Here is a 193,649-nt window from a genome sequence, read left to right on the forward strand (position 1 = left end):
TTAATACTACCCGGGTAACCGGGCCGGTTAATTTTTTGTAATTTCCGGCCGGGCCCCCCCCCCCCCGCGGGCGCCCCCCCGCCCCCCCCCCCGCGGGGGGGGGGGGGGGGCGCAATGTGCCGCGTTACGCGGCGAGTCGGAAGGTGCGAACCGTCCGGTCGATCTGCCGATCAGGTCCGGAAGAAAACGAACCAGATGACCGCGAGGATCAGGATCGCGAGCCCGGTGGATATGGCGAGCAGCGCCGCCACCGACGGCCCGGGCTCGCCCTGGCGCGCCTCGGTCGGAGTTTCCACGATCTGACGTTGGTCTCGCGTGGTTGCCATGGTGACCTCAATTTCTGGCCGTCGCGTCGGATGGCTGCGACTCCTCGCGGCGGAATGTCCCGTGGCAACGCATGATCGGATATGATGTTCCGGCCTTTGCAGCCGGATCAGGCTGCAACCGCGCGCCGGGCGGCCGGTTAACGCAGATGCAAGATTCAGCGATCCGCCTTGCTATGATTCGGTGTTCCCCGATGGTATCTTCGTCTTCTGTCCCCGTTGCGTTTGGAGTAGCCCATGGCCCCCCGCGCCAATTGGAAGGGTTTTCTGCGTTTGTCGCTCGTGACCTGCCCGGTCGCTCTCTATCCGGCCACTTCGGATACCGAGAAGGTCTCGTTCAACCAGATCAACCGCAAGACCGGCCACCGGATCAAGTACCTCAAAGTCGACGCCGAGACCGGTGACGAGGTGACTTCGGAGGACATCGTCAAGGGCTACAAGGTCGACACCGACACCTATATCGAGGTCACCAAGGACGAGCTCGACGACATCGCGCTGGACTCCACCCACACGATCGAGATCGACGAGTTCGTACCGAAGACCGACATCGACAGCCGCTATCTGATCCGTCCCTATTATCTCGTGCCCGATGGCAAGGTCGGTCACGACGCCTTTGCGGTGATCCGCGAGACGATCCGGAGCATGGACAAGGTCGCGATCGGCCGCGTGGTGCTGACCAACCGCGAGCACATCATCGCGCTGGAGCCGCTCGGGAGCGGCCTGATGGGGACGCTGCTGCGCTACCCCTACGAGGTGCGCGGCGAGAACGACTATTTCGACGACATCCAGGACGTTAAGCTGACCAAAGACATGCTCGACCTTGCAAAGCACATCGTCGAGAAGAAGTCCGGCGCGTTCGAGCCCGAGCTGTTCGAGGACCACTACGAGACCGCGCTGATCGACCTCATCAACAAGAAGCGCAGCGGCGCGCCCATCGCAGCAAAGACCGCGCCCAAGACCGGTGGCAACGTCATCAACCTCATGGACGCGCTGAAGAAGAGCATCGCGAACGAGAAGGACGCAGGCCCCGCGGCGAAAGTGGCCAAGGATGTGACCAAGGACGCCCTCAAGGGCAAGAAGCCGAAAAAGCGCGTCGAAGGCCAGCGCGAGATGCTGCTGCCAATCGCCGGCAAGGGCGGCAAGGACGCTGCTGCGAAAGCCGCTCCCAAAAAAGGCGACAAGCCGGTGCGCGCGCCGGCTCGGGCGAAGAAGGCCGGCTAGCAGCATCGCACAGCGACGACGCCGTGATGCCTCCCCTCGTCGATCGGCCGACCTGACATGCCCTGGTCGACCGCATTCGACGATCCCATTTCGTTACGTGGCGGGCGCAAGCTGCGGACGCTGCAAGAAGCTGCCGATCACATCATGCGACTGCCCGAGGACACGCAGCATGCGAGCCACTGGCAGACCGCGATCGAAACCCTGATCAACGCGGCCGAGACCGGCGGCGGCTGGATGATGTTCGCCCGCATCGCGGTATTGCGGGCGATGAATGCGGACGGTCGGCGCGACTGAGCCGGCGCCCCGCTCAAGAACAGGCTCAACAATCCGTTAAGCCAAGCCCGCGCTTTCAGCGTCTGCCCGCGGTCGCGGGGACGACACGTAATCCTACGGAAGGCAAAATTAACCGACGCTTCCCGCTCCGCGCAGCATTGTTGCGCCTCGATTGAACCCGGGATTTGCAGGCTCGTGCAGCAGCAGGACGCCAGAAAGAACTACATCGGCATCGTCAACGACGCGGCCGAGGAAGAAAGCCTCGCCGGCAGCTCCGCGCGGGCGCAGCCATGCGCGGTGAGCTATCTGGTCGGACGCCTGGCAACGGTGCTGAAACGCCCCGGCAAGGCCGCGCCGGAACGCCAGATCTCGTCCTGAGACGGGATGACGATATCGCCAAATGCGTCCGAATTGGGTGACGAAACCTTAAGTCGATCGGTGACACCATACCAAACGGCAGGTGAGGACCATCCACCTGGGTTTTGACGCGCCCGCGAAAAATTGCTGAATCAATTTACCATTCCGAAAACGGCACCAGCCTAGGTTGGACGGATGAACAGGAGTTGACGATGACTTTGCTCAAGTCATTTCTTGCCGATGAAAATGGTGCCACTGCCATCGAGTATTGTCTGATCGCCACCGGCATCGCGTTTGCGATCATCGCGGCCGTGAACAACACCGGCAGCGCACTCCTGAGCGGCAAATTCAACTCGGTCGGCGCGGCGGTCAAGTAGCCGGCATTGCCGGCGCGCCGCAATCTCATCAGCACAAGTCCGCGTGCAGCGCGTCGGATGACGGGCTCCTCCTTCCGATGCGGCGACGACCCAGCTTGATTTTCGCGAATTCGCAATATGGCGTTGTGTCGGGCGGTTGCGCCATCGTAGAGCGTAAGCTCAAACTGCAGCGGCCCGATGACATGATTTCTTCTGACAAGCCGACCTCGACAATCCGGGCTGGTCTTGGCTCGGACCGATCGGTGGCGATCACCGTTCTTGCTGTCCTGGCGGCTGTGTCGTTTCTTCCGGTGCTGCTGACCCCTATCCCCGCGATGGTCGACTATCCCAATCACCTCGCCCGGATGTATATTCTGAGCCAGAACGGCACCCCCAACGCCAATCCGCATTACGAAGTGGCTTGGGCATTCTATCCCAACCTTGGCATGGATCTGCTGGTCCCGCAGATAGCGCGGCTGATCAGCGTCGAGAACGCCACGCGGCTGTTTCTGCTCCTGAGTCAATTGCTGATCGTTGGGGGCGCGCTCTTGCTCGAATGGGCGCGGAAGGGACGGGTCCATCTCGCCGGCTTTGCGGCGCTCGCGTTCCTTTACTGCCTACCGTTCAGCTGGGGCTTCGTGAATTTCGAGTTCGGACTGGGCCTCGCTCTCTGCGGCATCGCCGTCTATCTGATGCTCGCGGAACGCCCATGGCCATTGCGTTTCGTCGTCAACATGGTCTTCGTCGCTGCGCTATTTGCGGCGCATTTCTTCTCCCTCGGCATCTACGGCGCGACGCTCGGCCTTTACGAGCTCTCGCGCATCCGCCATGGGCGAATATCGTACGGTGTCGCCGCCGCGCGGCTCGCCGCGCTGGCCGTACCGGCGCTTGCCCTGTTTGGGATCATGCGCATGACCGCGGGATCGATCGGAAGCGAAGGAACGAACTGGTTCTTCGGATTCAAGCCGATCTGGCCGTTGCGCATCATGAACGGTTACAATTTGACGATCGCGGCTGCGACCGGGCTTGCGCTGATGATCTCGCTGTTTTTCGCCGCAAGACGCGGCGTCCTCAAGCTCGAAGCAGCCGGGATCTGGCTCGCGACCGGCTTCGCGCTGCTCTACGTCGTCATTCCCTCGAAGCTGTTCGGAACTTCGTTCGTCGACCTTCGCGTGATTCCCGCTGCGGCTCTGATCCTGCCGGCCTTCTGCTCTATTACGCTGCCCAGCCGGACATGGAGAATGGCAGCGCTCGCCGCGATCAGTGGCATCATCCTGGTCAATCTCGCCGTCGTGCTCGCGGTGTGGTTGCCTTACCGCACCGACTATGCGGCCATCGTCGAGTCGTTCCACAAGATCGATCGCGGCTCGCGCATCCTGGTCGCCAGCACGGACGACAATGGAGACCCGCCCTTCGCCGACCTCACCTCATATCCGATGTATTATGCGCCTACGCTCGCCGTGCACTATGCCAACGCGTTCGTGCCCAATCTATTTACGGAAGCGGGCAAGCAGCCCGTGCGGCCACGCGAGGACGTGCGCCGCCTTGCCATTCCCTACGGGGGGCCGATGCCGCTGGGCGTGCTGACCGCGATTGCGGCAAGCCGGCCGCCAGCTGGCGTTCCGCCGTTCGTCAGCACCTGGCCCCAGGACTACGACTATCTCTACGTCCTCGGACCGCGGGCCGTAAACCCACTGCCGGATCTGCTGGAAGCGCTGGATACCTCGGAGCGATTTGTTCTCTACAAGATCCGCCGCAAGCCCTAAGTCGCAAGTCCTGGGCCAAAGCCGCGGCTGCTCGGCGTGGTTAATCGGGCATCACCATTCGCACCGCTTTTTGGAAGCCACCCCGGCTCCCCATATCCTTTAACGGTTGTGGCAAGGCGACCTTAACCACCCCCGGCATAGACTTCCGCTCCTGCAACGAGTTGGACTCTCTCGCATGGCGGCCAATTTCCAGTCGATCCGCTACAGCCTCGTCATCCCCGTGTTCAACGAGGAAGCCGTGTTGCCGGTGCTGCTGCGCAGGCTCGACCTGGTCTTGTCCCGGCTCGACGGGCCGGCTGAGGCGATCTTCGTCGACGACGGCAGCAGCGATTCCAGTTCGATCGTGCTACAGGCGCTCGCCACGCGCGACCCGCGCTTTCGCTATATCGGCCTGTCGCGAAATTTCGGGCATCAGATCGCCATCACCGCCGGCATGGACGCCGCGCAAGGTGAAGCAATCATCGTCATGGATGCCGATTTGCAGGATCCGCCTGAAGTGATCGAGCAATTGATCGCAAAATGGCAGGAAGGCAACGACATCGTCCACGCCCGCCGCCTGTCGCGCGACGGCGAAAGCCGATTCAAACGCGCGACCGCGCATCTGTTCTATCGGCTTCTCGGCAGGATGTCCTCGGTCGGCATCCCCGCCGATGTCGGCGACTTCCGCCTGATCGATCGCAAGGTGCTCGACGCGCTTCGGCAGATGCCGGAGCAGGACCGCTTCGTACGCGGCATGATCGCCTGGCTCGGCTTCCGGCAGGCCGAGATCGCCTTCCACCGCCTCGAACGTGCAGCGGGCGAGACCAAATATCCGCTGTTCAAGATGGTGCGGCTCGCGATGAACGCCGCGCTCGGCTTTTCCGATCTGCCCTTGCGGCTCGCAATCTGGTGCGGATTGACGGTCTCGGGTCTGGCACTGCTCTACGGCGGCTGGGTGATCCTGTTGTGGCTCAGCAACGACAGTCACCTCGTCACCGGCTGGTCCTCGACGATGGTCGTCGTGTCCCTGCTGTGTGGAATGAACATGCTGATGACGGGTATCGTGGGGCTCTACGTCGGCCGCATCCATGCCGAGGTGAAACGTCGCCCGCTCTATGTGGTGCAGACACGCGCTGGCTTCGACCGCAACGAGACGGCGGCCGCACCCGCGATCCACGCCGTCAACGAGTGAGCCGGCGCATGACCGAACTCTTTGACGGTTATCACGACAACTACCGTGACGTGGTCCAATCCTCGATCGACTTCTCCGGCTTGCCGCATCACTTCTTCATGCGCGCCAAGGCCGATCTCCTGGGCAATCTGATCGCGCAGCGGCTCGACAAGGAGAGGCCCGACATGCTGGACGTCGGCTGCGGCGTGGGCAGCCTTCATCCCCTGCTGCACGGCATGGTCGGCCGCTTGAGCGGGATCGACGTTTCTTCGGCCAGCCTGGCGCAGGCACGCGCTGACAACGGCAAGGTCGACTACCGTGAGTTTGACGGCCGCACCTTTCCTTTCGACGATGCCAGCTTCGATCTGGTCACCGCCGTCTGCGTGATGCACCACGTCGTGCCGGCCGAATGGGCGCAATTCATCGCCGAGATGCGGCGCGTGACGCGACCCGGGGGACTCGTCTGCGTCATCGAGCACAATCCATACAACCCGCTGACCCGCCTTGCCGTCGCGCGTTGTGAGTTCGACCGGGACGCCGTCCTGCTCGGGGCGGGTAAAACCCGAAAATTGATGGCTGCCGGCGGCTTGCGCGAGATCGGTGCGCGCCATTTCCTGCTGCTGCCCTGGGACACCAAGCCGGCACGGCGCCTCGAAGCGACCCTGAGCGGCGTGCCGCTCGGCGGCCAATACGTCGCCTTCGGGACCGCTTGATCTATTTTTGCGGCATATCTCGCCGCTTGTGCACGACCGCCACGTCGTCGCTGTAGACGCGCTGCCATTGGGGCAGCCGGTCCAGCATCGCTATCGCCGGCGTTCCCGGCGCGAGCAGCGTTGCGCCGATGTTGTATTCGTCGAGCAACTTGAGAAAGTCGCCGAGATCGACCAGCGCCAGGGCACGATTGTAGCGGTTGATGAACGCTCCCCCGTACAGTTCACCGCGACCGTCGATAAAGGTGGGAATGCCGGCAAAGATCAAATAGCCGCCAAAGGAATAATCGTTGAGCACGTGCCCCGCCGTGGCGAGCTTGGCTTCAGCGATGGCAGCCTGAGGGGTAATGGCCGGAGCCGGTCGTATGTCACGCGCCAGCGTCGCCCCGCTCACCACGATCAACACACCCAGCGTGGCCAGGTTCAGGCCGCGTGACGAGCCGGGAGCATCTTCTCCCACCGGTCCGCCGAACGTCCGCCCCAGCGGAGCCGCCAGATAGAGCGGCGCCAGCATGGCCAGCAGATCCGCATTGCGGATCTGGGCCAGCGCGAAATGCAGCAAGCCGATCACGACCAACGCACGCACGACCGGCAGCGTCACGCCACGCGAGAGCGCGAAGATGCCGGCCAGCAGCAGTAATTCGAAGAAGCCTATGTGGCTGAAATCCTGCGGCCGCCATTCCGCGATCCAACCGAGCGCGGGGCCGAGGCCGAGCGTCGTCAGCGGCATCAGCAGCGGTTCCGGCCCGTAGGGCGTCAGGCAGGACGCCGCGACCGCGAGCGCGGTGAACGGCAGCCACTGCAGGAACACGCGTGGCCATTCGCTACGCTTCTCGCGCAGCAGCGCCTCGAGCCCCGCAGGGCCGATCAGTCCAAGCGCCAGCACCACACTGCCGTGCAGATTGGCCCACACGACCAGTAGAGGAAGGGCCCAATACGGCGGAGGCCCACCACGATCCATGCAGCGCACCAGGGCAGCCGCCCAGGTCACCATCAGCGGCAGCACCAGCACGTGTGGCCGCGCCAGCATATGCGGCGCCAACAGGATGACGGCCGCGATCACCATGAGCAGCGTCTGGGTCGGCGAAAGCTCGCGCAGCAGGAAGAACGTCAACAAACCAAAGGCGAGCGCTATCGCCGCGGCAGCGACGACGAGGACGCCCTGCCAGCCGGCAAGCGCGTAGGCACCGGCGTAGATGATCTCCGAGAGCCATTCGAAGGTGATCCAGGGCGCGCCGTGCCTCGAAAAGGAAAATGGGTCAGTCGCCGGCAGCATGCCGTGCGCGATGATCCAGCGCCCGACTTCGATGTGCGAATAGCTGTCGGGATCATTGAGCAGCCGCGGTCCAAGAATCAGCAACAGGGCATATACCCCAAGGCTCACCAGCCAGGGAAGCGCAGCACGCGCCGAAAACGGTTGAACCTCGCTGTGGACGACCTGGTCACTCATGGCGAGCGCAAGTTAGGGCGCAAGCGTTAAATTCCTCTTTGACTTCACCGCGCCTGGCTTGGTGCGGCGGGCCGGTCACGCTTTGTGAACTATACTCCCGGCTGCGAAACCCAGGCTGCGGCGCTTTGACGACCATGTGGGTCCTGATACGCTTCACACTGTCAATCCACCAACCACAGCTGCTTGAAGGATGCGGATGAGAAGCGTGATGCTCCTGGCTTTCAGCCTCATCGTTGTCGGCGTCTGGTCGCAGGACAGCGCAAGAGGACAGACTTCGGCCGCCCCGCCGGTTTCGCTTTCTCCGCCCAATGCATCGCCGCCGCATGCGGGCGCCAAAAATTCCAGACCTCCGCCGGCAGCATCCATCAGAGAAGCTTCGCCGCCGGTGATCGGCGGGCTTCCATCGGCGCCGAACCCGGCCGCCGACTACGATGGCTTCAGCGTAGGCCCCGGCGAGGGCAATGACACCTCGAGCCAAGTGGTGCCGCCTGTGAGGTCACGCACGGCGAAGGGCTCCAGGGCCGATCCGGGTGCTAAAGGCGCCGCTGAGCAATTGATCGATCAAGAAGACGAGGCGTTGAAACGCAAGCTGAGGATCTGCCAAAGCTGCAAGTAGCGGTCGTAGCGGATGGAGCGCGGCGAATTCGTCATTGGTATGTCCGGGTAGCACGGCCCCGGATTGCGCTGCGCTCCATCCGGGCTACGGCAGCTCGCTGCATAGCTGACCTACCGCGACTCTCATCGCCCGCGCTTTACCCTTTCCCCGATTCCTGATCCTCTCTTCCCTAATCGGCCGGACCAACCGGCCTGCCCAGGGAGAGAAACGCCATGAAGCTCGGCACCGCGATTGCGGAAATCATGAAGCGCGAGGGGATCGAGATCCTCTGCGGTTATCCGGTCAATCATCTGATCGAGCATGCGGCCAAGGCCGATATCCGGCCCGTGATGGTGCGGCAGGAGCGCGTCGGCATCCACATGGCGGATGCGATCTCGCGGGTGACATCGGGACGCTCGATCGGCGCGTTCTGCATGCAGCACGGGCCCGGTGCGGAGAACGCGATGGGCGGTGTCGCGCAATGCTACGGCGAATCCGTTCCCGTGCTGGTGCTGCCGATGGGCTATCAGCGCAGGCTTGCGCATATCGAGCCGAACTTCAATTCCAGCGAGGCGATGAAGGCGTTTTCGAAATCGTCCGAACCGATCATCCTCGCCGCGGAAGTCGCCAACATCTTTCGCCGCGCCTTCACCAAGCTGAAGAACGGCCGCGGCGGGCCTGTCATCGTCGAGATCCCCGCCGACATGTGGAACGAAGAGGTGCCTGAGCCGCTGAACTACACGCCTGTGCTGCGCACCCGCTACGGCGCTGACCCCGTTCATGTGAAGGAGGCGGCCGACCTGCTCGTCAACGCCAAGCGCGCGGTGATCTATGCCGGCCAGGGCGTGCATTACGCGCAGGCGTGGCCGCAATTGAAACGGCTGGCCGAACGGCTCGCCATTCCCGTCACCACCAGCCTTGGGGGCAAATCGTCCTTTCCGGAAACGCATCCGCTCTCGCTCGGCTCCGGCGGGCTCGCCGTGCCGCGCGCGGTGCCGAAGTTCCTGGCCGAGGCCGACGTCATTTTCGGCATCGGCTGCTCTTTCACTGAAACAGGCTTCGGCATCGCGATGCCCAAAGACAAAACCATCATCCACTCGACGCTCGATCCGAACCATCTCAACAAGGACGTGGAAGCCAGGATCGGCCTCGTCGGCGATGCCGGGCTCGTGCTCGACGCGCTGCTGGAGGAGATCGGCAAGACCGTCAGCGCGGATCGGGACGCCTCGGCGGTCGCGGCCGAGATCGCGGCCTCGCACAAGGAGTGGCTGGCGAAATGGATGCCGAAGCTCACCAGCAATGATGCGCCTTTGAGCCCCTATCGCGTGCTATGGGACCTGCAGCACACCGTCGACATCGGCAACACCATCATCACCCACGATGCCGGCAGCCCGCGCGACCAGCTCTCGCCGTTCTGGAAGTCGGTCGAGCCCCTCACCTATCTCGGCTGGGGCAAGACGACGCAGCTCGGCTACGGCCTTGGGTTGGCAATGGGCGCCAAGCTCGCAAGGCCAGACAAGCTCTGCATCAATGTCTGGGGCGATGCCGCGATCGGCTTCACCGGCATGGATTTCGAGACCGCGGTGCGCGAGCGCATTCCGATCATGTCGATCCTGCTGAACAATTTTTCGATGGCGATCGAATTGAAGGTGATGCCGGTTTCGACCGAGAAATACCGGTCGACCGACATTTCCGGCGACTACGCCGCGATGGCGCGCGCCTTCGGCGGCTATGGCGAGCGGGTGACGAGACCTGAGGACATCATCCCCGCGATCAGGCGCGGCATCCAGAAGACGCAGGAAGGCATTCCCGTGCTGCTGGAGTTCATCACCAGCAAGGAGACCGAGGTGTCGCGGCCGGGCACGTGAAGCGGACCGGATTCTGGCAGCAAACTCGCTGTCGCGGACGCTGGCTCCGGCCGCAGGAGATGTGATAATCCGCCCTGGTGCCGCGCTTGTCCGGCATCAAGCCGGATTGCGAATGACCGCCCCTTCCAACGACATCGCGGAACTTGAGCGCCTGTTACAGGCGGCCACAGCCGAGAACGCGCAGCTTCGCAGTGAGCTCGCGATTGCGCGCGATCGTCAAAGCGCCAGCGCCGGGATTCTGCGCACCATCGCGGCCTCTCCGTCCGATGCCCGGCCGGTCTTCGAGGCGATCGCGTCCAGCTCCCGGCGTTTGCTCGGCGGCTTCTCCGCCACCGTGCTTCAGTTCATCGATGACGAGCTCCACCTCGTGGCGTTCACACCAACGAGCACCGAGGCGGACGAAGGGCTGAAGGCGTCGTTCCCGCGCAAGATTGCCGACTTTCCGACCTTCGCGCTGGTGCGCGGCGGCGAGACGATCCAGTTTCCCGATAGCGAAGCCGCGGAGGTCCCGGAGCTGAACCGGAACCTTGCGCGGCTGCGCGGCTTTCGCAGCGTGCTGTTCATGCCGCTGATGAATCGGGGGACGCCAGTCGGCATGATCAGCGTAACTCGTGCCGAGCCCGGCGCGTTCGCAGCCGACCTCGTGCAGCTGCTCCAGACCTTTGCCGACCAGGCGGTGATTGCGATCGAGAACGCGCGGCTGTTCAACGAGACGCGCGAGACGCTGGAACGCCAGACCGCCACCGCCGACATTCTGAAGGTGATGGCCGCTTCACCCTCCGACGTACAGCCGGTGTTCGACGCCATTGCCGCCAACGCCAACCGGCTGATCGGCGGCTTCTCCACGGCAGTCCTGCGCTACATCGACGGCGCCGCGCATCTTGCGGCGTTCACGCCGACCGATCCGGCCGGCGATCGCGTGCTGCAGTCCTCGTTCCCGGTGCCATTCGCGCAGTTCCCGCCCTACCGGCTCGTGGCCAGTGGTGTGGCGGCGCAATTGCCCGACACCGAGGTCGAACCGGCGGCGCGGGACATCGCGCGCGCCCGCGGCTACCGCAGCATGTTATTCGCGCCTTTAATGAGCGACGGCCAGGCCATCGGCGTCATCATCGCCACGCGGCGCGCGACCGGCGCGTTCGGCGAGCATCATGTGCGGCTGTTGCAGACCTTCGCAGACCAGGCGGTGATCGCGATCAAGAATGTCAGCCTGTTCAACACCACGAGGGAAGCGCTGGAACGGCAGACCGCGACCGCCGACATCCTCAAGGTGATTGCGGCCTCGCCCGCGGATGTGACACCCGTGTTCCAGGCGATCTCCGACAGCGCCAAGTCCCTGGTCGGCGGACATTCCTCCACCGTCACGCGCGTCATCGACGGCCTGCTCCACCTCGCCGCCTTCAGTACCGACAACGAAGCCGGCAACGAAGAGCTGCTCAGCTCGTTCCCGGCGCCGCTATCGGCGTCCGGCATTCACAGCCGAGTGGCAAGAAGCGGAGAGTTCGCATTCCGCAGCGACATGCAGAACGAGCCCGACCTTACGGACGCCATGAGAGAGCTGGCGCGGACGCGAGGTTATCGCAGCATCCTCGTGATCCCGATGCTGCGCGACGGCGTCGCGATCGGCACCATCGGCGTGACGCGGCCGGAGCCCGGTCCCTTCCCGGACAAGGCGATCGCCCTGCTCAAGACCTTTGCCGACCAGGCCGTGATCGCCATCGAGAACACGCGCCTGTTCAACGAGGTGCAGGATCGCACCCGGGACCTCGCCAAATCGCTCGACGATTTGCGCGCTGCCCAGGACCGGCTGGTCCAGACCGAGAAGCTGGCATCGCTCGGCCAGCTCACCGCCGGCATTGCGCACGAGATCAAGAACCCGCTCAACTTCGTCAACAATTTTGCATCGCTCTCCGCCGAGCTGACCGACGAGCTGAACGAGACGCTGGCGCCGCTCCCGCTCGCGGACGACGTCCGCAGCGAGGTCGACGAGCTGACCGGACTGTTGAAGGACAATCTCGCGAAGATCGTGCAGCATGGCAGGCGCGCCGACTCCATCGTCAAGAACATGCTGCTGCATTCCCGCGAGGGCGGCGGCGAGCATCGGCTGAGCGACATCAACGCGCTGGTCGAGGAGAGCCTCAACCTTGCCTATCACGGCGCCCGCGCCGAGAAGCCGCAGTTCGACGTGACGCTGAAGCGCGAACTCGATCCGGCGGCCGGGCAAGCGGAAGTGTTTCCGCAGGAGATCACCCGGGTACTGCTGAACCTGATCTCGAACGGCTTCCACGCGGTGGCCAAGCGCAAGTCGGATGACGGCGCCGCCGATTACGAGCCGGTGGTGATCGCCGCAACGCGCGACCGCGGCGACAGCATCGAGATCCGCATCCGCGACAACGGCACCGGCATTCCGCACGAGGTGAAGGAAAAGATGTTCGATCCGTTCTTCACCACCAAGCCGGCCGGCGAAGGCACCGGCCTCGGATTGTCGATGAGCCACGATATCGTGGTGAAGCAGCACGGCGGCACCATCGACGTCGCGACGGAGCCGGGCAAGTTCACGGAATTCACGATCCGGCTGCCGCGACAGAGCAGCTTTTCAGACAAGAACAAGAGATAGACTGGCCCGGAGGATGCCGTGACGAATCTGGCTTGGCTCGTTCGACGGCAATTGCTCTCGCTGTCCGGTGTCGGCCTCATGCTGGGCGCTCTGTTCTTTGCTGCCGCGCTGACGCCGACGCTGATTCCGCGGAGCTATCTCACGCAAGGCGCGCTTGCCGGCGGCTGTTTCGCGATCGGCTATTTCGCCGGCGTGCTGTGGCGCCAGCTGTGGCATTATCTCGAATTGCCCGAACCTTCGCCGCGGGCAAGATCGATTGCGAATGCGCTGGTCACGGCCGGTTGCCTGCTGGTCGTCGTTATCTTCCTGCGGCGAACCGCCGAATGGCAGAATTCGATCCGCACCGTGATGAAGATGACCCCGGTCGAGACCGCGCATCCGCTCAAGGTCTGCGTCATCACCCTGATCACGTTCGCCGTGCTGCTGGTGCTGGGGCGGCTGTTCGTGTTTGTCGCCCGCTTCCTCGCCGTGCGCATAAAGCACGCCATTCCGCGGAAGGTCGCCAACGTGCTCGGCGTGCTGATCGCAGGCCTGCTGTTCTGGTCGATCGCCAGCAACGTCCTGGTCCGGACCGCGTTCAATGCGCTCGACTCCTCCTTCCGCGAACTCGACGCCCTGCAAGAGCCAGAGCGGCCGCAACCGGCCGCCCACGATCGAACCGGAAGTTCTGCCTCGCTGGTGAAGTGGCAGGAACTCGGGCGCATGGGGCGCCGGTTCATTGCCTCAGGCCCGACCGCGACGGAGATCAGGGCCGTTACGGGACAGCCCGCGCAGAATCCCGTGCGCGTCTATGTGGGCCTCGGCAGCCGCGACACGGCGCAGGCGCGCGCCAGGCTTGCGCTCGACGAGCTCAAGCGCCAGTACGGCTTTGAACGCAAGGTCCTGATCGTCGTCACACCGACCGGGACCGGCTGGGTCGATCCATCCGCGATGGATACGGTGGAATATCTCCATCATGGCGATGTCGCGAGCGTCGCGATGCAATATTCCTATCTCAATAGCCCGCTGTCGCTGCTGTTTCAGCCCGAATACGGAGTGGAGGCCTCGCGTGCGCTGTTCACCGAAATCTACGGCTACTGGACGAGCTTGCCCAAGGACAAGCGGCCAAAGCTGTATCTGCACGGGCTCAGCCTCGGTGCCATGAACTCGGAAAAATCCGCAGAATTGTTCGAGACAATCGGCGACCCCATCGCCGGCGCGCTATGGAGCGGAGCGCCATTCGAGAGCCGCATCTGGCGCTCGATTACCGATAACCGCAATCCAGGATCACCGGCCTGGCTGCCGGAATTCCGCGACGGCCGCTTCGTGCGCTTCATGAACCAGAACGGGCCGACGGTGGCGCCGGATACTCCCTGGGGCCCGATGCGCGTGGTCTATTTGCAATACGCCAGTGACGCGATCACATTCTTCGCCTACCGCGATGCCTATCAGGCGCCGGCCTGGATGAATGCGCCGCGCGGGCCTGACGTATCACCGGAGCTGCGATGGTATCCTATCGTGACGATGCTGCAGCTCGCCCTCGACATGGCGGTCGCAACCAACACGCCGATGGGTTTCGGCCATGTCTACGCACCCGAACACTACGTCGATGGCTGGGTCGCGGTCACAGCTGTCGGCGATTGGTCTGCCGAAGCGCTCGCACGGCTCAAGCAGCAGCTCGCAGCGAAAGCGCGGAAGACGGGCAATGGCGACGACGATCCCGATCGCGGTGGCTAACCCCTACTCCGCCATCTCCACCTGCTGCGTGACGGACGGACCGGCCAGCGGCCGCTCCTCCATCATGATCAGGCAGAGCGCGGCGCCGGCCATCAGCGCCGTCGCGGCGCCGAAGACGTAGCGGAACGCATGCCGCATGTCGTCGGCGGGAATCGCATTGACAGCGCCGTGATGTTCGCCGGCGAGCGGAACGTCGGCACCGAGCGCGATGAGCAGGATGGCCGCGAACGCCGCGACCGTGAACGAGGACATCAGCGAGCGGAAGAAGTTCAACGCGCCCGTGATGGTGCCGATCTGCGGGCGGGCGACCGAATTCTGCACCGAGACCACGCAGACCGGAAAGGTGGTGCCGAGGCCAAGCGCAAACGCAGCCATCAGCGTCAGCAGTGCCCAGAGCGGCAACGTCGTCAACGTGAGGCCGAGGCCGCACAGCGCAGCCCAGGACGTTCCGACGATGGCGACCCGCTTGTAGTGCTTGGCCCGCGCCATGGTGCGACCGGCGATGGCCGCGCCGCAGGTCGAGACCGCCGCGAGCGGAATCAGCGCGAGGCCCGCTTCGCTGGCGCTGAGGTGATAGACCGCCTCGTAATAGAGCGGCAGCTGCACTGTGAGGCCCGTGATCGCACCGAGCGCGCAACCGCCGGCCGTCAGCCCGAACGGCACAACCGATCCTCCGAGCAGCGGCAGCGGCAGGAACGGCTCGTCCGCGCGGCGTGCGTGCCACACGAAGGTGACCGCGAGCGCGACGGCGCCGCCCACCATCGCAAGCACGGTTGGCGAGAGCCACGGGAAGCGCGTGCCGCCCCAGGTCAGCACCAGCATGAAGACCACGGCGGAGGCCATCAGCAGCACGCCGCCGAGCCAGTCGACCTTGCGCTTGCGGTGGAACACCGGAATCTTCTTCATCCTGGGCAGCAGCAGCGCGATCGCCGCGGCCGCGAGCGGCACATTGATCCAGAAGATCATCGACCAGTGCAGATGCTCGGCGAACACGCCGCCGATGACCGGGCCGAGAATGCCGCCGACCATCCAGACGCTGGAGAAATAGGCTTGATATTGGCCGCGCTCGCGTGGGCTCACGACGTCGGAGATCACGGTCTGCACGACAGGCATGATGCCGCCGCCACCGAGCCCCTGGAGACCGCGTGCAAGAATCAGCATCGGCAGGTTCGGCGCGATCGCACACAGCACCGAGCCCGCGACGAACAGGCTGAGCGAGATGATGATCATCACGCGGCGTCCGTAGATGTCGCTGAGCGTGCCGAATACCGGCGCGACTGCGGTCGAGGCGAGCAGATAGGCGGTGATGACCCAGGAGAGATTGGAGACGTCGTGGAACTGGCGCCCAATGGTCGGCAGCGCGGTTGCGACGATGGTCTGGTCGAGGGCTGCCAGAAACATCGTCAGCATCAGGCTGATGACGATGGTGCGGACCTCGTCCTGCGACAGCGGCGCCGGCGGCGCGAGCGAGGGAGCGTCGTCGACGCTCAAGACCTCGCTCGAAAGGCGGGACAATTCCTCGGCGATATCGTCGGGCAATGTCTGGGTGTCGGCAGAACTGCTCTGCCGCTCGAACTTGTTCATCTCGATCGGAAGCCATGAGGCGGCCCAACGCCGCGAAGGATTCGTTCTATGCAGCCAATGTAGACAGCAAAGTTCTTCTCGGGCAGGCACCGCGGTGCATGGGAGCATCCCACCCCACGGCCATCCCGAAGACGTGATCTATCTGGTGCGACGGATCAGTCCTTCGGACGTCGCTTCAGGCGGGCCCGTTTCGGCAGCTGCGCCGGCCATTGCACGATGTGGTTCTCGAGCTCATCGTCCGGGATCTCCACCTCGCTGCCTTCGACCCGACCGCGTACGGAGACGCCGGCCTCATGCACGGTATTGGGATCGCCTGACACCAGCGGATGCCACCAATAGAGGTCGCGCCCTTCCGCCACGAGCTTGTAGCCGCAGCTCGGCGGCAGCCAGTTCAGGGTGCGGACATTGGCCGGGGTCAGGCGGACGCAGTCCGGAACCTTGTCGGAACGATTCGCATAGTCCTTGCAGCCGCAGGTCACTCCATCGAGCAGCTTGCAGCCGACATGGGTGAAATAGATGTCGCCGGTGCCATCTTCCTCGAGCTTGTTCAGGCAGCAGCGGCCGCAGCCGTCGCACAGGCTCTCCCATTCGGGCCCCGACATCTCTTCCAACGTCTTGGTTTTCCAGAAGAATCCTTCCTGGCCTGAAGGTCGTTTGGGAGCTGCGGTCATGCGCCTCAACAAAAGTTCGAAAGAGCTACGGTTGGTGCCATCTAGGGCGTGCGGCCGTGGGGCCGCAAGCGACGCCCGCGTGAGGCCCGTAATGAACCGGGGTCAATTAGGCCTGTTGTTCAAAATCGCAAGCGTGACCATTGGTTTATAGGCCCTGCTCGGCTAGAAGGAACAGCAAGTCCCCACCGTCGCTGGCCGGGCGCCTTGGGTTTGCCGCAACACTCCCGCAAGACGTCTCGATGCCGCCCCGGCGGGGTGCTTGAACGCTTTCGAACCAAGCCGCAAGGGTTCTAGGTGCGCCAGATCATACCACCGCATTGGAAGGCCTGGATCCGGAATTTCTTCCTGGATCTCGATGCGCGCATCGACTCCTCGCTGTTCTCCTCGGCCAAGGGCATCCGCGAGCTCTACGAGCGCTACTCGACCTTCATGGACCGCTTCTATGTCGGGCGGTGGAAGCGATGGGTGTTCATCGAGCCGCTGTCGGAGGCTGCGACCCTCGGCCTCGGGGGCCTGGTGGTGATGCTGACCCTCGCCATCCCCGCCTTCCGCGAGACCGCGGACGAGGACTGGCTGAAGAAGTCCGACCTCGCGGTGACCTTCCTCGACCGCTACGGCAACCCGATCGGCAGCCGCGGCATCAAGCACAACGACTCGATCCCGCTGGAAGATTTTCCGGATGTGCTGATCAAGGCGACGCTCGCGACCGAGGACCGCCGCTTCTACGAGCATTTCGGCATCGACATCGCCGGCACCGCGCGCGCGCTCGTCACCAACGCCCAGGCCGGCGGCGTCCGCCAGGGCGGCTCCTCGATCACCCAGCAGCTCGCCAAGAACCTGTTCCTGAGCAACGAGCGCACCATCGAGCGCAAGGTCAACGAAGCCTTCCTCGCGGTCTGGCTGGAATGGCGACTGACCAAGAACGAGATCCTCAAGCTGTATCTCGACCGCGCCTATATGGGCGGCGGCACCTTCGGCGTCGACGGCGCCGCGCATTTCTACTTCAACAAGTCGGCACGCGACGTGACGCTCGCCGAGGCCGCGATGCTCGCCGGCCTGTTCAAGGCGCCGACCAAATACGCGCCCCACATCAACCTGCCCGCTGCCCGCGCCCGGGCCAACGTCGTGCTCGACAACCTCGTCGACGCCGGCTTCATGACCGAGGGCCAGGTGTTCGGCGCCCGCCGCAATCCCGCCTTCGCGGTCGACCGCCGCTACGAGGCGTCGCCGAATTATTATCTCGACTACGCCTTCGACGAGATGCGCAAGCTGGTCGACACCTTCCCAAAATCCTACACCGAGCGCGTCTTCGTGGTCCGGCTCGCGATCGACACCAATGTGCAGAAGGCGGCGGAAGACGCGGTCGAGAACCAGCTGCGCCAGTTCGGCCGCGACTATCACGCGACGCAGGCCGCGACCGTCGTCTCCGATCTCGACGGCGGCATCCGCGCCATGGTCGGCGGCCGCGACTACGGTGCCAGCCAGTTCAACCGCGCCACCGACGCCTATCGCCAGCCGGGCTCGTCGTTCAAGCCTTACGTCTACACAACCGCGCTCCTCAACGGCTTCACGCCGAATTCGATCGTGGTCGACGGCCCGGTCTGCATCGGTAATTGGTGCCCGCAGAACTATGGCCATTCCTATTCCGGCGCGGTGACGCTGACGCAGGCGATCACGCGCTCGATCAACGTTGTACCCGTCAAGCTGTCGATCGCGATCGGCCAGAAGGAGCAGCCGAAGGCGCCGAACCCGGCCAAGATCGGCCGCGCCAAGATCGTCGAGGTCGCGCGCCGCTTCGGCCTCAAGGCGCCGCTGCCCGACACGCCGTCGCTGCCGATCGGCTCGGACGAAGTTACCGTGCTCGAGCACGCGGTGGCGTACGCGACTTTCCCCAACCGCGGCAAGGCGGTGACGCCGCATTCCGTGCTGGAAGTGCGCACCGGCGCGGGCGATCCGGTCTGGCGCTGGGACCGCGACGGACCGAAGCCGCGCCAGGCAATTCCCGCCTCCGTGGCCGCCGACATGGCCGGCATGATGAGCCACGTCGTCAGCGAAGGCACCGCGCGCCGCGCAGCCCTCGACGGCATTCCGACCGCGGGCAAGACCGGCACGACCAATGCGTATCGCGACGCCTGGTTCGTCGGCTACACCGGCAATTTCACCTGCGCGGTCTGGTACGGCAATGACGACTATTCGCCGACCAACCGCATGACCGGCGGCTCGCTGCCGGCGCAGACCTGGCACGACATCATGCTCGCGGCGCATCAAGGCGTCGAGGTCCGGGAAATCGCCGGCATAGGCATGGGCCAGAAGCTGCCGCCCGAGCGGATCGCCAACGCGCAGGCCAATGCGGCGCCGAAGGTGCTGGAGACTAAGCCCGGTCCGCCGCCCGTATTGACCAAGCGCGGCGCTGACGTTTTGGTGCGGGTCGAGAAGCTGCTGGATGACGCGGCCCGGACCGCGACCAAATCGGCCGCCACCGACCCCAAGCAAGCCAAACCGGCATCGTCCACGAGCGCGCTCGCCTTCCCGCAGAACTACGCGGAAGAGAATGCGAACGCATCCGCCCCGCGCAAGAACTAATCGAAACAAGAACTGATCGAAACAAGTGCGGCTGATCCTGATCACATTGACGGCTCTTCTGCTCGCAACCGTGGTGGGCGTCGGCGCGACTTGGATGACGACGACGCGCGGCACCGAGATCGGCGCGCTGACCATCGGCCCGTGGACCGCGCGCCCGCGCACCGGCACCGCCGACGTCGATCCCTATTCGCGCGCCACTATCGTGCGCAACGGCGAGCTGCCGATCGGCACCGGCGACGGCGTCGCCTTCACCGCGACCGCCGATGACAAGAAGAAGGTGCTCGACGGCCGCTGCGACGTCGTGGTCTCCGGCGTGACGCCGCCGGCACGGTTCTGGACGCTGACGCTCTACGACCGCAAGGGTCATCTCGTCCCGAATTCGCTGCAGCGCTACGGCTTCACCAGCCAGGAGATCGTACGGCAGTCCGACGGCTCGTTCGAGATCCGCATCGCCTCGCGCTCGCGCGCCGGCAACTGGCTGCCGACCGGCGGCATCGAACGCTACGCGCTGATGCTGCGGCTCTACGACACCCCGGTCGGCGTTGCCACACGCACCCAGCGCGATGCGCCGATGCCCACGATCACGACGGCGGGCTGCTCATGATCCGGCTGTTGTTCACCATCGTTGCCGGCGTGGTGCTGGGCCTCGTGGTCCATCTCGTCAGCGTGCTGGCGTTGCCGCGGATCGCGACCCAGGACGCCTATTCGCGTCTGACGCCGATGACCAAGCTCAATGCCGTCACGCAGCTTCCGCTCGCCGATCCGCAGACCTCGCCGATGCCGTTCATGGACCCGGCCTTTGCGCTCGCGATCTGCCGCTACGATCTGTCGAACGGACCGATCAAGCTGACGGTGCCCGTCAGCCAGGCCTACACCTCGGTGTCGTTCTACACCCGCAACGAGATCGCCTATTACGCCATCAACGACCGTTCGGCCGGCAAGAAGGTGATCGAGCTCGACCTGATGACAGAGCCGCAGCACAACGAGCTGCCCGAGGACGAAGAGATCACCGCGGCCGACCGCCTGATCATCGATTCCCCTAGCACCACCGGCCTGATCGTGATGAAGGCGCTCGCCCCCGAGCCTGGCCTGATGCCGCAGGCGCAAGGCTCGCTCGCGGCCGCGAGCTGCGGACCGCAGACCGAGCCGCCCGCCAAGGCGGAAGCACCGCGGGGACGGCGCTGAGGCGCGCAGCTTCGGCGACGCGAAAACAAAAAGTCGAAAAACAACCCCATGCACAGTAGCGTTAGCATTGAAATCGTTAGCCATTTTGGTTGTGCCAAATAGGCGTTTGGACCGATACATCCCTGCCCGTCGCGCAGTTCAGCTTTGACTCGTCGGGCAAAACACTGGCAGAATGGGAGCATCGAAAGTTCACCCGCGCGGAGCAATCCGCCGCGGGTTTTTTCATGCTGGAGCAGATTGCAATGATCCACGAAGGGCTATCGTTCCCATAGCAGGCGGGCGGAATGTTCGCGGGAGACGGCAGTAGTTTCTGGTGCCCGCTTCAGGTGCGATGCACCGCTCGCGGTCCAATAACAGCAGGGAGGAGTTGCGGTCAAAGATTGAAGAAGAAGACGTAGATGATCGCAACTGCCCACCCGTAGATCATGCTGGCGGCAAGGCCGTACATGAAGCTTCCGACGGTAATCATCTTGAAACCGGGAAAGACAGTCGGGAGGAATTCATGGCCCTTCAAGTCCGGGAAGGCCAACCAGAGAAGTACACACAGAACGTAGATCATCTGAAACAGCATGCAAGTTGCGAACATCTGGTGATGGACGCTCCTCCGGCTGGCACAGATCGGTTGAAATCACCGCCATCAAACCACCTTCTTGAAATCGCGATTTGACCCACATCAACTGCGGTTGCCGACCGTTGCGGGACCCGACGTTTGATTTGCATCAAGGGCTTTCATGCGAAACCTGCGAGTTTGGTTTTGGTCCTGTTGGCAACAGGGCAATCAGGCAATGGTGCCGTCTTGAGGATGCCGCGATGACCTTGCCGGACCATATTCACGATCAGTCCGGCGCACGCCGGGGCTTGTCGCGCAATTCCCTCATCGTTATGGGGCTTGCCGTCATCGCGGCAATCTCCGGAGCGCTCCTGTTCACCCAGCATCAGGCTCATGTACTCGGTGCTCTGCTTTGGCTGCCCCTTTTGGCTTGTCCGCTTATGCATTTTTTCATGCACGGTAGGCATCGAGGAGCTGGGGGCCATCACCACGGCTGAATTTGGGAGCGCCCTATGCGCAGCAAAGAATTCGGCTGGTCTGCTTCGTCAATCCTTCTGGGGCTTTCCGGAATCATCCTGATCGGTGTCGGCGGGTATTTCCTTTTCCTTCGGCCTGCGCTGCTGCCGGAGGACATCCGCTACATGAACCTTACGCCTGTCGAGCTGGAATCGATTGGTCCAAGGTTGGCAAGGTGGCTTGCACACGTATTCAACGTAATGGGCGGCTACGTGATGGCGACGGGTGTGCTTACGCTCACTCTAGCCATGACGGCTTTTCGCCAACGAAGTACTTTGGCGCTGGCTGGTGCTATTGTTGCAGGTGTGGTCTCGATAGGCTGGATGGCGGCCGTCAACGTTATGATCAACTCGGACTTCAAATGGGTACTGCTCGGATTTGCGCTCATCTGGGCTGCCAGCATCGCGGCCTTCGCCGCTGAAGTTCGCCGGTTCGACACCAGCCCGTTTGCTGATGTCCGCTAGGTGTCACAAGCCGCAGATCACGCTCAAGGTGGGTGACTTCCGCTTTACGTCGGTGAGCCGACATTTATGAGCACCCTCAGCCGGAGGGGTTCATCAGGCTAGAGATCAGATTGATGTTCCTCACAAGGCCTGATTGTTCCATCGGCGGAACACAGGCAACAACTTCAGGCGACGACCTCGCGCTTAGAATGGCGGGCTCGTTCGAGATTGTCCCCCGCTTGTGCGGTTGATCTACACACTTACTCTTTGGAAAAAGGCAGGAACATTCCTGCGATTGCCAAGTTTTCCCGATGCCCTTCCCCAAGGGCGACCCCGAGTGGCCCCAGCTCCATGCCCCCCAACATCCCCGCGAGCTGGGGCCCGTTTTTTCTCGAAATTTGGGCTGATAACGGGAACCAAGAACCACTTGTTGAGTTGGGCACCATTCGCCACCGCGCCTCAAATAACGTGGTGCCGACACACGAAGGACCTCAGCTGGCCCAGCCCCGAGCTAAAGTCCTTTCTGTGTCGTGCGCACATTTTTAAGCCGAATTCGGAACGAATATTCGACCCTTGAATCATTCCATGTCAGCTAAGTGTCGGATGTCCAACCGTGTCGCGCTTAAATCAGTTCGCCCGTGAGGCCGCAGCGGCATTGCTGCGCATGGCAAAAACAACAAAGGATCCCACGGTCGCTGCTGGCTTGGTACAGCGTGCGGCAGACCTGAAAGACCGCACCGGCGAGCTTCCTGCCATTGATGTCGAGGCTATGGCCGAAGAGCCGCCCAAGCCCTTGACGAAGAACTAAGGCTGCCTCGGTGGATGGCGTAGCTGAACAGGCCGCTCTCGACATTGCATAGTCTCGGCATAGTCTCGCCGCCATCTTGGCGCCCAGCTCCTTCTCGACGATTTCGACTGAGTTATCCCACTGCGCGTTCCTGCTCTCCGCCAAGGAGCCCGTCATGTCGAGACTAGCGATCGTATTCGTGTCGGCACTTTCTGTGACCTCTGCTACCGCGCAAAATACTGCGTCCGGACGATCGCACGAGCCGGCCGCTGCCAGCGCGTATGAAACACAGCCTTTCCTATTTGATGGACGGATGCGAGGCGACGGCATGAGGCAGCGAGGGCGTGCCGACAATCGTCACCCCAACGTCGGTGCCATTGACGTGCAACCGAAAGCAAACCAGCCAGGGCGCGAACGATGAGCCCGCGTGCCCGCTTTGATCTGCCCGCCCAGCTGTTCGCCCTGGACGAGGTGATCAGTTGCGCCGGCAATACCTCCAATCGGCCGCTTCCGTTGACGCGATGCAGCTACGTGTTGGTTGATGGGGCCACCGCGGAAATTTGCCGCTGAGCACCGAACCGACGCCTGTGACCCAAGCGGGCATAGCGCACTCCGGCGCGACGTCTGCACCTTAACTCATGGGGAGGTCGATCTCACGCGGCTTGCACTGTCAACTCGCTGACGCGATCTGGTGCATCGAGCATGGCCATGTGCCCAATGTCCGGCAATTCGAACGTGGCCCACGATTTGTCGCTTTTGCAGTCTGCCAGTGCCCTGTCGAAGGCCGGCTGAGGAAATTTCGGCAGGCGGATGTATGTCTTCTTCGCCACTTTTTGGAGCGCTCCGGAAAGCTTGACCTGCTGGAGATAGGTGCCGATCGGATGCGGAGTAACCTTGGACTCGGCGAATACCCGATCGCGTTCGGCAACGACACTGGGCGGATACGTCGGCGATCCACGGACGCCTGCCTCGCCCTTGTCGATGGCCGCCTGTATGCCTTTGCGAACCGGCTCGGCTGCGAAGTCCGCCACCCTTTGTCCATCTGCGGGAATGTAGGCATCAAGCCATACAACCGAGGAGACGCGATCGCCGATGCTTTCGAGCGCGCCCGAGCCTACGAAGCCCGCGTAGGACCACGCCACAAGACAGACGTTGTCGAGACTTTCCCATTTGATCAGGTTGACGACGTCGGCGATGTGGGTGTCCAGATTGACGTCCTTGCTCAGCAAATGCGAGCGCTCGGCTAAACCCGTGAGCGACGGAGCGAACACTTTGTGGCCGCCCTGTTCGAGCCGGTCAATGACCCGGCGCCATATCCAGCCGCCGCAAAAAGCCCCGCTGACAAAGACGAAGGTCTTTCGCGCCGATTGGGCGCGGGCGGCACCAATCACGCTGGATGCCGCTGTTGCCATCAGACCGCTTGCTGCAGCACTGCGAAGCAAGCGGCGGCGACTAACGTGAATTCCTGCCACGACGCGTATCCCTCTCGTGAGGCAATCCGCTACTATGAGTTGTCGATCATAGAGAGTATCCGCCAAAGCGGCAAGGCGGCTCGTGGGGGCGCACCGCCCAGCTCAGAGAGGTCCGCTCAGCGATGCATCGTGCACGTGATTTGCTCAGGCCGAGTTCTTCGCTTCTTGACCCTGAGCGGAAGTCCGAGCCTCAGGATGCCGTTAGCTTGGCTGGGTCTCGGGAATTGTTCTAAGTTGCCGATTTGTTTTCAGGGAGCCTATTCGTGGTGTTTCAGAGCGACCAACTCCACCTGCGAACACTTGTACGGTACTTGCGGAATGAAATTTCCAAGCTTGTGTCGCGGAGGTTATCGCACTTCAGCACCTTCAAACTAGTCGATTTGTCCCGACTGACATACTTTCGTGTTTCACTCCCGACGGACGAGGTGTGGCTGATGTCATTTGGTGCCGGAGGCTCCGAGGTCATACAGTCGATGATGCTCTCGATCGATGAAACCAAGCAAATCTTCCGATCGATCGAGCGCGCGTATGATGATCAAGAATTGGTGGAGATCAAGCTTGGCGATTTGTCATGGAAGACAGACTGTCGGCTCCGGACGAATCCCGACAAAGTCACGATCTCTTTCAAACGTGGTGGGGAGCGAACGCGCGAAGACGTCAGGCGGCAAGACGTAGCCAGGGCAATCGCCGAGTTTCGCAGTCTATTTTGAGTCAAAGGGATGCTGCTAGTGCAGGTCAGCCCGTGGCCCATCAGCGAAGTAGCGGCGCACCTCGTTCAGGTCCACTAAGCGATGCATAACGGACCAGGTTTGATCAGGTTGAGTTCTTCGCATTTGCCCCGAAGCGGACGTTAACGGTCAGTCTTTCATGCCATCCAGACCGGGATGATCTTTGTAAATGTTGTCCTGAAGCACGGCGTCTATCTGAGAGATGATATCGCCCACCGACATCCTCAAGCTCAGAAACTCACCTGCTGGAGAGGCCTCTTTAGCGAGCGTGAGCGCCAAGGATAACTCCTCAATGACTCGCTCTATGTGCCATTTAAATCGTGCGGCTGATTTCGCGTCCATAGAACCATCTCGCGGGAACAGGGTCTGCCTTGCAAATGGCAGCATACCCATCTCAGTTGTACCACTGAGGGAGCGAGGATCTCTACCATCAGGCGGCGCTCCGATCAGCGCTCCTCGATCGGATGCACTCATTTGCAGGGTGCGATGCTTTGCATCGCCGTCAGCTTGAAACATGTGGACGGGCGGCGCCGATCGTCGCTTTTGGCATGACCGGCACTTCAGCGACACCTTCAGCTTCCAGATCAGCGGATCGCTTGTGCGGCAAGGACGAGCATGATAGCAAAGGCCATCGGGTCAAACACAACCGCCCGACCAGCTTTCGAGCCAAGCGTTGTTTCGCTCCATTATGGAGGTGAAACATGTCTTGCGACAGCACCACTGGCTCAATCGGCACATCCAGCTCAGCCTTCGTTCCTTCTCCAAACCCTGGATGGTTCTGGAAACTCACGCTCGCACTGCTGGACGGCATCACACGGCGCCGCCAATACGACGAGCTTCTCGAACTGGACGACCGGCTTCTCGCGGACATCGGCTTATCGAGAACAATCGTTGGCGAGGCTCGACGGTGTTACTTCTCAGGTTGGCGCGACGATGGGTGATCGTCAAATCCTGTCAATGAGCGGCCACACCTGAGCGTGCGAAGGCGGCGCGTCTGCTTATCCCTGCGGATCAGACGGCCGCCAGGCTCGCGAAAAGGCTGAAGGACTTTTTGACCGCGATCTTTACGCCTCAGAAGTCCAGCTTGTCGCGTACGGCGTCAATTCCGGCTTTCGCGCACGCTTCGTCCGCGTCGCCGCCCGGAGCGCCGGACACGCCGATCGCGCCGACCAGGGAGCCGCCGGCTTCGACGATCAGTCCTCCGGCGATGACGACCGCTCCGGGAAGGTTGCGAATGCCCGCCTGCATCATGCCCGGCTGGCTGATCGCGTTCAGCTCGGTCGTGCTGGTCTTGAACGAGGCGGCTGTCCACGCCTTGCCTGCTGCCGTCGAGGGCGTGTGAGGACCTGCAAAGCGGTCGCGCAACATCACTTGCGTGACGCCGAAGCGATCGACGACGGCAACTGCAACCTGGTATCCACGGGTGCGGCAGTTCGCCAACGCAGCGCGCGCAAGATCGAGCGCCAGTTCCGGACCGAGCGATTTGTAGGCGACCAGACCTTCCTCCGCCCGCAGTGGGCAGATGGACACAATCAGCAGGGCCGTCGCGACCGACAGGCATCGAACGTTCATGGCAATCTCCGGCATAGGTGACCAAACGCCTATTTGGTCTCACCATATGTCAGATCATCGAACAGGGTCACGCTATCTGCCTTGGTCCACAGGCCGATCATGCCGGCGTCCGGAATGGTGGCGTCTTCCACCTCGAACAATTGCTTTCCGTCATAGCTCACCTTGAACCGACGTCCTGCGAAGTCGCAGCGCAGCACGTGCCATGGCCCGGATGACACCGGCGCGCTGACGCCATAGCCGCCTTTGCGACCCACGATCTCAAGCGACATTCGAACGCCCTTGATCGTCTTGTACAGCACGACATTGTCCTCCAGCGCGTTAGCCCGGACCACGTAGTAATTATCGGCATCCTTCGCACGCCAGATAACTCCCGCGGCGCGATCCTCGGAGCCGGCGACGGCCTTGAATTTCACCTCGACAAAGCCGTCGCGGATGGCCGTATCGCGCTTGATGGCGAGGGGAAACGTCGCCCGTCCCGATTGCTTGAGAACGTTCGGCTTGCTGGGCGCCGTCGCCTCGGCTTCCACGGTCCATTTCGGCTGTCCTTTGCCGGTCATCGTCAAGGTCCATCCGTCGGGCGACGTTCCGGCAGCAGCGTTGTCGAAATTCAGGGTCTCGGCCATGGCGTTCCCTCCCACGAATAAAACCAGCATGGATGCCAGCGCAAGCTTGCCCATGAGCTTGTTCATGTGCGTGTCCATGCATCAGCCCTTCGTGCTCGCCGTCTTGTCGAGCGCCGCACGGAGGCCCTCTGCGAGCTTGAGGGCATCGTCGTTGGCCCAGAAGTGCATGAAGAAGAGCCGCGGCTGTTCGTCCAGCATGTGGCTGTGCAGCGCGGTTACCTCGATTCCGTGCGTTCGAAGCGCCAGGATGACCGGGTTCACCTCGTCGCTGGTCAGCACGAAGTCGCCGGTGATGGCCGCCCTGCCCGTGCCCGTCGGTTGGAAATTGATGGCGATCGCGACGCCCATCGCGGCGACGGGGGTCAGCAACATGCCGTCTTCCGTGACGGGGTCGCGCCGCTTCACGTTGAACTGGTAGACGCCGCCATTCGCTTTCCCGTTCACTCCGATGATCTGGTCAAGTTTCGCCGTGTCGAGGTCGATGGCGGGCGGCGGGTTCGCCGGCGCCGTGACCGTCAGCGGGGTCTTGCTTTCGGCCAGGGCATCATGGAGCGCCGAGGCCAGTTTGACGGGATCGCCGTGTCCGGCGACGTGCATGTAGAACGTGGCCGGGCTCGCGCGCAGCAGATGATTGTGCACGGCTGTGATCTCGAGCCCGCTCGCAATCATTTTCGCCATCACGGGATTGATCTCGGTCTCGAGCAGCACGAGGTCGCCCATGATCATTGCGCCGCCATGCGCAGGCTTGAACGCGATCCAGCCGCCAAGAGCCAGCGCCGGCTTGATCGCAACCCCGTCCAACGTCACGGAGAGATCGCTGCGGGGAAAGCCGTAACGGCGGACGTCGTCCGAGACGGCGGGCTTGCGGCCCAGGGTCTCGTCCACCTTCTGCCAGTCGGCATCTTGGGCATATGCCGGGACGAATGGACCGAAGCGAAATGCAAGAAGACAGATGCCAATGCCGACCACGGCCCAGATGATTCTCTTCATCGTGCTGCTCCCTAGGCTTAGTTTCGCTCTTTGACCTGACCGCTGCTGTCGACGACCAGCGTCACCGCCTTGCCGTTCTTCACCGCCTTTGCGGTGATACCCTCGGCCGTCGACTTGATGTCGCTGACTTGCGCGTAGCCGGCCGCCTGGATCCTGGCGACGAGTTCCTCCTGCGTCAGAGCGTGCACGCTCGACAGCCCGCCCGCGACCGCAAGCAGCAGAACCGTGCGGAAGATTGTTCGTGTTCGCATGACCATTCTCCTGGTTTGTCCTGCCCCAGGTGAAGTCCGTTTCGCGATCTTGCCCTACGCGATACCCACACGGCGCAAGAGGCGGCGGGCATCGATGCGCACAGCGATGCGACCGGCGCGGACGCCGTGCCGAAAAGTCGAGCCGGTCTGACGGATGAAATCGGGGGTATATGATGACATGCTGCGCCCTTGGTGATCAGGACGCGATGCTTGGGCATGTCGCCTCACGGGGAGATCGCATATCCCCGAGCCCCAAGTAAAAGCCCCCGGGCGGGAGCTGTCAACCGGCGGGAGCTTCGGGCTGCCCACCAAAGCCGCCGGCGAACGTCACGAAGAATTCACTGCTCCGCGGAACCGCGCCAGCCACATCTTGAAACTCGCGGACGGCCCCGCTAGTGTCCTTTGCGTGGGGACAAAGCAGACTCCCTGTGAGGCCTCGGTCCAAGCTCTGCGCAGCACGCCATTCGTGGAGCTTGCGCATGGACACCGAACGACACCCTTCTCACCAACACACCGTCGCCATCCTCTCACGCGGAGACGCTGCCGCGCGCCGCGACGCGACGGCACAAAACAGCCGCTTCGCGCAGCTTTTCGAAGCCCTCGCCGCCGTCGGTATCGCGGCGCGCCCGGCGATCTATGATGAAAGTTTCGCCGAGGACGTCCGTGAACAATTGCTCGGGGTGGACGGCGTGCTCGTCTGGGTCAACCCCATTCAAGACGGTCGGGATCGCGCTGGTCTCGACGCATTGCTGCGCGACGTCGCCGCACGGGGCGTGTGGGTCAGCGCTCATCCCGATGTCATCCTCAAGATGGGCACCAAGGAGGTTCTGTATCGTACCCGCTCGATGGGCTGGGGAAGCGACACGACGCTATATCAAACCGCTGCGGCGATGCGCGCCGAGCTGCCGACGCGGCTCGCCGCCGGTCCGCGCGTGATCAAGCGCAACCGGGGCAATGGCGGCCAAGGCGTCTGGAAGGTCGAGAAGCTGCCGGCTTCTCCAATGACAAAGGTGCTGGACGCGACGAAGGACGCGCCTGAGGAACTGACGCTGGATGATTTTGTCCGCCGTTGCGCGGAGTATTTCGAAAATGGCAGCGTGGTCGATCAGCCATTCCAGCCTCGCTTGAGCGAAGGCGTGTTGCGTTGCTACATGGCGGGCGATCGCTGTGCCGGCTTCGGCTATCATAAGGTCAAGGCCCTGGTGGACTCGCCGGCCGCCCGTTCCGAGGCCGGACCACGGCTCTATGCGTCCAACGCAGACCCGCGCTTCCAGCGGCTGCGTCGGTTGATGGAGGACGAGTGGACGCCGCAGCTGACGTCGTTGCTGGATATTGCGCAACTTGACCTGCCTGTGATTTGGGACGCCGACTTCATGCTTGGCCCGGTCCGTCCCGACGGGACCGACAGCTATGTCCTGGGCGAGATCAATGTCAGCTCGGTGCATCCTTATCCGGACGAGGCGCCGGCGGAAATTGCAGTGCGGGTTGCCAATCGGCTCCGGCGCAAGCTTTGACACATGCTCACGGTCCGCGCGCTCAAGCGCTTGCACATCTCCGTTTCATTCGACTTGCAGGACGGCGAATGCGTCGCCCTGCAAGGGCCCTCTGGCGTAGGGAAGTCCCAACTCCTTCGCTCGATCGCGGATCTCGATCCCAACGAAGGAATGGTCAAACTGGACGGAACGCTCAGGGAGGCGATGCCTGCCCCGGCCTGGCGCAAGCGAGTGACCTATCTCGCCGCCGAACCGGGCTGGTGGTCCGACATCGTGCAAGACCACTTCAGCGGCTGGGATGATGCCTTACCGTTGGTCACGAGACTGGGGTTGCCGCGCAGTTGCGGTCCCTGGCCGATCCAAAGACTTTCGACCGGCGAGCGACAACGGCTGGGGCTGGTGCGAGCGCTGATGCTGAGGTCGCGGGTTCTTCTCCTGGACGAGCCGACATCGGCCCTCGATTCGGCATCGACGGCGGCCGTTGAATCCTTGATCGCGGAACGCATTTCGAATGGAACGGGTGTCGTCTGGAGCACTCACGACAACGCTCAGGCCCGCCGCGTCGGGTCGCGGGTCCTTGTGATGAATGCCGACGGTGGAATCGAGGAAAATCGGCCGTGAGTTACATTCACTTGGCATACGGCGATTTGGTTCTGCCCGCGCTCCTTGTCGTCATGGATGGCGCGCTCTCGCTTGCTCTCCGCCTCAAGCTTGAAAAGCAGCTGGCCATCGCCACCGTGCGGATGGTGCTTCAGCTGATACTCGTCGGATACGTATTGACGTTCCTGTTTGCCGTGGTCTCGCCGCTCTGGACCGCCCTCGCCGCCTTCATCATGGTTCTCTTCGCATCACGGGAAATCGTCGCTCGGCAAAAGCGACGCCTGCCGGGTATCTGGAGCTATGGCTTAGGGGCGGGATGCATGCTGCTGGCGGCCGGTACCGTCACAATGTTCGCGCTGCTGACGGAGCTACGCCCGGATCCGTGGTATCATCCGCGCTATGCGTTGCCTTTGCTGGGCATGATCCTGGGCAACACCATGACTGGAATAAGCCTGGGCCTGGACGTGCTGACAAATAGCCTGGTGCGCGAACGGGCCGCCGTCGAAGCTTGTCTTGCTCTTGGCGGCACCCGGTATCAGGCGTTGCTGCCGGTCCTGCGGGACGCATTGAGAAGCGGCTTCACGCCAATCATGAACAGCATGGCCGCGATCGGCCTTGTCTCTTTGCCGGGGATGATGACCGGTCAAATCCTTGCAGGCGTCGAACCGATCGACGCCGTCAAGTATCAGCTCTTGATCATGTTCTTGATCGCCGGCGGAACGGGATTGGGAACTCTCGCCGCCGTGACGGGAGGCGCTCGCCTTCTCACCGATCATCGACATCGATTGCGCCTCGATCGAATTCTCACTGCCGAGTAGAATTGCGCGACCTCACATCGACTTCGCGCCACCAAGCTGCACCCTCCGAGCCCACAGCAGCGCCAACGGCCCCAACGCAATTCCGACCGCAAGAACACTGAACGCGAGCAGCCACCCGGTCGCGCTCTGCGGACCGCCGGCTGCGTCGAGCGCGGCGCCGGTGCCCCAGGCGCCGACGGCCGACAGGCCGAAGCCGACCGTCGAATGCAGGGCCAGGGTCGCGCCGCGATGTTCGGTTACGGCCGCGGCCGACATGCCGGCGGTCAACGCGCCGGAATCCGCCGGCACGGTCAGGCCATAGACGAGCAGCAGCAGTGCGAGCACCCAAGCCGGCGCCGTCGCGTTGAGGCCGATAACCAGCGCCACGCAGGCCGACGCGATCATCACGACCGTGATCGCGCGATGGCGGCCGAACTTCAGCGCGGCCTCGTTGCCGAGGATGCTGGCCGGCATCGAGATCACCGCAAAGCAGAAGCTCAGCACGACGGGGCTCAACCACGACGGCGCACCTTGATGCGCGACGACGAAGGTCCAGAACCCGACCAGCCAGGTGCGGATGCCGTAGAGCTCGAAGCAATGGGCGCCGTAGCCGAAGATGTATCCGAGCGCCTCGCGGTTGGCGAAGACAGGCGCGAAGTTCAACAGACGTCCCGCCTTCGGCGCGGGCCGCTGCGCCTGCATCAGAAGGCACGCGACGACCATTGCGATAGGACCGAAGCCGGTGACAAGGAAAGCGGTCCGCCATCCCCAACGGTCGGCGATCACTTGCGCGACCAGGAACGAGAGGCCGACCCCGACCGAGAAGCTCGACGTGTACAGCGTGACGGCGCGCGAGGTGTCGCCAGCCGGAAGCCGGTCTGTCAGCGCCTTCAGGCCCGGCATGTAGGCGCCGGCAAATCCAAGCCCTGCAAGCGACCAGATCGCGGTCGCCGACCAGAACCCCTGCGCGAAAATGCCGAAAGCTGCGGTCGCGAACCCGCTGACGATCGAGCCCCAGAGCAGGACGAGCCGCGCGTCGATCCGATCGGTCAACGTCGTCAGCACGGGCACGGCGAGCATGTAGCCGAACGCGTAACCGCTCGCCATCAAGCCGCCTTCGGCCGCCGACAGGCCCCACGCCGGCATCAGATGCTGCGCCAAGTTCGCGGAGAGCGTCACATGCGGCAGCAGATTGCCGACCTGGCCGATGCACATCACCGCGATCAGGGACCGGCCGCTCAGCTTACGAATGCTGTCCTCCCCCCAGCTCGACACGGCGCACCAACCACAATGGGCAACTCTCCGGCTTCTCCAGCAAGAACTAATGTCATGAACAACCGCACCCCGCGCCACCCGCCTTCTTCGCCGTTTCATCGGCGGCGCAGCAGGCCGATGGCTCTTCCTTCGCCGGCCCGCCGCAGCATCCCGCTGCGGCGCCCGACTCCACGCCGCCACGCGTGCAGACGCCGGTCTCCGGCAGCACGAGCTCCACCCTTGCGGCGGCTTTCTTGTCGCCGGCGAGATCGGCCGCAATCGAGCGCACCTGCTCATATCCTGTCATCATGAGAAAGGTCGGCGCGCGGCCATACGACTTCATGCCCGCCATGTAGAAGCCCGGCTCATCGTGCGCGAGCTCGCGCGCGCCGTGCGGGCGCACCGTGCCGCAGCTGTGCTCGTTGGGATCGATGAGCGGCGCGAGCGCGACCGGCGCCTCGATGGCGGGATCGAGCCGCAGGCGCAATTCGGACAGGAACGAAAAGTCGGGACGAAAGCCGGTCGAGACGATCAACTCGTCGACGATCACGCTTCGCGTGCCGGCCGCGATCTCGAGGCGGCCTTCGGAGTCCGACAGTTGCGTGACGCTGAATTCGGTTTCGACCCTGATCTTCCCGGCGGCCACGCGCGCGGCGAAGGTGGAGCCGAGCTCTCCGCGTGCAGCGAGCTTGTCATTCCGGCCGCCGCCAAAAGACTTGGCGGGATCGGCGCCCCGCAACAGCCAGATCGCTTGCGTCCCCGGCACCTCGCCCGCGAGATGCACGAGATCAATCAGCGTGCCCACCGCGGAGTGGCCAGCGCCGAGCACCGCGACGGTCTTGCCGGCATATCTGGCGCGCCCGGCACCCCGGACATCGGGCATGCCATAGGCGATGTGGCCGGCGTATTCACGCTCGCCGATCGCGGGCAGACCATTACCTCCGGCGGGATTGGGCGAGAACCATGTGCCTGATGTATCGATCACGGCATCCGCGCGCAGCACTTCGGGGCCCTTGCCGTTCTGGTAGCGGATTTCGAACGGCGCCTGCTCACGCCCCTTCGTCTTCGCCTTATCGAAGCCGACGCGGCTGATGGCCGAGACGCGGCTGGACGTCCGGATCACCTCGCGCAGTGGCGTTCGCGTCGCGAGCGGCGTCAGATATCGATCGAGCAGTTCGACACCAGTCGGATAGGAGCCCGGGTCCGGCGAATTCCATCCCGTCGGCGCCAGCAGGCGCGCCGCGGCCTTGTCGATGTTATATTCCCACGGTGAGAAGAGCTGGACCTGCTGCCACTGGCGCACCGCGTGCCCGGCTTCGGATCCTGCCTCCAGCACGAGGGGTGACATGCCACGCTCCAGGACGTGCGCAGCTGCTGCGAGGCCGACAGGCCCTGCCCCGACGATGGCGACCCTCTTAGCGTTCATTCGGCTTCTCCCATATTTCTAGAATAATTGAACAATATCAGCCAAAAAGGATCACGCCGCGGTTTGCGTCGTCTTGCATCCGACTTCGTCTGCGCAGCACTCCGCCGCCAGGAAATCGACCAGACCCCGCATCGCGTCGAAGTTTGCGTGGCAGATCAGCGTGGTCGATTCCCGGACCTGACTGACGAGCCCGACCGAGACCAGGGTCTTGATGTGATGCGACAGCGTCGATGCCGGGATCTTCAGCTTGTCCTGCAACCGACCGACGGGCATGCCGGAGTGTCCGGCCCGGACCAGGGCACGATAAATCTGGAGTCGCGTCCGGTTGCCCAGGGCTTCAAGGCGTGCTGCTGCGTCATCGATCTTCATGCGTGCCACGATGTGCCGGCGGATGCCAAACTGTCAAACCATATTTCTGGAATGTTCGAAATACGGGCTGGGTCGCCCAGGGGGAATTCCGGATTGACGCGCTTCAATTACTTCCATAAATCTGGATATATGGAAACGGAAGAAGCTGTCCTCGCGCTCGCCGCCCTGGCCCAGTCGACCCGTCTGGAGGCCTTCCGCGCACTGGTCAGGCACGAGCCTGATGGTCTCGCTGCGGGCGATCTCGCACGGCTGTTGGAGGTCCCTCAGAACACGCTCTCGGCGCATTTGTCGATCCTGACGCGCGCGCGCCTCGTCACCTCGGAGCGGCACAGCCGTTCGATCGTCTACCGCGCCAACCTCACCGAATTCCGGGACGTCGCGGTCTTCCTGCTGCGGGATTGCTGCGGCGGGCGGCCGGAAGTTTGCGAGCCGGTCGTCGAAACCCTGCAAGCCTGCTGCAAGCCAAGACGCAAGGAGCGAAGCCGTGCCTGATCAATTCGATCTTCCGCGCCGCCTCGCGGCCGAGGCGCTCGGTACGGGCATTCTCGTCGCCACGGTGGTCGGCTCCGGCATTATGGCGGAATCCTTGACCAAGGATGTCGCGCTTGCGCTTCTCTGCAACACGTTGCCGACCGGCGCCATTCTGGTCGTCCTGATCACCGTGCTCGGACCGATCTCCGGCGCGCATTTCAATCCGGCGGTCACGCTGGTCTTCACCGGCAAGCGCGAGCTGCCGGTCAACGAGGCCGCACTTTACGTCGTCGCGCAGATCGCTGGCGGCATCGCGGGAACGATGGCGGCGCATCCGATGTTCGGACTGCCGCTGATCGATCTCTCGACGAAAATGCGAACCGGAGGACCGCAATGGTTCGCCGAAGCCGTCGCTGCTTTCGGTCTGGTCGTCACAATCCTGGCCGGCATCCGGTTTCAGCGGACTGCCGTCCCCTGGCTGGTCGGCCTGTACATCACGGCGGCCTATTGGTTCACGGCTTCGACCTCATTCGCCAATCCGGCAGTGGCCATCGCAAGGTCGCTGACAAACACGTTCTCGGGCATACGTCCCACCGACCTGCCCGGATTCATTCTCGCGGAGCTGTGCGGAGCCTTTGCCGGCATGCTGTTGATGAATTGGTTGCTCGGACGGCCCCAGGCGCAAGGCCCCATCCCAATCGCGGAGACTACCTCATGAGCGTCACGATCTATCACAACCCCGCCTGCGGCACCTCGCGCAACACGTTGGCGATGATCCGGCAGAGCGGCGTCGAACCCGTCGTGATCGAATATCTGAAGACGCCACCATCCCGCCAAACGCTTGTCGAGCTCATCAAGGCCCTGGGCATCTCCGCTCGCGCGCTGCTGCGCGAGAAAGGCACGCCCTACAAGGAGCTCGGCCTCGACGACCCCAAATGGTCCGACGACGAGCTGATCGACCAGATGCTCGCGCATCCCATCCTGATCAACCGTCCGATCGTGGTGACGCCCAAGGGCACACGCCTGTGTCGTCCCTCGGAAGCCGTCATCGATCTCCTGGACAACCCCGTCGGCCGGTTCGTGAAGGAGGATGGCGAGGTGGTCGAAGCGCGATGATTGCCGACATGGCCTCGCTCGCGTTTGCCTCGACTTAAAACTTCAGGATCGTGCGCAGTCCGAAAACCGAGGCATTTCGCAATGCCCTTCCCGGCAGCGGACTCGCCGGAGCCGTCGCGCCGCCACCGGGATGGACGATGTATTGAAAGTTCGGCTGAACGGTCCAGCCATCCTTGATCTGGTATTGATAGACGGCCGTGAGCAGCCCCTCGAAGCTTCGCACCGGCCAGCGCGGGTCGACCAACCTGGCATAATCGGCGTCGAGCGTCTGGGCCCGCTTTGAGACATGCGCATATCCGGCGGCAATGCCGAACTTGTCGTCGGGGCGCGCATTGCTAAGCCCGATCAGCTCGACGCCGCCATCTGCATAGACATCGACCAGATTACGGTCAGCCGGCGCGCCCGACACGCGTGCGAAAATGCCGATGCCCCGATCGTCGCTGTTCGGCACCCGATAAATCTGCTGCTCGAAGACCGCCCAGGCTCCAATATCGCCCGACAAGAGCCGTGGTTCCCCGCTGCTCGTTGGCGCGGCCAGCGAGACGCCGTTGGATGCGAAGCGCTGATCCCCGAACGATCCGAAATGACGCCAGCCACCGACCTTGAACTGGCCGGTCAAGTTCGGGTCACCCTTCCTGTTGTTCCAGGCATATTGAACCTGGCCGAGCAGAAGCGGCGGATCGTTGACCCGGAAATTGACGCCATACCGGTTACGCTCCTGCGGATCGCCGGGACCGGGACCGGCCTGGTCGCCGTCGAAAATCGCGCCAAGGATGGACAACTGCTCTGTCACGTTCCACAGGAGGCGCGCGCCCATGGCCGCCAAAGGCGGCGACGGCCCGCCGCTTGGCAAAGCAAGCGACGTGATCGCCGGCCAGCCCATCGAGGCGTTGGTGAAAACATCCGTGTACTTGGTATTGAAGAACTCGCTGTCGGCCGCCAGCTGTCCGAGCTTGAGCGATAGTTTCTTGTCGCCCCATTGCTTCTCGAAATAGGCCTCGTAGAGTCGCGTCGAGGGCAACGCTTCGATCCCGCTGACGACGAAGAAATTCTGCAGATTCGAGCGCGAGAGGCCGTCGCCGTGGATCTGAAACATGTTGGCGTGAAAGGTCAGCTTGTCGATGCCGACGAGCTTTTCGAAATCCAGATCGACGGCGAGATTGAGCCTGCCTTCGTAGACCGCACCTTTCTTCAGACCGCCGGTCGGATTTCCGAGCACCTCGCCGATATAGGTGGCCGCAAACTTCACCCCGTACTTTTGCCAGGGGTTCGGCAGCAGCCCGAGCGTTTTCTCCGCGACCGTGCTCTCGCCGGTGTCGGGATCGGCAGGCTTGTCGTCGTCGGTTTTCTTGTCTTCCTGAGCCACGGACTGGGCAGCCGCAACCAGGCAAGCCGCAACGATCAACGCCCGCATCGAATGCCTGATTGCTCTGGCGGCCACGCTCACCTCCCGAGCGATCAATGACGCACGCCGCAGCCCGACATTCAAGCCGGTCGTCGACCAATGTGAGCCGGCGCGGCAATCCTGTTCCCGCGCGCGGCACTATGTTCACTTCTATACTTTCGATCGTCAGATCTTCGGGATCTTCGCCCGCTCCACCACGCCGGTCCATTTGCTGATCTCGGTCTCGATCAGCGTCTTCATCTCCTCCGGCGAGCTGCCGCGAACCTCGCCGCCAACGGCGATCTCCAGACGCTGCTTGAGGTCGGGATCCCTAAGAGCGTCCAACGTCGCCGCATTGAGTGCGGCCATGATGGCGGGCGGCGTTCCCTTCGGCGCCAGCAGGCCTGCCCAGGTGCGGACGTCATATCCCTTGATACCGGCTTCCTGAACCGTTGGCACATCGGGCAGCAATGCGGTGCGCGTCGGCGAGGTCACCGCCAGGCCGCGAATCGCACCGCCCTGGATCTGCGCGGCGAGCAGGACCGGGGTGCCGACGATCACCGGAACCTCTCCGCCGAGCAGCGCAGTGACCGCTTGAGAATCGCCGCGATAGGGCACGTGCACGATCTCGACGCCGGCGGCTGCGTTCAACAGCTCTCCTGCCAGATGATGCGTGCTGCCGAAACCGACCGATCCGAAGGAGAGCGCGCCCGGCTTCTGCTTTGCCATGACCACGAGCTCGCCCAGCGATTTTGCCGGATAATCGCTACGCACGGCAATGACGAGCGCGTAATAGACCAGCGTTGAGATCATCTCGAAGCTCTCGGCCGGTTGGTAGGCCAGGCTCTTGTAGGTCGCCGCGGAAATGGCGTGAGCGCCGGTGACGAGCCCGATCGTGTAGCCGTCGGGCGCCGCTTTCGCGATGGCATCCGCGGCGATGTTGCCGCCGGCACCGGGCTTGGCCTCGACGATGATCGGTTGTCCGAGCTTCTTCGAGAGCCCGTCGGCGATGATGCGCGACAGCGTGTCGGCCGCGCCGCCGGCGGCAAATCCATGCAGCAGCCGGATCGGGCGCGACGGATAATTGTCCGCCGACGCCGAAGTGATTGCTAAAAAACCGCCAAACAGAAAAATCGCCGCAGCAAGCCGCTTCATCCTTCGCATGGATGCGTCCTCCCTTTTGATTGTTCTATCGTTGGCCGCAGCGAGGCGGCGTTCTTCAAGTCGAGTTTGAATCTGCTAGCGGGCGAACTCCGTGCATTCAGGCGATGGCGGCATGCCCCAAACGTCGCGCGGCAGACCGACCCAGACTTTTGGCCGCTGCGGTCGATCGCGATGCCAGGGACGCGGCTCGAAATAGCCGAGCGCCTCGTCGGTCATGCGGTCGAGGTCGAAGAACAGCTCGACCAGATGCCCGTCGGGATTGCGGTGATAGATCGCCGTGTTGTGGCCGGGGCCGTGACGTACCGGTCCCCAGAGCACCGGGAGCTTATGTCGGGCGAGATGGTCGCACGCCTGCTGCATGTGGGTCGGCCCCCGCAGCTCGAACGCGACATGATGCAGGCCGCGGCCGGGCGCGCGCGCGAAGTTCAGCGTGTGATGTTCATAGCCGCTGCGCATGAAGACGAAGCGGTCCTCGACCCAGTCGGAGACCCGCAGGCCCATCATGTTCGCGTAGAACTCAGAGGCCGCGCGCGGATCGGGCGTACCAAGCGCGACATGGCCGAGCTTGCTGACGGCAAGCGCAGCGATCCGCTCCTGCGCGGGCGTCGGCGTCCAGCCCTGGATCAACTCGAAGCGCGTGCCTTCGGGATCGCTGAACGACAGCAGCCTGGAAACGCCAGGCAGGGGATCGCTCTGAAGTTCGGGCCGCAGATCGGCCTGCTTCAGCGCGGCGCCGAGCGCCTCGATCTGGACATCAGGCGATATCTCGAAGGCGATGCTCGTCAACGCCGCGTCGCCGGGTTCGATCACCAGCGAAAGCTGCTCGGCATCGTTGGCGAGGAAGATGCGGTTGCCGTCGCGGCCGACGAGGCCAAGACCGATCACGGCGCGGTAATAGTCGAGCAACCGCTCGGGATCGGGCGAGGCAAAGCTCGCGTGCCGCAGCCGGGTGAAGCGTGCAATGGGTGCTTGTGTCGTCATCGTGCAATCCACCCCCTCATGGCGTCATGATGATCTTGCCGAGCGCCGAGCCCTGCTCGAGCAGCGTGTGGGCCTGCCTGACCTCGTCGAGTTTCAGGACCGCCGAGATCGCCGGCTTGATCGCATTGCGGCTCAGCGCGTCGATCACGTTGCGCATGAGCGCGCGACGCTCGTCGCGATCGTGGTCGTAGATGTGGAATGAGAAGCAGCGTATCGCCGGGCAGATGTCGAGATGGTCGCGCATCGCCGCCATCAGGTTTTCCTCCGGCAATCCGGCGAAGGCGTTGTACGACAGCAGCGTCCCCCATTTGCCGAGCGCGCCGAGATAGCCGGTGAACTCGGGCCCACAGACGTGATCGAGCACGAGGCCAACGCCCTCGCCATTGGTCAGCTCGCGGGTCCGCGCCACCACGTCTTCGCGGCGGTAGTAGATGACATGATCGGCCCCGTTGCCCCGCGCAAATGCGGCCTTCTCTTCGGTGGAGACCGTGCCGATGACTTTCATCTGCGCGAGCTTGGCGAGCTGCACCAGCGCAGTGCCGACACCACCCGCCGCCCCGATCACCAGCACGCTCGCCGGTGCGCGCGGATGGCGGCACTCGTGCAGCAGCGCGTAGGCGACCTGGTAGTTCGACAGGCACACGGCCGCTTGCAGATCGACATTGTCGGGCAGCGCATGAATGGCGTCGGCGGGCGCGACCACATAGTCGGCGTAGCAGCCGCCGCGCTGCGACAGGTCGCGTGCGCTCAGCAGCACCTTCTGGCCGACCGCAAACCCCTCGACGCCAGACCCGAGCGCGGCAATGCGGCCGGCGACGTCGTTGCCGGGATTAGCCGGCAGCGGCGGCATCCATTTGTAGACGCCACGCCGGATCAGCACATCGGGCTGCCCCACGCCGAATGCTTCGGCGCGGATCTGCACCTGGCCGGGTCCGGGCATAGGCACCGGAAGCTCGACCAGTTCGAGTGCATCCGGCCCACCCGGCTGACGCACCAGCACCGCTCTCATGATGTCACACGCCTCCCAAGCCATATTTTCGAAAATAATACCGTTTACGAAAATTATTGCAAGATGGTCGTTGGCGCGGCATGTTGAGCCATCGATTCAATGACAGAAACCATGTCCGAAAGCGCCATTCGCCCCCGCAAGGAATTCGGCAAGACCGTTGCCGCCGACATCACCCATCGGCTGCGCGAGGAGATCATTGCCTGCGGCCTGGCGCCGGGCGAACCGCTACGGTTCGACGTCCTGCGCGAACGATTCGGCGTCAGTTTCACGACGCTGCGCGAGGCACTGACGGCGCTTACCGCCGAAGGCTTGGTCGACGCGCAGGAGCAGCGCGGGTTTCGCGTGGCGCCGGTCAGCCGCCAGGATCTGGTGGAGGTCACCGATGCGCGGGTGTTGATCGAGGTGGAATTGATCCGCCGCGCGATCGAGCGGGGCGACGACGATTGGGAAATCGCCGTCATCTCGACACTGCATAGATTGAAGCGAATCGAGCAGCGCGATCCCGAACATCCGCTGCGCGATCCCGAATGGAAGATCGCCCACCGCCAATTCCACCAGGCCCTGGTGTCCGCCTGCGGCTCCGCGACACTGCTGGCCATTCGCGGCGATCTGTTCGATCGCGCCGAGCGCTATCGGCATCTGTCGGCCAATTTCCGGCCGCGTCCGCGCGACAAGGCCGGCGAGCACCAGGCGATCATGCAGGCCGCGATCTCGCGCAATCCGGATCTCGCGGTGCAGCTGATCGAGACGCATATCCGCACCACGGCTGACAACGTCGCGACCTACGCCGGGCACCTGCTCGACACCGAATAGGCGGCACGCTTTTTATCACCGTGGGCTTGCGTTTCACCACATTTTCGAAAATAATGAGCAAGATCGAAAATGCCAACCTTTGGGGCGAGACCATGAAGCTGCTGTCATTCTTGGACGGAAATCGGGAAAGCTGGGGCGCCGTTGTCGAAAATGGCGTCGTGGATCTCGGCCGCGCCCTGCCCCAATACCCTGTTCTCGCGGACTTCCTCGGCAGCGACGACTATGCGCGGCGCGAGGCCATCGTCGCCGGGCACAAGCCCACGATGGCGCTAAGCGACGTCAAATACCTGCCGGTGATCCCGCGTCCGGAGAAGATCGTCTGCGCCGTGCGCAATTATCTCGACCACCACAATGAAGCCGTGGCGTTCGGCATGAAGCGCGAGATCACGGAATTTCCGCCGATCTTCCTCCGGGTCTGGCGCTCCCAGGTCGCGCACAACGCGCCGGTAATCCGGCCGAAGGTCTCGGACAATTTCGACTGGGAGGGCGAGCTTGCCGTCGTCATCGGCAAGGGCGGCCGTCACATCAGCCAGGCTGACGCCTGGGATCACGTGGCGGGCTACTCGATCTACAACGACGTCAGCGTGCGTGACTGGCAGCGTCACGCCCAGCAGATCGCCTCCGGCAAGAACTTCGTCGGCACCGGCCCGTTCGGTCCCTGGCTGGTCACGCCGGACGAGATCGGCGATCCCACCAAATTGAAGCTCGAGACGCGCGTCAACGGTGCGGTGGTGCAATCCTCCGACACCTCGATGCTGATCTTCTCGATCCCGCGGCTGATCGAGTACAGCTCGACCATCTTCGACCTCGTCCCCGGCGACGTCATTGCCACCGGCACGCCGGCCGGCGTCGGCTTCACCCGCAAGCCGCCGGTCTTCCTCAAGCCCGGCGACGTGGTCGAGGTCGAGGTCGAGAACATCGGCGTGCTGCGCAATCCCGTCGTCGATGAAGCATAGAGCCAGCGCATGTCGTCCCAAGATTTGTCGCCTCAAGACGCGTCCCAAGACATCTCCCATGACATCCGCAAGACCGCGCTCAGCGTCGAGACGATCTGGCACGAGCGCGGCCCCCGCCTGGAGAAGCCGCTGCTGGTCGGAACGGCCATCGCGGTCATCCGCAATCCGTTTTCGGGCCGCTTCGAACCCGACCTGATGCCGTTTCAGGCATCCTTGCGCGAGCTCGGGCGCGAGCTCGCAACGCGGCTGATCGCGCAGCTCGGCGGTGCCGCGCAGATCGAAGCCTATGGCAAGGGCATCATCATCGGCGAGGACGGCGAGCTCGAGCACGGTGCGGTCTGGCACGAGGCCGGCGGCCAGGGCATGCGCGAGGTGCTCGGTCAGCCCAAGGCGATCGTTCCGGCGGCGAAGACCATCGGCGGTCCGGGCACGCGGCTCATGGTTCCGCTCGGGCACATTCACGCCGCCTATGTCCGCAGCCATTTCGGCACCGCGGAGATGACGCTGTGGGATTCACCACGGCGCGACGAGATCGCCTTCGGGCTCGTGATGGCCACCGGCGGCCGGCCTCACGCGCGCATCGGGGGCCTCGCGGCTTCCGCGATCTCCGTGCACGACGGACAGCGCTGACGGGCGCACGATGCGCTGAAGGATTTTGTCGGAAACCTGCTGAAGCAGCGCGCTAGACCGACGCAATCAAGCGCCGGCGCACTGCCGTAAAATGATCAACCCTTGAAACGATCAGCCCTTGGAGACGACCGCGCGGCCGTAGGGCGGCTGGGCCGCGACCGGCGGGTTGGCGGTCTGGGCGGCGAGTTCGCCGATGAGGCGGTCGGCATCGGCGGCCATGCCGTCGGGCGCCTGGATCACCAGCCGCTCCAGACCCCAGCGATAGGACGAGACGCGCTGCTCGAGGCACTGCTGCACCCACTGGATGATCAGCGAATTCTCCTGCATGCGCTCGATCGCGTCCTCTTTCTCCTGCGGCGAGAGGGAAGAGACACGCGCCATGCTGGCATTGCGCTTCTTGTCGAGGTCGATGACGCGGATCGCGGAGGCGAAGAACGGCTCGAAGCGAGTGATGTCGTTGCGCACGTCCTCCATCAGCTGCGTATAGCGCGAAGAATGCGAACGGTGCGGTTCGTCGATCAGCGTGCGACCGTACATGGTGCGGTCGAACACGATCTTTTGCCGCCAGGGCGAGGGCAGCGCCTTGTAGTCGCCGAACACGCTCTTCCAGGCGGGCCGCGACAATGGCGGCTCTATCAGGGGATAGGCGAGGTCGCGAAGCTGGCGCTCCTCGTCAGTGAGCTGGAATTGGGATGGCTTCAGGCCAACGCTGGAGGTGACTTCCGCGCCCAGCCAGCGATGCATGTCGTCGCTGCGCATGTCGGCGCGGGTGCGGCCGAAATCGCCGCCGCTACAGGCGGCAAGCGTCGCACCCAGCACTGCGAGCATGATGGCCGTTACGACGGGCCGGATCTGGCGGAGGTTCTCCGGCATTGCAAAGGCCGAAGGCTAACGGCGACGACGACGGCGCCCCGGCGCTGTGCCCTGCTCCGGCCCGTGATCGCCGCTTGGCTCGTCGCTCTCGCGCTCGATGCGGATCACGGGAAGGATCAAAATCGTGCCCATGTCCGCGCGCGGAGCCACGTCCCCCGACGCGCTCACCCGGCGACCGGCCGGAAATTCGATGATGGTCCCCATATCAGCTCTCTTCAATTGCCGCGCGACCCGGCGCGCCTCTGCAACATGCATTCATTAAGATCAGTTCATGGTTAACGGGGTGTAAACGTGCCGGCGGGACCGTAACCGCACGGGCGCGACCCGCCGTCCCGTTGCGGCACGAGAACGCTTCAAAGCAAGCGTTCGGCTTCACGCCTCGTTTTCCTTAACGAGCCTTTAAAGGAGCCCGCGATAGGCTGGCGGCGAGTATCTCTTCCAGGTCGCGTATCTCTCCATGACCAAGTCGTTGTTTCCAGGATTCGACGGGCTGATGACCCTCTCCCGTCGCGAAGGCGTCGATGTTCGTCCGACACTGCTGCGCGTGCTGACCGACCTCTATGTCCAGTCGAGCACCCATAGCGACGACGAGCAGCGCCAGTTCGTCGAGCTCGCCACACGACTGATCGACCAGGTCGACGACGCGACGCGCGCAGCGGTCAAGGCCCGGCTTGCGATCTATCCGTCGACGCCCGCCCCGATCATGCAGAAGCTCGGACTGTCAGCCGCGCAGGAGGGCCGCAGGGTTCCGCTCGCGCGCGAAATCCAGGCGCCCGCCTCTGCCCCCCCTCCTGCCCCCTTGCCGGTTCGCACGCCAACCGACGCCGAGCTGCGCATGGCCTCGAACATGGCGATGCAGCCAAAGGACGCGGCCGATATCTACGACATGTTCTTCCGCGCCGGCGCCTCCGAGCGCGCGCTGATCCTGCACAATCTGGCGGAGACCCCGCTGAAGGCCGCGCCGCGGATTCCGACCGTGCGCGCCAAGCGCGCAATCCAGATCCTCGAGATGGCGGCGATCGCGGGCGATGTCGAGAATTTCGCCTTCGAGCTCGGCGACAGCCTGATCCTGCCCTCGCGCGTCGCAGCCCAGATCGTCGACGATGCAAGCGGCGAAGCGCTCGCGGTCGCCGCGCGCGCGCTCGACATGCCGAGCCCGGTGTTCCAGCGCATCCTGCTGTTCTTCAAGCCGGAGATCGGCAACTCCGTGACCGACGTGTACCGGCTGTCGCGTCTTTACGATCGCCTCAGCGACCGGGCGGCGCTGGTGATGCTGGCCGCCTGGCGCGGCTCGACGCTCGCCGTCACCCGCGCCAAGTACCAGCCGTCGCTGCATGACAGCGAGCGCCAGCGCGCGCGTGCGGGCGCAAGCCAGACACGCCCGGGCGTGCAGCCCGGCTCCGCGCCCGCGGTGCGGACGGGGACTGACGGATCGGATCGTTAGGTCTTCGCCAATTCGAGGAAATGCCGCCCGGCGCGGTCTTCGGTCTCGACGATCCAGATGTCGGAATCGAAGCGGATCTCCTTGGTCAGGCGCTCCTCCACCGCGGGCTCCGGCATCGGCTGCGGCGCAAACGGCACGAAGAAGCGATCGACCGGCCGGCCGTCGTCATAAGAGGTCTGCGGCGCCGGCACATAGAGCATCGCATTGCCGTCAAGCAGCGAGATCTTCACGAACACCGCACCCGCCTCCTCCGCACCGCGACGACGCACCGCGCCGTACACGCCCTCGGTCTGGCACCGGCGCAGATAGGCTGAGACCCAGATGTTCGATTTCAAACGCATGGTGGCCACGATAGGACAGCGCTGCAATCAGCACCAGCCTTCGCACAACAGCAACGACTATTCGACGGGGTGGCCGATCGCGGCGCCGAGCTCGCGGAGCAGGCGGTCGGACAGCTGGCCGGTGACCTGCATCTTGTGCTCGCGCTCGAATTTCTGGATCGCGGACTGGGTCTCGCCGCCCATCGCGCCCGTGATCTTCAAATTGCCGTAGCCATATTCGGACAGCGCGCGCTGCACGCCGGCGATGCGCCGCGCCGCCGCGCTCTGCTGCACGGGGATCGGCGCCGGCGGACGCGCAACGGAGGGCGGCGCCGAAATCGTTTGCTTGACCAGATTGGTCATGGGATCGCCTGAGCGCGGCGTCGATGCGGTCGCCTCGACAGGCCTCTCCGGCGGCTTGTCCGCAGGTCTGGGCTCGGCAGGTCTGGGCTCGGCACGAAACTCCGTCGCTCTCGGCTCGAGCGGCGAGGTATCGGCCCCGACCGGACGCGAACGGGGCAAGGGGTTCGACAGCGGCAGGGACGAGGGCGCGGGAAGATTGATCACGGTGCCGAACATCGGCGCCGGATGCCGCCCGGTCTGGAGGAACAGCGCGTTGGCAACGATCGCGCCGATAGCGGCCACGGCGACGAAACCGGCCAGCGTATCCTTGGGGCTATGCAGCAGCACGCGCAGCACGAGATTGCGCTCGGTCTCGACATCGATGACTGCGGCCTTGGCGCCACGGCGGCGCGGAGCGGCTTGGTCCTTGGCAGACTTCTTAGGCACTTTTCTTCACCAGAGCGGGTTGGTCCTGAACTTGGTCGTGAGGATGGTCCTGCAGTTCCTGGTGCTGAAGTTCCTGGCGCAGCACCGGCGTCAAGGTCGCGATCTTGCTCTCGCTCGCCTTGCTGTCGGACATCTTGGCCTCAGAAATCTTGGTATCAGAAGTTTTGGCATCAGAAATCTTGGCCTGCGGCGTGTAGACGAGCGGCAGCTTGACGGTGACGGCAGTGCCCTCGCCGAGCCTGCTTTGTACCGTCAATTCGCCGAGATGCAACGCCACCAGGCTCTTCACGATCGAAAGTCCGAGGCCGGTGCCTTCGTGGCGGCGCTGATAGGTTTTGCCGGCCTGGAAGAATGGCGCGCCGATGCGCTTGAGATCGTCAGGTGCGATGCCGATTCCGGTGTCGCTGACGCGCAGCGCAAGCTGCGAGCCCGAGACCGCCGCTGTTACAGTGACCTGACCGCCGCGCTCGGTGAACTTGACGGCGTTGGCGACGAGGTTGAGCACGATCTGCTTGAAAGCGCGCGGATCGCCGGTCATCACAGGCAGATCCTGCGGCGCATCGGTGACGAGATCGACGCCGTTCTCCCGCGCCTTCAGCGCCAGCAGATTGCAGCAGTGCATCAATGATGCACGCGGCGCGAACGGTTCCGACGCCATCTCGAAATTACCCGATTCCATCTTGGACATGTCCAGGATGCCGTTGACGACCGAGAGCAGATGCTTGCCGGAATCGTTGATGAGCTGGGCGTATTCCCTCCGCTGGGCCGCGCCCAGCATCAAGGTCTGCTCCTGCGTGATCATCTCGGAGAATCCGATGATGGCGTTGAGCGGCGTGCGCAGCTCATGGCTCATGGTGGCAAGGAAGCGCGTCTTGGCGGCGTCGGCCGCCTCTGCAGCGCTGCGCGCCTGATCGAACGCCTGCTCTCCGAGCTTGCGGTCGGTGACATCGCGCATCACGGCGACAACATCGGCCTCGCGCGTGGTATCACGGCCCATATCCCGATCGAGCGGGCGGCAGCGCATCTCGACCCAGATGAAATCAACCTGGCCGCGCTCCGAGCCGGCACGCTCCCGGCGCAACCGGAACTCGACGCTGCGCACCTCGCCGCGCGCGGCATCGGACAGCGCCGTCAGATACGCCGGGCGATCGGCGACATGGACGCGATCGAACAGGCCGTGGCCGAGCAGTTGCGCGACGGGCACACCGAGCATGGCTTCCACCGCCGGTGAAATGAACTGCACCGCGCCGTTGCGCTGATGCCGCGAGATGACGTCGCTCATATTCCGCGCCAGGAGACGGTAACGCTCTTCCTCACGCGACAGCAGCGCAACGCTGGTGCGCGCGAGCGATTCCGCACCGAAGGCCAGACCTGCCGCATAGAGCGTCGCCGAGGCGACGCCGAACGCCATCAGCACGCCGCGTTCCGCAGCGCTGGTGTCGCCAATCGACAGCCAGCCGAGCTGGCTGACGAGGATGAGAATGCCGGCGCAGGACAGCGCCAGCAGCGAGGCAAAGGCCGCGACGCGGCGCGAGGCCGACAGCGCAGCTTCGAGGGGAACCACGACCAGCCAGATCGCGGCGAACGATTCGATGCCGCCGGTCGTCACCGCCACCGCCATGATCAGGCCCGACAGCGCCAGCGACGACAGCACATGCGCGCCTTCGTAACGGCCGGTGCGCGACAGGAACCAGGACAACAGGATCGGCGCAATCAGCCAGGCAAAGGCCGCGACCTCGATCGCGCTCGGCGCGCCGCGCATGGCGAGATAGACCGGGAATGCGGCAAAGGCGGCCAGGCTGCCGAGCAGCCGCGGGGCCATGAAGGCACGATGGCGCGCTCGCGTCAGCGCGTCGTAACGCGCGGAGGGATGCAGCAGCGCATCGAGACAATCGCGGATGATACTCAAAACTGTCACGGGTCTCGCGCTTCGGCTCATTCGTCGGGAAGACGCGCCGGAACGCCTCCTTATCGTTGAGCCACCGTGTCAGAGCGACCTTAAACGAACACTAAGGCAGCGCGGCGCGCCGCCAGACACCGCGTCATCGCAGGGCTTTTTAGACGATTTGACGACGTCATCAGCGGGGATGGTGAACACAGGGTTTCACCGTGATCCGCATGGTTTCGAAATGGTGGACGGGCGTGGCGGCAGAATCACGGGTGTGGTCGTCAATCGAAACTTTACGACACGGTCGATTGCAAAGATTCTTGAGTCAATTTTCCGCGAATTAAGCGGAAGGCAATCACTTGCGATTTATCGAGAGTTGCTAGGCCCGACATCCGTGGAGATCGCCGCGGCGGGATCTAACATACAGGTCGCAAGATGCGCTTTCTGCTTCGCATCACATTCTGGCTCGGGCTGGTGCTGGTGCTCCTGCCGCGAGACAAGACGCCCGAATCGGACAAGCTGCCGCAGATCGGCGCTGCCGACGCGGTGCAGGCTGCGACCGCGGCTGTTTCCGACATGACCCAGTTCTGCAAGCGCCAGCCGGCGGCGTGCGAGGTCGGCGGACAGGCCGCGACCATCATCGGCCAGCGCGCGCAGGACGGCGCGAAGAAGATCTACCAGATCATCAACGACAAGAAAGAGCAGCTCGAGAAGCCCGACAAGAAGACCCCCGACCACACCGGCTCGATCGCGCTGGCCGGCGAAGGTGATACCGCAACCAGCGAGGCGCCGCGCGACACCCTGTCCCAGGACGACCTCGCGCTGGAATGGCGCGGCCCGGCGCCCGCGACGGCGAATTAGCGCCCAAACCCTATCGATTTCGGCGCTTTGCGTCCCTATATTGGCCTGAACGGGAACTTGGGCCAGCATGACGACGATCGACGAAATCAGGGATAATTTCGAGATTCTGGACGAATGGGACGACCGCTATCGGTACGTCATCGAGCTCGGCCGCACCCTGGAACCGATGTCCGAGGCCGAGCATTCGGCCGAGAACAAGGTGAATGGCTGCGTCAGCCAGGTCTGGCTTCAGAAGCTGATCGATCGTCGCGATGGCGGGCCGCCGGTCCTGACATATCGCGGCGACAGTGACGCCCACATCGTGCGCGGGCTGGTCGCGATCGTGCTGTCGCTTTACTCCGGCCGCACGCCTCAGGAGATTCTTGCGACCGACGCCATTGCCGTATTCGACGAGTTCGGTTTTCGCGACCATCTGACGCCGCAGCGTTCCAACGGCCTGCGCTCGATGGTCGAGCGCATCAAGACCGACGCGAAAGAAGCGCTCGCGGAAGCGTCGTAGAAATCCTACTTCCGCTTGCGCTGCTGCTGTCCCAGTCCCATCTGCTTCGCAAGCTGTGAGCGGGCCACTGCATAGTTCGGCGCGACCATGGGATAGTCGGCCGGCAGGCCCCATTTCTCGCGATATTGCTCCGGCGTCATATTGTACCGGGTGTGCAGATGGCGCTTCAGCGACTTGAAGCGCTTGCCGTCTTCCAGACAGACCAGATAATCAGGCGCGATCGACTTCTTCAGCGAGACCGCCGGCTTCGCGGGCTCGAGCGGCACCGTCTCGGTGCGACCCGATGAAACGCGCACAAGCGCGCCATGCACCTGGCTGATCAGGTTCGGAATCTCAGTTGCAGGCGTCGGGTTGTTGCTGAGATAGGCCGACACGATGCCCGCCGTCAGCTCAATGAAATTCTTAGCCCCGGCATCCGACATCGGCCCCGCCTTTCTCCACCTTGCGTCTCACGGGAGAGACGACGTCAGAGTATTCCGTGTCAACAATACGTTCGACTGAATGGAATGACTGAGGAATATGGGCTGATTTACTGACGAAGCAACAAGAACGCCAGCGCTTTACTTGCCTGCGCCAGCTCTCTCAAGCCCCACGCTGGTCGAGGTGGGAGCGCAGTTCGTCGATCGAGGCAAAGCGCATCATCCCTTCCGGCATCTGGGCTTCGATCGAGCCATCGGAGTAGAGCGAATAGGCCATGCCGTCGACGATGCCGGATTTGAGCACGGTCACGGGCGCCTGTTCGGCCGCGGCCGCCGGCTCCGGTGCGGGCGGCGGAGCAGTCTCAGCGAAGGTCGACGGCGAGCGCGGGGGCGGGCGCCGCGAGGCGGCCGGCGGCTCGGCAGGCCTCATACGGTCCGGCTTCGGCCAGGCGTCGTCAAAGCTCGCAGGCGGCGTCTCCGGGGCGGCAGGCTCCGCCGACGGCTCGGCATGCGGCAGCGGCGGCAAGCCCTCGCTGGTCTTCGCCTCGGCGCGCTCGCGCTCCTTGCGGGAGGTCGAGGCGAACATCAGGTTGCGCCGGCGCGGCGGTTCCGGAACCTCCGGCGGGCTCGGAGCTTCCGGCGGTGGCGGAGGCTCGGCGCGCGGACGCTCGCGCGCGGCTGCTTCGTTCTGCCAGGGCGGCGGTCCTGCGGCCGGCAATGGCGGCGCCGGCTCGATCTTCTCTGCGCCCGGCTCAGGCGCGGGGCCAGGCGTTCCAGCCATCCCGAGACCCGGCAGCACGGGCCTGACCCGAACGTCGGATGGTGCGATGGATCCAGCCAGCCGGCGGGCCATGCCTTTCAATTCCGCGACCACGACGTAGAGGCCGGCCAGTAACATTCCGGAGCAGACGCCGATGGTACCGGCGATTATGAGGGTACTGCCGAGACTGAATTCCCTGACGGTGAAGCCGAACAGGATCGCAAGGAGGCCCGCCAAAACGGCGAAAATCCCCGCGATCAACAATGCCAACGCCATCGAACTCACCCCTGGCCGCGCAGCCACACGCGACCCTCGTCACGCCACGATACCGTCATCCGGTGTTCCACGCCAACGTCGAATTATAACCTGCGTTCCTTAAGGAAAGGAAATCAGGGACTTATTCACATTCCCTTCAGCTACGGCTCGCTACTTTAGGCCGCTCTCAAGTTTGGCCGGATTTGCTGCGTCGCATCAGGAATTAGCCATAATGCCCAATTACTTGCTAATGGAACTGCGCTATAGGGATTCCGGGGAGCAGGCCCGCGCGCACCAGCAGGGCCAAGAGGGGATTCCGGGTCACCAATAGCCATGACATCCATCACGACTTCGGCGATCGACACGCCCCTGCGGCGCTCGGTTGAACGGACTTGCGACGATCTCGCCATGCTGGTGCTGGCTGCGGTCGCCGTCATTGCAGGCTTGACCTTCCGCGACTACGGGCTCGGCTGGGACGACTACACCCACGCCGAATACGCCGATCTGCTGCTGCGCATGTTCGGTTCCGGTTTCAAGGACACCGCGGCCCTCTCCTTTGCCAACCTCTACATGTATGGCGGCGGCTTCGACATGGTCGCGGCCCTCCTGCACAAGGTGATTCCGCTCGAGCTGTTCGAGACGCGCCGGCTGCTCGGCGCCGTAGTCGGCGTGATCGGACTTGCGGTGACGTGGCGGCTTGGCCGCCGTGTCGGTGGTCCCCTTGCGGGACTTGCCTCACTCTTGCTGCTCGCGCTCTGCCCGATCTTCTACGGCCACATGTTCATGAACCCGAAGGATGCGCCCTTCGCGGTGGCCATGATCATCCTGATGCTGGGCCTCGTCCGCCTTGCCGAGGAATATCCGCAGCCGTCGCCGCGCACGATCCTGATCGTCGGCCTTGGCGCCGGCCTCTCGCTCGGCACCCGCATCCTCGGCGGCCTTGCGCTGGTCTATGCCGTGATCGGCTTCATGCCGCTGTTCCTGGAGGAACTGCGCACCGAGGGCCTGCGTGAATCGGTCCGACGCTTCGCTTATGTCGTCTACGTGCTGTTGCCCGGCCTCGTGCTCGGCTACATCGTGATGGGGCTGATCTGGCCGTGGTCGATCATGGAGCCCGGCAATCCCTTCGAGGCGCTGACCTACTTCTCGCACTTCTTCGAGAAACCCTGGAAGGAGATGTTCGACGGCGCGATCGTTTCCGTGCCCGACATGCCCTGGTCCTATCTGCCGACGCTGTTCGCGCTTCAGTTGCCCGAGGTGATGCTGGTGCTGATGTTCGGCGCCGTGATCGGCACCTTCGCACTGCTGCCGCGCCGCGATGTTCCCGCCCGCCGCAAGGCCATTCTCCTGATGCTCACGCTCGCCGCGACGCTGCCGCTGGCGATCGCAATGGTGAAGCGGCCGGCGCTGTACAACGGCATCCGCCATTTCGTCTTCGTGATCCCGCCGATGGCGGTGCTCGGCGGCGTTGCCTTTGGCTGGGCCATGGAGCGCCTGCGCGCCAATCACCGCACCTGGCAGCCGGTCGTGCTCGCCACCTTCTGCTTTGGCTTGGCGCTCTCGCTCGCCGAGATGATCCGCCTGCATCCCTATCAATACACCCACTTCAACCACATCGCCGGCACCGTGCGCGGCGCCGACGACCGCTTCATGCTGGATTATTGGGGTCTGGCGCTGAAGCAGGCCTCGGACGAATTGCGCGAACAGCTGGTGGAACGCCAGGAAGTGCCGCCGCGAAACCGCAAATGGAAGGTCGCGGTGTGCGGTCCGCAGCGCCCCGCCCAGGTCGCGCTCGGCCCCGACTTCACCATCGGCTGGGATTCCAATGCCGCCGATTTCGCCATGACGCTCGGCGAGTTCTACTGCAAGGGCCTCACCGCGCCCGTGCTGGTCGAGATCAAGCGCGACGACGTGGTGTTCGCCCGCGTCTACGACATCCGCGGCAGCAGCATTTCCAGCCTGCTCTCGATCCCGGCGCCGTAATAAACTCCTCCAGACCGTAGCCCGGATGACCGCAGCGACATCCGGGGCCTATGAGGCAGCCCCGCATGTCGCTTCGCTCATGCGGGCTACGCTGGACTGCCGCGCTTTGTGTGCCTTGCTGGCAGCTCGCGGCAGGACTACGCTCCCTCCCCGCAACAACGATGTTCGGAGAGATCAACCATGTCGCCAGCGGAAGCGCGCCTGAAGGAAGTGCCGTCGAACATGACGGAGGCCGAGTGGCAGCAACGGGTCAATCTCGCCGCATGCTATCGTCTCGTCTCGCTCTACGGCTGGGACGATTTGGTCGACACCCATATCTCCGCGCGCGTGCCCGGCCCTGACCATCATTTCCTCATCAACCCCTACGGGCTGATGTTCGACGAGATCACGGCGTCGAGCCTGGTCAAGGTCGATCTGCACGGCAACCAGCTCTCCGAGAGCGAGTACAGCATCAACCCCGCCGGCTTCACCATCCACTCGGCGATCCACGAGGTGCGCGAGGACGCCATCTGCGTGCTGCATCTCCACACCCTCGACGGCACCGCGGTCTCGAGCAGCGCCGAAGGCCTGCTGCCGCTGAACCAGACCGCCCAGCTCGTCACCCACGACCTCGCCTATCACGACTACGAAGGCATCGCGCTCGACCACGACGAGCGGCCGCGGCTGCAGAAGGACCTCGGCGACCATAACCACATGCTGCTGCGCAACCACGGCACGATGACGGTCGGCCGTTCGGTGGCTTCGGCCTTCGAGCGCATGTATCACCTTGAGCGCGCCTGCTCGATGCAGGTACGTACGCGCGCGCTGGGCACGCCGGTCTATCCGGTCGACGATGTCGCGATCGACAAGAATACCGAGCTGCTCGCCAACCGCGACCGCGCCGAGTTGCGCGCCACCAACCTGGTGTGGCCGCCACTGCTGCGCAAGCTGGACCGCGAGCTGCCGGGCTACCGGTCTTGAAATTTTCGAGATTTGGTGTAGGGTAGCGTTTAACGAACCTCTACGCCTTTTGGAATGAAACGCCGCCCAATTCCGGGCGGCGTTTTTATTTGTAAGGTCTCGTAGGGTGGGCAAAGCGAAGCGTGCCCACCATTGCCGATCGCGATCCGGGACAGATGGTGGGCACGGCGCTTTGCGCCTTTGCCCACCCTACGCACTCGCAACGACGAGGATAAAGAGCGCCCTACTTCACCTCCGCCAGCGCCGCGAGGATGCGCGCCCAGGAACGGATGCCTTTCTGGAAGCTGCGGAGGTCGTACTTCTCGTTCGGCGAGTGGATGTTGTCGTCGTCGAGGCCAAAACCGACGAGCAGCGAATCCAGCCCCAGCGCGCGCTTGAAGTCGGCGACGATCGGGATCGAGGCGCCCGAGCCCATCAGCACGGTCTCCTTGCCCCATTCCTCGGTCAGCGCGGTTTTGGCCGCGGCGAGCGGCTTCATGTTCCAGTCGAGCGCAATCGCAGGCCCGGCAGAGTGATCGCCGAACTCGACCTTGCAGTCTCCCGGAATGCGCGCCGTCACGTACTCACGGAAAGCCTTGCGGATCTTCGCAGGATCCTGCCCTTGGACCAGCCGGAACGAGACCTTGGCCGACGCGTGCGACGGGATCACCGTCTTCGAGCCCTCACCGATATAACCGCCCCAGATGCCGTTGACGTCACAGGTCGGACGTGTGGAAGCCTGCTCGACCAGGAGCCTGCCCTTCTCGCCGGCCGGTATCGATAGCCCAACGGGCTTGAGGAACGTGTCCGGCGTGAAGTCGAGCTTCTTCCACTGCGCGAGAATGTCCGGCGGCGTGTCCTTTACCCCATCGTAGAAGCCCGGAATGGTGATGCGATTGTCGTCGTCGAACAGCCCGCCGAGAATTTTGGTCAGCACCCGGATCGGGTTCATCGCGCTGCCGCCGAACACGCCGGAATGCAGGTCGCGATTGGCGGCGGTGATCTTGAGCTCCTCATAGAGCAGACCGCGTAGCGAGGTCGTGATCGCCGGCGTGTTGCGGTCCCACATGCCGGTGTCGCAGACCAGCACGTAGTCCGCCCTAAACTCGTCCTTGTTGGCTTCGATGAAGGGCACGAAGTTCTTCGAGCCGACTTCTTCCTCGCCTTCGATCAGGAACGTGACGTCGATCGGCAGTGACCCCGTCACTTTCTTCCAGGCGCGGCAGGCCTCGACGAAGGTCATGACCTGGCCCTTGTCGTCCTCGGCGCCGCGCGCCACGATGATCTTGCGGCCGTCGGCATGGTCGGTGACAACAGGCTCGAATGGCGGACGGTGCCAGAGTTCGAGCGGATCGACCGGCTGCACATCATAGTGGCCGTAGAACAGCACATGCGGCCGGCCGCCCGCGACGCTCTTGCCGACGACCGCAGGATGGCCGGCGGTCGGCCTCACTTCAGTCGCAACGCCGAGGCTCGCGATGTCCCTGGCAAGATGCTCGGCCGCCGCCTTGCAATCGGCCGCGAAGGCCGGATCGGCGGAGATCGACTTGATCCGCAACAGCGAGAACAGACGCTCCAGGCTGTTGTCGAACTCCTTGTCGATGTGGTCGAGCACGGATTGAAGCTGCGCATTTGCCATTGGTCGTATTCCCTGCGTTCGAATCCCAAGACGTCGGGACTCAAAGATGTCTTCTCAAGAACTATCGGCTTTTAGCGCTGCCGCGGCGTCGGGGCCAGCCGCAACCGGCGGATGCCGGATGTGCCATGCGAGACTAGCTGCGAGGATCGCCGTGGCGACGAGGTTATTGCCCCAGGCCTGGAAGACATTGGGAAACCACGGCAGCGCCAGCAGCATGAGGATGCCGGCGGCGCCAAGGGCGAGCCAGGTTCCCAGGCGTACGTTCGCCCGCTCGTCGAAGGCGGCACGATGCATCAGCACCGTCATCGGGAAGAACAGCCACATGAAATAGTATTGTCGCGCCAGCGGCGATGCCACCGTCATCAGGCAGAACAGGATGCCGAGCTCCTCGGCGTCCGAGCGCGCCGTACGCCGCGCTCGCCCTGGCATGACCGCGACGAAGCCGAGTCCGAGCAACGCCGACAGCGCCAGCACGATCCAGTTCGCCGTCCTGTAATCGACGTCGATGACATTCATCGTGCGCGGCGGCTTGTTGGGATCCTCCTGATTGTAGTTGATTGGCCGGACCAGCCGGTGCGTGACAGCAATGAGTGACTGGTTCACCCACGACCAGTTCTGCTCGTCGCGTTGGCCAAATCCTTTTTCCGAGCTCGACCCGACCATGCCCTGATACCAGGTCTTGACCTCGGCGGCGTTGCGCTCGAAGCCGCGAATGGGAGCCGGCACGATGTAGAGAAGTATGCCGGTGAAGGCGACCGTAGCGACGGCGGCTCCCCACTTTCGCCGCCAGACCAGATAGGGCAGCACCGCAATGGGAAACACCTTGATCGCGGTGGCGAGCGCGAACATGAAGCCTGCGAGCCAGGAGCGCTGATGCTGCAAGCTCCAGAAGCCGTAGAGCATGATCGCCAGCAGGACGAGGTTCGGCTGTCCAAGATCGAACATGTCAAACACGAAGGTCACGGTCACGGCAGCTGGTAGTGCCTCCAGCCAGGGGCCAGGCGTGCGGCCCGAACCGGTCATGGCATTGGAGAGCATCCCGGTGTACCACCACGCCGCAATATTCAGGACCGACAGCACGCTGTAGAGCGCGATCTTGCCGAACCAGCTCGGGACTGCCAGCAGGATCGCCGGCAGCGGTGGGTAGATGAACTCGAAGTACTGGTGGATGTCGCCGGGATAGAGCGGCCCACCCTTCAAGACCTGCTGCCCGGCCCAGTACCACAGGCCGTAGTCCTTGGTTTTGCCGTGCCCGAAGATCTCGGGACCAAGGACATCGGCAGCCAGGATGAAGCAGCAGAGCAGGAAGAGCAGGTCGAGCGGCGCACGTAGCGACAGTCTTCGGAATGTGCCGGGTCGAACGAAAGATTCAGGTGAGGTCACGGTGTGGTCCAGTCAGGGGCCATAGCACCTAGCAGACCGACGGACGCTTGGAGAGTCCTGATCACCCGAATTTGTACCCACCGCGCACAAGCGGCGGGTTTGCGGAGGAATTGCCTCAAACGAGGCTTTCTGCCTACCTGCGCAGCAAGCCGCCGAGCGCGCCGCGGACCAGCGTGCGGCCGATCGAGCCACCAAGCTGGCCGGCGACCGACTTGCCGATATTGGCGGCCATCCCCCCGATCACCTGATTGGTGACCGATCGGGTCATGTCGCGCGCGATGACCTGGCCCGTCGACAGGCGGCCGCGCTTGACGTTGGTGCCAAAGATGGTGCCGACGATCGAGCCGATCTGGCCGAGGATGCCGCCGCCTCCGCCGCCCGCCGAAGCATCCGCAGTCGCAGCCGTGCCGGCAATGCGCTTCTGGATCATCTCGTAGGCGGACTCTGCATCGACGGCGGTGTCGTATTTGCCCTTCACCGGGCTTGCATCCATGATCGCCTTGCGCTCTTCGGACGTGATCGGTCCGATCCGGGCCGATGGCGGCCGGATCATCACCCGCTCGACCATCGCCGGCGTGCCGTTGCCTTCGAGAAAGGACACCAGCGCCTCGCCCTTGCCGAGCTCCATGATCACCTGGGCGGTGTCGAGCTTCGGGTTGGGACGGAAGGTCTGGGCCGCGGCGGCGACCGCCTTCTGGTCGCGCGGAGTGAAGGCGCGGAGCGCGTGCTGCACCCGGTTGCCCAATTGTCCGAGCACGCGGTCGGGTACGTCGACCGGGTTTTGCGTCACGAAATAGACGCCGACGCCTTTGGAGCGGATCAGGCGCACCACCTGCTCGATCTTGTCCATCAGCGCCTTGGGCGCGTCGTTGAACAACAGATGCGCCTCGTCAAAGAAGAAGACCAGCTTCGGCTTGGGCAGGTCACCGGCCTCGGGCAGCTCCTCGAACAATTCCGACAGCATCCACAGCAGGAATGTCGCGTAAAGCCGTGGGCTCTGCAGCAGCTTGTCGGCGACGAGGATGTTGACCATGCCGCGGCCGTCGCGGTCGGTCTTCATGAAATCTTTCAGCGTCAGCGCCGGTTCGCCGAAGAATTTGGTGGCGCCCTGGTTCTCCAGCACCAGAAGCTGGCGCTGGATGGTGCCGACCGTGGCCTTGGTGACGTTGCCAAAACCCTGCGCCGCCTTCTTGATCTCGGCAAGCGGACTCTCCTCGGCATCCGCCCCCTTCTTGCCGGCATCGGGCACGATGGCATCGAGCAGCGCGCGCAGATCCTTCATGTCGATCAGCGTCAGCCCGTTGTCGTCGGCGACGCGGAAGGCGACGTTGAGCACGCCTTCCTGCACGTCGTTCAGGTCGAGCATACGTGCGAGCAGCAGCGGGCCCATTTCAGTGACGGTCGCCCGCACCGGGTGGCCCTGCTCGCCGAACACGTCCCAGAACACCGTCGAGAACTGGTCGGGCTCGAACGTCAGTCCCATCTCGGTGGCGCGCTTGACGATGAAATCTTTGGCTTCGCCGACCTCCGAGATGCCCGAGAGGTCGCCCTTGATATCGGCCGCGAAGACCGGAACACCGGCGCGCGCAAATCCTTCCGCCATCACTTGCAGCGAGACCGTCTTGCCGGTTCCGGTTGCACCCGTGACGAGGCCATGGCGATTGGCGAATGCCAACGTCAGCCATGCCTGCTCGTTTCCTTTACCGACGAAGATCTTGTCGTCGGTATCACCGAGCTTGCTGTCCTGTGCGGTCATTATTCCCTGATCTCTCTGCCCTGTTTCGCATATCGAAACTCGAATGCACTAGTTCCGTAGTTTAACGCATATCGCGCGCTGATTGAAACCATTCAACGCGCTCGGGCATGCGACATCGTCGGAAACATGCGGGTGACATCCGCCGAAAGTAGGAACGACGCATTCGCACCGCGGCATTTTTTTGCCGATTTCATCTCCGCTCTTGCATCGCTGCAACACTTCTCGCGCGTTCGAGACTGAATCGGAACGTTGGTGGCGTTCATCGCTTGTATTTCACATCACACCGGCTCAAGATCATTTTCGAAAGCAATACTCCGGCATGTGAACCGGCTGAGGGGCGGCCATATGGACGAGCTAATCGGGCGGCTGGCGACAAACGCCAGCATAGATAGTGCTGTCGCTGAAAAGACCGTCGGCATTATCCTGGGCTTCCTCCGCAACGAGGGTCCTTCCGACAGCGTCCAGGTACTCATCGACCAGATTCCAGGTGCAGAAGCGGCAATCGAGGCATCCCGCAGCGGCGGAGGACTGTCGCGGCTGATGGGCGGCGGCCTGATGGCGGTCGGCACGCGCCTGATGGGCATGGGACTCGGCATGTCCGAGATTCAGAACGTCGCCCGTGAACTTTTTCGCTTCGGCCGAGACAAAATCGGAGCGGATCAGATGGGCAAGATCATCGCGGGGACCCCGGGCCTCAGCCAGTTCGCCTGACGCCTGCGCATTTCACATCGAGTATCATGACATATCCGATCTCCGAGATTGAGGGCCTGTCGGCCTTTGCCGCCAACAAGTTGAAGGCGCACGGTATCCGCACCACCGATGCGCTGCTCGAGGCGGCCTCGACCGTAAAGGGCCGCAAGGCGCTCTCCGCCAAGACCGGCATCAGCGAGCAGTTGCTGCTGGAATGGGCCAACGTCTCCGACTACATGCGCATTCCCGGCATGGGCAGGGCCAAGGTCGGCCTGGTCCGCGCCGCCGGCGTCACCACCGTGCGCGAGCTCGCCTACCGAAATCCGGCAAGGCTCGCCCAGAGCATGCGGGATGCCAACGAGAAGAAAAAGCTGCTCCGGATCCTGCCCTCGGAGAAGTCGGTCGGCGACATCATCGCCAAAGCGAAGAAGCTGCCGCCTAAGATTTCGTATTAGGGTTGCCCCTCTCCGCATACGGAGTGGGCGCTACTCTCTCGGCATCGTTTTGCCCGATGGGCAACAATGCATCCCCCAACTCTGCCGTCATACCCCGCGAAAGCGGGGTATCCAGTACGCCGCGGCTCCTCCGTATCGCGGTGCCGTCACTGGAATACTGGATTGCCCGCCTTCGCGGGCAATGACAGCGAGGGTGTGCAACGCCCTGCCCAACGCTGGCAACCCACGCCTTCCCGTCTTGACTCCCCCTCCCCGACCGCTAAAGCGGGCCGCATGAATGCCTCGCCCTCCCCATCCGTCCCGGCGGCCGGTTCAGTCGGGCCTGACGTGCTGCGGACGCTGCTGGAGCGGCCGATCCCGGCGGTGATGGGCGTGCTCAACGTCACCCCGGATTCATTCTCCGACGGCGGCGAATTCATCGCGCCCGAGCAGGCGCTCGCGCGGGCACGGGCGATGATCGAGGCCGGGGTCGACATCATCGATATCGGTGCCGAGTCCACCCGGCCCTACAAGGGCGCCCGGCCGGTCACGGCGGAAGACGAACTGGCGCGGCTGAGGCCGGTGCTATCGGACATCGTGGCGCTCGGCGTGCCGGTCTCGATCGACAGCATGAAGGCGGAAGTCGTGGCCTTCGCGCTCGCCCAGGGCGCGGCGATCGGCAACGACGTCTGGGGCCTGCAGCGCGATGCCGGCATGGCGCCGACGGTGGCCGCGAAGGGCGTCCCCGTCATCGTCATGCACAACCGCGACAGCGTCGATCCCGCCATCGACATCATTGCGGATATGAAGGCGTTCTTTCAGCGCTCGCTGGATATCGCGACGCAAGCCGGCATCGCCCGCGACAAGATCGTGCTCGATCCCGGCATCGGCTTCGGCAAGACGGCCGAACAGAGCATGACCGCGCTAGCGCGGCTGCGTGAATTCGACATGTTCGGCCTGCCGATCCTCGTTGGTGCCTCGCGAAAACGCTTCATCGCCTCGGTGTCGCCGTCGGAGCCGACAGAGCGGCTCGCCGGCTCGATCGCCGCGCATCTGATCGCCGCGCAGCGCGGCGCGAAAATCATCCGCACCCACGACGTCGCCGAGACCTTGCAGGCCCTGCGAGTGGCGCACGCAATCGAGAGCAAGCCATGACCGATACGATCTTCGTGAGCGGCCTGTCGATCCATGCCCGCCACGGCGTGATGGAGCACGAAACGGAAGTCGGCCAGCGCTTCGTCATCGACCTCGAGCTCTATACCGACCTGTCGGAGCCTTCCCGCAGCGACCGGCTCGCCGACACCGTGTCCTACGCCGACGTCGTGGCGACCACCACCGCGGCCTTCAAGAACACCAACTACAAGCTGCTGGAGCGCGCGGCCGGCGCGGTCGCCGACGCCATCCTGTCGCACTTTCCGCGCATCCGTGCGGTCAAGATCACCGTGCACAAGCCGCATGCGCCGATCGCCGCGATCTTCGACGACGTCGGCGTCATGCTGACGCGCTCGCGGCACCCCTGACATGGCAAGCGTCCTGATCGCGCTCGGCGGCAATGTCGGCGATGTCCGCGCGACCTTCCAGAAGGCGATCGCCCATATCTGCGGCATGGCGCAGGCGGCGTTGATCGCGCGCTCGTCGGACTATGCGACGCCGCCCTGGGGCGACGAGGACCAGGCTCCCTTCATCAACGCCTGCGTCGAGATCGAGACCGATCTCGATCCGCATGCGCTGCTGTTCGTGATGCAGAAGGTCGAGCAGAAATTCGGCCGCATGCGCGATAAGGAGCGGCGCTGGGGCCCGCGCACGCTCGATCTCGACATGATCGCGTATGACGACGTCTCGATGCAGAAACCCGATCTGACCCTGCCGCATCCGCGCCTGTTCGAGCGCGCCTTTGTGCTGGTGCCGCTGGCCGAGATCGCGCCCGACCGCGTGATCGCAGGCATTCGTGTCCATGACGGTCTCGCCAGCGTCTCGACACAAGGCATTGAGCGGCTTCCGGATACCGGTTAACCAAAAACAACCGTTTGCAGGGACGGCCGGCCGTGGCAATTTCGCCTGCGAACAACAAGATTTTCGGGAGCCCCTCGCCGCATGACCTCCGCGACTGACGACCTGCCGCTGGCGGCGGATTTTCCCAAGGCGACCGTCGAAGACTGGCGCAAGCTGGTCGATGGCGTGCTGAAGGGCGCGCCGTTCGAGAAGCTGGTCGGCAAGACCTATGACGGACTCAAGATCGAGCCGCTCTATCCGCGCGCCAAAGGTGTTGCGCCCGTGGTGGGGCGGCCGGCGGCGGCGCCCTGGCAGATCATGCAGCGGATCGACCATCCCGATGCAAGTGCGGCGAATGCGCAGGCACTGACCGATCTCGAAAATGGCGCGACAGGGCTTGCGCTGGTGTTCGCCGGCGGCAATGCCGCTCACGGTTTCGGGCTGGAACCGACCGCGGACGCAGTCGCAAAGATCTTGAAGGATATCCATCTCGATGCCGGCATCGGGCTGGAGCTCGAGATCGGTCCGCAATCGCGGATGGCGGCGATCCACGTCGCGGAATATGTGAAGAGCAATGGCATCGATCCCGCCGCCTGCGACATCCGCTTCGGCCTCGACCCGCTCGCGGCCGCCGCGGTGTGGGGCCACAGCCCCTATACCTGGGATGAGATCGTTCCGGCCGTCACCGGCGGCATCAAGGGCCTGGCCGCGCTCGGCTTCAAGGGTCCGTTCGCTTCGGCCGACGGACGCGTGATCCACGATGCCGGCGGCTCGGAGGCGCAGGAGCTCGCCTTCGTGCTCGCCTGCGGCATCGCCTATTTGCGCGCGATCGAAGGCGCCGGCGTTCCGCTGGAGCAGGCGCAGGGCATGGTCTATGCGCGGCTTGCCGCGGATGCAGATCAGTTCCTCACCATGGCAAAATTCCGCGCCTTGCGACTGCTGTGGGCGCGTATCGAGACGGCGTGCGGGCTCGCGCCAAAACCGCTGTTCATCGTCGCCGATACCGCCTGGCGCATGCTGACGCAACGCGATCCCTATGTGAACATGCTGCGCGCGACCATGGCGACGTTTGCGGCCGGACTCGCCGGCGCGAACGCGATCACCGTGCTGCCGCATACGCTGGCGCTCGGCCTGCCCGATCCGTTCGCGCGGCGCGTGGCGCGCAATACGCAAGCCGTGCTGCTGGAAGAGAGCAATCTCGCCAAGGTCAGCGATCCCGCGGCAGGCGCAGGCGGCATCGAGACGCTGACCGCGCAGCTCTGCGAGGCGGCCTGGGCGCTATTCCAGGAGAGCGAGAAAGCCGGCGGCGCCTTCGCTGCGCTTCAGCGGGGCCTGTTCCAGAGCAAGGTCGCGGCCGCGCGAAAAGCCCGCGACGCCAACATCGCAAAACGCCGCGACGTGCTGACCGGCGCCAGCGAGTTTCCGAACCTGCACGAGAACGAGACGACGGTGCTGCAGGCGACCCCGATCGCGCTGGCGCCTTATGGCGAGCAAAAATACAAGTTCGACGCGCTGCCGCCGATCCGGCTAGCGGAACCGTTCGAGGCGCTGCGGGACAAATCCGATGCGGCCTTGAAGGCGCGCGGCGCGCGGCCGAAAGTGTTCTTGGCCAATCTCGGCACGCCCGCCGATTTCACGGCTCGCGCGACCTTTGCCAAGAGCTTGTTCGAGACCGGCGGCATCCAGGCCGTCGACAGCGAGGGCTTCGCCGATCCGGCCCAGTTAGCTGCAGCCTTTAAAGCCTCCGGTGCCGGGCTCGCCTGTCTTTGTTCCAGCGACAAGGTGTATGCGGAACACGCCGAAGCCGCGGCGAAGGCCCTGCAAACCGCCGGGGCCCGACTTATCTATCTGGCAGGCCGCCCGACTGATGCCGAGGCGGCGCTGCGTGCAGCCGGCGTCACCGGCTTCGTCTTTGCCGGTGGCGATGCGCTTGCGACGCTGCAAGACACGTATCGACGGATGGAGCAGCCATGACGGAAGCAGGCAAACCCGTTCTCACCGGCGGCTGCCAATGCGGGGCAGTGCGCTTCGGAGTCATGACGGCGCCGAACAGGGTTTCGATCTGCCACTGCCGGATGTGCCAGAAGGCCAGCGGCGCGCCGTTCGCCTCTTTTGCCGACGTCAACAAGACGGACTTTGCCTGGACCAAGGGGCAGCCCTCGTTCTTCCGCTCCTCCTCGATCGCCGAGCGCGGCTTTTGCGCCGCCTGCGGCACGCCGCTGAGCTTTGGCCGCATCGACGGCGACCGCATTGAGATCATGACCGGCGCGTTCGACCGCCCCGACCACGTGGTGCCGACGCGGCAGTTCGGCACCGAGTCCCGTCTCGGCTGGGTGGTCGGGATCGCCAATCTACCAAGCCAGACCACGCAGCAGAATTACGGACCGGAGAAGATGGCGACCATCGTCAGCCATCAGCATCCGGATCATGATTAAGCGCCTATGATATGGTTGAAAGCATGAGCCGCATCCCCAATTTCGCCGACGTCGCCTTCGAGCGCGCCGCCACCGCTGCGCCATCAGGCAGCGCCGAGCCGTGGCTGACGCCCGAGGGCATTCTGGTGAAGCCCGCTTATAGCGAGGCCGATCTGGCCGGACTCGATTTCCTCGAGACCTACCCAGGCATCGCGCCTTATCTGCGCGGCCCCTACCCCACCATGTATGTCAACCAGCCCTGGACTGTGCGGCAATATGCCGGCTTCTCCACGGCGGAGGATTCCAACGCGTTCTACCGCCGCAATCTCGCTGCCGGACAGAAGGGCCTCTCGGTCGCGTTCGATCTCGCCACCCATCGCGGCTATGACAGCGACCATCCGCGTGTCGGCGGCGACGTCGGCATGGCCGGCGTTGCCATCGATTCCATCTACGACATGCGCACGCTGTTTGCGGGCATTCCGCTCGACCAGATGAGCGTGTCCATGACCATGAACGGCGCGGTGCTGCCGATCCTCGCGCTCTACGTTGCGGCCGCCGAGGAACAGGGCGTCCCGCCCGAGAAGCTTTCAGGGACCATTCAGAACGACATTCTGAAAGAGTTCATGGTGCGCAATACCTACATCTATCCGCCCGCGCCTTCGATGCGGATCATCTCGGACATCTTCGCCTACACCTCGCAGAAGATGCCGAAATACAATTCGATCTCGATCTCCGGCTATCACATGCAGGAGGCCGGGGCGACGCAGGACCTCGAGCTCGCCTATACGCTGGCCGACGGCGTCGAATATCTTCGTGCCGGCCTTGCGGCGGGCCTCGACGTCGACCGCTTCGCGCCGCGCCTGTCGTTCTTCTGGGCGATCGGGATGAACTTCTTCATGGAAGTCGCCAAGATGCGCGCCGCGCGACTGCTCTGGGCGAAGCTCTTGAGGCCCTTCAACCCGAAGGACCCGCGCTCGCTGTCACTGCGCACGCATTGCCAGACCTCCGGCTGGTCGCTGACCGCGCAGGACGTCTTCAACAACGTGATGCGCACGACGGTGGAAGCGATGGCGGCGACGCAGGGCCACACCCAGTCGCTGCACACCAACGCGCTCGACGAAGCGCTGGCGCTGCCGACCGATTTCTCCGCGCGTATTGCCCGCAATACCCAGCTCTTCCTGCAGCAGGAGAGCGGCACCACCCGCATCATCGACCCCTGGGGCGGTTCGTATTATGTCGAGCGTCTCACGCGCGACCTCGCCGCCAAGGCCTGGGGCCACATCCAGGAGGTCGAGGAGCTCGGCGGCATGGCCAAGGCGATCGAGGCCGGCGTACCGAAGCTGCGCATCGAGGAAGCCTCGGCCAAGACCCAGGCCCGCATCGATGCCGGCAAGCAGGCGGTGATCGGGGTCAACAAATACAAGCCGACCGACGAAGCTCCGATCGATATTCTCAAGGTCGACAATACCAATGTCCGCCGGCTCCAGATCGACAAGCTGACGCGGCTGAAATCCGAACGCAACCAGAAGGACGTCGAGGCCGCGCTCGCCGCGCTGACGCGCTCGGCCGGCGAAGGCAACGGCAATCTGTTGGCGCTCGCCATCGACGCTGCGCGCGCGAAGGCAACCGTCGGCGAGATTTCCGACGCGATGGAGAAGGTGTTCGGCCGGCACCGCGCCGAAATCAAATCCATCACCGGCGTCTACAAGCGGGAGGCGTCCAGCATGGGTAACCGGGTCGAGAAGGTTCAGGCGCTGATCGACGCCTTCGAGGAGGCGGAAGGCCGCCGCCCGCGCATCCTGGTCGCAAAAATAGGCCAGGACGGCCACGACCGCGGCCAGAAGGTGATCGCGTCGGCATTCGCCGATATCGGCTTCGACGTCGACATCGGGCCGCTGTTCGCGACTGCCGACGAAGCCGCGCGGCAAGCTGTCGAGAACGACGTCCACATCCTCGGCGTCTCCTCGCTTGCCGCCGCCCACCTCACCGCGGTGCCGGAATTGAAGGCCGCGCTGAAGAAGCAGGGCCGCGACGACATCATGATCATTGTCGGCGGCGTAGTGCCGCCACAGGATTACGATGCACTCTACGCGGCCGGCGCGGAAGCCATCTTCCCGCCGGGCACCGTGATCGCGGACGCGGCCGAGGAGCTGATCCGCAAGCTGAACGCCCGGCTCGGGCATAGCGAGGCGGCGGAGTAGGTCGCTATCGACCTTCGAAAGGACAGTGCGTGATATTTTCCGCGCCAGCGTTGATGCGCGCGCTAACTTTGGTCGCAGCCTGCAGCGCGTTGTTGGCTACCGCGCATGCCGCCGATCGCAAGCCCGACGCGGTCATCAAGACCAAGAGCATCGAAGCCCGCGTCTTCCTCGACGACAAGGTCAAGGTCGATGCGGCGCTGGCGGCCGACTGCCTGATTGAAGGCAAGAAGTGGATCGACAAGAACGCGGCAGAAGCCGCCGCCTCGCGCAAAGAGGATCCGCAATTCTTCAGGGATGGCGGCTGGGACTTCGAGCGCAAATATGCGGTCCGCTCCGTCGTTGCCGACCGCTATGTCAGCATCCTGCGCAACGACTATATGGACACCCACGGTGCCCATCCCAATTCCGATGTGAACACGGTCCTGTGGGACAAGGCGGAGAACAAGCGCATCTCCATCCGCCCGTTCTTCGCCGAGACCGCCGACAACGGCGCGGCCATGAAGGCAATGGTGAAGGCGGTGATCGCATCGTTGAAGATCGAGAAGAAGAAGCGCGATACCAGCGAGACCGCGACCGACGAATGGTTCAAGAGCGTGGAGCCGAGCCTGCTCAAGATCGGCGCGGTGACGCTCGCGCCTTCAACCGACGCGGGCAAGAGTTCCGGCCTCACTTTCCACTACCCGCCCTACGCAGTCGGCCCTTACGCCGAGGGCGAATATGTCGCATTCGTGCCGTGGGAAACGCTGAAGCCCTATCTCAGCGCGGAAGGCACCCGCATCTTCGGTGGCGCACGGCCAAAGGGCGACGCGGACGAGCCGCAGTGATCCCGTCGTGAGCAACGCCGCGTAGCTCTCTAAGCGCTGGTCGCGTTGCCTTGCAGCCGCGCTGCAAAGCCGACTAGAATGTCGCCATTGACAAGAGCGCCTGACGTCATGGGCGCCGCTGGGAGGCATTGATGTCCAAGATTACGCGCCGCACCTTTGCGGCCTCTTCCGCTGCGGTTGCGGCATCCGCCGCATTCGGCCTCACACCCGCACTTGCACAAGCCTATCCGGCGCGGCCCGTCACCGTGATCGTGCCCTGGGGCGCGGGCGGCGGCACCGACGCGACTGCGCGCATTGTCGCAGCGCTGCTGGAGAAGGATCTCGGCCAGCCCTTCAACGTGGTCAATCGCACCGGCGGCTCCGGCGTCGTCGGCCATACCGCGATCGCGACCGCGCAGCCCGACGGCTACACCATCGGCATGCTCACGGTCGAAATCTCGATGATGCACTGGCAAGGGCTGACCGAGCTGGCGCCGAAGAGCTACACCCCGCTCGCGCTGATGAACGAAGATCCCCCGGGCATCCAGGTCTCCTCCTCCTCGCCTTACAAGACGGTGAAGGAACTCGCGGAAGCCATCAAGGCGGCCCCTCCCGGCAAGTTCAAGGCCTCCGGCACCGGCCAGGGCGGCATCTGGCATCTCGCGCTGGTCGGCTGGATGCAGGCGATGGGCCTGCCCGCCAACCAGGTCGCCTGGGTTCCGTCGAACGGCGCCGCACCCGCGATGCAGGACCTCGCCGCCGGCGGCCTCGACCTCACCACCTGCTCGGTGCCGGAAGCCCGCGCCATCATCGAGGCCGGCAAGGCCAGGAGCCTTGCCATCATGGCGCCGGCGCGCAATCCAATCTTCAAGGACGTGCCGACGCTGAAGGAGGCGATGGGCATCGACTACGCGACCGGCGCCTGGCGCGGCATCGGCGCGCCGAAGAGCCTGCCGCCGGAGATCGCAACGAAGCTCACCGCGGCGCTGCAGAAGGTTTATGACTCCGCCGAGTTCAAGGACTTCATGGGCAATCGGGGCTTCGGCACCGTGTGGGGCGATGCCGGCCAGTTCGCAAGCTTCATGGACAAGGGCGACGCCCAGATGGGCGAAGCGATGAAGGCGGCGGGTCTGAGCAAGGCGTGATTTGTCACCTCTCCCCGCTTGCGGGGGAGAGGTCGATTTGAGCGCAGCGCAAATTCGGGTGAGGACGCGGCTCCGCGAGTCCGGCTTTCACCTCCATCGTGGACGCAGCCCCTCACCCCACCCCTCTCCCCGTAAGAACGGGGCGAGGGAGAAGAAATCTCATAGGATTCTCCCATGCGCCTTCCCGACTCCGTCACGGGATCGTTTCTCGTCGTGCTCGGCACAGCAGCCGCCTATGGCGGCTGGCTGCTGCCGCCGGTGCCCGGGCAGCCGGTCGGCCCCAACGTATTTCCGCTCGTGATCGGCATTGGGCTGGCGCTGTGCGGGCTCGCGATCGTGTTCGGGATCGGCCACACCTTCGAGGACGCGGAAGAGCTGATCCCGCTCGAGGATGGCCAGCTAGCGGCTGCCCCGCCGCCGCAGGGAAAGTTGTACGGCCTGCGCGCGCTGCTGCCGCCGGCGCTGCTGCTGTTCTACGTGGTGGCGGCCGACCGGCTCGGCTTCATCATAACCGCGGCGATCATGGTCTACGTCACCTCGACCGCGTTGGGGGCGAAGTGGAAGCTGGCGCTGCCGCTCGCAGCGCTGTCGCCGTTCGCTATCCACCTGATCTTCGGCAAGCTGCTGCGCGTGCCGCTTCCCGCCGGCCTGTTGCCGACGCCTTGGTGATCCCATGCTGAAAACCCTGATTGAAGCGTTCGCACTGATCTCCACCTGGGAGGTCATCATCGCGATGTTCGCAGCCTCGGTGTACGGGCTCGTGATCGGCTCGCTGCCGGGCTTGTCGGCGACGATGGCAACCGCCTTGCTCGTCCCCGTCACCTTCTATCTCTCGCCGATCGCGGCGATCGCGACCATCGTCGCCGCGTCCTCGATGGCGATCTTCTCCGGCGACATCCCCGGGGCGCTGCTGCGCATCCCCGGCACGCCAGCGTCCGCCGCCTATGCCGACGAGGCTTACGCCATGACCCGCAAGGGACAGGCCGAGCTGGCGCTCGGGGCCGGCGTGTGGTTCTCGGCCGTCGGCGGCATCGCCGGCGTGCTGTCGCTGATGATCCTGGCGCCGCCGCTGGCCGAGATCGCGCTGTCGTTCTCGACCTTCGAGTATTTCTGGCTGGCGCTGCTCGGCCTGATGTGCGCGACGCTGGTGGCGCGCTCCTCGCCGGTGAAGGCGATCGCCGGCATGTTCCTCGGCCTGCTGGTCTCCTGCGTCGGCATCGAGAATCCCGGCGGCGTGCCGCGCTTCACCTTCGGCCTCACCGATCTGTTCGGCGGCATCGAGCCGATCCCCGCGCTGGTCGGCGTATTCGCAGTGGCCCAGGTCATGCGCGCGATGCTGACTCCCGAGCCGCCGCCGCTGCCGCGGCGCAAATTCGGGAGCATCATGGCCGGCCAGTGGAAGCTGACCAAGAAATACCATTGGCAGATGACGCGCGGAAACATCGTCGGGATCATCATCGGCGTGCTGCCCGGGGCCGGCGCCGACATGGCCGCCTGGGTTTCCTATGCAATGTCGAAGCGCTTCTCCAAGGAACCGGAGAAATTCGGCACCGGCCATGTCGAAGGCCTGGTCGAGGCCGGCGCCAGCAACAATGCCAGCATCGCCTCGGGCTGGGTGCCGTCGCTGCTGTTCGGCATCCCCGGCGACACCATCGCCGCGATCGCGATCGGCGTGCTCTACATGAAGGGGCTGAACCCCGGGCCGACGCTGTTCACCGAGAAAGCGTCGAGCATGTACGCGATCTATCTGATGTTCATCATCGCGAACATCCTGATGATCCCGCTCGGCATCGCCATGATCCGGGTTGCCGCCTACATCCTGCTGGCACCGCGCTCCGCCATCATGCCGATCATCATGCTGTGCTGCGCGGTCGGCTCGTTCGCGATCGGCAACAACATGTTCGGCATCGTCACCGTCGCCGCCTTCGGCGTGATCGGCTATGTCATGGAAGCCAACGGCTATCCCGTCGCCGCGATGGTGCTCGGCATCGTCATGGGCACCATGGTCGAGCAGGCTTTTGTGACCTCGTTGATCAAGTCGGACGGCAGCATCCTGCCGTTTTTCGAGCGCCCCGTGGCCGCGATCCTCGCCGCCATGGCGATCGGGGCGCTGCTGTGGCCGGTGCTGGTCTGGGCGTGGCGCAAGGTGAAACCGGTGCGGACCGGGGTGGCGGCGACATCCCGGTGATATCGGGCGGGCGGGCCCTCGCCTGCCCCACCGAGGGCTGAGCCGACCCGCCCGATACTGGGACGGGCGGCTGCTCTGTGCTAACATCTGGTCATGACCGAGGTCGCAGATATTCCAGTCCAGACACTCATAGGGAAGCTCAGGGAGCTCGCTCCCGATCTAAGAGCTGCCGGAATCACGCACCTTTACTTGTTTGGATCGCGCGCGCGAGGCGACGCCCGCCCCGACAGCGATCTCGACGTCCTGGTCGAGACGACCTCGCGTGAGGAAGCGCCACGGTTCGATTACTTTAAGGTCCTGCACTTGATCGAAGGCCATCTTGGCCTTCAGGCCCAGATATCGATGCGGGACCTGCTGAAGCCGCGCATCGCCGAACGCATCGCAGATGATCTGATCGAGGTCTTCTGAATGCCGCCGACCGTGGAAGACCGACTGCGAGATATCCTGGAAGCCATCACCGACATCGAAAGTGTCGTGAAGGGCTCCACATTTGAGCAATTCGTCTCTGAAAAAACCGCTCGCCTGGCAATCGAACGTCTTCTCGAGATCGTATGTGAGGCTTCGAGATCCATTCCAGATGACGTAAAGCGAGCCGAGCCAGGAATCGACTGGCGCAAAATGATCGATTTCGGAAATCTGCTGCGCCACGCCTACCATATGACGAAAGCCGAGATCGTTTGGGACATTATCCAAATCCATCTTCCACCGCTAAAATCCTGTGCTGAGCGACACATTCGCGGGTCGGGTCGGTAGCGGCCGGACGCGAAGACAATCATGACCAGTAGCAAATCCATCGACATCAAATCCCTCGCCCATGACCTCCGCGCCGGCAGCCGCGCGGCGCTGGCGCGGGCCATCACGCTGGTCGAGAGCCGGCGCAGCGACCATCAGGCGCTGGCGCGCGAGCTGGTGCAGATGCTCTTGCCCGATACCGGCAGGGCAGTGCGCGTCGGTATCACCGGCTCGCCCGGCGTCGGCAAATCCACCACCATCGACGCGCTCGGAACGCATCTCATCGAGCAAGGCCACAAGGTCGCGGTGCTCGCGGTCGATCCGTCCTCGGCGCGTAGCGGCGGCTCGATCCTCGGCGACAAGACGCGGATGGCCCGGCTCGCGGCCTCTGACGACGCCTTCATCCGCCCCTCGCCGTCCTCCGGCACGCTCGGCGGCGTCGCGGCCAAGACACGCGAGGCGATGCTGCTGTGCGAGGCGGCCGGCTTCGACGTCGTGCTGGTCGAGACCGTCGGCATCGGCCAGTCCGAAACCGCGGTCTGCGACATGACCGATTTCTTCCTGGCCCTGATGCTGCCGGGCGGCGGCGACGAATTGCAGGGCATCAAGAAGGGCCTGGTCGAGCTCGCCGACATGATCGCGATCAACAAGGCCGACGGCGACAATCTCAAGCGCGCCAACATCACTGCCGCCGATTATCGCGGCGCGCTGCATATCCTGACGCCGCGCTCCGAGCACTGGCATCCGCCGGTCGAGACCTATTCGGCGCTGACTGGTGACGGTATCGCGAAGATCTGGCAGAAAGTCCTCGATCACCGCAAGGCGATGATTGCATCCGGCGACTTCGCCGCACGGCGGCGCGAGCAGCAGGTGAAATGGATGTGGTCGATGCTGGAGCAGCGCATGCTGGCGCGGTTGCGCAGCGAGGCGTCGGTGCGGACCAAGGTCCGGAAGATCGAGACTGAGGTCGCCGACGGCCATCTCACGCCGGCGCTCGCCGCCGAAAAGATCCTGGAGTTGCTGCAATGAGCGACAAGCTCCGCATTCTCCTCACCGGCTTCGGCCCGTTTCCCGGCGCGCCCTACAATCCGACCCAGCCGCTGGTCGCCCGGCTGGCGCAATTGCGCCGTCCCGCACTCGACGATGCCGCGATCTCCAGCCACATCTTCCCGGTCACCTATGCCGCGGTGGACCGGCAATTGCCGGAGGTGCTTGCGAAAGAGAAGCCCGATGCGCTGCTGATGTTCGGCCTCGCCGCACGCACGCCCTATCTGCGCATCGAGAGCCGCGCGCGCAACGCCGTCACCATGCTCTGGCCCGATGCCGCCAAGACCCGCTCGAGCAAGCGCGGCATCGCCGGCAATGCGGACGCGATGATTTTCGGCCCGCACACCGCAAGGCTGCTGCGCGCCGCCCGCCTCACCGGCATCGACGCGCGCCCCTCGCGCGACGCCGGCGCCTATCTCTGCAATTACCTGAGCTGGCGCGCGATCGAAAACGTCAGGGCCGGCGGGCCAAAGCTCGCCGCGTTCATCCATATTCCCCTGCTCGCGCGCAGTGGCGCCGTGCGCCGCAAGGGCGCGCCGCGGATCACGCTCGAGGAATTGGTGGACGCCGGGGAAGCGATGCTGATGGAGATGGTGCAGTTGGCACGGAAGGGGCGCAACACACCGACTTCGTAGGGTGGGCAAAGGCGCGCTTGCGCCGTGCCCACCAACTTGTTCCGATCTGCCGCTGAATGGTGGGCACGCTTCCGCTTTGCCCACCCTACGGACCGTCTCTCCGGTAAACATTTAACCCTACCGCGAACAATCCTCACGCAACCAGCGGCCCTGCGCTACCTAACCGCTGCGGACCCCCGCGTCCGCCGGAGGACGCATCCATGGACCTCAATCGCCGCAATCTCATCGGAGCTTCGACCGCAGGCATCGCCGGCGCGCTCGCGATACCGGCCGACGCCGCGCGTGCGGCGCCGCTGACGTCGCTGCTCGGCCGCGACGCCACGCAATATGGCGTGCGACCCGGTAGCAGCGAGGATCAGACCCGCGCGCTCCAGCGTGCGATCGACGAGGCCGCGCGCGCGCAGATGCCGCTGGCGCTGCCACCCGGCATCTATCGCAGCGGACTGTTGCGGTTGCCAAATGGCGCGCAACTGATCGGCGTGCGCGGCGCGACAAAATTCGTCTTCACCGGCGGGGCATCGGCGATCCAGAGCGACGGCTCCGATGCAATCGGCCTTTCCGGCATCACCTTTGATGGCGGCGGCATTCCGCTGCCGACGCGGCGCGGGCTGATCCACGTACTCGGCGGGCGCGACGTCCGCATCACCGGTTGCGAAATCACGGGCTCCGGCGGCAGCGGCATCTGGCTCGAGCAGGTCTCCGGCGACATCTCGGGCAACATCTTTACCAACATCGCGGTGACGGCGGTGGTGTCGTTCGACGCCAGGGGACTCAGCGTCTCCCACAACACCATCACCGGCACCAACGACAACGGCATCGAGATCCTGCGCACGGCTATCGGCGATGACGGCACGCTGGTCACTGATAACCGCATCGAGGACATCAAGGCCGGCCCCGGCGGCTCCGGCCAGTACGGCAACGCCATCAACGCGTTCCGCGCCGGCAACGTCATCGTGCGCGGCAATCGCATCAAGAACTGCGATTACTCCGCCGTGCGCGGCAACTCGGCCTCGAACATCCACATCACCGGCAACAGCGTCAGCGACGTGCGCGAGGTCGCGCTGTATTCGGAGTTCGCGTTCGAGGCCGCGGTGATCGCCAATAATATTGTGGACGGCGCCGCCGTCGGCGTCTCCGTCTGCAATTTCAACGAAGGCGGCCGCATCGCCGTGGTCCAGGGCAACATCATCCGCAATCTGATCCCGAAGCGGCCGATCGGCACCGCACCGGATGACGATGCCGGCATCGGCATCTACATCGAGGCGGATTCATCGGTCATCGGCAACGTCATCGAGAATGCGCCGTCCTACGGCATCGTCGCCGGCTGGGGCAAATATCTCCGCGACGTCGCGATCACGGGCAACGTGATCCGCAAGGCACTGGCCGGCGTCGGGGTGTCCGTCGTGCCCGGCGCAGGCACCGCGCTCGTCAACAACAACATGATCTCGGAAACCCCGCGTGGCGCCGTGGTCGGGCTCGATCACGCGCGCGCCGTGACGTCCGATCTGTCGGTGGACGGCGCCCAGCGCTTTGCGCAATTGATGGTCGGCGGGAATGCGGTGCGGCGGTAGCTGCCGTTCCTCGCCTCTGGCTTCCGAAAGCTAGAACGCGTTCCGCAGCAGCGGGTACTTGGCTTCGAGGCCGTCGAGGTTAAAGGTGAACTCAACCAAGCGCTCGGGGGCTGCGACAATTTCGGCTGCCGGCGGAGAGAACTGCGGCAGAAGCGCTGCCATCGCCGCCAGCGCCTTGGGCGCTGCGGTCGCGGCCGGCACCTTGGGTCCTGTCATTGCGACGGGCGCGGTGGGTGGCGCCATGGCAGCCGGCACCTTGAGCGGTGCCATCGGGGCAGGCGCGGCGACCAGCGCGGTCGGGGCTTCGGAGATTTCGGCGAGAACGCCCGGCTTCGGATCGAGCCTGACCGGCACGGCGGTCTCCGGGACGATGTGCACGGCCTTCGGTTGCACGGTCTGCGCCTCGCGCGGAAACATGCGGGGCATTGTCGCCGGCGACCAGCCGAATGCGGGCGACACGCTCGCGGCCGCCGTGGCGACGTCGGCGCCGGTGGCAAGCGCGCGCCAGGTCTGGACGGCGAGCTTGGCTTCCTGGATGTTTTCGAGAAATGCGATCTCGGAGTGATAGCGGCGCCAGCGTCCGGTCTCGAACATCTCGGAGAGATGCACCAGCCGCTGCTCGGCGAGAGCGCACCAGCGTGCCGCAACGTCGCGGCCAATAGCCACGTCGCGAATAGCCTCTTGGCGATGTGTCATAAATCAGCCCGTCAGGAGAAAATACGGACGCGACGCAACGCACACGAATCAATTTAGACGCGACGTGAATATTTTGTGGAAAAGTTTTGACTTGTCCAGCAACGACGATGTTTTCGTCGCGAAACTCCGTAGTCGTGCGGAGATTCAAGGCGTTTTGGAGTCAAGCTTCGCACAAGCATAGCGCGCTTGCGGCGTGCCGGCGGAGCGGTGGCGATGGGTGAACCACGATCTCCAACCGGAAGCTGATCTCGCGCAGGGCTTCGAGGAATGGGACGTCCAAAAAGAAAAGACCCGTCCGGGGGGACAACCGGACGGGTCGAGCCATATGGGCGCTTGGGGTGGATGGGCGCTCGCGCCTAATATGACTTATGGGGAGGGATAACCGCTCCCACATAATTTGGTCGTGGCAGCGGGCCGAACGTTCAATGCAGCGTTTGATTTTTCGACCTTCGCGCTGCGCGCAAAGTTGTCGCAGCCGCTATCGCGTCGCCGGCTTATCCGCCTGAGAAACCGTGGCTTTATCCTCAGTGCTCGACAACGAAGGTTGCTCTAATGCGCGGATGCCAGGCTCGTCGCGACGCTTCTCGATATCTTCACGTTTTGTTGTACCGGACGCGGCCGCGACCGGCGTCGCGCCGGCGGCGGGAACGGCCATGACCGCGGCAAACGCGTCGGCCTCGCCGTCGCCGAACAGATCATCACGGCCCGGTGAACCGAGGTCGCGCGCCGTCTTCGCCAGCGTCGTGCGCAGTGCTTCCGGCTTCAAGGCGTAGTTGCGCTCGAGCAGCAGCGCCGCGACGCCGGAGACATAGGCGGCCGAGAACGAGGTGCCCGACGTCATCTGATATTTGCCGTCAGGCGCCGGCAGGAAGATATCGACGCCGGGGGCCGCGACTGCGATGTAGTTGCCACGATTGGAGGCGGTGAACAGCCTGTCCTGCTGGTCGGTCGCGCTGACCGCGATCACGTTGGGATTGGCGGCCGGATAGAGCGGCGGCGACTTCGCGCCGGCATTGCCGGCGGCCGCGATCAGCACCAGGCCGCGCGCGGCGGTCGCGGCGATGGCCCGCTCGATCACCGCATCCTTCGGACCGGCAAAGCTCATGTTGACGATCTGCGCCCCATGCTCGGCGGCATAGTTCAGCGAGCGCAGGATGATGTAGGACGAGCTCTCGGCCCCGCCGGTGGTGCCGCCGAAGGCGCGGATGGCGATGAGGCGCGCCTCGGGCGCGCTGCCCATCAGCTTGCCATGCGCCACGATAGCGCCGGCAATGCCGGTGCCATGAATGTGCGGGCCTTCGGCGCTGCCGAGCGCATCGAAATTGTCGGCAATGGAATTGGCAAGTTCCGGATGCTGGGCGTCGATGCCGGAGTCGATCACGGCTACCGTCACATTGGCACCATGCGCCAGCGTGTGTGCCTGCGGCAGGCGGAGCTTGGCCAGCGCATATTGCGCGGGATCTCCCTCGGTCGGCACCGACGATTTCTGATCCTGGAGCAGATAGCGGAAGTTCGGCTGGACCGAGCGCACGCTACCGTCCGCCGCGAATTCACGCCGCACCGTCGCGGAGGGCCGGCCGTCGGTGATGCGGAACAGTCCGAACGTTGCCCCGATCAGCGGAAAGTTCTCGGAAGACACGCGGGTCAGCCCATGGCGACGCGCAAGCTCGTCGGCCTGGGTCAACGACAGCCCGCCGTCGATCTCGGCGACGAATTCGCCAGCGAAGGTGCGCAGATCCGCGGCGACAGGCGTGTTGTTGCCGCGCCCCTTTGCGGCGGTCTTCTTGCCCGATTTGCCCGAGCCATCGCCGCCTGCGTTCTGCTGCGCCAGGCATTCGCCGGCGGCGTCGCGATCGGGCGCGGTACAGGCGGGATAGAGGTTCGGGGAGTAGCGCGCATAAGGCAGCACCGGCGTCGGTCCCATCCGCGCCGAAATCCTGGTCGTCACGGTCGGACCCGGACCGCGGCCGACGGCCACCGCTCTGGCGGCAACACCGGGACTGACGCGTGCGGCGACGCCGGGAGAAATCGTGGGCATTCGGGAGGGGACGCTAATCGTCGGCGTGCGCATGATCGCCTGCGCCTGCGCAACCTCGACGCCGAGACAGGCGGCGAGCAAAAGCGCGGCTCCGACCGACGAAGCGCAGGCCCCGGCTCTCACTCCACTTTCGGACTTGCGCATCATCGGCTTGGAAGCGCCTTACGGCGCCGCGACGGCGAGGTTGACGAACTTCTCGCGCTGCATCTTGCCGAGCAGCGAGGCGAGTTCGTCCTGGCTCATCGCCTTGTCGAACTGGAGGCGGAACATGCCGCCCTTGGCATCGCCGATGATCGAAGCCTGGTAGCCGTCGAGCAATGCGGTGATGTCGGCGACGCGCGCCTCGGGCGTGAAGCGCACCAGCGCGCGCGCTGGCGGGACGGTCGTGCCGAGGTCGCGTGTAAGCGGAGCGCTGGTCGAGAGCGAAGCAGTCTGGAAGGTCGCAGTCTGGGTCTTCGTCAACACGGCGCCGATGATTCCGGCTTGCAGCACGAGCGCCATGGCGCCAAGGCTCGCCGACCAGGCCAGCGTGCGCGGCGACAGGCTCGCAAAGAAGGTGGCGATGCGCGCCGACAGCGGCAGCGAACCGGCCGCCCGCGCAGGTTCGGCGTCGATCGCGGCGAACAGCTTCTGCATCGCGCGCGCCGACGGAGCACCCAGGCTCTCGTTCAGATGGATGGTCTCTTCATACTCGCCGCGGATCGCGGCATATTGCTTCGCGAGCTCGGGATCGCGCGCCAGCGCCTCGTCGACGCGGCGCGCATCGCGCGGGTTCAGCGTGCCGGCGGCGTGCCACGGCAGCAGCAGTTCAATTTCACCGGGCTCTTGCTCCAGCATCTTCTTGCTCAAAGCCATCATGGCCAGCCTCGCTCAATGCCGGCTGCTTTCAGCAGTTCGGCCAATTTCTTGCGCGCATAGAACAAGCGCGTCTTCACAGTGTTCTCCGGGATGCCTACGATTTCGGCCACCTCTTCCACGGACTTCTCGTGGTAGTAGACGAGATCGACGATTTCCCGATGGTCCGGCGAGAGGCCCGTCAGACACTCCCGCAACGCTTCACTGGTATCCTTCTTCTGCACCGCCGTTTCCGGATTGTCGGACGTATCCTCAATCGCGTTCGCGGCGTCGTCGTCCAACTCAAAATCCTTCCTGCGCCGGAGCGCAGACAGGGCCTTGAATCGGGTAATGGCCAGCAGCCAGGTGGAAACGGCGGATCGGCCCTCAAACTTGCCGGCTTGACGCCAGACATCGAGAAATACCTCACTGATGAGGTCTTCCGCCGCCTGCTCGTCCCGCACGAGCCGGAGGCCGAACCGATACACCCTGACATGGTGCCGCCCGTACAGCACCTGCATGGCGAGCCGGTCGCCTTGAGCGATCCTGGCGATCAGGATCTCGTCCGAAGCCGCTTGTGTCACGCTCAAAGACCGTCTCGCAAGGTTGGTCGGGTGGATGCGGCAGACGGTTCGACGGGAGGGGTAAAATTGTTCAACCTACCGCAGTCGTACGGGAAGCTGTGTGATCTACCCCACAGACGCGAAATTTCCTGTTGCCACCCGCGGCTGGGCGCTTCGCTCAAGAACGGTAACATAGTAATGAAGCACTTTCCTGAGCAATGCCGTCCCAGCTTAGACGGCCCGACGTGCATGGAACCTTAGCAGCTTAGCACGACATATGTCTTCCGAAGCCCTGCTTTGGCTCGACCGCGTCGCACACGATGCCTAATCGCCGGCAAATTCCTGGGACGGTCGACGTCCCGCGCTGCCGCGCTGTACAGCGTGGATTCGGTTTCGAAGGATACCAAACCTAAAGGCTTGCCACGTAGATTTTTGGGCTGACATCCACGATTGGCGGGACCATGAGCACGGCTGCGACGTCCTTTCCCGAGAGGAATGCCGCTGAGGCCGCGGATCTCGCCCTGACCACCGAAGCGGCGGCACCCGAAGTCCTCGCGCGCCGGATCCGGCAGCGGCGCCAGATGTATGTCGGCCAGGTGGCGAGCTACTCGCTCGGCGCCTCCGTCCTGCTGCTCTACGCTTTTGACGGCGTGATCTCCATGGGCGTTCCGTCACTGTTCTGGCTCGGCGGCCTTCTGATCATCGGGACCTTCACCGTGCTGTCGGAAGCGGGCTTCGGCGACCGGTTCGAGGATCATTACCTCACCGTCTTCCAGATCTCGGCGCATATGACGCTGCAGCTGCTGTTCCTGCTCGCGGTGCCGACAGTCGGAGTTGCGTTCCTTGCCGTGCTGTTCCTGATCTTCGCCTTCGGCACGCTTCGTATGACCTCTAGTCAGGCGATGCTCACCTGGGGCCTTGCGACGTGCGGGCTCGCCTTGGTTTTCCTCGCCTCGGACTTGCCAATCGGACTGCCGGTGACGACCCAGCTGCAACGGGCCGCCTCGATGCTGTGCTTCGTGCTGGTGATCGGCCAGTGCGCCTTCCTCGGCCTGTTCGGCGCCACGCTGCGCAAGATCCTGTACCGGCGCAGCATCGAGCTGAAGGCCGCCTATCAGCGCATCGAGGAGCTGGCGGAGCTCGACGAGCTCACCGGCTCCTACAACCGCCGCTGCATCATGCGACTTCTCGACGCCGAGATCGAAAAATCGCGGCAGACATCGAGGCCTTGCGCGATCGCGCTGATCGACCTCGACTGGTTCAAGCGCATCAACGACGCCCACGGCCATCCCGTCGGCGACGAGGTGCTGCGCACCTTCGCGATCACAATGTTCGCCAATATCCGCCCGGCCGACTGCTTCGGCCGCTACGGCGGCGAGGAATTCTTGCTGCTGCTGCCTGGGATGGACGGCGATGCGGCGTCGCGCATGCTCGATCGCCTGCGCGGGATCGTCGCCGATCTGGACTGGAGCGCATTCTCCCCGGGCATGCGCGTGACCATTTCCGCGGGCGTCGTGACACTACGCGACAACGATACTGCCGACACGTTTCTCGTGCGCGCCGATAGCGCGCTCTATTCCGCCAAGGCACAGGGGCGCAACCGCATTGCAACCAGCTGACCAATCCATTTTCTCCCGGCGCGACAGAAGCCGCGGCCGGGCCGAACGCTCCAGGACAGGGCAATGAGATCCAAAGCCGTAAAATCATCCGAAAGTCTGCTCGAGGAATTGCAAACTGCGCTCTCGCACGGCACCGTCGCGCACCGGGTCGAGACGCTGCGCCGCGTCACCGATCTCTTCGTGGGCAACGCCTTGGACTATTCCGACGACCACGTCCGCGTGTTCGACGACGTGTTCCAATGCCTGATCGAGCAGATCGAGACGTCCGCCAGGGCGCTGCTCGCCGAACGCCTCGCATCGATCGCGGCTGCGCCGCCGAAGATCATCCGCACGCTCGCGCTCGACGAGGTGATCGAGGTTTCCGGCCCGGTGCTGTCGAAATCCGAACGGCTGGACGAGGCGACCCTGATCGAGATCGCGCGCACCAGGGGCCAGGCCCATCTCAAGGCGATCTCGCTGCGGCGGGTACTGTCGGAAGCGCTGAGCGACGTGCTGGTGACCCGCGGCGACGAGGACGTGGTGCAATCGACCGTCAACAATCCGGGCGCGCAACTGTCGGAGGGAAGTCTCGCCGACCTCGTGACCCGCGCCGAACGTGACGACGACCTCGCCAGCTCCATCGGCCTGCGGGCCGACCTGCCCCGCCATCATTATTTGAAGCTGGTCGCGAAGGCCTCCTTGGCCGTGCGCAGGAAGCTGGAGGCCGCGCATCCGGAGCTCGCGGACGACGTGTCCAGCGTGGTCCAGGAAGCGGCGCAGCGAATCCGCGCCGCCAGCATGACCAGGCAGACCGAGAGGGCGCGCGCGCTGGTGAAGTCGCTGCACGAGGACGGCCGCCTCACCGAGCTCCAGGTCGCCACCTTCGCGGAGCAAGGCAAGTTCGACGAAACCAACGCAGGGCTTGCCGCGCTTGCGGGCGTCGCAGTCGAGACCGCCGAGACCATGATGATCGAAAGCCGGGTCGAGGGCGTGATGATCCTCGCCAAGGTCGCGGCCATGCAATGGTCGAGCGTCCGCGCCATCATCGCCCTGCGCGAGAAGCTCGCAGGCGGCTCGCAGACCGACATGGTGACGCTGCGCGACGCTTACGAGGCGCTGCGCAGTTCGACCGCGCAGCAGGTGCTGCGCTTCCACCGCATGCAGCAGGGCGCGACGCCGGCGGCGTGAAGCCGGCGAGCTAGTAGCGTAGGACCTTCGCCCCCACCAGCGCGCCAATTGCCGTCACCAACGCGGTCGCGAGCGTGTACCAGGTCGCGACGAACAGCGGCGAGTCATCGGTGCAGTGCGAGGCGTACAGCGTCGCGGCAAGGCCCGCCGACACCAGGCCGGCGAGCGCGCCGGCGAGCGCGGGGTGGGACGGCGCGCCGTGGCGCAGGCCGAACAGGGCCCCCGCAAGCAGCGGCAGCGACATCGCAGGGATTGCCAACAGGCACACCCTGGAATTCTTGCCCATCAATCGCATCGTCATCGGCATGGCCGGCGCCATCATCGCCTCGCTGCCGATCGCCACCGCGAGCAGCCCGACGGGCAGCAGCAGCAGCCAGCCCCAGCCACGCAGCAAGGCTTCGGGACGCGACAGATGCAGGCTGACGATGATCGCGGGTATCGCGAGCGACAGCGTGACCGCGAACTTCATGTCGAAGAACGGGTTGTGCATCGCGCTCATCACGTCGTGACGCACACCGAGGAAGGTGGCGAAGATCAGAATCGACAGGGGCGCGGCGACCAGCAGCGCCATGGTCAGCACCGCGCCGACGCGCGGCGGGCGATGGGCGTTATCGGCCGCGAGCGTGCGAATGAGTTGATCGGTATCCATGACTAGTGGTTCCGCAGTTTGGCTGTCAGCGCCGCAAGTCCGCGATGCAGCGCCACCCGCACCGCGCCCTCGCTCATCGAATATTTCGCCGCCGTGTCCTTGATCGAGGTGCTGTCGACCGCGATCGACTGCAACACGTCGCGCTGGCGTTGCGGCAGCGTATTGAGCTGGCTGGCGACTTCGCCGGCCGAGACCGTCTCCTGCGGCGCCTCGCCCGGCAGGGTCTCGGCGAAATCGTCGATGTTGACGAAGATCCGCCTCCCCCGTCGCCGCAGCATGTCGATCAGCTTGTTGCGGCCGATCGCAAACAGCCACGGGGCGAAGGGGGCTTCGCTGTCCCAAGTGTGCCGCTTCAGATGCACCGCCAACAGAATCTCCTGCACGATATCCTCGGCCTGGTCGGGAGGCTGCCCGGCCCGCGCCAGGCCGCGCCTCGCGGCAGCACGCAGCACAGGCGTGACCGCCTTCAACAGGCGATGATACGCTGCGTCATCGCCTGCCATGGCCGACCGCATCAGGCCGGTCCACTCGTCCTCACGTCCGCGCACGCGCGCCCTCACCATGCAATTCGGCCGTTCTTTCAGTTTGTTACGCCGGCGGCGGCACGATCACGAATTCGTGATCGTGCTTGGCCGCGCGACCGATACGGCCGTCAAAATCTGCGACGGCTCATAACACCGATCAGTCCCGTCCGCACCCGTGGCCGGCCGCGAACGCAACGGTTTGCCGCGCTTTTGCCCGGTGTGGCCCGAAGATTCCCATTTTCTGCCCCGCTGTGGTCACGCCCCAGGGTCTCTGTTCGCTCCCGGGACGGGTGGAATTGGGGAGATGTCAACATGATGAAAGCCAGCGGGCGCGCGGCCCTGATTCTCCTGGCCGGGCTTTTCGTGCTGTTTGGGGGCGTTGCACAGGCGGCGCCGAGTTCAGCCGCTAGCAGCAAGTCGGACAGCGCAGGCAAACAGGCGGACGAGGTCAAGCCGAGCAAGCAGCGGCGTCACACGTCGCGCCACCGCGACAGCACCAAGACGGCGCAGAAATCCGACGACAAGGCCGACAAGAAGGACGCCGTGGCAACGGCCGATGAGACGAAGGCCGACAATCGTGACGCGCCGGCCTCGAGCCAGATGCCGCCGGAAGTCGCCAACGCCAATGCGCAACTCGCCGCCGCCGATACGCCGACTGCGGCTGCTGCGTCCGCAATGACGGGCCGGGCCAACGACAACGTCCAGGCCGCGGCCGATAACACCGCCACCCCGAACGCCGAGAGCCAGGTCGTCGCACCCGATCAGCTCAATGACATCGATCGCGCCGTGCAACAGGACAACGCGCCGGCGCAGAAGGCGGTGATCGCCGCAACCGACGCGCAGCCGCGTCCGGCACCGGTGATGGCAAGCAGCCAGCAGAGCTCGGCCTGGGACCAGAGCTCCCTGATCGGAAAAATCTTCATCGGCGTCGGCACGCTGCTGACGCTGGCCTCCGCCGCACGCATGTTCATGGCGTGACTTTGGCTTGATTACAGCCTGATCGCCGGCCCGCGGGACCTCGTGCGGAACGCGCATCTCGCCGCGTGTTCCGGCCGTTCCTGCTCCGATGGCTTTGGCGCCTCTTGAAGCCCACCGCGCCAGCGGGCACATTGCCCGCTCAACCAAAAGCGTGGGTGGAGCATGAGCACGTTCGAACACATCATCGTCGAAAGCAATGGCGCGGTCGGCATCATCAAGCTGAATCGGCCGAAGCTGCTCAACGCACTCTCCTTCGGCGTCTTCCGCGAGATCGCCGCGGCCGTCGACGATCTCGAAGCCGATGACGCCATCGGCTGCATCGTCGTGACCGGCAGCGAGAAGGCATTTGCCGCCGGCGCCGACATCAAGGAGATGCAGCCGAAAGGCTTCATCGACATGTTCTCGGAGGATTTTGCCACGATCGGCGGCGATCGGGTCGCGCGCTGCCGCAAGCCGACGATCGCCGCGGTCGCGGGCTATGCCCTCGGCGGCGGCTGCGAGCTCGCGATGATGTGCGACTTCATCATCGCCGCCGACACCGCCAAATTTGGTCAACCCGAAATCACGCTCGGCACCATCCCCGGCATCGGCGGTACCCAGCGCCTGACCCGTGCGATCGGCAAGTCCAAGGCGATGGACCTTTGCCTCACCGGCCGCATGATGGATGCAGCCGAAGCCGAGCGCAGCGGCCTCGTCAGCCGCATCGTTCCGGCCGACAAGCTGATGGACGAGGTGATGGGCGCGGCCGAGAAGGTTGCCGCGATGTCGCGGCCCGCGGTCGCGATGGCCAAGGAAGCGGTCAACCGCGCCTTCGAGACCACGCTCGCCGAGGGCATGAGCGTCGAGCGCAACCTGTTCCACTCGACCTTCGCGCTGGAGGACCGCTCCGAGGGCATGGCGGCGTTCATCGAGAAGCGGAAGCCGGTGAACAAGAACCGGTAAGGAGGCGCGCGGTCAGGCTGGTGTAAGGCAATGCCGTTCCCGCAGAATCCCTGTGATGTACCTGCAACAAGCACGGAATAGATGGGGGTTTCCCCCGCGGCAGTTTGCCTGCGGGACCTCGGCTGGTTAAACAGTTAAGAGAGCCGCCGTCGGCGGGGGCGGACAGCCGGGATTTGCGGATTACATGATTGGGCGTGCCGCCAGAGCTGGTCGCGTGATGACGCGGCATCGATCGGGCGTGGCTCCTGTGCTCGCGACATGGACCACGCTGGCACTCTGTTGCGCCCTGCCCTCCGCCGCACGGGCGGAAGCGCTGCCGGAGGCGCTCGCCAAGGCCTACCAGACCAATCCGCAGCTCAATGCCGAGCGCGCGCGGCAACGCGCCACTGACGAGAACGTGCCGCAGGCGCTCGCGGGCTACCGGCCACAGATCGTGGCAAGCCTCAGCGCCGGGTTGCAATCCGTGCGCAACCTGCTGCCCGACAACACCATCCAGACCGCCAATCTGAAGCCGTGGATCATCGGCGTCACCGTGACGCAGACCCTGTTCAACGGCTTCCGCACCGCCAACAACGTGCGCGCCGCCGAACTCCAGGTGCAGTCGGGCCGCGAGGCGCTGCGCAACGTCGGCCAGGGCGTGCTGCTCGACGCGGTCACCGCCTACACCAACGTGCTCGCCAACCAATCGCTGGTCGAGGCGCAGCGCTCCAACGTCGCCTTCCTGCGCGAAACGCTCTCGGTCACTCAACGGCGCCTCAACGCCGGCGACGTCACGCCGACCGACAGCGCCCAGGCCGAGGCGCGCCTCAACCGCGGGCTCTCCGATCTCAACGCCGCCGAAGTCGCGCTCGCGGTGAGCCAGGCGATATACGCACAGGTGATCGGCAATGCACCGTCGCAGCTTCGCGCTGCCGAAGTCGTCGACCGCTATCTGCCGAAGAGCCGTGAAGACGCGTTGACGATGGCGATCCGCCAGCACCCGGCAGTGATGGCCGCCGGCTTCGACGTCGATGTCGCCTCCACCAACATCCGCGTCGCCGAAGGCGCGCTGCTGCCGAGCGCCAGCGTCCAGGGCAGCGCCAGCAAGAGCCGTAACAACGACCCGACGCTCGGCACCTTCGCCGAAGATCAGGCCTCGATCGTCGCCAATGTCACCGTGCCGATCTACGACGGTGGCCAGGCCGCCGCACAGACCCGGCAGGCCAAGGAGATCACGGCGCAGAGCCGGCTCGTGCTCGACCAGGTGCGCAACCAGGCGCGCACGGCGGCGGTCAGCGCGTGGGTTGTCCATGAAGGCGCCAAGATCGCGGTCTCGGCATCGGAGTCCGAAGTGAAGGCGGCGACCGTCGCGCTCCAGGGCGTGCAGCGCGAGGCCGCCGGCGGACAGCGCACGACGGTGGATGTGCTGAACTCGCAGGCCGATCTGATCCAGGCCAAGGCCCGCCTGATCGGCGCCAACCGCGACCGCGTGATCGCGTCCTATACGCTGCTCAGCGCCGTCGGCCATCTCGACGTCAAGACCTTGAGCCTGAACACGCCGGACTATCTGCCCGAGGTGCACTACCAGCAGGTCCGTGACGCCTGGCACGGCCTGCGCACGCCATCCGGGCAGTAGTTTCCGCAACGCCTTTGGGCTCTCCACCGCCCAGGCACCCACCCTCCTTTGACATTTTGTAGCCCATGGGCTACATTTGCACCTCATGATCGAGGTGAGGCAAACCGAGCATTTTTCGGAGTGGCTGACCCGCCTCAAGGACGCCAGCGCGGTTGCCCGGATCACTGCCCGCGTTCGCCGACAGCAAGAGCGTCGGTCGCAACGTCCGGGAAATGCGCATCGACTACGGACCGGGCTATCGGATCTACTATGTGCAGCGCGGAACGCAGATTGTGATCCTGCTGTGTGGCGGGGACAAGCGCACGCAGCGACGCGACATCAAGCTAGCCCAGCAACTGGCGGAGACAATGTGATGCCAAAAGCAGCGAAAACGACGGTCAAGGCGGCATCCAGGACGACGCGTTTCGACGCTGCCGACTATCTCAACACAGAAGAACGTCAGGCCGCCTATATTGCGGCCGCATTAGAGACCGGCGATCCTGATTTCGTGCGCGACGCACTCGGCCTTGTCGCTCGCGCGCGCGGGATGAGCGCGATCGCGAAGAAAGCCGGGTTGAACCGCGAGAGTCTGTACAAGGCGCTCGGAGAGACCGGAAATCCTGAGTTTGGCACGGTCATGCGCATTGTCGGAGCGTTAGGCCTGACATTGTCCGCCCAACCCGCGACAAGCGGGCGAATGTCGAAGCGCCGTCGAGCGGCGTGAGGGAGCGCGCCGCACCCGCGCAATCGGTTCGGGCAGTCTCAGGATCTGAACATGAAAAGCCGCCGCATCCATCTGATGGGAGCTTCAGGCTCCGGCGTGACGACGATCGGCCGCGCGCTCGCCGGCAGGCTTGCGCTGCCGCATCACGACAGCGATGATTATTTCTGGCTGCCGACCGCGCCGCCCTACCAGACCACGCGCCCCGCCGCCGAACGTTTGCGACTAATGCGCGAGATGTTCTTGCCGCGGCTCGATTGGGTGCTGAGCGGAACCGTGACCGGTTGGGGCGACGAGCTCGTCCCATTCTTCGATCTCGTCGTCTTTGTGACGACGCCGCGCGAGCTCCGCTTGCAGCGCCTGCGTGGCCGCGAGGCTATGCATTTCGGAGCGGATGCCGTCGCACCGGGCGGCTGGCGTCATGAGGAGGCGGAGTCGTTCGTCGATTGGGCCTCGCACTACGAAGCAAGCGATCGCGACGGCCGCAGTCTCGCAAAAGATGAGGCGTGGCTCGCGAAGCTGCCCTGCCCGGTCGTGCGCGTCGACGGCTCACGCCCGCTTGCGGACCTCGTCGAACAGCTATGCAGCGAAGCGCAGCGGCTGCCAGGCTGATGTGATACTGTCGCGACGCCACTGCCAGAATAATAAAAACAGGGGAGAGAAACCATGCTCGATCGACGCAGCGTTCTGCTTGCCTCTCTTGCCGCCGGAGTAGCCATGACCAGCAAAGTCCACGCCCGCGCGGCGCAGCCCGCGACGCCGGTTAATTTCGACGTCCCGGCGCATGCCTGCGACTGCCACACCCACATCCATGGCGATGTCGAAAAATTTCCGTTCTTCGCGGGCCGCGTCTACACGCCGGAGCCGGCGAGCCCCGAAGAAATGGCCGCGCTGCACAAGGCGCTGCATATCGAGCGCGTTGTGATCGTGACGCCGAGTGTCTACGGCACCGATAATTCCTCGACGCTGTTCGGCATGAAGGCGCGTGGCGCGGCCGCGCGCGGGGTGGCCGTGATCGACGACAAAACGACCGAGGCCCAGCTTGACACGATGCATGCAGACGGCTTTCGCGGTGTCCGCCTCAATCTCGCGACCGGCGGCGTCAATGATCCCAATGTCGGCCGGCCGCGCTTCACCGCCGCCGTCGAGCGCATGAAGGCGCGCGGCTGGCACGTGCAGCTCTACACCACGCTGCCCATGATCTCGGCGATCAAGGACCTCGTCGAGACGGCACCGGTACCCGTTGTATTCGACCATTTCGGCGGCCTTGAGGCCTCGCTTGGGCTGGAGCAACCGGGATTTGCCGACCTGGTCGCGCTGGTGAAATCCGGCAAGGCCCATGTCAAGATTTCCGGCGCCTATCGCTCCTCGAAGCTCGCGCCCGACTATCAGGACATGGCGCCCTATGCGCGCGCACTGATCGCAGCGAATGCGGACCGCGTCGTCTGGGGTACGGACTGGCCGCACCCGGATTCGAGCCGTGTCGAGGGACGCAAAGCCACCGACATCGCACCGCTCTACCAGATCGACGACGGCCGCCTGCTCAACCAGCTTCCGGTATGGGCGCCGGATGCGGATGTGCGCAAGAAGATCCTGGTCGACAACCCGGCGCAACTCTACGGATTCTGAGTCGCGACAGGCGCAATTCGGTTCAACGACCGCGACACGGTTCCATAGTGAGGCGTGGAACTGTTGTCGGCGAAGGCACAAACTCGTTGGACTCACACGAACGTGTTTGTGCCCTCGTTCGTTTCTCACCCTTCTGGTTGAGGCGGCGATTCATTTTCGGGGCTACGCACACGCACAGATTTCATTTGTTCGTGCGGGTGCATGTCTTTATCGCATTATCTTGCCGCGCTTTTTTCCGGCATTGGAATTGGTTTCACCGTCGCCGCCCCGATCGGACCGATGGGCATGCTGTGCATTCAGCGCACATTGGCATCAGGCATGGCCACGGGCCTCGCAACCGGCTTCGGCGCCGCGACCGTGCATCTCACCTACAGCGCCCTCGCGGTTTTGGGACTGGGCTCACTGGCACAGCCCTGGGTCGAGGCCAATGCCGCCGGCTTCGGCATCGTCTCGGCGCTCACGCTGCTGTGGTTCGCGATCCGGACCCATCGCGGCTCGGTCGCGCTCCAGACGACCGACGACGTCGACAACGTACGTCTGGCGCGCGCCTATCTCAGCGCCATCGCGCTTGGGTTCACGAATCCGCTGACCGTCATCCTGTTTCTGGCTGCGCTGCACGCCTTCTCCATGCAAGCCGCGGCAGCCCCGTTGATCGCCGGTGTCTTCGTCGGTTCCGCGATCTGGTGGACCGTGCTCAGCACGATCGTGGCAACGGCGCGATCACGGCTGACGCCGCGCATGCTGTCGATGAGCAGCCGGTTGGCCAGCCTGATGCTGCTGGGCCTCGGCACCATGATGCTGGTGCGGATCGCGCAGCGAATGCTGTGATTGGCAGCGTCAGCGTGCGCGGCGGGAGAAGAAGGAGATCAGCACCGGCAGCGTCACCAGGATCACGATCGGCGCGAGCATCATGCCCGTCACTACGACCACCGCGAGCGGCTTCTGCACCTGCGAGCCGATGCCTTCCGACAGCGCGGCCGGCAACAGACCGATGCCCGCGACGACGCAGGTCATCAGCACCGGCCGAAGCTGCAATTCGCCGGTGCGTATCACCGCGCTCATGCGGTCCATGCCCTCTTCGATGAGCTGGTTGAACTGCGACAGGATGATGATGCCGTCCATCACGGCGATGCCGAACAGCGCGATGAAGCCGATCGCTGCCGAGACACTGAAGGCGGTGCCGGTGATCAAGAGACCGAGCACGCCGCCGAAGATCGCCATCGGGATCACGCTCATGGCGAGCAGCGTGTCGGTCATCGAGCCGAAATTGAACCAGAGCAGGACGCCGATCAGCGCCAGCGAGATCGGCACCACGATCGACAATCGCCGGATCGCGTCCTGGAGATTGCCGAATTCGCCGACCCAATCCATGTGCGCGCCGGGCGGCAGCTGCACCTGATCGGCGATCTTCTGCTGCGCCTCTCGGATCGCACTGCCGAGGTCGCGCTCACGCACCGAGAACTTGATCGGCAGATAGCGTTCCTGCTGCTCGCGATAAATGTAGGCCGCTCCCGAGACGAGGCTGATGGTGGCGACCTCGCTCAGGGGGATCTGCGTGACGGTGCCGTTCGGTCCGGGCGCGCCGATCCGCAAATTCTGGATCGCCTCGGCGCTCCTGCGGAATTCCGGCGCGAGACGAACGATGATCGGGAAGTGGCGGTCGCTTCCCGCCTCGTAGATGTCGCCGGCGGTGTCGCCGCCGATCGCGACCTTGATGGTGGCATTGATGTCGCCCGGCGCGAGGCCGTAGCGCGCGGCCTTGGCACGGTTGATGTCGATCTGGATGGTCGGCTGCCCGAGTGAGGTGAACACCGCAAGATCGGTGACGCCCTGCACGGTTGCCAGCACCGACTTGATCTTGTTGGCGGTGTCGGTCAGCGCCTGGAGATCGCTGCCGAACAGCTTGATCGAGTTCTCGCCCTTCACGCCGGAGACGGCTTCGGAGACGTTGTCCTGGAGATATTGCGAGAAGTTGAACTCGACGCCGGGGAAGCGATCGTCGAGCTGCTTGAGCAGCTGCGCAGTCAGCTCTTCCTTGTCGCGGGTGCCGGGCCATTGGCTCGCGGGCTTGAGCGGCGCGAAGAACTCGGCGTTGAAGAAGCCGGCGGCGTCAGTGCCGTCATCGGGGCGGCCGTGCTGCGACACCACGGATTCCACTTCAGGCCGCGCGCGGATCACCTTGCGCATCTCGTTGACGTAGGAGTTGCCTTCCTGGAGCGAGATGGTCGGCGGCAGCGTGGCGCGGATCCAGAGATTGCCCTCCTCCAGCTTCGGCAGGAATTCGAGGCCAAGCAACCGGCTGAGCGCAACCGTCATCAGCACGAGGCCGAACGCGCCACCGAGCATGATGCCGCGGTTGGCGACCGCCCAATGCAGCACCGGCATGTAGATCCGATGCAGGATCAGCATCACCCTGGTCTCGGTCTCATGGACATGCGCGGGCAGGATGATCGCGGACAGCGCCGGAGTGACGGTGAAGGTCGCAAGCAGGCCGCCGGCCAGCGCATAAGCATAGGTGCGCGCCATCGGCCCGAAGATGTTGCCCTCGACGCCGGAGAGCGTGAACAGCGGCAGGAAGGCCGCGATGATGATCGCCGCGGCGAAGAAGATCGAACGGGAAACATCGGCCGCTGCGCTGAGGATGGCGTGGCTTTTCATGCCGAACAGCGTCTCGGACGACATCTGCTCGGATTCCGACATCGGCGTCGTCTGCGTCAGGCGCCGGAAGATCGCTTCCACCATGATGACGGTGGCATCGACGATCAGGCCGAAATCGATCGCGCCGACCGACAGCAGGTTCGCCGATTCCCCGCGCAGCACCAGGATGATCACCGCGAAGAACAGCGCGAACGGGATAGTGGCGCCGACGATCAGCGCACTGCGGAGATCGCCGAGGAAGATCCACTGCAACAGCACGATCAGCAAGATGCCGACCACCATGTTGTGCAGCACGGTGTGGGTGGTGAGCTCAATCAGGTCACCGCGGTCGTAGATGCGCTCGATGCGCACGCCGGGCGGCAGGATGCTGGACTCGTTGATGGTTTGAACGAGCTGGTGGACGCGCTTGATGGTTGGCGAGCTCTGCTCGCCACGGCGCATCAGGACGATGCCCTGCACGATGTCGTCGGCCTCGTCGAGGCCGGCAATGCCGAGACGTGGCTTCTGGCCGACGGTAACGGTGGCGACGTCCTTGACCAGCACCGGATTGCCGTTGGTCTGCGAGACCATGGTGTTGGCGAGGTCGTCGATCGAGCGGATCAGGCCGACGCCGCGCACCACTGCCGATTGCTGACCGATATTGACGGTGTTGCCGCCGACATTGACGTTGGAATTACCGACCGCCTGGAGCAATTGCGGCAGCGTCAGGCCGTTAGCGACCAGCTTGTTGAAGTCGACCTGGAGCTCGTAGGTCTTGCTCTTGCCGCCCCACCCGGTGACGTCGATCACGCCGGGCACGGCACGGAAGCGCCGCTGGAGGATCCAGTCCTGGATGGTCTTGAGGTCGAGCACGCTGTAGTTCGGCGGACCGACGAGACGGTAGCGGAAGATCTCGCCAATCGGGCTGAGCGGCGAGATCTGCGGCTGCACGTTGCCGGGCAGTGGAGCGAGCTGCGCCAGGCGGTTCAAGACCTGCTGCAACGCCTCGTCATAAGTGTAGGCGAAGGAGAACTGCAGTTTGACGTCGGAGAGGCCGTAGAGCGAGATGGTGCGAATGGTCGTCAGGTTCTTCAGACCCGCGACCTGGGTCTCGATCGGAATCGTGATGTAGCGCTCGATCTCCTCCGCCGACAGGCCCGGGCTCTGCGTCACGATGTCGACCATCGGCGGGGTCGGATCGGGGTAAGCCTCGATGTTGAGCTGGTTGAACGCGATCAGGCCGCCGATGAGCACGGCGACGAACATCCCGACCATCAGGAAGCGCCGGTTGACGGCAAGGGCGACGAGGCGATCCATTCAGGTCTTCAGCTTGTCTTTTTCCGGCCCGTCAATCAGCTGCCGGACGCGGCGCGGTCGATGAACAGGCTGCCTTTGGTGACCACCTGCTCGCCGGGCTTGAGATTGCTGGTGACCTCGACGAGGTTGCCATTGATGAGACCGATCTTGATCTCGCGCAACTCCACCGACTTGTCCTCGCGTGCGACCCAAAGGCGGACCTTGTCGGCTTCGTAGATCAAGGCCTGCTTCGGTACCGCCGGCGCGGCGCGGTCGCCGGACGAATAGATCGTGACGTTGGCGAACATCTCCGGCTTCAGCAGACCGTCCTTGTTGTCGATGGTGGCGCGGACCAGCAGGCGGCGGGTACTCGGATCGATCGCGGCGGCGACGTAGTTGACCTTGGCGGTCAAGGGGCGGCCCGGCAGCGCCATCACGTTGACGCTGATGTCCTGCCCGACGCACACGGCAGCCGCATCGCTCTCGCGCACGAAGGCGGTGAGCCAGACCGAGGAGAGGTCGCCGACCACGAAGACCGGATCGCTGGCGCCCGAATTAACGTACTGGCCGGGGCCGATCTTACGCTGCACGACCGTGCCCGCGATCGGCGAATAGATCGTGACCTCCGGATTGATGACGCCCTTGTCCTGGAACGCCTTGATGGTCTCATCGGTGAAGCCGAGGATCCGCAGCTTGTTGCGCGCGGCTTCCAGCGCGGTCGCCGAGGAGCGCATGTCGTTCTGCGCCTGAACCTGGGTCGCTTCCGCCTGCTGATAATCCTTCAGGGGGATGGCATGGCCCTCGTAGAGGTCCTTGGCGCGCTTGAACTGGATGTCGGCAAGATCGATCGCCGACTTCGCCTTGTTCTGCGAGCTCATCGCCGCAATGAAATCGTTCTGGGCCTGCACGGTGTCGGCGGCCTCGATTGTGAACAGCGGCTGACCTTGCTTCAGCACCTCGCCGGGCTTGGCGAGCAGCTTGGTCACCCGGCCCGCATAAGGCGAGAATACCGGCGTCGAACGGTCCTCGTCGACTGCGACCTTGCCCTCGGTGACATACTCGGCGCGGAAGGTCTTGGCCTTGACCGGCTCGATCGTCAGCGTCGCCCATTCCGACGGCGTCGGCGTGAAGTTCTGCGCATTCCTGCGCGACTGGCTGGAGATCTCGGAGTGGCTCTTCTCCTTGGCTCCCGCATAGAGGAAGCCGTAGGCCCCGGCACCGGCAAGAGCTAGTAAAACTACGGATGTAATCACCCGTTGTTTTGTAAGCACCTGCAATCGCTTGGTATTTTCAACTACCATGGGGCCCGGTCGTGTCTGCGATGATACCGGCGGATGCCCGCTTCATCGGTCGCGCTAATAGTGCCGAATTGTGATTTCAAACAACCTAAAAAACGCCGGGCGCCTTTCGGTTTGCGTTAAAAATTTGCGACACGTCAGCTTCACGTCAGCTTGTCACCGGCCACTCTGCCGGATGACTGCCGAGCGGCATCGCCGGACGGCTCCATTGCGCCGGCGTCTTCGAAAGCAGCGCTGAATGGCGCACCGCCTTCAACGTGCCGAAGCCAGATGGCATGCTCTCGATGAATGCAGCATGTACGGCCTCGCCCGTAATATCCGGGGTGTTCAGGCCATTTTCGAGCCGTCCGAGATTCCACAGCCAGCGCCCGGTCTGCGCCAGCGACACGCGCACGTGCCAGCTGCCGCCTTCGCGGACCTGGCGGGCCTTGGCCATCATCGCGCCGAACGCCATCAGATAGCCGGTGGCGTGGTCGAGCATCTGCGCCGGCAATTCCTTCGGTCCATCGATGCCGGCAGCCTGTCCCTCGGCATGGTTGAAGCCGGTCGTAGTCTGCACCAGCGAATCGAAGCCGCGCCGTTCCGCCCAGGGGCCGGCATGGCCATAGGCCGACAGCGTCACGTAGACGATGCCGGGGTTGATTGTCGCCGCGTCCTCCGGCGTAAAGCCGAGAGCAGCAAGCGCGCGCGGGCGATAGCCTTGTGAGAAGATGTCGGCGTCTCTCAAGAGCTCGCGCAACCGCGCACGTCCGGCCTCGCTCTTCAGCTCGATGAAGGTGGTGAGCTTGCCGCGGCTGGTGTCGATGGTCAGCCACGGAATGGCCGGCAGTTCGGGGCCTGACACGAGCAGCACATCCGCGCCGTGCGCGGCGAGCGTGCGGCCGGCAACGGGGCCCGCGATGACGCGCGAAAGATCGAGCACGCGCAGGCCGGAGAGCGGGCGATCGCCTTTTGACAGTCGTTGCGGCCACGGCTTCGGCGGGGCCTCGCCGATCTTCTCGATCGAGACCAGCGGCAATTCGGCGAGCGCGCGGGCCTGCGGCAGCGCCGACCATTCGTCGTAGGAGCGCATCAAGGCAACGACGCCGCCCGCAGCGTAAGCCGCAGTCTCGAAATCCTCGCCCTTCCATTGCATCAATGCGGCCTGCACCTTCTCGCGCTCGGGTTCGCAGCCGAGGACCTTGCAGACGGCGTCACGATGATGCGGGAAATTGGTGTGGCAGCGGACGAACCGGTTGTCTCCGGTTCTGTAGACGCCGGCGATGGCGTCCCAGGCGGGCGGCGGCGGCTTGTCGTCGACGCGCAAATAGCGCTCGGAGCGGCATTCGGCGACGGCATGGCGCAGGTCGACGCTAACGTCCTGCGCCTCGCCGCTGCGCAATCTCCAGATTTCGGCGGCAGCAAGGCCGGCGGCTGCGATCGTCGTTTGGCCGGCAATTGCGACGCGAAACGAGGACGGGATTTGCGGCTCCTCGCCCGTCAGCCGCACGCGCGCGAGCGCGGCGGCGTCACCGCCGGCGGAGGTCCAGATGCCACTGAGAATCTCTGTGGGGCTTTGCATGACCCTTCTCTCCCCTTAGTTTGCGATCATCGCATTAGCACACAAGGACATGCAATGGCCGCCATCGATCCCCTCACCGCAGGCGCCGTGTTCATCGCAACGGCAGCCACCGACGCGGTCTATGTCATGTTCACCTCGGCGGTGATCGCGCGCAAGCGCGTGCCCGCGGCGAACTGGAGCGCGGTCTGGTACATGCTCTCCTCCTACGCCGTGATCAGCTACACCGAAAATGCGTTCTATGTGGCTTTCGCGGCGATCGGCTCCTGGGCCGGCGCCTACGTCTCACTGACATTCCTGCACCGCCCGCCCGGCGGCCCACCGGTGGGCGCGGCACCGGAGTGAGGGTGATCGATTTGAACGACGCAATCAAACGCACGCAGGATGTCGTCCTGGCGAAAGCCAGGACCCATTACCCCGGTCGAATGTTGTTGAAATGCGCGTTGGCCACAACATCGCACAGCAACGAGGGTTTGTGGTAATGGGTCCTGGCTTTCGCCAGGACGACATTGGAGAGGCACCCCGCTTTGTTCGCAACGACAGCGCGCGACCAACAACAAGGAAAACCAAACAATGGATCTCGGTCTCAAAGGCAAGAACGCCGTCGTACTCGGCGGCACGCGCGGCATCGGGCGGGCGATTGCGGCGACGCTGGCCGGCGAAGGCAGCAATGTCGCGGTGTGCGCGCGCAACGCCGATCAGGTTGCCGCCACCGTGACGGAGTTGAAGGCCAGCGGGATCCGCGCGACCGGCGGCCCGGTCGATGTCACCGACGGCGCGGCGCTGAAATCCTGGATCGAGAGCGCGGCAAAAGAGCTTGGCGGCATCGACATGCTGTTCTCCAACGCGGGCGCGATGGCGCAAGGCCATGATGCCGCGTCGTGGGAACAGAATTTTCGGCTCGACCTGCTCGGCGCCGTGCATGCGTTCGACGCCGCGCGGCCGTTCCTCGAGGCCAGCGGTGCGAGCAGCGGTGACGCCGCCTTCGTGATCATCTCATCGATCTCCGCGGCGCAAGCGGACACGGCGAGCTCCTACGGCCCGATCAAGGCGGCATTGATCCACATGGCCAAGGGACTGGCGCGGCAATATGCGAAGAAGAAGATCCGCGTCAACGTGGTCTCGCCTGGCACGGTCTATTTCAAGGGCGGCGTCTGGAATACCATCGAGCAGAACATGCCCGAGCGTTACAATGATGCGATGAAGCGTAACCCCACCGGCCGCATGGCCACGCCACAGGAGATCGCGAGCGCGGCGGTATTTCTGGCGAGCCCGGTGTCGGGGTTCACCACGGGCTCCAATCTGGTGGTGGACGGCGCGATCTCGAACCGGGTGAATTTTTGAGGCCACGCTGTCATCGCCCGGCTTGACCGGGCGATCCAGTATTCCGATGCGACAGAAGTTGAATCGTGAAGCCGCGGCGTACTGGATACCCCGCCTCCGCGGGGTATGACACCGAGAGTGTGACGCGCACTCGTCGCAACAATCTCGTGGCAGCAGAGTGCGCTACATTCTTCAATGGAAATCCCGCGACGGCGGCAAGATGCGGACGTTGCGGGGGTGGCGAAGCTTTTGCGCGGGCGCATCCGGGTGGGCGCGGGGGTCGTCGTTGAGCGGCTCGATCGGGGCGGCGCCTGCCGGCACCGGATGCTTGCGGGTCAAGGCACCGTTGGCAAGCCCGATCAGGTCGTGTGAACGGTCGATCATGCGCTGGGCGATAAGGTGCGTCACCTTTTCTGGGCTGCTCTGGATGTAGCCTTCGACCAGGATGAGACGTGCGCCCATCACCTCTTTCCGGTACTGCTCCATGATCTTCGGCCACACCACGACATTGGCGATGCCGGTTTCGTCCTCCAGTGTCATGAACACGACGCCGCTGGCGCTGCCCGGCCGCTGTCGTACCAGAACGACGCCGGCACAGCGAACGCGGCGCCGCTCGTTGTCATGATTGATGTCCTTGCAGGCGATGATGCGCTCGCGCGTAAACATCTCGCGCAAAAATTCCATCGGATGGCCTTTGAGCGAAAGGCGAATGGTTTGGTAGTCCGCGACCACCTGTTCGGCGCGCGGCATCACCGGCAATGGCCTGGCGTGCTCGTCCGGCTGCTCGCGCGCGGTAGCCACCTCGAACAGCGGCAGCGGCACGTCGTCGGGCAGGCGCCGCACCTGCCACAGCGCCTCGCGGCGGTCGAGCCCGAGCGAGCGGAACGCGTCTGCATCGGCGAGCAGGATCAACGCGCGCTTGGGCAGGCCGGTGTCGCGGGCGAAGTCTTCCAGCAAGGTGAAGGGCCGGCGGTTGCGGGCGGCGACGATGCGGTCGGCCCAGTCGGGCGCTCTCTCCACATGGTCATTCCGGGACGCGGCTCTTTTCAGCCTTTCCTCATCCTCGTCCAGCCAGTGGAAACCGTCGATCTGGCGGAAGCCGAGACGTACCGCGCAATACCCGCCATTTCCCTGCTCCAGCGTGCTCTGCGCAAAACTGTAGGACACATCGATCTCGCGCACCTCGACGCCGTTCTTGCGGGCATCGCCGACGATCTGCGCCGGCGCGTAGAAGCCCATCGGCTGCGAGTTCAGCAGACCACAGCAGAAGGCATCGGGATGATGATATTTCAGCCATGAAGATATGTAGACGAGTTGCGCGAAGCTTGCGGCATGGCTCTCCGGAAAACCGTAGGAGCCAAAGCCCTTGATCTGGTCGAAGCAGCTCTTGGCGAAGTTCGGATCGTAGCCGCGCGCGACCATGTTGCCGATCAGCTTCTCCTCGTATTGGCCGATGGTGCCGACATTGCGGAAGGTCGCCATGGAGCGGCGCAGGCCGTTGGCTTCCTCGGAGGTGAATTTTGCCGCCTCGATCGCGATGCGCATCGCTTGCTCCTGGAACAGCGGCACGCCCAATGTTTTGTGCAGCACATTGTAAAGTTCGTCCTTGTCGCCATGATCCGGTGACGGCGACGGATAACTCACTTTTTCCAGGCCGTTCCGCCGCCGCAAATACGGATGCACCATGTCGCCCTGGATCGGTCCCGGCCGCACGATCGCGACCTCAATGACGAGATCGTAGAAGGTCCGCGGCTTCAGGCGCGGCAGCATGTTCATCTGGGCGCGGCTCTCGACCTGGAACACGCCGAGCGACTCCCCATCGCACAGCATGTCGTAGACTTTGGAATCATCCTGCGGGACGCTCGCCAGCATCCAGCGTTCGCCCTTGTGCTGCTCGATCAGATCAAAGCACTTGCGGATGCAAGTCAGCATGCCCAGCGCGAGCACGTCGACCTTCATCATGCTGAGCGCGTCGACATCGTCCTTGTCCCATTCGATGAAGGTGCGATCATCCATCGCCGCATTGCCGATCGGCACATAGGTGTCGAGCCGGTCTTGCGTGAGCACATAGCCGCCGACATGTTGGGACAGATGACGCGGGAATTCGATCAACTCGGTCGCGAGCTCGACCGCGAGGTTGATCATGGAATTTTGCGGATCGAGGCCGGCCTGCCTGACCTGCATGTCGTTGAGGCCCTTGCCCCAGCTTCCCCACACCGTATCGGCGAGGGCCGCGGTGACGTCCTCGGTTAGGCCCAGCGCCTTGCCGACGTCGCGGATGGCGCTGCGCGGGCGATAATGAATGACGGTGGCGATGATCGCGGCGCGATGGCGGCCGTAACGCCGATAGACATATTGCATCACCTCCTCGCGCCGCGAATGCTCGAAATCGACGTCGATGTCGGGCGGCTCCAGCCGTTCCTTGGAGATGAATCGCTCGAACAGCAGATCGACCTTGGTCGGGTCGACCGAGGTGATGCCGAGCACGTAGCAGACCGCCGAATTCGCTGCCGATCCCCGCCCCTGGCACAAAATGTTCTGGCTGCGCGCGTAATGCACGATGTCGTGCACGGTGAGAAAGTAATGTGCGTATTTCAGTTCGGCGATCAGCGCGAGTTCTTTCTTCAGGGTGGCGCGCAGCTTGTCGTCGATCTTGCCGCCAAAATATTTGTCGACACCGGCCCAGGTCAGATCCTCCAGATGCCCTTGCGCGGTCTTGCCCCGCGGCACCGGCTCGTCCGGATACTGATATTTGAGCTGGTCGAGCGAGAAGGTGATCTTGTCCGCAAAGCGAATGGTCTCCGCGACAGCCTCAGGGAAATCGCGGAATAGCCGCGCCATCTCCCTGGGCGTCTTCAGAAACCGCTCGGCATTGCCTTCCAGCTTGCGGCCGACCGCCTCGATCGTGGTTGTTTCCCGGATGCAGGTCAGCACGTCCTGGAGGGGACGGCGCGCGGGGTGGTGATAGAGCACCTCGTTGGTCGCAAGCAGCGGCACTTTTGCTTTTGAGGCGAGATCATCGAGCTGCGCGAGGCGACGGCGGTCGTCGCCGCGATAGACCAGGCTCGCCGCCAGCCACACGCCCTCGGCCCGACTTGCCTTCAGCTTGGCGAGGATGTCCTGCGCTTGCGCCGCATCGAAGCGATGCGGCAGCGTCAGGATCAGGAGCTGGCCTTCGGAAAACGCAAGGAGATCGGCGAAGGTGAGATGGCACTCGCCCTTCGCGATCCGCGTGATGTCGTCGCCGCGCTTGCCCCTGGTGAGAAGCTGGCATAGCCGGCCATAGGCGGCGCGGTCGCGCGGATAGACCAGGATATCGGGCGTACCATCGATGAAGACGATGCGCGCGCCGATCAGAAGTTTTGGCTTGTGCAGCACCTCGTCATTGTCGAGCTCCTTGTAGGCGCGCACCACGCCGGCGAGCGTGTTGTGGTCGGCGATGCCGATCACGGGAATGCCGAGTTTGCTGGCCTGATGCACATAGGCGCGCGGATCCGAGCCGCCGCGCAGGAAGGAAAAATTCGTGGTGATGCCGATCTCGGCATAAGCTGGCGTAGTCATGCGAAGAGACCGTGCACATACCAACCGGGAGGAACGGGCTTGCCGTCGCCGTCGAAGCACTCCCCCTCGTAAAGACCATCGCGAAAGATCCAGAAGCGCAGGCCTTCGGCATCCTCGATACGGAAATAATCCCGCGTCAGTTGCTTGCCGTCCTGCCGCCACCATTCCATGGCGATGCGCTCGGGGCCTTCCACCCGCACCACCGCATGCTGCGCGCGGCGCCAGGTGAATTGATGCGGCGGGCCGTCGGGCACGGTCGCGAACGGCACATTGATCGGCTCAGGCTTGTCGAACAGCCGCAACGGACGCAGCGGCGGCTCACTTTCAGTGCGCGCGGGCCATTCGGCCTGCATGGCCACGGCGAGATGATGCTGGGCAGGCCCCGCCAGCACCGCACATTCGGGGATATGGGTATCCTCAGGCAGGTGCACGACGACGCGCTTTCCGCCGATGCGCGCGGCGATGCGGTCGATCAGCGCAGCAAGCTCGTCATTGTCGTGGACATGGGCATCGAGATCGCGCTGCTCCTGCACCACGATCTCGGTGCGGCTTGCCGACAGCCGCACCATGTCGAAGCCGAAGCCGGGATCGAGCGGATCGGCGAGTGCATCGAGACGCTCGCGGAACAGCCGGTCGACGACCGCGCTCCGCGTCACGGGACGTCCGGTCTCGACCATGATCGCACGCACTGCGCCGTCGGTACGGAAGAAGGTGGCCTCAAGCCGGCGCGCGCCCTTGCCCTGCTTCTCCATCGACGCGATCAACGTGTCCGCCAGGCGCGACAGCGTCATCGCGATCATGGTGTCGGTCGCGATCGGCTCAGCAAAGCGTTTCTCCACGATGTAATCGGGCAGCGGCTTTCGTGGATTGATCGGCGCATCGCCCTGCCCCAGCGCATGCGCGAGCAGTGTGGAGAATCGTGCACCAAACCGCGCCGTGATTTCGCTCGGCGTTCGCGAGGCCACATCGCCGATGGTCTTCAAGCCGGCGCGGCGCAGGCCGGTGGTGATGGCCTCACCCGCACCAAGCGCGGACACCGGAAACCGGCTGATTGCCGCCGCCTCCCCGTCATCGGCAACGATGCTACCGGATGCCTGCCGCGTCAGCGTGCGCGCGCAGACCGAGGTGCCGGCGACCGCCGCGCTGACGGCAAAGCCCTGGCGATCGAGGGCACGGACAAGGGTTTGCAACAGCGCAGCCTCGCCGCCGAACAGATGCGCGCAGCCGGTGATGTCGAGGAACAGCCCGTGCGGCGGATCGAGCGCCACCAGCGGCGTGAAGCGGTCGCACCAGTCGGCGATGTCGCCGATCGTCTTGGCATCGGCCACGGCATCGGCGTCGAACACCTTTAAATCAGGACACATCGCCCGGGCATTGGCCAGCGGCTGGCCGATATGCAGACCGAGGCGCTCGGCCGCCTCGTCCAGCGCATGGATCACCAGCGCGTTGCTGTCCTTGATGACGACAATGCTCGGATCATTGGTTCTACCCAGCCCGACGCCGTCGAAGAACCGCTGGATCCGGTCGATGGGCAGGCGCGGCAGCCACAGGCTGAGGATACGCCGACGATTCAGAGAACTGGCACTCATCACATTTCCATTCCATGATCCACCGGCCACACGGGCCATGACGATTGCGCAGGAGCTCGGCATCGAAGCGCGGCGCACCCCAGGCACTCCACATCGCGCCCGGCGGCGAATGCGCCGCGCGCAGCATCCACCTGGTCTCGGCGGTCGAGGGCAAAGGTTGCGCGGCCATCCGCAGCAGCAAGCCGGTGACACCGGAAGACTGCGCAGCCAATGTCAGCTTGCGGCTCGCTACGAGATCGAACTGCCTCGTCTCGCCCCAGAGCTCGAGCACGACGGCGCCCAGCGCGTCGCAGGCGAGTGCATCAGCCGACGTGCGCAGCGCACTCTCCACGTCGGCGGCGCGCACCATCACCATGCGACGCGGATCGAGACCGATCTCGGCGAGCCCGCTCATCGACAGCGCGCCGGTTTCAATTTCCGAAAAATCCTGCCGCACCCACAGCAGCGGCTTGCGTGCCGTCACGCGCCCCGCAAGTCCCGTGACAAAGCCGGTCGCGGTCGCGCCCTGACGTCCCTCGCAAAACACCTCGTGGATTGCCGCGCGCGCGAGCCCGCCCTTTAGCGCGCTGTCGGCCTCGCGGTGGCCGAGCGCGACACGGTCGCGATGATGCACGACCTCCGCCGTCTCGATGCGCTCGATCTGGCCGCGCAAGGCTGCAAGCGCGCTTGTTCGTGCGCCGCTCATATACGCCGCTCCTCAAGGGTGATTGCCGGTGGCTCTCAAAAAGAGAACCAGCGGCTAGCTCATTTGTTCATGATATGTTCTAATATAAAGCTAACGACGCCCCGGGAGTCAATCGAATTGGCGGGCCTTGGGATTCGTGAGCTGAATCAAAGGGATTCCAATATGGACGTGCAACGCAAGCTGGAAATCCTGGCGGACGCCGCCAAGTACGACGCGTCCTGCGCCTCCAGCGGCACCGAGAGGCGGGATTCCAGCGACGGCAAGGGCATGGGCTCGACCGCGCCCGGCATGGGTATCTGCCATTCCTACGCGCCGGACGGCCGCTGTATCTCGCTGCTCAAGGTGCTGCTGACCAACGCCTGCAATTACGACTGCCTCTATTGCGTCAACCGCGCCTCCTCCAACGTGCCACGTGCCCGCTTCACCATCGACGAAGTGATCAAGCTGACGCTCGACTTCTACCGGCGCAATTACATCGAAGGACTGTTTCTCTCCTCCGGGATCATCCGTAACCCCGACTACACCATGGAGCAGGTGGTGAGCGTCGCGCGAAAACTGCGCGAGGAGCATCACTTCCGTGGCTACATCCATCTCAAGACTATTCCCGAGGCCGACGATGCATTGATCTCCGAGGCCGGCAAATATGCCGACCGTCTCTCCATCAACATCGAGATGCCGCAGGAGACGAGCCTGCAGCAATTCGCGCCCGAGAAGGACGTGCGCGCGATCCGCCGTACCATGGGCCGGCTGCGGCTGAAGCTGGACGAGGCCGAGGAAAGCCGCAGCGCGAAGACGAAAGCCAAGCCGCAACGCTTCGCGCCGGCCGGCCAAAGCACGCAGATGATCGTCGGCGCCGACGCGGCTTCCGACCACACCATCCTCCACACCAGTGCCAATCTCTACGGTTCATACAGGCTGAGGCGCGTCTATTATTCCGCGTTCAGCCCCATCCCCGATGCCAGCCGCGCGCTGCCTCTGCGCGCGCCGCCCTTGCTGCGCGAGCACCGTCTCTACCAGGCCGATTGGCTGATGCGGTTCTACGGCTTCGACGTCGGCGAGATCGTCGACGACAGCGCGATGCTGCCGCTCGACATCGATCCAAAGCTCGCCTGGGCGCTGCGTCACCGCGACCGCTTCCCGCTCGATGTCAACCGCGCCAGCCGCGAGGAATTGTTGCGCGTGCCGGGCTTCGGCACCAAGGCGGTCGAGCGCATCATCGCGGCGCGCCGCACGACCACGATCCGCGTCGCCGACCTCGCGCGGCTGCACGTGCCCCGCAACAAGGCGCTGCCGTTCATCGTCCTCAGCGATCACCGGCCCGCGCCGCACCGCCTCGACGAGGCACGGCTGATCGAACGGTTCAAGCCGGCAACACAACTGGGATTTGGCTTCTGATGCAGTACATCATCCTCGAAAACGAAACCGATTTCGATGGCTGGCGCAAAGCCGCGCGTAGCCTCGTGCTTCATCAAATGAAGCCGGGCGACATCACCTGGGCCGTGCGGGGCGGCGAAGCGGAGCTGTTCGCGCCGCCCTCGCCGTCTCCGCTGCCCGCGGGTGGCGACGGCACCTTCAACGTGCCTGCAAAATTCGTCGAGCTCGCCAAGGCCGCGATTCTGCATCGCGATCCCGAGCGTTTCGCGATCCTCTATCGCCTGCTGTTTCGGCTGAAGGACAATCACGACCTCATCGAGGTCGCGACCGATCCCGATGTCGCGCAAGTCACGGCCATGGCAAAGGCGGTCTACCGCGACGAGCACAAGATGCATGCCTTCGTGCGCTTCCGCGAGATCGGCAGGGAACGCGAAGCGCACTACGTTGCGTGGTTCGAGCCGGAGCATCACATCGTCGAGCTCGCCGCGCCGTTCTTCGCCAAGCGCTTTGCCGACATGCCCTGGTCGATCCTGACGCCGGATTTGTGCGCGCATTGGGATGGCCACGCTCTCTCCTTCACATCAGGCGTCAGCAAGAGCGAGGCGCCGAGCGAAGACCGGCTGGAGGAAACCTGGCGGCGCTACTACGCCAGCATCTTCAATCCGGCCCGCCTGAAGGTGAAGGCGATGCAAACGGAGATGCCGAAGAAATATTGGAGGAACCTGCCCGAGGCTTCGATCATTAAGCCCCTGATCGAGGACGCCGAACGCATGACCGGCGCCATGATCGCCAATGCCGCAACCGATCCGCACAAGCCTCAAAAGCGGCCGGAGGCTCCGATGAAACGCAAGACCGCCACCGACGATCTCGAAGCGCTCCGCGAGGAGGCCGCTCACTGCCGCGCCTGCCATCTCTACAAGGACGCCACCCAGACCGTGTTCGGCGAAGGCCCGAAGTCCGCCAATATCATGCTGGTCGGCGAACAGCCCGGCGACAAGGAAGACCTCGCCGGCCATCCCTTTGTCGGTCCGGCCGGCCAGATGCTCGACCGGGCGCTGCAGGAGGCCGGCGTCGACCGCAAGAAGGTCTATGTCACCAACGCGGTGAAGCACTTCAAATTCGTGCCGCGCGGCAAGATCCGTCTGCATCAAAAGCCGAATACGCCGGAGATAAAGGCCTGCCGACAGTGGTATGAGCGGGAGGTCTCCGTTATCCAGCCCGATCTCATCGTCGCGATGGGCGCGACCGCCGCGCAGAGCGTGTTCGGCAAAATCACCCCGATCGGAAAGAACCGCGGCCGGCTCATAGACCTGCCCGACGGCCGCAAGGCGCTGGTGACGGTGCACCCGTCCTATCTGCTGCGGTTGCCCGATCCGGAGGCCAAACTGCTGGAATATCACCGCTTTGTCGAAGATTTGAAGATCGCCGCCGGCTTACAGAAGAAAGCCGCGCGCGCCGCCTGAATACTGGCGGGAAAACGGCTTTCAGGCGCCGCCTGTCATCCAGCCTTCAAATCCATCGGGGACAATAGCCCTTACAGAAAGTTAAGGGGCGTCCAGACATGACCGATGTTGCATTCGACCGCGCGGTAGCCGATCCCGCGCCGATCCAGCCGGCCTCGCGGCCAAATCTCGACAAGGGCTTCAATCCGCTGACACTGATCCTGTTCTTCGGCATCCTCGCCGCGGGCCTGCTCTACGTGGCCTACAGCATCTATTCCGATGTCGATGCGACCGGCACCAGGGTCACGAGCTACCTGCCTTATATCCTCCTTATCGTTGCGCTCCTGATCGCGCTCGGCTTCGAATTCGTCAACGGTTTCCACGACACCGCCAACGCGGTAGCGACCGTCATCTACACCCACTCGCTGCCGGCCGAAGTCGCGGTGATGTGGTCGGGCTTCTTCAACTTCCTCGGCGTGCTGCTCTCGTCCGGCGCCGTCGCCTTCGGCATCGTTTCGCTGCTGCCGGTCGAGCTGATCCTGCAGGTCGGCTCCAGCGCCGGTTTCGCGATGGTGTTCGCGCTGCTGATCGCCGCGATCCTTTGGAACCTCGGCACCTGGTATTTCGGCCTGCCGGCCTCCTCCTCGCACACGCTGATCGGCTCGATCATCGGCGTCGGCGTTGCGAACGCGCTGATGCGCGGCCGCGACGGCACCTCGGGCGTGGACTGGGGCAAGGCCACGGAGATCGGCTATGCGCTCCTGCTGTCCCCGCTGGTCGGCTTCGTCTGCGCCGCCGGCCTGCTGCTGCTGCTCAAGCTGATGATCAAGAACCCGGCGCTCTATGCCGCTCCTGAGGGTAACAAAGCCCCGCCGATCTGGATTCGCGGCCTGCTGATCCTGACCTGCACCGGCGTCAGCTTCGCCCATGGTTCGAACGACGGCCAGAAAGGCATGGGCCTGATCATGCTGATCCTGATCGGCACTGTGCCCACGGCCTATGCGCTCAATCGCGCATTGCCGGAGTCGCAGGTCGCCCAGTTCGCGAAGATTTCGGAAGCCGCCTCCAAGGTGATTGCGGCCAAGGGCGCCGGCCATGCGATCATCGGCGATCCCCGTCCTGCGGTGACGCAGTACGTCACCTCCCATCACATCAGCGAAGGCACCTATCCTTCGCTGGCAGTGCTGGTGAAGGATGTCGGCGAGCAGGTCGCGAAATACGGTTCGCTGAACAAGGTGCCGGCGGAAGTCGTCGGCAACACCCGCAACGACATGTACCTGACCTCGGAAGCGATCCGCTTCCTGATGAAGGACAAGGAAAACGACCTTAGCAAGGAAGAGGTCGCGACCTTGAACGCCTACAAGGGCGGGCTCGACAGCGCGACCAAGTTCATCCCGACCTGGGTGAAGGTTGCGGTCGCAATCGCGCTCGGCCTCGGCACCATGATCGGCTGGAAGCGCATCGTCGTGACCGTCGGTGAGAAGATCGGCAAGACCCATCTGACCTACGCGCAGGGTGCCTCCGCCGAGCTCGTCGCCGCGGCCACGATCGGCGCCGCCGACGTATTCGGCCTGCCGGTCTCGACCACCCACGTGCTGTCGTCCGGCGTCGCCGGCACCATGGCCGCGAACGGTTCGGGTCTCCAGGTCGCCACCATCAGGAACATGGTGATGGCCTGGGTGCTGACCCTGCCGGTCGCCATCCTGCTGTCGGGCACACTGTACGTGATCTTCTCGCGGATCTTCTGAAAGATCTCTCCACTCCCTCTCCCCGTTCTTACGGGGAGAGGGTTCGGGTGAGGGGCCGCTTCCGCGATCACGGTGAGAGACGGACTCGCGGAGAGTCCCCTCACCCGGAATTCAAGCTGCGCTTGAATTCCGACCTCTCCCAGCAAGCCGGGCGAGGTGAAGTAAGAGTCTTACGATGCCGCGAGCGCTTCCTCGACCAGCTTGACCCAGTACGACGTACCGTAAACGATCGCCTCGTCGTTGAAATCATAGGCGGGGTGATGCAGGCCGGCGCTGTCGCCATTGCCGCAGAAGATAAGGGCGCCGGGCCGCGCTTCCAGCATGTAGGCGAAGTCCTCGCCGGCCATTTGCGGCGGCATCTCGTACACTTTGGCGTCTCCGACGACCTGTTTGGCGATCCGACGCGCCACCTCGGTCGGTGCCGCGTGGTTGTTGGTCACGGGATAACTGTTGTTGTAGCGCAGGTCGATCTTGGCGCCACTGATCTGGGCCACGCCGGCCACGATTTCGCGCACGCGCTTCTCCACGAGCTTGCGCGCCTCCGCGGTCAGCACGCGGATCGTGCCTTTCAACTCCGCCGTTTGCGGAATGACGTTGCGGGTGTTGCCGGCGTGAAATTCGCAGATCGAGATGACGGCCGCGTCCAACGGATCGACGCTGCGCGCGACGATCGACTGCAGGGCCGTGATCACCTGCGCGCCGACCAGAACGGGATCGACGCATTTGTGCGGACGCGCCGCGTGGCCGCCGAGGCCCTCGATCCTAATGTCGACCGCATCGGTCGCCGCCATGATCGGGCCCTGCCGGATCGCGAACGCCCCGATCGGAATGCCGGGGGCGTTGTGCATGCCGTAGACCTGATCGATGGCGAAACGCTCCATGAGTCCATCCTTGACCATGGCCGCGCCGCCGGCACCGCCCTCCTCGGCGGGCTGAAAGATCACGATCGCATCGCCGGCGAAGTTGCGGGTCTCGGCCAGGTAACGGGCTGCACCCAGCAGCATCGCGGTGTGGCCGTCGTGGCCGCAGGCGTGCATCTTGCCCGGAATCTTCGAGGCGTAAGGCAGGCTGGTCTGCTCCTCGATCGGCAGCGCGTCCATGTCGGCGCGCAGACCGATCACCCTGATATCAGCGCTCGCCGGCCGCTTGCCCTTGATCACGCCGACGACGCCGGTCTGGCCGATGCCGGTCACGACCTCGTCGCAGCGGAAGTCGCGCAGGCAGTCTGCCACGAAGGCTGCGGTCCGGTGAACGTCGTACAGCAGCTCCGGATGCTGGTGAATGTCCCGCCGCCAGGTCTGGATGTCGGGTCGAAAGTCGACGACGCGGTTCACGACGGGCATGGCTTTCCTGGATCCTGACTGACACCTCCCTCGGTGGAGCAGGCAAGAGCGCTGGCAATTTCGACAGGCCCACCCGAAGGAGATCTTTACAACGTAAAGATACCTAAGGGTCGGACAGGGGCATCGTCAAGCCAAATCTTGACAGTGTCAAAATTGAAATGGATGTGACGGATCAAGAAAAATGCCCGGGGCAAGCCCGGGCAACGAAGGGATGGACGGGAATGACCTCACGCCGCGAGTTGGCCCTCCACCAGCTTGACCCAGTACGACGTGCCGAAGACGATCGCCTCGTCGTCGAAATTGTAGGCGGGGTGATGCAGGCCGGCGCTGTCGCCGTTGCCGCAGAAGATGAAGGCGCCGGGGCGCGCTTCCAGCATATAGGCGAAATCCTCGCCGCCCATCAGCGGCGGCATCTCGAGCACATTGGCTTCGCCCGCAACTTGCTTGGCAATGCGCTTCGCCACCTCGGTCTCCGCGGCGTGATTGACCACTACCGGATAATTGCGCTGGTAGCGCAGGTCGATCTTGGCGCCGGTGATCTGCGCCACGCCCGCGACGACCTCGCGTACGCGCTTCTCGACCAGCTTGCGCACCTCCGGCGACAGCGTGCGGATGGTGCCCCTCAGTGTCGCGGTTTGTGGAATCACGTTGCGGGCATTGCCCGCGTGGAACTCGCAGATCGAGATCACGGCCGATTCCAGCGGATCGACGCTGCGCGCGACGATCGACTGCAGCGCCGTGATGACCTGCGCGCCGACCAGAACGGAATCGACACATTTGTGCGGCCGCGCGGCGTGGCCGCCGAGACCCTCGATCATGATATCGACCTCGTCGGTCGCCGCCATGATCGGACCCGGCCGGATCGCGAACGAGCCCACCGGAATGCCCGGACCGTTGTGCATGCCATAGACTTGCTCGATGCCGAAGCGCTCCATCAGGCCGTCCTTGACCATGGCCGCTCCACCCGCGCCGCCCTCCTCGGCCGGCTGGAAGATCACCACCGCATCGCCGGCGAAGTTGCGGGTCTCGGCGAGATAACGCGCAGCACCGAGCAGCATCGCGGTGTGGCCGTCATGGCCGCAGGCGTGCATCTTGCCGGGAGTTTTCGAAGCATAAGGCAGGTTGGTCTGCTCCTCGACCGGGAGCGCATCCATATCGGCGCGTAGGCCGATGGCCTTGAGGCCCTCGCCGGCCGGCTTGCTGCCCTTGATCACGCCGACCACGCCGGTCTGGCCGATGCCCGTCACGACCTCATCGCAGCCGAACTCGCGCAGGCGGTCCGCGACGAATGCTGCAGTGCGGTGGACGTCATAGAGCAGCTCCGGATGCTGGTGGATGTCCCGGCGCCAGGCCTGAATATCGGGTTGAAGGTCGGCGACGCGGTTCACGATGGGCATGGAGGGTCTCAAGCTTTGTTGAAAATGCAGGCCTGTCTACCATGCAAGCACCAGTCCACCCAACTGGCGCGGATCGGGGTGTAGCCCTGACTCACAGGCATGGCCGGACTTGTCCCGGCCATCCACGTCTGACTATTAGAACGGAAAGCTCGTGGATGCCTGGGACAAGCCAGGGCACGATTCCTGTTGGGTGGAAGAAGAATGCCAAGGCGGCTCGAAGGTGAGTTTGACTACATTGTCGTTGGGGCCGGCACGGCGGGCTGCATCGTCGCCAACCGGCTGTCGGCCGTTTCCAGCAATCGCGTCCTCGTCCTCGAAGCCGGCGGCGACGACAACTGGATCTGGTTCCACATTCCCGTCGGCTATCTCTTCGCCATCGGCAATCCGCGCTCGGACTGGATGTTCAGGACCGAGGCCGAGCCCGGCCTGAACGGCCGCTCGCTCGCCTATCCTCGTGGCAAGGTGATCGGCGGCTCTTCGGCGATCAACGCCATGATCTCGATGCGCGGGCAGGCCGCTGATTACGATCACTGGCGCCAGCTCGGCATGACCGGCTGGGGTTATGACGACGTGCTGCCGCTGTTCAAACGGCTCGAGGATCACTTCCTCGGCGCGAGCGAGCACCACGGCGCCGGCGGCGGCTGGCGCATCGAGGCGCCGCGGCTGTCCTGGGACATCCTCGATGCCGTGGGCGACGCGGCCGAGGAGATGGGCATCAAGCGCATCCCGGATTTCAATACCGGCGACAACGAAGGCACCAGCTATTTCCACGTCAATCAGAAGCGCGGCCGGCGCTGGTCGTCGGCGCGCGGCTTCCTCAAGCCGGTCCTGAACCGGCCCAATCTGCGGCTCGAAAAGCATGTGCTGGTTGATCGGCTGATCGTCGAACAGGGCCGCGCCGTCGGCGTGCGCTTCATCCAGAATGGCGAGATCGTCGAGGCGCGTGCGAGGCGCGAGGTGATCCTCTCGGCAGGCGCGATCGGCTCAGTGCAGGTGCTGCATCGCTCCGGCCTCGGGCCGGCCGACTGGCTGTCGCCGCTCGGCATCGATATCGTGATGGACAAGCCCGGCGTCGGCCGTAATTTACAGGATCATCTCCAGCAGCGCGCGATCTACAAGGTCGAGGGCGTGCGCACACTGAACGAGACTTATTACAATCTGCTCCGCCGCGGCCTGATGGGGCTCGATTACGCGTTCCGTCGCCGCGGGCCGTTGACCATGGCGCCGTCGCAGCTCGGCATCTTCACCCGCTCCGATGCGACGCGCGCACGCGCCAACATCCAGTTCCACGTCCAGCCGCTGTCGCTCGACAAGTTCGGCGATCCTCTGCACCGCTTCCCCGCGATCACGGTGAGCGCCTGCAATCTCCAGCCGACATCGCGCGGCACCGTACGTCTGCGTTCGGCGGCGCCGGACGAGAAGCCCATCATCGCGCCGAATTATCTTTCAACGGATGACGACCGCCAGGTCGGCGCCGATGCCATCCGCACCACCCGCCGCCTGATGCAGCAGAAGGCGCTGGCAAAATATCGCCCGAGCGAATATCTGCCCGGCCCCTCCGTCGGCGACGACGATGCCTCGCTCGCGAAGGCCGCCGGCGACATCGGCACCACCATCTTCCATCCCGTCGGCACCGCGAAGATGGGCGCGGTGAGCGATCCGATGGCGGTGGTCGACGAACGCCTGCGCTTCTACGGTCTCGGCGGCCTTCGCATTGTCGATGCCTCGATCATGCCGACCATCACGTCGGGCAACACCAACACGCCGACTGCGATGATCGCCGAGAAAGGCGCGACGATGATTTTGGAGGATGCGAAGTGAATGCATAGCCCCGATGGGGCGTAGCGAAATCCGGGAGAGGACGCTCGATTGGTCCCGTATTCCGCTGCGCTCCATACGGGCTACGCGTCCAACCACCTCACGAAAACGTCATCGCGTCCGGGAATAACACCCCCGCTCCCCCAATCACCTCCCCGAAGCCCAATTCCGGGCGGAGTGGAGCTGCGCGATGAGCGGACACGATCACGGCGAGGACGGCTTAAGCCGCCGCAAGGTGTTGGAATGCATGACCTGGGCCGGCACCGGAGTGCTCTGGACCATCACTGGGGGCGTGCCGCGCTCGCTCGGCATCATCGATTCCGCGCAAGCTGCGACCGCGGCCGCGCCCGGAATGACCTTCCTCCAGATCAGCGACAGCCATGTCGGCTTCGACAAGCCGGCCAATCCCAACGCGCTCGGCACGCTCGAGGAAGCCATCAACAAGATCAACGCGATGCCGGTCAAGCCGTCGTTCATGATCCACACTGGCGACATCACGCATCTGTCGAAGGCCGCCGAATTCGACAATGCCGATCGCATCATCTCGCAGAGCAAGCTCGACGTGCATTACGTGCCCGGCGAGCATGACTTCCTCGACGAGGAGGTGAAATTCTATCGCGAGCGCTACGGCCGCGGCACAAAGGGCGCAGGCTGGTATTCGTTCGACGCTGGCGGCGTGCACTTCATCGGCCTCGTCAATGTCGTCGACCTCAAGGCCGGAGGCCTCGGCAATCTCGGCGCCGAGCAGCTCGCCTGGCTCGAGGACGATCTGCGCGGCAAGTCGAAATCGACGCCGATCGTGCTGTTTGCCCACATCCCGCTCTGGACGGTCTACCCCGAATGGGGCTGGGGCACCGAGGACGGCGCCCGCGCGCTGGAACAGGTGAAAGGCTTCGGTTCGGTCACCGTGCTGAACGGGCATATTCACCAGGTGATGCAGAAGGTCGAGGGCAACGTCACCTTCCACACCGCCCGCTCCACCGCCTTCCCGCAGCCGGCACCCGGGGCTGCCCCCTCGCCCGGACCGATGAAGGTCGAGGACGCAAAGCTCCGCGCGATGCTCGGCGTTGCCAGCATCAACTTCAAGCAGAACGAGCAGCGGCTCGCGATCATCGACACGCCGCTCCAGGGTTGATGCAGGGCTAACGGAAGCTGACAATGAAGACACTCAATCGCCGCGACTTCGGTGTCGCTTTGGCCGCGGCCATGCTGTTACCCGCCACAACCGCCCGTGCCGACGACATGGAGGTGCATATCGACAATTTCGTCTTCCAGCCGGCCGAGCTCAAGATCAAGGTCGGCACCACCGTGACCTGGACCAACCGGGACGACATCCCGCACACCGTGGTGTCGGCCGGCAAATTCAGGTCCAAGAGCCTGGACACTGACGACAAGTTCTCGTTCACCTTCACCAATGCGGGCGACTACAAATATTTTTGTTCTCTGCACCCGCACATGACGGGGATGATCAAGGTTGAGTAACATCTCGAACCAAGGCATCAACGTCTTGCCCGGCCGGTGGTCCCACGCCGGCCGGGCTCGTGTGCCTTCGGTCACACACAGAGACAAAACGAACAGGGACGAGACGAACAGCGACGACACGACTCAACGCGCAGAACAAGAGGCAAAGCGAGGAGCGATGCCCGTTAACGACGATTTGCAGAAGGCGCAACGCTTCCGCGAGGCGGCGCTGCCCTATCTCGACGACGTCTACACGCTCGCGCGCTATCTCTTGCGTGACGCCTCCGATGCCGAGGACGCGGTGCAGGAGTGCTATCTGCGCGCTCTGAAGCATTTCGATAGCTATCGCGGGCCGGCGATGAAGCCCTGGCTGTTCGCGATCCTGCGTAACGTCTGCAATGCCGAATATGCACGCCGCGCACACAGGCACAGCGCGATCGAGGATACCCCCGGCGCTGCCGAGCAGACGCCGATCTGGCAAGAGACCGAGGCAAGCCCGGAAACCGAAGTGCTGCGCAGCCGCGATGCGGGCGCGATCCGCAAGCTGATCGACGCGCTCGCCGAACCGTTCAAGGAAACATTCGTGCTGCGGGAGATCAACAACCTGTCTTATCGTGAAATCGCAGAGGCCGTCGGTGCACCCGTCGGCACCGTGATGTCCCGCCTCGCCCGCGCCCGCGCCATGCTGCGCGCGGCCTGGACGGCGGATGAGGAGCAAGCAAGATGACCTGCGACGAAGCAAGAATCCTGCTTCACGCGCTGCTCGACAATGAGCTCGATGCCGGCCACGCGCGCGAGGTCGAAGCCCATATCGCCAGCTGCCCGGCCTGCGCTGCGGAGTTTTCGGCCCAACGCGACATGCAGCGCGTGCTTGCGGATGCCGATTTGCGCTACACCGCACCGGCGAGCCTGCGTGCGCGTATCGAGGCTTCGCTGCCGCAGCCGCAGCGTCAACAGCCGAGCCGCCGCTCCGTGCTGCGCGGCTTTGCGATGGGCTCGGCAGTCTCCGCGCTCGCCGCCTCCGGCGTCGTCGCATTGGTGCTGCGCCAGGACGACCAGCAGCGCATCCTGTCGGAGGTCGTCTCCGCGCATCTGCGCTCGCTCCAGGCCGGCCACCTCATCGACGTGGTCTCCACCGACCAGCACACGGTCAAGCCGTGGTTCAACGGCAAGCTCGACGTCGCCCCGCCCGTAATCGACCTCACCGCGCAAGGTTTTACGCTGGTCGGCGGCAGGCTCGACTATATCGACGCCCGTGCCATCGGCGCGGTCGTCTACAAGCGCCGGCAGCACGTGGTCAATCTGTTCGTGTCGCAGACATCGAACGCGGAATACCGCGCGCCCAAGACCGAAACCATGCAGGGCTTCAACTGCCGGCGCTGGGGCAATCGCGGCCTGAACTTCTGGGCCATCAGCGATCTCGGCGCCGACGAGCTCGCCGAGTTCGTCGAGAAGTTCGAGGCGGCGATGAAGGCCAATGTGGAGGGATAGCGGCGCATCCCGCAAGTCAGACTCACAACTTTTGATTGCGAGCTCGGGAGAGCGCTGCTAATTCAAGCGCCATGATGCGCCCTCTCCTTCTTGCCGCAGCGCTTGCCTGGACGATCGCCGCTTCCGGGCCGGCAGCAGCCCGCGACGGACTCGCCACCACGATGCGGGCCGTCCTCTACGAGGAAGACGTGAGCAACCCGAAGGGTGATCGCGCAGAAGGAAAGATCACTTGGCGGATAGAACCGACGACCGATGCCTCCGCACCATCAGGCGATGTTACGATACGCGGGAATGTCGAGGTGCCTTCGCGGAACCTGCAGATGACGCTCTCCATCCGGCGCAATTTCGACCCCGCACTGCCAGCCACCCACACGGTGCAGATCGATTTCGCCCCGGACTTCGCCGCCGGCAGGATCAAACAGGTCATGGGCCTTCTGATGAAGGCCAACGAGCAGGCCAAGGGAGCGCCCATTGCCGCGCTGTCGGTGAAGGTCGACGACACGCATTTCCTGATCGGCCTGTCCGCTGTGCCGCAGGACGCGGCAAACAATTCGCTTCTGATCCGAAGTAGAGCCTGGATGGACATCCCGATCGTCTACGCGACGCAACGCCGCGCCATTCTTGCGGTCGAGAAGGACGGCAACGTCCTGGCGCTCTTCAATACGGTGTTTGCCCATTGAGGCGGGCACCTCCCGCGGCCCTCGATCACATCGAAGTGGCGAACAAGATTGAAGCCGCCTGAGCGCCTCGGCCTTACGCCGACCGCCGCACCGCGTTGTCGACCAGCGTCTTGCCGAGCGACCAGATCGCGCCGGGGACCTTGTGGCTGCCGGCGATGACGTCGTCGAAGGCGCGCTCGATCCAGCCGCAATCTTCTTCGGTGATGGTGAGCGGCGGCAGAAGCTTGATGGTGTGGCTGCCATGGCCGGCGACCTGCGTCAGGATCTTGTGGTCCTTGAACAGCGGCACGGTGATGAGCTGGCAGAACAGGCCCTTGTTGGCTGCCTCCAGCACGTTCCAGGACGCCCGCAGCCGCAGCGATTTGGGCGGGCCGAACTCGACGCCGATCATCAGGCCCTTGCCGCGGACTTCCTTCAACAGCTCGTAGCCGGGCACCATGCGCGTGAGCGCGAGGCGCAGCTCGGCACCGCGCTTGGCGGCGGACTCGATCAGCTTCTCGGCCTCCATGATGTCAAGCGTGGCGATGCCCGCAGCCATCGCCAGGTCGTTCTTGGAGAAAGTTGAGCCGTGCACGACTGCACGGTCCATCTGGTTGAAGATCTTGTCGAAGATGCTCTTGCGCGTCAGCACCGCGCCGACCGGCACGTGGCCGCCGGACAGCGACTTCGAGAGCAGCACCATGTCGGGCTCGACGTTCCAGTGCTCGACCGCGAGGAAGCGGCCGGTGCGGCCCATGCCGGTCTGGATCTCGTCGGCGACGAACAGCGTCCCGTATTTCTTGCAGAGCGCAGCCGCACCCGGCAGGAACTCGTCGGTGGGCATGTTGACGCCCTTGCCCTGGATCGGCTCGACGACGAAGGCCGCCACCTCGCGCGAGGCCAGCGCCTTTTCAAGAGCGGCGAGATCGTTGAACGGGATCGAGGTGCAGCCCGGCAGCAACGGCTCGAAGCCGGTACGGAAGTTCGAATCACCGGTCAGCGACAGCGCGCCATAGGTCAGGCCGTGATAGCCGTGGGCACAATAGACGATCCCCGGACGGCCGGTGGCGCCGCGGGCGAACTTGATCGCGGCTTCGACGCATTCGGCGCCGGAATTGGCGAAGAAGGCCTTGTCGAGATAGGGGACGTACTTCAAAAGCCGCTCAGCGAGCACGCCGGCAAGCACCGAGACGTCGAATTGGACGAGGTTCGGCAGGTCGGCATCGAGCACGCTCTTGAGCGCCTCACGCATGACAGGATGATTGCGCCCGATCGCAAACACGCCAAAACCGGACAAGAGGTCGAGATAGCGCGCCCCGTCGCGGTCGTAGAGGTACTGCCCCTGCCCCTTCTGGAAGCCGACATCGTAGCCGATGGTCTTCAGAACCCGAACGAACTGCTCGTTCAGATGCCGATTATGCAGGGCGCTGCGCTGGGCCTGGCGGTCCGCGAACAGCTGAGACATGTCTGGATTTGGGCTGTGCATCCGCTACATACTTCGGTTGAGGGCCGTCTCGTCAACTGAAAACGGAACGTCGCTGAAAACGGTCTGTGCGGCCTTTTGCCCTTTTTCGGACCATCTTCGCAAGCAGAGCTTTAGACCATGTTGCACTGCCAAGGAACTATCATGCGTTTAGCCCTTTACACCGGACTAATACTGGCTGGCGGTTACACCTGCCTGGCCCCGGCGCTCGCCGCCGATCCGACCGGCGACTGGCGGGTTGCCGACGGCGTTGCCAACATTCGTGTCGCCCAATGCAATGGCAGCATGTGGGGCGCGGTTTCCTGGGAAAAACAGCCCGGCGGCCGCGACGAGAACAATCCGGACGCGTCGAAAAAGACCCGGCCCACGCTAGGCATGGCGACCCTGATCGACATGAAGAAAAAGCCCGGCGCCGAGCAGTGGGAAGGTCAGGTCTACAACGCCAAGGACGGCCAGCTCTACAGCGCGACCATCACGCCGGTTGGCACCGACCAGCTCGAGATCAAGGGCTGCGTGATGGGGTTCCTGTGCGGTGGCGAGACTTGGACCCGGGTCAGCCCCCCGATTCCCTTGAGCTCCGCCAACGCCATGGCCAAGGGCGCGCCGAAGCCCGCCGGCGCGGCACCGAAAGCCCCGGGAACGACAGGTACTACAGCGGCGCAGCCTGCGCCCGCAGCCCCGAAGGCCGCCGGCAGTGCCAAACCCGGTCAGAAGGGCGCCGCCGACCAGGTCGGCGACATCTGCCTACTCCCTGAGATTGCGGGGTTTGCCCATTAGGGCGGGCTGAAACAGCAGCACGGCGGCGAGCGTCGTCACCAGCGACAGCGCGAGCAGCTTGCCCATGCTGGACGTGCCGGGATGGCTCGACAGCCAAAGGCTGCCGAACGCGGTCGCCGTTGTCAGCGCGCTGAAAAATATCGCGCGCGTCAGGCTGGTCTGGAGCAGGTTTGTCCTGCCCGAGCGCCAGGCCACGACATAGTAGATCTTGAAGGCCACGCCGACGCCGAGCAGCAGCGGAAACGCGACGATATTGGCGAAGTTGAGCGGCAAGCCGATCAGCACGCAGATCTCGAGCGTCACCGCGCCGGCCACCAGCAGCGGCACCAGCGTCATCAACACGTCGACGAACCGGCGCAGCGTGATCCACAGCAGCAGGCCGATCACCAGCAGCGCGTAGATTCCCGCATGGATGAACGCCTTCACCACGGTGTCGCCGGATTTCAGGATCGAGACCGGACCGCCGATCGCGGTCGGCTCGGCAACGAGCACCGCCGCCGCAAATTTGCGCAGCGTGTCGTTGTCGTTGGGATCGCCCTTCGGCAGCGCCTCGACCCGGATGATGCCGTCCTTGCTCTTCCAGGCGCTGACGAGATCTGCCGGCAATGACTTCAGGGTAACCGGCTCGGCTTGCATCGCGTTCCGGAGCTGGTCGAACACGATCTTCATCGGCGCGACGAACACGTCCTGCGCCTTGTTCCGCGTGGCTTCATCGCCATTGGCGAGCTTTTCCAGCGCGTCAGCGAGCCGACGCGAGGCGACCGCACCCGGGCCCTTCGCATCGCCTGCGGTCCGGCGCAGATTGTCGACCGAGGATTTCAGCGCATCGACGTTTTCCTTGTCCGTGGGCGCGGCGTCGATCTGGTCGGGATTGAGCGCGGGGTTCAGCACCTTGGCGCCCTGCGCGATCAGCTTCAGCTTCGGCGCCTGGTCTTCGGGAACGAAGCTGTTGAGCGACATCACGCGCAACACCTCCGGCACCTTCTCCAGCTTCGCCTCCACCTGCCTCGCCTGCTCTTCCGACGTGGTCATCACGTTGATGGCATTGGCGCCAGTGTTGGGATCCTTGCGCAAATCGAGGAAGGTCGCGATCGACTCTGCCTTCGGGTTGCGCAGGTTCATCGGGTTGAAGTCGAACTTCATGTAATAGAGCAGCGGCAGGCCGGCGACCGCCAGAAACATCGTACCGCCGACGACCAGCACCCGGTGCTTCTCCAGGAAGTGATCGAGCGGCGCCAGGAAGGCGTAGCCGACCGGCTCCTTCTCGCCGGGCGGGTTCAACAGCTTCAGCATCGCCGGCAGCACGGTGATGCTGGTGACGAACGCGACCAGCATGCCGACGCCGGCGATCTGCCCGAGTTCGGCAATACCCTTGTAGTCGGTGGGGATGAAGCAGAGGAAGCCGGCCGCGGTCGCCATTGCCGCCAGCGACAACGGAATTGCCGAGCGCTTGGCAGCCAGGATCAGCGCGCCCGAAAGGTCGTTGTGCTTGTAGCGCTCGGAGCGATAGCGGACGCTGTACTGAATGCCGAAATCGACGCCGAGACCGACGAACAGCACGGCGAACGCGATCGACAGCAAATTGAGCGAACCCACCATCATCAGGCCGGCGGCGGTTGTCAGCGCAAGACCGACGAAGAGATTGACGAACACGGCGAAGATGATCTTCGCCGAATGCAGCGCCAGCCAGAGGATGAGCAGCACGACGAGAACCGTGCCGATGCCGTTGACGACGGCGCCTTCCTGGACGGTTGCGTATTCCTCGTTGGCGATCGGGACCGGCCCGGTCAGCCGGACCCGCGCCTGGTATTTGGTGGCAAAGTCCAGATCGGCTGCGGCCTTGCGGATCGCGTCGGTTGCGCCCTTACCGGGCTCCAGCGCGTTGTAGTCGAGGATCGGTTTGAACTCGATGAAGGCGCGCTTGTCCGAATCCGTCAGCGGCTCGTCACTGACGAGCTCACGCCAGGAGAAGGTCGCATTGCCCTTGTTGAGCACGGTCTCGACCGTTTGCGCGATCTGGTTGAAGGGCCGCTCGGTGTTGTCGAGCTTGACCTGCCCGCGCTTGACGCCGGCAAGTCCCGTTTCCAGCGCCCCGGTCAGGCCGCGGATCGAGGGATCGCCTGCCATGATCTCGATCAGAGGCGCGGCGGATTCGAACTGGCTGGTGACCTTTGCGACTTCCTCTGTCGGCAGGAACAACAGGCCATTCTTCTCGAAGAACTCGCCGGTGCCGAGCTGCTGCACCGACTGGAAGTCTGTCTTGTTGTCCTTCAGCTTGGCATAGAGCGCGTCCGAGGCCGCGGTCGCCATCTCCGGCGTTTTGGCTTCGACCACCGCCGTAATCGTCGCATCGCGGTCGAAGGCGCGATCGAACTGCTGGTCGCGTTGGCGCCAGTCCAGATTTTGGGCAATCAGCGAATTGATATCGGTGTTGATGGCGAAATGCCGGGACGTGTAATAGCCCGCCCCCACCGCCAGCAGGAGCCCGAGAATGACGACGAGGGAGGCAAACCGGGTGCAGGCCCTGACGATGGCAACGACGACGCTTTGCAGCACTACTTTTCTTTCTGCGGTTAACAGCTTGCCGGAAACGCCCGCTGTTTAACGGAGTTCCCGGCCGAAACCTATTGCTGTTTTGAGTGGTTATCGCCGTCAGAAGGTTCGAGGTAAACGGCGGAAGACCATGGCGAAATCATGCGGGGCGGTCGGTATAGCCGGGGAGTTGAGGCGGGAAAGTGACGAAGGCGCAAACACCGATATCACCGCTTTTCTGACCAAACATCCCTCTACTATAATACCGTAAAAGTGATCCCAGAGGAACCAAAGTTCATTCCACCTTTCCTTGCTGCCGATTTTTTGACACAAAGTATTGCGCCTCCATGCACGGGGCCCCGACAGGGGTGGGCGGCTACCGCGTGAGCGAAACCGGTGGTGCGGATATTGCAACTCATTGGTTCGTATCGGGGTGTCCCCTGAACTTGAGAGCGGATTGGTGCAACTTGCGTGATGGGCGTCCAATGGAAGTTTATCTGGCGCAACCGCGCGGCTTTTGCGCGGGGGTGGTACGTGCGATCGAGATCGTGGAACGGGCGCTGGAGAAGTACGGCCCGCCCGTCTACGTGCGCCATGAGATCGTGCACAATAAGTACGTCGTCGAGAGCCTGAAGAACAAGGGCGCGATCTTCGTCGAGGAACTGTCGGAGGTGCCGCCGAAGGCTGTGACGGTCTTCAGCGCTCATGGCGTCGCCCGCAGCGTCGAGGAAGAAGCGGCCGCGCGCGACCTTCCGGTGCTCAATGCCACCTGCCCCCTGGTCACGAAAGTTCACAATCAGGGGAAGCGCTACATCGCCAGGGGCCGCACCCTGATCCTGATCGGCCATGCCGGCCACCCCGAGGTCGAAGGTACGATGGGCCAGGTTCCCGCGCCCGTACTGTTGGTCCAAAGCGTTGAAGAGGTTAAGGCCCTTGAGCTGCCGGCGGATACGCCAGTGGCCTACATCACCCAGACCACCCTGTCTGTGGATGACACAAAGGACATCATTTCGGCCCTGCAGGCCCGCTTTACAGATATTCAAGGCCCGGATATCCGGGATATCTGCTATGCGACACAGAACCGCCAATCTGCGGTAAGGGACTTGAGCAAGCTGGTCGACGTGATCTTGGTGGTGGGCGCTGCCAATAGCTCGAATTCGAACCGGCTCCGCGAAATCGGCACTGAGGCCGGTGTCGCGAGTTATCTGATTGCCGACGGCAGCGCGCTCAATCCGGAGTGGTTGAAAGATGCCAGAACCGTCGGTGTCACGGCCGGCGCTTCGGCGCCCGAGGTACTCGTGGATGACGTGATCGAAGCGATGCGGCGGATCGGACCGGTCAAGGTCTCGGTGCTTCCGGGCCGCGAGGAAAACATCGAATTCCGGCTTCCGGCCCAACTGGCTGCGAGCTGACCCACCCGAATTTCAAGCCCAGAAAGAAACTTGTAATGGCTATCCCCTTCTTCAAGGAAATGCGTATCGGCGGCTATTTGATCAAGCAGAAGCTGCTTGGCCGCAAGCGCTATCCGCTCGTGCTGATGCTGGAGCCGCTGTTCCGCTGCAACCTCGCCTGCGTCGGCTGCGGCAAGATCGACTATCCGGATGCGATCCTCAACCGCCGCATGACCGCACAGGAGTGCTGGGACGCGGCCGACGAGTGCGGCGCGCCGATGGTCGCCATCCCCGGCGGCGAGCCGCTGATCCACAAGGAGATCGGCGAGATCGTGCGCGGCCTCGTGGCGCGCAAGAAGTTCGTCTCGCTCTGCACCAACGCTCTGCTGCTCGAGAAGAAGCTCGATCTGTTCGAGCCCTCGCCCTACCTGTTCTTCTCCGTGCACCTCGACGGTCTGAAGGAGCACCACGACAAGGCGGTGTCGCAGAAGGGCGTGTTCGACCGCGCCGTCTCCGCGATCAAGGCGGCCAAGGCCCGCGGCTTCACCGTCAACGTCAACGCCACCATCTTCGACGGCCATCCGGCCGAGGAGATCGCCAAGTTCTTGGATCTCACCGTCGAGCTCGGCGTCGGCGTCTCGATGTCTCCGGGCTACGCCTATGAGCGGGCGCCCGACCAGGAGCACTTCCTCAACCGCACCAAGACCAAGAAGCTGTTCCGCGACGTCTTTGCGATGGGCAAGGGCAAGAAGTGGAATTTCATGCATTCCGGCCTGTTCCTGGACTTCCTCGCCGGCAACCAGGAATACGAGTGCACGCCCTGGGGCATGCCCGCGCGCAACATCTTCGGCTGGCAGAAGCCCTGCTATTTGCTCGGTGAAGGCTACGCAAAAACCTTCAAGGAGCTGATGGACACCACCGACTGGGAGACCTACGGCACCGGCAAGTACGAGAAGTGCGCCGACTGTATGGCCCATTGCGGCTACGAGCCGACCGCGGCGACCGCGGCCATCAACAATCCGCTGAAGGCAATGTGGGTGTCGCTGCGCGGGATCAGGACCACGGGTCCGATGGCCCCGGAGATCGACATGAGCAAGCAGCGCCCGGCGCAGTACATCTTCTCCGCGGAAGTGCAGAAGCGCCTGTCGGAGATCCGCAAGGACGAGGCCGCCGCCGCGCAGGAGAAGGCGGCGCGGAAGGCTTCCACCGCCGCGTAAGCGCGACGCCCGCCCGGATGGAGCGCAAGCGAAATCCGGGACGGCCCCTCTGCTTTGAAGACGTCGGATTGCGCTCCGCTCCATCCGAGCTACGCACACCGAAATAGAAAAGGCCCGATCGCCAATGGCGACCGGGCCTTTTGTTTTTAGTGATCGCAGAAACCGCTCAGGCTGCCTCAGAGACCAGCGCCTCGCTCTCCACGAGCTCGGTACCAATCAAATAGTCGCGGCAACCGCGCAAGCTGCGCAGCGCGCGGTTGAAGTCGAGGCCGGTCGAGACCAGTCCATGCAGCGCGGTCGGATTGCGCACGATGCCGCGCAGCACGGCCAGCACGTCGATCTGGCCGTTCGGCTTGATGGCGGCGCGGGCGAGCGCCGGCAGCGCGCGATGGGCGGGATCGCTGATGACGCGGACCGCGGCGAACGGCAAGCCGGCTTCGGCGGCGTAGGCGGCCGCGATGTGGCTTTCCATGTCGACGGCGGCAGCTCCGGTCTCCGAATGCAGCGCCGCCTTGCAGGAGCGCCTCGTGACCACTTCCTCGGCACCGGCGAGGCTGCCGCGCACCACGCGGCGGCGGCCCGACGTCAGGCGGTCGATCAGGTCGTCGCCGAGCGAGAGGCCAGCGGCCCAGCGCGTGTCGCCCGCGAGCACCTCGGTCGCCAGCACGACGTCGCCGGAGCGCAGCGTCGGGTCGAGCCCGCCGGCCACGCCAAAGGAGATCACACCGCGAATCGTCTCGGGATCCAGCACCGTCAACAGCGCCCGCAACTGGGTCGGGCTGCTCGACGAACAGATCACCGCCATTCCGGGCCCGGCCGCGATGCGGGCCTCCTGAACCAATCCAGTCACGATCAATATCGGCCTCGGATCAACGGTTTGACCCGCGGTAAGATAGTCCCCCGTCCCCAAAGTCACATTCCGACCCCTACCACCCTGCTGTTGGTGTTCCGCAAGTTCCGATACCGCGCCAACGCCCACAGCGGGAAGAACTTCGGGTAACCATGGTACCGTAGATAGAATACACGGGGAAAGCCTGTGGCGGTGTACCGCTGTTCGTCCCACAGTCCTTTTTCGTTCTGTGTTGCAATCAGGTACTCCACCCCGCGGGCGACGGCCGGGTGATCAACCTCGCCAGCAGCCATCAAGGCAAGCAAGGCCCATGCCGTTTGCGATGCGGTCGAGGGGGCGGCTTCCCAGCCTCGGTAGTCCAGCCGGTAGCTGACGGCATCCTCGCCCCAGCCGCCGTCCTGATTCTGGATCGAGGCCAGCCAGCCGGCGGCTTTCCGGATCATGGGGTCGTCATGGCGGACGCCGGCCATGTTGAGGGCGCACAGCACCGACCAGGTTCCATAGATGAAATTCATGCCCCAGCGGCCGTACCAGGACCCTTCGGGGTGCTGGGTCTTCCGCAGGTAGGCGACGCCCTCGGCGACATGCTTGCTGGTCTTCGGGGTCTCGCCGAGCTGGGCCAGCATCGAGATGCAGCGCGCGGTGACGTCCTCGGTCGGCGGGTCGAGCAGCGCGCCATGGTCGGAGAACGGGATGTTGTTCAGATAATATTCGAGGTTGTTGACGTCGAAGGCGGCCCAGCCGCCGTCGTCGCTCTGCATGCCCTCGATCCACTCCCGGGCACGGTCGATCGCGGCGTCATAGCCGGTCGCACCGTGCTCCCGGCGCATCCGGTCCATCGACATCACCACCACCGCGGTGTCGTCGAGATCGGGATAATGGGCATTGTTGTACTGGAAGGCCCAGCCGCCCGGGCGCACGTCGGGCCGCTTCACCGCCCAGTCGCCCTTCACCTCGAGCTCCTGCTTCGGGATCAGCCAGTCGAGACCCTGCTTGGCCGCGGGCACCGCTCTGTCACAGCCGGCTTCGAGCAGCGCGTGGGCGGTCAGCGTCGTGTCCCACACCGGCGAGACGCAGGGCTGGCAATAGGCCTCGTCGTCCTTGATCACGAGCAGCTTGTCGATACCCCGGCGCGTGATCGCGCGCGGCGGATAGGTCTCATCCTTGCCGAGCGCGTCGTACATCATGACGATGTTGGCCATCGGCGGATAGATCGCGCCCATGCCGTCCTCGCCGTTCAACCGCTCCTCGGTGAAGGCGAGCGCGGCATCGATCGCGCGCTTGCGCAGGCTCTTGGGAAACATCGGCTCGACCACGCGCAAAATGCCGTCGAGCGCGCGGAACAGCACGAACCAGGCCATGCTCTGGTGCGGCGCCTTGGCCGTCATGCCAATCGAGCGCGGATCCTGCAGGAACAGCTCGTCGATGCCGACACCCTTGGGATTCTTCGCCCGTGGCTTCAGCGCGGCGATGACCATCAGCGGCACCATGGTGGTGCGTGCCCAGTAGGAGATCTTGTTGATGTGGAACGGCGACCAGAACGGCAGCAGCACGATCTCGATCGGCAGCACCGGTACCGCGCGCCAGGTCACGACGCCAAACATCGCAAGCATGAAGCGCGTGAAGACGTTGCTGTGAATGGCGCCGCCGCGGGAATGGATCGCCTCGCGTGCACGCACCATGTGCGGCGCGTCGATGGAATCCCCGATCATCTTCAACGCGAAATACGCCTTCACGCTGGCGCTCATGTCGAACTCGCCATCATGCACCAGCGGCCAGCCGCCATGGACGCCCTGAACGCGGCGAAGATAATTGGCGATCTTGGCTTCGAGCACGGCATCGACCGGCTCGGCGAGATAATGGCGCAGCAGCACGTATTCGGCCGGAATCGTGCAATCGGCCTCGAGCTCGAACACCCAATGCCCGTCGGATTGCTGGAAGCCGAGGACGCCTTCGGTGGCCGACGCAATGCTCGATGCCAAGTTCCCGAATTCTTGGGCTTCGCGGCTGGTCGCGTTCACGGAATCCATCTCGCTCGATTGCTCCGATAGTCGATTGAATTGGCCGAAATTGACCGGGACAAATACCCGTCAGGGCCGCCTGTCACTATCCCTTGGCGGCCAGAACCAGATCGGCGGCGCGATCACCGGATCGGACCGATCCCTCGATGGTTGCAGGCAATCCCGTAGCAGTCCAATCGCCTGCAAGAAACAGGTTTTTCAGCGCAGTGACCGGCCCTGGACGCAGGGCATTCTGCGCCGGCGTCGCCGCGAATGTGGCACGGCGCTCGCGCACGATCTGCCAAGGGGGCAGCTCGCCGGACACACCGCCCGCCTTGCACACGTCGTTCCAGATCGCCTGCGCGAGTTCCTCGCGCGGCATCTCGACCAGACGGTCGCCGTTGCTGATGGTGACGGACAGCCGGTTCGGGAACGCAAACAGCCATTCCACGACGCCGCCGATCACGCCGAGGATCGGAGCCGATCCCGCTGGCGGCTCAACGCGGAAATGCGCATTCACGATGGCGCGGAATTCGGTCGGCGTCTTCAGGCCCGGCAGCAGGTTGGAGGCAGCGCGCGGCGGTACCGCCATCACGACGACGTCGCCCTCGCCGATTTGGATCACATCTTCGCCGCCGAAATTCAGCGCGCCGACCTTGCCGTCATGGGTCGCAAACGAGCGCAGCTCATGGCCGAGCTGAACGCTGTGCCCGCGCTCCTGCAGGAACGTCACGGCAGGCTCGATCAGCACCGCGCTGAGCCCGTCGCGCGCGATCAGGGGACGGCAGGCCTGCCCGCCGGCGAGCAGCGTCTCGCGCACGATCGCGCCGGCCAGCCCCGCCGAGCCTTCGGGTGGATCGACGTTGAGCGCCGCCAGCAGCAGCGGCTGCACCAGGCGCTGATAGAGCACGCCCTCGCAGGGAATGGACTTGCCGACCAGCGTCTCTTCCGATGCCCAGATCAGCGGCGCCAGCTTCAGGTAATCGGTCAACCCGGTGTCGGGGACGCGGCGGCTCTCGTCGAGCACCCAGGTCGGGAGCCGGCCGTCGCCGAGGTCAATCTGCCAGCGCTGCCCGGTCGTGAGGTCGACAAAGGGAAACTGCGCGCGCTCCGGACCGACGAGGCCCGCTTCAGTGCCGATCGAGCGCGCGTAGGCGCGCGCATGGCTGTTGCCGGACAGCAGCAGATGGTTGCCGTTGTCGATAGTGAGATTGGTGGCGCCGTCGAAATAAGAACGGCAGCGGCCGCCGGCCTGCTGGGTCGCCTCGTGCACGGCGACCTTGAAGCCGGCATTGGCAAGCCGCACGGCGGCGGAGAGGCCGGAAATTCCAGCGCCAATGATGTGAGCTGTTTTTTGCATCAGATGAGAGCGTATCGGAGCAGGATGGCGATGCGTGTGATCTTCGACACACGCACCGGCTCACGCGGCGCGTTGAACCCGCGCGCGATCAGAAGATCCAGAATGGCATGATAGTATTTCGACATCATCCGGGGCGCGCGCACCGCGCGGCGCCGATTGCGGTTCATGATCTCGTCCGACTTCTCGAAATACACCTTTGCGCGCTGCGCCAGCGGCAGGCAGACCTTCGGCAGCGCGCGCTCGACGATCACGCGGTCCGGATCGTTGGAAGTGATGCCGGCATGCAGCAGCGCTTCGCGCGGTAGATAGAGCCGGCCGAGGCCCGCGTCCTCGTCGATGTCGCGCAGGATGTTGGTGAGCTGGAGCGCGCGGCCGAGATGATGGGCGAGCTCGATGCCGTCTTCTTCCGGCAGGCCGAAGACGCGGACCGACAGCCGCCCCACGGCACTCGCGACGCGATCGCAGTAGAGATCCAGCGTCGCCATGTCGGGCGCGCGGATGTCCTGCGGCACGTCCATCTCCATGCCGTCGACGATCGCGAGGAAATCCTCGCGCTTGAGGCCGAAGGTCTTCACCGAGGCGACGTAGTCCTTCAGCCGTGGCGGCGGATTGCCCTGGTAGAGCGCATCGATGTCGTTGCGCCACGCCTGAAGGGCGGCGAGCCGCTCGTCGCGCGGTCCGTCGGAATCGGCGATGTCGTCGACCTGGCGGCAGAAGCTGTAGATCTGGAACATCGCTTCGCGCTGGTCGTGCGGCAGGATGCGCATCGCGGCGTAGAACGAACTGCCGGATGCGGTCGAGCCATAATTGGCGCCGGGCGAGGTCGCCTCAAGCGTCATGTGCAGTCCCCGGTCTTGAAATGGCCTTGCGTCCGACCGCGCGGCGGCCGACTTCGCCGATCATGCCGGCGAGGCTGAAGGTGAGGAGCTCGAGCTTGTTCAGGTGCACGCGCTCGCGCAGGGGATCGCGCACCTTCAACAGGCGCACGATGCGGTCGGCATAAGCCTGGATCACCGAGACCTCGATGCCGAGGCGGAAATCCCTGATCTCCGCAGCTAGCGACCTGCCCTCGTCGAGCAGCGCTTCGTTGCGCACGGCGAGAGCCTGAAGGCAGGCCAGCATCGCCGGTGGCGATTGCGCCTCTCCGAGCTGCTCGACCGAGGCGCCACTCGCGGCCAGCGCATCGCGCGGCAGATAGACGCGGTTGAGCTCGCGGAAATCCTTGCCGCAATCCTGGAGATGGTTGTTGATCTGCAGCGCTGCACAGAGCGCATCGGACGCGGCCCAGGTCGAGGTGCTCTCACCATGGACGTCGAGCATGAAGCGGCCGACCGGCATCGCCGAGTAGCGGCAATAATGGATGACCTCGTCCCAATTCTCGTAGCGCAACTTGGTCACGTCCATGCGGAACGCGATGAGCACGTCGAGCGCGTGGCGCGGCGCCATACCGCGTTCGGCCAGTGCGTGCCGCAGGCTGACGGCCTCGGCCTGGGTGTCGCCTTTGCCGAGCAATTCCGCCTCGAGCAGGTCGAGATAAGCGAGCTTCTCGTCCGGCGGCAGCGTGGCGTGGTCGGCGATGTCGTCGGCGGTGCGAACGAAATTGTAATACGCCAGGATCAGCGCGCGATGACGCGGATGAATGATCCAGGACGCGACGGGAAAATTCTCGTCGCGCTCACCCTTGCCGGATCGCAATTCGCTCGCAGAGGTCATCGAGGGCTGGTCTACAATCGTTTGGACAGGAAGGGCTTTTTCGCTCGCGCTAGCCCGTGCGGGCGATGCCGCCGCGGCCCCCATATAGGGGAATACGGCCGCAAAACCAATCCTGTCTCTCGATGGCTGCCCTTTGCGGATCAGGCCCGAAAAGGCGGCCCCGGAGGCCGCCTTTTGTGGGCCAGTGGCCGAGCTTACTGGTTGTGGTTCTTCAGGACCTGGTCGCAGGCCTGCGAAATCTTGGCCCGGTTCTCCTTGAGGCAGGCCAGGATGGTGAAATCGCCCTGGTCGATGACCGGACGGCAGAGCTTCTGCACATCGCGCGAGCAGGCCTTCTGCTCGGCGTCCGTGCCGCGCCCTTGCTGGGCGAACGCTGCGGTCGAGAGGGAGGCCGACAGCAAGGTGAGAGCGACGAGAAGCTTACGCATTGTATTCCTTCATTCTGACGGCAGAATCGCACCAATCCCGGACAGCACAGGGCGACGACCGGAACGGATTGTTCTGATGGCAAGTCGCCGCGGGAGTAGCGGCCTCGGAGAAGGCACAAGCACTGGCAAATGCGGCCAAATTGGCGCCACGTCCACCAGATCAGGTCTTCCCTGCGCCTTCTGTGACAAATGTAAGAGACTGATACTACGTCATAATTCGGGTACGCCGCGTTTTGCTGCGCACCTGTTGCAGAGCTGCATCTCTACATCCCGCCATGGGCCCCAGAAACATGCCGAAACGCAGAGAATCCGGAGGCCGATCATGGCAAGTGCGCTTCGCGATGCCGACATGTGGGCGGCCGGCCATTGAACCTGACACAGGCTCGGAACACTAAACCTTCGATGTGGCGAGACGTCCTTGGTGACAAGCGGACGTCGTTCCAAAACGGGATATTTTGAAGATGAATTTTTTTGGGCGATCTGAACTGGCAATCAAGGCGGCCGGCATCGGCGCTGTGCTGCTGTTCTCAGTTTCGGCAAGTCAGGCTCAGTCGTCCGGACCGTTTGCAGGTTTCGAGGGCGCATGGACCGGCACGGGTACGGTGTCGCTGTCCGACGGCTCCACCGAGCGCATCCGTTGCAAGGCCGACTACAAAGTTGCCGGCACCGGTCTCAGCCTCAAGCAGGCGTTGCACTGCGCGTCCGACAGCTACAAGTTCGACCTCACCAGCGACGTGACCAGCCAGGGCGAGCGGATCTCCGGCAATTGGAGCGAGACCAACCGCAACATCTTCGGCAATCTGCAAGGCACCGCCGGTGGCGGCCAGATCGAGGTGTTCGTCGAGGCCAACGGCTTTGCCGCCAATTTGTCGCTGCGCACCAACGGCACCAAGCAAACGGTGCAGATCTCATCCAAGGGCGAGATTCGCGGCGTCAACATCACGATGACGAAGGGCTGACGGCTCTTACCGCTTCGAAAGCAACAAGCCCCGGTTCTCGCGAACCGGGGCTTTGTTGTTTTCGGGAGACGCGGCGCAATCGCCCGGACCGCGCCGATTCGAGTGTCTGATGAACGAAGCCGTTCAGATCGCCGGCTTGTCGCCCTGAAGCTTGGCGTGCAGATTGATCAACCACATCGCCGTCGGCCGCAGGATGAAGAGGTCGGCGACGAGCGCCATCACCATCGAGAAGGCGCTGAGCCAGCCGAACAGCCGTAGCGACGGCAGGTCGGAGAACACCGTGACGACGAGACCGCAGGCCAGCACCAGCGTGGTCAGGATCAAGGCCGGGCCGACCAGCACGGTGGCGCGCTCCACCGCGAGCGCCGAGCCGACGCCCGGCTTGCTCTCGAGCCTGAGGCGGTTGAGGAAATGGATGGTGGCGCTTAAGCCGAGGCCGAACGAAACGGTCAGAGCCACGACGCTGGCGAATTGCAGTCCCTCACCCATCGCCCACAGCACCGTTCCCGACATCACAACGGGGAAGATGCCCGGCAGGATGCAGGCGAACATCACCACCCAGGAACGGAAGGCCAGGCCGATGAAGATCGCGACCAGCGCGAATTCGACGGTCAGCCCACGGTTGAGCTTCTCGATCATGCCGGCCGAGTTGCGCGCGGCAATCGCGGCAAGACCCGTGACCGCCACTTCATAGCCGGGATGCTTCTTGCGCACGGCGTCGAGCTCGGTATCGAGCTTGTCGACGATCGGAAGGAGCTGGCTGGAATCCTTGTCCGGCACGCGACCTGCGACCACGACGGCGTCCTGCTCGGCATCGATGAACCGGCGCACCAGATGCTCCGGAATGACGCTGACATATTCCTTCAGGGTCGCGACGTCGGCGCTGCCGGCCTTGTCCGCGAGCCAGCGGCGCAGGGTCTCGACCGACCAGACATTGCCGACACCGGCTGCCTTCTCCACCCTCGCGTGCACATCCGCGATGGTCTGCAGCGTCTCCGGCGAATAGAGCGATTCACCCTTGGGGAACTGGATCAGAACGTTGACCGGGTTGGCGCCGGTGAGCTTGGCGTCGAGCCGGTCGCTGGCGGCGACCGCCTGGCGCTTGTCCGGCACCTGGTCGGCGAGCCGGTAGCGCGGCTCCAGATTTGCGTAGATGACGCCGAGGCCCGCCACGAACACCACCGCGATCAGGCTGAACAGGCCAGGACGGCCCACCATGCGCACCGCGATCCAGTAGCAGAAATTACGCAGCGCCTGCACGCCGGCATCCGCGCTCTGGAACTTGGTCGCAAAGACCTTCTCGTTGCGCACCAGCAGCACGCCGAACACCGGCACCAGCGACAACACCGCGACCAGCGCGATGATGGTGGCGGCGAGACCCGCCTCGCCAAACTTGCGGATCAGATCGGAGTCGGAGAACTGGAGCGCGATGAAGGAAATGCCGGCGGTGCCGTGCGTCAGCACGCAGGCCGGTCCCACCACCAGCACCGCGTTCTTGAACGCGGTGAACTTGTCCTGGCCCGCGATCAGCCGGTCGCGCGCGGCGAAGGTGAGCTGCATCGAGTCCGAGAAGCTGATGACCATGATGAGCGGCGTCATCACGTTCAGGAACATGTTGAGGTTGAAATTGGCCCAGCCGAGCGCGCCGAGCGCCAGCAGGATCGCAATCATCGGCGGGAACGCCGCCGCCACCATGAACGAGATCTTGCGGAAGAAGATGATGGCGATGACACAGCCGGCGAGAATGCCGAGGATGTTGTAGGTGAGCCCGTCGCGCTCGACCGCGTTGCGGATCTCGAGCTGCATCACCGGCACGCCGGAAAGCTGCACGTTGAGGCCGGTGTCGCCGAGGTCTTCCTTCATCAGCGCGCGGATGTCGGCGACGGTCTTGGTCAGCTTGTTGGAGGCGACCACCTCCGGATCGAGCGAAAGCACGATCAGCGCCAGCGTGCCGTCCTCGGACAACAGCTTGCCGCGGATGATCTCGTTGGCTTTGACGCCCTCGATGAACTTGTCATAGGCCGCGCCCTCGGGCAGCTCGGGCGGGAACAAGGCTGCGGGAAGCTTGCCCGGCGCCGGCGCCTGACGCGCGGAGAACAGCGAGACCAGTCCGCGCGTACCCTCCACCAGCTGCATGTCGGTGACGAAGTCGCGCAGCTTCTCGAGGTTGTTCCGCGCCAGCAGGGTCTTGCCCTCGACTACGACGAGGACGTCGAATTCTTCGGCCGGGAACTTCTTGGTCACCGCTTCGTACTGGCGGAATTCCGGCGTGTTGGACCGGAACAGCTGCGACAGCGAATCGTCGATCTTGATCCGATGGATGCCGAACACGGCGCCGACGATCAGGACGAGCAGGACGATGCAGGAGACGATGGGCGCCCGGACGGCGAACAGCCCGATGCGCTCCAGCCCGAAGGCGATCGAGGACGCAGGTCCCTGCTCGACCTTGTCGACATGAACCTCACTCTCGCTGTGCTTTTCGAGCATGCCTTGTCCAGTTCCTAAATCGGCTCGGGTCTGTGAGCTTGTCGCGCCCCGCGAACGGCTTGAAAATGCCATACCAATGGGAGGCTTGCCCTTTGAAAATGCGCAGAAAATCGCCGCGAGGGGTTTAGCAGGTCAATCGCCCTTCTCGCAAGCAGGCGGAGTGTGGCCGAATCGATCAAGATGTGGCGATTTTGCCTTAATGCCCTTCATTCGGGCAAAGCCGTGCCAATTCGACGCGGCGCGCGGTCCGCGCTCTCGTCCTTCAGCGCCACACCGCTCACTTCCCGCGCGAGCCCCTCGCGGACCAGCCAGGCGATCTTGAAAGCAGCCTCGTCATAGCTCAACCCGGCCTTGTGGATGTTCGACACGCAATTGCGCTCGGCATCGGTGCGGCCCGGCTTCGGGGCGAAAGTCAGATAGGCGCCGAGACTGTCGGGCGCCGACAGGCCCGGCCGCTCGCCGATCAGCGTCACGACCATGCGCGCGCCGAGAATGGCGCCGATCTCGTCGCCGAGCGCGACACGCGCGCCTGAGGCGACCACGACATGGCCGATCGCGACACCATCGCCGGCTGCGAGCAACGGCAGCAGGCGCATCACCAGCGCGGCCGCATGGGCGTGGACCGCCGCAGCCGACAGCCCATCGCCAATCACGACCGCGAGTTGGCACGGCTCCGAGGCGCTCCGCGCCAGAGCCTCGACTGATCCGGCATCCAGCAGTCTGCCCAGATCGGGCCGCCGCAAATAGTCCCTGCGGTCGACCGCCCGGCTGTTCGCCTCGGTGACGACGAGGCCGAGCGCGCGGAGATCCGCGACCAGCCGCGGCGCATCGAACACGGCATGTACGGCATCGCGGGCGCGGGCATGGTCCAGCGTGAAATCGAGCAGTGCCCGCGTCGGCAGGCTCGCGCCGCTGCGCCCGAGCGCGACGCGCGCGGGCGTAAGCGACCGCAGATCGAGGGTCGGACGACGCGGGATGGCCGGATCAGACATGTTGTGTCATTCGGCGGGGACGGAGGCCTCGCGTAGCCGGATCGAATAGTTCGAGGCGTTCTGCTGGCCGGTCGAGGCCGCCCGCGCAAAGGTGATGAGATGGTGCGCGATCAGAGTGCAGCCGATCAGACCTTCGAGGTCGCCGCGCTTGATGCGGCCCAGCGCGAACTTCCAGAACACGCGCTTGTAGTCGCCGAGCACGCCGACCTTCCAGAAGATGTTTCGCAGCATGACGAGGCCGCGCCTGATGTTGGGCCAGGTCTTCATCTCGTCCGGCGTCCGCATCTTCAGGCGATGCACGTAAACGTGGTCGCATTGATACTGGAAGCGCGCGTAGACCTTCTCGGGCTCGTAGGCGACGGCCATGGCGTGTTTCCAGGATGCGACGACGTCGTCGTAGGGCAACAGGAAGTTGACATTGGAATCGCGGCCGTCGTCCTCGACCAGGCGTCCCTCGCGCTCCAGACGGTCCCATAGCGGCGTCTTCGGCAGCGCCTGAAGCAGGTTGATCGTGAGCAGCGGAATCCGGGAGTCCTCGACGAAGGCGAGCAGCGCCTCCGAAGTGTTGGGCTTGTCGGTGTCGAGCCCCATGATGATGCCGGACACGACCTCCATGCCGTAGGAGTTGATGGTTTGCACGCCCTCGAGGATCGGGACCATCATGTTGTGGTCCTTGTGCATCGCCTTCAGCGCATCGGGATCGGGCGTCTCGATGCCGCAGAAGATGGTGACGAAATAGGCCTCGCGCATCTTCTCGAGGATTTCCGGCCGCTTGGCGATGTTGAGCGTCGCCTCGCAGGCGAGCCGCACCATATAGCCGGTCCTCTTCTGCCATTCGATCAGATGCGGCAAGAGGTCCAGCGCCGCCTTGCGGTTGCCGATGAAATTGTCGTCGACGAAATAGACCGTGTCGGTCATGCCGCATTCGCGCAGGCGGTCGAGTTCGGCGATGATCTGCTCCGGCGATTTGATGCGCGGATTGCGGCCGTACAGCCCGGGGATGTCGCAGAACTCGCACTGATACGGACAGCCGCTGGAATACTGGATGCTGCCGAGGAAGTATTTCTTCACGTCGGCGAGCTCGTAGGCCGGGATCGGAAACTCCGTCATCGGCACGCGGTCTTTGGTGGTCAGAACCACCTGGGTCTCGGGACGCGAGATGTCGCGCGACAGTATTTCGAGCAGCTGATTGGTGGCGTCGCCGAGCTCACCGACATGGAGATAGTCGAACGACGGATAGTAATCCGGGCAGGCGCTGACGGAGGGACCGCCAAGCGCGACCGGCAGGTCGAACTCATGGGCGCGGCGGCAGATGTCGTTCATCTGCTGGCGCTGGATGTGCATGCCGCTGACGAAGACCACCTCCGCCCATTCGAACTCCTCCTTCGTCGTACGGCGCAGGTTCTCGTCGACGAATTTGACCTGCCATTCCCTGGGCAGATAGGCGGCGAGCAGCAAAAGTCCCTGCGGCGGCATGAAGGCGCGGACGCCATCGGTCAGGGGGTAGGAATGCTCGAACGTCCCGAACGACGATGTGTATCGCGGAAACACGCAGAGAATCCGCCGGGACGTCCCGTTACTTTCAGCTCGCATCAAAGCTCCCCCGCCACGCTCGACTTAGCTGCGGAAATTGCCAGACAGCCACATAGCGTAATGCTGCCGCCGGAATTTCTCAATATTGTGGCATGAGCATAATTCCTTAGGGCACCAATGGTTTCCTCGGGCCGCCGGGTGCTTCCGCCGCGTCACGCGATCAGCCGGGAGGCAAAATCGGGCAGCAGGCCTGCATCGCCGGCAAGACGGAAATCGGCGCCCGCAATGCCGGACCGCACCAGCCAATCGTCGAATTCCGGCGCGCGGCGCAGTCCGAAGACGTCGCGGACATAGAGCGCGTCGTGAAAAGACGTGGACTGATAGTTCAGCATGACGTCATCGGCGCCGGGGACACCCATGATGAAGGTGACGCCGGCGGCAGCGAGCAACGTCAGCAGATTGTCCATGTCGTCCTGGTCCGCCTCGGCGTGGTTGGTGTAGCAAATGTCGATGCCGAGCGGCAGGCCGAGCAGCTTGCCGCAAAAGTGATCCTCCAGCCCGGCCCGGATGATTTCCTTGCCGTCGTAGAGATATTCCGGGCCGATGAAGCCGACCACGCTGTTGACCAGGAGGGGCGCAAAGGCGCGGGCCACCGCATAGGCGCGCGCCTCGCAGGTCTGCTGGTCGACGCCGTGATGGGCGTTGGCCGATAGCGCCGAGCCTTGCCCGGTCTCGAAATACATCACGTTCTGCCCAACCGTACCGCGCCTCTGCGACAACCCGGCCTCTTGCGCCTCCTTGAGAAGCGCGAGGTCGATACCAAAACTGCGGTTGGCAGCCTCAGTGCCGGCGACCGACTGGAACACGAGGTCGACCGGCGCCCCCTGCCCGATCAGCGACAGCGTCGTGGTGACATGGGTCAGCACGCAGCCCTGTGTCGGGATCTTCAGCCGCGCGATGACCTCGTCGAGCAGCCGCAGCAATTGGCCGATCACGGCCGGGTCGTCGCTCGCCGGGTTGATGCCGATGCAGGCATCGCCGGCGCCGAGCAGGATGCCGTCGAGGATGGAGGCGGTGATGCCCCTGGCGTCGTCGAAGGGATGGTTGGGCTGCAGCCGGGTGCTCATCCGACCCTTCAGGCCGATGGTGTTGCGGAAAGCGGTGGTGATCTCGCATTTCCGCGCCGCCAGGATCAGATCCTGGTTGCGCATCAGCTTCGAGACCGCGGCGGCCATCTCCGGGGTGATGCCGCCGGCCAGCTTGCGCAAGACTTCGGGTGTCGCGGCGTCCGATAGCAGCCAGTCGCGAAAGGCGCCGACCGTCAGCGAAGCCACCGGCGCGAAGGCCTTGGCGTCGTGGCTGTCGATGACGAGGCGGGTGACCTCGTCGGTCTCATAGGGGATGACGGCTTCCTGCAAGAACTGCCCGAGCGGGACGTCGGCCAGCGCCATCCGCGCCGCGATCATCTGTTCGGCACTGGCGGCGGCGATCCCGGCCAGGCGGTCGCCGGAGCGCGGCGGCGTCGCCTTGGCGAGCAGGTCGCGCAAATCCGGGAACGTGTAGGTCGTGGCGTCGATGGTGTGGCGGTAGACCAAGGGTCTCTCCGGGGTTCGTCGGCCAGTGACCGAGTCCAGCACGATCCCAAGACTATACCTTCAGATCAAGACGCTGAAATATCTACCTTTCCTTCGACCGAGGGCGAAGGGCGCCAAACCCGGCGTTAACGCCGCGTCCATCTTCATTCTGCATAGTTTTGCAATAATTTGCACGACCGCGCTCTCCGGCCGCTCCCGGCCATTCGGGCCTCTGAAAACCATGACAACTGACCGACCTGGGAATGCCACCGGCCTCGCCGGCCGCTTCACGCTTGCCAACAAGCTCTACGCCATCTTCGCGCTGTTCGCGATTCTCACGGCGGCGATCGCGATGCTGTCCGACTACAACAGCCGCCGCGGCGCCGAGCTGACCACCGCGATCGAGACCGCGAACGCCGCCGCGCTGAACGTCGAGCGGGTCAACTCGCTGGTCTATGCGGTCGTGATGGAATCGCGCGGCGTCTACATGTCGACTGAACCGGCCGTGGTGAAGAAGTACGGCGAGGGCCTGCTCAAGTTCAACGCCCAGATCCTTGACGTCGTGAAGCGCTGGGAGACCATCGTCAAGGCTGACGATGCCGAGCAGTTCGCCACGTTCAAGAAGCGCATCGAGCAGTTCGTCGAGTTTCGCAAGGAGCTGGTGCGCCGCGGCGTCGAGATCAATGCGGCCGCGGGCCGCGAATGGGGCGACAACGACGCCAACCGCGCCGTGCGCTCGGCGCTGAACAAGGATCTCGAGGCGCTGTCCAAGGTCTATGCCGAGCGTGCAAGGCAAATCGCGCACGAGACCGAGACCAATCGCACCCTGTCCTTGGTCCTGACCTGCCTCGCCGGCGTGGCGCTCGCCCTCGTCGTGATCGGCATCGTCATCATCGCCCGCTCGATCGCACGCCCCCTCTCCGCCATCACCGCGACCATCAAGCAGGTCGCTGACGGCGCCGAGAACGTCGTGGTGCCCCACTCTGACCGGGCCGACGAGATCGGCGCACTGGCACGCGCGATCCAGATCTTCCAGGACGCGATGGCGCGCAACCGCAACCTCGCCTCGCAGGTCTCGCAGGACTCCGCCGCGCGCGAGGAGCGCGCCCGCCACATCGAACAATCCGTCGACGCGTTTCGCGAGGCGATCGGCGCGATCATGCGCGGCCTCAGCGACAACGCCTCGGTCATGCGCGAGACGGCGCAGACCATCACCCGCGTCACCGCGGACGCGAGCAGCCGCGCCGGCACGGCGGCGAACGCCACCGAACAGGCTTCGCACAACGTCACGGCGGTGGCAGGCGCGGCCGAGGAGCTGTCTGCGTCGGTGGTGGAGATCGGCCGGCAGGTGCGGCAATCCGCCAGCGCGGTCGAGCAGACCGGCCAGCGCACCGAGAAATCGATCGCCGACATCGAGAGCCTGGCGGCCGCCACGCAACGCATCGACGGCGTGCTCAGCCTGATCCAGGCGATCGCCGAGCAGACCAATCTGCTCGCGCTCAATGCCACCATCGAGGCCGCGCGCGCGGGCGATGCCGGCCGCGGCTTTGCCGTCGTCGCGCATGAAGTCAAGGCGCTCGCGGGGCAGACCGCGAAGGCCACGGCCGACATCAGCGAAAACGTCTCGATGATCCAGTCCTCCACCCGCAACGCGGTCGACGCCGTCCGCGAGATCGGCGGCGCAGTGCGCGAGATCAACGACGTCACCTCGGCGATCGCCGGCGCCATCGGCCAGCAGGACGCCGCCACGCGCGAGATCTCGTCCAACGCGCAATCGGCGGCCCAAGGCAACGAGACCCTCGTCGCCAACATCAGCTCGCTCCGCGACGCCATCGGCGAGACCGACACTGCAGCCTCCTCGGTGCTGACGGCTGCGAGCAGCGTGACCGAGACGGCGGAGACGCTGTCGCGCGAGGTGGAGAAGTTCTTCCAGAACCTGCGCTCGGGCGCAGCGGACGGCCGCGTCGCCAAGGCGGGCTAGCAGCACGTCCATCGCCAGCAGAGTCGGCGGTGGGGTCTCTCCAGCAAAAAACGCGAAAACAACCCCATGCACAGTAGCCGGGGACAGCGATATCAATGGCTTGGCTCTAGTCCAAATATATTCGTATTTTACGAAATGACATTTGACTCGTCGGGCAAAACACCGGCATGATGTCATCATGGCGAAGGCGCGCCGCCCGAGACCTTGGTCGTCCTGCCGAGGGAATGTACGCGCGAATTTTTCCCGCCAACGAAGCGTCGTGTCTCCACGCGTCAGGCACGCTTCCCGCCGATCGAGACAAACGCGATGAAGCCATCGAGGCGCTCGACTGTTCTGGACGGGCGTGTTGCTCGACGTTCTGATGCGACGGTTCAGCCAACCGGTCCGGGTGTCCAATCGCCGCCGGCAAGCGGCCGGACTTTTACGTCAGGAATGACCCCGCGCTCCAGGCTCGGATCGAAATGGCGCATCGTCCGCTCATTGAAGTCGATGATGCGGCCCGGCCTTAGCGGTCCCACGTCATTTATCCTGACGATGACCTTCTTGCCGACGGCCTCGACGAGGGCATATTTCGGCTTCGCGCCAAATTGGACCCCACCGAATTTCTTACGCAAGCTCGTCTTGATGGCGGCCGACCAGACCGAGGGATCATAGCGCTCGCCGGAAGCCGTCTTCGGGCCGCCCTCCTCTTTGCCGGGCTTGAACGGATTGTACATGGATGCCGCGCCAACGATCGCTTCCCCGGAAGCGGCATTGTCGGCGGCGCTTGAGTGAACCCCACCAGCTTCACATCGCGCAATAGAAACGGAAACGGCAAGCGCAACCACGGCGCCGCAAATTGCGGCGCTCGATCGAAACACCATTATATCTCCTGTGATTTTCGATTGTTCGGTTCCGATGCCGCAAATCGTTTTGCGGGTCGAGCCAACCCCTGGCTCCGGAACCGTTTGTAGGAACCCCAACGGTTCCAGCACGGCGTTTTAGTTGTCGCCGTCTAAGACAGACATTGCGTCAACAGCATGACGACGAGAGCCCCGACGAATAGCTGCGAACTGACAGTGCCGGCCCCTAACAAATCGGCAGAGGGCCGGCAAAGGACTATGCAGCCGAAATATTCCTCACGGTCGTCTCGGCCTGCTCGGCGAGCCAATTCACGAATAACTCGACGCTGCGATCGCCGATCAAATCGGCTGGCCACTGGGCAACCTGAATTTTCGTGCACTCGACTGCGGGGTAATCGGCGAGTGCGGACACGAGGCGTCCAGACGAAACCGCATCTGCCACAAGAAGTGAGCGCCCAAGTGTCACCCCGGCTCCTTCGGCCGCAGCCGACATGCACATTCCCATGTCGTCCAGCGTCAAGCTGCCAGCGGCAGCGCCCGATTTCGGCAATCCCAGGCGTCTAAACCAGGAGGGCCAACCCCAGTCGCCGGTCGCGTTGTCGCCTTTGTGGATGAGCGGCAGGGTCAGCAAGCCGTCGGGGTCCGTCAAGGGACGCCGCCGGGGCAACAGGTGCGGCGCACAGACGGGAAAAATCCGCTCCCAAAACAGCGGCAATTGAGTAGACGTCCGCCGTGCGTCTTCGCCGGCGTTCCAGACAATTCGCACGTCGAGCGGCCGCTTTGAACTGTCACCCGTCTCCAGTGGTTTGAGATCAACGTTGATCGACGGATATCGCGCCGTAAAATCTGGCAGGCGGCGGACGAGCCACCATGTTGCCAACGCCGAGCCGGCGCCCACGCGCAACGTCGTTCGGTTCGAGCGCCGCCGCACCTGAGCATCCAGCGCACCAAGCGCGTCGAGTGCTGCGGCAAGCTCTTGCCTAAGCTGCGCGCCGGCAGGTGTTATCCCGACCCCTGGATTCTGCCGCTGCAACAATGCAACCCCGAAATGGTCCTCCAGTTTTCGGATCTGATGGCTGACCGCACTCTGCGTGACGCCCAACTCCGCCGCGGCGCGCGTGAACGAGCCATGGCGGGTGACCGCGTCGAACGCGACAAGGGGCGCGAAGGGTGGCAAGCGGCGTGGCATCTCGATCTCCTCACGCCATGATACCGATTCATGAGGTTTTGAGGAACCATCATTCGACCAAAGCCCGTTGCCCGGCCATCCATGCTCCATGGAGGCCGAAACAACCATGCTCGACAAACCTCAGCACGACGATGATGAAATGCCGAGCGCCAGTTGGCTTGCCGATGACGGCCATCGCGGCAATCGCATGTCCCTGGAAACGGCGACGCTGCTTGCAGCGTGCTTGAGCGGCTCTCTGTTTCAAGTCGACCTGACGGCTCTAGCGGCTGCCTTACCCGATGTTGGCCACGATCTCGGTGCCGCTTCCGCACGAGCGGCCTGGGTCATCGACGTCTACAGCCTTGCCTTGATCTTCTGTTTGCCGATTGCAGGTAGCCTTGCCGACAGATACGGACGCGTTCAAATGTTCACCTGGGGTGCAGGGCTGTTTGGCCTGGCCTCTCTGCTGTGTGCGTGCGCCAACACGCTCGACGTTTTGCTGACATTCCGCACATTGCAAGGTATCGCCGGTGCCTGCATCACCAGCACCTCGTCTGCCCTCCTTGCTGGTGCTTACGAGGGGCCCCGACGTGCGCGGGCGTTTGGACTTTGGGGCACGATCGTCGGTGCCTCGATGGTCGCTGGCCCGCCGCTCGGATCGCTCCTGGCTGATACGATCGGGTGGCGCTGGATTTTCTGGATCAACTTGCCGCTTTGCGCCGTTTTGGTCTTCCTGGTGCTGTACAGAATTGGCAATGAGCTCGACCAGCAGCGTTCGAGCGCCAAGGTGGATTGGCTCGGTGCTGGCCTTCTTGCGACAATTTCGGCGGCGTTGGCGTTTATGTTGCTGGAAGCAGCTGCGCTTGGTGGCGTCGCCTCGGCGACGTTCCTGACGGGACTCGCCGCTTCGGGGATTGCGCTCCTCCTTTTCGTTTGGGTGGAACGCCGACATCCCAACCCGGCGTTCGATCTCAAGCTGTTCGGATCTCGGCAGTTCGTCGCGATGTGCCTCGTCCCGATGGCGGGATCGACCGGCTTCTGGTCGCTTCTCGTCTACGTGCCGCAATTGGCGCGCGGTCCGTTGGGTCTCAGTCCGTTTGAGGCGGGCTGGCTCCTGGTCGCGCTCACATTGCCGATGATGGTGTTGCCGCGCTATGGAGCGGTTTTGACGACCCGCATCCCATCACGCTCGTTCTTCTGTGGTGGTCTCGCGCTTATCGGGGTGGCTGACCTGGCCCTTGGTGCAATCTCCGGCGGAAACGTGGGGCCGGACACGCTGGTAGTGACAGTCATTGCGTTGCTCGTCAGCGGGTCAGGCTGTGCCGTGATCAACGCGCAGATCACTGCCGCCGCCGTGTCGGCGGTTCCAAGCGATCGTGCGGCGACCGCATCTGCCATCTGCGTCACGATGCGCCAAATCGGTTTCAGCTTCGGGATCGCACTTTTGGGCGCGGCCCTGCAGTTCAGTTCGAATGGCGACTATCTCGCCCCGTTTATCGTTGCAGGCGCATCGACCCTTGCTCTGACAGCCATCGTCTATTGGCTTATGGATGAGAAACCGGCTGCATAGCGGCGGGTGATCGACGGCAGTTCAGGAGCAAAAATCAAAGTGTCGGCGTTGCCGCAATCTGCTTCACCCCCATGAGCGGGCATCCGCCGTCTATGACTGCACGCCCTGGCTAAGAGCAACCACCTACCCCTCCATCACCCCGCCCCGCTTGATCAGCTCCTTCCCCACCGCAGCCAGATGCACCTGATCCGGCCCGTCGCCGATGCGGATGAAGCGGGCGTAGACATAGGCGCGGGCGAGGAACGTGTCCTGCGAGACGCCGGCGGCGCCGTGGATCTGGATGGCGCGGTCGATAACGCGGGCGGCCATGCTGGGCACCACGATCTTGGCGGCCGCAATCAGGTCGCGCGCCATCTTGTTGCCCTCGCGGTCCATCCTGTCGGCGGCTTGCAGCGTCAAGAGCCGCGCCTGCGCGATCTCGCAGAATGAATGTGCGATGTCCTCGCGCACCGAGCCCTGCTCTGCGAGCGGCTTGCCGAACGCCGTGCGGGAGACCGCGCGCTGGCACATCAATTCGAGCGCACGCTGGGCGCAGCCGATCAGCCGCATACAATGATGGATACGGCCGGGGCCGAGCCGGCCTTGCGCGATCTCGAAGCCGCGGCCCTCGCCGAGCAGGATGTTCTCTGCGGGCACGCGAACGTTCTCGTAGACGATCTCGGGATGGCCGACCGGCGCGTCGTCATAGCCGTAGGTCGGCATGTCGCGCACGATGCGCACGCCGGGCGTCGCTTTCGGCACCAGGATCATGGATTGCTGACGGTGGCGGTCGGGATCGTCAGGCGCGGTCTTGCCCATCACGATCAGGATCTCGCAATCCTCGTTCATCGCGCCGGAGGTGAACCATTTGCGGCCGTTGATGACGTAGTCGCCGCCGTCGCGCCTGATCTCGCACTGGATGTTGGTGGCATCGCTGGAGGCGACCTGCGGCTCCGTCATCGAGAAGCCGGAGCGGATGCGCCCCTCCAAAAGCGGCTTCAGCCAGCGCTCCTGCTGTGCCGGCGTGCCGTAATTGGCCAGCACCTCCATGTTGCCGACATCGGGCGCCGAGCAATTGAAGACCTCGGGCGCCCAAAGGATGCGGCCCATGATCTCCTTCACGGGCGCATATTCGAGATTGGTCAAGCCAGTGTTGTTAAGGTCTTGGCCGTGCTCGCCGGAGAGGAACAGGTTCCAGAGCCCCTGCTCGCGCGCCAGCCGCTTCAGGTCCTGAAGGACCTGCGGCGTCTTGTAGCGTGTCGCTTCCGGCTTCACCTGCTCGTAATAGAGCTCCTCGACCGGCTCGACATGCGTCCGCATGAACCGGCGGACGCGCTCTTGCAATTCCATCGAGCGGGCGGAGTGTTGAAAATCCATTCTTGATCCTCCCGTTCGCCGACCTTCGCGCCAGTATCGTAGGGTGGGCAAAGCGAAGCGTGCCCACCGCTTCTCTCGAAGCATTGATAGGTGGTGGGCACGGCGCAAGTGCGCCTTTGCCCACCCTACGATTCCGAACTCGCGGAGAGAGCTCCCTCAACCCGTTCGTCGACCTCGCGCAGTCCCCTCACGTGCCGCGCAATAGCTCGCTCGCGACGATCCAGTCATTGCCGTTGAACTGGAGCATATAGCCGTCCTTGATCGGGCGGAAATCCTGCGGCGTGGTGTTGAGCGTGATGCCGGGCATCAGCAGCGACAGCGGCACGTTCTTCAAATTGGCCGCCTGCGCCATGATGTTCTCGCGCGTCAGATTGTCCTTGCACTGCTTCAGCAAGACCACCAATGCCTCGGCAACGGTGTAGCCGTAGAGACCCGCGACGTTGTTGACGTCGGCATTGGGCAGGCGCTTCTTCATGAAGTCGATATAGGCCGTCATCGCCGGATCGTCCTTCGGCACCTCGACGAACGGCTTGAGCGAGCCGAGCGAGAGCACGCCCTTGCCGGCATCGAGGCCGGCCGGAACCATCACGGTGGCCTTGTTGGCGCAGCCCGAGGCGAGGAAGCGCGTCGCCTGCCAGCCGACCTCTTGCGCTTTCCGGATCGCCTGGGCGCAGGCACGCGGCGTCACCGAATAGATCATGAACACGTCGGCCTTGGTGTTGGCGAGCGTCAGCACCTGGGAATCGACGGTGGGGTCGGCGACCTCGAAGCTCGACGCCATCGCGATCGCCTTGTCGGCGTCGGCACCAAGCGCTTCCTTGACGCCGCGCAGATATTCCTTGCCGGCATCGTCATTCTGATAGAGCACCGCGAAGCGCGCGTTCGGGTTCTTGGCACGGGCATAGGCGACGTCGATGGCGGCCTCGCTGGTGTAGTTCGGTGCCCATGGCAGCGCCATCGACCAGGGCATGTTGGCGGGGTCGTTCCACTTCGAGGCCGAGCTGATCAGAAACAGCTGCGGCACCTTGTTGCTGTTGAGATATTTCGCGATCGCCGAGCTCGGCGCGGTGCCCATGGTCGCGAAGATGAAGGCGACGCCGTCGCCTTCGACCAGCCGCCGCGCCGCTTCCATGGTCTTCGGCGGCGAGAAGGCGTCGTCGAGCGACAGGAGATTGAGCTTGCGGCCGTTGATCCCGCCCTTCTCGTTGACCTCGTCGAAATAGGCCGAGATCACCCTGCCGGTGATGCCGAGCGGCGATGCGGGGCCGCTATAGGGCATGGTGTTGCCGATCTTGATCTCGGTGTCGCTGATGCCGGGACCGTAAGATTTCTGCGCGGAGACAGGCGTGGACAAGCAGGCAGCCAAGGCTGCAGCCAGGACCAAAGCGGCTTTCATGGTTTCTCCCCGGTGATGATCGCCGCGCTGGTCGGAAGGCGCGGCGTGCTGCTTTTTGCCAGCACGCCAGATCAGCGGAGTTCCGTGAGAGGGTCTTGCGTCGAGTTGCTGATCAGTGGCGCCGCTTCAGGCTGAAGCCCAGGCTCACCCACCCCGCGCCCGCCATGATCAGGTCGATGCCGAGAAACAGGCCGAGGATGTAGACGCTGTTCACCGGCCAACGTGCCAGGATCAACAGCCCCAGCAGCAGCGTGATGGCGCCCGAGAGCGCCACCCAGACCCATGGACTTTCACGCTTCATGCTGAAGGCGAGAAAGAGCCGGACGGCGCCGGAGGCGAGCAGCGATGCGCCCAGGAACAGAGTCAGCAACACTGCAGCAAACAGCGGGTTCTCGAAGGTGAGAAAGCCCGCGATAACATAGAGTACGCCGAGCAAGGCCCAGATCACAAACTTGCCCCAGCTTTTCATCTGGAACGCGCCGATGATTTCGGCCGCGCCCGCGACGATCATCATGGCGCCAACCACGATGACGCTCGCCACCGTCGCCATTACCACGCTGCCAAGTGCGACGAAGCCGGCGACGAGGTAGACGACTCCCAAGGCTACGATCCAGCCCCATTTGGCATGCAGGGCCGAGATCCCGGAGCCCAGGCCGGAAGGATGGGAGGTATCCGAGGCACTTGTCATGACGGTGACTCCTGCATGGAAGCCCGCGAGCACAGGCCAGTATAGCGCGCGCCGCACCGGGACAACAGCCAGCACAGCAGCCCTCGCGGCCAGCAACATTGACGCAAATCAAGACCGGATGCGCGCCTCAGCCGCGTGTTCGCTCCATCTCCAGCTCGGCCTTGAGATTGTCGAGATCCCTATAAATTGAAGCAACCGCGAGGACGCGGCCGCCCTTGCGATACTTCAGCAGGCAGTCCTTGCCGGAAATGCTGCCGTCGATCGCGATGTCGTCGAAGCTCTCGGCATGGCCGACATAGTTGATCGGTACGTCATAGTGCTGAGACCAGAAGAACGGCACGGCTTCGAAGCGCTCGCGCTTGCCGAGCATGTTGCGTGCCGCGGTCTGGCCCTGCCGCTCCGCCACGACCCAGTGCTCGACCCGGATGGTTTGCCGCGAATGCGGATCGGGCCAGCGCGCGATGTCGCCGGCCGCGAAGATACCGGCTATGCTGGTCTCCAGATATTCGCTGACGCTGACGCCCCGGTCGGCCGCAAGTCCCGCTTGCTCGGCGAGCGCGAGGCGCGGCTTGACGCCGATGCCGACCACGACCAGGTCGGCCTCGATCACGCCGCCGCTATTCAACGTGGCGCGCGTGCCGTCCAGCTTCTCCACCGTCTCCTTGAGATGGAAGTTGACGCCGTTCTCCTCATGCAGCGCGCGCACGAAGTCGCCCATCTCGGGACCGAGCACCTTCTGCATCGGCCGTTCGTCCGGCGCGACCACGTGCACCTCGATCTTGCGTGCCCGCAAGGAGGCCGCAACTTCGAGGCCGATGAAGCTGGCGCCGATTACCAGCGCGCGCTTGGCGCTGGCGGCCGCCTTGATGATGGCGCGGCTGTCGGCGACGGAGCGCACCGTGTAGACATGAGGCTGGTCGGCACCCGGAATCTGCAATCTGACCGGCTCGGCGCCGGTCGCGAGCAGCAGCCGATCGAACGGCAGCCTGTCGCCGTTGCCCAGCGTCACGCTGCGCGTCTTCGCCTCGATCGCGGCGACATTCGTGTTGAGCCTGAGATCGATGCCGGCGTCCCGATAGTAGTCCTCGCCCCGCAGCGGCAGCCAATCCTCCGGCGCGTTGCCCGCGAGGTAATCCTTGGAGAGATTGGGCCGGTCCACCGGCATCGCGCTGTCATTGCTAAGCATGGTGATGGCGCCGGCAAAGCCCTCGCGACGGAGCGTCTCCGCCGCCGCGAAACCCGCCGCGCCGCCGCCGATGATAACGAATTTTTCCGGCGTTGGCGCTGTCCGATGAGGCGCCGGAGGCTTCGGCATCTCGCGCTTGCGCTCAACGATGATCTTGTCCTGATCGCGCGAGACCTCCCACACCGCCAGCGCATTCAGCGCCGGCGGACGGGTCGCCTCGCCTGACCGCAAGGAGAAGCAGGCGTGGTGCCAGGGACAGCGGATGGTGTCGCCAACCACCAGTCCTTCGGCGAGCGGGCCGTGATAGTGGCTGCAGGCCGGCTCGATCGCAAAGATCTCGCTGCCGGCCTGCACCAGCAGGACGTCTTCCTCGCCGACATGGCCGAGCAATTTGCCGCCCTTGAACGCGGCGAGCGTCACGCCCCTGCTCAGGTCGGGCCCGCTTGGCTTCTTGTCCTCAGTCATGGCGTTGCCTCCTTGGGTCGCCGCGGATCAATCGTCCGAATTGGCCAGCCCCAGCAGCTCCTGGCGTGTCAACGCATTGTCGCGGAACACGCCGAGCATGCGGCTGGTGACGAGATCGGTCCCGGGCTTGTGCGCGCCGCGCGTGGTCATGCAGTGATGCGTTGCCTTGATGATGACCCCGACGCCTTCGGGCCTCAGCACATCGTTGATGGTGTTGGCGATCTGTGCGGTCATCTTCTCCTGGATCTGAAGCCGCTTGGCGTAGATGTCGACGAGACGCGCGAGCTTGGAGATGCCGACGACGCGCCCTTGCGGGATATAAGCGACCCAGGCGCGGCCGACGATCGGTGCCATGTGGTGCTCGCAATGGCTTTCGAAGCGAACACCGCGCAGAACGATCATCTCGTCATAGCCTTCGATCTCCTCAAACGTCTTTTGCAGGATTTCGGTCGGATCCTGCGCATAGCCGGAGAAATACTCCTCGAAGGCGCGGGCGACCCGGCCCGGCGTATCGCGCAGACCGTCGCGCGCGGGATCATCGCCGGCCCAGCGGATCATGGTCCGGATCGCCTGCTCGACCTCCGCCCTCTCAGGCCGCTCGCTCGGCGCCTGCGCGACCGCGACACGTTCCAGCCTGCGCGTTTGCGTCTTCATCGAAAACCTCCCCTGCAACGAACCGCATACAGAAAGCGGCCCCACAGCTTGGACGGCTGCGATTGGAAAAGGTTCCCGGGATCAGGAAAAATCGGAAGCTGCGAGAGCGGCAAGACAGTGGGGACGAGAAACCCGGCTCTATGAGGCCGCTTTCCGCACATCGAGCACGGCCTGCGCCCATTCGGCCGGCCGCTCCTGCGGCAAATTGTGGCCGGCCCTTGCAAAGACGCGCCGCTCGAAAAAGCCCTCGAATTTGCCTGCATGGTGCGCCGTGCCGGAATTGACGCCGTCGCTGTCGCCATCGATCGCGATGGTCGGCACCCGGACCGGCGGCTGGGCGGCGAGCTTCGCCTCGATCGCGGCATAGGCGGGATCGCCCGCGACCAGCGCGTAACGATGTCGATAGGAGTGGATCACGACATCGACGAAATCAGGATTGTCGAACGACATTGCGCTGGTCTCGAACGTCGCATCGTCGAACGCCCATGTCGGCGACCACATCGACCAGAGCTGGCGCGCAAAACCGCGCCGGTTGCGCTCCAGCGCGCGGCGGCCGCGCTCGTTGTGGAAGAGATATTGATACCAGAGCGCCGCCTCCTCCGGTGGCGAAGCCGGCTCCATCGAACGCGCGATGTTCTGGATGTTGTAGGAATTGCCCGAGACGAGCGCGATCACGCGCTCCGGATGCAGCACCGAGACCACGCAGGCCGCGCGCCCGCCCCAGTCGTAACCGCCGACCACCGCGCGCGAGATTCCAAGCGCATCCATGAAGGCCAGCAGATCGGCGCCAAGCGCCGCCTGCTCGCCGGAGCGCAACGTCGCAGCGGAGCGGAATCGCGTCGGCCCGTAGCCGCGGAGCCAGGGCACCAGCACCCGCGCGCCCGCTTGCGCGATGATCGGCGCGGTCTCGGCATAGGCGTTCACGTCGTAGGGAAAGCCGTGACCCATGATGCAGGGCCAGCCGTCCGGCGCGCCGTATTCACGATAGGCAATGTCGAGGATATCGGTGGCGATTGTTTTTTGTTGCATGATCGACTGACCGATTTGCAATGTCGTAGCCCGCATGCAGCGAAGCGGAATGCGGGGCGGTGCGTCCGCAGCGACAGGTTTCCCGGATTGCGCTTCGCTCCATCCGGGCTACGAGAGTCCGCCCTACTTCTGCGGCCCGGACAACGTGATGTCGCGTTCGGCGCGGAACACGTTGCTGTAGAGGTTGGCGATCCACTGCCGACCGATCTCGGTCTTGTTGAGGTAGCCGATCTCGGTCTGAATGTGCGGTGCGACGCTATTCCAATAGAACTGCGGATAGCGGTTCACGATATCGGCCGGCGAATCGTAACCGAGCTGGCGGTTCATGCCGACTTCTTCGAATTCGTAATAGAGCGCGTTGGCCTTGCGCAGATAGTTGGGGTCGCCGAGTTGCCCGATGAAATCGGCAGCGCGCAGGATCGAGGCGTCGTCGTCGTATTCCTGCCCTTCGCGGGCCGGGAAGCGGGTTCCCTCGATGGCGCGGGCGACGCGCTCGCTGTCCACGCCCCGAACTTGCGGCAGCCGCCGCCGTACAAAAAGCTTCGAGCGATCGACGTGATACATCATCAGGCTGGCATCCGAAGCGCCACGCGGCAGCGCCACCTTGGTGCCGGAATCATCGATGATGAAACCGTCTTCATCATCCTCCGGAAACAGACCGCGGACATAGCCGATGTCGTGCGCAAGGCATGCGATCAGAACGTTGATGTAGTCCTCAGCCGCAAGATGCGTGTGGAGATTACGTCCCATCAGGATCGCCTGAGCGGCCAGCGTCACCAACATCGTGTGCTCGATGTTGTGATAGAGTGCGTCGCTGTTGCCGATGCATTCCATCGCCGTCCGAGTCGAGCCTTCCAGCACTCTGGCGTAGGACTCGTCGTACCGACGACGCATGAACGATCCCAGCAACTTCTCCAGGGTCTCCGCCGCCAGTTTCGGTAACGTGATCATGGATGCAGCCCCGCTTGTCGGTGGTGTTCCACGCCAACTCCCGACGTCTCATTCATGTCCTCGACGCAAAGGCCAGCTTAGCCCAACTTGGGCCGACTGGCCAAACCCGGGAACGAAAATACGGAAATATGTTGCGGTTGTGCCCCGCGATATCGCGATTGCGGTGCCGGCCCGACACACCCGAGCTGGGCGTCGCGGGCACGGCAGGACCCGTAATCATTCCACCAGAAGCACGTCGACGGCGACGTCGAGCTTCTGCTTCGGCGAGCCGACGATGATGCCGTCGACCGGCGAAACGTCGGAAAAGTCGCGGCCGACCGCGAGCACGATATGATCGCCAGCAACCATAAGATCGTTGGTCGGATCGAAATCGACCCAGCCAAGCTCCTCCCCGCACCACAGCGACACCCAGGCATGGGTAGCGTCGGCGCCCTGCAGGCGCGGCTGGCCCGCCGGCGGAATGGTGCGCAGATATCCGCTGACATAGGCCGCGGGCAGGCCCAGCCCGCGCAAGCCCGCAATCATCACATGGGCAAAATCCTGACAGACGCCATGGCGCTTGACGAAGACCTCGTCAAGCGGCGTCGAGATCACCGTCGCTTTGGGGTCGTAGCGAAATTCGGTGCGGATGCGATGCATCAGATCGACCGCCCCGGCGAGGATGGCTGCGCCGGGCGCGAAGCTTTCCGCCGCATAGGCGCTGACCGGTCCCAGCACCGGGACCAGCGGGCTCGCAAAGACATAGCCGACCGGCGATGACGGCCCGAGGCTCGTCGCCTCGAAGGCGATGTCGCGAATGTTCTCCCAGGTCGGGCTGGCAGCGGCGCGCGCCGGCGGCTGGCGCGACACCTTGACGCGAGAGCGGGAATCGATACGCAAAGTGCGATGCGCGGCCTCGATCACGACGCTCTCGGTCAGGGTGCCGAAGAAATCGCGCCGGACGCTACGCTCCGCGGGGCGCGGACGAATCTCGACCTTATGCGAGATCAGCTCCTGGCCATGGCCGCTCCCCGGCTCCAACCGCAGCGTGCAGCGGGCGAAGCTGACCGGACTCTCGTATTCGTAGGTGGTGACGTGGCGGATATCGTAGATCACGCCAGCCCCGTCAGTTTTTCCGGGCGGCTGGCATTGGGGCCGTGCGGGAAATAGTGCTGCCCGACTGCCTCGGCGAGGCTGAGCAGATCCTGCTCCAGGGCGAACAGCGTCTTGACCTCGAGCTTCTCGGCCTCCGCGGTCGCGAGCATCGCCTGCATCGCGACCGCAAGCCGCTGCGGCTTCTCGATCAGGCCATGCTCCTTCAGGCTCGGCAGTGCGGCGATGTGCTCGTTCAGCGCCGTCACCTGGAACGCCACCGAACGCGGATTGTAGCTGTCGAGCACGGCGAGGTCCCGCACCGGCGCCAGGATCGGCGCCAGCAGATAGCGCGAGCGGTAGGTGATCTGGCAATCCACCAGCGTGAGCAGGATATCGAGATCCTCGTCGCCGGCTTCGTCATAGGCAAACTGCCGGGCAAAACGCGTGGTGTTGATGGCGCGCTCGGTGCGGCGGCCGATATCGAGGAAGCGCCAGCCGGCGGCGCGGTTCATGTTCTCATGCGCAAGGCCGGCAAAGCTCGCGAGCTCCTGCAGGGTCAGCTCGGCCGCGCTCAGCACGCTGTCGTCGTCCTCGACCTCAAAGGCCAGCCGCTCGGTCATCTCGGTGATGACCTGCCAGGCATCGGGCGACAGCCGCTCGCGCAAGGAGGTCGCCGTGCGCTGGGCCGCGCGGACCAGCGACAGTGCCGAGCCGAAACGCTCCGGGCTCTGCAGCGCCTCGGCGACGATGCGGCCGGGCGCCGCGCGCGAGGTCTGCGAGATCGCGCCCCAGGTCACCAGCAGGCGCTGGATACGCTCGGCCGATTGCAGCGACGCCGCGGTGCCCTTGTTGGGCCCGCTCGGCGAGCCCAGCGCCCGCACCAGCCGCAGCGTCGCCTCGGCGCGTTCGAGATAGCGGCCGAGCCAGAACAGATTGTCGGCGGCGCGACTCGGCAGCACGCCGGCGATACGGCGGATGCGCACCTTGTCGACCGCAGGCAGCAGCGTCGCGGTCGAGACCTGCTTGTCCGAGACCACCCAGACGTCGGCGGAACGCGCGCCGTCGCCCATCGACACCGCGCGCGCATCCGGCTGCTCGGCGATCCGGCAGAAGCCGCCGGGCATGATGGCCCAGCCGTCGGGAGTTGCGGCCGCGAACACGCGCAGCACGAAGGGGCGCGGGGTGATCTGCCCCTGCTCCCACACCGGCATGGTCGAGAGCCGCACCACCTCCTGGCCGACATAGTCCATGCCGCGCGCGCTGATTGCGTCGATCAGGCGCTGGCGTTCGGCCGCATCGAGCTCGCTCGCGAGCACGGGGCCATTGCTGTCGAAGCCGGGAACGCCGCGGCGATAGGCCCCCTCGATCGCGACCCGGTCGAGCCGCGACAACACCTCGTCGCGCGCCGAGCGCTGGCCGCACCACCAGGTCGCGATGTGCGGCATCTTCAGCTCCTCACCGAGCAGGCGGCGGCTGAGCGCCGGCAGGAAGCCGAGCATCGCGCGCGCCTCCAGGACGCCCGAGCCCGGCATGTTGGCGACGACGACGCCGTCCTTGCGCAGCACGTCGATCAGGCCGGGCACGCCGAGCCGCGAGGAGGCATCGAGTTCGAGCGGATCGAGCGAATTGGAATCGACGCGGCGCAGCAGCACGTCGAGGCGCTTGAGGCCCGCAACCGTGCGGATGTGGATATGGTTGTCGCTGACGGCGAGATCGTCGCCCTCGACCAGCAGGAAGCCGAGATAGCGCGCCAGCGTCGCGTGCTCGAAATAGGTCTCGCTGAAACTGCCCGGCGTCAGCACGCCGATCCGCGGCTCGTCGCGGTCGGCGCGCGCCCGAAGACTGTCGCGAAAGGCCTCGAAGAACGGCGCGACGCGCGGCACGTTCATCGACTTGTAGAGATCCGAGAAGGCGCGCGAGAGCACCAGGCGGTTCTCCAGCGCATAGCCCGCGCCCGACGGCGCCTGCGTGCGGTCGCCGAGCACCCACCAGCGGCCGTCGGGCCCGCGGCCGACATCGGCGGCATAGAGCGAGAGATAGCGCCCGCCCGGCGGCGGCACGCCGCAGACGGGGCGGAGATATTCGGGGCTCCCGGCGATCGCGGCCGCCGGCAGCGCGCCTTCGGCGACGAGGCGGCCCTCGCCATAGATGTCGCGCAGCACGAGCTCGAGCAGCTCGGCGCGCTGGGTGATGCCGTCGGACAGCTGCTTCCAGTCGGCCTCGTCGATCAGCAGCGGCAGATGGCTGATCGACCAGGGCCGGTCGGCGCTCTCGCCGGGCGCGCGATAGGTGACGCCGGCCTCGCGGAGATGACGGTCGGCCATGCCGAACCGCCGCTCGACCTCGTCGGGCGCGAGCCCGCCGAAGGCATCGAAGAAGCGGCTCCAGACGGCGCGGGGCTTGCCGTCCGGGCCGAGAAACTCGTCGGGGATGCCGGGAAGGCGCTTATAGTCGCGGACCCATTGCGCAAAACGGCGCTGGCCTTCACGTTGACCTTGCGCCTTACCCGCCTTGTCGTCCTCTTCGGCTGCGCCCTCGGCCATGCGCCTCTCCCTGCCCCCGCATCATACTCATTGCAGGAGCGGGGACCGCAAGTCGAGGGTCAGCGGAAACTCATTTGTGCGTTCCTCGGGCGGCGGCTGCATCGGGCCCGGCGTATGGCCGTGGTCCTGGAAGCGCGCCAGCCGCCGCGCCTCGGCCTCGTAGGTGTTGACCGGCTTGGTGTCGTAGCTGCGGCCGCCGGGATGGGCGACGTGATAGACGCAGCCGCCGAGCGAGCGGCCGTTCCAGGTGTCAATGAGGTCGAACGTCAGTGGCGCGTGAACGGGAATGGTGGGGTGCAGGCCGGAGGCCGGCTGCCAGGCCTTGAAGCGGACGCCGGCCACGGCTTCGCCGGAGCGGCCGGTGGCGGTCATCGGCAGGCGACGGCCGTTGCAGGTGACGATATGGCGGCCCTCGACGAAGCCTTCCGCCTTGACCTGAAGCCGCTCGACCGATGAGTCGACATAGCGCACGGTGCCGCCGGCCGAGCCCTCCTCGCCGAGCACGTGCCAGGGCTCCAGCGCCTGCCGCAGCTCCAGCGTCACGCCGCCATGATGGATGCGGCCGAAGGCGGGGAAGCGGAATTCGAGCTGGGCCAGATACCATTCGGGCTCGAACGGATAGCCGGACTGCTTCAACTCGGTCAGCACTTCGAGGAAATCTTCCCAGATGAAGTGCGGCAGCATGAAGCGGTCGTGCAGCGCGGTGCCCCAGCGCACGAACTTGCCTTGTTGCGGCTCGCGCCAGAATTTTGCGATCAGCGCGCGGATCAGCAGCTGCTGCGCCAGCGACATGCGCGGATCCGGCGGCATTTCGAGCGCGCGGAATTCGACCAGGCCGAGGCGGCCGGTCGTGCCGTCCGGTGAATAGAGCTTGTCGATGCAGATCTCGGCGCGATGGGTGTTGCCGGTGATGTCGACAAGGAGATGCCGGAACAAGCGATCCACCAGCCACAGCGGCGCCTGAGTGCCCGGCGGCGGCACGTGCGTGAGCGCCACCTCGAGCTCGTAAATGCTGTCGTGGCGGGCTTCGTCGATGCGCGGTGCCTGGCTGGTCGGGCCGATGAACAGGCCGGAGAAGAAATAGGACAGCGACGGATGACGCTGCCAGTGCAGCACCAGGCTCTTCAACAGATCAGGCCGGCGCAGGAACGGCGAGTCCTGCGGGCTCGAGCCGCCGACCACGACGTGATTGCCGCCGCCGGTGCCGGTGTGGCGGCCGTCGACCAGGAAGCGATTGGCGCCGAGGCGCGTCTTGCCGGCATCTTCATAGAGCCCGGCGGTGATGTCGACCGCCTCGCGCCAGTTTTTTGCCGGCTGGACGTTGACCTCGATCACGCCGGGATCGGGCGTCACCTTGATGACGTCGACGCGCGGATCGAATGGCGGCGGATAACCCTCGACGTGGACCTGGAGCTGCATCTCCTCGGCCGTGGCTTCGAGCGCCGCGATCATCTCGAGATAATCCTCGATCTGCTCGACCGGCGGCATGAAGGCACAGAGCACGCCATCGCGAACCTCGACCGACATCGCGGTGCGGACCGGGACGGAGGTGTTGAGCTCTTCCGGCTCAAGCCGCTCCGGCGAGTCGGGACGCGCCGGAAGGCTGAACACCGGCAGCTTGCCGCGGGCCTCCATCGGGTCCCGCTCGACGATGTAGGGATATTGATCGGGCGGGACATAGCCGAGCGAGTCCAGCGGCAGGCGCAGGCCGAGCGGCGAATCGCCCGGCATCAGGAACAGATGACTGCGCCGGAGCTGCCAGCGCTCGCTGCGCCAGCGTGGTGCCGCGTTCCAGCGCTGCACCGGCAGCACGAAGCCGCGAGGATTGTTGAGCCCCTGCTCGAACACCCGCGCCATCCGCGCGCGGGCCTCCGGATCGGACAATTTGGAATCGGAGGGATCGACGTTGACGGGAAGCTCGGATTCCTTCTGCAGCCAGTACGCGGTGTCCTCATAGGCCGGCATGATGTAACCGGGATCGAGGCCAAGCCGTAACGCCGCGCCTTCCACGAACGCCTGGACGTCCTTGGCCTGTGCCGGCCGCGGATTTTCAATGCTGGCAATGAGGTCGGCATTCTTCCAGATCGGCACGCCGTCCTTGCGCCAGTACAGACCGAACGCCCAACGCGGCAGGCTTTCGCCGGGATACCATTTGCCCTGCCCGAAGTGCAGCAGGCCCCCGGGTCCGAAACGCGCGCGCAGGCGGCGGATCAGATCGTCGGCGAGCCCGCGCTTGGTCGGACCGACGGCATCCGTGTTCCACTCGGCGCCTTCGAGATCATCGACGGAGACGAAGGTCGGCTCGCCGCCCATGGTCAGACGCACGTCCTGCGCCGCAAGATCGCCGTCGACCTGCTCGCCGAGATCGTTGAGCCGTATCCAGGATTCGTCCGAGAACGGTTTTGTGATGCGCGGCGCCTCGCGAATGCGCTTGACGCTCATGTCGAAGGCGAATTCGACCTCGGCAAAGCCGGCCCCGCCGGAGATCGGCGCGGCCGAGCGGTAGTGCGGCGTCGCCGCGACCGGGATGTGGCCCTCGCCCGCGAGCATGCCCGAGGTCGCGTCGAAGCCGATCCAGCCGGCGCCCGGCAGGTAGACCTCGGCCCAGGCGTGGAGATCGGTGAAATCGTTCTCGACCTCCGGCGGCCCCTCGATCGGATCGATGTCGGGACGGACCTGGATCAGATAGCCGGAGACGAAACGGGCGGCGAGACCGAGATGACGGAAGGTCTGGATCAGAAGCCAGGCGGAGTCACGGCATGAGCCGGCCGCGGAGGAGAGCGTCTCCTCCGGCGTCTGCACGCCCGCCTCCATGCGGATGACGTAGCCGATCTTTTTCTGCAGCTCCCTGTTCAGGTCGACCAGGAAGTTGACGGTGTTCGGGGCTTCGGGCGGGATCGTGTCGAGATATTTCGCGAACAGCCGATCGGGCTTGACGGTCTCGAGATAAGGCGCGAGTTCGGTCTTGAGATCTTGCGTATATTCGAACGGAAAGCTGTCGGCATAGGGCTCGACGAAGAAGTCGAACGGATTGACCGTGGTCATCTGCGCCGTGAAATCGACCTCGATCTTGAGCTCGGTCGTCTTCTCCGGGAAGACATAACGCGCGATCCAATTGCCCAGCGGATCCTGCTGCCAGTTCACGAAATGATTGGCCGGCGTGACCTTGAGCGAATAACTCAGGATCGGCGTGCGCGTATGCGGCGCCGGCCGCAGACGGATGGTCTGCGGGCCGAGATCGATCGGGCGGTCGTATTTGTAGTGCGTGACGTGGTGTAATGCGACGTAGATCGACACGGGGTGCGGTACTCCAGCAGCTTTTTTGAGCAGAACACCGCTGGTGACCTCGATCAAGCACTAACAACGGGCAAAGGGTGCCTACGCAAGGTGCGGGCGGTCGCTTTCTTCCTTCTCCCCTTGTGGGAGAAGGTGGCGCGAAGCGCCGGATGAGGGGTACGTCTCCGCGAATTCCGGCGTGAGAGGTGCGCGCGGAGAGAGACCCCTCGCCCGTCTCGCTGCTGAGCGGCGAGCCACCCTCTCCCACAAGGGGAGAGGGTTAGCAGAGTGCATCTGCATCGAAGGCCCTACGCCGCTGACGTCAGCCGTTGCAGGAATTGCGTCACCTCGCGCCGGAGCGTCTCGACCTCGCCATGGACGCGTTCGGAGGCGCTGTTGACGCGGCTCGCCACACGGCCCGTGTCGGCGGCGGCTTCGCTGATGCCGGTGACGTTGGAGGACATTTGCGAGGTACCGGCCGAGGCTTCCTGGACGTTGCGGGCGATCTCACGGGTGGCGAGACCCTGCTGCTCGATCGAGGTCGCGATCGAGGCGGTGATGCCGTTGATCTCGGTGATGGTCTGCGCGATCGCCTCGACGGCGGCGACCGAATTGGTGGTCGATTGCTGCATCTCGCCGACCTTGGCGCTGATCTCCTCGGTCGCCTTCGCGGTCTGGTTGGCGAGGCTCTTGACCTCGGATGCGACCACGGCGAAGCCGCGGCCGGCCTCGCCTGCCCGCGCGGCCTCGATGGTGGCGTTGAGCGCCAAGAGATTGGTCTGCTCGGCGATCTCGCTGATCAGCTTGACCACGTCGCCAATCCGCATCGCTGCATCCGCAAGCATGCGAATCTCGCTGCCGGCACGATTGGCTTCGTTCACCGCCCGCCCCGTGCTCGTGGTCGAACCGGCCACCTGCCGGCTGATCTCGGCGATCGATGATGCGAGCTGCTCTGCGGCGCTGGCGACGGTGGCGACGTTGCGCGAGGCCTGGTCGGACGCACTGAGCACGCCGGACGTCTGTCGGCTGGTCTTCTCGGCCGCCGCCGCCATCTGGCCGGCGTCGGATTCGAGATCGGTTGCCGCGCCCATCAGAGTGCCGGCGACCTGGTCGAGATGGGTGCCGAACTGCTTTGCGAGGTCCGCGATCTCGACCACGCGACGGCCGAGGCTGTCGGTGCCGGAATTGATGACGGTGGCTGAACGGCGGAACGAGCCGGGTAATCCGTGCGCGAGGATCTTGCGGAAATATTTACCGCGGCTTGCATAGTCCATCGACGCAGAAGCTTCCCGCAAATAGGCATCGGTGATGTCGAGCATGTCGTTGACCGACTTCTGAATGGCGCCGATCCGTCCGGCCTGGCGGATGCTGAGGATGCGCGCCTCGAGGTCGCCACCTGCGGCCTTGCGGCACACGCCTGCCACCTCGTCGACGGCCACCGCCGTGCGGTGCTGGCACCAGACGGCATAGACGAGCAGCACGACCGTGACGCCAAGCAACGCCGCGCCGGAAACTCCGGTCGTACCGGCGAGCGAGAGCACGAACGCGACGACGGCAAGAACGGATGCGAGCGCGGTCGCTCCCTGCGCCTTAGAGAGAGAGCACAAATTCATCGTAACCGACACCCTGTTGCTTGAGCAGCCCGACCATCGCCTCGAAGCTCGCATGCATGCCGTCCTTGGCATTGGCATGCCGCGCCTCTTCCGCGCACAGCGCCTTGTAGATCGGCTTGATACGCTCGATCTGCGCGGGATCGGGTCTGCGACGGTTGGAGTGATAGCCGACGATATCGCCACGCTCATCGAATGTCGGCGTGACGTGGGCGAACACCCAGTAATGGCTGCCGTCCTTCGCGAGGTTGACGACGTAGGCGAAGATCTCCTGCCTGGACTGGAGCGTGTCCCACAGCAGCTTGAAGACGGAGCGTGGCATCTCGGGGTGGCGGATCAGGCTGTGGGGGGCGCCCATCAGCTCCTTCCAGGAGTACTGCGCCATACGGATGAAGACATCGTTGGCGTAGGTGATGCGGCCTTGAGGTCGGTCTTCGACACGATCAGCTCCTCCTCTCCGAGGAGATTTTCCACGCCGGTCGGCCGTATCGCACGCGTCATCGTTGACGAATCCTCACGAAGGGCGAACGCTCCAAATGAGTGGAGCTCGCATCCTCCCAGGGATTACGGCAGAAGATGTTAATCAGGTGTGACCGCGGGAACCCCCGTGATCACTTGACGGCTCCGTATCATTACTTAGGAGCATCGCTTGTAGTGTCGGGCTACCGCCGGCGCGCAACAACGAGGTTACATCGTCGCGCCCAGCACCCATGGCGCGAACTCGGCGCCGCCGAAATCAAAACTCTCGCTCTTGGTCGGCTGTCCGGACGCGGTCTTGAGGATGAGATCGAAAATGCGCTGGCCGCACTGCTGGACGCTCTCCTCGCCTTCGAGGATGGTGCCGCAATTGACGTCCATGTCCTCTTCCATGCGCTTATACATGGGCGTGTTGGTGGCGAGCTTGATCGAGGGCGCCGGCTTGCAGCCGAACACGCTGCCGCGGCCCGTGGTGAAGCAGACGAGGTTGGCGCCGCCGGCGACCTGTCCGGTCGCGGCAACGGGATCGTAGCCGGGCGTGTCCATGAACACGAAACCCTTCTTGGTGATGGGTTCGGCGTAGCGCAGCACTTCGACGAGATTGGTGGTGCCGGCCTTCGCCATCGCGCCGAGCGACTTCTCCAAAATGGTGGTGAGACCGCCGGCCTTGTTGCCCGGGCTTGGATTGGCGTTCATCTCGGCGCCTTCGCGCGTCGTGTATTCGTCCCACCAGCGCATGAGATCGACCAGCTTCTCGCCGACCTCGCGGCTGACGGCGCGGCGCGTCAGCAGATGCTCGGCACCATAGGTCTCCGGCGTCTCCGACAGGATCACGGTGCCGCCGTGACGCACGATGAGATCGCTGGCCGCGCCCAGCGCCGGATTGGCGGAGACACCGGAATAGCCATCCGATCCGCCGCATTGCAGCGCCACGGTCAATTCGCGCACCGGTACGGATTCGCGCTTGACCTTGTTGGACTCCGCGAGCGCCTCGCGCACGAACGCGATGCCCGCCTCCACCGTCTTGCGGGTGCCGCCGACCTCCTGGATGTCCATCGCGCGCAGACGGCCGGCGAGCTTCTGCTCTTCCATCAGGCCGCCGATCTGGTTCACCTCGCAGCCGAGGCCGAGCACGATGACGTGGGAGAAGTTCACGTGCCGCGCATAGCCGCCGAGCGTACGGCGGAGCAGCGCTAGCGGCTCGTTCTGCGTCATGCCGCAGCCGGTCTTGTGGGTCAGCGCGACCACGCCGTCGACATTCGGGAAGTCGGCCAGCGGATTGTCGCCGGTGAACGGATTTTTCTTGAACACGTCGGCGACGAGGCTTGCGACATGCGCGCTGCAATTCACCGATGTGAGGATGCCGATATAGTTGCGCGTGGCGACGCGGCCGTCCGGACGGCGGATGCCTTCGAAGCTCGCCGGCAGATCGAAATTCGGCGTCGGCTTGACGTCGGCGCAATAGGCATAGTCCTTGGCAAAATCGCCCATGCCGCAATTCTGCACGTGCACGTGCTGGCCCGGCGCGATCGGCACCGTCGCAAACCCGATGATCTGGCCATACCGTATCACCGGCTCGCCGACTGCGATCGGCTTGATCGCGACCTTGTGGCCGGAAGGAATGCGCTCGACCGTGGTCACGCCGTCGGCCACCGATGTTCCCGGCGGCAGGCTTGCGCGCGCGATCAGCACGCCATCATCGGGATGCAGGCGAATGACGGGGCTGATGGTCATGGGATGTCTCCTGTATCGAAACTATCATGCCCCGGACGCAGCGCAGCCTGAAACGGTGCGCTGCTGAGCCGGGGCCCCAGTTGTTTACGTAATGTGCTTCACTGGCTTCTGGGTCCCGGCTCTGCGGAGCGGCGCTACGCGCCGCACCGCGTCCGGGACACAGAGAGAGATCAGGCCTTGCCGCCGGAATCCTTCCGGGTGGCGTTGACCTGCATCTTGGCGTAGGTCGTCATCAGACCGACCTCGTTCGACAGCGTCACCAGCTTGAAGCCCATGTTGATGGCGCGCGCGGCACCTTCGGCGCCGCTGCAATGGATGCCGGGGTTGAGGCCGCGCTTGCCGCACTCCTTGACGATCTTCTCGTAGATCGCGAGGATTTCGGGCTCGGTGCGATCGAGTTTCGGCTCGAGGCCGTAGGAGAAGCCGAGGTCGGACGGGCCGATATAGACGCCGTCGATGCCTTCGACGTCGAAGATCGCTTCCATGTTCTCGACCGCGGTCCTGGTCTCCATCATCGGCAGCAGCACGATGTCGTCGTTGGCCGTCTTCTGGTAGGAGCCCGCGGTGCCGTACATGCCGGCGCGAATCGGTCCGTTGGAGCGCACGCCCTTCGGCGGGTACTTGGAATAGGACACGAGGTTCCTGGCTTCCTGCGGCGTGTTGACCATCGGGCAGATCACGCCATAGGCGCCGCCATCGAGCACCTTGCCGATGATGCCGGGCTCGTTCCAGGGCACGCGGACCATCGGCGTGATCGGGTGCTTGTCCATCGCCTGGAAGCACTGCACCATCGACAGATAATCCTGCACGCCGTGCTGCATGTCGACGGTGACGCTGTCGAAGCCGCATTGCGCGATCATCTCGGCCGAGAAGCCGGAGGGAATCGCGAGCCACGCGTTGACCACGGCCTTGCCCGACTTCCAGATTTCCTTGACCTTGTTCGCCACGTTGCCTTCCTTCTTTGTTTTGGACCTTCGTCACCATGACGAGCGCCGCGACAGCACGATGCCGTTATTAGCGCGATCCCGACCGCCGCGCTACGCTCGCGATGGCGCAAGGTGTCACTGGCAAAGGCGGCGCAATCCGTTCCGGCGCGCCGATTTTGCAGCGATCGGCTTGAGCGGCACTTGAGCGAAAAAATGCGGCGATGTCCATGATTGTTGCCGCGCGCTCGCGCATATCTGCTTTCACTCCTCGGCACTTGCCTCCTCGCTTGCGCCGAGCCCTGCGAGACTCTGTTCGAGTTCGCCGAGCATCTCCTGCAACTCGACGAGCTTGCGTGCGCCGAAGCGTCGCGTGATCTCCGCATAGATCGCTTCGGAGGACGGCGCCACCGAGGCCATCAGCTTCACGCCTTTTTCCGAGATCGAAACCATGCTGCGGCGCTGGTCCGCCTTCGCGGTCTTGCGCTCGATCAGGCTGCGCGCCTCCAGATCGCGCAGGATGCGCGACAGGCTCGGTCCGAGCAGGAACGCCGTGCGCGCGAGTTCCGTGACCTCGACCGTGTCGATTGCCGCGAGCGCGCGCAGAATGCGCCATTGCTGCTCGGTCAGGCCATGCTCACGCAACGAGGGACGGAATTGCCGCATCACCGCTTCGCGTGCCCGCAGCAACGACATCGGCAGCGAGCGCGAGAAGTCGCGCATCGGCACCTGCCGCACGGCGGGCTCGCTTCCGTTCGCGGGATCAGCCGGTCTCTTCGTCATGACGCCCTTTCAAGCCGCGAAACGTTTGCAGTGCAGCAAGCCAAATTGTGTTTGACGCATTCACTTAACATGTTAAGTATCTTCCGGCACCACGATCTGTAAGATTACACATGGCGCTTTCAAACGACGATATCCGAGCTTGCGCGAACCGTCTGCACCAGGCGGAGAAGACCCGTACGCAGATCCGGCAGCTCTCGCAGGACTTCCCCGACATCAGCATCGCTGACGCCTACGCGATTCAGAAGGCTTGGGTCGATATCAAGATCGCCGAGAGGCGCATCGTCAGGGGACACAAGATCGGCCTGACCTCGAAGGCGATGCAGAGCGCGCTTGGGATCAACGAGCCGGATTCCGGCGTGTTGCTCGACGACATGTTCTTTGCCGATGGTGGCCTCGTCCCGACGGAGCGCTTCATCGCGACGCGCGTGGAAGCCGAGCTCGCCTTCGTCATGAGCAAGCGCCTCGCGGGCCCCGACTGCACGCTATTCGACGTGCTCAACGCCACCGACTTCGTGGTGCCGGCGCTGGAGATTCTGGACACGCGGATCGAGCGCGTCGATCCTCAGACCAAGGCGACGCGAAAGATCTTCGACACCATCGCCGACAACGCGGCGAACGCCGGCATCGTGCTCGGCGGACGGCCGATCCGCCCGCTGGATGCTGATCTGCGCTGGATCGGCGCGCTCTGTTTCAAGAATGGTCAGCTCGAAGAGACTGGCCTTGCCGCCGGCGTGCTCAATCATCCCGCAACGGCCGTTGCCTGGCTCGCCAACAAGATCGCACCGCTCGGCCTTGCGCTCGAGCCCGGACAAATCGTGCTCGCGGGCTCCTTCATCCGTCCGATCGAGACCCGCAAGGGCGACACAATTCAGGCCGATTATGGCGCCTACGGCTCGGTGAGCTGCTACTTCGCCTGACGAACAAGTAAAGACAGGGAGTGAAACCGCGATGCCGCATTTCACGATCGAATATTCGGCCAATCTCGACGACCGCCTCGACATCGGCGCGGCGTGCGAGGTGGTGCGCAAGGCGGCGGTCGAGACCGGCATCTTCCCGCTCGGGGGCATCCGCGTCCGCGCCGTCAGATGCGAGCATTATGCGATTGCGGACGCGCGGCAGGACTACGGCTTTCTCGACATGGTGCTGCGCATCGGCGAAGGCCGTGACCTCAAGACCCGCAAGGAGGCCGGCGAACAAATCTTCCAGGCGCTCTCCCGCCATCTCGATTCCGTCTTCGCAAGCTCGAAATTCGCGCTCTCGTTCGACATGCAGATCAACGACAAGGACACGAGCTGGAAGCGCAACAACATCCACGACGCCCTGAAAGCGGAGGCCGCCCATGGATAAGACCACGCCGAAAGCCGATGTATTCCAGGCCAACCGCGACCGGGTCGCGCCGCTGCTGAAGTCTCTGCGTGCCGACGGTATCGGCCACATGATCGACGGCAAGATCGTGCCGTCGATCTCGGGCGAGACCTTCGAGACGAAATCGCCGGTCGACGGCGCCACGCTCGCGAGCGTCGCCCGCGGCAATGCCGAGGACGTCGATCGCGCCGCCACCGCTGCCGCCCTCGCCTTCAAATCCTGGCGCGACATGGGCCCAGCGATGCGGAAGAAGCTGCTGCATCGCGTCGCCGACGCCATCGAGGACAATGCCGAGGACATCGCGGTGCTCGAATGCATCGACACCGGCCAGGCCTATCGCTTCATGGCCAAGGCTGCGATCCGCGCCGCCGAGAACTTCCGCTTCTTTGCCGATCGATGCGGCGAGGCGCGCGACGGCAAGAACACGCCGAGCGACGAGCATTGGAACGTCTCGACCCGCGTGCCGATTGGGCCGGTCGGCGTCATCACGCCGTGGAATACGCCGTTCATGCTCTCGACCTGGAAGATCGCGCCTGCCCTCGCGGCGGGATGCACCGTCGTGCACAAGCCGGCGGAGTGGTCGCCGATCACGGCGGCTATTCTCGCGAAGCTCGTCAAGGAAGCCGGCGTGCCCGACGGCGTGCTCAACACCGTCCACGGTTTTGGCGAAGAGGCCGGCAAGGCGCTGACCGAGCATCCTGCCATCAAGGCGATCGGCTTCGTCGGCGAAAGCTCGACGGGATCCGCGATCATGATTCAGGGCGCGCCGACCTTGAAGCGCGTGCATTTCGAGCTCGGCGGCAAGAACCCCGTGATCGTGTTCGACGACGCCGACCTCGACCGCGCGCTCGATGCCGTCGTGTTCATGATCTACTCGCTCAACGGCGAGCGCTGCACGTCGTCGAGCCGCCTGCTGATCCAGGCCGGCATCGCCGAAAAGTTCATCGAGAAGCTGACCGCGCGGGTAAGAGCCCTGAAGGTCGGCCATCCCCTCGATCCCGCCACCGAGATCGGCCCGCTGATTCATGAGCGGCATCTGGCGAAGGTCTGCTCCTATTTCGACGTCGCACGCCAGGACGGCGCGACGATTGCCGTGGGCGGCAAGGCCTATGACGGCCCGGGCGGCGGACATTATGTCGAGCCGACTTTGGTGACCGGCGCACACGGCAAGATGCGCGTGGCGCAGGAAGAGGTGTTCGGCCCCTTCCTCACCGTGCTGCCCTTCAAGGACGAAGCAGACGCGATCGAGATCGCCAACGACATTCGCTACGGCCTGACCGGCTATGTCTGGACCAACGATGTCGGCCGCGCGTTGCGTGTCGCGGATGCGCTGGAGGCCGGCATGATCTGGCTGAACTCGGAAAACGTCCGCCATTTGCCGACGCCGTTCGGCGGCATGAAGGCTTCAGGCATCGGCCGCGACGGCGGCGACTATTCGTTCGACTTCTACATGGAAACCAAGCACGTCTCGCTGGCGCGGGGCACGCACAAGATTCAGAAGCTGGGAATTTAACTGCCATTCCGGGGCGGCTCGAAGAGCCGAACCCGGAATCCATCGCGCAGCAGAGTTAGTGGAAGAATGGATTCCGGGCTCGCGCTCCGCGCCCCGGAATGACAAGGGCCGAGAGGGGAAACGCAATGCCCGTACCGCAACATATCTTCGAGCCGCCGTTCAACATCATCCGCTCCAGCCACGCCGTGCTGGACGTGACCGATCTGAAGCTCAGCCGCGAGTTCTATGAAAGCGTTGTCGGCCTGCATGTCGAGGACGCCGACGACAAGGTCGTCTATTTGCGCGCCGCTGAGGAACATCAGCATCACTCACTGGTGTTGCGCAAGGCGGCGGCGCCTGCCTGCAACCGGCTCGGTTTCAAGGTCGGCAATGACGGGGATCTGGACAAGGCCGCAAAGTTCCTGTCCGAGAACGGCCTGGGCTACGCCTTCGCCGATCAGCCCTTCCAGGGCCGGACGCTGCAGTTCACCGATCCCTTCGGCTTCCAGATCGAGCTGTATGCATCGATGGAGCGGCGGCCGCATCTGCTGCGCCGCTACGACCTCTACAGGGGCTGCCATCCGCAGCGGCTCGACCATTTCAACGTTTTCGCCGCCGAAGTGCAGGACACCGTTGAATTCTATGCCCGGCTCGGCTTTCGCCTCACCGAATACGCCGAGGAGGACGGACCGAACGGGCGCATCGCCGCGGCCTGGATGCATCGCAAGGGCAATGTCCACGATTTTGCGATCACCAACGGCAAGGGCCCGCGGCTGCACCACTTCGCGTACTGGACGCCGACGGCGATGAACATCATCCATCTCTGCGACGTCATGGCCTCGCAGGGCTTCGTGAAGAACATCGAGCGTGGTCCCGGCCGCCATGGCATCTCGAATGCGTTCTTCCTCTACGTCCGTGATCCCGATGGGCACCGTCTGGAGCTCTACACCAGCGATTACTTCACCGGCGATCACGACCACGAGCCGCTGCGCTGGTCGCTGCGCGATCCGCGCCGCCAGACATTGTGGGGCGCGCCCGCCCCGCGCTCCTGGTTCGAGCAGGGCTCGCCGTTCTCCGGGCAAGCCGTGCGTGAGCCGAAGTTCGTGGCCGACGTGCTGGTGGCGGATTAAGCAATGACCCTCCCTCACCTCTCCACCTATTCCGTCAAGGGTGCAATCCGCTACGGCGCCGTCGTCGACGGCGGCATCGTCGATCTCTCGGCGCGCCACGGCAAAGACTATCCCACGCTGCGCGAGGTGATCGCCGCAGGAAAGCTCGCGAGCCTCGCCGAGGAGGCCGCCAGCCGCACCCCCGATCACGCGCTCGGTGACATCATCTGGCTGCCGCCGGTGCCCGCGCCGGAAAAGATCATCTGCATCGGCGTCAACTATCCCGATCGCAATGCCGAGTACAAGGACGGCCAGGACGCGCCGAAATATCCGAGCATGTTCATGCGCTCGCCGCGCTCCTTCGTCGGCCATGACACGCCGCTGGTGCGCCCGCGCGCCTCCGCGCAGCTCGACTATGAGGGCGAGATCGTGCTGGTGATCGGCAAGGCGGGCCGGCACATTCCGGAAAATTCTGCGCTCGACTACATCGCCGCGCTGACGCTCTGCAACGAAGGCTCGGTGCGCGACTGGCTGCGCCATGCCAAGTTCAATGTCACGCAGGGCAAGAACTTCGATTCCAGCGGCAGCCTCGGCCCGTGGCTGGTGCCCTACGCACAGGAATCGCAGATCGCCGACATTCGCCTCACCACGCATGTCAATGGCGAGCTGCGGCAGGACGACCGTACCAGCCGGCTGATGTTTCCGTTCCGCTATCTCATCAGCTATATCTCGACCTTCGCAACGCTCGTTCCCGGCGATATCATCATCACGGGCACGCCGACCGGCGCCGGGGCACGGTTCGATCCGCCGCGTTATCTGAAGCCCGGCGATGTCGTCGAGGTCGAAGCCGAGGGCATTGGAAAATTACGCAACGGCGTCGTCGACGAAGCCTGAACAATGATTGAAATGGAATAGTGCCATGACCACCCTCACCGGCGGCGAAGCAATCGTAAGCGGCCTTGTCGCCCATGGCGTCGACACCGTGTTCGGCCTGCCCGGCGCGCAGGTCTACGGCCTGTTCGACGCCTTCCACCAGGCCCAGCTCAAGGTGATCGGCGCGCGGCACGAGCAGGCCTGCGGCTACATGGCGTTCGGCTATGCGCGCTCCAGCGGTAGGCCCGGCGTGTTCAGCGTGGTGCCCGGCCCCGGCGTGCTCAACGCCAGCGCGGCACTGCTCACCGCCTTCGGCTGCAACGAGCCGGTGCTATGCGTCACCGGCCAGGTGCCGACGCAATTTCTCGGCAAGGGCCGCGGCCATCTGCACGAGATGCCGGACCAGCTCGCGACCTTGCGCACCTATGTGAAATGGGCGGACCGCATCGAATATCCCGGCAACGCGCCAACCACGGTTGCGCGCGCCTTCCAGGAGATGACGTCCGGACGGCGCGGCCCCGCCTCGGTCGAGATGCCCTGGGACGTCTTCACCCAGCGCGCGGACACGGCCGCCGCACAGGTGCTGGATCCCTTGCCCGCGCCGCGGCCCGATCCTGATATGATCAAGCAGGCGGCCGCGCTGATCAGGAACAGCAAGGCGCCGATGATCTTCGTCGGCAGCGGCGCGATCGAAGCGCGCGAGGAGATTCTCGAACTCGCCGAGATGATCGACGCCCCCGTCGTCGCCTTCCGCAGCGGCCGCGGCATCGTCTCCAATGCGCATGAGCTTGGACTGACGATGGCGGCGGCCTACAAGCTGTGGCCGACGACCGATTTGATGATCGCGATCGGCACGCGCGCCGAGCTGCCGGCGTCGGGCTTCCGCTGGCCGTATCAGCCGAAGGGGCTGAAATCCATTCGTGTCGACATCGATCCGGCCGAGATGCGCCGGCTTGCCTCCGATGTCGCTATCGTCGCCGACGCCAAAGCCGGCACGGCCGATCTCGTCACAGCCGTGAAGAAGGCCGGCTATGCGAGGACGAGCGGCCGGCGGGGAGACATCCGCGAGGCGACTGCGACGGCCCAAGCCGAGATCCAGCGCATCCAGCCGCAGATGGCCTATCTCAACATCCTGCGCGAGGTGCTGCCGGCGAACGCGATCGTGACCGATGAATTGTCCCAGTTCGGTTTCGCCTCCTGGTACGGCTTCCCGATCTACGAGCCGCGCACCTTCATCACATCAGGCTATCAGGGCACGCTCGGCTCGGGCTTCCCCACCGCGCTCGGGGCCAAGGTCGCCAATCCCGACAAGCCGGTGGTGGCGATCACCGGCGACGGCGGCTTCATGTTCGGCGTGCAGGAGCTTGCCACCGCCGTGCAGTTCAACATCGGCGTGGTGACGCTGGTGTTCAACAACAACGCCTACGGCAATGTCCGCCGCGACCAGCGCGAACGTTTTGACGGCCGCGTGGTGGCGTCCGATCTGGTCAACCCGGATTTCGTCAAGCTCGCGGAGTCCTTTGGCGTCGCGGCTGCACGCGTCACCGCGCCGGACCAGTTCAAGGCGGCGATGGAGACGGCGCTGGCCCATGGCGGGCCGTATCTGATCTCGGTGGAAGTGACGCGGGATTCGGAAGTCAGCCCGTGGGCGTTCATTCACCCGCCGAAGCCGTGATGACGATCCTCATGGTGAGGAGGCGCGTGAGCGCCGTCTCGAACCATGAAGGCCCCGCTGCTGCAGCTCGGCCTTCATCCTTCGAGACGCGCGCCAACAGGCGCGCTCCTCAGGATGAGGAGATCGACTAGCGCGTCCTGCGAAAGGTCAAATTGACCCGCGTCCGCCCGAGCAGCGCATGCTCGCCATCGGCGAGCGGCGCTACGCCGTGATAGGCAAGCCGTGACGGTCCGCCCCAGATTACGACATCGCCATGGACGAGCCGGAAGCGACGCGGCTTGTCGTTGCGTGCCATGCCGCCGAACAGGAACGTCGCGGGCAGGCCGAGCGAGACCGAGACGATCGGCGCCGAATAATCCAGCTCGTCCTTGTCCTGATGCAATGACAGCCGCGTGCCGGGCTCGTAGCGGTTGACGAGGCAGGCATCGGGCGCGAAGTCTTTGAAACTGCCCTGCTCGGCCGCACGGCCGGCGAGATCACGCAGCACGGACGGCATGGCGGGCCATGGCGCACCGGTTTTCGGGTCGATCGGATCATAGCGGTAACCGGTATGATCGGTGATCCAGCCGCGCTCGCCGCAATTGGTCATGGCGACCGACATCAAATGACCGCCGGGCGTGGTCATGCGGCGGAACGGCGACTGCGCCACGATGGCGCGCACGGCTTCGATCAACTCGCTTTCGATCGGCTTGACGAAGCCGCGCAACAGCACGGCGCCGTCGGCGATCTCCTCGCGCGACGGCTGGGCTTCGGCGACGCTATCGAACAAATCCGCCATCAGCGGCAGCGCTTATTTGGCATCGTGAAAGATCACACCCAGCGTGTGGCGCTGGCCAGAGCGAATCCGGCTGACGCCATGGCGGAGATTAACGCGGTAGGTGCCGCGTGTCCCCTGCACCGGACGGTGATGCACAGCGAAGGCGACCGCGTCGCCCTGCGCGAGCGGAACCACCTCGGCACGGGACTGCATGCGCGGGCGCTGCTCGGTCAGCACGAACTCGCCGCCGGCAAAATCGCGGCCGGGCTCGGACAAGAGGATCGCGACCTGCAGCGGGAACACGTGCTCGCCATAGAGATCCTGATGCAGGCAGTTGAAATCGCCGGCTTCATATTGCAGCAGCAGCGGCGTCGGCCGCGCCTGCCCTGCCTGGTGGCAGCGCTTCAGGAACGCTGCGTGTTCGGCGGGGTAGCGGATGTCGATTCCCATCGCCTCGTTCCAGCGATTGGCGACGCCCTGGAGATGCGCGTAGAGCGCCGGGCGCAATTGCGCGATCAGGTCGGGCAGCGGGTAGGAGAAATATTTGTACTCGCCGCGGCCAAAGCCGTGGCGGCCCATGACGATGCGGCTGCGGAAGTTGGCGTCGTCGGGATAGAGCGCGGCGACGGCGCGGCATTGGTCCGGCGTGAGCAGGCCCTTCAGGACAGCGCAGCCGTGCGTGTCGAGTTCGGCGGTGATCTGGGGCCAGTCGAGGGTATCGACATGGGCGGCGGGGTCGGCTGCCGCAGATTGACGCGATTTGCGTGCTGTAGCTGTCATGGCTCTGATCTTCGCAGGACCGCCCCGTCCTCTACCACCCGATTTCCGACTCTCGCCCCCGTCATTGCGAGCGCAGCGAAGCAATCCAGAATCCCTCCGCGGAACCAGTCTGGATTGCTTCGTCGCAAGAGCTCCTCGCAATGACAGTGCGGAGAGACCTTAGCCCCTCACCGGCAGCGTCACCACGTCGTAGCCGTGCTTGATCGTCCGCCTCAGCACGGGATCTTCCAGCTCGAAATCGAAACGGTCGGCGGGGCGGATACCGCCTTTCGCCGCAAACGTACCGCCGAACATGGCGCACCCGTCGGGGAATTTTCCACCCTCGAAACCGCGCGCGATCAGGTCGACGACCGGCAGCATCGCGTCCAGCGTGCCCTCCTGGTAGAGCACGCGCTCGCCCTTGATGGTGGCCCAGGAGCGCAGGATCATCCTGTCCCAATGGCCGATGACGTCCTCGAGCTCCCACAGCGTTGAGGAGATCGGCTTGTCGCACATCTGCTTGGACACCGTGACGTTGTAGGCCTCGACCTTGCGGTCGGTGTGGTCGGAGCCGCAGCCGACGAAAATGCGACCCTGCCAGCCGATCAGCACGAACTCGACCTCGCCGCTGGAATCGCCGCCAGTGCACTCGATGCTGTCTTCCATTGTCAGGCGCCGCGCCGAGGCGCGATAGTAGATCGGCGTCGAGGCTGGCGGGGCGATACCCATCTCCTGCAGCTCGGCAATGTGCTTGTCGCGCGCGACCGGATCGCGGCCGGTCCAGCCGGCGATGACCATCTGGTCGATCGCCAGCGTCAGCGGCGTGGTGGTGTCCTGGGCGTCGACGGTGAAAGTCAGGTCAAACACGAATTACGGCCTCCATGCCGGCAGCAAGCTCGAAGATACGGCGGTCCGATCCGCCCGCGCCCGCCAGCATCAGGCCGACCGGAATCTCGCCCTCGCGATGCGCAGGCAGCGAGATGGCGCAGCCGTCGATCATGTTGATCAGGGTGCAATTGCGGAGCGCCCGCAGGTTTTCCCTGGTGAACGCCTTGTCGTCGGCAAGATCCGCAATTTTCGGCGGCGTGTTGGCGGTGGTCGGCAGCACCAGCGCGTCATAGGGAGCGATGCGCGCATTGACGCGGGCGATCAGCGAGCGGCGCTCGTTGAGAAGATCGATGTAGTCCGCCGCGCTCTGCGCCTCGCCGCGCATGATGCGCACGGAGACTCTGGGATCGTAGACGTCGCCCTTGGACGTGAGGAGGTAGCGATGCCAGGCATAGCTTTCGGAAGCCGCAAAGCCGCCCTTGGCGTTCATCGGTCCGATGTCGTGGAATTCGGCCATCTCGATGCGCTCGATGATCGCACCGTGATCGGCAAGGGTCTTGAGCGCCCGCTCAAATGTCCCGGCCACTGCCGCATCGAGGTCGTCGAGCGCGATCGTGGTCGGCACCGCCAGCCGCATGCCCTTGACCGGGCGAGGCTTCAGCGGGGCGATCGGCTCGTTGGCGAGCACGGCGTCGAGAATGGCACAGCAACTGACCGATCGTGCCAGCGGCCCGATGCTGTCGAGCGAGAACGACAGCGGCACAGCCCCATCGAGCGGCACGCGCCGCTGCGTCGGCTTGTAGCCGACGATGCCGTTATAGGCCGCCGGAATCCGGCAGGAGCCGCCGGTGTCGGTGCCGAGCGCGCCATGCGCCATGCCGTCGAGCACAGAGACCGCGGCACCCGAAGACGAACCGCCGGGCACGTGGCCCTCGGCCCGGTTCCAGGCGCCCTTTGGCGTGCCGTAATGCGGATTGATGCCGATGCCGGAATAGGCGAACTCGGTCATGTTGGTGCGCCCGATCACGACGAAGCCGGCCTTGCGCAGCCGCGCCACCGTGGGGGCATCCTGTTCGGCCGGCGAGGAATCGTCGAGCGCGCGGGAGCCGGCGCGCGTCACCTGGCCCTTGATGTCGAAGAGATCCTTGATCGAGACCGGGATACCGGCGTAGCGCGAGGGCGCCGCCTTCACCTTGCGCAAACCGTCCATCGCATCCGCCGCCACAAGCGCGGCATCCTTGTCGACATGGATGAAGGCACGCTGCCCCTCGCCGGCCGGATCGGCGATTTTGGCGATGCAAGCCTCGACCAGCTTGCGGGAGGTGGTGCGGCCGCTTTCGAGGTCTTCGGCGAGCTTCTTCAGTGTCGAAAAATCGGGCATGTCTGTCTCACGGAATATTTGCGCGCAATGTATAGCGCTGCCTCACTTCGACACAAGCATTGTGCGCATGATGGCATGCATGCGCATTGCTGGACCGTTGACGCGCCATGGTCGATTGTCGCATCAAGATCGCAACAGCCGGGCTTAGCTTGGCCTTGGGAGGACCTGCCGAGATGGCCGAACCGCAGCGCGCGCGACCGAAACCGACGCCCGAGACCCAGCATTTCTGGGACGGCACCAAGGCGGGTGAGTTGCGCCTGCAGCGCTGCGACGCCTGCGCGCATGTCTATTTCCCGCCACGCCCGTTCTGCCCGTCCTGCGCCTCGCGCAAGGTCAGCATCTTCAAGGCGAGCGGCAAGGGCTTTCTCTACAGCTACGTGATCAACCACCGTCCCGCCGCGCCCGGCTTCACGCCGCCTTACGCGATCGCGGTAGTCGAGCTCGACGAGGGTCCGCGGATGATGAGCAACATCATCGACTGCCCGCAGACACCGGAGGCGCTCGAGCTCGACATGAAACTCGAGGTCGCCTTCGAGGCGCTCGACGATAAGGTCACCCTCCCCGTATTCCGTCCGGCGAAGGGATAGGCCATGCGCAGCGACCAGGTTGCCGTCGTCGGCGCGGCCGAGACCACCGAGCTCGGTGTCATCCCCAACGCCTCGCAGCTCCAGCTTCACGCGGATGCGGCGCTCAATGCTATCGCCGATGCCGGCCTGAAGCTGTCGGACATCGACGGTTTCGCCACCGCGGTCGAAACGCCGCAGCAGGTCTGTCACTATCTCGGCATCAAGCCGACCTGGGTGGACGGCACCTCAGTCGGCGGCTGCTCGTTCATGCTGCATGTCCGCCATGCCGCCGCGGCGATCGAGGCCGGCCTCTGCAAGACGGTGCTGATCACCCATGCCGAGAGCGGCAAGTCGATGATCGGCAAGGCACCGCGTTCGATCCCCGCCGACAGCCTGCAAGGCCAGTTCGAGGCGCCGTTCGGCGTCTATGGCCCCCCCAGCATGTTCCCGATCCCCGTGCTGCGCTTCATGAAGACCTACGGCATCACGCACGAGCAACTCGCCTCGGTCGCGGTGGTGCAGCGGGAATGGGCGGCGAAGAATCCGCGCGCGATGATGAAGGATCCGATCACGGTCGCGGACGTCCTCAACTCGCGCATGATCGCCTATCCGTTCCGCCTGCTGCAGTGCTGCCTCGTCACCGACGGCGGCGGCGCGTTGATCCTGACCTCGGCCGACCGCGCCAGGGATTTTCCGCGCAAGCCCGTCTACATCATGGGCACCGGCGAGAGCGTGGAGACGCCGATGGTCAGCCAGATGGAGACGTTCAACTCCTCGCGCGCGTTCAAGACCGCCGGTCCCCTCGCCTTCAAGGAGGCTGGTATCGCGCACAAGGACGTCGACCATCTCATGATCTACGACGCGTTTGCGCATCTACCGCTGTTCGGCCTCGGCGATCTCGGCTTCATGCCGCACGAGGAGACCGGCAAGTTCATCGCCGACGGCAACACGCGGCCAGGCGGCAAGCTGCCGCTCAACACCAATGGCGGCGGCTTGAGCTACATGCATTCGGGCATGTACGGCATGTATGCGCTTCAGGAGAGCGTGCGGCAGATGCGCGGTATTGCGCCAGCGCAGGTCGCGAATGCGAAGATTTCGGTGTGCCACGGCGTCGGCGGCATGTTCGCCGCGTCGGGCACGATCGTGTTTACGAACGAGAGGTAATGAGCTGCTCGCCTCTCCCTCTCCCCGTTCTTACGGGGAGAGGGTTGGGGTGAGGGGCTGCTTCCACACACTCGGACTCGTGGAGAGTCCCCCCTCACCCGGATCGCATCGTCGATGCGATCCGACCTCTCCCCGCAAGCGGGGCGAGGTAAGACAACAGGAGAACCCACATGACGAAATCACTGCAAGACAAGGTCATCATCGTCACCGGCGCAGGCCGCGGCATCGGGCGGGAGATCGCGCTACTCTGCGCTGGCGAGGGTGCCAAGGTCGTCGTCAACGATCCCGGCGTCGCCGCTGACGGCGCCGGCACCAGCGCCGCGCCCGCCGAGGAAGTGGTCGAGGAGATCAAGAAGCGCGGCGGCACCGCGGTTGCCAATTTCGAGTCGGTGGCCGAAGCCATCCCCGCGAGCAAGATCGTGAAGACCGCGACCGATCATTTCGGCCGGCTCGACGGCGTGGTCAACAATGCCGGCATCCTTCGCGACATGATCTTCCACAAGATGAGCGTGGAAGCGTTCGAGGCCGTCATCAAGGTGCATTTGATGGGCTCGTTCTACGTCAGCCACGCGGCGGCGCGGATCTTCCGCGAGCAGGAGTCCGGATCGTTCGTGCACTTCACCTCGACCTCCGGCCTGATCGGCAACTTTGGACAAGCCAATTACGCCGCCGCCAAGCTCGGCATCGTCGGCCTGTCGAAGTCGATCGCGCTCGACATGGGCCGCTTCAACGTCCGTTCCAACTGCGTCTCGCCGTTCGCCTGGACCCGCATGATCGGCACCATCCCGACCGAGACCGAAGCCGAGAAGGCGCGCGTCGAGAAGATCAAGCAGATGGGCCCGGAGAAGATCGCGCCGGTCTGCGCCTATCTGCTCTCCGATGCCGCCAAGGACGTCTCCGGGCAGATCTTTGGGGCACGCATGAACGAGCTGTTCCTGTTCAGCCAGAACCGTCCGCTGCGCTCGGTGCACCGGAGCGAAGGCTGGACGCCGCAGTCGATCGCGGAACATGGCATGCCGGCGCTGAAGGGATCGTTCTACAAGCTCGACCGCTCCGCCGACATCTTCCCTTGGGATCCCGTGTAAGGAATCCCGTCGGACCGCATTTGCGGCATCTCTGCCCTGCGATCTCCGGTTATCTTACTCCGGAGATCGCTCCGCTTTACGCCCGATTGCTGGCGGATCATTTCCTCCCAACACAATTTTGGGAGGAAACCATGACAAGAATACTGACCAACTCCGACGACACGACTGCAAGCAGCGGCCTCGCCCGCCGCACGCTGCTCAAGGGCGCCGCGACTGTCGCCGCGTCTGCCCTGCTCGCCTCGAACGCGGACGCCCGCGACTTCGGCGCCAATGCCGAGCCGCAGCGCTATCCCGATCCTGACATCATTGCCATCGATCCCAAGCGCTTCAAGGCCAAGGTCGGCAACACCGCGATCAAGCGGCTCTATACCGGCTGCCTGTGGGCGGAAGGGCCAGCGTGGAATGCGCAGGGGCAATATCTCGTCTGGAGCGACATCCCCGCCAACCGGCAGCTGCGCTACCTCGACGACGACGGCCATATCTCCGAGCAATTCCACAAGCCGTCGAACGAGGCCAACGGCAACTCGTTCGACACCGAGGGCCGCCAGATCAGCGCCGAGCGCACCCGCCTCGTCCGCTACGAGCATGATGGTTCGGTGACGTCGCTGGCCGAACAGGCCAACGGCAAGCCGCTCAACGGCCCGAACGACATGGTGGTGCATCCCAACGACAAGGCGATCTGGTTCACCGATCCCGGCTACGGCGCGATCAGCATCTATGAGGGCAAGCTTGCCAATACCGGCTCGCTGCAGCCGTATCAGAAGGAAGCGGTTTATCGCATTGATCCGCAGAGCGGCCAGGTCGCGAAGGTGGCCGACGAGCCGTTCAAGCCGAACGGCATCGCTTTCAGTCACGACTACAAGAAGCTCTATGTCTGCGACACCGGCATCACGCATTATCCGCAAGCCGAGAACGTGGTGTGGTCCTACGACATCGACGGGGCGAAGCTGTCGAACCCGAAGAAGCTGATCGACATGAAGCTCGACGGCAAATCAGGCTTTCCCGATGGGTTGCGGGTCGACACTGAGGGCAATATCTGGGTCGGCGCCGGCTGGGTTGGCCCCGGCTACGACGGCGTGCAGGTGTTCGCGCCGAACGACGGCGCGCGCATCGGGCAGATCCTGTTGCCCGAGACCTGCGCCAACGTTTGCTTCGGCGGCAAGAAGCGCAACCGCCTGTTCATGACCGCGAGCCAGTCGCTCTATGCGGTCTATGTGGAGACGCAGGGCGCGCATTTCTGTTGAGGCCGTGCTCTCACGACGCGTCATGGCCGGGCTTGTCCCGGCCATCCACGACTTGAACCGCGGCACTGAGAACGTGGATGCCCGGGACGAGCCCGGGCATGACGACGGAGGGTGGGTCGCCTTATCCCGTATTCCTCAGCCCCGCCGAGATCCCGTTGATGGTCAGTTGAATCCCGCGCAGCACCTGCTCGTCCGGGTTCTGCGCGCGGTGCTCTTTCAGCAGTTCGACCTGCACGTGGTTGAGCGGGTCGAGATAGGGGAAGCGGTGGCGCACCGAGCGCTCCAGCAGCGGATTACTCTGCAGCAGCCGGTCCTGGCCCATGATGTCCAGCAGCGTCTCGATGCAGGAATGCCATTCGCGGCGGATGCGGCCGAAGATTTTTTCGCGGAGCGCCTCATCCGGCACGAGCTCGGCATAGCGCGAGGCGATCGCGATCGAGCTTTTGGCCAGCACCATGTCCATGTTCGACAACAGCATGCGGAAGAACGGCCATTCCTTGTAGAGCTCTTTGAGGAACGGCATGCCCTTGTCGGGATGCTCCGCGATCCATTGCTCGACCGCGCTGCCAAAGCCGTACCAGCCGGGCAGCATCAGGCGGCATTGCGCCCAGGAGAACACCCAGGGGATCGCGCGCAAATCCTCGATCGCGCGCGTCTTTTTGCGCGAGGCCGGACGGCTGCCGATGTTGAGTGTCGCGATCTCGTTGATGACGGTCGACGCCCAGAAATAATCGACGAAGCCGTCGGTCTCGTAGACGAGGCCGCGATAGGCCTTGAAGGCGAGGTTTGAAAGCTCGTCCATCGCGGTCAGATATTCGCGGCGCGGCGCGCTCTGGCGCGGATGCAGCAGGCTCGCCTCCAGCGTCGCGGCGGCAAGGATCTCCAGATTGTTGCGGCCGACTTCGGCGTTGGAATATTTCGACGAGATGATCTCGCCCTGCTCGGTGATGCGGATCTGGCCGTTCACCGCGCCGCCGGGCTGGGCGATGATGGCATCGTAGCTCGGGCCGCCGCCGCGGCCGACCGAACCGCCGCGGCCATGGAACAGGCGCAGGCGCACGTGATGACGCTCGAATACGTCAACGAGGTTGATCTCGGCCTTGTAGAGCTCCCAGCCCGAAGTGACGAAGCCGCCGTCCTTATTCGAGTCGGAATAGCCCAGCATGACCTCCTGCACGCTGCCGCGGCTGTCGACCAGCCGGCGGTAATCGTGCAGCGAGAGCATGCGGTCCATGACGGTGGAAGACGCCTGCAAATCCTCGATGGTTTCGAACAGCGGCACGATGTTGATGGCGCTGCGCCCGGAGGGATGCACCAGCCCCACCTCCTTCAGCAGCACCGCGACCTCGAGCATGTCGGACATGCTCTTGCACATCGAGATGATGCATTGGGGGATGGCATCCGAGCCGAACTTCGCATGCGCCTCCGCGGCCGCATGGAAGACATTGAGCTCGCCCATGGTCTCGTCGCTGTATTTGACGAATGGCGACACCAGCGAGCGCGTCGAGCGCAGCTCGTTGGTGAGCAGCGAGATGCGCGCGTCCTCGCCGAGCGCGAGATAGGACATGCCGGGATTGGCGGCGTCCATCAGCTCGGCAATGGTGCGCTCGTGCACCGCCGAATTCTGCCGGATATCGAGCCGGGCCAGATGGAATCCGAAGCAGTCCACCGCACGGCGCAGCAGCCGCAGCCGGCCGCGGGCGATGACGCCGGCGTTGTTGGAGATCAGCGAGCGGTGCAGCACGTCGAGATCGGCCTTGAACTCCCCGACGCTGTCATACGGCGCGCCCTTGCCGACCGGCCGCCGCGTGATCTCGACCTGAAGCATTTCAGCCGTGGCGGTCAGGCGCGCATAGATGCCGGAGACCGCGAGGCGATAGGGCTCGCCGCTCCGGTGCGGCGAGGTATCGGGCGAGCGCTCCGCCAGCGTGCGCAACTCCTCGGATACGTCGGCGAGATGCGCCGCGATCGACAGCTCGGAGCCGAGCACGTGCAGCTCATTGAGATAGAACTGCATCACCCGGCTCGACTGCAGCCGCAGCGTGCCGCGCATCACGTCGGCGGTGACGAAGGGATTGCCGTCGCGGTCGCCGCCGATCCAGCTGCCCATGCGCAGGAACGAGGCGAGCTCGCCTGCCGCCTGCTCGCCGCCCTCCTCCAGCCGGTCCTCCAGCGTGTTGACCAGCCGCGGCACCTCGCGGAGAAACGTGTAATCGTAGAACGACAGGCCGTTGGCGACCTCGTCGAGCACGGTGAGCTTGGTCCGGCGCAGCAGATTGGTCTGCCACAGCGTCAATACTTCGCGGCGGAGCTGCTCGTCGCTTGCGGCGGCCTCGTCGGCCGTCAGCGCGACGCGCTCGCGACGATCGAGCAGGGCTGCGACCTCCATCTCGCGGTCCATGGTGCTCTTGCGGCGGACCTCGGTCGGATGCGCGGTCAGCACCGGGCTGACCAGCGCGCTCTTGAAGAAGTTGCGCAGAGCATCGGCACCGATGCCCGCAGCCCTGGCATGGGCGAGGGTCTCGGCCAGCACGCCGGAGCCGCCGCCCTTGTTGGCGCGCATCTGGCGAATGTTGTTCTGGTCTTCGGCGATGTTGGCGAGGTGGGAAAAATAGCTGAAGGCGCGGACGATCCGCACCGTCTCCGAGGTCGACATGCTGTCGAGGATCTGCTCGAGCTCGCGGCGGGCGAGCCGGTCCTCGTCGCGGTGGAATCGGATCGAGGTCTGCCGGATGCGCTCGACCAGGTCGAACACATCGGCGCCCTCCTGGTCGCGCACCGTGTCGCCGAGGATGCGCCCGAGCAGGCGGATGTCGTCGCGCATGCGCGCATCCGCCTCCAGCGCCTGGACATCCTCGGGGCGGTTGTTGCGTTGGTCGGCGGTGTCGGATGGTAATGTCTGGAGGGACATGGCTCGGCTCCCCTTGTAGAGCTCCCTATGGCTCCCCGGCCCGGTCGAGTGTGCGATATTCTTCTGCCGCAGTGCAAGGTGAACTTGGTGGCGGCGCACACCACCGGCGCCGTTCGTGTCCCGGGCACGAGAGATTTGCCTGCAACTCGTCACTGCACACGTCCGCGGTCTCGCGGCGCGGGCGCCCGAGTTTTGCTGTCCGTTTTCGCCCTCGTCGCAAAGAAAGGGCGCAGGGAAGGCCGGGCGCCGGCTGGCACCCAGGGTCCGCACGCGAAAACGCACGCGGGGGTGACCACAGGTGATGCCGGAACATCCGGCCTTCCCTGCGCGATGGTTTTACGGCTTATGGCGCGCTCTCCCCGGGGAGCGATGCACTATTGCCCCCGTCGCCTTGCGGATGATCGATGCGCGCACTCGGTCGAGCCGCACATCACCGCAAGCCTTGACGCACAGACCCCGGGCGTCAGGACCACACGCTTTTGCCGTCCGCGGACGTCCCTCCCCGGACATCCGGAAGCTTGCGCGTGCTCGCCACCGAAGCCGAAAAGAACCGATGTGACAGCGCCGGGTCGTTCGCGCAGATCGCGATGGCTCACAGGGGTCGCCCGCCCTGCCACCTCGTCACGCGCCGGCGCTGCCGCGTCCATCGCATCCCGGCTCACGTATCGTGACGATCGCGAAACGCCCCTTCTGGCGGGCTGGGATGGCTGCGGTTTACCCGAAGAGAATAATTCGGTCAATCAGAATATTCGACGGCCCGGTGCTTGACCTGCATGTGGCGTGTTTTGCTTGTCGGGCAACGCGAGGGATGGTGTGCTCGGCGTCGACTGAGCGCCCCACCCACTGCCACGAGCGGACATGGCTATGGTGTGAGAGAGCCATCCGCTCTGCCTTGGGCCGCGTAGGATGGGTAGAGCGCTTGCGAAACCCATCATGCTTCGTCTGCGGCGGAGGGATTGATGGGTTTCGCTGCGCTCTACCCATCCTACGAGTGCTGAAGCGCTCGGCAGGTCGACCAACGTTATTTTTGCTTTCGAGGATCATCCTCGGCGTTCAAATAGTCGATGCCTGTCGGTCCAATCCCGGTAATCTCGAAGATCACCTCTTCGTCCCTGGTTTCCGCAAACTGCCACACCTTTGGCGGCACGTGCGAAAACGTACCGGGGGGAAAGCTCAGGAGCTTCGATGCATCGACCTTGTCGCCCAGCGCAGAATAGTACGTCCCCGAAATGATGACGCGAACGCGTTCATCGGGGTGAGAGTGCACAGGCATTTTGGAATTCGCCGGTACTTTGAGTCGAACGGTATAGAGGCCCGGCTTGCCCGGATTGCCGTGTAGCACCGCCGATTGCGTCCCCTTAGGCATCGAAAGCAGCGGGCTCCACTTCAGTTCGGTCGCCGTCACGCGCTTGTATTCAAGTGAATTATCTTCCGCGAGGGCCGCACAAAATCCACTCGTCGCAAGGACGGCCAACAAACCGATCCCAAACTTGAGAAAGGACATCTCGGGCTCCGTTGAAAATATCCGGCGCCGCTACTCTACTCCAAGTGGTCTTTCTCTGCCATGGGTCGTCAGCACGCGTAGGATGGGTTTGGCGCTCGCAAAACCAATCATGCTTCGTCATCGGCGGACGGTGATGGGTTTCGCTCACGCTCTATCCTTCCTACGAGCTGTACAGTGTGCTTATCGCGTTCGCGTCAAATCATACTCGCCATGCCGAGCGCGCGAAGAAGGTCGTTCTGAATCGGGGCGACGGCCTCGTTCAGACGCTGGACACCGAGATCCATGCCTTCGGGCATCACGACCGTCCGCAGAGGCCGCCGTTCCGTGGCCTCGACCAGCTGCGCGATCGCATTCGCGACGAGCTGGGGCTGCGGCGGATTCTGCGGGTCGTTTCCATCGTTGGAGTGCTGCTTGATCTGACCCGGGCTCGCCGCAACACCGCCATAGGTTTTCAGCACGTCTTGGTCGGAGGGTTCAGGGCTGGATGGAAGAAGGTTGCTCGGGAACGGGCCTGGCTCGACGATGACCGAATCCACACCGAAGCTCGAAAGCTCGTAGCGGTAGGCTTCCGCGAGGGCTTCGAGCGCGAACTTGCTGGCGGAATAGACACCGAAGAACGGGAAGACCACCCGCCCCATGAGCGACGTGACATGGACGAGGACGCCGCTGCCGGCAGCCCGCATGTGCGGCAGAACGGCACGATCGGTACGAACGGCGCCGAAGAAGTTCACGGCGAACTGCGCTTCGATATCCTTGACCGTATAGGCTTCCGTGACGCCGACGGGCATCATTCCCGCGTTGTTGACCAGGGCATCGACCCGGCCGTGCTGCCGGACGACTTCCGCGATCGCGGCGTTGACGGATTGTTCGTCGGCGACGTCCATCTCGAGGACCTGGAGCGCACGCCCTTCAGCCTTTGCCGCTTCGACAAGCTCGTCGCGAACACGGCCATTTCTTCCTGCGACATCGCGGATGGCAGCAACCACCGTGTGACCCCGCTTTGCGAGCTCCAAGGCGGTGAGTTTCCCAAAACCACTGCTCGCACCCGTCACAACCACAACTTTTCCGCTCATCTCACGATCTTTCTCTGAAATCCAAGGAATAATGAATCTATAGACAGACCTGTATGTCTTTGCAATCCCTAGATTGACAGAATAGTCTGTCCAGCGACGCATACGGCTCGGTTAAGGACGATCGATGAGCACGCTGCTTGATTTCGTGGACGTGGATATTCAACCGCTCGATGCGCTCGCCCCGCGCGAGCGCATTTTGAAGACGGCGTCAGACCTGTTTTACCGGTTCAGCATCAACTCCGTCGGAATCGACCGGATCATCGCCGAAAGCGGCGTGGCCAAGATGACGTTCTACAAGCACTTTCCCTCGAAGGCCGACCTCATCGCCACTTATCTGCGCTACAAGAGCGCCGTCTGGTTTCAGATGCTTTCGACCTCCACCGAGCGAGCCGGTCTCACGCCAGTGGAGCGCGTTCTCGCTGTTTTCGACGCACTCGAACAACCGCTCCTTGCGCCTTCGTTCCGCGGCTGTCCGTTCGCCAAAGGAATGGCCGAATTCGGCCCGGAGGCAAACTCCCCGGGCGTAGAGGCGACCATCGCAGCGTATTTTACAAAGTTGCACGACTTCGTTGCGTCACTCGTTGAGCCCTTGTCATTGAGCAAACCCGAAAGGGCCGTGATCCAGATCCTGTCGCTGTTCGAAGGCTCGCTCGTGATCGCACAGTCAACGCGTGATCCCGCCATCGTCGAGGCTAACCGCGAGGCAGCCAGAGTGTTGTTGGAACAAGGGATCGCATCGTCGTCTTAATCTGGAGCCCTTGCGAAACTCTTCCTGGTTCGTCACCGGCGGACGGATCGATGGGTGCCGCTGGCGCTCTCCTCATCCTACGAGCGCAATCTGGGCGCCGCCTGAATGCGCTTGGTACAGCCAGAATTTGCAATCTTGGTACTGGTTTCATGACCAGGCGCGACGCATCTAGCTGCTAGTACCGCGACCGAAGCGAACCCGATCGGCAGTCTCAGTACGAGCTGGTCAATCCGGACAGCGCAGATCGCGGACACTTCCACACTGCCCGGCAGTTTGTAGATAGCCGTTGTGCTTACGCTGCCTGCAACAGTTGCATCAACAGACAATGACCGAGGAGATAATCCCATGAAGGCGATCGTTGTGAGGGAACGGGCCGCGGGAACGGCCGGGATGAAGCTGGTGGAGCGGCCCGAACCGCAGGCATCGATAAACGATGCCGTTGTTCGGGTTCATGCGTCGGGATTTGTTCCGACCGAGCTGACATGGCCCTCGACCTGGACCGATCGCCTCGAGCGTGACCGAACACCGTCGATCCCTGGGCACGAGTTGGCTGGAGTGGTCACCGCTCTCGGATATGGCACTACGGGGTTGTCGGTAGGACAGCGGGTGTTTGGCCTCGCGGACTGGTATCGCGACGGCACGCTCGCCGAGTATGTGGCGATCGAGGCACGCAATCTCGCGCCGCTCCCGGGCGACGTCGACTTCACGGTGGGCGCAAGCCTGCCGATCTCGGGCCTGACGGCATGGCAAGGGCTGTTCCAGCACGGCCGCTTTCAGGCGGGGCAAAGCGTCCTCGCACACGGCGCGGCCGGTGCAGTCGGGTCGATGGTGACGCAACTCGCACGAGAGGCCGGCGCCCACGTCATCGGCACCGGACGCGCCGCCGACCGTCAGACGGTGCTCGACTTCGGCGCGAAGGAGTTCGTCGACCTCGACAACGATGCCCTGGAAGACATCGGCAAAGTCGACTTGGTGTTCGATGTCATCGGCGGTGACATCCAGAAGCGGTCCGCAGCATTGATTCGAGCCGGAGGAACACTGGTCACCATCGTCGGGCCCGCAGAGGCGCGACCCTCCGACGGCCTGGCGGTCGACTTTGTCGTCGAGGCCGATCGTGCCCAACTGAGTGAGATCGTCCAGCGGGTGCGGGACGGACGATTGCGGACAAACATCGGCAACGTCTCGATCTTCGACGATGCCGTCGCCGCCTTAAACCCGACCAGGCGACGCAAGGGGAATACGATCATTCGCGTTCGTCCCTGAGGGCGCATGCGCATTGATGCACGCAGCGTGCAGGATGGGCCGAGCGCTTGCGAAACCCATCATGCTTCGTCATCGGCGGACGGTTTGATGGGTTTCGCTCACGCTCTACCGATCCTACGAGCTTGGTTGGTCCTCAAGCTCCCGGATGTGCTTCGCGGTCCGTATTAACATCGGTACCAACTCCGATCTCGGGACAATCGTGACGCTCACCAGTGGTGATGGTGCCGCCAGCCATAATGATGACCTCGGCCTCTGCCCCAACCGTAATGATGACCACGCCCACCGTGATGACCCCAGCCGTGGCCACCACCATGCCCGTGGCCGCCCTTGACCTCGATAGTGGCAGTCTGAGACGCGCCCAGTGCGTCCGGCTTGGCAGCGGGCATCGCCGAAGCAGAAGGTGAAGGTATTAAAGCAACGGTCCCCGCCACAAAGCCGATCAAACAAAGCCACTTCATGCAATCGCCTCCCGATAAGAATGAGCCGTGGGCCAGCCGGCCGCGGCACATTGCGGCAGCGTTCGCTCCCGTTCTTCAACAATGAAGCCGGGAAAAAGTTGCAATGAATCTGACGCATTGCCGAGGGGCAGGATACCTATGCCCGGTCGAAAGCAGTCGTGCTCCACTTCGAATCAGCGCGTAGGATGGGTTGAGCCCTTGCGAAACCCATCATGCTTCATCATCGGCGGACGGATTGATGGGTTTCGCTGGCGCTCTACCCGTCTTACGAGCTGAGCAAGCGCCTCGTCCTTCGAGACGACCGCTTCGCGGTCTCCTTAGGATGAGGCTGAGTTGCGTCGGGATTCGTTGCAGGTGGAGCCACGTGTTCCGCCCTCATCCTGAGGGCCCGCCAACGGCGGGCGTCTCGAAGGATGTGCCGCGGGGACGCTTACGAGTTCCCCTAAGCCGGCACGATCACCTTGCCGATCGGCCAGAGCGCGATGCCCGCGAGCTTGAGGTGGGCCCAGGCGAAGGGAATGCCGATGATGGTGATCGCGAGGGCCAGGGCGGTGAGGAGATGGCCGAGCGCCAGCCACCAGCCAGCCAGCACGAACCAGATGATGTTGCCGATCACCCCGAGCGGACCGGTGCCGACATCCTCGACACCGGTGACCTCATAGCGGCTGACCGCCCGCGAGCCGAACGGCATCAGCGTGTAGACCGCGATGTTGAACGCTGCCCGCGCCCACGGGAGGCCAATGATGGTGATCGCCATGATGACCGCGGCGATCAGCCAGCCGAGCGCCATCCAGGCGCCGCCGATGAGGATCCAGAGCAGGTTGAGCAGGATGGAAACGGGAGCCATGGGATGATCCGCGAGACGGTGATCCCGTGAGTATAGCACGATGAGCGAGGTTGCGGTCGACGAAGCCGCTCACGAATTCACGGGCGTGTGTAGCCCGGATGAGCGAAGCGACATCCGGGGCTTATTATCCCGGGTATCGCTTCGCTCACCCGGGCTACGCACTACGCACCGTCAGATCTTCCGCCCCGCCTGCTCCCAATAGGGATCGCGCAGGCGGCGCTTGAAGATCTTGCCGGAATCTTCGCGCGGCAGCCCGGCGCGGATCTCGATGTGTTTTGGCACCTTGTAGTCGGCGAGCGAGGCCTTCAGCCGGGCGCGGATTTCGGCGGCGTCGAGCGTGATGCCCGCCTGGGGCTCGACCACGGCCATCAAGGTCTCGCCGAATTCTGCGTCGGGAATGCCGAACACCGCGCAATCATGCACGCCGGGCACGGCATGCAGAACCGACTCGATCTCTGCCGGGTAAATGTTGACGCCGCCCGAGATCACCATGTCGCGCTTGCGGTCGCAGATGAAGACGTAGCCCTCTTCGTCGATATAGCCGACGTCGCCGGAGGTAATGAAGCCGTCGCGATCGATCTCGGCGCGCTTCTCCGGTTTGTTGTGGTAGGTGAAATCGGCCATCCCGGCCATGCGCGAATAGATCTCGCCGATCTCGCCCACGCCCAGCAGGCGTCCGTCATCGCCGATGAAGCGCAGCTCGGCGCCGGGCGAAATCCTGCCGACGGTGCCGGGTTTCCTTAGCGCATCCTCGGAGGTCGCGAAGGTGACGGCGCTGGATTCGGTCGAGCCGTAGAATTCGTAGATCACCGGCCCCCACCACTCGATCATGGCGCGCTTGACGTCCGCCGGACAGGGCGCGGCGGCATGGATGATATGGCGCAGCGAGGAGACATCGTACTTCTTGCGCACCTCCCCCGGCAGCTTCATCAGGCGGATGAACATGGTCGGCACCATGAAGATGGTGTCGATTTTGTAGCGTTCGATCAGCTCGAGAAATTCCTCGGGCTCGAAGCGCGGCATCAGCACCAGTGCACCGCCGAGTTTTCCCGCGCGGATGCCGAACGAGTTCGGCGCGGAGTGATAGAGCGGACCCGGCAGGATCGTGCGGGCGCCGGGCTTCAGCCCGTAGATCATCGCGCGCATGCGCTCGCCGGCGGCCGCCTGTTCCGGCGTCGGTGCATTGCGCCGTACGCCCTTGGGATGGCCTGTCGTGCCCGAGGTGTAGATCATGTTCATGGGCTGCGGCACGATCGGGCCGTCATAGGGCTGGTGCTGTGCGAGCCAAGATTCGAAATCGATCGCGAAGTCCGGCGTCTTCAGATGATCGGGATCGATCTTGTAGTTGGACAGGATCTCCGGCGGCGTCGGCACGCTGAGCACGATGACGCCTTTCGGGATCGCATCGCGCAAGGCATGCAGCATGTCGGCATGGCCGATCAGCACGGAGGTGCCGGTGTCGTTCAGGATGTAGGTGATCTCCTCCGGCTTGAAGTGCCAGTTGATCGGCACACCGTAGGCGCCCAGCCGCATCGCGGCATAGGCAGCTTCCAGAAAGGCAATGTCGTTGCGCATCAACATGCAGACGCAATCGCCCTGCCTGACGCCGATTTGGCTGAGGCCCGCGGCGATGCGATCGGCACGATCAGCGACCTCGGCATGGGAGCGGCTGCGCTCACCGGAGACGATGCCGAGGAAATTTGACGTTTCGCTCATTGTTGGTTTTTCTTTGTTGTTGAAGTTGCCCCTCATGGTGAGGAGGCGCAAGGCGCCGTCTCGAACCATGAGAGCCCGTGGCCCATCCCTCGAGACGCTGCTTCGCGGCTCCTCGGGATGAGGTCTGCGCTAATCCGCAAACTTCGGCGCGCGCTTCTCCAGATTGGCGCGCACCGCCTCGGTCTGGTTCGCACTGCCGATCAGCTTCTGCTGCTCGACGGACTCGGCAAGCAGCGCGGGGCCCGGATCGACCGAGAGATTGTTGAGCAGGCGTTTTGCGGCGCGGATCGCATCGGGGCTTTTTCCCGCGATCTCGCGCGCGACTTCGAGGGCGCTCGCGCGCGGGTCGTCGCAGATGCGCGTGGCGAGACCGTAAGCCATCGCCTCCTGCGCGGAGAAGATGCGGCCGGTGTAGGTGAGATCGCGCAAAATGTCGTCGCGTACGAGCGAGGCCAGGATCGGCGTGCCCGCCATGTCGGGCACCAGACCCCATTTGATTTCCATCACCGACATCCGCGCATCGGGGGTCAGGAAGCGCATGTCGGCGCCGAGCGCGAGCTGGAAGCCGCCGCCGAAGGCGACGCCCTGGATCGCGGCGATCACCGGGACCGGAAGCTGGCGCCAGCCCCACACCGCTTGTTGCGCAAAGTTCGCCTGGCCGTGCGTGCGTTTGGTGAGATCGCGATTTTCGCCACCCGGAATTCCGTTGCCGCCCTTCTCCTTCATGGCGGCAAAACGCCCCATGTCGAGACCGGCGCAGAAGGCGCGGCCCTCGCCCGACAGCACCGCGACGCGCACGCTCTTGTCCTTTGAAAGCCGGTCGGTTGCGGCGACAAGGGCCTCGAACATGGCCTGATCCAGCGCATTCATCTTGTCCGCGCGCACCAGGCGCACATCGGCGATGCCTTCCGAGATCGAGATCGAGACGCGCTCTTCCATGAATGAATTCTCCCCTGGTTCCCTGCTGTTCTTGTTCGGTGCCGCTTTACAGGACGACGGCGGCCGGATTTAGTCAATCGATCAATTAACCGACAATCGCGACAGGGGAAACAGACATGTTCAAGGAAAATCTTCTGGCGGGACGACGCATCCTCGTGACCGGCGGCGGCACCGGGCTCGGCAAGTCGATGGCGGCGCGCTTCCTCCAGCTCGGCGCCGAGGTGCACATCTGCGGCCGCCGCAAGATCGTCTGCGACGAGACCGCGACCGAGCTGATGGCCGAGTATGGCGGCCGCGTGAGCAGCCACGGCGTCGACATCCGCAACGCGCCCGCGGTCGAGGAGATGATCGAGACCATCTTTCGCGACGGCCCCCTCACCGACCTCATCAACAACGCCGCCGGCAATTTCATCTCGCGCAGCGAAGAGCTGTCGCCGCGCGGCTTCGACGCCGTCGCCAACATCGTCATGCACGGCACGTTCTACGTGACGCAAGCGGTCGGCAAGCGCTGGATCGCGTTGAAGCAGCCCGGCAACGTCGTCTCGATCACCACGACCTGGGTGCGCAACGGCTCGCCTTACGTGGTGCCGTCGGCGATGAGCAAGTCCGCGATCCACGCGATGACGATGTCGCTCGCAACCGAATGGGGCCGCTACGGCATCCGGCTGAACACGATCGCACCGGGTGAGATCCCGACCGAGGGCATGAGCAAGCGCATCAAGCCCGGTGACGAAGCCGGCGCGCGCACCAAGGCGATGAACCCGATGGGCCGCGTCGGCACCATGGAGGAATTGCAGAACGTCGCCGTGTTCCTGATCTCGGGCGGCTGCGACTGGATCTCCGGCGAGACCATCGCCATGGACGGCGCGCAGGCGCTCGCGATGGGCGGCAATTTCTACCAGCTCCGCGACTGGAGCGACGACGACTGGAAAACCGCGCGCGAGAGCATCATGGCGCAGAACGAAAAGGATCGTGCGAAGCGGGGGTGACGTAGTCGTCCTGGCGAAAGCCAGGACCCATTCCCACCGAATGTTTTTTGGCGAAGATAGGCCATGGCCGGTCTTCGCCAAATTGCGTTTTGTGGCTATGGGTCCTGGCTTTCGCCAGGACGACGACGTTGAAGCCATGGCGTACCTTCCCCCGTCTTGTCTTCCCCTGCGGATGACGCCACACTCCGCGGCATAAGAACAAGACGGTATGGGAGAAACATGACCACACAGCCATTGGCCAATCTCGCCGACATGGTGCGCGAGCGCGCCAAGAGCCGCGGCAACGCGATCGCCTTCGAGTTCGAAGGCCGCGTCACCAGCTTTGCCGAATTCGACGTCAAGACGAATAAAGTGGCCAACGCGCTGATCGCGATGGGTGTGAGACGCGGCGAGCGCATCGCCTATCTCGGCAAGAACAGCGACATCTATTTCGAGCTGCTGATGGGCGCCATGAAGGCCGGCGTGGTGATGGCGCCCGTGAACTGGCGGCTCGCGGGCCCCGAGGTCGCCTTCATCGTGAGCGACTGCAAAGCGCCGGTGCTGTTCGTGGGACCTGAGTTCATCGCCCTGGTCCGCCAGATCAAGGGCCAGTTGCCGGGCGTGCGCAGCGTCATCACCACCGAAGGTGGCGCGCCGGAATGGCAGGATTTTACAGCTTGGCGCGATGCACAGAGTGGCGATGATCCCAAGGTGCCGATCGACGCGAAGGACATCGCGATTCAGCTCTATACGTCGGGTACGACGGGCAAGCCGAAGGGCGCGATGCTGTCGCATGCGAACTTCCTCAACCTCGTGCAAACCGGCAATGCCGAGGACAAGCCTGAATGGAACCGGTGGTCGACCGACGACGTGTCGCTGGTGGCGATGCCCATCTTCCACATCGGCGGATCCGGCTGGGGCGTGATGGGGCTCTATCACGGCGCCCGCGGCGTGATCGCGCGCGAGTTCGATCCGACAAAAGTGCTGGATTCTTTCGAACAGTCCGGCATCACAAAGCTGTTCATGGTGCCCGCCGCGATGCAGTTCGTGGTGCGGCAGCCGCGCGCAAGGACTGTCGATTTCTCGCGGTTGAAATACATGCTGTACGGCGCCTCGCCGATACCGGCGGCGCTGCTGAAGGAATGCATCGAGATCTTCAAATGCGGCTTCGTGCAGATGTACGGCATGACCGAGACCACCGGCACCATCGTCGCGCTGCCGCCGGAGGATCATATCGAGGGGCTGGAGCGGATGCGCTCGGCCGGCAAGGCGCTGCCGGGCGTCGAGATCGCGATCCTCGATGTCGATGGCAAGCCGCTGCCGCCGCGCGAGGTCGGCGAGATCGCGACACGCTCGGGCTCCAACATGGCAGGCTACTGGAATCTGCCGGAAGCGACCGCCGCGACGCTGCGCGGCGACGGCTGGCTGCGCACCGGTGACGCCGGCTACATGGACGAAGACGGCTATCTCTACATCCATGACCGCATCAAGGACATGATCATCTCCGGCGGCGAAAACATCTACCCGGCCGAAGTCGAGAGCGCGCTGTGCGATCATCCCGACGTCGCGGAAGCCGCAGTGATCGGCATACCCGACGACAAATGGGGCGAGGCGGTGAAGGCCGTCGTGGTGATGAAGCCGGGCAAGCAGGCGACCGCCACCGACATCATCAACTTCACCCGCGAGCGCATCGCGGGGTTCAAGACGCCGAAGAGCGTGGAGTTCCTGCCGGCGCTGCCGCGCAATCCGTCAGGCAAGATTTTGCGGCGGCAATTGCGCGAGCCGTATTGGGCGGGGAAGGATAGAAGGGTGAATTAGGCCGACTGCGAGAAGCGATGGTGCAATCGGGAGCTCCGCCCATGGCGACATCTCTGGATTGCTTCGCTTCGCTCGCAATGACGGTGTGGAGGCGGATGCGCGCCTCTCTCCTCCGTCATTGCGAGGAGCCCTTGCGACGAAGCAATCCAGACTGTCTCTCTGGAAAGACTTTGGATCGCTTCGCTCGCGATAACAGCTAATGCTTCCCCGGCCCCATATAGCCGAACAAAAATCCCGCCACCTTGCGGATCTGGATCTCCTCGCTGCCCTCGGTGATGCGGTAGCGGCGGTGGTGGCGGTAGATGTGCTCGAACGGCTTGTGGCGTGAATAGCCCATGCCGCCGTGGACCTGCATGGCGCGGTCGGCGGATTCGCAGCAGAGGCGGTTTGCCCAATAGTTGCACATCGAGACGCGGTCGGAGAGCGTGCGCTCGATCTGCTCCTCAGTGAGCTTGTCCATCTCCCAGGCGGTCTTGCGGATCAGCAGCCGCAGCATCTCGGCCTGGGTCGCAAGCTCGACCAGCGGGAACTGGATCGCCTGGTTCTCGGCCAGCGCCTTGCCGAACGGTTTTCGCTCGCGCGCATATTTCACGCTCTCGTTGATACAGTAGACCGCTGCCCCCAACGAACTCGCCGCCTGCCGGATACGGTTCTGATGGACAAAACATTGTGCCAGCGACAGGCCGCGCCCGACCTCGCCGAACAGCGCGTCCTCGGGAACGAACACGTCCGTGAAGCTGACGCGAGGATGATCGGTCGGCATGTTGAAGGTCCACATGTACTCTTCGATCTTCACGCCCTGGCTCTTGGCCGGCACCAGGAAACAGGTGATACCGCGGGCATCGCCGTCATTGCCGCTGGTGCGCGCGAACAGCGCGCAATGCGTGGCGACGTGCATGCCGGTCGTCCACATCTTCTCGCCGTTGATGATCCAACCCTTGACGTTGTCGCGGGTCGCGGGCACCGCGCGCGTTTCCATGTGGGTGGCGTCGGAGCCATGATTTGGCTCGGTCAGGCCGAAGGTGATGCGGTACTTGCCCTTGATCGAGCCATCGATCATCGCCTTCTGGTCGTCGCGTCCGTAGCGATCGAGCATGGTAGCGACGGGGAAGTTGCCGACGATGGAATGCTCGTTCTGAAGATCGTTGTGCAGGCCGAGCCCCTTGGCGGCAAAGTGCTCGCGGATCACGGCCATCCAGAGATTGGAGCCATCCTTCCCGCCATATTGCTTCGGCACCGGAAATCGCAAATGACCGGCCGCGTCCGCGAGATCCTTGGCCTTGCGCAGCAGCGCTTCCCATTCGTGGCGCGGCAGGCCGCCATTCTCGAAATCGGTGCGGGCCCATTCGCGACGATGATCGAAGAAGCGGATATTATCATCGGCCTCTTCCAGCGGCTTGATCTCGCGTTCGATGAAACGGTCGAGCTCTGCGAGATAGGCGACGAGATCGGCAGGCAATGAGAAATCCACGGCTCTCTCCCGGGTGTTTTTTCGTTTTGCGTTAAGGCGCTGGGCGCAGCTTTGCTTCGCACGATTAAGGTGAGAAGAGCGTCGCCAAGTCAAGCAACGGAAGGCGTACTGGATGCGCAGGGCGCATTGCGCAATTCGATGGTGCTCTAGCGCGGTGGCGCGGTAGTATTCCGGCAATATTCCTTCACGAGAAACTGCGGGAGCGACCATGGAGCTGAAATTCTCAAAGGTGGAACGCAAGGGGCCGATCACGATCGTCACGCTGTCGCGGCCCGAGGTCTACAACGCGCTGCACACCGACGCGCATTTCGAGCTCAACAAAGTGTTTGACGATTTCTCCGCCGATTCCGAGCAGTGGATCGCGATCGTCACTGGCAGCGGCGACAAGGCGTTCTGCGCCGGCAACGATCTGAAGTGGCAGGCGGCCGGCGGCAAGCGCGGCTGGGACAAGGGCGGCTTTGCCGGCCTCACCGCGCGCTTCGACTGCGACAAGCCGATCATCGCCGCGGTCAATGGCGTGGCCATGGGCGGCGGTTTCGAGATCGCGCTGGCCTGCGACCTCATCATTGCCTCGGAGAACGCGACCTTCGCGCTGCCCGAGCCGCGCGTTGGCCTCGCCGCACTCGCCGGTGGCCTGCACCGGCTGCCGCGCCAGATCGGGCTGAAGCGCGCCATGGGCATGATCCTCACCGCGCGCCACGTCAGCGCCAAAGAGGGTCTCGAACTCGGCTTCGTCAATGAGGTGGTGCCGCAGGGCGAGGCGCTCACGGCCGCGCTGCGCTGGGCTGAGATGATCACCAAGAATTCGCCGATGTCGATCCGCGCGTCAAAGCAGGCGATCCAGAAGGGCCTCGGCGTGTCGCTGGAGCAGGCGATCGAGCAGCAGCGCGACTATCCGGCCGTGAAGGCGATGGCGGCCTCGCAGGACTACATCGAGGGACCGAAGGCATTTGCGGAGAAGCGGCCGCCGAAATGGATGGGGAAGTAGCTGTTTCCGTCATGCCCGGGCTTGTCCCGGCCATCCACGCCTCACCGCGCGGCACGAAGAACGTGGATGCCCGAGACGAGCCCGGGCATGACGATGCGAAGAGAGTAGCGCGCCTGCATCAACGCCGTCATTGCGAGCGTAGCGAAGCAATCCAGAATTGATCTTCCCCCAAAAAAGTGGACATGGATCAAGCCGATTTTAGCTCCATCTCGACCGGGCTGATATAGCCGATGGCCGAGTGTCTTCGGGTCTGATTGTAGAAGCCTTCGACGTAAGCGAAGATGTCGCGCTCGGCTTCATTGCGGGTCTCATATTGACGGTGATGGATCAGTTCGGTCTTGAGGGTGTGGAAGAAGCTTTCCATCGGGGCATTGTCGTAGCAGTCGGCTCTGCGGCTCATTGAAGGCCGGAAGCCGGCGGCTTGCAGTGCTTGGCGGTACTCGGTTGAAGCGTATTGGGCGGATTCAAACGGTCGTCGCAACACCAGTTACTTTCACTCATAACAGAAGATCGTCAAGCGCCTCCGCCGGCGTT

At 64.2% G+C, this 193,649-nt stretch carries 176 protein-coding genes and 2 pseudogenes; 91 read left to right on the top strand and 87 right to left on the bottom strand.

Translation table 11 applies throughout. The annotated features are described in order from the left end of the window. Positions 1-170 precede the first annotated feature (170 nt). Positions 171-326, bottom strand: coding sequence for a hypothetical protein (locus tag AC0L30_RS08265; protein ID WP_007593402.1), 156 nt, complete (start codon positions 324-326; stop codon positions 171-173). A gap of 234 nt (positions 327-560) precedes the next feature. On the opposite strand from AC0L30_RS08265, the gene ku reads away from it, so the two are divergent. From ku to AC0L30_RS08300, 7 genes are all read left to right on the top strand, one after another. After that, positions 561-1,544: a non-homologous end joining protein Ku gene (ku, locus tag AC0L30_RS08270; protein WP_007593405.1), complete on the top strand. Its 984-nt coding sequence runs from the start codon at positions 561-563 to the stop codon at positions 1,542-1,544. 57 nt (positions 1,545-1,601) lie between these two features. Next, positions 1,602-1,838: a hypothetical protein gene (locus AC0L30_RS08275; RefSeq protein WP_007593407.1), complete on the top strand. Its 237-nt coding sequence runs from the start codon at positions 1,602-1,604 to the stop codon at positions 1,836-1,838. A 174-nt stretch (positions 1,839-2,012) separates the two neighbouring features. Further along, positions 2,013-2,195, top strand: coding sequence for a hypothetical protein (locus AC0L30_RS08280; RefSeq protein ID WP_007593409.1), 183 nt, complete (start codon positions 2,013-2,015; stop codon positions 2,193-2,195). Between the two features lie 191 nt (positions 2,196-2,386). Further along, positions 2,387-2,551 carry a Flp family type IVb pilin gene (locus AC0L30_RS08285; protein ID WP_007593411.1) on the top strand — a complete coding sequence of 55 codons (165 nt, stop codon included), beginning with the start codon at positions 2,387-2,389 and terminating at the stop codon, positions 2,549-2,551. A gap of 182 nt (positions 2,552-2,733) precedes the next feature. Further along, positions 2,734-4,296, top strand: a complete 1,563-nt coding sequence (locus AC0L30_RS08290) for a hypothetical protein (RefSeq protein WP_473404116.1) — start codon at positions 2,734-2,736, stop codon at positions 4,294-4,296. A gap of 175 nt (positions 4,297-4,471) precedes the next feature. Then, the gene (locus tag AC0L30_RS08295) at positions 4,472-5,467 is read left to right on the top strand and encodes a glycosyltransferase family 2 protein (RefSeq protein ID WP_473404117.1); all 996 of its coding nucleotides are present in this window, start codon (positions 4,472-4,474) and stop codon (positions 5,465-5,467) included. A gap of 8 nt (positions 5,468-5,475) precedes the next feature. Further along, a complete protein-coding gene (locus AC0L30_RS08300) occupies positions 5,476-6,159 on the top strand; it encodes a class I SAM-dependent methyltransferase (protein ID WP_007593418.1) in 684 nt (227 codons plus the stop codon). A 1-nt stretch (position 6,160) separates the two neighbouring features. Here the strand turns inward: AC0L30_RS08300 and AC0L30_RS08305 are convergent, their stop codons facing one another. Continuing rightward, positions 6,161-7,606, bottom strand: a complete 1,446-nt coding sequence (locus AC0L30_RS08305; RefSeq protein WP_473404118.1) for a hypothetical protein — start codon at positions 7,604-7,606, stop codon at positions 6,161-6,163. A 153-nt stretch (positions 7,607-7,759) separates the two neighbouring features. Beyond that, positions 7,760-7,972 (bottom strand): hypothetical protein, encoded by a 213-nt coding sequence (locus tag AC0L30_RS08310; RefSeq protein WP_157158568.1) that lies wholly within the window; start codon positions 7,970-7,972, stop codon positions 7,760-7,762. A gap of 441 nt (positions 7,973-8,413) precedes the next feature. On the opposite strand from AC0L30_RS08310, the gene AC0L30_RS08315 reads away from it, so the two are divergent. The 3 genes from AC0L30_RS08315 to AC0L30_RS08325 all read left to right on the top strand — a co-directional run bounded on the left by AC0L30_RS08315 (position 8,414) and on the right by AC0L30_RS08325 (position 14,399). Then, on the top strand, positions 8,414-10,069 hold the full coding sequence (locus AC0L30_RS08315; protein ID WP_473404142.1) for a thiamine pyrophosphate-requiring protein: 1,656 nt from the start codon (positions 8,414-8,416) through the stop codon (positions 10,067-10,069). A gap of 112 nt (positions 10,070-10,181) precedes the next feature. After that, complete coding sequence (locus AC0L30_RS08320) at positions 10,182-12,683, top strand: GAF domain-containing sensor histidine kinase (RefSeq protein WP_473404119.1); 2,502 nt, start codon at positions 10,182-10,184, stop codon at positions 12,681-12,683. Between the two features lie 78 nt (positions 12,684-12,761). Beyond that, the gene (locus AC0L30_RS08325) at positions 12,762-14,399 is read left to right on the top strand and encodes an alpha/beta hydrolase (protein ID WP_473404143.1); all 1,638 of its coding nucleotides are present in this window, start codon (positions 12,762-12,764) and stop codon (positions 14,397-14,399) included. A 3-nt stretch (positions 14,400-14,402) separates the two neighbouring features. Here the strand turns inward: AC0L30_RS08325 and AC0L30_RS08330 are convergent, their stop codons facing one another. Continuing rightward, positions 14,403-15,983, bottom strand: a complete 1,581-nt coding sequence (locus AC0L30_RS08330; protein ID WP_354127466.1) for an MDR family MFS transporter — start codon at positions 15,981-15,983, stop codon at positions 14,403-14,405. 155 nt (positions 15,984-16,138) lie between these two features. Further along, positions 16,139-16,654, bottom strand: coding sequence for a YcgN family cysteine cluster protein (locus AC0L30_RS08335; protein ID WP_007593435.1), 516 nt, complete (start codon positions 16,652-16,654; stop codon positions 16,139-16,141). A 294-nt stretch (positions 16,655-16,948) separates the two neighbouring features. Here AC0L30_RS08335 and AC0L30_RS08340 point away from each other — a divergent pair, with 294 nt between their 5' ends. Genes AC0L30_RS08340 through AC0L30_RS08350 form a run of 3 tightly spaced genes read left to right on the top strand, consistent with a single transcriptional unit; the run spans position 16,949 to position 20,422 of the window. Then, positions 16,949-19,237, top strand: coding sequence for a transglycosylase domain-containing protein (locus AC0L30_RS08340; protein WP_473367391.1), 2,289 nt, complete (start codon positions 16,949-16,951; stop codon positions 19,235-19,237). A gap of 25 nt (positions 19,238-19,262) precedes the next feature. After that, positions 19,263-19,841: a DUF1214 domain-containing protein gene (locus AC0L30_RS08345; RefSeq protein WP_007593444.1), complete on the top strand. Its 579-nt coding sequence runs from the start codon at positions 19,263-19,265 to the stop codon at positions 19,839-19,841. Beyond that, on the top strand, positions 19,838-20,422 hold the full coding sequence (locus tag AC0L30_RS08350) for a DUF1254 domain-containing protein (protein ID WP_106942444.1): 585 nt from the start codon (positions 19,838-19,840) through the stop codon (positions 20,420-20,422). Before AC0L30_RS08345 ends, AC0L30_RS08350 begins: the two co-directional genes overlap by 4 nt. 373 nt (positions 20,423-20,795) lie before the next feature. Here the strand turns inward: AC0L30_RS08350 and AC0L30_RS08355 are convergent, their stop codons facing one another. Further along, complete coding sequence (locus tag AC0L30_RS08355; RefSeq protein WP_473404120.1) at positions 20,796-21,008, bottom strand: hypothetical protein; 213 nt, start codon at positions 21,006-21,008, stop codon at positions 20,796-20,798. A gap of 143 nt (positions 21,009-21,151) precedes the next feature. Then, positions 21,152-21,367 (bottom strand): hypothetical protein, encoded by a 216-nt coding sequence (locus AC0L30_RS08360; protein WP_245286123.1) that lies wholly within the window; start codon positions 21,365-21,367, stop codon positions 21,152-21,154. On the opposite strand from AC0L30_RS08360, the gene AC0L30_RS08365 reads away from it, so the two are divergent. The 3 genes from AC0L30_RS08365 (at position 21,305) to AC0L30_RS08375 (ending at position 22,739) form a co-directional block, all read left to right on the top strand. Continuing rightward, positions 21,305-21,469, top strand: coding sequence for a DUF2933 domain-containing protein (locus tag AC0L30_RS08365; protein ID WP_354164706.1), 165 nt, complete (start codon positions 21,305-21,307; stop codon positions 21,467-21,469). The two genes, AC0L30_RS08360 and AC0L30_RS08365, sit on opposite strands and share 63 nt — an antisense overlap. A gap of 15 nt (positions 21,470-21,484) precedes the next feature. Beyond that, a complete protein-coding gene (locus AC0L30_RS08370; RefSeq protein ID WP_007593451.1) occupies positions 21,485-21,952 on the top strand; it encodes a hypothetical protein in 468 nt (155 codons plus the stop codon). A 592-nt stretch (positions 21,953-22,544) separates the two neighbouring features. Beyond that, a complete protein-coding gene (locus tag AC0L30_RS08375) occupies positions 22,545-22,739 on the top strand; it encodes a hypothetical protein (protein ID WP_007593453.1) in 195 nt (64 codons plus the stop codon). A gap of 632 nt (positions 22,740-23,371) precedes the next feature. Here the strand turns inward: AC0L30_RS08375 and AC0L30_RS08380 are convergent. Beyond that, entirely contained in the window at positions 23,372-24,190 is an 819-nt protein-coding gene (locus tag AC0L30_RS08380; protein ID WP_245285889.1) for an alpha/beta fold hydrolase, read from the bottom strand. 434 nt (positions 24,191-24,624) lie between these two features. Between AC0L30_RS08380 and AC0L30_RS08385 the strand changes: the two genes are divergently transcribed. After that, the gene (locus AC0L30_RS08385; RefSeq protein WP_473404121.1) at positions 24,625-24,900 is read left to right on the top strand and encodes a hypothetical protein; all 276 of its coding nucleotides are present in this window, start codon (positions 24,625-24,627) and stop codon (positions 24,898-24,900) included. A 147-nt stretch (positions 24,901-25,047) separates the two neighbouring features. Here AC0L30_RS08385 and AC0L30_RS08390 read toward each other — a convergent pair whose 3' ends face one another. Then, positions 25,048-25,434 (bottom strand): hypothetical protein, encoded by a 387-nt coding sequence (locus tag AC0L30_RS08390; protein ID WP_473254606.1) that lies wholly within the window; start codon positions 25,432-25,434, stop codon positions 25,048-25,050. Beyond that, positions 25,421-25,708, bottom strand: a complete 288-nt coding sequence (locus tag AC0L30_RS08395; RefSeq protein ID WP_473254650.1) for a hypothetical protein — start codon at positions 25,706-25,708, stop codon at positions 25,421-25,423. The genes AC0L30_RS08390 and AC0L30_RS08395 overlap by 14 nt, the downstream gene beginning before the upstream one ends. Between AC0L30_RS08395 and AC0L30_RS08400 the strand changes: the two genes are divergently transcribed. Continuing rightward, a complete protein-coding gene (locus AC0L30_RS08400; protein WP_219684855.1) occupies positions 25,620-25,859 on the top strand; it encodes a YjiS-like domain-containing protein in 240 nt (79 codons plus the stop codon). The two genes, AC0L30_RS08395 and AC0L30_RS08400, sit on opposite strands and share 89 nt — an antisense overlap. A 130-nt stretch (positions 25,860-25,989) precedes the next feature. Here the strand turns inward: AC0L30_RS08400 and AC0L30_RS08405 are convergent, their stop codons facing one another. The 4 genes from AC0L30_RS08405 to AC0L30_RS08420 are packed head-to-tail and all read right to left on the bottom strand — an operon-like array spanning position 25,990 to position 28,354. After that, positions 25,990-26,490 carry a GlcG/HbpS family heme-binding protein gene (locus AC0L30_RS08405; protein ID WP_007593468.1) on the bottom strand — a complete coding sequence of 167 codons (501 nt, stop codon included), beginning with the start codon at positions 26,488-26,490 and terminating at the stop codon, positions 25,990-25,992. Positions 26,491-26,519: 29 nt separating this feature from the next. Further along, positions 26,520-27,179: a hypothetical protein gene (locus AC0L30_RS08410; protein ID WP_473404122.1), complete on the bottom strand. Its 660-nt coding sequence runs from the start codon at positions 27,177-27,179 to the stop codon at positions 26,520-26,522. A 15-nt stretch (positions 27,180-27,194) separates the two neighbouring features. Then, positions 27,195-28,103 carry a DUF1259 domain-containing protein gene (locus tag AC0L30_RS08415; RefSeq protein WP_007593472.1) on the bottom strand — a complete coding sequence of 303 codons (909 nt, stop codon included), beginning with the start codon at positions 28,101-28,103 and terminating at the stop codon, positions 27,195-27,197. A gap of 17 nt (positions 28,104-28,120) precedes the next feature. Further along, complete coding sequence (locus AC0L30_RS08420; RefSeq protein ID WP_007593473.1) at positions 28,121-28,354, bottom strand: hypothetical protein; 234 nt, start codon at positions 28,352-28,354, stop codon at positions 28,121-28,123. Between the two features lie 479 nt (positions 28,355-28,833). Here AC0L30_RS08420 and AC0L30_RS08425 point away from each other — a divergent pair, with 479 nt between their 5' ends. Genes AC0L30_RS08425 through AC0L30_RS08435 form a run of 3 tightly spaced genes read left to right on the top strand, consistent with a single transcriptional unit; the run spans position 28,834 to position 31,265 of the window. After that, the gene (locus AC0L30_RS08425) at positions 28,834-29,868 is read left to right on the top strand and encodes a Cj0069 family protein (protein ID WP_473404123.1); all 1,035 of its coding nucleotides are present in this window, start codon (positions 28,834-28,836) and stop codon (positions 29,866-29,868) included. A 3-nt stretch (positions 29,869-29,871) separates the two neighbouring features. Further along, positions 29,872-30,468, top strand: coding sequence for an ABC transporter ATP-binding protein (locus AC0L30_RS08430; RefSeq protein WP_473404124.1), 597 nt, complete (start codon positions 29,872-29,874; stop codon positions 30,466-30,468). Continuing rightward, positions 30,465-31,265 (top strand): ABC transporter permease, encoded by an 801-nt coding sequence (locus tag AC0L30_RS08435; RefSeq protein ID WP_473254604.1) that lies wholly within the window; start codon positions 30,465-30,467, stop codon positions 31,263-31,265. The genes AC0L30_RS08430 and AC0L30_RS08435 overlap by 4 nt, the downstream gene beginning before the upstream one ends. A gap of 12 nt (positions 31,266-31,277) precedes the next feature. Here AC0L30_RS08435 and AC0L30_RS08440 read toward each other — a convergent pair whose 3' ends face one another. From AC0L30_RS08440 to AC0L30_RS08450, 3 genes are all read right to left on the bottom strand, one after another. Then, positions 31,278-32,459: an MFS transporter gene (locus tag AC0L30_RS08440; RefSeq protein WP_473404144.1), complete on the bottom strand. Its 1,182-nt coding sequence runs from the start codon at positions 32,457-32,459 to the stop codon at positions 31,278-31,280. 112 nt (positions 32,460-32,571) lie between these two features. After that, the gene (locus AC0L30_RS08445) at positions 32,572-33,924 is read right to left on the bottom strand and encodes an NAD(P)-binding domain-containing protein (protein WP_473404125.1); all 1,353 of its coding nucleotides are present in this window, start codon (positions 33,922-33,924) and stop codon (positions 32,572-32,574) included. 51 nt (positions 33,925-33,975) lie between these two features. Next, complete coding sequence (locus tag AC0L30_RS08450) at positions 33,976-34,293, bottom strand: ArsR/SmtB family transcription factor (RefSeq protein ID WP_007593490.1); 318 nt, start codon at positions 34,291-34,293, stop codon at positions 33,976-33,978. 129 nt (positions 34,294-34,422) lie between these two features. Between AC0L30_RS08450 and AC0L30_RS08455 the strand changes: the two genes are divergently transcribed. The 3 genes from AC0L30_RS08455 to arsC are packed head-to-tail and all read left to right on the top strand — an operon-like array spanning position 34,423 to position 35,880. Then, positions 34,423-34,785, top strand: a complete 363-nt coding sequence (locus AC0L30_RS08455; protein ID WP_219684896.1) for an ArsR/SmtB family transcription factor — start codon at positions 34,423-34,425, stop codon at positions 34,783-34,785. Then, positions 34,778-35,482 carry an aquaporin gene (locus AC0L30_RS08460; protein WP_473254602.1) on the top strand — a complete coding sequence of 235 codons (705 nt, stop codon included), beginning with the start codon at positions 34,778-34,780 and terminating at the stop codon, positions 35,480-35,482. Before AC0L30_RS08455 ends, AC0L30_RS08460 begins: the two co-directional genes overlap by 8 nt. Further along, on the top strand, positions 35,479-35,880 hold the full coding sequence (arsC, locus tag AC0L30_RS08465) for an arsenate reductase (glutaredoxin) (protein WP_007593493.1): 402 nt from the start codon (positions 35,479-35,481) through the stop codon (positions 35,878-35,880). The genes AC0L30_RS08460 and arsC overlap by 4 nt, the downstream gene beginning before the upstream one ends. Before the next feature lie 34 nt (positions 35,881-35,914). Here the strand turns inward: arsC and AC0L30_RS08470 are convergent, their stop codons facing one another. The 4 genes from AC0L30_RS08470 to AC0L30_RS08485 form a co-directional block, all read right to left on the bottom strand. Next, positions 35,915-37,321 carry a carbohydrate porin gene (locus tag AC0L30_RS08470; RefSeq protein WP_473254600.1) on the bottom strand — a complete coding sequence of 469 codons (1,407 nt, stop codon included), beginning with the start codon at positions 37,319-37,321 and terminating at the stop codon, positions 35,915-35,917. Between the two features lie 129 nt (positions 37,322-37,450). After that, positions 37,451-38,428 (bottom strand): tripartite tricarboxylate transporter substrate binding protein, encoded by a 978-nt coding sequence (locus AC0L30_RS08475; protein ID WP_473404126.1) that lies wholly within the window; start codon positions 38,426-38,428, stop codon positions 37,451-37,453. Between the two features lie 75 nt (positions 38,429-38,503). Then, complete coding sequence (locus tag AC0L30_RS08480) at positions 38,504-39,409, bottom strand: VOC family protein (protein ID WP_473404127.1); 906 nt, start codon at positions 39,407-39,409, stop codon at positions 38,504-38,506. A gap of 16 nt (positions 39,410-39,425) precedes the next feature. Continuing rightward, complete coding sequence (locus AC0L30_RS08485) at positions 39,426-40,418, bottom strand: zinc-dependent alcohol dehydrogenase family protein (protein WP_354127454.1); 993 nt, start codon at positions 40,416-40,418, stop codon at positions 39,426-39,428. A gap of 111 nt (positions 40,419-40,529) precedes the next feature. Between AC0L30_RS08485 and AC0L30_RS08490 the strand changes: the two genes are divergently transcribed. From AC0L30_RS08490 to AC0L30_RS08500, 3 genes are all read left to right on the top strand, one after another. Then, positions 40,530-41,231, top strand: a complete 702-nt coding sequence (locus AC0L30_RS08490; RefSeq protein WP_035995051.1) for a GntR family transcriptional regulator — start codon at positions 40,530-40,532, stop codon at positions 41,229-41,231. Between the two features lie 92 nt (positions 41,232-41,323). Further along, complete coding sequence (locus tag AC0L30_RS08495) at positions 41,324-42,187, top strand: fumarylacetoacetate hydrolase family protein (RefSeq protein WP_473404145.1); 864 nt, start codon at positions 41,324-41,326, stop codon at positions 42,185-42,187. A 9-nt stretch (positions 42,188-42,196) separates the two neighbouring features. Further along, positions 42,197-42,817 (top strand): amino acid synthesis family protein, encoded by a 621-nt coding sequence (locus AC0L30_RS08500; RefSeq protein WP_473404128.1) that lies wholly within the window; start codon positions 42,197-42,199, stop codon positions 42,815-42,817. A gap of 111 nt (positions 42,818-42,928) precedes the next feature. Here AC0L30_RS08500 and AC0L30_RS08505 read toward each other — a convergent pair whose 3' ends face one another. Together AC0L30_RS08505 and AC0L30_RS08510 are read right to left on the bottom strand one after the other, a co-directional pair. After that, positions 42,929-43,690 (bottom strand): hypothetical protein, encoded by a 762-nt coding sequence (locus AC0L30_RS08505; RefSeq protein WP_473404129.1) that lies wholly within the window; start codon positions 43,688-43,690, stop codon positions 42,929-42,931. Between the two features lie 15 nt (positions 43,691-43,705). Continuing rightward, a complete protein-coding gene (locus AC0L30_RS08510) occupies positions 43,706-43,894 on the bottom strand; it encodes a hypothetical protein (protein WP_007593508.1) in 189 nt (62 codons plus the stop codon). Positions 43,895-44,147: 253 nt separating this feature from the next. Between AC0L30_RS08510 and AC0L30_RS08515 the strand changes: the two genes are divergently transcribed. Continuing rightward, positions 44,148-45,134: a DUF2336 domain-containing protein gene (locus tag AC0L30_RS08515; RefSeq protein ID WP_007593514.1), complete on the top strand. Its 987-nt coding sequence runs from the start codon at positions 44,148-44,150 to the stop codon at positions 45,132-45,134. Here AC0L30_RS08515 and AC0L30_RS08520 read toward each other — a convergent pair. From AC0L30_RS08520 to AC0L30_RS08530, 3 genes are read right to left on the bottom strand one after another with little or no spacing between them, the layout of a single operon-like run. After that, positions 45,131-45,475 (bottom strand): DUF1491 family protein, encoded by a 345-nt coding sequence (locus AC0L30_RS08520; RefSeq protein ID WP_007593522.1) that lies wholly within the window; start codon positions 45,473-45,475, stop codon positions 45,131-45,133. The two genes, AC0L30_RS08515 and AC0L30_RS08520, sit on opposite strands and share 4 nt — an antisense overlap. 57 nt (positions 45,476-45,532) lie before the next feature. Further along, a complete protein-coding gene (locus AC0L30_RS08525) occupies positions 45,533-46,243 on the bottom strand; it encodes a peptidoglycan-binding domain-containing protein (RefSeq protein WP_219684867.1) in 711 nt (236 codons plus the stop codon). Further along, complete coding sequence (locus AC0L30_RS08530) at positions 46,236-48,182, bottom strand: PAS domain-containing sensor histidine kinase (RefSeq protein ID WP_473255716.1); 1,947 nt, start codon at positions 48,180-48,182, stop codon at positions 46,236-46,238. The genes AC0L30_RS08525 and AC0L30_RS08530 overlap by 8 nt, the downstream gene beginning before the upstream one ends. A gap of 384 nt (positions 48,183-48,566) precedes the next feature. Here AC0L30_RS08530 and AC0L30_RS08535 point away from each other — a divergent pair, with 384 nt between their 5' ends. Both AC0L30_RS08535 and AC0L30_RS08540 read left to right on the top strand, forming a co-directional pair. Further along, positions 48,567-48,992, top strand: coding sequence for a DUF5330 domain-containing protein (locus tag AC0L30_RS08535; protein WP_007593526.1), 426 nt, complete (start codon positions 48,567-48,569; stop codon positions 48,990-48,992). A 67-nt stretch (positions 48,993-49,059) separates the two neighbouring features. Then, complete coding sequence (locus AC0L30_RS08540; protein ID WP_007593527.1) at positions 49,060-49,491, top strand: SufE family protein; 432 nt, start codon at positions 49,060-49,062, stop codon at positions 49,489-49,491. Between the two features lie 5 nt (positions 49,492-49,496). On the opposite strand, the gene AC0L30_RS08545 is transcribed toward AC0L30_RS08540, so the two are convergent. Next, positions 49,497-49,913: a Ros/MucR family transcriptional regulator gene (locus AC0L30_RS08545; RefSeq protein WP_007593528.1), complete on the bottom strand. Its 417-nt coding sequence runs from the start codon at positions 49,911-49,913 to the stop codon at positions 49,497-49,499. A gap of 160 nt (positions 49,914-50,073) precedes the next feature. Next, positions 50,074-50,946 (bottom strand): hypothetical protein, encoded by an 873-nt coding sequence (locus tag AC0L30_RS08550; protein WP_007593529.1) that lies wholly within the window; start codon positions 50,944-50,946, stop codon positions 50,074-50,076. Between the two features lie 312 nt (positions 50,947-51,258). Here AC0L30_RS08550 and AC0L30_RS08555 point away from each other — a divergent pair, with 312 nt between their 5' ends. Further along, positions 51,259-52,908 carry a glycosyltransferase family 39 protein gene (locus AC0L30_RS08555; protein ID WP_007593531.1) on the top strand — a complete coding sequence of 550 codons (1,650 nt, stop codon included), beginning with the start codon at positions 51,259-51,261 and terminating at the stop codon, positions 52,906-52,908. A gap of 180 nt (positions 52,909-53,088) precedes the next feature. Further along, positions 53,089-53,868 carry a class II aldolase/adducin family protein gene (locus tag AC0L30_RS08560; protein WP_007593534.1) on the top strand — a complete coding sequence of 260 codons (780 nt, stop codon included), beginning with the start codon at positions 53,089-53,091 and terminating at the stop codon, positions 53,866-53,868. Positions 53,869-54,091: 223 nt separating this feature from the next. Here AC0L30_RS08560 and AC0L30_RS08565 read toward each other — a convergent pair whose 3' ends face one another. From AC0L30_RS08565 to AC0L30_RS08575, 3 genes are all read right to left on the bottom strand, one after another. Continuing rightward, the gene (locus tag AC0L30_RS08565) at positions 54,092-55,486 is read right to left on the bottom strand and encodes a M20/M25/M40 family metallo-hydrolase (protein ID WP_007593536.1); all 1,395 of its coding nucleotides are present in this window, start codon (positions 55,484-55,486) and stop codon (positions 54,092-54,094) included. A 54-nt stretch (positions 55,487-55,540) separates the two neighbouring features. After that, positions 55,541-56,869 carry a glycosyltransferase family 87 protein gene (locus tag AC0L30_RS08570; RefSeq protein ID WP_007593538.1) on the bottom strand — a complete coding sequence of 443 codons (1,329 nt, stop codon included), beginning with the start codon at positions 56,867-56,869 and terminating at the stop codon, positions 55,541-55,543. A gap of 133 nt (positions 56,870-57,002) precedes the next feature. Further along, on the bottom strand, positions 57,003-58,625 hold the full coding sequence (locus AC0L30_RS08575) for a helicase HerA-like domain-containing protein (protein WP_007593540.1): 1,623 nt from the start codon (positions 58,623-58,625) through the stop codon (positions 57,003-57,005). 345 nt (positions 58,626-58,970) lie between these two features. Here AC0L30_RS08575 and AC0L30_RS08580 point away from each other — a divergent pair, with 345 nt between their 5' ends. The 17 genes from AC0L30_RS08580 (at position 58,971) to AC0L30_RS08660 (ending at position 74,477) form a co-directional block, all read left to right on the top strand. Next, positions 58,971-59,336 carry a hypothetical protein gene (locus tag AC0L30_RS08580; RefSeq protein WP_007593542.1) on the top strand — a complete coding sequence of 122 codons (366 nt, stop codon included), beginning with the start codon at positions 58,971-58,973 and terminating at the stop codon, positions 59,334-59,336. Between the two features lie 26 nt (positions 59,337-59,362). Further along, complete coding sequence (locus AC0L30_RS08585) at positions 59,363-59,770, top strand: DUF4332 domain-containing protein (protein ID WP_007593543.1); 408 nt, start codon at positions 59,363-59,365, stop codon at positions 59,768-59,770. Between the two features lie 273 nt (positions 59,771-60,043). After that, entirely contained in the window at positions 60,044-60,904 is an 861-nt protein-coding gene (folP, locus tag AC0L30_RS08590; RefSeq protein ID WP_473404130.1) for a dihydropteroate synthase, read from the top strand. Then, positions 60,901-61,269 carry a dihydroneopterin aldolase gene (folB, locus tag AC0L30_RS08595; RefSeq protein ID WP_007593547.1) on the top strand — a complete coding sequence of 123 codons (369 nt, stop codon included), beginning with the start codon at positions 60,901-60,903 and terminating at the stop codon, positions 61,267-61,269. The genes folP and folB overlap by 4 nt, the downstream gene beginning before the upstream one ends. Before the next feature lies 1 nt (position 61,270). Then, on the top strand, positions 61,271-61,762 hold the full coding sequence (gene folK, locus AC0L30_RS08600) for a 2-amino-4-hydroxy-6-hydroxymethyldihydropteridine diphosphokinase (RefSeq protein WP_007593548.1): 492 nt from the start codon (positions 61,271-61,273) through the stop codon (positions 61,760-61,762). Between the two features lie 81 nt (positions 61,763-61,843). After that, positions 61,844-63,715, top strand: coding sequence for a methylmalonyl-CoA mutase family protein (locus tag AC0L30_RS08605; protein ID WP_007593550.1), 1,872 nt, complete (start codon positions 61,844-61,846; stop codon positions 63,713-63,715). Continuing rightward, the gene (locus AC0L30_RS08610) at positions 63,712-64,176 is read left to right on the top strand and encodes a GFA family protein (protein WP_007593552.1); all 465 of its coding nucleotides are present in this window, start codon (positions 63,712-63,714) and stop codon (positions 64,174-64,176) included. The genes AC0L30_RS08605 and AC0L30_RS08610 overlap by 4 nt, the downstream gene beginning before the upstream one ends. 23 nt (positions 64,177-64,199) lie before the next feature. Further along, entirely contained in the window at positions 64,200-66,356 is a 2,157-nt protein-coding gene (scpA, locus tag AC0L30_RS08615) for a methylmalonyl-CoA mutase (protein ID WP_035995058.1), read from the top strand. A 53-nt stretch (positions 66,357-66,409) separates the two neighbouring features. After that, positions 66,410-67,180: an RsiV family protein gene (locus tag AC0L30_RS08620; RefSeq protein WP_219684899.1), complete on the top strand. Its 771-nt coding sequence runs from the start codon at positions 66,410-66,412 to the stop codon at positions 67,178-67,180. Positions 67,181-67,311: 131 nt separating this feature from the next. Continuing rightward, positions 67,312-68,304, top strand: a complete 993-nt coding sequence (locus AC0L30_RS08625) for a tripartite tricarboxylate transporter substrate binding protein (RefSeq protein WP_007593564.1) — start codon at positions 67,312-67,314, stop codon at positions 68,302-68,304. Positions 68,305-68,478: 174 nt separating this feature from the next. Next, positions 68,479-68,973: a tripartite tricarboxylate transporter TctB family protein gene (locus AC0L30_RS08630; RefSeq protein WP_007593565.1), complete on the top strand. Its 495-nt coding sequence runs from the start codon at positions 68,479-68,481 to the stop codon at positions 68,971-68,973. A gap of 4 nt (positions 68,974-68,977) precedes the next feature. Next, positions 68,978-70,492, top strand: a complete 1,515-nt coding sequence (locus AC0L30_RS08635) for a tripartite tricarboxylate transporter permease (protein WP_219684878.1) — start codon at positions 68,978-68,980, stop codon at positions 70,490-70,492. A gap of 93 nt (positions 70,493-70,585) precedes the next feature. Continuing rightward, positions 70,586-70,900, top strand: a complete 315-nt coding sequence (locus AC0L30_RS08640; RefSeq protein ID WP_007593567.1) for a nucleotidyltransferase family protein — start codon at positions 70,586-70,588, stop codon at positions 70,898-70,900. Next, the gene (locus tag AC0L30_RS08645) at positions 70,901-71,245 is read left to right on the top strand and encodes a HepT-like ribonuclease domain-containing protein (RefSeq protein WP_007593569.1); all 345 of its coding nucleotides are present in this window, start codon (positions 70,901-70,903) and stop codon (positions 71,243-71,245) included. Positions 71,246-71,266: 21 nt separating this feature from the next. Further along, on the top strand, positions 71,267-72,253 hold the full coding sequence (gene meaB / locus AC0L30_RS08650) for a methylmalonyl Co-A mutase-associated GTPase MeaB (protein ID WP_007593571.1): 987 nt from the start codon (positions 71,267-71,269) through the stop codon (positions 72,251-72,253). Then, positions 72,250-72,906, top strand: a complete 657-nt coding sequence (locus AC0L30_RS08655; protein WP_007593573.1) for a pyroglutamyl-peptidase I — start codon at positions 72,250-72,252, stop codon at positions 72,904-72,906. Before meaB ends, AC0L30_RS08655 begins: the two co-directional genes overlap by 4 nt. 200 nt (positions 72,907-73,106) lie before the next feature. Beyond that, a complete protein-coding gene (locus tag AC0L30_RS08660; RefSeq protein ID WP_007593574.1) occupies positions 73,107-74,477 on the top strand; it encodes a TIGR03808 family TAT-translocated repetitive protein in 1,371 nt (456 codons plus the stop codon). A 30-nt stretch (positions 74,478-74,507) separates the two neighbouring features. On the opposite strand, the gene AC0L30_RS08665 is transcribed toward AC0L30_RS08660, so the two are convergent. From AC0L30_RS08665 to AC0L30_RS08680, 4 genes are all read right to left on the bottom strand, one after another. Next, complete coding sequence (locus tag AC0L30_RS08665) at positions 74,508-75,143, bottom strand: TIGR03809 family protein (RefSeq protein ID WP_007593576.1); 636 nt, start codon at positions 75,141-75,143, stop codon at positions 74,508-74,510. A 508-nt stretch (positions 75,144-75,651) separates the two neighbouring features. After that, positions 75,652-77,358: a S8 family serine peptidase gene (locus AC0L30_RS08670; RefSeq protein ID WP_473255727.1), complete on the bottom strand. Its 1,707-nt coding sequence runs from the start codon at positions 77,356-77,358 to the stop codon at positions 75,652-75,654. A gap of 15 nt (positions 77,359-77,373) precedes the next feature. Beyond that, positions 77,374-78,069 carry a hypothetical protein gene (locus AC0L30_RS08675; RefSeq protein ID WP_007593580.1) on the bottom strand — a complete coding sequence of 232 codons (696 nt, stop codon included), beginning with the start codon at positions 78,067-78,069 and terminating at the stop codon, positions 77,374-77,376. After that, a complete protein-coding gene (locus AC0L30_RS08680) occupies positions 78,066-78,635 on the bottom strand; it encodes a sigma-70 family RNA polymerase sigma factor (protein WP_007593582.1) in 570 nt (189 codons plus the stop codon). The genes AC0L30_RS08675 and AC0L30_RS08680 overlap by 4 nt, the downstream gene beginning before the upstream one ends. Positions 78,636-79,069: 434 nt before the next feature. On the opposite strand from AC0L30_RS08680, the gene AC0L30_RS08685 reads away from it, so the two are divergent. Then, positions 79,070-80,227, top strand: a complete 1,158-nt coding sequence (locus tag AC0L30_RS08685; RefSeq protein ID WP_007593584.1) for a GGDEF domain-containing protein — start codon at positions 79,070-79,072, stop codon at positions 80,225-80,227. 63 nt (positions 80,228-80,290) lie between these two features. Further along, positions 80,291-81,394: a DUF2336 domain-containing protein gene (locus AC0L30_RS08690; RefSeq protein ID WP_007593586.1), complete on the top strand. Its 1,104-nt coding sequence runs from the start codon at positions 80,291-80,293 to the stop codon at positions 81,392-81,394. 10 nt (positions 81,395-81,404) lie between these two features. Here AC0L30_RS08690 and AC0L30_RS08695 read toward each other — a convergent pair whose 3' ends face one another. Both AC0L30_RS08695 and AC0L30_RS08700 read right to left on the bottom strand, forming a co-directional pair. Continuing rightward, complete coding sequence (locus AC0L30_RS08695) at positions 81,405-82,043, bottom strand: NrsF family protein (RefSeq protein ID WP_007593588.1); 639 nt, start codon at positions 82,041-82,043, stop codon at positions 81,405-81,407. Between the two features lie 2 nt (positions 82,044-82,045). Then, positions 82,046-82,591: a sigma-70 family RNA polymerase sigma factor gene (locus tag AC0L30_RS08700; protein ID WP_007593589.1), complete on the bottom strand. Its 546-nt coding sequence runs from the start codon at positions 82,589-82,591 to the stop codon at positions 82,046-82,048. 288 nt (positions 82,592-82,879) lie between these two features. Here AC0L30_RS08700 and AC0L30_RS08705 point away from each other — a divergent pair, with 288 nt between their 5' ends. The 8 genes from AC0L30_RS08705 (at position 82,880) to AC0L30_RS08740 (ending at position 89,259) form a co-directional block, all read left to right on the top strand. Beyond that, positions 82,880-83,545, top strand: coding sequence for a hypothetical protein (locus AC0L30_RS08705; RefSeq protein ID WP_007593590.1), 666 nt, complete (start codon positions 82,880-82,882; stop codon positions 83,543-83,545). A gap of 162 nt (positions 83,546-83,707) precedes the next feature. Beyond that, positions 83,708-84,487, top strand: a complete 780-nt coding sequence (locus AC0L30_RS08710) for an enoyl-CoA hydratase (protein WP_473404131.1) — start codon at positions 83,708-83,710, stop codon at positions 84,485-84,487. A 217-nt stretch (positions 84,488-84,704) separates the two neighbouring features. Continuing rightward, on the top strand, positions 84,705-86,102 hold the full coding sequence (locus AC0L30_RS08715) for a TolC family outer membrane protein (RefSeq protein WP_007593592.1): 1,398 nt from the start codon (positions 84,705-84,707) through the stop codon (positions 86,100-86,102). 152 nt (positions 86,103-86,254) lie between these two features. After that, complete coding sequence (locus tag AC0L30_RS08720) at positions 86,255-86,455, top strand: type II toxin-antitoxin system RelE/ParE family toxin (RefSeq protein WP_311985936.1); 201 nt, start codon at positions 86,255-86,257, stop codon at positions 86,453-86,455. Then, the gene (locus AC0L30_RS08725; protein ID WP_007593593.1) at positions 86,455-86,805 is read left to right on the top strand and encodes an addiction module antidote protein; all 351 of its coding nucleotides are present in this window, start codon (positions 86,455-86,457) and stop codon (positions 86,803-86,805) included. Before AC0L30_RS08720 ends, AC0L30_RS08725 begins: the two co-directional genes overlap by 1 nt. Before the next feature lie 51 nt (positions 86,806-86,856). Then, positions 86,857-87,414, top strand: coding sequence for a P-loop NTPase family protein (locus AC0L30_RS08730; protein ID WP_473404132.1), 558 nt, complete (start codon positions 86,857-86,859; stop codon positions 87,412-87,414). Positions 87,415-87,468: 54 nt separating this feature from the next. Then, positions 87,469-88,431 (top strand): amidohydrolase family protein, encoded by a 963-nt coding sequence (locus AC0L30_RS08735; RefSeq protein ID WP_473255734.1) that lies wholly within the window; start codon positions 87,469-87,471, stop codon positions 88,429-88,431. A 201-nt stretch (positions 88,432-88,632) separates the two neighbouring features. Then, positions 88,633-89,259: a LysE family translocator gene (locus tag AC0L30_RS08740; protein WP_007593596.1), complete on the top strand. Its 627-nt coding sequence runs from the start codon at positions 88,633-88,635 to the stop codon at positions 89,257-89,259. A gap of 9 nt (positions 89,260-89,268) precedes the next feature. On the opposite strand, the gene AC0L30_RS08745 is transcribed toward AC0L30_RS08740, so the two are convergent. From AC0L30_RS08745 to AC0L30_RS08755, 3 genes are all read right to left on the bottom strand, one after another. After that, the gene (locus AC0L30_RS08745; protein WP_007593597.1) at positions 89,269-92,385 is read right to left on the bottom strand and encodes an efflux RND transporter permease subunit; all 3,117 of its coding nucleotides are present in this window, start codon (positions 92,383-92,385) and stop codon (positions 89,269-89,271) included. Between the two features lie 35 nt (positions 92,386-92,420). Continuing rightward, the gene (locus tag AC0L30_RS08750) at positions 92,421-93,665 is read right to left on the bottom strand and encodes an efflux RND transporter periplasmic adaptor subunit (RefSeq protein WP_007593598.1); all 1,245 of its coding nucleotides are present in this window, start codon (positions 93,663-93,665) and stop codon (positions 92,421-92,423) included. 145 nt (positions 93,666-93,810) lie between these two features. Further along, complete coding sequence (locus AC0L30_RS08755; RefSeq protein WP_007593599.1) at positions 93,811-95,223, bottom strand: CoA transferase; 1,413 nt, start codon at positions 95,221-95,223, stop codon at positions 93,811-93,813. A gap of 54 nt (positions 95,224-95,277) precedes the next feature. Between AC0L30_RS08755 and AC0L30_RS08760 the strand changes: the two genes are divergently transcribed. Both AC0L30_RS08760 and AC0L30_RS08765 read left to right on the top strand, forming a co-directional pair. Further along, entirely contained in the window at positions 95,278-95,565 is a 288-nt protein-coding gene (locus AC0L30_RS08760) for a hypothetical protein (protein WP_007593600.1), read from the top strand. A 228-nt stretch (positions 95,566-95,793) separates the two neighbouring features. After that, positions 95,794-96,564 carry an SDR family NAD(P)-dependent oxidoreductase gene (locus AC0L30_RS08765; protein WP_007593601.1) on the top strand — a complete coding sequence of 257 codons (771 nt, stop codon included), beginning with the start codon at positions 95,794-95,796 and terminating at the stop codon, positions 96,562-96,564. Positions 96,565-96,735: 171 nt separating this feature from the next. On the opposite strand, the gene AC0L30_RS08770 is transcribed toward AC0L30_RS08765, so the two are convergent. The 3 genes from AC0L30_RS08770 to AC0L30_RS08780 are packed head-to-tail and all read right to left on the bottom strand — an operon-like array spanning position 96,736 to position 102,378. Then, positions 96,736-100,104, bottom strand: coding sequence for an error-prone DNA polymerase (locus AC0L30_RS08770; RefSeq protein ID WP_473404133.1), 3,369 nt, complete (start codon positions 100,102-100,104; stop codon positions 96,736-96,738). Further along, complete coding sequence (locus AC0L30_RS08775; RefSeq protein ID WP_473404134.1) at positions 100,101-101,693, bottom strand: Y-family DNA polymerase; 1,593 nt, start codon at positions 101,691-101,693, stop codon at positions 100,101-100,103. The genes AC0L30_RS08770 and AC0L30_RS08775 overlap by 4 nt, the downstream gene beginning before the upstream one ends. Next, positions 101,590-102,378 carry an ImuA family protein gene (locus AC0L30_RS08780; protein ID WP_354127644.1) on the bottom strand — a complete coding sequence of 263 codons (789 nt, stop codon included), beginning with the start codon at positions 102,376-102,378 and terminating at the stop codon, positions 101,590-101,592. Before AC0L30_RS08780 ends, AC0L30_RS08775 begins: the two co-directional genes overlap by 104 nt. Before the next feature lie 162 nt (positions 102,379-102,540). Between AC0L30_RS08780 and AC0L30_RS08785 the strand changes: the two genes are divergently transcribed. The 3 genes from AC0L30_RS08785 to AC0L30_RS08795 all read left to right on the top strand — a co-directional run bounded on the left by AC0L30_RS08785 (position 102,541) and on the right by AC0L30_RS08795 (position 106,942). Continuing rightward, positions 102,541-103,773 (top strand): putative DNA modification/repair radical SAM protein, encoded by a 1,233-nt coding sequence (locus AC0L30_RS08785; protein WP_219684817.1) that lies wholly within the window; start codon positions 102,541-102,543, stop codon positions 103,771-103,773. Next, the gene (locus AC0L30_RS08790) at positions 103,773-105,215 is read left to right on the top strand and encodes a UdgX family uracil-DNA binding protein (RefSeq protein WP_219684816.1); all 1,443 of its coding nucleotides are present in this window, start codon (positions 103,773-103,775) and stop codon (positions 105,213-105,215) included. The genes AC0L30_RS08785 and AC0L30_RS08790 overlap by 1 nt, the downstream gene beginning before the upstream one ends. A 98-nt stretch (positions 105,216-105,313) precedes the next feature. Then, a complete protein-coding gene (locus AC0L30_RS08795) occupies positions 105,314-106,942 on the top strand; it encodes an inorganic phosphate transporter (protein ID WP_007593607.1) in 1,629 nt (542 codons plus the stop codon). Between the two features lie 170 nt (positions 106,943-107,112). Here the strand turns inward: AC0L30_RS08795 and AC0L30_RS08800 are convergent, their stop codons facing one another. Both AC0L30_RS08800 and AC0L30_RS08805 read right to left on the bottom strand, forming a co-directional pair. Further along, a complete protein-coding gene (locus tag AC0L30_RS08800) occupies positions 107,113-108,285 on the bottom strand; it encodes a M20 aminoacylase family protein (protein WP_007593608.1) in 1,173 nt (390 codons plus the stop codon). 227 nt (positions 108,286-108,512) lie between these two features. Further along, complete coding sequence (locus AC0L30_RS08805) at positions 108,513-109,682, bottom strand: M20 aminoacylase family protein (RefSeq protein WP_007593609.1); 1,170 nt, start codon at positions 109,680-109,682, stop codon at positions 108,513-108,515. Positions 109,683-109,883: 201 nt separating this feature from the next. Here AC0L30_RS08805 and AC0L30_RS08810 point away from each other — a divergent pair, with 201 nt between their 5' ends. The 6 genes from AC0L30_RS08810 (at position 109,884) to AC0L30_RS08835 (ending at position 115,132) form a co-directional block, all read left to right on the top strand. Then, positions 109,884-111,503 carry a GMC family oxidoreductase gene (locus AC0L30_RS08810; protein ID WP_007593610.1) on the top strand — a complete coding sequence of 540 codons (1,620 nt, stop codon included), beginning with the start codon at positions 109,884-109,886 and terminating at the stop codon, positions 111,501-111,503. Between the two features lie 187 nt (positions 111,504-111,690). Beyond that, positions 111,691-112,635, top strand: a complete 945-nt coding sequence (locus AC0L30_RS08815) for a metallophosphoesterase family protein (protein ID WP_007593611.1) — start codon at positions 111,691-111,693, stop codon at positions 112,633-112,635. A gap of 23 nt (positions 112,636-112,658) precedes the next feature. Next, entirely contained in the window at positions 112,659-112,982 is a 324-nt protein-coding gene (locus AC0L30_RS08820) for a cupredoxin domain-containing protein (RefSeq protein ID WP_007593612.1), read from the top strand. A 157-nt stretch (positions 112,983-113,139) separates the two neighbouring features. Further along, complete coding sequence (locus tag AC0L30_RS08825) at positions 113,140-113,688, top strand: sigma-70 family RNA polymerase sigma factor (protein WP_007593613.1); 549 nt, start codon at positions 113,140-113,142, stop codon at positions 113,686-113,688. Further along, positions 113,685-114,452, top strand: a complete 768-nt coding sequence (locus AC0L30_RS08830; protein WP_007593614.1) for an anti-sigma factor family protein — start codon at positions 113,685-113,687, stop codon at positions 114,450-114,452. Before AC0L30_RS08825 ends, AC0L30_RS08830 begins: the two co-directional genes overlap by 4 nt. A gap of 71 nt (positions 114,453-114,523) precedes the next feature. Continuing rightward, the gene (locus AC0L30_RS08835; RefSeq protein ID WP_051058409.1) at positions 114,524-115,132 is read left to right on the top strand and encodes a hypothetical protein; all 609 of its coding nucleotides are present in this window, start codon (positions 114,524-114,526) and stop codon (positions 115,130-115,132) included. Positions 115,133-115,205: 73 nt separating this feature from the next. Here AC0L30_RS08835 and hpnO read toward each other — a convergent pair whose 3' ends face one another. Further along, positions 115,206-116,597, bottom strand: a complete 1,392-nt coding sequence (gene hpnO, locus AC0L30_RS08840; RefSeq protein WP_007593615.1) for an aminobacteriohopanetriol synthase HpnO — start codon at positions 116,595-116,597, stop codon at positions 115,206-115,208. Positions 116,598-116,738: 141 nt separating this feature from the next. On the opposite strand from hpnO, the gene AC0L30_RS08845 reads away from it, so the two are divergent. Next, positions 116,739-117,371: a DUF2147 domain-containing protein gene (locus AC0L30_RS08845; RefSeq protein ID WP_007593616.1), complete on the top strand. Its 633-nt coding sequence runs from the start codon at positions 116,739-116,741 to the stop codon at positions 117,369-117,371. On the opposite strand, the gene hpnN is transcribed toward AC0L30_RS08845, so the two are convergent. Next, a complete protein-coding gene (gene hpnN, locus AC0L30_RS08850) occupies positions 117,339-119,927 on the bottom strand; it encodes a hopanoid transporter HpnN (RefSeq protein WP_007593617.1) in 2,589 nt (862 codons plus the stop codon). The genes AC0L30_RS08845 and hpnN overlap by 33 nt on opposite strands. 461 nt (positions 119,928-120,388) lie before the next feature. On the opposite strand from hpnN, the gene ispH reads away from it, so the two are divergent. Together ispH and hpnH are read left to right on the top strand one after the other, a co-directional pair. Beyond that, positions 120,389-121,315, top strand: coding sequence for a 4-hydroxy-3-methylbut-2-enyl diphosphate reductase (gene ispH, locus AC0L30_RS08855; RefSeq protein ID WP_219684809.1), 927 nt, complete (start codon positions 120,389-120,391; stop codon positions 121,313-121,315). A 35-nt stretch (positions 121,316-121,350) separates the two neighbouring features. Beyond that, entirely contained in the window at positions 121,351-122,511 is a 1,161-nt protein-coding gene (hpnH, locus tag AC0L30_RS08860; RefSeq protein ID WP_007593619.1) for an adenosyl-hopene transferase HpnH, read from the top strand. A 166-nt stretch (positions 122,512-122,677) separates the two neighbouring features. Here the strand turns inward: hpnH and AC0L30_RS08865 are convergent, their stop codons facing one another. The 6 genes from AC0L30_RS08865 to AC0L30_RS08890 form a co-directional block, all read right to left on the bottom strand. Further along, the gene (locus AC0L30_RS08865) at positions 122,678-123,427 is read right to left on the bottom strand and encodes a phosphorylase (RefSeq protein WP_007593620.1); all 750 of its coding nucleotides are present in this window, start codon (positions 123,425-123,427) and stop codon (positions 122,678-122,680) included. Continuing rightward, entirely contained in the window at positions 123,424-125,391 is a 1,968-nt protein-coding gene (shc, locus tag AC0L30_RS08870; protein WP_473255486.1) for a squalene--hopene cyclase, read from the bottom strand. Before shc ends, AC0L30_RS08865 begins: the two co-directional genes overlap by 4 nt. Before the next feature lie 76 nt (positions 125,392-125,467). Then, positions 125,468-126,721, bottom strand: coding sequence for a hydroxysqualene dehydroxylase HpnE (gene hpnE, locus AC0L30_RS08875; protein WP_007593622.1), 1,254 nt, complete (start codon positions 126,719-126,721; stop codon positions 125,468-125,470). Further along, positions 126,721-127,560: a presqualene diphosphate synthase HpnD gene (gene hpnD / locus AC0L30_RS08880; protein ID WP_007593625.1), complete on the bottom strand. Its 840-nt coding sequence runs from the start codon at positions 127,558-127,560 to the stop codon at positions 126,721-126,723. Before hpnD ends, hpnE begins: the two co-directional genes overlap by 1 nt. Then, a complete protein-coding gene (gene hpnC / locus AC0L30_RS08885; RefSeq protein ID WP_007593626.1) occupies positions 127,550-128,434 on the bottom strand; it encodes a squalene synthase HpnC in 885 nt (294 codons plus the stop codon). Before hpnC ends, hpnD begins: the two co-directional genes overlap by 11 nt. A gap of 194 nt (positions 128,435-128,628) precedes the next feature. Further along, positions 128,629-128,862: a hypothetical protein gene (locus AC0L30_RS08890; protein WP_007593627.1), complete on the bottom strand. Its 234-nt coding sequence runs from the start codon at positions 128,860-128,862 to the stop codon at positions 128,629-128,631. Between the two features lie 461 nt (positions 128,863-129,323). On the opposite strand from AC0L30_RS08890, the gene AC0L30_RS08895 reads away from it, so the two are divergent. Then, complete coding sequence (locus AC0L30_RS08895; RefSeq protein ID WP_219684806.1) at positions 129,324-129,821, top strand: hypothetical protein; 498 nt, start codon at positions 129,324-129,326, stop codon at positions 129,819-129,821. 123 nt (positions 129,822-129,944) lie between these two features. Here AC0L30_RS08895 and AC0L30_RS08900 read toward each other — a convergent pair whose 3' ends face one another. The 4 genes from AC0L30_RS08900 to AC0L30_RS08915 all read right to left on the bottom strand — a co-directional run bounded on the left by AC0L30_RS08900 (position 129,945) and on the right by AC0L30_RS08915 (position 136,428). Then, positions 129,945-132,308, bottom strand: coding sequence for an efflux RND transporter permease subunit (locus tag AC0L30_RS08900; RefSeq protein ID WP_473404135.1), 2,364 nt, complete (start codon positions 132,306-132,308; stop codon positions 129,945-129,947). Positions 132,309-132,514: 206 nt separating this feature from the next. Next, entirely contained in the window at positions 132,515-133,300 is a 786-nt protein-coding gene (gene eutC / locus AC0L30_RS08905) for an ethanolamine ammonia-lyase subunit EutC (RefSeq protein WP_007593630.1), read from the bottom strand. A 6-nt stretch (positions 133,301-133,306) separates the two neighbouring features. Beyond that, positions 133,307-134,893, bottom strand: a complete 1,587-nt coding sequence (locus AC0L30_RS08910; protein ID WP_473404136.1) for a B12-binding domain-containing radical SAM protein — start codon at positions 134,891-134,893, stop codon at positions 133,307-133,309. Positions 134,894-135,045: 152 nt separating this feature from the next. Continuing rightward, entirely contained in the window at positions 135,046-136,428 is a 1,383-nt protein-coding gene (locus tag AC0L30_RS08915; protein ID WP_473404137.1) for an ethanolamine ammonia-lyase subunit EutB, read from the bottom strand. Positions 136,429-136,648: 220 nt separating this feature from the next. On the opposite strand from AC0L30_RS08915, the gene AC0L30_RS08920 reads away from it, so the two are divergent. After that, positions 136,649-138,388 carry a methyl-accepting chemotaxis protein gene (locus tag AC0L30_RS08920; protein WP_473404138.1) on the top strand — a complete coding sequence of 580 codons (1,740 nt, stop codon included), beginning with the start codon at positions 136,649-136,651 and terminating at the stop codon, positions 138,386-138,388. A gap of 371 nt (positions 138,389-138,759) precedes the next feature. Here the strand turns inward: AC0L30_RS08920 and AC0L30_RS08925 are convergent, their stop codons facing one another. After that, positions 138,760-139,251: a septal ring lytic transglycosylase RlpA family protein gene (locus tag AC0L30_RS08925; RefSeq protein WP_007593634.1), complete on the bottom strand. Its 492-nt coding sequence runs from the start codon at positions 139,249-139,251 to the stop codon at positions 138,760-138,762. Positions 139,252-139,486: 235 nt separating this feature from the next. Continuing rightward, the gene (locus tag AC0L30_RS08930; protein ID WP_473255487.1) at positions 139,487-140,419 is read right to left on the bottom strand and encodes a LysR substrate-binding domain-containing protein; all 933 of its coding nucleotides are present in this window, start codon (positions 140,417-140,419) and stop codon (positions 139,487-139,489) included. Between the two features lie 106 nt (positions 140,420-140,525). On the opposite strand from AC0L30_RS08930, the gene AC0L30_RS08935 reads away from it, so the two are divergent. Continuing rightward, complete coding sequence (locus tag AC0L30_RS08935; RefSeq protein WP_007593635.1) at positions 140,526-141,968, top strand: MFS transporter; 1,443 nt, start codon at positions 140,526-140,528, stop codon at positions 141,966-141,968. 123 nt (positions 141,969-142,091) lie between these two features. On the opposite strand, the gene AC0L30_RS08940 is transcribed toward AC0L30_RS08935, so the two are convergent. The 15 genes and pseudogenes from AC0L30_RS08940 to hpaR form a co-directional block, all read right to left on the bottom strand. Next, positions 142,092-143,324 (bottom strand): acyl-CoA dehydrogenase family protein, encoded by a 1,233-nt coding sequence (locus tag AC0L30_RS08940; RefSeq protein ID WP_473404139.1) that lies wholly within the window; start codon positions 143,322-143,324, stop codon positions 142,092-142,094. A gap of 187 nt (positions 143,325-143,511) precedes the next feature. Next, positions 143,512-144,720, bottom strand: a complete 1,209-nt coding sequence (locus tag AC0L30_RS08945; RefSeq protein ID WP_473404140.1) for an ABC transporter substrate-binding protein — start codon at positions 144,718-144,720, stop codon at positions 143,512-143,514. A 112-nt stretch (positions 144,721-144,832) separates the two neighbouring features. Next, on the bottom strand, positions 144,833-145,408 hold the full coding sequence (locus AC0L30_RS08950) for an HdeD family acid-resistance protein (protein ID WP_007593641.1): 576 nt from the start codon (positions 145,406-145,408) through the stop codon (positions 144,833-144,835). Positions 145,409-145,535: 127 nt separating this feature from the next. After that, complete coding sequence (locus AC0L30_RS08955; protein WP_219684797.1) at positions 145,536-147,059, bottom strand: FAD-dependent oxidoreductase; 1,524 nt, start codon at positions 147,057-147,059, stop codon at positions 145,536-145,538. 27 nt (positions 147,060-147,086) lie between these two features. Next, complete coding sequence (folE, locus tag AC0L30_RS08960; RefSeq protein ID WP_007593645.1) at positions 147,087-147,713, bottom strand: GTP cyclohydrolase I FolE; 627 nt, start codon at positions 147,711-147,713, stop codon at positions 147,087-147,089. Between the two features lie 138 nt (positions 147,714-147,851). Beyond that, a complete protein-coding gene (locus tag AC0L30_RS08965; protein WP_007593647.1) occupies positions 147,852-148,742 on the bottom strand; it encodes an alpha/beta fold hydrolase in 891 nt (296 codons plus the stop codon). A gap of 123 nt (positions 148,743-148,865) precedes the next feature. After that, positions 148,866-149,693 carry an HD domain-containing protein gene (locus AC0L30_RS08970; RefSeq protein WP_007593648.1) on the bottom strand — a complete coding sequence of 276 codons (828 nt, stop codon included), beginning with the start codon at positions 149,691-149,693 and terminating at the stop codon, positions 148,866-148,868. Between the two features lie 216 nt (positions 149,694-149,909). Further along, a complete protein-coding gene (locus AC0L30_RS08975) occupies positions 149,910-150,788 on the bottom strand; it encodes a transglutaminase family protein (RefSeq protein WP_007593649.1) in 879 nt (292 codons plus the stop codon). Beyond that, positions 150,785-153,310, bottom strand: a complete 2,526-nt coding sequence (locus AC0L30_RS08980; protein WP_007593651.1) for a circularly permuted type 2 ATP-grasp protein — start codon at positions 153,308-153,310, stop codon at positions 150,785-150,787. The genes AC0L30_RS08975 and AC0L30_RS08980 overlap by 4 nt, the downstream gene beginning before the upstream one ends. A 27-nt stretch (positions 153,311-153,337) precedes the next feature. Beyond that, positions 153,338-156,607, bottom strand: coding sequence for a transglutaminase family protein (locus AC0L30_RS08985; RefSeq protein WP_007593652.1), 3,270 nt, complete (start codon positions 156,605-156,607; stop codon positions 153,338-153,340). Between the two features lie 287 nt (positions 156,608-156,894). Continuing rightward, positions 156,895-158,199, bottom strand: a complete 1,305-nt coding sequence (locus AC0L30_RS08990) for a methyl-accepting chemotaxis protein (protein ID WP_007593653.1) — start codon at positions 158,197-158,199, stop codon at positions 156,895-156,897. Further along, positions 158,177-158,697: pseudogene (locus AC0L30_RS08995) on the bottom strand (PAS domain-containing protein). Before AC0L30_RS08995 ends, AC0L30_RS08990 begins: the two are co-directional and overlap by 23 nt. A gap of 186 nt (positions 158,698-158,883) precedes the next feature. Next, positions 158,884-160,407 carry a UxaA family hydrolase gene (locus tag AC0L30_RS09000; protein ID WP_007593654.1) on the bottom strand — a complete coding sequence of 508 codons (1,524 nt, stop codon included), beginning with the start codon at positions 160,405-160,407 and terminating at the stop codon, positions 158,884-158,886. A gap of 170 nt (positions 160,408-160,577) precedes the next feature. Next, positions 160,578-161,354 carry an HpcH/HpaI aldolase family protein gene (locus AC0L30_RS09005; RefSeq protein WP_007593655.1) on the bottom strand — a complete coding sequence of 259 codons (777 nt, stop codon included), beginning with the start codon at positions 161,352-161,354 and terminating at the stop codon, positions 160,578-160,580. Positions 161,355-161,594: 240 nt separating this feature from the next. Beyond that, positions 161,595-162,113, bottom strand: a complete 519-nt coding sequence (gene hpaR / locus AC0L30_RS09010) for a homoprotocatechuate degradation operon regulator HpaR (RefSeq protein ID WP_007593660.1) — start codon at positions 162,111-162,113, stop codon at positions 161,595-161,597. A 110-nt stretch (positions 162,114-162,223) separates the two neighbouring features. On the opposite strand from hpaR, the gene hpaH reads away from it, so the two are divergent. From hpaH to AC0L30_RS09040, 6 genes are all read left to right on the top strand, one after another. Then, the gene (hpaH, locus tag AC0L30_RS09015; protein ID WP_219684788.1) at positions 162,224-163,030 is read left to right on the top strand and encodes a 2-oxo-hept-4-ene-1,7-dioate hydratase; all 807 of its coding nucleotides are present in this window, start codon (positions 162,224-162,226) and stop codon (positions 163,028-163,030) included. A gap of 31 nt (positions 163,031-163,061) precedes the next feature. Continuing rightward, positions 163,062-163,460 (top strand): 5-carboxymethyl-2-hydroxymuconate Delta-isomerase, encoded by a 399-nt coding sequence (locus AC0L30_RS09020; RefSeq protein ID WP_007593662.1) that lies wholly within the window; start codon positions 163,062-163,064, stop codon positions 163,458-163,460. After that, positions 163,453-164,991, top strand: a complete 1,539-nt coding sequence (hpaE, locus tag AC0L30_RS09025; RefSeq protein ID WP_007593663.1) for a 5-carboxymethyl-2-hydroxymuconate semialdehyde dehydrogenase — start codon at positions 163,453-163,455, stop codon at positions 164,989-164,991. Before AC0L30_RS09020 ends, hpaE begins: the two co-directional genes overlap by 8 nt. 125 nt (positions 164,992-165,116) lie before the next feature. Next, the gene (hpaD, locus tag AC0L30_RS09030) at positions 165,117-166,100 is read left to right on the top strand and encodes a 3,4-dihydroxyphenylacetate 2,3-dioxygenase (RefSeq protein ID WP_007593664.1); all 984 of its coding nucleotides are present in this window, start codon (positions 165,117-165,119) and stop codon (positions 166,098-166,100) included. Positions 166,101-166,103: 3 nt separating this feature from the next. Beyond that, positions 166,104-166,973 carry a fumarylacetoacetate hydrolase family protein gene (locus AC0L30_RS09035; protein ID WP_007593665.1) on the top strand — a complete coding sequence of 290 codons (870 nt, stop codon included), beginning with the start codon at positions 166,104-166,106 and terminating at the stop codon, positions 166,971-166,973. A 25-nt stretch (positions 166,974-166,998) separates the two neighbouring features. Next, a complete protein-coding gene (locus AC0L30_RS09040) occupies positions 166,999-168,627 on the top strand; it encodes a thiamine pyrophosphate-dependent enzyme (protein WP_007593667.1) in 1,629 nt (542 codons plus the stop codon). A 127-nt stretch (positions 168,628-168,754) separates the two neighbouring features. On the opposite strand, the gene alkB is transcribed toward AC0L30_RS09040, so the two are convergent. From alkB to AC0L30_RS09060, 4 genes are all read right to left on the bottom strand, one after another. Beyond that, positions 168,755-169,408: a DNA oxidative demethylase AlkB gene (gene alkB, locus AC0L30_RS09045; RefSeq protein WP_473404146.1), complete on the bottom strand. Its 654-nt coding sequence runs from the start codon at positions 169,406-169,408 to the stop codon at positions 168,755-168,757. A gap of 9 nt (positions 169,409-169,417) precedes the next feature. Further along, positions 169,418-170,164 (bottom strand): 2OG-Fe(II) oxygenase, encoded by a 747-nt coding sequence (locus tag AC0L30_RS09050; protein WP_007593670.1) that lies wholly within the window; start codon positions 170,162-170,164, stop codon positions 169,418-169,420. 159 nt (positions 170,165-170,323) lie between these two features. After that, a complete protein-coding gene (locus AC0L30_RS09055) occupies positions 170,324-171,010 on the bottom strand; it encodes a DUF2848 domain-containing protein (protein ID WP_007593672.1) in 687 nt (228 codons plus the stop codon). Further along, on the bottom strand, positions 171,003-172,352 hold the full coding sequence (locus AC0L30_RS09060) for an amidase (protein WP_007593673.1): 1,350 nt from the start codon (positions 172,350-172,352) through the stop codon (positions 171,003-171,005). The genes AC0L30_RS09055 and AC0L30_RS09060 overlap by 8 nt, the downstream gene beginning before the upstream one ends. Before the next feature lie 173 nt (positions 172,353-172,525). On the opposite strand from AC0L30_RS09060, the gene AC0L30_RS09065 reads away from it, so the two are divergent. The 4 genes from AC0L30_RS09065 to AC0L30_RS09080 all read left to right on the top strand — a co-directional run bounded on the left by AC0L30_RS09065 (position 172,526) and on the right by AC0L30_RS09080 (position 176,411). After that, positions 172,526-172,939, top strand: coding sequence for a Zn-ribbon domain-containing OB-fold protein (locus tag AC0L30_RS09065; RefSeq protein WP_007593674.1), 414 nt, complete (start codon positions 172,526-172,528; stop codon positions 172,937-172,939). Between the two features lie 3 nt (positions 172,940-172,942). Continuing rightward, the gene (locus AC0L30_RS09070; protein WP_473256081.1) at positions 172,943-174,082 is read left to right on the top strand and encodes a thiolase C-terminal domain-containing protein; all 1,140 of its coding nucleotides are present in this window, start codon (positions 172,943-172,945) and stop codon (positions 174,080-174,082) included. Positions 174,083-174,252: 170 nt separating this feature from the next. Continuing rightward, complete coding sequence (locus AC0L30_RS09075; protein WP_007593675.1) at positions 174,253-175,167, top strand: SDR family oxidoreductase; 915 nt, start codon at positions 174,253-174,255, stop codon at positions 175,165-175,167. Positions 175,168-175,298: 131 nt separating this feature from the next. Further along, positions 175,299-176,411 carry an SMP-30/gluconolactonase/LRE family protein gene (locus tag AC0L30_RS09080; protein WP_007593676.1) on the top strand — a complete coding sequence of 371 codons (1,113 nt, stop codon included), beginning with the start codon at positions 175,299-175,301 and terminating at the stop codon, positions 176,409-176,411. Positions 176,412-176,532: 121 nt separating this feature from the next. Here the strand turns inward: AC0L30_RS09080 and ppc are convergent, their stop codons facing one another. The 3 genes from ppc to AC0L30_RS09095 form a co-directional block, all read right to left on the bottom strand. Further along, a complete protein-coding gene (gene ppc / locus AC0L30_RS09085) occupies positions 176,533-179,322 on the bottom strand; it encodes a phosphoenolpyruvate carboxylase (protein ID WP_007593678.1) in 2,790 nt (929 codons plus the stop codon). A 1,021-nt stretch (positions 179,323-180,343) separates the two neighbouring features. Beyond that, a complete protein-coding gene (locus AC0L30_RS09090; RefSeq protein WP_007593682.1) occupies positions 180,344-180,826 on the bottom strand; it encodes a cupin domain-containing protein in 483 nt (160 codons plus the stop codon). A gap of 194 nt (positions 180,827-181,020) precedes the next feature. Further along, positions 181,021-181,899 (bottom strand): SDR family oxidoreductase, encoded by an 879-nt coding sequence (locus AC0L30_RS09095; RefSeq protein WP_473404147.1) that lies wholly within the window; start codon positions 181,897-181,899, stop codon positions 181,021-181,023. Between the two features lie 124 nt (positions 181,900-182,023). Between AC0L30_RS09095 and AC0L30_RS09100 the strand changes: the two genes are divergently transcribed. Both AC0L30_RS09100 and AC0L30_RS09105 read left to right on the top strand, forming a co-directional pair. Further along, positions 182,024-182,647, top strand: a complete 624-nt coding sequence (locus AC0L30_RS09100; RefSeq protein ID WP_007593689.1) for a TetR/AcrR family transcriptional regulator — start codon at positions 182,024-182,026, stop codon at positions 182,645-182,647. 345 nt (positions 182,648-182,992) lie between these two features. Continuing rightward, positions 182,993-183,910 (top strand): NADP-dependent oxidoreductase, encoded by a 918-nt coding sequence (locus AC0L30_RS09105; RefSeq protein ID WP_473404141.1) that lies wholly within the window; start codon positions 182,993-182,995, stop codon positions 183,908-183,910. Positions 183,911-184,043: 133 nt separating this feature from the next. On the opposite strand, the gene AC0L30_RS09110 is transcribed toward AC0L30_RS09105, so the two are convergent. The 4 genes from AC0L30_RS09110 to AC0L30_RS09125 form a co-directional block, all read right to left on the bottom strand. Next, entirely contained in the window at positions 184,044-184,223 is a 180-nt protein-coding gene (locus AC0L30_RS09110; RefSeq protein ID WP_007593691.1) for a hypothetical protein, read from the bottom strand. A gap of 587 nt (positions 184,224-184,810) precedes the next feature. After that, the gene (locus AC0L30_RS09115) at positions 184,811-185,215 is read right to left on the bottom strand and encodes a YccF domain-containing protein (protein WP_007593693.1); all 405 of its coding nucleotides are present in this window, start codon (positions 185,213-185,215) and stop codon (positions 184,811-184,813) included. Between the two features lie 171 nt (positions 185,216-185,386). Beyond that, positions 185,387-186,931 (bottom strand): acyl-CoA synthetase, encoded by a 1,545-nt coding sequence (locus AC0L30_RS09120; RefSeq protein WP_473256223.1) that lies wholly within the window; start codon positions 186,929-186,931, stop codon positions 185,387-185,389. A 129-nt stretch (positions 186,932-187,060) separates the two neighbouring features. Continuing rightward, complete coding sequence (locus AC0L30_RS09125) at positions 187,061-187,870, bottom strand: crotonase/enoyl-CoA hydratase family protein (RefSeq protein ID WP_007593694.1); 810 nt, start codon at positions 187,868-187,870, stop codon at positions 187,061-187,063. 116 nt (positions 187,871-187,986) lie between these two features. Here AC0L30_RS09125 and AC0L30_RS09130 point away from each other — a divergent pair, with 116 nt between their 5' ends. Beyond that, positions 187,987-188,859 (top strand): SDR family oxidoreductase, encoded by an 873-nt coding sequence (locus AC0L30_RS09130; protein ID WP_007593696.1) that lies wholly within the window; start codon positions 187,987-187,989, stop codon positions 188,857-188,859. Positions 188,860-189,078: 219 nt separating this feature from the next. Continuing rightward, on the top strand, positions 189,079-190,656 hold the full coding sequence (locus tag AC0L30_RS09135; RefSeq protein WP_007593698.1) for a fatty acid--CoA ligase: 1,578 nt from the start codon (positions 189,079-189,081) through the stop codon (positions 190,654-190,656). 196 nt (positions 190,657-190,852) lie between these two features. Here the strand turns inward: AC0L30_RS09135 and AC0L30_RS09140 are convergent, their stop codons facing one another. Further along, positions 190,853-192,127, bottom strand: a complete 1,275-nt coding sequence (locus tag AC0L30_RS09140) for an acyl-CoA dehydrogenase family protein (RefSeq protein ID WP_007593699.1) — start codon at positions 192,125-192,127, stop codon at positions 190,853-190,855. A 208-nt stretch (positions 192,128-192,335) separates the two neighbouring features. On the opposite strand from AC0L30_RS09140, the gene AC0L30_RS09145 reads away from it, so the two are divergent. After that, positions 192,336-193,115 (top strand): enoyl-CoA hydratase-related protein, encoded by a 780-nt coding sequence (locus AC0L30_RS09145; protein ID WP_007593702.1) that lies wholly within the window; start codon positions 192,336-192,338, stop codon positions 193,113-193,115. Between the two features lie 187 nt (positions 193,116-193,302). Here the strand turns inward: AC0L30_RS09145 and AC0L30_RS09150 are convergent. Further along, positions 193,303-193,572: pseudogene (locus AC0L30_RS09150) on the bottom strand (IS3 family transposase); the annotation flags it as partial. Positions 193,573-193,649: the final 77 nt, after the last annotated feature.

This window comes from Bradyrhizobium sp. MI1.11 (assembly GCF_055811255.1).

Bases quoted from the DNA above. Each gene is read 5' to 3' on its own strand.
- hpnD (WP_007593625.1), bottom strand. From the start codon at position 127,560: ATGACGCTTGAGGCGACCTCGCCCGGCGCCAATTATGGCTCGACCGCA.
- hpnC (WP_007593626.1), bottom strand. From the start codon at position 128,434: ATGACCTCTGCGAGCGAATTGCGATCCGGCAAGGGTGAGCGCGACGAG.
- AC0L30_RS08945 (WP_473404140.1), bottom strand. From the start codon at position 144,720: ATGAAAGCCGCTTTGGTCCTGGCTGCAGCCTTGGCTGCCTGCTTGTCC.
- arsC (WP_007593493.1), top strand. From the start codon at position 35,479: ATGAGCGTCACGATCTATCACAACCCCGCCTGCGGCACCTCGCGCAAC.
- AC0L30_RS08970 (WP_007593648.1), bottom strand. From the start codon at position 149,693: ATGATCACGTTACCGAAACTGGCGGCGGAGACCCTGGAGAAGTTGCTG.
- folP (WP_473404130.1), top strand. From the start codon at position 60,044: ATGAATGCCTCGCCCTCCCCATCCGTCCCGGCGGCCGGTTCAGTCGGG.
- AC0L30_RS08550 (WP_007593529.1), bottom strand. From the start codon at position 50,946: ATGGCGTTGGCATTGTTGATCGCGGGGATTTTCGCCGTTTTGGCGGGC.
- AC0L30_RS08640 (WP_007593567.1), top strand. From the start codon at position 70,586: ATGACCGAGGTCGCAGATATTCCAGTCCAGACACTCATAGGGAAGCTC.
- AC0L30_RS08365 (WP_354164706.1), top strand. From the start codon at position 21,305: ATGGGGCTTGCCGTCATCGCGGCAATCTCCGGAGCGCTCCTGTTCACC.
- AC0L30_RS08265 (WP_007593402.1), bottom strand. From the start codon at position 326: ATGGCAACCACGCGAGACCAACGTCAGATCGTGGAAACTCCGACCGAG.
- AC0L30_RS08730 (WP_473404132.1), top strand. From the start codon at position 86,857: ATGAAAAGCCGCCGCATCCATCTGATGGGAGCTTCAGGCTCCGGCGTG.
- AC0L30_RS08705 (WP_007593590.1), top strand. From the start codon at position 82,880: ATGATGAAAGCCAGCGGGCGCGCGGCCCTGATTCTCCTGGCCGGGCTT.
- AC0L30_RS09035 (WP_007593665.1), top strand. From the start codon at position 166,104: ATGACCCTCCCTCACCTCTCCACCTATTCCGTCAAGGGTGCAATCCGC.
- AC0L30_RS08805 (WP_007593609.1), bottom strand. From the start codon at position 109,682: ATGCCCATCGTGAACCGCGTCGCCGACCTTCAACCCGATATTCAGGCC.
- AC0L30_RS08810 (WP_007593610.1), top strand. From the start codon at position 109,884: ATGCCAAGGCGGCTCGAAGGTGAGTTTGACTACATTGTCGTTGGGGCC.
- AC0L30_RS09120 (WP_473256223.1), bottom strand. From the start codon at position 186,931: ATGAGCGAAACGTCAAATTTCCTCGGCATCGTCTCCGGTGAGCGCAGC.
- AC0L30_RS09135 (WP_007593698.1), top strand. From the start codon at position 189,079: ATGACCACACAGCCATTGGCCAATCTCGCCGACATGGTGCGCGAGCGC.
- AC0L30_RS08540 (WP_007593527.1), top strand. From the start codon at position 49,060: ATGACGACGATCGACGAAATCAGGGATAATTTCGAGATTCTGGACGAA.
- AC0L30_RS08320 (WP_473404119.1), top strand. From the start codon at position 10,182: ATGACCGCCCCTTCCAACGACATCGCGGAACTTGAGCGCCTGTTACAG.
- AC0L30_RS08425 (WP_473404123.1), top strand. From the start codon at position 28,834: ATGGACACCGAACGACACCCTTCTCACCAACACACCGTCGCCATCCTC.
- AC0L30_RS09145 (WP_007593702.1), top strand. From the start codon at position 192,336: ATGGAGCTGAAATTCTCAAAGGTGGAACGCAAGGGGCCGATCACGATC.
- AC0L30_RS08930 (WP_473255487.1), bottom strand. From the start codon at position 140,419: ATGCCACGCCGCTTGCCACCCTTCGCGCCCCTTGTCGCGTTCGACGCG.
- AC0L30_RS08625 (WP_007593564.1), top strand. From the start codon at position 67,312: ATGTCCAAGATTACGCGCCGCACCTTTGCGGCCTCTTCCGCTGCGGTT.
- shc (WP_473255486.1), bottom strand. From the start codon at position 125,391: ATGGATTCCGTGAACGCGACCAGCCGCGAAGCCCAAGAATTCGGGAAC.
- AC0L30_RS08325 (WP_473404143.1), top strand. From the start codon at position 12,762: ATGCTGGGCGCTCTGTTCTTTGCTGCCGCGCTGACGCCGACGCTGATT.
- AC0L30_RS08955 (WP_219684797.1), bottom strand. From the start codon at position 147,059: ATGACTGAGGACAAGAAGCCAAGCGGGCCCGACCTGAGCAGGGGCGTG.
- AC0L30_RS08670 (WP_473255727.1), bottom strand. From the start codon at position 77,358: ATGATGCGCAAGTCCGAAAGTGGAGTGAGAGCCGGGGCCTGCGCTTCG.
- hpaR (WP_007593660.1), bottom strand. From the start codon at position 162,113: ATGACGAAGAGACCGGCTGATCCCGCGAACGGAAGCGAGCCCGCCGTG.
- AC0L30_RS08780 (WP_354127644.1), bottom strand. From the start codon at position 102,378: ATGAGCGGCGCACGAACAAGCGCGCTTGCAGCCTTGCGCGGCCAGATC.
- AC0L30_RS09080 (WP_007593676.1), top strand. From the start codon at position 175,299: ATGACAAGAATACTGACCAACTCCGACGACACGACTGCAAGCAGCGGC.
- AC0L30_RS08585 (WP_007593543.1), top strand. From the start codon at position 59,363: ATGACATATCCGATCTCCGAGATTGAGGGCCTGTCGGCCTTTGCCGCC.
- AC0L30_RS08555 (WP_007593531.1), top strand. From the start codon at position 51,259: ATGACATCCATCACGACTTCGGCGATCGACACGCCCCTGCGGCGCTCG.
- AC0L30_RS08480 (WP_473404127.1), bottom strand. From the start codon at position 39,409: ATGACGACACAAGCACCCATTGCACGCTTCACCCGGCTGCGGCACGCG.
- AC0L30_RS09125 (WP_007593694.1), bottom strand. From the start codon at position 187,870: ATGGAAGAGCGCGTCTCGATCTCGATCTCGGAAGGCATCGCCGATGTG.
- AC0L30_RS08350 (WP_106942444.1), top strand. From the start codon at position 19,838: ATGATCCGGCTGTTGTTCACCATCGTTGCCGGCGTGGTGCTGGGCCTC.
- AC0L30_RS08745 (WP_007593597.1), bottom strand. From the start codon at position 92,385: ATGGATCGCCTCGTCGCCCTTGCCGTCAACCGGCGCTTCCTGATGGTC.
- AC0L30_RS08485 (WP_354127454.1), bottom strand. From the start codon at position 40,418: ATGAGAGCGGTGCTGGTGCGTCAGCCGGGTGGGCCGGATGCACTCGAA.
- AC0L30_RS08490 (WP_035995051.1), top strand. From the start codon at position 40,530: ATGTCCGAAAGCGCCATTCGCCCCCGCAAGGAATTCGGCAAGACCGTT.
- hpnO (WP_007593615.1), bottom strand. From the start codon at position 116,597: ATGCACAGCCCAAATCCAGACATGTCTCAGCTGTTCGCGGACCGCCAG.
- AC0L30_RS08440 (WP_473404144.1), bottom strand. From the start codon at position 32,459: ATGTGCATCGGCCAGGTCGGCAATCTGCTGCCGCATGTGACGCTCTCC.
- AC0L30_RS09065 (WP_007593674.1), top strand. From the start codon at position 172,526: ATGGCCGAACCGCAGCGCGCGCGACCGAAACCGACGCCCGAGACCCAG.
- AC0L30_RS08800 (WP_007593608.1), bottom strand. From the start codon at position 108,285: ATGCCCGTCGTGAACCGCGTCGTCGACTTTCGACCCGACATCCAGACC.
- folB (WP_007593547.1), top strand. From the start codon at position 60,901: ATGACCGATACGATCTTCGTGAGCGGCCTGTCGATCCATGCCCGCCAC.
- AC0L30_RS08760 (WP_007593600.1), top strand. From the start codon at position 95,278: ATGGCCGCCATCGATCCCCTCACCGCAGGCGCCGTGTTCATCGCAACG.
- AC0L30_RS08475 (WP_473404126.1), bottom strand. From the start codon at position 38,428: ATGCGAAGGATGAAGCGGCTTGCTGCGGCGATTTTTCTGTTTGGCGGT.
- AC0L30_RS08455 (WP_219684896.1), top strand. From the start codon at position 34,423: ATGGAAACGGAAGAAGCTGTCCTCGCGCTCGCCGCCCTGGCCCAGTCG.
- AC0L30_RS08420 (WP_007593473.1), bottom strand. From the start codon at position 28,354: ATGCGAACACGAACAATCTTCCGCACGGTTCTGCTGCTTGCGGTCGCG.
- hpaH (WP_219684788.1), top strand. From the start codon at position 162,224: ATGGCGCTTTCAAACGACGATATCCGAGCTTGCGCGAACCGTCTGCAC.
- AC0L30_RS08355 (WP_473404120.1), bottom strand. From the start codon at position 21,008: ATGTTCGCAACTTGCATGCTGTTTCAGATGATCTACGTTCTGTGTGTA.
- AC0L30_RS09075 (WP_007593675.1), top strand. From the start codon at position 174,253: ATGACGAAATCACTGCAAGACAAGGTCATCATCGTCACCGGCGCAGGC.
- AC0L30_RS08635 (WP_219684878.1), top strand. From the start codon at position 68,978: ATGCTGAAAACCCTGATTGAAGCGTTCGCACTGATCTCCACCTGGGAG.
- AC0L30_RS08610 (WP_007593552.1), top strand. From the start codon at position 63,712: ATGACGGAAGCAGGCAAACCCGTTCTCACCGGCGGCTGCCAATGCGGG.
- AC0L30_RS08605 (WP_007593550.1), top strand. From the start codon at position 61,844: ATGACCTCCGCGACTGACGACCTGCCGCTGGCGGCGGATTTTCCCAAG.
- AC0L30_RS08750 (WP_007593598.1), bottom strand. From the start codon at position 93,665: ATGGTAGTTGAAAATACCAAGCGATTGCAGGTGCTTACAAAACAACGG.
- eutC (WP_007593630.1), bottom strand. From the start codon at position 133,300: ATGTCTGATCCGGCCATCCCGCGTCGTCCGACCCTCGATCTGCGGTCG.
- AC0L30_RS09000 (WP_007593654.1), bottom strand. From the start codon at position 160,407: ATGACCATCAGCCCCGTCATTCGCCTGCATCCCGATGATGGCGTGCTG.
- AC0L30_RS09070 (WP_473256081.1), top strand. From the start codon at position 172,943: ATGCGCAGCGACCAGGTTGCCGTCGTCGGCGCGGCCGAGACCACCGAG.
- AC0L30_RS08765 (WP_007593601.1), top strand. From the start codon at position 95,794: ATGGATCTCGGTCTCAAAGGCAAGAACGCCGTCGTACTCGGCGGCACG.
- AC0L30_RS08415 (WP_007593472.1), bottom strand. From the start codon at position 28,103: ATGAAGAGAATCATCTGGGCCGTGGTCGGCATTGGCATCTGTCTTCTT.
- AC0L30_RS08815 (WP_007593611.1), top strand. From the start codon at position 111,691: ATGAGCGGACACGATCACGGCGAGGACGGCTTAAGCCGCCGCAAGGTG.
- AC0L30_RS08335 (WP_007593435.1), bottom strand. From the start codon at position 16,654: ATGACCGCAGCTCCCAAACGACCTTCAGGCCAGGAAGGATTCTTCTGG.
- AC0L30_RS08735 (WP_473255734.1), top strand. From the start codon at position 87,469: ATGCTCGATCGACGCAGCGTTCTGCTTGCCTCTCTTGCCGCCGGAGTA.
- AC0L30_RS08645 (WP_007593569.1), top strand. From the start codon at position 70,901: ATGCCGCCGACCGTGGAAGACCGACTGCGAGATATCCTGGAAGCCATC.
- AC0L30_RS08575 (WP_007593540.1), bottom strand. From the start codon at position 58,625: ATGACCGCACAGGACAGCAAGCTCGGTGATACCGACGACAAGATCTTC.
- AC0L30_RS08685 (WP_007593584.1), top strand. From the start codon at position 79,070: ATGAGCACGGCTGCGACGTCCTTTCCCGAGAGGAATGCCGCTGAGGCC.
- AC0L30_RS09115 (WP_007593693.1), bottom strand. From the start codon at position 185,215: ATGGCTCCCGTTTCCATCCTGCTCAACCTGCTCTGGATCCTCATCGGC.
- AC0L30_RS08500 (WP_473404128.1), top strand. From the start codon at position 42,197: ATGTCGTCCCAAGATTTGTCGCCTCAAGACGCGTCCCAAGACATCTCC.
- AC0L30_RS08830 (WP_007593614.1), top strand. From the start codon at position 113,685: ATGACCTGCGACGAAGCAAGAATCCTGCTTCACGCGCTGCTCGACAAT.
- AC0L30_RS08965 (WP_007593647.1), bottom strand. From the start codon at position 148,742: ATGCAACAAAAAACAATCGCCACCGATATCCTCGACATTGCCTATCGT.
- hpnE (WP_007593622.1), bottom strand. From the start codon at position 126,721: ATGCAAAAAACAGCTCACATCATTGGCGCTGGAATTTCCGGCCTCTCC.
- AC0L30_RS08370 (WP_007593451.1), top strand. From the start codon at position 21,485: ATGCGCAGCAAAGAATTCGGCTGGTCTGCTTCGTCAATCCTTCTGGGG.
- AC0L30_RS09095 (WP_473404147.1), bottom strand. From the start codon at position 181,899: ATGAGCGGAAAAGTTGTGGTTGTGACGGGTGCGAGCAGTGGTTTTGGG.
- AC0L30_RS09090 (WP_007593682.1), bottom strand. From the start codon at position 180,826: ATGTCCTTTCTCAAGTTTGGGATCGGTTTGTTGGCCGTCCTTGCGACG.
- hpaD (WP_007593664.1), top strand. From the start codon at position 165,117: ATGCCCGTACCGCAACATATCTTCGAGCCGCCGTTCAACATCATCCGC.
- AC0L30_RS08950 (WP_007593641.1), bottom strand. From the start codon at position 145,408: ATGACAAGTGCCTCGGATACCTCCCATCCTTCCGGCCTGGGCTCCGGG.
- AC0L30_RS08795 (WP_007593607.1), top strand. From the start codon at position 105,314: ATGACCGATGTTGCATTCGACCGCGCGGTAGCCGATCCCGCGCCGATC.
- AC0L30_RS08725 (WP_007593593.1), top strand. From the start codon at position 86,455: ATGCCAAAAGCAGCGAAAACGACGGTCAAGGCGGCATCCAGGACGACG.
- AC0L30_RS09060 (WP_007593673.1), bottom strand. From the start codon at position 172,352: ATGCCCGATTTTTCGACACTGAAGAAGCTCGCCGAAGACCTCGAAAGC.
- AC0L30_RS08565 (WP_007593536.1), bottom strand. From the start codon at position 55,486: ATGGCAAATGCGCAGCTTCAATCCGTGCTCGACCACATCGACAAGGAG.
- AC0L30_RS08400 (WP_219684855.1), top strand. From the start codon at position 25,620: ATGTCTTGCGACAGCACCACTGGCTCAATCGGCACATCCAGCTCAGCC.
- AC0L30_RS09020 (WP_007593662.1), top strand. From the start codon at position 163,062: ATGCCGCATTTCACGATCGAATATTCGGCCAATCTCGACGACCGCCTC.
- AC0L30_RS08545 (WP_007593528.1), bottom strand. From the start codon at position 49,913: ATGTCGGATGCCGGGGCTAAGAATTTCATTGAGCTGACGGCGGGCATC.
- AC0L30_RS08445 (WP_473404125.1), bottom strand. From the start codon at position 33,924: ATGAACGCTAAGAGGGTCGCCATCGTCGGGGCAGGGCCTGTCGGCCTC.
- AC0L30_RS08360 (WP_245286123.1), bottom strand. From the start codon at position 21,367: ATGAGCCTGATGCTGGGTGAACAGGAGCGCTCCGGAGATTGCCGCGAT.
- AC0L30_RS08630 (WP_007593565.1), top strand. From the start codon at position 68,479: ATGCGCCTTCCCGACTCCGTCACGGGATCGTTTCTCGTCGTGCTCGGC.
- AC0L30_RS08410 (WP_473404122.1), bottom strand. From the start codon at position 27,179: ATGAACAAGCTCATGGGCAAGCTTGCGCTGGCATCCATGCTGGTTTTA.
- AC0L30_RS08925 (WP_007593634.1), bottom strand. From the start codon at position 139,251: ATGGTGTTTCGATCGAGCGCCGCAATTTGCGGCGCCGTGGTTGCGCTT.
- meaB (WP_007593571.1), top strand. From the start codon at position 71,267: ATGACCAGTAGCAAATCCATCGACATCAAATCCCTCGCCCATGACCTC.
- AC0L30_RS08710 (WP_473404131.1), top strand. From the start codon at position 83,708: ATGAGCACGTTCGAACACATCATCGTCGAAAGCAATGGCGCGGTCGGC.
- AC0L30_RS08990 (WP_007593653.1), bottom strand. From the start codon at position 158,199: ATGAATTTGTGCTCTCTCTCTAAGGCGCAGGGAGCGACCGCGCTCGCA.
- AC0L30_RS08715 (WP_007593592.1), top strand. From the start codon at position 84,705: ATGACGCGGCATCGATCGGGCGTGGCTCCTGTGCTCGCGACATGGACC.
- AC0L30_RS08790 (WP_219684816.1), top strand. From the start codon at position 103,773: ATGCAGTACATCATCCTCGAAAACGAAACCGATTTCGATGGCTGGCGC.
- hpnH (WP_007593619.1), top strand. From the start codon at position 121,351: ATGGCTATCCCCTTCTTCAAGGAAATGCGTATCGGCGGCTATTTGATC.
- folE (WP_007593645.1), bottom strand. From the start codon at position 147,713: ATGAAGACGCAAACGCGCAGGCTGGAACGTGTCGCGGTCGCGCAGGCG.
- AC0L30_RS08305 (WP_473404118.1), bottom strand. From the start codon at position 7,606: ATGAGTGACCAGGTCGTCCACAGCGAGGTTCAACCGTTTTCGGCGCGT.
- AC0L30_RS08890 (WP_007593627.1), bottom strand. From the start codon at position 128,862: ATGCGTAAGCTTCTCGTCGCTCTCACCTTGCTGTCGGCCTCCCTCTCG.
- AC0L30_RS08935 (WP_007593635.1), top strand. From the start codon at position 140,526: ATGCTCGACAAACCTCAGCACGACGATGATGAAATGCCGAGCGCCAGT.
- AC0L30_RS08300 (WP_007593418.1), top strand. From the start codon at position 5,476: ATGACCGAACTCTTTGACGGTTATCACGACAACTACCGTGACGTGGTC.
- AC0L30_RS08895 (WP_219684806.1), top strand. From the start codon at position 129,324: ATGAATTTTTTTGGGCGATCTGAACTGGCAATCAAGGCGGCCGGCATC.
- ispH (WP_219684809.1), top strand. From the start codon at position 120,389: ATGGAAGTTTATCTGGCGCAACCGCGCGGCTTTTGCGCGGGGGTGGTA.
- AC0L30_RS08820 (WP_007593612.1), top strand. From the start codon at position 112,659: ATGAAGACACTCAATCGCCGCGACTTCGGTGTCGCTTTGGCCGCGGCC.
- AC0L30_RS08660 (WP_007593574.1), top strand. From the start codon at position 73,107: ATGGACCTCAATCGCCGCAATCTCATCGGAGCTTCGACCGCAGGCATC.
- AC0L30_RS08910 (WP_473404136.1), bottom strand. From the start codon at position 134,893: ATGCGAGCTGAAAGTAACGGGACGTCCCGGCGGATTCTCTGCGTGTTT.
- AC0L30_RS09050 (WP_007593670.1), bottom strand. From the start codon at position 170,164: ATGACAGCTACAGCACGCAAATCGCGTCAATCTGCGGCAGCCGACCCC.
- AC0L30_RS08835 (WP_051058409.1), top strand. From the start codon at position 114,524: ATGATGCGCCCTCTCCTTCTTGCCGCAGCGCTTGCCTGGACGATCGCC.
- AC0L30_RS09105 (WP_473404141.1), top strand. From the start codon at position 182,993: ATGAAGGCGATCGTTGTGAGGGAACGGGCCGCGGGAACGGCCGGGATG.
- AC0L30_RS08900 (WP_473404135.1), bottom strand. From the start codon at position 132,308: ATGCTCGAAAAGCACAGCGAGAGTGAGGTTCATGTCGACAAGGTCGAG.
- AC0L30_RS08285 (WP_007593411.1), top strand. From the start codon at position 2,387: ATGACTTTGCTCAAGTCATTTCTTGCCGATGAAAATGGTGCCACTGCC.
- AC0L30_RS08275 (WP_007593407.1), top strand. From the start codon at position 1,602: ATGCCCTGGTCGACCGCATTCGACGATCCCATTTCGTTACGTGGCGGG.
- AC0L30_RS08560 (WP_007593534.1), top strand. From the start codon at position 53,089: ATGTCGCCAGCGGAAGCGCGCCTGAAGGAAGTGCCGTCGAACATGACG.
- AC0L30_RS08785 (WP_219684817.1), top strand. From the start codon at position 102,541: ATGGACGTGCAACGCAAGCTGGAAATCCTGGCGGACGCCGCCAAGTAC.
- AC0L30_RS08770 (WP_473404133.1), bottom strand. From the start codon at position 100,104: ATGACTACGCCAGCTTATGCCGAGATCGGCATCACCACGAATTTTTCC.
- AC0L30_RS08775 (WP_473404134.1), bottom strand. From the start codon at position 101,693: ATGAGTGCCAGTTCTCTGAATCGTCGGCGTATCCTCAGCCTGTGGCTG.
- AC0L30_RS08980 (WP_007593651.1), bottom strand. From the start codon at position 153,310: ATGGCCGAGGGCGCAGCCGAAGAGGACGACAAGGCGGGTAAGGCGCAA.
- AC0L30_RS09040 (WP_007593667.1), top strand. From the start codon at position 166,999: ATGACCACCCTCACCGGCGGCGAAGCAATCGTAAGCGGCCTTGTCGCC.
- AC0L30_RS09100 (WP_007593689.1), top strand. From the start codon at position 182,024: ATGAGCACGCTGCTTGATTTCGTGGACGTGGATATTCAACCGCTCGAT.
- AC0L30_RS08940 (WP_473404139.1), bottom strand. From the start codon at position 143,324: ATGGATTTTCAACACTCCGCCCGCTCGATGGAATTGCAAGAGCGCGTC.
- AC0L30_RS08620 (WP_219684899.1), top strand. From the start codon at position 66,410: ATGCGCGCGCTAACTTTGGTCGCAGCCTGCAGCGCGTTGTTGGCTACC.
- AC0L30_RS08330 (WP_354127466.1), bottom strand. From the start codon at position 15,983: ATGAACAAGTTCGAGCGGCAGAGCAGTTCTGCCGACACCCAGACATTG.
- AC0L30_RS08580 (WP_007593542.1), top strand. From the start codon at position 58,971: ATGGACGAGCTAATCGGGCGGCTGGCGACAAACGCCAGCATAGATAGT.
- AC0L30_RS08825 (WP_007593613.1), top strand. From the start codon at position 113,140: ATGCCCGTTAACGACGATTTGCAGAAGGCGCAACGCTTCCGCGAGGCG.
- AC0L30_RS08675 (WP_007593580.1), bottom strand. From the start codon at position 78,069: ATGATGGCTTTGAGCAAGAAGATGCTGGAGCAAGAGCCCGGTGAAATT.
- AC0L30_RS08405 (WP_007593468.1), bottom strand. From the start codon at position 26,490: ATGAACGTTCGATGCCTGTCGGTCGCGACGGCCCTGCTGATTGTGTCC.
- AC0L30_RS08535 (WP_007593526.1), top strand. From the start codon at position 48,567: ATGCGCTTTCTGCTTCGCATCACATTCTGGCTCGGGCTGGTGCTGGTG.
- AC0L30_RS09130 (WP_007593696.1), top strand. From the start codon at position 187,987: ATGTTCAAGGAAAATCTTCTGGCGGGACGACGCATCCTCGTGACCGGC.
- AC0L30_RS08690 (WP_007593586.1), top strand. From the start codon at position 80,291: ATGAGATCCAAAGCCGTAAAATCATCCGAAAGTCTGCTCGAGGAATTG.
- AC0L30_RS08755 (WP_007593599.1), bottom strand. From the start codon at position 95,223: ATGCAAAGCCCCACAGAGATTCTCAGTGGCATCTGGACCTCCGCCGGC.
- AC0L30_RS08495 (WP_473404145.1), top strand. From the start codon at position 41,324: ATGAAGCTGCTGTCATTCTTGGACGGAAATCGGGAAAGCTGGGGCGCC.
- ku (WP_007593405.1), top strand. From the start codon at position 561: ATGGCCCCCCGCGCCAATTGGAAGGGTTTTCTGCGTTTGTCGCTCGTG.
- AC0L30_RS08450 (WP_007593490.1), bottom strand. From the start codon at position 34,293: ATGAAGATCGATGACGCAGCAGCACGCCTTGAAGCCCTGGGCAACCGG.
- AC0L30_RS08695 (WP_007593588.1), bottom strand. From the start codon at position 82,043: ATGGATACCGATCAACTCATTCGCACGCTCGCGGCCGATAACGCCCAT.
- AC0L30_RS08510 (WP_007593508.1), bottom strand. From the start codon at position 43,894: ATGGGGACCATCATCGAATTTCCGGCCGGTCGCCGGGTGAGCGCGTCG.
- AC0L30_RS08920 (WP_473404138.1), top strand. From the start codon at position 136,649: ATGACAACTGACCGACCTGGGAATGCCACCGGCCTCGCCGGCCGCTTC.
- hpaE (WP_007593663.1), top strand. From the start codon at position 163,453: ATGGATAAGACCACGCCGAAAGCCGATGTATTCCAGGCCAACCGCGAC.
- AC0L30_RS08520 (WP_007593522.1), bottom strand. From the start codon at position 45,475: ATGCGTTTGAAATCGAACATCTGGGTCTCAGCCTATCTGCGCCGGTGC.
- AC0L30_RS08430 (WP_473404124.1), top strand. From the start codon at position 29,872: ATGCTCACGGTCCGCGCGCTCAAGCGCTTGCACATCTCCGTTTCATTC.
- AC0L30_RS08310 (WP_157158568.1), bottom strand. From the start codon at position 7,972: ATGGATGCTGCCGGCGGAGGTCTGGAATTTTTGGCGCCCGCATGCGGC.
- AC0L30_RS08390 (WP_473254606.1), bottom strand. From the start codon at position 25,434: ATGTTTCAAGCTGACGGCGATGCAAAGCATCGCACCCTGCAAATGAGT.
- AC0L30_RS08740 (WP_007593596.1), top strand. From the start codon at position 88,633: ATGTCTTTATCGCATTATCTTGCCGCGCTTTTTTCCGGCATTGGAATT.
- AC0L30_RS08295 (WP_473404117.1), top strand. From the start codon at position 4,472: ATGGCGGCCAATTTCCAGTCGATCCGCTACAGCCTCGTCATCCCCGTG.
- AC0L30_RS09110 (WP_007593691.1), bottom strand. From the start codon at position 184,223: ATGGTGGTGGCCACGGCTGGGGTCATCACGGTGGGCGTGGTCATCATT.
- AC0L30_RS08515 (WP_007593514.1), top strand. From the start codon at position 44,148: ATGACCAAGTCGTTGTTTCCAGGATTCGACGGGCTGATGACCCTCTCC.
- AC0L30_RS08290 (WP_473404116.1), top strand. From the start codon at position 2,734: ATGATTTCTTCTGACAAGCCGACCTCGACAATCCGGGCTGGTCTTGGC.
- scpA (WP_035995058.1), top strand. From the start codon at position 64,200: ATGAGCCGCATCCCCAATTTCGCCGACGTCGCCTTCGAGCGCGCCGCC.
- AC0L30_RS08530 (WP_473255716.1), bottom strand. From the start codon at position 48,182: ATGAGCCGAAGCGCGAGACCCGTGACAGTTTTGAGTATCATCCGCGAT.
- folK (WP_007593548.1), top strand. From the start codon at position 61,271: ATGGCAAGCGTCCTGATCGCGCTCGGCGGCAATGTCGGCGATGTCCGC.
- AC0L30_RS08385 (WP_473404121.1), top strand. From the start codon at position 24,625: ATGTCATTTGGTGCCGGAGGCTCCGAGGTCATACAGTCGATGATGCTC.
- AC0L30_RS08655 (WP_007593573.1), top strand. From the start codon at position 72,250: ATGAGCGACAAGCTCCGCATTCTCCTCACCGGCTTCGGCCCGTTTCCC.
- AC0L30_RS08505 (WP_473404129.1), bottom strand. From the start codon at position 43,690: ATGCCGGAGAACCTCCGCCAGATCCGGCCCGTCGTAACGGCCATCATG.
- ppc (WP_007593678.1), bottom strand. From the start codon at position 179,322: ATGTCCCTCCAGACATTACCATCCGACACCGCCGACCAACGCAACAAC.
- AC0L30_RS08845 (WP_007593616.1), top strand. From the start codon at position 116,739: ATGCGTTTAGCCCTTTACACCGGACTAATACTGGCTGGCGGTTACACC.